A 203,213-nucleotide genomic window follows, 5' to 3' on the forward strand; every position below is an offset into this window, starting at 1 on the left:
TGTTCTTTCCACCAAATTAAAGCTTCTTCGGCTTGGTTTTCACCTATGTTCAAGATTTTACTCGGAATCTCTCCGTATAAATTCCCAGACAAAACCATGATATCTCCTTTATATTGCTCGACAATTTTGCGGTCAATTCTCGGAACATAATAAAATCCATCTGTATAGGCGATCGAAGCCATTTTAGCCAAGTTATGATAACCTGCTTTATTTTTAGCTAACAAAACAACCTGATAACCGTTGTCTTTTTTGCTTTTGTCTAAGTGATTTTCGCAGATATTAAATTCACAACCCACAATTGGCTTTACCTCAGTTTCTGTTGGTTCTTCACCAGCTTCAACCAAAGCTTTATTTTTTCCAGAAGCAGCTTTGTTGTGGTTCATAACAGCGCTCACAAAATGGAAAGCTCCCATCATGTTTCCAGTATCCGTCATTGCAACGGCCGGCATTCCGTTTTTGGCTGCAGCTGCGACAATATTTCCAATTCCGATAGTCGATTGAAGAACCGAAAACTGCGTGTGATTGTGCAAATGCGCAAATTTCGCTACTTTGAAATCAGCTTTATCTTCTTCTGAAACAACGGTCTGCTGACCTTCTCCTGCTAAAGCTTTAAGCTGTTCTCTGATTTTATCAGAAGCTGCTTTTAAATTAATATGTTTTAAGCCAATTAGTTTAAAAGGCTCAGCATTTCTTTCCTGAAAATCTTTAAAATATTCCTTCGGAACGTCTAATTCTTCTTTGGTGAAAACCTCTCTTCTAACCAATTCCAAGAAACAACGCGTAGTTGCCTCAACGTCGGCAGTTGCGTTGTGCGCTTCCGCGAAAGGCTGATCGAAAAGATAGCTGTGTAATTCGGTCAAAGTTGGAAGTTTGAATTTTCCTCCACGACCTCCGGGAAGCTGTAATAAAGAAGCGGTAACTTCGGTACAAGTATCCAGAACAGGCATTGAACTCATTTGAGAATCTACACCCATTCTATGGAATTCGGCTCCCATAATATTAACGTCGAAACCTAAATTCTGTCCAACGATAAATTTAGTTTTGCTTAAAGCAATATTGAATTTCTCTAAAACTTCGGCCAAAGTGATTCCATCGGCTTCAGCCAATTCAGTAGAGATTCCGTGAATACGCTCGGCGTCATACGGAATATTAAATCCTTCTGGTTTTACCAAATAATCCTGATGTTCTATAAGCTGTCCCATTTCGTCGTGAAGCTGCCACGCAATTTGTATACAGCGAGGCCAGTTGTCAGAATCGGTTATTGGGGCATCCCAGCGTTTTGGTAATCCGGTTGTTTCGGTATCGAATATTAAATACATAGAGTTGTAAAAGTCAAATTTTAAAGCTCCAAATTCCAAATCCTACACATTGCAAAACATTGACAACATGAAACATAACAAAATGCGAAATGAAAAATCGGAGGAATTCAAATTTACGCTTTTTTTACAGAAATAACGAAACTAAAGTTGTTAACAAAAGCATCCAATAAAACTGTCAAATGCAATTCTTAAAATTTTAAACACATAGAAACATAGATCTCAATTTTATAAAAAGAAGCCTAAAAAAAATCTAGATTTTTAACACATAGTCCCGAAGCCTCGGGATGTTTTTAAAATAAGTGAAACGCCTTTGCAGACAAAGAAAAACTATGTCTCTATGTGTTTAAAACAAATTACACTCAAAGTTTTTAATCCAAAAAACTTCGATTATTCATTTTGGATACTCATTGCACCAAAATGAACACTTTTAAGCTGTAGTGTATCCTGAACTTTGCTTCATCAAATTATAACAATTAAAAAAACAATAATCATGAAAACAATTTTTATCACAGGCGCATCATCAGGTTTAGGAAAAGCAACAGCAAAATTATTCCACGAAAAAGGATGGAATGTAATTGCTACGATGAGAACTCCAGAAAAAGAAACTGAACTTTCTCAATTAAAAAACGTAACGCTTTTACCTTTGGACGTTACCAATTACGATCAGATACAAACTACAGTAAAAAAAGCATTGGAACTAAGCGACATTGATATCGTTTTTAATAATGCAGGTTATGGGTTAATTGGCCCTTTAGAAAGTCTTTCTGACGATCAAATCATCAAACAATTAAACACTAACTTATTAGGAGTTATTCGTGTTACCAATGCTTTTATTCCGTATTTCAGAGAAAGAAAAAGCGGTTTATTTATCTCAACAACTTCTATTGGCGGATTAATCGCTTTCCCTTTAGGATCTGTTTACCACGCTACAAAATGGGGATTGGAAGGCTGGAGCGAAAGTATGGCTTACGAATTAAATCCGTTTGGTGTACATATTAAAACGGTTTCTCCGGGCGGTATTAAAACTGAATTTTTACACGGTTCTCTTGACACAGGAGCAAAACTTGAATATGAGGCTATGACCAACAGCATGTTTGCAAGTGTTGACACGATGTTTGAAATGGCATCAACTCCAGAGCAAATTGCTGATGTGGTTTATGAAGCTGCAACCGATGGAAAAAATCAGCTAAGATATGTTGCCGGAGAAGATGCAAAAGCACTTTACAAACAACGATTAGAATTAGGCGCTGAAACTTTCCGCACTGAATTTGGAAAACAGTTTTTAGGTTCATAATAATTCCTGATGAGGCAATCCAAGAAGCTTGAACGTTATTTTATTAAGCTCCAGCGGAGCTAAATATTTATAGAACTTCAAGCATACAGATGAAAAAGAGCTCCAGCGGAGCGAAATACAGTATTAAAATATTTCGCTCCGCTGGAGCTTTGCGATCAATATTAAATATGATTTCTATAGATATTTCGCTTCTCCGAAGCTAAAGAGATTGTTCAATACTTTTCATAATACCTCATTAGTCTTTTAATTTTCTTATTTTTATATCATGGAAAAGAAAAACAATAATCCGGAAAAAATCTCTTCTATATCGCAGTTTCATGACTTGCTTCGATTGCCAAAACCGCTTCATCCGATGGTGAGTTTGGTAGACAATACACAATTGGTCATAAATGAAGATTTGGCCAATCATGCTTTTTTACTTGATTTTTATAAGGTATCTTATAAGTTTTCGACCAACGGAAAAATGGGCTACGGTCAAGGCTATTATGATTTCAACGAAGGCGGACTTATGTTTGCTTCCCCAACTCAGTTAATTTTTACTGAAAATGAGGAAGGCGCTGAATATGGTGGTTATACACTTTTATTTCATCCTGATTTTATTCGAAATTATCCTTTGGGAAAAAGCATCAAAAAATATGGCTTCTTTTCTTATGATACCAATGAAGCGCTGCATCTTTCTGATAGTGAAAAAACAATTATTATTGGATTATTGCAGAGTATCGAAAACGAACTCAATACCGCAATAGACGAAATGAGCCAAGATGTGATTGTCTCTTATATTGATGTTCTGCTGAATTACAGCAATCGTTTCTACAAACGCCAGTTCATAACCAGAAAAACCATCAGTCACGATTTATTATTAAAAGTCGAAGAAACTCTGGATAACTACTTTAGCAATGCAGAAACCTTGAAAAAAGGATTGCCAACGGTAGAATTTCTTGCTTCACAGATTAACGTTTCAAGTCATTATCTTAGTGATATGCTTCGTAATTTAACTGGATTAAATGCGCAACAGCATATTCATTCGAAATTAATAGAAAAATCAAAAGATTTTCTGATTACGACTAATCTTTCGGTAGCAGAAATTGCTTATCAATTAGGTTTTGAGTATCCGCAATCTTTCAGTAAATTATTCAAAAAGAAAACGAGTCTTACTCCATTAGAATTTAAAAACTCCCTGAATTAATTTTTAAAAGTACTACTCTCAAAAAATCAATTTCAGCCTTAAAAAATCATAAAATTTCATAAAAATATACCTCTTGGATGTCGTAGTATTTTGGTGTTTTATTCAATCTAAATAACGCCCAAAAAACTCTCTTAAAGGCTTCAAAAAACCTTAAAAGCAACCTTTTCACAAAGAAATCAAAACTAACAATTATTACTATTTTTATTCATTTTGTTAGATTTTTTCAATCAAATCCTTATATTTTATATTGATTTTGAGATAAATTTGCAAACTATTAAAACAAAAATCAAACAAGAAAAATTAAAGCCGAAAAAGAAAAGCTAAATCAGTTTCTTAATCATTTTTCTTTCAAATTTTAGTCTGCAAAAGCCATTTGGCAATTTGTAAATTAGTTTGGGTATCGTATATAATGAAATATTGAAATTGACGCTTTTTTATCTTTTTTTACTTTTGTTTTGCTATTATAATGAACAGGAAATTGCTGTGGTTATAGAAATTACAATTAAAAAAAATAAAAAATGAGTAAGACATTATTTGACAAAGTATGGGATTCACATGTAGTGCGTAAAATTGAAGATGGACCAGATGTGTTTTTTATTGACCGCCATTTCATTCATGAAGTTACGAGTCCTGTTGCTTTTTTAGGATTAAAGTCAAGAGGCGTTAACGTTTTATACCCACAACGTACTTTTGCAACTGCCGACCACAATACACCAACCATAAACCAACATTTACCAGTTCAGGATCCGCTTTCTGCTAATCAGCTTCAGGCTCTTGAAGACAATGCAAACGAATACGGAATTTCGCACTGGGGATTAGGTCACCAAAAAAATGGAATTGTACACGTAGTTGGTCCTGAAAACGGAATTACTTTGCCAGGTGCTACTATTGTATGTGGGGATTCTCATACTTCTACTCACGGTGCTTTTGGAGCTATCGCTTTTGGTATCGGAACTTCTGAGGTTGAAATGGTGCTTTCTACTCAATGTATTATGCAGCCTAAACCAAAGAAGATGCGTATCAACGTAAACGGACAATTAAGTAAAGGGGTTGGCCCAAAAGACGTTGCACTTTATATTATTGCTCAGTTAACTACTTCTGGAGGTACAGGATATTTTGTTGAATATGCTGGTGATGTTTTCGAAAACATGACTATGGAAGGTCGTATGACAGTTTGTAACCTAAGTATCGAAATGGGTGCTCGTGGAGGAATGATTGCACCTGACCAAACTACTTTCGATTTCTTAGAAGGAAGACTTTATGCTCCAAAAGGAGAAGCTTGGACAAAAGCTGTTGAATATTGGAAAACTCTTAAAACAGATACTGATGCTGTGTTTGATGCCGAATTAAACATCAAAGCTGAAGATATCGAACCAATGATTACTTATGGTACAAACCCAGGAATGGGAATTGGTATCACAAAACATATCCCAAGTGCAAACCAAGTTGAAGGTGGTGAGGAGACTTACAAAAAATCTTTAGCTTACATGGGCTTCCACGAAGATGACGTAATGATTGGAAAACAAATCGATTATGTTTTCTTGGGAAGTTGTACAAATGGACGTATTGAAGATTTTAGAGCTTTCGCTGAAATTGTAAAAGGAAGAAAAAAAGCAGATAATGTTACGGCTTGGTTGGTTCCAGGTTCTCACGTTGTTGAAGCTCAGATTAAAGAAGAAGGTATTTTAGATATTTTGACTGAAGCTGGTTTCGTATTACGTCAGCCGGGTTGTTCAGCTTGTTTAGCAATGAACGACGATAAAGTTCCTGCTGGAAAATACGCTGTAAGTACTTCAAACAGAAACTTTGAAGGTCGTCAAGGTCCTGGTTCAAGAACTTTATTAGCAAGTCCAATTATGGCTGCTGCAGCTGCTGTTACAGGAAAACTAACTGACCCGAGAGAATTATTTTAGATTGGAGATTTTAGATTTTAGATTTCTCACTTTGTGTAATCTTCATCTAAATTTCTTCAAAATAAAATTAACTAACATTATTAAAACAAAACATTTTAGATTCTGTGTTTTAAGTTTTCAAAAGAAAATCTAAAATCTAAAATCTAAAATCTAAAATTCCAAAAAATGGCATACGATAAATTTAATATACTTACCAGCAGTGCAGTGCCACTGCCAATTGAGAACGTTGATACAGATCAAATCATTCCAGCTCGTTTCTTAAAAGCTACAAAACGTGAAGGTTTTGGAGACAACCTTTTTAGAGACTGGAGATACAACGGAGACGACACTCCAAAAGCAGATTTCGTTTTAAATGATTCTACTTATTCTGGAAAAATTTTAGTTGGAGGAAAAAACTTCGGTTCTGGATCTTCTAGAGAACACGCTGCATGGGCAGTTTACGATTACGGTTTTAGAGCTGTAGTTTCTAGTTTCTTTGCAGATATTTTTAAAGGAAACTGTTTGAATATTGGTGTTTTGCCAGTACAAATTAGCCCGGAATTTGCTGAAACTATTTTCAAAGCGATTGAAGCTGATCCTAAAACAGAATTAGAAATCAATCTTCCAAACCAAACAATTACTTTATTGTCGACTGGTCAGCAAGAATCTTTTGCTATCAACGGTTACAAAAAGAACAATATGATTAATGGTTTTGACGACATTGATTACTTACAAGATATGAAGGAAGATATTAAAGCTTTTGCTGATAAACTTCCTTACTAAATAGAAATCTCATTCAGGATATTAGACCCGACAGGTTTCAAAAACCAGTCGGGTCTTTCTAGAATAATAGGACGCGGATGAAACTGATTTATTTTCGCAAAAGCGCGGATTGACACGGATTTTATTCTATTCAATATAAAAAAATCCGTTTTATCAGCGTCTTCGCAAAACGAATACGTAAAATCAGCGTCAAAATTAAATAGGATGTTAATAATATCCGACCCGTTAGAAACATCAATATGGAAAAAAGAAAAATTGAAATAATGGATACGACACTTCGTGATGGTGAACAAACCTCAGGAGTATCTTTTTCTGCTGCGGAAAAACTAACCATTGCGCAATTGTTGTTGGAGGAATTAAATATTGATAGAATCGAAATTGCTTCGGCGCGAGTGAGCGAAGGAGAATTTCAAGCCGTAAAAGGCATTACTTCATGGGCTGAAGAAAGAGGCTATATTGACCGAATTGAAGTGCTAACGTTTGTTGACGGAGGCGTTTCAATCGACTGGATGAAAAAGGCCGGTGCCAAAGTGCAAAATTTATTGACCAAAGGTTCAATGAATCACTTAACGCATCAGTTAAAAAAAACACCCGAACAGCATTTTTCTGAAATCGCTCAAATCATTGCTTTAGCAAAAGAAAACAATATCGAAACCAATGTTTATTTGGAAGACTGGAGCAACGGAATGAGAAATTCTCCTGAATATGTTTTTCAATTTCTAGAGTTTTTATCCACTCAGCCAATCAAAAGAATTTTACTTCCAGACACTTTAGGAGTTTTAATTCCTTCTTTGGCTTTTGAATTTATTTCAAACATAAAAGCAAAATATCCAAACATTCACTTTGATTTCCACGCTCATAACGACTACGATTTAAGCGTTGCCAATGTTATGGAAGCGATAAAAGCTGGAATCAACGGGCTTCATGTAACCGTAAACGGAATGGGAGAACGCGCTGGAAATGCGCCTCTTGAAAGTACTGTTGCTGTTATCAACGATTATTTACCACAAGTAAAAATCAATGTGAAAGAAACCTCATTGTATTCTGTAAGCAAACTGGTTGAGACTTTTACTGGATATAGAATTCCTGCCAACAAACCAATTGTCGGCGATAATGTTTTTACGCAGACAGCTGGAATTCATGCCGATGGAGACAACAAAAACAATTTATATTTTAATGATCTTCTTCCAGAACGTTTTGGAAGAAAAAGAAAATACGCTCTTGGAAAGACTTCTGGAAAAGCCAATATCGAAAAGAATCTTCAGGAATTAGGATTAAAACTAAACAACGAAGATTTGAAATTGGTTACCCAAAGAATTATCGAATTGGGTGACAAAAAAGAAACCGTAACTAAGGAAGATCTTCCATACATTATTTCGGATGTTTTGGACAGTCATACTTATGAAGAAAAAATAACTATAAATTCTTATATGCTGGTTCATTCTAAAGGAATGCGCCCATCTACGACTTTATCTTTAAATTTAAACGGAGAAATAATCGAAGAAAATGCACAGGGAGACGGTCAGTTTGATGCTTTTATGAATGCTTTATCGAAGATTTACAAAAGCAAAAAATTAACGCTTCCAAAATTGATCGATTATGCAGTAAGAATCCCTCCAGGAAGTAGTTCTGATGCATTGTGTGAAACCATTATTACATGGGTAAACAACGGAAAAGAATTCAAAACCCGCGGACTAGATTCAGATCAAACTGTTGCAGCGATTATTGCAACGCAGAAAATGTTGAATATAGTTACTTAATATAGGAACAAAGGTTCAGAGGAACAAAGGGACAAAGGCTAAAAATAGAGTTTTCATCCCAAAACCTCTGAACCTTTGTACCTCTGAACCTTAAAAAATAAATATAGAATGAAATTAAACATTGCCCTTTTAGCCGGAGACGGAATCGGACCAGAAGTAATTGAGCAAGCAGTAAAAGTATCAGATGCTATTGCACAAAAATATGGACATGAAATTACTTGGAAACCAGCTTTAACTGGAGCAGCTGCAATTGATGCAGTAGGAGAACCTTATCCAGATTCAACGCACGAAGTTTGTAAAAATGCTGATGCTGTTCTTTTTGGAGCAATCGGTCACCCTAAATACGATAACGATCCTTCTGCGCCAGTTCGCCCAGAACAAGGTTTGCTAAAAATGCGTAAAGCATTAGGCTTGTTTGCAAACGTAAGACCAACTTTCACATTCCCTTCTTTATTAGATAAATCTCCTTTAAAAAGAGAAAGAATTGAAGGAACTGACTTAGTTTTCTTAAGAGAATTAACTGGTGGAATTTACTTTGGAGAAAAAGGAAGAAAAGATAACGGAGATACAGCTTTTGACAACTGTGTTTACACAAGAACAGAAGTGCAGCGTTTAGCTAAAAAAGGTTTCGAATTAGCTATGACTCGTTCTAAAAAATTATGTTGCGTTGATAAAGCAAACGTTTTGGAAACTTCACGTTTGTGGAGAGAAACGGTTCAAGCAATGGAAAAAGACTATCCAGAAGTTGAAGTTAGCTACGAATTTGTTGATGCTGTAGCAATGCGTTTGGTTCAATGGCCAAACTCTTATGATGTATTAATTACTGAAAACTTATTCGGAGATATCTTAACGGATGAAGCTTCTGTAATTTCAGGCTCAATGGGATTAATGCCTTCTGCTTCTATGGGAGCTGAAGTATCTTTATTCGAACCTATTCACGGTTCATACCCGCAAGCTACAGGATTAAACATTGCAAACCCAATGGCTACTGTTTTATCTGCTGCTATGATGTTCGAAAACTTCGGATTAATGGAAGAAGGAAAAGCAATGAGAGATGCTGTAAATAAAGCTTTAGAAGCTGGAGTAGTTACTGAAGATTTAGCAGATGGAGGCAAAGCATACGGCACTAAAGAAGTTGGTGACTGGTTAGCTGCGAATGTATAAGAAATCGTAGAGGCGCACTGCAGTGCGTCTTCTCGTTATATTAGACGCACTGCGGTGCGTCTCTACAAAAAACAAAAAAAAGGGATCAACTTTCGTTGATCCCTTTTATATTTTAGAAAAAAAATATTAATATTCTCTTCTGTTTCCGCGATCTCCTCCGCCACGGTTGTTTCCAAAACCTCCACGATTGTTTCCTCCGCGGTTGTTGCTATTAAAGCTTCTTCTTTCGCCTTCTGGTTTTGGCTCAGATTTATTTACAACAATTGTACGTCCCGAAACAACAGCTCCGTTTAATTCGTCAATTGCTTTTTGGCCCTCTGCATCATTTGGCATTTCAACAAAACCAAATCCTTTACTTCTTCCTGTAAATTTATCAGTAATAATCTTAACAGAGTCAACTGTTCCATAAGCCTCAAAAGACTCTCTTAAATCTGCTTCCTCAATACTGAATGGAAGGCTTCCCACGAAAATATTCATAAATTATTTTTTATAATAGGAACAAATGTAACCTTATTTATCTCTAAACTACTATAATATTAATTTATTTAAGTTTTTATTTGGATTTGACAAAGAAATATTTAAACCAAAAACCTAATTAATAGTGAAGTTACTTCCCGGTGTTACTGGTATTTTATAGAAAACACCTTCTGTAAAATGCAATGTTTGCTTTTCGGCATCGGCATCAGCATTAATAGCTGTAAATTTAAACGTTCCTGAAATAGTATTATCAGTTGTATTATATTCTGTAACAACAATTTCCCCGTTTCCTTTATCTGTTCCTGTACTAAATTCTTCTTCTTGTCCTTTGTAAGTATTTTTATAAGTGGCTTTTGTAACATCATTATCACCTAAGATATAGGTCTTTACAGCTGGCTCAGGAAGCTGTAAACTTATTTGTTCGTAGCCTAAAGAACCTTCAACAACAAAAACCCCATTCGTCTGTATTCCAGAATTATAAGCCCGAGCCCTCCAAAAAGTATTATCTTTTAAGGTTTGAAAAGCTGGATTGTTAAATCTTATATCCTCTGTACAAGATGCAACTAAAAGTAAAAGTGATAAAAAGTAAAAGTATTTTTTCATATTTAAAATGAATGTTGGTGCAAAAGTATCGCATTAAGAGCTAAATACTTAAATTAAAAAGTCAAAAAAATGCTAAAAAAACAATCCAAATATATTTAATCTTTTTTAAAACGTGTTTTTCATAAAAAAATTATATCTTTGCGCCCTTAATTAACAGAGGTCGAGTACCTCAAAATTTAATCAGTAAGATTATGTCAGTAAAAATTAGATTACAAAGACACGGTAAAAAAGGAAAACCTTTTTACTGGGTAGTAGCTGCAGATGCACGCTCAAAAAGAGATGGTAAATACTTAGAAAAAATCGGTACTTACAATCCAAACACTAACCCAGCAACTGTTGAGTTAAACCTTGACAGCGCAGTTAAATGGTTACACAATGGTGCACAACCAACTGATACTGCAAGAGCTATCCTTTCTTACAAAGGTGCTTTATTGAAACACCACCTTGATGGAGGAGTTCGTAAAGGTGCTTTAACACAAGAGCAAGCAGATGCTAAATTAACTGCGTGGTTAGAATCAAAAGCTGGAAAAGTTGATGCTAAAAAAGAAGGTTTATCTAAAGCAAAAGCTGATGTGAAAGCAAAAGCTTTAAAAGCTGAGCAAGAAGTTAACGCTAAACGTGTTGCTGATGCTGCTGCTGCACAAGCTGAAGCTGCTGCCGCTGCTACAGAAGAGGCTGCTGAAGAAGTTGCTGAAGCTACAGAAGAAGCTCCTGCTGCTGAAGAGAATAACGAAACAACTGAAGCATAATTTTACTTAGCGATAATGCGTAAAGAAGATTGTTTTTATTTAGGTAAAATCGCTAAAAAATTTAGTTTCAAGGGTGAAGTCTTGGTCTATTTAGACACAGATGAACCTGAGTTATACGAAAATCTGGAATCAGTGTTTGTTGAAAGCAACAAACACTTGGTTCCTTTTTTTATTGAAACAAGTTCATTACACAAAAACGACTTTTTAAGAGTTCGTTTTGAAGATGTAAATACCGAAGAAGATGCAGATGCTCTTCTTGGCAGTCCTATTTATCTTCCTTTAACTATGTTACCAAAACTTACTGGTAACAAATTCTACTTCCATGAAGTTATTGGTTTCGAAATTGAAGACAAACGTTTAGGCATTTTTGGAAAAATAACTTCTATTAATGATTCAACTGCACAGCCTCTTTTTGAAGTTTTAAATGGCGAAGTTGAAATCTTAGTTCCGATGATTGATCAGTTTCTTGTAAAAATCGATCGCGAGAACAAAAAAGTAATCATGGATCTTCCTGAAGGTCTTATTGAGATGTATCTATAATCTAGTAATCAGTCTCAGTCACAGTTTTCAGTCATTACTTTTCGTAAATTTTTATTTTTTAATTTTTAGAAATGTCAACATTTAGTTTCAAACAATTTTCTATAAAACAAGATAAAACAGCTATGAAAGTTGGCACAGATGGTGTTTTACTTGGTGCTTGGTCACCTATTTATCATAATCCGTTTAGTGTTTTAGATGTTGGCGCTGGAACTGGAATTATTGCTTTAATGCTCGCTCAACGAACTCATGCAGAACAAATTGATGCGCTTGAAATTGATGAAGACGCTTACGAGCAAGCCGTAGAAAATTTTGAAAGTTCTCCTTGGGGCGATCGACTATTTTGTTTTCATGCTGGTTTAGATGAATTTATTGATGAACCAGAAGACGAATACGATTTAATCGTTTCGAATCCGCCTTTTTATGCTGAAGATTATAAAACAGAAAGCGAACAACGTGATTTAGCTCGTTTTCAAGATGCAATGCCTTTTGAAGAATTAGTCGAAGCTGCCGATTTATTACTTTCAGAAAATGGAATATTTGCTTTAATTATTCCTTTTAAAGAAGAAGAAAAATTCATTGCTCTTGCAAAAGAAGCAGAATTGTTTCCATTAAAGATTACTCGCGTAAAAGGAACTCCAAAATCAGAAATCAAACGCAGTTTATTGGCTTTTAGCCGAAATGAAGTTTCTGGAATTGAAATTGATGAATTGACAATCGAAATTGACAGACACGTTTATACTCCAGAATATATTGAGCTTACTAAAGATTTTTATTTAAAGATGTAAAAACATCTTTGTCAAAGTTTAAAGCTTTGACAAAGATTCTTATTTAGATTTTCTATTTCCCTTTTTTAGCAAAAAGAATTGCTCTTTCCAAAACCTCATCTTTTCCTTGCTGAATTCCTAAAATCGTTGGTTTCACCTCTATATCTGGAACAATTCCGATACGTTGTACTTCTTTTTTGTTTGGATAAAAAACTCCGTAACAAGTAAACGACGAAGAAAATCCTTTAATGATCAAAAATCTTGTATTTGCACCATCTGCGCCTCCTGTTTGAGAACCAATAATAGTCGATTTAGGGACGGTCTGTAGTGCCATTGCTGCATGTTCAGCATGACTAACTGCATTTTCATCAACTAAAACAATTACTTTTCCTTTATAATTATCTGGATTAACCTTTCCAATTTTTTCTTCCTCTTTTCTCCAAATATAACGACCTGGATAATTAACGTCTGGATCTACATACTTCACATATTCTACAGGTTCAGGATTAAGCCAATCTGCAAGCGGATATATTACATCATGAGGTCTTTTCCTATCATCAAAAATTATAGCAACTGTATTTTTAAGTGCTGCTATCAAATTTGGAAGATCTTCTTCTTTAACTTCTCCAAAATTTACATATCCAATATTTCCTTCCAGAATTTTCCATTTTTCCTGATCAGGAAATTGAATTTTTAAATCTTGATATTTGTATCGATTTATTGTTTTTACCGCTGTTTTTCCATCTCGGATGAATTCAATCTCGAAAGTTGGTGTTTTTCCATTAAAGATTGCCCAATAGGCATTTTTTAAAACCGAAGGTTCATTTGACCCTTCAACATATTTCGAATTTTCTTTTAAAAGCTGGGCAATCGTTTTTCCTTCTACTTTTGTAATTACATCTCCAATTCTAAGATCGCTGACTTTTGCCAAAGAGTCATTTTTCAAACCTATAACAACGACTTTTTGATCAATAATTGTAACATCAACAGGGATAAATTTATCTCCAAAATAGTCCGACAATTGAGCCATACTAGTCGCGGCGTGAGTATCATTTAGCTTTACAGAGATCTCGCGCATTGCCAAAGTAAAATCCTTTTCAGATTCTGGCTTATAATATCTTGGCAGCATTTCATTTAATACTTTATCCCAATTTTCATCCATTTGATATTTATATGGAAAGAAATATTCGATGTAATTCCAATATCTAAAAAGGGCTAAAAGACGTAAGTTTTTATCAGTCCATTTAAAATCAGCATATTTTACTTCATTTTTAAATTGTAATGGAGGGCCATTACTGCCAAATTCATAAGCAACATAATACTGTTTTTCCTGAATTCTATTTTCTTCAATAAATTTCAATTTTTTCGAAAGTGATTTTGAGAACAATTCTTTATTATTGACCCACGACAAATCGAAGTTTTTATCAAAATATTCTTTTTTTACAACAGGTTTTAAAGATTCCTGTTTTTTAATTTCCCCCAAAGAATCAATCCAATTTTCTATAACAAGAGAAAAAGCTTCAGAAGTCTGAGCCTCTTCTACTTTTGGCAGAATTTGAAATAATTGTTCATCCCAGTTTTTACTTCCATCAGCAACATTTGGATGATAGTATTTTAAAAAGCCCCAAACTTTGCAAGTTGCTGCCAACTTTTGAGTTTCGGTAATTGGTTTTGAAAAAGAAAATTGAAATAATAATACAAAAGCAACAAGTAGTGTTTTTTTCATTGATTTAGTTTTGGGGTTTAGGTTAATTAGAATTAGTATTAAACTTGTTCAAAAATGTTCTTAAACTGATACAGGATTCGTTCAATTAAACGCAGATCTTCGGTTACAATTTCTGCGCTTCCTTTCATTTCCTGCTGAAAGTTAATTTGTTTGTTATAAGAGGTTTTTAATCCGTTTGGAAGCGCAACGTCAAGAAGCAAGTTTCCATCTTTATCTGGCACTAATGAAATATTTTTGATTTCGCCTTTTAAAACACCAAATTCCCTGTCAGGATAATTTGCTAAACGAATATTGACTCTTTGTCCTACTTTTATTTTTCCTGAATTTAAAGCTGGAGCTTTTACTTTTCCAATAAAAGTATTTTTAGCATCTGGAATTATAGAGAAAACATTATCGCCGACATTGATAGTCTGGTTTTCATTCCAAACCTGCAGAAAAGTAACCACGCCGCTTACCGAAGTTTTAAGTGTATAAGCCAATTCCCAGTCTTTTATGACTTTTTTCAGCTGATAAAAGGATTGTGCTACATTACGCCCTAAGTTAACTTCTTCTTTTGTGCTATTTATCTGCGAATTCTGGCTCGATTTTGTATTGTCAATCAAAGAGGACCTTAATTGGGAAATCGACGAAAGAAGGCTTCTATAACTCTTTTGTGCCTGAAGATAGCCAAGCTTTTTAGCTTCCATTTCCTGCGCAGAAATAATTCCTTTGTTAAATAGCACTTCAAAACGGGCAATTTCGTTTTTCTGAAGTTCCAATTCGCTTTCGTTCAAGAGCTTTTGCTGCTGTAAAATATCCAGCCTTTCCTTAATTTGAATTTTCTCCGAACTCTGCGCCCTGCTTTCGATTTCAAAAGGATGCAGACTTTCATTCAATTGCTGCGCCTGATAATCTTTCTGAAAAACCGCAAAAGCACTTTCAATTTCACCCAATTGCGTATTTTTTAATGATGCAAAAGGAAAAGCTTTTTCAGGATTATTAATATCATAAGCATCCACAATCTTTTTCAGCAGAAAAACATCTTTGTAATTCGCCGTATTTTCAATAATTGCCAGCGTGCTGTTTTTAGCAATCTGTGTTTTATCTTTTACTAAAATCGCTTCGATACGTCCCGAAGATTTCGATACTATTTTCTCTGGCGGAATATTAGTGGTAATAACAATTTCAGTACTTACAACGTCGGGATATTTGACAAACCAGGACACAAAAAACAGCATTATGATAATAGCAAATATCAAAACGGTTCCCCATCGTATCATCCAATGCGGCACTTTGGTCAGGATATCCTGAACCTCTTCGCTTCTTAATTCAAATGAGTCTTCTGTCATAATTAATTCCCTAATTGCAGCTGGTTTCTAACCAGTTCAAAATAATTACCCTTCTGTTCCACTAATGCCGAATGGCTTCCGATTTCGATAATTTTCCCCTTATCTAAAACCACAATCTGGTCGGCGTTCATTACAGTGCTCAATCGGTGTGCAATAACCACAACCGTTTTATCTTTAAAAAAGATATCCAGCTTCTTCATAATCTCCTTTTCATTATTGGCATCTAAAGCCGAAGTGGCTTCATCAAAAAATAAAATCTCAGGGTTTTTATAAACTGCTCTTGCAATCAGCAGACGCTGTTTCTGTCCAGTGCTCATTCCTATTCCCTCTGCTCCAATTTTGGTATTAAAACTCAAAGGAAGTCCGCTGATGTATTCTTTAATATTGCCAACATCTGCAGCATACATTAATCTCTCTTTATCAATATGATCCACTCCAAAAGCAATATTATTGGCAATTGTATCGCTGAAAATAAAACCTTCCTGCATTACAGCCCCAATATTAGATCTCCATGCTTTCTGAGATATATTTTTAAGCTGCGCGTTTCCTATTAAAACTTCTCCTTTTTCGGGTTCATAAAATTTCAGAAGCAGTTTCATTAAAGTTGTTTTTCCGCTTCCGCTAACGCCAACTATTGCGGTTACTTTATTGGCTGGAATTATCAGACTTAAATCATCTAAAACTGGAACATCTGAACCCAAGTATCTAAAAGAAAGATTTTTAATTTCAATATCGACATTTTGAGGCACTTCATTCGTCTGATGAACTTCCTGCTGTACTTCATCATCTTTCTGATGAATTTCAGACAGTCTGGCAAGAGATATTTTAGCATCCTGCAGTTCTCTCACAAATTCTATTAATTGCGTAACAGGGCCGTTTAAACTTCCTACAATGGCACTTATTGCCAGCATCATCCCTAGTGTAATAGAACCATCTATAACTAGTTTTGCCGAAAGCAGAATGATGAAAATATTTTTGAGCTCGTTGATTACCGAAGAGCCTATTGTCTGTGTCTGTTCTAAAACCAAGCCTTTTATTGAAACCCTGAAAAGTCTTGCCTGAACATATTCCCAGCCCCAACGTTTTTGCTTTTCGGCATTATGGAGTTTTATTTCCTGCATTCCGTTTATCAGCTCCATCACTTTGCTCTGTTCGTTGGACACTTCTGCAAAACGTTTATAATCTAAAGCTTCTCTTCTTTTCAGAAACAAAACTATCCAAACAAAATAAAGTACGCTTCCTGCAAAAAAGACCAAAAATATCTGCAGATTGAAATAGGCTAAAACTGCACCCATTACAAACATATTAATCACAGAGAAAAGCACATTTAAAGAAGATGTGGTCAGTATTTTTTCGATTCGGCGGTGGTCGTTAATTCGCTGCATGATATCTCCTGTCATCCTCACATCAAAAAAGGAAATTGGCAGATTCATTAATTTGATAAAGAAATCCGATATGAGCGAAATATTGATTCTAGTGGATAAATGAAGTAGAATCCAGCTCCTGATTAGTTCCAATCCAGTTCTTCCTGCAAAGATGAAAAGCATAGCAAAGAGAATCAGATAAATAAAATGGATATTCTGGTTCTGAATCCCCACATCGACTATGCTCTGCGTTAAAAACGGAAAGATTAAATTGAGTAAACTGCTTGCCAGAAGTCCGATAGCTAACTGGATCAGGAATGATTTGTATTGGAATAAATATTTAGAAAGAAAACCAAGTCCTAAACCAGAGTTTTCTTCCTTCTCGAAATCAGATTCAAAGAATTTTGGCGTAGCTTCAATTAAAAGTGCAATTCCTTCTTTTGTCTGGTCATCGGCATTATTCCCGATCCAAAATTTCACAAACTCTTCTTTATTGTATTCTAAAAGTCCAAAAGCAGGATCTGAAATATAATATTTGCCTTTTTTTATTTTATAAAGTACAACGTAATGGTCTTTATTCCAATGAAGAATACATGGCAAAGGAGCTTCTTCAATTCTTGTTACAGACAATTTTACCCCTAAAGTTCGAAATCCGATTTTTTCGGCGGCATCACTCAGAAAAAGCAAATTACTTCCTTCACGAGTTGTTTCGCTAAAATCTCTCAACTCCTGAATATTGATTGTCTTGCCGTAATATTTAGCAATAATTTTTAAACATGTTGGCCCGCAATCTTTATTATCTGCTTGTCTATAATGAGTGAATTTTTTCAATTTTAAATTAATTAAATCAAAAGCAATTTAACAATAAATTTCCTGACTTAAAGAAAAAGAAATAAAAAGTAAATTTAAATTAAAACAAAACACCAATCAAGACTATAAGTCACTGATTTAATGCGCTTTTATAGTCTTTTTTAGTTTATTGAAGTGATAAATAATTATTATTAATTTTAGTTTTGACTCAAAGCTCATCTTCTATAATTTCATTGATGTAAAATTTTAAGTCTTCCCTATAATGAGTTTTTGGGTAAATATATCCGTTTATAAATATTGCTGGTGTAAAAGTAAATCTATTTTGTTCACACCAAATATTAGATACTCTGTATAAATAATCTATTTGTTCCTGATTGTATTTCATCTTATATTTTTCCAACCATAACTCTATACTCTGATTATTAAACCAATAATTAAGAGCGTCTATAAATTCTCTCTCACCTTTTTGTAAATAGATTGATAGTAAAGTTCTAAAAAAAACCTTTTTCTTTTCTGTTTGATTATCAATATTTGTGTTTATGATAATTTTAATCTTGATATTTTCTCTATGAGATTCATAAATTTTTTCTAAAATAAAATGAGCAGTTTTACAATGGCCACAAAATGGACTTGTAATTATTGTAATTTCTGTTTTGCAACTATCATTTCCTAAAACAATCGGGCTATTTACTAATTCAACCTTTGGTTTGGACAGTAAGGAACTTTTAAACAGGAGATAATTTCTCATAAAACGATTTGCCTTTAATTGAAATTCCTTCAAATTTTTATGCTCAGTTAATGAATCTCTACCAATATACCACCCATATGAAACCAAGGAAAAATTTAAAGCAGTTATTGAAATATAATTTATTGATAACCTGCTATCACCGTTAAATAACAAATGAATAAAAACCAATTCAACAATAAGGATCAAACTTATGGATAAGCATATTGGACACCATTTTTTTTCAATTTTCATTTGATAGTAAATTGAAAGCAATATTAAAGGTATGGCCAGTGATAAAAATATTTTTTGAATTTGAAAAAAATCAATTATAGAATTTATAATGATTGAAAAGAAAAACAGAAAAAATTGAAACACAAAAAACACAAAGCTTACATCACTCAAATTTATATATTCGAATAGTTTCCATTTTTTTGAGCTTAAAACATCTGAACAACTTGATGTAGAAGAAATGTTGCAAAAATTATTAAAGAAATCACTTTTTGTACCAAATAAATTCTTTAATGATGCAATTGAAAAAATAATTCCTACTGTTGGAAATATAAAAAACAAATAGACTTTTAAATCTACTTTTAATAAAAATAAAACAACAAAAAGTAAAATTGTACATAATGCCGGAAAAAGAAGTTGGATTCTTTTTCTATTACTTTTTTCAATAATTTCTGTTTCAGGTTTTTCAACCAAAAACACTATTTCTCTCCAATTATTTTTCAATTGAAAGAGATCTAAACTTTTTATTTTATTTGAATCAAAGTAAATATATGTATGATCTTGAGTTCTCTCGACTAAATATAATTGGCTAGAATCATCTAAAAAAGTAACAAATCGATTTGGCAAAAATTCAAAAGAATCAAAATCTAACTTTAGAACACCATTTTCAACATCAAAAAAAGTAAGCGTATCTGATATTGAAAGCAATGTAGGATAATCAGGATGTGATTGAACTTGAAACAGAAATTCGGTTTTATCTATAGATATATTTTCTTTTTCTAAGTATTGAAAAAGATAATCAAAATTAGTCATAATCATTATGAAGGATGTTTACACTTTTATTTATGAAAAATTAGCAGTGTACATTGCTTAATTCTTAATAAGCACTGAAGGTTGTGTAATATAATTATCAAAATAACTTTTAATTTTATAAGCTTCAATTAATAATTTTTCTAGTTCTTCAGGAGTAACATTTTTTTTAATAACCTCACCTTTATTATTCAACAAATAATTGGTGGGAAAAGAAACTATTTTTTCTTTGGTCGCAAAAGTAGCGTTCTCATCTAAATAATTTTTCCAAGGTATTTTTTTTTCGACTACTCGTTTTTGCCAATAGTTTTTTACATTTTCTGTCTTATCTGTAGAAATGCTAATTATATTCAAGCCCCTTGAATTATATTTTTCATAAAGGTCAATCCATTTTGGAAGTTCTTCTAGACAAGGGCGACAACGACTAAACCAAAAATCAATCAAAGTATATTCTGATTCAGGCACTTGTAATGCTTCAGGTTCTAAATCAATATTTTTTAAAAGTATCTCTGGAAATTTATAATTTTCTTTTATACTTATTTCAGCAAACTCTTCATTTAAAATTTTCCAAAGTGGCTGAGCCTTCATTTTTTGCGAAAAAGATTTCATACATTTTTCATACAATTCAGTATGCCCTTCTTTATTAAATCTTCCAATTAAAAACCATAAAGCAACATATGAATCAGGGTTCTCTTCAATGTAGTTACAAAGTCGCACATCTAAACTTTCATCAAATTTGTAAAAATGGAGATTTTCTTTTCTATTCTTAAAAATATAAGGCAAGAATTTTTTCAAAAACTCTGTGTTAGTTTTCCCATTTGATACACTTAATTTATAGTTAGAATCAAAACTAATCTTTGTCGTACTAGAGTCAATAAAAAAGCAATCAATTCTAAATTTTCCATTATTCTTTTCACTATTTAAGTTCAACACATACATTTGCGGATAATAAGACCGAAAATTTAAATTAAACTCGTTATTAATAATTTTAGCTTTAAAAGTTTCATTTGAATAGTATTTTTTATCTAAAAAAGCTTCTGGAACAAAACATATTGTATCGTTAATATTGTCTTTTGTCAAAATAGTTCCGTGCAATTTAACGGCTGTCTGACTATAATTCAAAAGACTAAAACATAAGGCAAAAAGTATAATAATTTTTTTTGACATCTTTACTACTTAAAAAATAAGTTTCACTACTATGCTAGTAGTGAAACTATAATTCACATTACAATATTTTCAATGCTACGCGTAACAGCAGTTGTCACACACCCCAGTTTCTCCATCGGAAGTAACTGCACAACCCGAACTGCAAGAACTTGTCGATACACAAACACCTCCTTGTCTTTCAACATACTTTCCTGCTGTAATAATTCTCATTTCTTCTCTTGACAATTTCTTTACATTTTCAAGACCCATTTTTTGCAATCTTTTCATTTTCTTATTCTTTAGTTATTGATATTTTTTATTAAAAGGAATGCCTTTAAAAACAAATACTCCCTTTTAATTTTTCAAAAATCGTTAATTCTTTAAATAAAGAAAGAAATTTCTTAGGAATTTTTTAGGATATTTTTGAAATAGAGTGAAAATTATTAAGAAATAACTGTAAATTGCTTATTTATTTTCCTAAATATTATGTTACATAAAAATCTAGTAAAAGCCAGAAAAGAAAAAGGGTTCTCGCAAAAACAGATGGCTGACATGCTTGCCATGGAGCAGACAACCTATTCTAAAAAAGAAAGAGGAGTATCTCGAATACGAGAAAATGAATGGATGCAATTTGCAAAAATTTTAGGCAAAGATGTTGATGAACTTAAAGATGATATTTCTCAAGATAAGGAGAAGGACCACACTTTATATCTAAATATTATAGAGATTATTAGTAAATACAATCAAAAACTAGAAGAAGAGAATTCTCTTTTAAGAAGACAACTAGGCAAATAAAAAAACAGAGAAGACCTAAATCTTCTCTGTTTCAGTATTTATAAACAAATTTTTAGCAACACAATTTCTTTAGGACATGGCCGCGGTTTACCCTAACCAAATAAAATTAACGCGGCGGCCAACTCCTAAGAATCTCAGTACCAATCATCAATACTGAGAATATGCTCAATGTTCCACGATCGAGCGCCTATACATTCAAAAAAAACATGACTAAATTCTAAATAAGGCTATATCGTATTACTTTTAAAAAAGTTAAAAATTCAACAACAAAGACGACTTGTATCACAAATACCGGATGATGTATTTAGCGGACAAGTTTCGCCTGGTGGTATTAAAAAGCATCCTGCTTCTAATGCATAAATCCAACATTCTGGAATTCCGCCCTTCATGTTTTTCTGCTCACTCTTGCTAATACTCTGAGCACCATTTAGATCTAGAATTTTCTTTAGCATATTTAATACCATTTTATATATAGTAACAGAGGTTTTACTCTCTGTTACTATTTATATATTCAAATTAGCAAGCATAATATTTTTCGACCGTAGCATCATCACAATTTAGTTCAGTTGAAAATTCACTACCTAAAATGTTTTTCTGCTCTTTTTTAGTCAGTTTCTTAGTTTCTTTGCTCTTTAAAATTTTTTCTAACATAACTGGTTATTTACGTTTTCGGGTTTGAGCCTCAAATCTGTAAAAAAGTTGCTGCTCAAAAATCTAATCTTAACAGCTTCCAACATAGTTACTTGGTATGCAGTTCCAATAAGCTGGTACTGTTCCAAATTCTGTACATCTTTTAGCTTTAAATCCGTCATCACAAATAGGAGTGCTAGCTCCGTTCATTGTTTTTTGCTCATTAGCAGTTAATTCTACTGCACCTTTCAATTTCAAAATATTCTTTAACATAACTGCAGGTATTAGTGGGGTTAATATTATTTTTATTTTCCAAAGCAGAACTCTTGTTCTTACTTATGCGATTTTTTCTAATACTTGAACTTCGTCTACAAAATCATTTAAGAAATATTTCAACTCATTCAATTCATATTCGTTCGGAAACAGCCTTTCATTTACAATTTTAACCGGTGTATAATTAAAATTATTCATTGAACACCAATCGTATTGTTTTTGAATTTCTTGGCTTATCATCATACTTACAGAATCAACATTCCATTTTTTAAGCCATTTCTTGTGTATCATTCTTTTAATGTACCAATCTGAAATCGCTTCAACAGTTTTCCCTGGAGTTGTTCTGTTTATCGTTAAAAGTCTTTCAACAACTGCCTTATAAGGGTTATCGTTGTTTTCTGGATTAATATTAAAAAGAACGTTTAAATAAATTTTATCTGGAAACTTCATTACCAATTCAAATGCCTCTTGAAAAGTTTTATAACAATGTCCACAACTTGGGCTTAGAATCACAGAAAGTCTAACAGATGCACTTTTGTTTCCAAAAGTTAAACCTCTCAAATCTTCAAATCCTTTTGTATATTTTACTTTTTTAGATAAGAAATTTAATAGAGAATAATTTCTTTTAAATTTTTTAAGCTCTTTTAATGAGTTTTCATTGTCTAACATATTCTTGATCATCACTTTTACTACAGCCCAGATCGGAATTAAAAGCAAAAGAGAAAACACATAAGGAAAAATAGTATTTAAGCTAAAACTTAACGTAAAAAGATCTGATGAAAACCAAGCAATACTCTGAATTAAAATGATAAATGAAACTGCTAAACACATTACACACCATTTTTGAATTTCAAATTTTTGGATCCAAATAGAACAAACTACTAATGGAATTGCCAAAAGGCTTAAAAATCCAACAAATACAGCAGAGCTTGCTGGCGCTACTAAGATGGCAATGATACTAGAACTAAAGAATAATAATGGTAAATCTGAAAAGCTCAACCATTTATTAGCTATATCATCATTGAAGCTTATAACTGAATGACAAGAAGAATTAGAACTTAAATTACAGAATTTAGAAATCACAGTATTTTTGACTCCCCATTTCTGTTGCACAATAAAAATGCTTACAATTAAACCTATTACAGAAGTCACTAAAAAAACAGAACTTAATAAATTGTAGCCATTATAAAAAAATGACAATCCTGTTAAAAGTAAAAGCGGTAAAAAATATTTTATCCAATTGTACTCTACTTTTAAATTTTCTCTTGCAACAACATTATTTGGTTCGATCGCTACAATAACTCCATTCCAATCTAAAAGGAAATTGTCATAAGATAATTTCTGACTTCCTTTTTTTGATGTTGTAATGCGAACACCATTTTTAATCTTTTCTACAAGAATTAATTCATCTTTAAAATACGCCAAAAAGTTAGGTGGTAAATCTACTATTTGTTCTTTCGAAACTCTCACCGCTGCGTTCTCTACCGAAAGCAAATCAAACGAGTCTGTAATGGCAAACAAACTCGGATAGTTTGGATGAGACAAAAACAGATCCTTGAACTCATTTTTTATGTCTGAGTATCGATTGATTTGTAGAAATTTTTGGACCAGTTTTAGCATCGTTTTTGATCGTTTTTAAATCATAATTACACTGCAAATATTGGTGTTTTTATTGATAAAAATCGCATAAACACATACATTTTATTAATTATACCACATACAATTTATAAATTATACCAAGTATAGTACACATTACAAACTATTGTATACCAAATGATTACGCTTATTTTTTCTTTCTAAAAAGCTCACAGAGCCCATTTTCGATTAACGGTTTCGCTTTTTCTCTAGTTTTGGATAAGTAATAATCTAAACATCGAAAAACATGAAAATAAGGACAAGAAAAACTTATGATTTTGAAGAACAAAAATCATAAAAAAGAGGTTTAAAAAACGGCTTCAAATCGTCAAAAAACACCTCAAATCAGCAGCAAAAAACTCCCCTAAAAGCAAAAAGCAGACCATAATTTGAAAGTTTTACCTCACAAATAAGATTCGATTTTTTACTGCTTTTGACCAAAATAAAACCCAAAAAAACTTTTAGCATAAACCAATTTTCAGCGCTCTTTTTGTCGCATTTAATAAAGCTGAAAAAAATATTTATGAAAGATTAATAGTACAAAAATTTAAACTATAAAAATTTAAAAACATGAAAAATACAACATTAACATTAGGAGATTTTAAAGTAGAAACAATAAGCAAAGAAGCCCAAAAAACAATTAGAGGCGGAGGAAATGACACAAACAATCCTGTAAAAGGTGGTGGTGGAAATGGAAGTGGTGTGGTTAATCCTTAATTAATCAAATTAAAAAAATAAGATATAAAAGCAATCCAAAAAAAGAAAGATATGAAAACTAATTCACTAAAAATCGCAGATTTCGAAATAGAAAAATTGAATAAAGAAGCTCAAAAAATAGTAAGAGGCGGCGGGGATGAACCTACCGATCCTAACAATCCTGTAAAAGGCGGAGGAGGAAATGGAAGTGGCGTGGTTAAACCTTAATTAAAAAAATAAAATATAAAGCAATCCAAAAAAAAGAAAGATATGAAAGCTAATTCATTAAAAATCGCAGATTTCGAAATAGAAAAATTGAATAAAGATGCTCAAAAAACAGTAAGAGGTGGCGGAGATGACCCTACTGATCCTAACAATCCTGCAAAAGGCGGAGGAGGAAATGGAAGTGGCGTGGTTAAACCTTAATTAAAAAAATAAAATATAAAAGCAATCCTAAAAAAGAGAGATATGAAAACTAAAATATTGAAAATCAAAGATTTCGAAATAGAAAAATTAAATAAAGAAGCTCAAAAAACTGTACGAGGAGGTGATGACGAGCCTGTTGATCCAAAAAACAATCCTGCAAAAGGAAGCGGAAATGGAAGCGGTGTTACTGGTGGTTAATTCTTATTAATCAAAACATAAAAAATAGAATATAAAAGCAATCCAAAAAAAGAGAGATATGAAAACTAAAATATTAAAAATCAAAGATTTCGAAGTAGAAAAATTGAATAAAGAAGCTCAAAAAACTGTACGAGGAGGTGATGACGAGCCTGTTGATCCAAAAAACAATCCTGCAAAAGGAAGCGGAAATGGAAGCGGTGTTACTGGTGGTTAATTCTTATTAATCAAAACATAAAAAATAGAATATAAAAGTAATCCAAAAAAGAGAGACATGAAAACTAAAATATTAAATATAAAAGACTTCGAAATAGAGAAATTAAATAAAGAAGCTCAGAAAGTTATAAGAGGCGGAGATGGCGATCCTGTTGATCCAACAAACAATCCTGCAAAAGGAAGCGGAAATGGAAGTGGTTAATTCTTTTTTAAGAAAATAATGTAAAAACAACTAAACTTTTAAGACATGAAAACTAAAATATCAAATATCAACGATTTTGAGTTAGAAAAAATAGATAGAGGAGCTCAAAAAGTCATACGAGGCGGCGATGGCGATCCTGTTGATCCAACAAACAATCCTGCAAAAGGTAGTGGAAATGGAAGTGGTTAATATCAGCTTTAAATATTGTTCGCAAATTGAGCTGGAGAAACTCCAGTTCTTTTGCGAAACGATTTTGCAAATGAAACTGCATTTTTAAAACCTACACTCTCTGCAATTGCCTGAGTCGAATATTTACGATATAAATGATTAGTAATCATTTGATTAATAACATAATTAATCTTCAGCTCATTAGAATATTCTCCAAAAGATTTACCAAATCTTTTATTGACAACATAAGATAAATAGGTTGTATTGGTTTTGATTTTTTTGGCAACATACGAAAGCGTAAAGTCGGCATTTAGGTATTCTAGTTTATCTTCTAGTGCCAATAGTTTTTCTACAATTTTATTTTCTTTTGCCTCATCAATACTAAGATTTGCATTTTCCTTTTTAAGGAAAGCTTCTTCCAATTCCGGAATTTCCTCTACATATAACGTATTCTCAATTGCCACTTTTTCGATTTCAGCTTTTTCAATTTCTTTTTTCTCCAAATTAGCTTTAAATTCTTCAATTAAAGCATTCATTTTCTTTTGTGCTTTATTTTTATCTCGAATATTCTTAATTAGAAAAAATACAATTCCCACTACCAAAATAACATAGAAAACTTTTAGGGCTTTATTCCATAAAACCTCATACTTATACTTTTCCTGGATACTAATCATCTCATCACTTAGATTAGCTGTTCCTAATTTGTAATTAACTTCTAAAGCTTCTTCTCTTAAATCTCCTTCAAATTGCTCATAAGAATCCAAATATAATTTAGAGTGTTTGAATGCTAATTCAGGTTCATTTTTTGCATTATAAATTTTAGCCTGCAGGTAATTAGATTGAAAAGAAATTCTATCTATCTTTTTTCCTTTAACAGAAATAGAATCCACTTTTTTCAAAAAAACCAAAGCCTTGTCGTACTTTTTTTGAGAATAATAAAGATCCCCTAAATTGTAATTTGCAATTCTATAATAACCATCATCATTATTTTGTTTTGCATACATCGCAATATCAAAGTAAGTTCTCTCTGCGTTTTTAAAATCTTTCTTGTACAAATAAATATTTCCTAAACTAAGCGTAGAGGCAATTTTATTGTTTAAATAATTTTGAGAATAAGTTATTGCTCTTTTGTAAAAGTACTCGGCCGAATCTAATAAAATTGTTTTACCGCGTTCCTTCATGAAATATCCTTCATAGACATTTCCTAAATTGGTATAAATATTACTTTTATTATTTTGAAATTGGTCTTTTTCATATAGGCTTTCATTCTTATCTACAAAGTCACTATTCTGTCTAAGATTCTTAATAGCAAGTTCGTAGTTACCTACTTCTTCATTAACTAAAGCAATATTACTTTTAAATTTTACGATCTGTATAACATCAGATGTTTTAGTAGAAAGCCTAATTCCTTCCTGATAATTACTTAAAGCATTACTGAAATTTTTTCTTTTCCATTCCGTTAATCCTCTATAATTATATAGGTAGGCCCTTAGATTAATTTTTTGAACAGATTCTGGAAGTTTATCATAGTAAGTCAATGCCTTTCTATACCATTCATCACATTTAACTCTATTATTTTTTAATTCATATATGTATGATCCAGCACCATAAGCAAAAGCTACGTGCTCTTCGTTGTTAGATTTCTGTAATTCAGCCGCATACTCTAGACCTTGGTCAAAGTTACCATTCATGCTGAAACGAATTTTATCCTGTAATTCTAGATACTCTTGTTCAGTAAACTCCTTTTTTGTTTGAGCCACAGCGGTATTAAGTATCAAGAAAAATAAAAAAGAGATGATCAGCCTCATTTAATTTTGTTTTTGGAATTCAAAAATAGTCTATAAATTATCAATAAACTACAATTTATTTGCCAAATTCCTATTAATTTTATTTTTGATATAAAAAAATATAACAATTTAACTTGCATTTGTTATATTTTTATTGTGTAAATTTGCTTTGCTAAAATTAATAAAAATGAAACCAGACCTATTTCAAGCTCCAGATTATTTCAACTTAGACGATTTGCTAACAGACGAACACAAATTGGTTCGTGAATCAGCTCGTGCATGGGTTAAAAGAGAAGTATCTCCTATTATAGAAGAATATGCTCAAAAAGCAGAATTTCCTAAACAAATTATTAAAGGTCTTGGCGAAATTGGTGGTTTCGGACCTTATATTCCTGTTGAATATGGAGGTGCTGGATTAGACCAAATTTCTTACGGACTAATTATGCAGGAAATTGAACGAGGTGATTCTGGTGTAAGATCTACTTCATCTGTTCAGTCTTCTTTGGTAATGTATCCGATTTGGAAATATGGAAACGAAGAACAAAGAATGAAATACCTTCCAAAACTGGCAACAGGTGAATTCATTGGCTGTTTTGGTTTAACCGAACCAGATCACGGTTCAGATCCAGGAAGTATGATCACCAATTTTAAAGATATGGGAGATCATTATCTTTTAAATGGTGCAAAAATGTGGATTTCAAATGCTCCGTTTGCAGATATTGCCATTGTTTGGGCTAAAAATGAAGAAGGCCGAATTCATGGTTTAATCGTAGAACGCGGAATGGAAGGTTTTACAACTCCAGAAACGCACAATAAATGGTCGCTTCGTGCATCTGCAACGGGCGAATTAATTTTTGATAACGTAAAAGTGCCAAAAGAAAACCTTTTACCAAATAAATCTGGTTTAGGCGCACCTCTTGGCTGTTTAGATTCAGCTCGTTACGGAATTGCTTGGGGAGCAATTGGTGCGGCAATGGATTGTTATGATACTGCTTTAAGATATTCGAAAGAAAGAATTCAATTCGGAAAACCAATTGGGGGAACTCAATTACAGCAGAAAAAACTGGCTGAAATGATTACTGAAATCACAAAAGCGCAATTATTAACTTGGCGTTTAGGTGTTTTAAGAAACGAAGGCAAAGCAACAACTGCACAAATTTCGATGGCAAAACGTAACAACGTAAATATGGCGGTTACCATTGCGCGCGAAGCAAGACAAATGCTTGGAGGTATGGGAATCACTGGTGAATACTCTATTATGCGCCACATGATGAACTTGGAAAGTGTTATTACTTATGAAGGAACTCATGACATTCATTTATTAATAACTGGAATGGATGTAACAGGAATTTCTGCATTTAAATAATTGATATTTATTAAAATATATACAAAATCAATCTAAAAAAGCTTCTTTAATAAAGAAGCTTTTTATCTTTGCATCAAAATTTTTTAAAATGAATATCGAAGCGGTAAACAAAAGCATCCAACCACAAAAAGACCAACTATTAAACCACTCATTATACAATAAGATTCAAAACATAGATGACTTACACAGCTTTCTAGAAACTCACGTTTTTGCTGTTTGGGATTTTATGTCACTTTTAAAAGCATTACAAGCCAAACTTACCTGTACAACAACGCCTTGGTTTGCTACCAAAAACTCTGAAACTCGTTATTTAATTAATGAAATTGTTCTTGCAGAAGAAACAGATTTAACGATCGACGGAAGAAGACAAAGTCATTATGAAATGTATTTAGAAGCAATGGAAGATTGTGGAGCTGATACAACTGGAGTTTTAAGCTTTTTATCAGAAGTACATTCCCTTCATAATATATTTGTTGCAATCAAACAAAGTTCACTGCACCCAAATGTAAAATCGTTTTTAGACTTTACTTTTAGAGTAATCGAAGAAGGAAAACCACACGAAATTGCCGCAGCATTTACCTTTGGAAGAGAAGATTTGATTCCGAGTATGTTTACTCAGATTTTGAAAAATTTCCAAAAAAACCTTCCAGAAACAGATTTAGCAAAATTGCTTTATTATTTTGAAAGACATATCGAATTGGATGCCGATGAACATGGACCAATGGCAATGCAAATGATTACAGAATTATGTGAAGAAGATGCACAAAAATGGAAAGAAGTAGAAGAAGTTTCAATTCTTGCCCTTGAAAAACGCATTGGACTTTGGAATGCCATCGAAGAAGAAATCATGATGAAAACCGAAATGGTTTAAAATCCAAATCCACATATTTAACGTAACTATTTGTTTAAAGCCACTAGAATCTAATTTAAACAAATTATGAAACCACATTTTAAACAAATAGTTACCGTTATTCTTTCAGTATTTCTTTTGAGCTGCAATTCAGATGAAACTGATTCTAAACCTACAACCACTACTCCACCCGTTGTAAACCCTCCAACAACGCCACAACCGCCAATTCCAAGTTCCGTAAATTATTTAGCCTTAGGCGATAGTTATACCATTGGTCAAAGTGTATGCGCTACATGCCGTTTTCCAGAGCAATTAAAGACAAGTTTAAACGCAATGTATTCTAGTACCATTTCGCTTAAAATAATTGCTACAACAGGCTGGACAACATCCAATTTAATTTCAGCAATTAATTCTCAAAATCCAGAATCCAATTATGATTTGGTAACACTTTTAATTGGAGTAAACAATCAATATCAGCACAGAAATTTTTCAGTTTACGAACAAGAATTTCCAGAATTAGTCAATAAAGCCATAATGCTAGCCAAAGGCGATAAAAAAAATGTTGTCGTTATTTCTATTCCAGACTATGCGTATACTCCATACGGACAAGCTCTTGCAGGAAATCAAAGCAGTACAATTTCAACAGAAATCGACCAATACAATACCTTTGCCGAGAAATACTGCAACAACAATCAAATCGCTTTTGTATCCATTACAGATATTACACGTCAAGGCCTTAATAATCCAAGTTTGGTTGCTTCCGATGGCCTTCATCCTTCAGAAATCGCATATAAAATGTTTGTAGACAAGATGATGCCGAAAGTCAAAATAGCTTTGCAGAATTAAGTTTTTTTTCAGAAGCTGAAAAACTCATTTTCAAAAGTACGTTTAGTCCCGCTATCCGCTTTATCTTTTGTTCTGAACCCCAGAACAAAAGGATACCGCTTCTATCGGGGCTAGATTAGAACTTTTGTTTTCAAAAGAACCAATAAAACCAAAACTCATCTTTTAGTTTTCCAAATAAAACCATCCAATAAATAATGCGTAAACTGAGGAACAGTCAACAATGGAACTAGTAAAATCTGCCAGCTCGAAAAGTCAAAATTCGTAACGCTGATGTTTTCATTCCAAACAAAAAGTTCCCAAAGAAATTCTTCGGAAAAAGCAATTAAAAGAAGGATTCCAACGTAAATCAAAAGCCCTTTATATTGTTTCAAGAAAGACAAACGCCCCAATTCTGATTCCGATTTTCCATCAATTTCTTTAAAATAAACCAAAGCCATATATGGAATTCCATGCGAAACGACATTCAATAAAGTAAAAATCAAATCATCGTTAAAATAAACAATTCCGAAATACCAAGACAAAGCAGTTCCTAAAATAATACTGTTTTTTGGAATATTAAAAATCTGATTTTGAATAGATTTTATCGTGGTATAAACAACATATAAAATCAAAATGCTGATATAAATCCAAAATAGAATTTCTAAAATAAGCTGGTTTTCAAACCTAAAAAACTCATTTTCTACAAACCAGTTGAACTTTCGCTTAGACGAAAAAAACCAATACAACATCGGGTATCCCGTTGAAGCATAAATCGCCAGATTATCAATCCAAATCGAAATTTTAGTTTTTACTTCTTTTCTGGCATACAATCTCATGAATCCATATTGCTGTCTGATGAAGTGAAAAACAGCAACGTAAGCCAAAAATGACCAAAAGACTAAACTTCCAAAAGAGAAAAGCACAATTCCCGTAACAAAACAAAAAAGAGGCAAAAGAATCAATCTTCTTTTCTGTTTCTGAAATTCATCGGCAACAAAATAGGTTTTAAATAAAGTCGCATAAACGTGCGCTACGTCTATAAAAACAATAAGGAAAAGCCAAGTATAAAAAGAATAATTCTCCTCAATTTCAGCAATATAATCCTGAAAAATAAAGATTATCGCCAGCACAAAAAATGACGGCCCGATAATAAAAGTTAAATCGGTTTTGGCTTTATGAATCCACGGTTGTTCCATCTAAAATCTCATTTACAACATTAATTCCTTGATGAAAAGCTTCTTCAAAAATGGAAATTCCAGACAAATCAGTATGCGCGAAATAAATCTTTTTTTGAATATTTTGTTTTGCTTGTTTCTTGGCTTCGCCAAAAATAAATCCTGGCGCAGGCGAAATCATTCCGTGTCCTAAAAGGAAAACTTCTATATCTTCTGTATATTCTTCAAGATCTGAATGAGCGATTTTCAAATCATTCAAAACAAATTGTTTCCAATATTCTTTGTCTTTTTTATAAAGCTCTTTTCTTGTCTTCTTCAAATCGGCAGACGAAAAACTGAAATAATACGTAATAACTTTTTTATCCTGAACCTGATTTAAAGTCTGATGCTGATCGTAAACATAACCCAAACCTTTAGAACCATAAATGACATTATCCCAAGACAGTGGAAAACTATTATTATCGGGAAGTTCGTCCACAATTAGAGTTGCTAAAAGCCAAGGCGTGTAATGAAAATCTTTTGTAAATGCCTTTCGATCCTGAATCAAATACTGATTTACAAATTGCGGAGAAGCCATTATCACTTTATCTGCAATAATTTCAACAGAAGTTTTTGTAGCATTGTCAAAAGCTTTTGCAATTACTTTTTGGTTGACGACCTTCACTTCATAAACCAAATGATTTTTTAGAGATTTATCTTCAGTATATTTTTTTAAATGAGTTGCAAGACGTGCATTTCCTTCTGGCCAAGTTAAAACGCTGTCGTGTTTTTCGGGCGTACTATCTTGTTTTCTTCCTGCAAAATAATGAATTCCAGCCCAAGCCGAAACATATTCAATTCCTAATCCAAAATCGTCTTTACAGCAATAATCGATGTAGTTAAACAAAGGTTCAGAAGTAAATTTTTTTTCTTTAAACCATTGTTTCATTGTGATTTTGTCTAAACTTCTCGTCTTTTCATCTTTAGAAGAAAGGTAAATCGGAATATCAAATAAATACTTTTGATCTTCTCCTTTTCCAGATCTAAAAAGATCCATTTGTTTAAAAAATTGGTCAAACTCTAAATCATCAGCAATCGAATTTCCATTTTTTGGAACAACGCCTTCTTGCCAGTTGTTTTTGTAAAACAAACGTTCGTCTGGAGCAAAAGTCAATTGTAATTCGTCAAAAATGGGAAATCCTTTTTCGTTATAACCTAGAATTATTTTTTCTTCTTCTAAAAAATGAAGCAATTCTTTATCTTGAAAATTTGGCAAAGGCAAGTAATGCGCGCCCAAAGGATATTTCGAATATTTATTTTCTCCGTTTGAAGAATTTCCTCCCAAATGATTTTCCAATTCTAGCATTAAAAAATCTGAAATTCCTCTTTTCTGAAATTGTCGTGCAGCGCTCAAACCCGAAATTCCGCCTCCAACAATTAAATACGGAATCTGAATTTGTTTGGTTGGTTTAGGAAAATCTTTAATCCATAAACGATGTCCAAGTAAATGTTTGGTACCAGATAAACGAATCATCATCACCGCAATTTTATCGGAACAAAACTGCAGAAACGGAACCGCAATTAAAGCCGCACCAACTACTTTTAAAAAACTCCTTCTGGATTTATTGCAGTTTTCCCCACTCTTCATCAAAATAGCGTACTAAAATCTGGTTGTCTAAACGATTGATTTCGATTTCATTGGAAATCATATCGTTTGTAAAATAATTGAAACGATCAAATTGATAATTGTAGAATTTCAATTTGTCTGCTTTTCGGTTTACGGTATTAAAAGTAGTTCCAAAACCGTTTATGGCAATTGTATAACCCCATTCTCCAAATGACGGAACGTAAGCATGATACGCATCTACCTGCGGAAAAACTTGCATAACTGTTTTATTGATACACCAAAAAGATTTTGGTGCAAAATAGGGCGAAGTAGTTTGAATAACCACCGCAGCATCAGGTTTTAAAATGGTTTTTATAGTCTGATAAAAATTTAGCGAATACAATTTCCCTAAACTATAATTTGACGGATCTGGAAAGTCGATTATAGCAACATCAAATTGCTCTTTACAGCTTTTTGCCCAAATATAGGCATCTGTATTGATTACGGTAACTTTAGGATTGTTGAGCGAGTTTTGATTAAAATTGGTTAATACAATATTGGTTTTAAACAACTTTGTCATTCCTTCGTCCAAATCGACTAGAGTTACTTTTTCAACGTCTTTGTATTTCAGGATTTCACGAACTGCCAAACCATCGCCTCCGCCCAAAACCAAAACATTTTTAACGTTTTTAGCCATCGACATTACCGGATGCACTAGAGCCTCATGGTAACGATATTCATCTGCAGAACTGAATTGCAGGTTGTTATTTAAATAAAGCCTGTAATCGCTCTTATTATGCGTTAAAACAATACGCTGATAGGGTGTTGAATTGGTATAAATAATATTTTCTCCGTACAATTTCCCTTCTGAATAGGCTAGAATATCATTCGAGAAAACAAAAACAGCCAGTAATAATACAAACGAAAAAATGGCTTTTGCTTTCAAAAAATAAACATTTTTCAGTTCTCCCTTCAGTAAAAAACACAAAACAATAGCAATGCTCACATTAATCATTCCGAAGAAAAGAGAAGTTCCCATAATACCTAATTTTGGCACTAAAATTAATGGAAACAAGATCGAAGCCAGCAAAGCTCCGATATAATCAAATGTAAAAACATTCGAAACAAGGTCTTTAAATTCAACCCTGTCTTTTAAAATATTCATTAATAGCGGAATCTCCAATCCGACCAAGAAACCTGTTACGAAAACGAATAAATATAAAATGAACTGAAATGAACCAACACTTTCAAACAATAGAAATAAAACCACCGAACTCAAACCTCCAATAAGTCCAACCAGTATTTCGATTTCTACAAAAGTGTTGAGTAGATTTTTATGGAAAAACTTTGAAAAAAACGAACCTATACCCATCGAAAACAGGTATACGCCAATAATAAACGAAAATTGTTTTACCGAATCGCCCAATAAATAACTCGCCAAAGTTCCTGCAACCAATTCGTAAATTAGTCCGCAAGTGGCAATTATAAATACGGCAAAAAGTAAAAGAAATTCAAACCTAAGAAATTTTTTACCCATGAATTGCGGCACTAATAATCATTGAAATTCCAATGATAAATGCTGCCAAAACAATGGCAACAGCAACATTATTTTTTTCTACAACTTCTTTCCAAGTATTTTCTGGAGTAAGTTTTTCGATAATATAATAACCGATTAATAAAATAACTATTCCTAAAAAAGAATAAATAATCGAATTTACTATAGGCTGTGCGTGAAATAATTCCATATTGATTGATTTTTTTATTTGTGGTAAAAACGGTTAAACGATGTTCGGCTTCCTGCCGTGCTGTATTTTTCGGTTGTTTCGCAATCGCAAATTCGGTTTCCTGCAAGAGTAAAGTACATATAAACTCCAAAGCAGAAAAATCCAATTGCCAATGGAGCCCAATTATTGCTGAAGAAATCAGAAATTCTTTTCATATTAATTTATTCGTAAGTCGAGTAGGAACTGTCTGCCCATCTCTTTTTTTCAAATTGATTTCTAAAATAACGTACTATAAAGTAAATTACAATCATTCCAATAATAACTAACCAAGCATTTCTATTTGAAGGCTCGTTCCAAACAACGCTGACCTCCATTTCACTGTTAGAAAGATCTTCTGGAGCTTTCATTGGTGTTATTAAAAGATGATATTTTCCGCCTTTGACTCCGCAAATATTAAATTTCTCAGACTGACTCCCCTCTGTCCAAGATTCTCCATCAGAATAGCCGTAATAGTATTCAATGTCTTTGTTAGCGTAAATTTCGTCGCTGGTATCTTCGTTTATTAAAGCAACATTTAAGTTTGCCCAAGAATTGTTAACGCCAGTCGAAACCTTTATCGTCATAGGTGCTGACGCGCCATTTAAGGTAAACGACGGACTTGTCATTTCTTTATTATCAAATTCGCTGAATTTAATTCTACTGTTAAAAACATTCTGCTGCACTTGATCTTTATAAATGTACCAGTTTGCCGTTATGATCAGCAAAGCAAAAAGACAGAAAATAACCGCTGTATTTCTAAGATCAAAACGAGACGGCTGAATCATGCTAATACCTGACTGATACGGCAACTCTATTCCTTTAAATGCTCTTTTGATTTTATTTTTGCTTACATATTCTCCATGAAAAGCAGTTTGAACATTATTCATTTTTTCGACCGAAACAAGGTACGGCGGATTTATAAATTCAGCCAAATGCGTTTTTTTATTCGGAATCTGGAAATCAAAAAAACCTTTTGCATTAATTATGTCAGCATCCGAATGTTCAAATAAATCATAATCTCTTCCATCATATTTCAGAACTTTAGTTCCTTTTTTGATATCGTCAATCTTTTCCATTTCGGTAAGCATCATCCAATGCCCATTTGAAAGCGACAGATAAAGAAATTCTTTTTCTTTGTTTTGCAAAATAAACTCCGTCCAAGCATAATCAGGATAGACATTTTTCCTTAAAATACCCGTCACTGTATACTCGATTCCATTTAAGAAGCCAGTATCGCCAATTGCCAGCGGACAATCATTAAAAGGCGCTTTATATTGCGATTTTCTCCGAAATTTCCCCTCATCATCAACGCCGTAAACGCTGAAACATGTAGGACAAACAAAATTTACTACCTCAAAACCAACCTCTAATTCGGTTTCTGTATTACAGTCGTAACAAGGAATCTTCATATCTTATCGGTTAATTTCAAAATCTTTAATAATTTCTGCATCAAAATAAGCCACATAATCAGCCATTACGGCGCGCACTTTTCCTGAATTATCCTGAAGATAATTACACAAATAAACATCCAAAGTAAGCTGATTGTATTCTGGCCAAGTGTGTATACAAATATGTGATTCTTTAAGGCAATACGAAATCGTAAAACTATCGTTATCAAAGTCATGAACAACAGCTCCAACCTTCTCAAGTTCGTATTTTTCTAAAATGGAATTAGTAACCGCGACAAAACCTTTGCTATTGGTAAGCTTCGAAATTTCGCCGACATGTAAAGTAACCAGTTTATGCAATCCTGGCGAATAAGGAGGTAAATCCATCAAATTATTTATATTACACAGGAGCCAAATATATAATATTTCTAGAATAAAATAATGTGGAAAACCGTATTTTGAAAATAACTTTTTAGGACTATGTATTTATGATTTTTTCTTTTTTTAAGAAGCCAGAATTTTGGTTTTCAGTACGGCTTTAGTCCCGCTATCCGCTTTATCTTTTGTGGTGAACCCCACCACAAAAGGATGCCGCTACTATCGGGGCTAGATTATACGTTTTGGTTTTATAAGGCATAAAAAAAGTCCAGAATTCCATTTTATGAAACTGCGGACTTTTATCTTGCAGAAAGGAAGGGATTCGAACCCTCGATACAGTTACCCATATACTAGCTTTCCAGGCTAGCTCCTTAAACCACTCGGACACCTTTCTATTTTGGTCTGCAAATAACACAAAAAAATCTGACTTTACAAAAGTAAAGTTGCAGTTACTCTAAATGCTTTTTCTAAATTCTTCGATAAACAATTTTACAGCCTTTTTCTGGTAACCTCCCATTGTTAGCATATAAGAATCTCTTTTTGTGGGAACTCCCGTAATTTGAATGGCTTTTATAGTGTCCCAGTCTTTTAATGCTTTCTCAGCTACAATAGTAGCCCAATCGCTGTTTTCTACCATTTGCAATAAAGCGTGAATAGAATGGAGTTCGATCGAAATTTTAGGTTTCAAATTAAACTTCTGAAACAATTCTTCGACAAATTCTCTTGAATTAGATCCTTTTCCTGGCAATACTAACGGAATTTCTTCTATTTTCTTAAAAGCAATTTTATCCAAATGGGCCAAAGCATGCTTTTTAGAAACCGCCACAACCATATTGGAAGTAAACAATGGCACTTTCTGAATTCCGCTTTCAATTTCATGAGATGGAATTACCAAAACTACATCGACATCATTATTAAGAAGCTTTTGTTCCAGTGATTCTGTTGTGCCATAGTCTACAATAATCTTTAAGTTTTGATATCTATGGGCAAATGTATTTACAATTGGCAAAATTAATAACCCAAAAATATACGTAACACCTATTCGCAGTTCGCCACCAATCATTTGGTTTAAATCTTCAATTGCCTGTTTCCCGTTTTGGACATTTTCGAGAACCCTTTTCGCATGAATCAAGAAAACCGAACCTGCTTCTGTAAGTCGCACTTTTTTTCCAATTCTGATAAACAAAGGCATTCCGAGTTCTTCTTCCAGCTTTTTAATTTGCTGCGAAAGCCCCGATTGCGTTACAAAACACAATTCTGCGGCTTTGGTAAAGTGCAAAACCTCAGCAGTTTTTACAAAATACTCTAGTTGATAAATCTCCATATTGATAAGTTTTAATACTTATTATCAGTAAAATTATTAATTTTTCTAATGCTATCATAATCCCGACCTTTGTATTAAATATTTAGGATTATGTTTAAAGCGTTAAAATCAAAAAATTTCAAGTTATTTTTCTACGGTCAATCCGTATCTGTTATCGGAACATGGATGCAAAAAACAGCTGTAAGCTGGATGGTTTATAGTATAACGGGATCTGTATTTTTATTGGGATTAGCGACATTTTTAAGTATGATTCCGTCTTTATTTCTAGCGCCTTTAGCGGGAAGTATTATTGGTCGTTATGACAGACACAAAACAATGATGTTCTTGCAATCTCTTGCGATGCTTCAAGCGGGAACTTTAGCTTTGCTTATCTATTTCAAAATTTATAACATCAACTTTATTTTGGCTTTAAGCCTTATTCAAGGTATTATTAATGCTTTTGATATGACTTGTCGTCAAACGATGATGATTGATATTGTGGACAATAAAGAAGATCTTCCAAACGCTGTCGCATTAAACTCAACTTTGAACAACTTTGCACGTATTGCAGGTCCTGCGCTTGCGGGAATTATTCTGCATGAATATGGAGAAGATATTTGTTTTATTGGGAATTTCATAAGCTACGTGCCTGTTTTAATTTCATTAATGATGATGAAAATTACACCGCACATTAAAGCTGAAAACAAATTGAATATGCTGGACGACCTTATCGAAGGCTTAGATTATGTGAAAAAAGAAACCGAAATGGCAAGAATGCTAATGATGCTTACTTGTAGCAGTTTGTTTGTAATTTCTTTTAATACTTTGATGCCCGTTTTTGCAAAAGATATTTTTAGCGGAAACGCTGAAACTTTCAGCTGGTTTGAAAGTGCTGCCGGAATTGGTTCTGTTCTATCTGCAATTTATTTAGCTAATCTAAAATCTGCTGAGAATATGAACAAACTAATGATTGGAGCGAGTTTGCTTCTTGGTTTCAGCGTAATTATTTTAGCTGTTTCAAGCAGCATAACAATCGCTTTAATCTGTATGACATTAAGCGGAATCGGGATGATGGGACAAACTTCTTCTATCAATATTTATATTCAGACTCATAGTTCTGTAAATATGCGTTCAAGAAGCATCAGTTACTACATGATGGCATATCAAGGAATGATTCCTGTTGGAAGTTTGATTATTGGATATGTTTCTCATTCACTTGGCGTTAGAACTACTGTTGCTATTCAAGGAATTATATGTATTATTTCTGTAATCGTTTATTTGTATTACAAAAAACATAAAGCAATTGAAGATTTGGAAACTTGTCCTGTTCCATATCGAAATTCCAAAAATTAAATTCTAAATCCAAAAATGACAACTAAACGTGTTCAACTTTGTCAAAGTTTAAAACTTTGACAAAGTTCTTTACGGCAAAGCATTGGAATTTGGAATTTTACTTTAAGATATTTCCCCGCGAAGAGCAGTTTCAAAAATATCTTTAAACTCGTTTTGAGGAATATTATGACCCAGCAAATACATCAATTTAGTAATTGCTGCTTCTGTAGTAATATCTTTTCCTGAGATCACTCCCAAAGATTTTAGAGCTGTACTGGTTTCGTATTGTCCCATATTCACGCTTCCGCCTGAACATTGGGTTACGTTTACGATATGCATTCCAGATTTAATCGCTTTTTCGATTAAACTTAAAAACCAATCTTCGGTTGGTGCGTTTCCTGAGCCGTATGTTTCTAGAACAATTCCGCGTAAACCAGTCGTTGCCAAGATTGAAGCCAAAACAATTTCGCTCATTCCAGGGAACATTTTTATGATGGCTACATGATTGTCCAGATTTTTATGAACGATCAATTTCGCATTTTTATTTATCGGAAGAAATAAATGTCTGTTTAATGTTAAATGCACGCCAGATTCTACTAATTCAGGGTAATTTGGCGCTGTAAAAGCTTTAAAATGTTCTGCGTTTACTTTAGAAGTTCTGTTTCCTCGGTACAATTTGTATTCAAAATACAAACAAACTTCTGTAATAACAGGTTTTCCGTTTTCTTGAAGAGAAGCAATCTGAATCGCTGTAATCAGGTTTTCTTTTGCATCGGTACGCAAATCTCCAATTGGCAATTGCGAACCTGTAAATACAACTGGTTTTGCTAAATTCTCCAACATAAAACTCAATGCTGAAGCCGAATATGACATCGTATCTGATCCATGCAGCACGACAAATCCATCAAATGCATCGTAATTTTCCTCAATCATAGTGGCAATTTTCGTCCACATTTGAGGATTCATATTAGAAGAATCAATTGGATGTTCAAATGAAATCGATTCGATTTCGCAATCCAATTGTTTAATTTCTGGAATTTTCTGAATTAATTTACCAAAATTGAAGGCTTTAAGCGCTCCAGTTTCAAAATCTTTGCTCATACCGATGGTTCCACCAGTATAAATCAACAATATTTTTGCTTTAGATGACATCTTGGTATTTTAATTTATTGACAACAGGATTCGCATACATTGCTAAAAATCCTTGTCTTGTCACAGGATTATCGCCCCCAATTCTCATTTCTAAACGACGCTCAAACAATGATTTCTCACTTTCTTTATACTTGTGAGCAAATTTGTCTGTTTCATTTAAAATATCGTAAGCAATAAAATTTGTTGGCCATAATTGGTAGTTTTTCAAAATAACATCGTCAATCGTTTGTGCCAAAGCTTGAACTTGTTTGTTCACATTATCATTTTCGGCCACAATTTGATCGATTTCTGTATCTAAAACATCACCAACAGAAATATGTATTCTTTTTTTAGTTCCCATAATACCGCTAAGGATATTCATGAAATCTTCGTTTTTATCTTTTACGTAAACTTCGTTTTTTGCTTCTGCCATTAATTGTGGCATTTTCAAAACATCCGTCGGATCATATTCGTAAGAAATAGAAACCGGAACGATTTTCAATTTCTTAAAATAATCCATTAAGTTTTCTTCGTCAGAACCCATTCCAATCATTTTTAAAACCCCTGGATTGGTCTCGTCGTTTCCGTCTTTTGTTCTTCCTTCTCTTTGAGCAATCCAAACCGAACGGTTTTCGCGAAGCAATAATTGTCCCATATATTCAGATAATAACTTCGAACTTTGAAGCATTTCTCTAGGCGATAAACCTCTTAAAACCAAAAAGTTTCTATTTAGTTTTGCTAAAGTTGCCAAGAAAGCTTTCTTTACTAAATTGTCTCCAATTGCCGAAGCAGTCATTACCAAACCGTGCTCGAACAAACAAACGTTCAATAATGTAGTATCTAAAAGAATATCTCTATGATTTGAAATAAAAAGATAAGACGTATTTGGTTCCAGTTTCTCAAAACCTGAAGTCGTTAAACCTTCAGAGCTTTTTTCAAGAACTTTCTGGATTGTATTATAAATAAAATTGCATTGAAAATCACGAATCGAGTGTGTTTTCTTTAATTGTTCCTTCCAAACCTCATCTTCTACATCCGGAAACGTAAAGTTCATCATGGTTTTCATCATAGGATGATTGACCACAGCATGAAGGGCTTCATTTATTTCGGAATCATAAAACGGTCGAATGGCATCAAATCTCTGCATTATTTATTTGGGTTTAAGTGGGCAAAAGAACAAAAAAAAAATTAAAGTTTTGTAAGGTCTGGGTTAAATCCCAAAAACGTCCTTTGAATTCTGAGTTGTAATTGTAGCAATTTCTTCGGCTGAAATTCCATAAATGTCACTCAATTTCGCAATAACATTGACTAAATAACTGCTTTCATTTCGTTTTCCTCTGTACGGAATTGGTGCTAAATATGGAGAATCTGTCTCCAAAACAATGTGTTTTAAATCGATTTGATTCAAAAACTGATCGATTTTTCCGTTTTTAAACGTTACTACACCTCCAATTCCTAATTTCATTTTGTAAGAAATCGCGCGTTCTGCTTGTTCTAAAGTTCCGGAAAAACAATGAAAAATCCCAAATAAATCTTCAGATTTTTCTTCTTCTAAGACTTCGAAGATCTCATCAAAAGCTTCTCTACAATGAATTACAATTGGCAATTTGTATTGTTTTGCCAGCTGAATTTGCCTTTTAAAAGCAATTTGCTGCTCTTTCAAATGCGTTTTATCCCAATACAAATCGATCCCAATTTCACCCACAGCGTAGAACTTTCGTTTTGATAATTCGGTTTCTACATGTGCCAATTCGTCCAGATAATTATCTTTTACGTAAGTGGGATGCAAACCCATCATTAAGAATACATTATCTGGATAATTTTTCTCTAAATCGTACATAGATTGCGTTGCGGCAGCATCGATTGCAGGAATAAAAAAACGAGTAACTCCAGCATCAATAGCGCGCTGAATCATTTCGTTGCGATCCTGATCAAATTCTTCAGAATACAAATGCGTGTGGGTATCGGTAATAATTGGTGTTGAATTCAAGGCTGTAATTTTAAAGTGCCAAAATTACGACAATAATAAAAGAATAGCAATTCGTGTAAATTGGCACATAGATTTAACGGATTCTCTTTCGTGAAAACACTGAAAAAACGATTTTTTAAAACTTGCCTAAAAAATAAAAACCTTTGACAAAGTTTAAAACTTTGACAAAGGTTGACAAATTAAAGACTAGTTTTTGTCACGCTGACGAACGAAGAATCTCACAAGAAGTTTCGCCAAGAAAACCCCCAAATTTTTCTGTGGATCAACTAGTGTGACTCTTCGTTCCTCAAGACGACAAATAGCGTCTTATTTTCCATTTTCAATAAATAGCAAAGCTCGTTCCAAAACCTCATCTTTTCCTTCCTGAATTCCTTTTATGGTTGGTTTTATTTCGATGTCTGGCACAATTCCAATTCTTTGAGTTTCTCTTCCGTCTGGGTAGTAAACGCCAATACCAGAGAAATTAGTATGATAACCACTAAAATCAAATTCAAAAACATTTCCGTCTGCTCCCGCAGTCTGACTTCCAATAATTGTGGTATTGCCAGCTGTTTGAAAACACATCGCCGTCCATTCTGATTGGCTTATAGAATCTTCATTAAGTAATACAACAACTTTTCCTTTGTAATTGTCTTTATTTTCAAATCCCACTTTTCTTCCTTCTTCCCAAGTATACTTTCCTGGATAATTTGGATACGGGTAGGTATAAATGCAAAATTCTTTTTCTTGAGAATTTAAAAAATTAGCAATTTCTCCAAAAGTTCCGTTTGGATAATTTCTAATATCAAAAACTATAGCTTTTGTCGATTTGAGAGCATCAATCATATCAGGAACATTTTTTGGTTTTATAACTCCCATGTTTACGTAACCAACATTATTGTCCAAAAGTTTAAATTTATCTTTCTTTATCTGAGCTCCTTTTTTATACTCATTTCGATGAGAATCGTGATAGTTAAACCAAGTCATTGCCTTTGTTTCCTGTTTTCCATCGTTCAGGAATTCTACGTTTACCTTTTCAGATTCGCTCACTAAAATTGTGCGTAAAACTTTATCTAGAAAAGCGGCCTCGTTTGAAGCAGAAACAATATCTCTTTTCTCTTCAATAATTTCTTTAATGCTCTTACCATTTATTTTAGTAATTACGGTTCCAATTTTAATATTGTCGGCCTCTGCAAGACTATCTCCTAAAATTTCGGTAATTACTAATTTTTCATCAATTACTTTACCTGTTGCTGGAAAATAATAATAACTCTTTTTTGCTGTTGCAGAAGACGGGTAAATATGAAACTCGACATGAGTATCATTGAGTTTTGCAGCTGCTTTTCTCAATACTTTATAAAAATCTTCTGGAGTTTTGGACTCAACAACAGAAGGCAATAACTCAGTTAAAGTTTTATCCCATTTCTGATCCATTTTGTATTTGTATGGATAGTAATATTCTACCACATTCCAATACGCATAAAGCATTAAAAGCTTTGAATTTTTATTAGTGTAATCAAGATTAAAATAGTTTTTTAGGTTTTTAAAACCGTCAAAACTTGGCCCAAATTCTTCATTACTTTGAAATCTATTTTCTTCAATAAATTTTAATTTTTTTGAAAGCTTTTTAGAAAACAATTTGTCATTGAACCAGCTTAAATCGAAATTTTTATCAAAAAGTTTAACCTCTTTTGGAGTAACAATTGGAGCAATTTCATTTACTGGCCCAAGATCATCAATCCAATTTTCTAGAATTAATGAAAACTCTTCTTTGGTTTGTGCTTTTTCTATTAATGGTAATTTCTCCAAAAGCTGGCTATCCCAATTCAATTGTCCTTTGGCAACTTCTGGATGATAATATTTCAAGAATCCCCAAACTTTACAAGTTGTGGCAAGTTTTTCTGTCTCAGTAATTTTAGAAGCACTGAAAACAGTTTGAGAAAACACAAAAAGAAAAACTAATAAAGCTTTTTTCATTTACATTCTTGGTTAAGTTAATTTTTGAATTTGGGTAAATTCCTATAAAAATAAAATCGAATTTAGAGCTTTAATTCTAAATTCGATTGAGGTTTCCCGTAAATGGGTAATATTTTTTTTAATAATTTGAAATCTATTCCAAATCTTCGCGCAGACGTTCTACGTCATCGTAGTCTTCATAATCTTGAGAAATAGTCTCTAAAATCGATTTACATTCTTTGTATTTTCCTTGTTTTAGTTTAGATAAAGCTATATTCCACTTGGCTTTTTCTTTATAAACCGAATTTCCGTTTTCTAATTCTTTAAAGATCTTTTCGGCTTTTGGATATTTGCTTACCTGCAATAATGAAACTGCATAGAAATATTTTATTTCGTCTGAATTATTTTCTTTCAAAATCATTTCAAAAATCGGAATAGCTGTTTCATATCTTTTTCCGTTGAAATTATTCTCTGCTTGCTTTAAAATGGCTTCAGAAACTCCTCTTTCTGTAAAATAAGCACTTTCTGGATGATTGTAATCTTCAAAAGACGGATTGTGTTTATAATCGAAGAAAAATAAACCAAACATCACAATTATAGAGATCGCTGCGGCAAAATACCAAGGCTTTAGTGAAGCAACTTTGTGTTTCTTTTTATTGAAATATTTATCTGAAATTCGAGTCAGGTTTTCTTCAAAAGCAACCCTTTCCTCTGTTATTTCCAATTTATTTTCCTGTTGAGAAAGCTTTTGTTCTTCTTCAAACTCTTCTGCTTGAGCAATCAATTCGTGAGCAGATTCATTGACTGATACCACGTTCTCGTAAATTGTCACCTCTTTATGGACAGAGTTTTTCAATTCGTTCAGCCAGCGTCTTTTGCACAACAAGAAAAAATAAGCATCAAACGGACACGTTAATTGAAGTTTTCCGGCTTTCGCCTGATTAAAAAGCAAAATCATGATTTCATGAACCACATTCTGCGCTTGATCTTTGTCTCCAGAATTATTGGTTATAAATTGAACCACTTTAGGCGCATATTTCTTATATATCATTTCAATTACTACCGAATCATTTGCAGCAAGTCCGTCAATATATTTTTGATCAGGATGAATTTTATTTAGATCCATAAAAAAACATTTTATAGCTAATTTAAAAAAAGAATATCAAAAATTACGCATAATTACATCATATTCAACATTATAATAGTTAAAAAACCACAAATTTGTTGCTTTTTTATTCCATATATTTTAAATAGAAAATCTTTTTCCTAGTTAGCTTTTTGGCTACAATTACCTTATTTTTGGTTTTCAATCAGTACGGAAATGGAAAATCTTCACGAAATTCTCAAAATAGAGAAGTACAAAAAAATAAAGTTCAAAATAACTAAAACACAACATTTACAGATTAAAGCCAAAATTAACGGCATTTCTGGCAATTTTATTTTAGATACTGGCGCATCAAACACCTGTGTGGGTTTTGAGTCTATTGAACGTTTTGAACTTTCTGCAAAAAATTCTAAAACAAAAGCTTCTGGAGCTGGAGGAACTGGAATGACAACACAAATTTCATCTAAAAACAAATTGCAATTGGGAAGTTGGAAAAACAAAGATTTCAATATCGTAATTTTTGATCTTTCGCATGTAAATGAAGCTTTGGAGTCTTTTAAAGCTAAAGCTGTTCATGGTATTATTGGCGCTGATGTTTTATTGGAAGGAAAAGCAATTATTGACTATTTTAACCATTATTTGTATTTAAAATAGATCTTTTTAGAATTTAATATTTTTACGGGAAACCGTAATTTTAACAATATTTATATTATAATATTTAGAGGCTGGGTTTTTTAATTATATTTGTTGAGCCATTTTAACAAATCTAATACTATGAAAAAAACTCTACTTTGTTTTCTTTTATTGTTTACCAATCTTTTTTTTGCTCAAGTTGCCTCTGTTTCGACTTGTGGCAATGAATCTTTCAATTTAACTATACTTAATGCAGATTTTATTGGCAATTTAAATCCTGCTCAAACAACTGTTACTTATTTTTTAAGTGAGGCTGATGCATTAAACAATACAAATGCAATTGCAAATCCAACTACTTATATAGGTACAATTGGTACAATGAAAATTTATGGAAGAATTGATAATAATGGTATTATTACTACCAATTATTTTAATCTGACTACATTTCCAACGATAGTTGTAAGTGCTTCACACAAACCTATTTTATGCAAAGGAGACACGGCATCTTTATCGATAAATGCCTCTGGTGGAAATGGTTCGTATTCATATTCTTTAAATGGAGGTTCTTTTACAAATCAAGATTATTACCCGAATATTGCTCCAGGCGTTTATAACATAAGAGTTATGGACAATATTTTTGGATGTATGACTTCAATTAGTCATACCATTACTGAGCCTACAGCTGTAGTTGCTACTTCTGCAATTGTGAATCAAAATGTAATAATTGTTTCAGCTACTGGAGGAACTGGTGCTTATCAATATTCATTAGATGGAATAAATTATCAATCTAGTAATGTTTTTACAACTGTAGCTCCTGGCAATTATACTGTTAGAGTTCGCGATGCTGAAGGATGTGGCACGGTAGTAAATGCAATTATTGCTCCTTATTTAGTTGTTACCGCAGCGCTTACTCAAGAATTATATTGCGCTGGAAATGGTAATAATGCTGTAATAACTGCAAATGCTTCAGGCGGCCAATTACCTTATTATTATTCAATAGATAATGGACTTAACTATCAGCCATACAGTACTTTTAACAATCTAAGTGCTGGTACTTACTCAATAATTGTTAAGGATGCTTTGAATACGGTTTCGGGTCCAACTTCAGTGACTGTACCTCCGCTTATTGCTGTAACTGGTGTTGCATTGGTTACTGGCGCTACAAGTTGCAGCAGTGCATCAATTCGTGTTCAGGCAACATCTGGTCAAGGTCCATATCTTTATTCTATTGATAATGGACAAACTTTTACTAATAACAATGTTTTTAGCAATTTGGCTCCTGGCAATTACGTTTTCCTAATTAAAGACAGCAAAGGTTGTGTTTCAGCCTTTTTATCTAATAATGTACAACCTCCAACACCTCCGTTGGCGATAGCAGTTACTAACACGCCAATATTATGCTGGGGTGAAAAAACTTCGCTGACAGTCACAGCGACAGGAGGGCAAGCATCTTATCAATATTCAATAAATAATGGTGCTATAACAAGCAATAATGTATTTAGCGATCTTAAAACAGGAAATTATATCGTTAAGGTTATCGATGCTACAGGCTGTGAAAATACACTTCCGTACACGATTACTGAACCAGCAGTTGTAGACGCAGAAATGGTAATTGATGGAAATACTATATCAATTATCGATGCAAAAGGAGGAACTGGATCTTATTTTTATGCAATAGATAACGGTAATTTTCAAACTAATAATGTTTTTACCAATGTTACTCCTGGATTACATAGAGTGAGAGTAAAGGATTCTAATAATTGCGAACCAGTAAGCTTTTCAGCTGAAATCGCAAGTCCGCTTACATCTGTAGCTACAATTGCCAAAGAGATCGATTGTATGAGTGATGCAGAAATAGTTGTTACGGCATCTGGGGGAATAGCTCCATATACTTATTCTAAAAATGGAGTAACTTTTCAGACATCTAATGTTTTTACCAATTTAGTTGCAGGAACTTATTCAATAATTGTAAAAGATGCTAATGGCACATTAGCTATTGCAAACAATTTAATCATTTCGCCTACTAGTTATCCAATAATAGTTCTTACAAAAACCAATCTGAGTTGTTTTCAAGCCAATGATGGAATCATAACCGCAAGTGTAACTGGCGGAAAAGCTCCATACGTTTATTCAATTGGCAACAGTTATAGTTCAGCTAATACCTTTACAGGTTTAGCAGCTGGCTTTTATAATGTAACCGTAAAAGATGCAAACGGATGTCTTAGTTCTTTCGCTGTAAATATAGATCAGCCGAATGTTATAGTGCCAACAGTAAGTACAACAAACTCAACCTCTATTGCCGATAATGATGGGACAATAACAGTTAATGCGACGGGAGGAGTTCCTCCTTATACCTACGCATTGACAGATGAAAACGGACTGCCTGCTGTTTTTTTTCAAACTTCAAATATTTTTAATGGTTTAAAATCTGGATTATATGGCGTTCAGGTAAAAGATTCTAATGGATGTTTTACCACACAAACTAATATTTCAATTATTAATAAAACCAACACGCTTTCAGCGGCAGCTACCGTTACTACTCAACCGACATGTAACAATCCTTATGGAACAATTACAGTCAATGCTACTGGAGGAACTGCACCATATACTTATTCTATTGACAATGGAGCCACTTATAGTGTTTCTAATACTTTTCAAGAATTACCTGGCAATTATTTGATTAAGGTTAAGGATGCTGAAAATTCTGAAACATCTATAACAATTACTTTAATTGCTCCTGCACCTTTAGTAACAACAGCAGTACTTACAAAAACAATAGATTGTCTTAGCAATGGAATAATAACGGTTTTTGCAACGGGAGGACAAGCTCCATATTTATACTCTTTCGATAATGGAAGTACTTACATCAGCAGCAATACTTTTTCTAATGCTCTGGCGGGAGTTTATTCAATAATTGTAAAAGACAGCAATAATTGTATTTCAAATTCAAATAGTTTGGTAGTTGAACCTCTTGCTAACTTAAGCGCAACTGCTACAAATACGCCGATATTATGTAGATATGAAAAGGGTTCGATTACAATTATTGCTTCGGGAGGGAAAGCTCCTTATCAATATTCGCTAAACAATGATATCTACACAAATAGCAACAAGTTCGACGAAGTTTTATCTGGAAATTATATTATTAAAGTAAAAGATGCAAATGACTGTATTTTCACTCTACCTTACACAATAGCAGAACCAACGAAAATCAAAGGATATATTACTTTCGAAGGAACAACGGCAACTGTTGTTAATCTAAGTGGCGGAAGCGGTACTTACCTTTATTCACTTAACGACGGAGAATTACAGTCTAGCAATGTTTTTACCAACCTTCATGGATCAAATAATATTATATCCGTTTATGATTCTTTTGGCTGTTTTGGATTTGCTGTTAGTTTCTCTATTCCAGATCCAAATGCCCTAACAGCACAAGCCACTATTATAAAAGCAATAGATTGTACAACTAATAGCGGAACGATTTCAATTGCTGCATCAGGAGGTCAGGCTCCATACGAATATTCTATTAATGGTGGAACAACTTACCAATCAAGCAATATTTTTAGCAATTTATCTGCGGGACTTTATACTGTTTGGGTAAAAGATGCAGCAGGAACTATAGATTACGATAATAGTGTGACCTTAACGACACCGTCTTCAGTAATTGTAGATGTTACTACAACCACGACAAACTGTTTCAATGATAATAGCGGATCAATAACTGTAACAGCTACCGGAGGAGAAGCTCCGTATATTTATTCGATAAACAATAGTATATATAGTTCCAATAACGTTTTTACTGCTTTGTCTGCTGGACAATATACTATCAATGTAAAAGACGCTCTTGGATGCATTATTTCATCGACAGCGCTAGTAACACAGCCAGATCTTTTAGTTATAAATAATACTGCTTCAAATAGCACCAATGTTAATAGTAACGATGGAAAAATAACAGTTACTCCTTCTGGTGGGACTGCTCCTTATTTATATTCATTGAAAAATGCAAATGGTTCACTAATAATTTCTCCTCAAAGTTCTAACATTTTTGACAATTTATCGATTGGACAATATACTATTGAAGTGAAGGATGCAAATGGATGTATCACAAGTAAATCTGGAATAACAATCACGTCACAAACGCTTTTTGGCACTCTTATGATTACCCCTATTACTTGTACAGCCTTAGGGACTATTATTATAAATGCTGCAGGAGGTAAATATCCTCATCAATATTCTTTTGATGGTGGAATTACTTATGGCACTTCGAATATAGCTTCAAATTTAAGTGCGGGAACTTATACTATTAAAGTTAAAGATGCTTCAGATGCTACAATTACCCTTTCTGCTTCTTTAGCACCTGTAAGTCCTGTGGTTGTTACAGCGTCTATCACTTCTCCTGTATATTGTAAAGGAAGTAATAATGCTGCGATACAAGTAATAGCTTCTGGAGGAAAAGCTCCTTACATCTATTCATTAAACGGAAGCGCTTATCAATCTAACAATAGCTTTTTTAATCTTTCCGCTGGCAACTATGTTGTAACAGTAAAAGATAGTAATAACTGCTCTTCTACTATGATAGTTACTATAACTGAACCTAATGCATTAGCAGTCACAACAACAGTGCAAAACCAAAATATTACTGTAAATGCCACAGGTGGAAACGGAGGTTATAGATATGCTATTTCTCCAAATTTGAATCAGTTTTCATCAAATAATACTTTTTCTAATTTATCGCCAGGTTCGTATAGCATTATTACTTCTGATTTATATGGATGCGTTGTAATCATAAATGCTGTTGTTGATCCAGTCGCTCCAACAGTAAATGGACAGAGTAATCTGACTGTAGAATTTAAAGAAGGCCAAACTCTAGCAGATTTAATTGTTGAAGGAGAAGACATTAAATGGTATAGTACTCCAAATTCTTCTGCAGGAAAAACAAGTAAAACCAATGAAACTCCTTTACCATTAACAACTGTTTTGGTCAATGGAACTACATATTATGCTTCACAGACTATTAATGGAATCGAAAGTAAAGAACGTCTTGCTGTAACGGCTAAGGTAAACGGTTCTCTTTCTGCTCCTGATTTTAATTTGGTTTCTTTCCAATTCTATCCTAATCCGGTGAAAGATATTTTAACCATTAAAAATAATTCAATAATCAATGATATTGAAATTATATCAGTTTCTGGAACATCTGTTTTATTCAAAACAATAAATGATATACATTCTGAAATTGATTTCTCAAATCTTTCGAGTGGTCTTTACCTTTTAAAAGTAAAATCTGAAAATCAGCAAAAGACAATAAAATTGATTAAACGATAATTTTTCAAATGCAATAAAAAAGCCTTCATCTAAACAATGAAGGCTTTTTTATTATTCTATTTCTTGCCGATTAATTTCTGTTTTTGAAACGGCATGTTTTTTCAACGAAAAATAAGCTACAACTGTACTCAATAACATTAAAAATCCACCCAAAATAAAAGGCGCTCCAGCAAATTTAAAAGGCGCATCGTTATGAGTAAAAAAGTAAAATGTATTGGCCATCATTGGGGGACCAATAATAGAAGAAGCACTCATTAAACTGGTCAAAGTTCCCTGAATTTCTCCTTGTTCACTCGGAGCAACTTTACTTGCAACAACTGACTGCAAAGCTGGTCCTGCAATTCCGCCAAGGCAATACGGAATTAAAAACACAAACATCATCCAGCTTTCGGTTGCAAAAGCAAACAACAGCATTCCAATTGTATATAAAGCTAAACCAATATAAATACTTTTCTCATTTCCGATTTTCGGATTGATGTAACGAACCAATCCTCCTTGTACAACTCCAACCAATAAACCGATTATTCCTAATGAAATTCCGATCATTCTTTCGTCCCATTTGAATTGGTAAATCGTAAAGAAACTCCAGTTGCTTTGTACGGCATGAGAACCTACATACAAAAGAAATATTGCTGCAATTAAACCAATTAAAGTTGGATGTTTTTTTAATCCTAAAATCGCTCCAATTGGATTGGCACGTCTCCAGTCAAAAGGTCTGCGGTTTTCTTTTTTAAGCGATTCTGGTAAAATGAAAAATCCGTACAGAAAGTTTACCATACATAAAATGGCTGCTGCATAAAAAGGAACTCGAGATCCATATTGACCTAAAAGTCCGCCAATAACTGGTCCGATGATGAATCCTAATCCGAAAGCTGCACCGACTAATCCGAAGTTTTTAGCTCTGTTTTCTGCAGTACTGACATCGGCAATGTATGCAGAAGCTGTAGTAATACTTGCTCCGGTAACTCCAGCAATAATCCTTCCGATAAAAAGCCAAATAATCGTTGGTGAAAATGCCAATAAAAGATAATCTAACGAAAATCCGAAAAGGGAAATTAAAATAATTGGTCTTCTTCCAAATTTATCACTTAAATTTCCAATTACAGGAGCAAAAACGAATTGAGTTATCGCATACGCGAAAGTTAACCAGCCACCTATTTTTGCGGCTTCACTAATGTCTCCATGAATCAATTCTTCGATCAATTTTGGAATCACAGGAATGATAATTCCCCATCCTGTAATGTCAATTAACATGGTTATGAAAATAAAACCAATCGCGGCAGACTTATCTTTTTGTAGCATAATATGTTTTGTAAGGTGATGCAAATAAACAGATTTTTCAATTAACAATAAAAAATCCCAAATTCCAATTTGAAGAACTTCGAATTGGAAATTAAAACTGATATATTTTTTCACGCAGATACACACAGATCTTTTCTAATTAATCTGCCAAAATCTGTAAAATCTGCGTGAAATATTTTTAGACTGAATTAAAAAAATCCCAAATTCCAATTTAAAGGAACTTGGGATTTTTCATTTTGAAATTCCAATTTCGGACTTTGGAATTTCTATCAAAAATTAAAACTATTAATGAGTATGTTTTGGATTAAAACCGTCTTCGCTTAATTCAGTTGGCGTATAATCGGCAACCATTTCAGCTTCGTAATCGATTTTTTCTCCTTTAGAGAATTTATGAATTAATTTCTCCATAATATTATAAATTACAGGAACCACAATCAAGGTTAGGAATAAAGAAGAAATCAAACCTCCAATAATTACCCAAGCCAATCCGTTTTTCCACTCAGCTCCAGCTCCAGATGCCAATGCAATTGGGAACATACCAAATACCATCGCAATTGTTGTCATCAAGATCGGACGTAAACGTGCGTGGTTGGCTTGAATTAAAGCCGTTCTAATAGATTCTCCCGCTGCTCTTCTTTGGTTCGTATAATCGACAAGCATGATCGCATTCTTACATACCAGACCAATCAACATGATAATACCTAAAATGGTAAAGATATTTAACGAGTTGTTTGTTAATGCAAGAGCTAACATCGCTCCAATAAACGAAAGTGGAATTGCAAACAATACTACGAATGGATGCGCGAAACTGTCGTACAAACTCACCATTACAAGATAAACCAAAATAATAGCGGCTAATAAAGCGATTCCTAAAGTACCAAAACCTTCTGATTGGTTTTCTTGATCTCCACCCCAGATATAGTTTACACCTGCAGGTTTTTTCAATTTATCTAATTTCACTTGCCATTGCTGTACAATTGTTCCAGATGGAACCCCAACGTTTTGTCCTTTTACGGTTACAGACGCAGATTTATCTCTACGCTCTAACTGGCTAGGTCCAGAACCTTCTGTAATATCAGCAAATTGTGATAATTTAATTTGTTGTCCAGCTGTGTTTACGAAAATCAAATTACTAACGTCAGCAATACTTTTTCTGTCAAAAGCATTGTATCTAATGTTGATATCGTATTCGTATTCACCAGCTCTATATTTACCGTCTGTATTTCCACTAAAAGCAGTTTGCATGGTTAAACCAACTGTCTGAAGTGTTAATCCTAAAGCAGCCATTTTATCACGGTCTACTTTTACGTTAATTTCAGGGTTTCCGTCTTCAACCGTTAATTTGATCTCAGTTGTTCCAGGAATTGTACGTAATTCAGCTTCAGCCTGTTTTGCAAAAGCCATTGCTGCTTCTGTTGAAGGACCAGTAACAATTAATCCTAAAGTTGCATCTTCGGCTGTACCTAAGATACCTACAGGAACTGTTTTTACTTTTGCTCCAACTAAAACTTTCTCCAATTTACGTTTGATTTTTGCTGCGTAAACATTCGCATCATCTGTACGATCTTTTTGTTCGATCATTTTTACGTCAATCTCAGCTTTATAAGCAGTAGCTTGAGACGCTCCAAAACCTTCAGAAGTTTGTCCAACCGTTGTAATTTGGCTGTGAACATATTCCTGAGATTTCAAATAAGCCTCAGCTTTTTGAGTCATAAAGTTTGTTTGTTCTAACGAAGCATCTTTTGGCATTTCGATTTGAACTAAGAACTCTCCACTATCAGAAGAAGCAAAGAACTCTCCTCCGATGAAACCTCCACCCATTAATCCAACTGTTGAAGCGAAGAATAAAATAATTACTACTACAAAAGTTTTAATATAATGATCTAAACACCAAGTTAATAAATGAGAAACCCAGTCCGTAAAACGTGTTAAATAGCTTTCGAAACCAAGGATTATTCTTCCGAATAAATTCTTTCCTTCAATGTGCTCTAATTTTCCAAAACGAGAAGACAACCAAGGAATAATAGTAAACGAAGCTAAAAGAGATAACATCGTTGATATAATTACCGTAACACAGAATTGCGTAATAATATTAGAAACCAATCCAGAACTCATCGCGATAGGCAAGAATACAACCACAATTACTAAAGTAATAGAAGTTACGGTTCCACCAATTTCAGCTGTTCCATCATACGATGCACGAATTCGGCTTTTACCCATTTCCATGTGCCTGTAAATATTCTCAAGTACCACGATCGCGTCATCGACCAGAATACCTACAACCAAAGATAATCCTAATAAACTCATTAAGTTTAAGGTATATCCCATTAAATAAATTCCGATGAAAGTTGCAATTAACGATGCCGGAATAGAAACCATTACGATCAACGAGTTTCTAATACTATGTAAGAAGAACAACATTACAAAAGCAACCAAAACAACCGCAATTAATAAATCGTGTACAACAGAATCTGCTGCTTCTAAAGTAAAGATTGTACTATCTTTTGCTACTTCTAATTTTAACTGATTTACTTTATAATCTTTTTCTAGAGTTGCAATTGTTTTTAATAATTGCTCACTTACCGCAACCGCATTGGCGTCAGACTGTTTGATAATCTGTAATACAATGGCACTTTTTTGATCTACACGAGAAATCTTTTCAGCAATTTTCTGTGTATCCTGAACGTCAGCAATTTCACCTAAACGAATTTGAATTCCGTTTTGAGAAGAAACCACTAAGTTTCTTAATTCTTCAACACTTTTATATTTACCCGCTAAACGAATTAATATTTTTTGGTTACGAGTTTGAATGTTACCTGTTGGGAAATCTAAGTTAGAACTTAAAATAGTTTGCTGGACTTGAGGAACTGAAAGTCCGTAACCTTGCATTTTTACAGCATCAAGATTGACCTGAATCTCACGCTCAGAACCACCAATAATATTTACCTGAGCAACACCTTGTACACGAGATAAAATAGGAGCAATTTTTTTGTCAATTAAGTCATAAAATTCAGCTTCATCCATTTTTCCGTTGGCACCAAGCGTCATAATTGGTAAATCACTCAGCGAGAACTTAGTCAAAGCTGGCGTTTTTACGTCGTCTGGCAAATCACTAATAATGGCGTTGATTTTACGCTGCGCATCATTTAAAGAGAAATCGACTTTTGCATTTGATGTCAATGTAATCGAAACAATAGATAAACTTTCGTATGATTTCGAATCAATTTTCTTGACATTTTCTAAGGAAGCAATCGCATCCTCAATTTTCTTTGTAACTGTATTTTCTACCTCACTTGGAGAAGCTCCAGGATAAATCGTAGAAATTGTAATAACGTTTTGTTCAAATTTCGGGATCAGCTCATAGCCTAATTGGCTGTAACTGAACAATCCACCAAGAGTCAGAATTGTAAACAATACAATTACCAACGACGGACGTTTTATGGATATTTCGGCTAATTTCATATTTGTTGCTTTAGGCTTTAGGCTTTAGGCAATAAGCTTATGCTTACAGCCTATAGCTTAATGCTTTAAATTATTTAATAATTTCTACTGTATTTCCGTCTTGTAAGTTAATCTGACCTGTAGTAATTACTTTTTCTCCATCAGATAATCCGTTAATGATTTCTACTTGATCTCCTAAAATTCTACCAGCAGTTACTTTTTTCAATTTAGCGACACCGTTTTCAGCTACGAAGATTTCGTTACTGCTTACACTTCCTACGAAAGCATTTCTAGGTACAACCATAAGGTGCTGTTTTTGTTGGTTTGAAGCAAAATTTGCTGTTCCGTACATACCCGCTTTTAGGTCGTTGTTAGAATTGTTTGTGATTTCGATTTCAACTGGGAAGTTTAAAGACTCATCTGCTTTTGAAGCAATGAAAGTAATTTTTCCAGAGAACGTTTTATCAGGGTAAACACTAGCCGTTACGTTAATTTGGTTTCCAACTTTTAAACTAGCAACTTGAGTTTCGTTTACTGTAACAGCCAATTTCAATTTAGAAACGTTTACAATATCAAACAATGCAGTTGCAGGCATTCCAGCTAAAATAGATCCTGGCTCAATATATTTTTTATTGATAAATCCATTGATTGGCGCTTTTACTTTAGTATCTCCAACATTAATATTTGCCTGAGTTAAGTTTGCCTGAGCATTTGTTAAAGCTAATTTAGCCTGATCTAATTGTTGTTTTGTAACTCCGCCAGTTTTATAAGCATTCTCATATCTAGCATAATCTGATTTTGCATTTGCATATACAGCCTGTGCTTGTTGCGCATTTACATTGATTACGTCTCCACGAACTGTCAATAAAGTTTGACCAACTCTTACATAGTCACCTTCTTTAGCTAAAACACTAATTACTTTTCCAGATTTTTCTGCAGAAAAAGTTAATTGTTGAATAGGTTGAAAGTTTCCATTTGCAACGAAATCCAATGAAATTTCTTCTGTTTTAACTTCTGAAACTTTTACAGAAACAGCAGCGTTTTTCTCAGCAACGATATCTGTTTTTTCTTTATTCTTCTTCTTATTATTATTTAAGATATATCCAATTACACCCAGAGATGCAATTATGATTACGATTGTTATAATAGTTTTCTTCATTGTAATTAGTTATTTAATAAGAGATTTAAGTTCGCCTTTTGATTTGATTAGAGATATTTCGGCAATTTTATAATTTAAAACTGCTCTTGTAAAGTTATTTTGAGCTTCAAGTGATGCATTTTCTGCATCTAATAAATCGGTTAAAGATGCTAACCCTTGAAAGTAATTATTTTTGGTGTTGCTTAGAATTTCTAACGCTAAACGCATATTTTCTCTTTGGTTTTCAATAGTTACAAGATTATTATTAATCTGTGCCATTGCATTTCTATAATCTAAATCAAGAGAAAGTTTAGTGTCTTTAATATCTTCTTGAAGTTCTCTGATTTGAATATCAGCCTGTCTTACTTTTGCACGAGTTCCGAAACCTGTAAAGATTGGCACGTGTAAGTTTAAAGCAATTGCAGAGAAATCTGACCAGTAAACTCCTTTTTCTGGTTTTGCAAACCAAGGCATTTCAGGTCCTTGTCCCATATAATTGTAACCTGCAGATAATGAAAGTGTAGGATAATATCCAGCTTCAACAGCTTTTTTATTGAATACTAAAAGTTCTTCTTGTTTTTTCAAAAGCAAATATTCTGTTCTGTTTTCAATATTTGGCTCTTGTGTTAAAGCTGCAGGAACTACTTCAAATTCTTCTTTTGGCATATCGATTTGAGTTTCGATAGGCATACCCATATAAAACTTTAATGCATTTTCCTGTAACTCGATCTGGTTTTTAACCTGTTGACGATCTGTATCAATGTTAGACATTTTTACAATAATACGGTCTAAATCAATTTTTTTAGCTAAACCGTTATCAAACTGACCTTGAACAATATCACGAACTTTTTGTGTATTCACATAGTTACTGTCTAATAAAATCAATCTTTCGCGTTGCACATAAACTGAATAATAGTTATTTGCAACTCTTTCAATAACTTGTTCTTCTGTTAATTGATCGTTTATTTGATAGAACTCACGCGTTGTTTTTGCTGCTCTTAAACCTGTAAAAACTGATTGATCAAACAAAGCTTGAGTCAAAGAAACTCCCGCAGTTGATGTCCATTTTTGACCAAAAGCCGCTTGAATTGTAGTTCCTGGCGCACCAAAAGCTGCTCCATCAATAACTGTTGTTTGAATTACTGGATTATAAGTTAGATTTCCATTTGCACTAATTTGTGGCAAAGCTCTCGAACGTATTTCTTGAATTTGGTACTCACTATTTTCAACCTGAAGTTTTGCTTTTTTTGCATCAGCTTTATTTTGAAGCGCATAATTGACTGCGTCTTTCAGAGTTAAAGTAGTGGTTTGTGCGCCGGCAGACAAGCCTATTGTACACAAAACTATAAGAAAGATTCTTTTCATAAGTAGTTAAATATTTATTTTAATTTGAGATAGCATCGCCATTTTATCTTTTACAACTCTCCAAGAAAAATGACGATAATTTGGATTGATGATTAATTTTTAATTCTTCGTAATTGCTTTTCTAATTCCTCTACTCCTTCTTGGGTTGCCATTGCACGAGTATGATACTCCAAGGCTTCCAATTCTATTCTTTGCGCTTCACTTTCAGAAACCGTATTTTCATTAATATGAAAAACCAGAGTGTAGTAAAATTTAACGTAAACCTCTACATTCAAATCACTTCTATAAAGACCTTCACGAATTCCTTTTTCGATATTTTCTCTAAAAAGTTGCGTGCACTGATCAATTTCATGAGACAAGATGTTTTGGTAAATCTCTGGATAGTGCTTTTTTAACTGATAGATTGGCGAAGTATCAATGTTGTTTTTAAACATATCACGAAACATTTCTCTAATCTCAAAATTTTCATGAATCGCATTGTAATTCTTCGCTATAATGGTATCCATAATTTCATGAACTTGACCATGAACCAATGAAGTGCTTTCTTCAATCAAAACTTCCTTATTACAGAAATATTTGTAAATCGTTTTTTTCGAAATACACATTTCACCCGCAATATCATCCATTGTAACACTCTTAAAACCAAGCTTTAAAAATAACTCGCTTGCTTTTGCTATAATCTTCTCTTTCATTTTAAACTCTCGAATTGCATCACAAATATACTTTGGAAACTAAAATCAAAAAAATAGTTTCCGATAAATTTGTAATAATTTTACATTAATTTATTCATTTAGTAAGAATTATATGCTAAATTCTAAATTTGCGATAAGCTTAATGTCTTTACCTAATGCAGCACCCGAAGTATGATTAAAAGAGCTGAAATTTAAACCAAAGTCTTCACGTTTAATGTTTCCTTTAATTTCAAAAGCTACTTTCTTTTCTCCGTTATAAATATTTTCTCCTAAGAATTCTGCGTCTAATTCAACTACTCTCGTAATATCTTTTATAGTTAAATCTCCTTTGAAAAAATTGATGTTCTGGTTTACTTTTTGAAATGAAGTCGATTTGAAACTAATAATTGGATGTTCGTCTTCTTCAAAAAAGTCCTGAAGCTGCAAATAAGCATCTATTGATTGGAAACTCTCATTTTTATTATTGATGTCTAATGAAAATTCTACCGAAGCATCTTCGATCTCATTATCTTCAATGTTCACGTAACCATCAAATTTATTTGTACTTCCACCCATATAAGCAGTTCTCGATCTTCTCATTTCTAATAAAACATCTGACTGACTAGAATCTAAGGTCCATTTTGTTTTCATAAATACTTGATTTAATAGATTTTACAAATCATTAAAACTCTCTTCGGAAACTTTTACAGTGTTTTGAGTTTCCATTCAACGCTGCAAATATAGACAGGAAACTCTAAATACCAAAAAAGTTTCCAAGTTTTTTCAAAATAATTTTAACATATTAGAAATGAGAAGGGTTAAGAGCTCCTTTCAATTCTTAATAAGCTTTTAATCATTTCAGTAATTGAAATTCATATTTGAATTGTATCTTTGAGGCTCGAAATCAGAATTCATTATGCACGATATAAGTCAGTACCAGGATTTTTTTATCAATTATCTACAAAGTCAAAACATACATAAAGAACCTACTAATCTTTACGAACCTATTGAGTATATTTTAGGTCTTGGAGGAAAAAGAATTCGTCCAGTTTTAACTTTAATGGCTGCTGAAGTTTTTGATACTGATTATACTACTGCGCTTCCAGCGGCAATGGCGGTTGAAGTTTTTCACAACTTTTCGCTGGTTCACGATGATATTATGGACGATGCTCCTTTAAGAAGGGGACAAGTTACCGTACATGAAAAATGGAATTTAAATACAGGAATTCTTTCTGGAGATGCCATGCTTATTTTGGCTTACCAATATTTTGAGCAATACGAGCCAGTTGTTTTTAGAAATCTTGCTAAATTATTTAGTAAAACAGCTCTTGAAGTTTGCGAAGGACAGCAATGGGATGTTGATTTTGAAACTCGTAAAGATGTTACGATTCCGGAATATTTGAAAATGATCGAATATAAAACAGCTGTTTTGGTTGCAGCAGCCATGAAAATGGGCGCTATTGTTGCCAAAACTTCTGAAAAAGAAGCTGATTTAATTTATGATTTCGGACTAAATTTAGGTTTGGCTTTCCAACTTCAAGATGATTATCTGGACGCTTTTGGAGATCCTGAAACTTTCGGAAAACAAGTTGGAGGTGATATTATTGAGAACAAAAAAACGTATTTATATCTAAAAGCCTTGGAGTTTTCTTCTAAAGAAAAAGCTTCAGAATTAGAACAATTATTTACTTTACAATTAGAAGATAATTCAGAAAAAATAGAAACTGCTAAGTCTATTTTTAACGAATCTGGAGCATCAAAAGCTACTCAGGAAGCGATCGAAATGTACACTTTTAAAGCTTTTGAAACTTTAGAAAAAATGGAGATAAGTGCCGAAAAGAAAGATGTTTTGAGAACTTTCGGAGAAAATTTAATGGGACGTAAAGTTTAGTATTCAGTTTTCAGTATCAGTATTCAGTAAATCTACAATCTAAAGTCTAAAATCTAAAATAATTATGTTTGTAGCACCAGTAAATACAGAATCTTTGTTGGCTCAGGCGCAAGCAGAGACTTTATATTTGAATCTTATTGAACAGATTAATAAGGATTTTAATTTGGCCAATGAAGGAATCGATTTTCCGTTAAGCATTTCTCCAGACGAATTGAAAATTCAGCTTCATGAAAAAGTCTACCGAATGATTCAGTACAAATTTGCTGAATATTTAAATCTGCTTTACATCATTGACGTTCCTGAAAACGAAATCAAACAACTCGATGGTTCTGATCTGGTAATATTGGCTGAACAAGTTGCTTTTTTGATTTTAAAAAGAGAGTGGCAAAAGGTGTGGTTTAGGAATTATTACAAGTAAAGGTGCAAAGTCGCAAAGGTACAAAGCGACAAAGGTTTACTCTCTTTGTGTAAATTAATTTACTCCAATTCTAAAAACTTAGAATCTCAGAACCTTAGCATCTTAGCATCTTTAGAAATACACTCTCACAAAAGGCATAAATCCAGACCCATATAAACTTTTGTTAGGATTGTACAAAACATCATAACGCGCGCCTATGGTAACATTATTTGTTCTATACCCTGCACCTAGATATAATGCAGTATTCCAATAACTATCTGAATATGATGGAAAATTATAGGTGGCTTCATATTGAGTATCAACTCTTACTTGTTCTAATTCAGCTGATAACTGGATTTCTGGAATTGGATTTACTAAACCAATAAGGCTTCCTCCCCAAACGAAAGATTCGTAATAATTTTTTTGATACAAATAACCAAATTGAAGACCTGCTCCAACGGCTACAACTTCATTAACGTTATAAATAGCGCTGGGCATTACAGAAATATTGGTATATCCAGAACCAAATCCGAGGCCCAAACCGCCTCCAAATTGAACTTTATCCCAAAAATGATTACTGTTGTCAATGACATATTTTTGTTGTGCAATACTATAACTTGAAAATAAGACGGCCAAAATCACAAAAAAATATCTGCAATCGATTGAAAATTGAATTTTATTCATAGTTAACGTTTATTTTAACAAATTTTTACGTAAAAGTACGTAAAAAAAAGATTTAAATAAATGTGATTGTTGTACTTTTGCCTTTCTATATAACAAAAAGTATATTCACTCATATTATGGATAGGTTTTCATTTTTAAACGCAGCGCATACTGAGTTTTTTGCACAATTATACGATCAATATTTAGTAAACCCAGACAGCGTTGAGCCTAGCTGGAGAAGTTTCTTTCAAGGTTTTGACTTTGGACAAACTACTTATAATGACGAAAATCCGGTGCAAACGATCGTTGAGTACGTGACTAGCGATAACACAGATTACAGTCAGATTTCTGAAAAATTAAAGAAAGAATTCAACGTTTTAAAATTAATTGACGGATACCGTACGCGCGGGCATTTATTCACGAAAACAAATCCTGTTCGTGACCGTAGAACTTCATCTCCAACTTTGGATATTGAAAACTTCGGATTATCTACAGCTGACCTTTCAACTGTTTTTGATGCTGCACAGACAATCGGAATGTCGCCATCTTCTTTACAAGATATCGTAAATCGCCTTAAAGCAATTTACTGCCAGCATATCGGTATTGAGTATATGTACATTAGAAATCCTAATGTTGTAAAATGGATTCAGGACAAATTAGCTGTAAATGTTAACCAGCCAAATTTCTCTACAGAAGAAAAGAAAACAATCTTAAATAAATTAAACGAAGCTGTTTCTTTTGAGAACTTCCTTCACACTAAATATGTTGGACAAAAACGTTTCTCATTAGAAGGTGGAGAATCTATCATCCCAGCTTTAGATGCTTTGATCGAGCAAGCTGCTGAAAAAGGTGTTGAACAATTCGTAATGGGAATGGCTCACCGTGGTCGTTTGAACGTTTTAGCAAACATCTTCGGAAAATCTACTCAAGATATCTTTGGTGAGTTTGACGGAAAAGATTACGATCAAGAATATTTTGATGGTGACGTAAAATACCACTTAGGTCTTACTGCCGACAGAAAAACAAGATCTGGAAAAAGCATCAACATCAATTTAGCACCAAACCCTTCTCACTTAGAAACGGTTGGAGCTGTAATTGAAGGTATCACAAGAGCAAAACAAGACAAATATTTTGCTGACGATTTCTCTAAAGTATTACCAATCGCCGTTCACGGAGATGCTGCAATCGCAGGTCAAGGTATCTTGTACGAAATTATCCAAATGGCACAATTAGATGGTTACAAAACTGGAGGAACAATCCATATTGTAATCAACAACCAAGTTGGATTTACAACTAACTATTTAGACGCTCGTTCATCAACTTATTGTACAGACGTTGCTAAAGTAACTTTATCTCCAGTATTACACGTAAATGCTGATGATGCTGAAGCTGTTGTACACGCAGTTTCTTTTGCATTAGACTACAGAATGCAGTTTGGACGTGACGTATTTATCGATTTATTAGGATACAGAAAATACGGTCACAACGAAGGTGACGAACCTCGTTTCACTCAACCAGTTTTATATAAAATCATTGCTAAACATAAAAACCCAAGAGACATTTATGCTGAGAAATTACTTTCTGACGGCGTAATCGATGCTTCTTATGTAAACGGTTTAGAAAAACAATACAAATCTCAATTAGAAGAAAACTTAGAAGCTTCTCGTAAAAAAGATTTAACAATCATTACTCCATTCATGAAAAACGAATGGGACGGATTTGTTCAAGTAACAGATACGCAAATGCTTCAAAAAGTAGACACTACTTTTGACAAAAAAGGATTAGATTCTATCATCAATACAATCTCAACTTTACCAGAAGACAAAAAGTTTATCAATAAAATAACTAAAATTGTTACCGACAGAAAAGTTGGATATGACAACAATACACTTGACTGGGGAACTGCAGAAGCGTTAGCTTACGGATCTCTTTTAACTGAAGGTTTTGATGTTCGTATTTCTGGTCAGGACGTTGAACGTGGTACATTCTCTCACCGTCATGCTGTAGTTAAAGTTGAAGATTCTGAAGAAGAAGTTATTCTTTTAGATGCAATCGAAAATAAAAAAGGAAAATTAGGAGTATTCAACTCTTTATTATCTGAATATGGTGTTCTTGGTTTTGATTATGGATATGCATTGGCAAATCCAAATGCTTTAACAATTTGGGAAGCACAATTTGGAGATTTTTCTAACGGTGCTCAAATCATGATTGACCAATATATCTCTTGTGGAGAAGATAAATGGAACAACCAAAATGGTATTGTGATGTTATTGCCACACGGATACGAAGGACAAGGTGCTGAACACTCTTCTGCAAGAATGGAACGTTACTTACAGCTTTGTGCAAGACACAATATGTATGTTGCTGACTGTACAACTCCTGCAAACTTCTTTCACTTGTTGAGAAGACAAATGAAAACGAATTTCCGTAAACCATTGGTAGTTTTCTCTCCAAAAAGTTTATTACGTGATCCAAGATGTGTATCAACTGTTGATGAATTAGCAAATGGAAGTTTCCAAGAGACTATCGATGATAATGCTGTAGATAAAAAAGGTGTTAAAACTTTGGTTTTCTGTACAGGTAAATTCTACTATGATATTGTTGCTGAAAGAGAAAACAATGGAAGAAATGACGTTGCGGTTGTTCGTATCGAGCAATTATTCCCTTTCCCAGTTGAGCAGATTAAAGAAATCATTGCAAAATATCCAAATGCAGACGATTATGTTTGGGCACAAGAAGAGCCTAAAAACATGGGAGCTTACAGCTTTATGTTAATGAACTTTGATCTTGTAAAATGGAGATTAGCTTCATTAAAAGCATACTCTGCTCCTGCATCAGGAAGTTATACACGTGCTAAACGTCGTCACGCAGATGCAATTAGAATGGTATTCGACAAAAACTTATTTAGATAATTAAAAAAATGTTTCAAGTTTCAATCCTGATAATTATCGGGATTGAAACCATAAAAACCTAAAACAAAAACAAGATGATTTTAGAAATGAAAGTCCCATCACCAGGGGAATCAATAAAAGAAGTTGAAATTGCAACTTGGTTAGTAAAAGACGGAGATTATGTAGAGAAAGATCAGGCTATTGCTGAAGTTGATTCAGATAAAGCTACTCTTGAATTGCCTGCTGAAATGAGCGGTGTAATTACACTAAAAGCTGAAGAAGGTGATACAGTTGCAGTAGGTGCTGTAGTTTGTTTAATCGATACAGATGCTGCTAAACCAGCAGGAAGTGCGCCTGCAGCTCCAGCAGCTGAAGCACCTAAAGCTGAGGCTCCAAAGGCAGAAGTAAAAGCTGAAGCTCCAAAAGCGGATCCAGTTCAAGCTCCAGCAGCTACAAGTTATGCAGCAGGAACTCCATCTCCAGCAGCAAGAAAAATATTAGACGAGAAAAATATTGCCCCAGCAACAGTTTCTGGAACTGGTAAAGGTGGTAGAATCACTAAAGAAGATGCTGTAAATGCAGTACCTTCTATGGGAACTCCAACTGGTGGAAGCCGTGGAACTGAGCGTACAAAATTATCAATGTTACGTCGTAAAGTAGCAGAAAGATTAGTTTCAGCTAAAAACGAAACAGCTATGCTTACTACTTTCAACGAAGTAAACATGACGCCAATCAACCAAATTCGTAACGAATACAAAGATGCTTTCAAGGCAAAACATGGTGGTTTAGGATTAGGTTTCATGTCATTCTTTACAAAAGCAGTTACAAGAGCTTTACAATTATATCCAGATGTTAACTCAATGATGGATGGTGATTACAAAATCGCTTACGATTTTGCTGATATCTCTATCGCAGTTTCTGGACCAAAAGGTTTAATGGTTCCTGTTGTTCGTAATGCTGAACTTTTAACTTTCCGTGGAATTGAAGCTGAAATCAAAAGATTAGCTTTAAGAGCTCGTGATGGTCAAATTACAGTTGACGATATGACTGGAGGAACTTTCACAATCACTAACGGTGGAGTTTTTGGAAGTATGTTATCTACTCCAATCATCAACCCTCCTCAATCAGGAATCTTAGGAATGCACAACATCATCGAACGTCCGATTGCTGTAAACGGAAAAGTTGAAATTCACCCAATGATGTACGTTGCTCTTTCTTACGATCACCGAATCATCGACGGACGTGAGTCTGTTGGTTTCTTAGTTGCTGTAAAAGAAGCTTTAGAAAATCCATTAGAATTATTGATGAATGGCGATGCTAAACGTGCTTTAGAATTGTAATCACAATCATTTTCAATACAGAAACCTGTTCATTAATTTGAACAGGTTTTTTTTATTTTAAAAAATTACCTTTTCTGGTTAAAAAATCAATCTTTAAAAAATTATTTAGAATAAATAACAATAATTTGCTTTGTGTAGGTTCATAACTTACATTTGCCTTATTAAAATCAATTCTAAATAATATGAGTTTTAAAACTTTACTATCTCTTGTAAGTTTTTGCTTTATTTTGTTTGTTTCAACAACAGTACAAGCTCAGGAAAAAGCAACTATAAAAGGACAAATTAGTCTCTCAAATAATGACGCTGCAGATAATGTTTCTGTAGTTTTAAAAGGAACCAAAATTGGAACTGTAACAGATAACCTTGGATTTTACGAAATTAAAAATGTAAATCCAGGTAACTATACCATCAGAGTTTCTGCTGTTGGGCATTCTACAAAAGAAGAAAGTATTGTTGTAAACGAAGGTGAAACTTTAACTAGAAACTTTGTCCTAATCAACAATTCAGAACAATTAGAAGAAATTTTCGTTAAAGGAAACGCCAATAAGTATACAAAAGCTGAAAGTAACTACGTTTCTAAAATGACGATTAAAAATCTTGAAAACTCACAAGTTTATAGTGTAGTAACTAAAGATTTAATGAAAGATCAATTGGTTGTTAACCAAGATGAAGCTTTAAAAAATGTTCCGGGACTTTATCAGCTTTGGGCTTCTACTGGTCGTGTTGGTGATGGAGGATCTTACTTTGCTTCTCGCGGTTTCATTACACAAAGTTTATTGAGAAATGGAATTGCTGGTAAAATCACCAATAATGTTGATGCTTCAAACTTAGAAAGACTTGAAAGCATTAAAGGCCCATCTGCAACATTATTCGGAAGTTTATTAACTTCTTATGGAGGTTTAATCAACCGTGTAACGAAAAAACCATCTGAACGTTTTGGTGGTGAAATTTCATATCAGTCAGGAAGTTATGGTCTAAACCGATTAACTGCCGATGTAAATACGTCATTAAATGACGACGACACTGCTCTTTTAAGAATTAATGGAGCTTACAACAATGCAAATACTTTCCAAGATTACGGACATACAAGAAGCTACTTCTTTGCTCCTTCTTTCTCTTATAAAGTAAACGACAGATTAACAATCTCTATTGATGCTGAGTTGTCTAATGTAGATGCTTCATCAATGCCGTTGATTTATATCCCGTTTGGTTCAACTCCAAGCAGTTTAGGTTTATATGATGCGAAAGACATCAAAATGAATTGGTCAAGATCTTTCACAGGCGGCGAATTCATGATGAACACTAAAACTAGTAACATTTTTGCGCAGGCAGATTATGCACTTTCAGACAAATGGAAATCTCAAACTGTTTTAAGCACTAGTACAAACCAGTCTGAAGGACCACAAACCTGGTTCTATTTATTAGGAAATAATAAAATGTCCAGAAATGTTTGGAATATTGACGGAAGAGATAACATTTTAGAATTCCAACAAAACTTCAACGGAGAATTTGAATTGTTTGGAATGAAAAACAGAGCTTTAGTTGGAGGTGATATTTATCGTTTAGAAAGTAAAACTGGTTACGGTTATTTACCAACCTTCTTCTATTTTGACGAAGTGGATTATACTGCTGCAAATGCAAATTATTACGATTTTAACCCAAAAGCTGTAGAAGCTCTTTTTGCTGAAGGAACATCATACAAAGCATTAACTTCTCTTACTACTTATAGCGCATATGTTGCAGATGTTATAAATGTAACTGATCGATTAATTCTTTCTGCAGCACTTCGTTTTGATCATTTTCAGAATGATGGAACTTTTGATCCAGCAGGAAATACTAAAACAGGTAGTTATTCACAAAATGCATTGTCTCCAAAATTCGGTGTTGTATATCAAATTGTAAAAGATCAGGTTTCTATTTTTGGAAACTACCAAAACAGTTTCAAAAATGTTGGTTATCTAAATGCTGATTCTAACGGAACTCCAGAATTAAAAGCTTTTGATCCAGAAAAAGCAAATCAGTTTGAAGGAGGGGTTAAAGTAAATGCTTTTTCTAATAAAGTAAGCGCAACTTTCAGTTATTACAATATCGAAGTAAAAGATATCGTAAGAACTGGTCCGATTGCAAATACAAATGTTCAAGATGGAAACCAAACTAGTAAAGGTTTTGAGGCTGAGATTACTGCAAATCCAATTTCAGGATTAAACTTCATTTTTGGATATGCTTTCAACAACAGTAAATTAAACAATGCAAATGCAGACGTAAACGGATTACGTCCTGAAACTGCAGGTCCAGAAAACTTAATCAACTACTGGATTAGCTATAGTTTACAGACAAGCAAATTAAAAGGTTTAGGAATTGGTTTTGGAGGAAACTTTGCTGATAAAACTTATGCATACAACAGAAATGTAACTGATGCCAATACAGGTGTAACAGAAACACAAACTTTTACATTGCCATCTTATGCTGTATTAAATGCTGCTTTGTACTACGATCAGCCTAAATATAGATTGTCATTAAAGGTAAACAACTTAACAGACGAATTATATTTTAACGGATATACAACTATCAACGTTCAATCACCAAGAATGTTTATGGGATCTGTTGCATATAAATTCTAATACAATATCAAAAACACCTTTCCTAACCGAAAGGTGTTTTTTAAATCTAGAGATTATGATTACAATTGCCAGCCTTATTGTTTTTTTAGCTTTTTACACACTTTATTATACTTCAAAAAGAGCCGTATTGTCGTATGATTTAGGCTTTGAAAAATGGATGCAGAAAAACCCTAAACAAACCAAAATTATTGGATTGGGTCTTTTATTATCTGCTTATATAATGTGGCTTTTCACAAAATCATTAGGCTGTGGCACTTTGATGTTTTTTATTCAGCTAATGACAATTGGAAGTTTAATCATCATTCTTACCCCTTTAAAAAAAGTAAACAGTAAAGCACTTTTGGCACTTCTAATTTTTGTCGCATTACTAGAATTCTATTACAATTAAAAAACCATTTTTAAATGCCCGCAAATTCAAAATACTTAAATCCTGCTTTTTGGCCTCGTTTTTCTAAAATCACTGCTGCTATTTTAGGAGGATACTTTGTTTCTGTTTCTTTTCATTTAGCTCTGGCGGCTTGGTTTAGTCGAGCAGATGTACTGATAACAATGGCTTTTAGTGGTTTTATTCTTTGGGTGGCATTAATGGTCGTGGCTTTTTTAGCCAAAAGCGGATGGAAAATATGGGGGATTTATATCCTGCTGACTTTACTTTTTTGTCTTTTTATTTATCTAGGTCAAACTTATAACACGGCGAAATAACTTTTATGAACAACCGTCATTATAATATCTATTTTCACACACATACTGTCAGCGGAATCGTCATCAGTGTAGTTCTTTTTGTAATTTTCTTTGCTGGATCTTTTTCTTTTTTTAGAGATGAAATCATCAATTGGGAAAGAAATGAATCTACAGCAATCACAAGAGAAATTCAGTTAGACTATGATAAAGCGCTGAAACATCTTGATAAGAAATATGTTTTGCACGGTAGAAATCTAACTATTTCTAAACCTTCAACAGAAGAAAGAGTTGCTGTTTATATGGAAGCAACCAAAGATACTTTGGCACCAAAAGAACAGAAAGAAAGTCAATTCTTTTATTTGAATACTAAAAACTTCAAATCTTTTACTTACGAAGAATCATATTCTTTGGGTGAACTTTTATATCGTCTGCACTTTCTAGCGCAAATTCCTTATCCTTACGGGTATTATTTAGCTGGTTTTACAGCTTTATTTTTCTTGTTTGCAATCGTAACAGGAGTTTTGCTTCATTGGAACAAAATTGTTTCAAACTTTTATATGTTCCGTCCAAAAGAAAAACTAAAAACACTTTGGACAGATGCTCACACAGCTTTAGGAATGATTGGTTTACCATTTCAATTTGTTTATGCAGTTACTGGCGCATTTTTTATGATTAAACTTTTAATTGTAGCTCCTGCGGTAATGGCTTTATATAATGGCGATGAGAACAAATTATATAAGGAGTTAGAATATAATGATCCCGATTATAAATTTGAAAACAAAAAACTAGCCAACCCATTTAATATTGATGAATTGGTTGCTAAAACAAAAAAAAACTGGTCAGATTTTGAAATCACTCGAGTTTTCATTCAAAATTATGGCGATTCAAACATGCACGTTTTGGTTGAAGGCGAACTTTTAAGCCACAAAAAATTTACTGGAATCGGGAAAGTAGTTTACCGAATTGCCGACGGAAAAGTGATTGCCAAAAAAGATCCAATTACTCAAACCAGCTATTTAGATGTTGTAAAAAATGTTCTCTACAGAATCCACTTTGGCGATTACGGCGGATATGCTTTAAAAATAGTAAGCTTCCTTTTAGGAATTATAACTTGTTTTGTAATTATTTCTGGAGTTATGATTTGGCTAGTTGCCAGACAGAAAAACAATATGCCTGAAAAGAAAAGACGTTTCAACGCTGCTGTTGTTCGTATTTATTTGGCTATTTGTTTGAGTATGTACCCAATTACTGCGCTGGCTTTCATTGGAAGTAAAATTTTCTATCCTTTAAGTCAATCTAATTTATTTGCACTTTATTTTGGCGGATGGTTAGTACTTACAATCTTCTTTATTCTTAAAAAGAACGATTCGTTTACAAACAAATTCTGCTTGATTTCGGGAAGTATTCTAGGGTTTTTGATTCCAATTACAAACGGAATTGTCTCTGGCGAATGGTTCTGGACTTCATTTATGGAAAACAAAATTCAAATTTTCTTTATTGATGTTTTCTGGATTTTCTTGGCTTCGATTTCATTATATGTTGCCTATCATTTAAAACCTAAAAAAGCAGTTGCTTAAAAATTAGCTTAAATAATTTGCCCTCTATTGATTTTGCGTATACTTTTACGCTTTTAATCAAAAATGGGATTCAAAACGAAAATACGTTTTCTACATAAATGGCTCGGATTAATTTCCGGGCTTATTGTTTTTATCATAAGTATTACGGGTTGCATTTTCTGTTTTCATGACGAAATAAAAGACATTACCAGAAAAGAATGGCGTTTGGTTGAACCTCAAAACAAACCATTTCTTTTACCTTCCGTTTTAGAAGAAAAAGCAAAAAAAATTGTCCCGAAGAATAAAGTGAGTATGATTTCTTATTATGGAAAAAACCGCTCTGCAATTGCTTATACTTATTCTGATACTGAAAATCAATATTTATATTTTAATCCGTACACTGGTAAATATTTAAAGACCGAAAATCCCAAAACCGATTTTTTCATTATTGTAGAATACATTCATTTGTATTTGCTCCTTCCCGATTATATTGGAAAACATATTATTGGTGGCGCAACGATTATTTTTATCCTTTTATTAATTTCTGGCATTATACAATGGTGGCCAAAAAAGAGAACCGATTTAAAAAGAAGTTTAACGATAAAATGGTCTGCAAAATGGCGTCGTCTCAACTACGATTGGCATAATACCACAGGATTTTACATTTCTCTTATCGCATTAATTTTAGCTATAACCGGACTTACTTTTACTTACGAATGGGTTGGCGACGGAATTTACAAGTCATTCAATTTTGGAGGAGACAAAGCTATAGAAACCAAACTTCCTGTAATTGATACAACACAATTCAAAACCAATTCAATTACAGCAATTGATCGTGCTTTTATCCAGACCACAAAATTACAGCCCAATGCCGAAATGCTTTTTGTTCTTATTCCGCAGCTAAAAGGAGATATTATAAGCACTGGCGCATATCCTCATACGCTCCGTTACGATCATCAAAGCAATTATTATTTTCACCCAAAAGATGGAAAACTAATCCAGAAACAGCCTTTTGAATATAAAAGCCTCGGTCTGCAAGTTGTAGAAATGAATTATGGAATTCACACAGGTCAAATTCTAGATTTGCCTGGAAAAATCATCGCTTTCATTGTGAGTCTATTTGCAGCAGCTCTTCCTGTAACAGGATTTATAATTTGGTACGGAAGAAATCATAAAAATAAAAAATCTAAAGCATAAAAAAACCGCCCCAAAAAGAGCGGTTTAAATAATTATCTAGAAATTGTAATTAATTAATTTCTGTTAGCTACAGCGTTTTTTTGCATATTCTTAACTGAACTTACTTTACTGTCAACATAGGCTACTTCAGTAAGATTTTTTTCATTGAAAAACATCCATTTTCCAGTTTTCAAACCTTCTGTATACTCCCCTTCTACAGTTTTATTTCCTCTTTCATCATAAGATACCCAAACACCGTCTAATTTTCCATCCTTAAAGAAGCCTTCCTGCTGTATTCTTCCGTTGTTATAATAATAAGTAGCTTTTACTTTATTTCCAACAACTTCTAATTCAGGTTTACCTTCCTGTGCTGTTAAAATTCCTGAGAATAACACAGCCGCTAAAATCACACACTTTTTCATATCTTTAGGTATTAAATGTTATCAAATCGTTATCAAATGTAATCAATAATTTACATTAAAAAAACTTTTACTTAACAATTTGGTAACATTGGATAAAAACTTAACATTGGAAAAGTGTATAAAACAAAAAAACCAGCGCTGAAGCACTGGTTTTGCTGGTATTTTTAAAAAACCGTGTTTTTACTATAACGTTATAATTTCGTAAACTTTTTAGTTCAACAATGAGTTAAGTTGCTTATCAAGTTCAGGATCAGATGGTCTAGGCGCATCCGATTTTACAACATTTCCTTTTGGATCAATCAAAATAAATCTCGGAATACCTGTTACACCGTAATTTACAACAAATTCAGATTCCCAATCTTTATCTGCAAAAAGCTGTGTTCCTCCAAGTTGTTTATCTGTCACAAATTTTTTCCACTTTTCATTGTCTTTCAACTTATCAATAGAAATACTCACAAATTCAATGTTTTTTCCGTGATATTTCTCTTCAATTTTTTGCAAATAAGGAATTTCAGCTCTACAAGGCGCACACCAAGTTGCCCAAAGATCAATGTAAACATATTTACCTTTTAAATCAGAAAGCTTTGTTTTTCCTCCTTTATAATTTTCATAGTCAAAATCTGGAGATGCCTTTCCAACCATTTTATTTGCTTTTACAGCTCTTTCGTATTCTTCGACTGCATACTGATGAAAGCTTTCAAAACTACTTTTCAAAGCAGTTTTAAATTCAGGAGCGAAATCTCCTTTTTCAAGACTTTCTGTATCAGCTTTTAATTTACCATCAAGTAAAGCGGTGAATTCAGCCGATTCTTTTGCAAAAGCGTCTTTCTGAAAATTTTCATCTTTTAAAGCTTGCTGTGCTAAAAAGTTACTTTCGTTTACTCCTTTACCTTTATATACAATCGTTTCATCAAATTCTTTGGCATTCATTGTCAAATTGACTTCAGAATTTGGTTTTAAATATAAATTAGAAGATTCTGTTCCGTCAGAAAACACATAAAAACCTTGTGGAGCATCAAAAGTTGCTGCAAAAACTTCCTTTTTATCAATTGGAATAACTTGTCTGAAATTATTTTTTCCTTTAATCACTAAAGTATCGCTGTTTCTGTTTGCGATTTTAGCACTGAATTTAATTGAATTCTTGCCTTGACCTATAACATTCAAGACATTAAATATTACCAAACCTGCAACAAGGAGTTTCTTCATGGGTATTAAAATTAGTTTTTAGAGAATCAAAACTAAAAAATTAATGCTTCGGAATTTCACAATTAACAATTTATTTGAAATTATTCTGAATCAACTTATCACTTTACTATATTATCTTGAATTTTGTATTTACTTTTGCAGTCTAAAATTTTGATTATGTATAGAAGTCATAATTGTGGCGAATTAAACGCTTCAAATATTAATACCGAAGTTACACTTGCGGGCTGGGTTCAAAAATCACGTGATAAAGGATTTATGAATTGGGTCGATCTACGCGACCGTTATGGAATTACACAACTTATTTTCGACGAAAGTCGTACTGATAAAACTGTTTTTGAATTAGCTAAAACTCTTGGAAGAGAATTTGTAATTCAGGTAAAAGGAACTGTTATTGAGCGTGAAGCTAAAAACAAAAATATTCCAACAGGTGAAATCGAAATTTTAGTTTCTGAATTAACGATTTTAAACTCGGCATTAACTCCTCCATTTACAATTGAAGATGAAACTGACGGTGGGGAAGACATCAGAATGAAATACCGTTATTTGGATATCAGAAGAAATCCTGTAAAAAACAGTTTGTTATTCCGTCACAAAGTGGCAATGGAAGTTCGTAAATATCTTTCTGATTTAGATTTCTGCGAAGTTGAAACACCTTATTTAATTAAATCTACTCCAGAAGGAGCAAGAGATTTCGTTGTACCAAGCCGTATGAACGAAGGTCAGTTTTATGCTTTACCGCAATCTCCACAAACTTTCAAACAGCTTTTGATGGTTGGAGGAATGGATAAATATTTCCAAATTGTGAAATGTTTCCGTGACGAAGATTTACGTGCAGACCGTCAGCCAGAGTTTACTCAGATTGACTGCGAAATGGCATTTGTGGAACAAGAAGATATTTTGAATATTTTCGAAGGATTGACAAGACATTTATTAAAAGAAATTAAAGGTATTGAAGTAGATAAATTCCCAAGAATTACTTACGACTATGCCATGAAAACATACGGAAACGACAAACCGGATATTCGTTTCGGAATGAAGTTTGGAGAATTAAACGAATTTGCACAACACAAAGAATTCCCTGTTTTCAATGCAGCTGAATTAGTTGTCGGAATCGCTGTTCCTGGAGCTGGAAATTACACTCGTAAAGAAATTGACGGATTAATTGACTGGGTTAAACGTCCTCAAGTTGGTGCATCTGGAATGGTTTACGTAAAATGTAACGAAGACGGAACATATAAATCATCTGTAGATAAATTCTACGACAATGATGATTTAGCAAAATGGGCAAAAGCAACAGAAGCAAATCCTGGAGATATGATTTTTGTTCTTTCTGGTCCAGCAAATAAAACAAGAGCTCAGCTTTCTGCTTTACGTATGGAATTGGCAACTCGTTTAGGATTGCGTAATCCTGAAGAATTTGCACCTCTTTGGGTTGTTGATTTCCCATTATTGGAACTTGACGAAGAAAGCGGTCGTTACCACGCAATGCACCACCCGTTTACTTCTCCAAAACCAGAAGATATGGCTTTGTTAGAGACAGAACCAGGAAAAGTTCGTGCAAACGCTTATGATATGGTTTTAAACGGAAACGAAATTGGAGGTGGATCTATTCGTATTCACGATAAAGCAACACAACAATTAATGTTCAAATATTTAGGCTTTACTGAAGAAGAAGCAAAAGCACAATTCGGATTCTTAATGGATGCTTTCCAATTTGGAGCACCGCCACACGGAGGTTTAGCTTTCGGTTTAGACCGTTTAGTAGCTATTTTAGGCGGACAAGAAACAATTCGAGATTTCATTGCTTTCCCTAAAAACAATTCTGGACGCGATGTAATGATTGATGCTCCAGCTGCAATTGACGATGCACAATTAAAAGAATTACGCATTAAAGTAGATATTGCCTAAATTGAAGTAATTTTTCTAATAAAAACTCAAAAAGCCGTTGAAAATTCAGCGGCTTTTATATTTTAACAAAATGTTAGGAAAAATCTTAAATGCATATTTTTTTAAATTATCAAATTCCTACAATTGCATCATTTTTATATTCTTACAATTAATGATTCTCAAATTAAGGTATTTTATAAACAAATTGATGCAATAAACCACGTAAAAACACTGTAAATCAATAATTTTTACAAAAAATTAACACGTACATGTCTTTTGTATGAATTTATATGTTACATTTGTTTCATTATAAATTATTATTACAATTACAATGCGTACAGGTACAGTAAAATTTTTCAATGAATCTAAAGGTTATGGATTCATTACAGACGAAGAAACAGGAAAGGACATCTTCGTTCACGCTTCAGGAATTAACGCGGAAGAATTACGCGAAGGTGACCGTGTAAGCTACGAAGAAGAAGAAGGAAGAAAAGGGAAAGTTGCTGCTAAAGTAGCAGTAATCTAAGAAAAATATAGCAATTTATTTTTTTTGCCTCTGAATGGTCTCAGAAGACGTCCCGAAGTATCGGGACGTTTTTTTTTGCTCAAATCTTAAAAAAATATTAAAATAACACCATGTTATTTATAATCAATAAAAATTACGCATAAACACGGTTTTACCCCCCACTTAAATCCTTTTTTAGCTTGTGTTTTACAGAGTTCCAAGCTATCTTTGTGGCTCATTTTTTAAGTATAAAATCGAAGTTTATGCAATCTGATCAATACAGTTACATTCCTATTTTAATGCAGTTTATTCTAGCTGTTGGTTTTGTGGTAGGAACAATCATTATTTCTGGAAAATTAGGCCCTAGAAGAACCTCTGAAGTTAAAGATAAAAACTTCGAGTGTGGTATCGAATCTGTTGGTAATGCCCGTATTCCTTTTTCTGTAAAATACTTCTTAGTAGCCATTTTGTTCGTATTGTTCGACGTAGAGGTAATTTTCCTTTACCCTTGGGCGGTAAACTTCAAAGACTTAGGAATTGAGGGAATGTTAAAAATGTTAGTTTTCATGTCTCTTCTTTTAGTTGGTTTCTTTTACATCATCAAAAAGAAAGCATTAGAGTGGGAATAATTTAGAGATTTTAGATTTTAGATTTCTGATTTTAGATTTGACCGATTTAGAATTAAAATTTAAGATTTAATCCTCAACAAAAAACTGATTTAAAAAATTGACTTTATTTTTTATGATTTCAAAAATCTAAAATCTAAAATCAGAAATCTAAAATAAAATGAGCGATTCAAAAGTAAATATGGTTGCGCCGCCAGAAGGAGTCACTGGTGAAGGTTTCTTCGCTACAAAACTTAGTGATGTTGTTGGTTTAGCAAGAGCTAACTCGTTATGGCCGCTTCCTTTCGCGACTTCATGCTGTGGTATCGAATTCATGGCAACAATGGCATCTCACTATGACTTAGCTCGATTTGGTTCTGAGCGTGTGAGTTTCTCGCCTAGACAAGCCGATATGTTATTAGTAATGGGAACTATTTCTAAAAAAATGGCTCCAATTTTAAGACAAGTATATGAACAAATGGCTGAGCCTCGCTGGGTAATTGCTGTAGGAGCATGTGCTTCTTCAGGAGGAGTATTTGATACGTATTCTGTTCTTCAGGGAATTGATAAAGTAATTCCTGTTGATGTTTACGTTCCTGGATGCCCACCAAGACCAGAACAAATTGTTGATGGAGTAATGAGACTTCAAGACCTGGTAAGAAGTGAATCTGTAAGAAGAAGAAGCTCTCCAGAGTACCAAGAATTGTTAGCTTCATATAATATCTCATAAAATGGCTTTAGAAAATACCCTGATTCAAGATAAACTTATAGAAACATTCAACAACGATGTTTTCAATTTTCAGCAAGAAAGAGATATTTTTTCTTTAGAAGCTTCAGCTGATAAAATTACAGCGTTGATTCTATTCCTTAAAAACGATCCAGAATTAAAATTTCATTTCTTAACTGACTTATGCGGTATTCATTACCCAGACAATGAAAGTGAACGTCAGTTTGCAGTTGTTTATCATCTACACAACTGGTACGAAAACAAAAGATTGAAGATCAAAGTTTATCTAAACGGCGAAAAACCAGAAATCAAAACGATTTCAAATATTTTCCTTTCATCTAACTGGATGGAAAGAGAAACTTTCGACTTCTATGGGATTGACTTTAAAGGACATCCTCAATTGAAACGTATTTTAAATATGGATGAAATGCAGTCTCACCCAATGAGAAAAGAATTCCCATTGGAAGACAGCGGAAGAACTGATAAAGACGACAGATTCTTTGGAAGAACAACAACAAATTGCTAAAAAATAATTCAACATTATAAAATGTCAGAACTATTATTACCACCAGAGCATCGTTATGCTAAAATAATTAAGGAGAGACTAAACGAAGACGGAAGCGAACTTTCTGTACTGAATTTAGGTCCGACTCACCCTGCAACGCACGGTATTTTCCAAAATATCTTGTTGATGGATGGTGAAAAAATTCTTGAGGCTGAGCCAACTATTGGTTACATCCATAGAGCATTCGAAAAAATTGCCGAAAATCGTCCTTTTTATCAAATTACACCTCTTACAGACCGTATGAACTACTGTTCCTCTCCTATTAATAATATGGGATGGTGGATGACTGTAGAAAAACTATTAGGTATTGAAGTTCCAAAAAGAGCACAGTATTTAAGAGTTATCGTTATGGAGCTGGCTCGTATTACTGACCACATTATCTGTAATGGTATTTTGGGTGTTGATACTGGTGCGTATACTGGTTTCTTATACGTTTTTCAATTTAGAGAAAAAATCTACGAAATCTACGAAGAAATTTGTGGAGCTCGTTTGACTACAAATATGGGAAGAATCGGTGGTTTTGAAAGAGACTGGTCTCCAGAAGTTTTCAAAAAACTAGATAAATTCCTAGAAGAATTCCCACCAGTTTGGCAAGAATTCCAAAACTTATTCGAGAGAAATAGAATTTTCCTTGACAGAACTGTAAACGTTGGTGGCATCACTGCTGAAAAAGCAATGGCTTACGGATTTACAGGTCCAAACTTACGTGCTGCTGGAGTTGATTACGATGTACGTGTAGCACAACCTTATTCATCTTACGAAGATTTTGATTTTATTGTACCTGTTGGAAAATCAGGAGATACTTATGATCGTTTCTGTGTTCGTAATGCTGAAGTTTGGGAAAGTTTAAGCATTATTCGTCAGGCGTTAGAAAAAATGCCTCCAGGAAACGAATATCATGCTGAAGTTCCTGATTACTACCTTCCTCCAAAAGAAGATGTTTACACTTCTATGGAATCTTTAATTTATCACTTTAAGATTGTAATGGGAGAAGTTCCTGTACCAGTTGCAGAAATTTATCACCCTGTAGAAGGAGGAAATGGAGAACTTGGTTTTTATTTAGTAACAGACGGAAGTAGAACTCCATATAGATTACATTTCAGAAGACCATGCTTTATTTATTATCAAGCATTTCCAGAAATGATTAAAGGCGCTATGCTTTCTGATGCAATTATCATTCTATCAAGTTTGAACGTAATTGCTGGAGAATTAGATGCCTAACAAATTGTAGATTTTAGATTGTAGATTTTAGATTGCTGATTGAGGATGCAGATTTTAGAATTTAGATTTAAAATTATAATTAGGAATTGAAAAATTCAGATTGAAGAATCTAAAACTTAAACAATGATTGAAGAATCATAGATTGTAGATAAAGATTAAAAAAATCTAAAATCTAAAATCTAAAATCTAAAATTAAAAATGGAACGTAAACATTACAAACAAGAAATAAATATGACTGAGGCATTGATCGCTCGTATCAATGAATTGATCAGTCATTATCCAGAAGGTAAACAAAAATCGGCTCTATTGCCTGTTTTGCACGAAGTTCAGGATGCACACAACAACTGGCTTAGTACTGAACTGCAAGATAAAGTTGCTGAAATTCTTCAGATAAAACCAATTGAGGTTTATGAAGTGGTTACTTTTTATACTATGTTCAACCAAAAGCCAATTGGTAAGTATATGTTTGAATTTTGCCAGACTTCTTGTTGTTGTTTAAACGGTGCCGAAAATTTAATGGATTATACTTCTGAAAAATTAGGCATTAAAATGGGAGAAACAACTCCAGACGGAATGTTTACCATTGCTGGTGTAGAATGTTTAGGCGCTTGCGGATACGCTCCGATGATGCAGTTGGGAGATTTCTACAAAGAAAAACTGACAGAAGAAAAAATCGATCAGATCATTGCTGATTGTAGAGATGATAAAATAATATTACACGATAAATAAGATGTCACAAAAAATATTATTAGATAAAATCAATGTTCCTGGAATTAAAACCTACGAAGTGTATCGCCAAAATGGTGGTTACGCTTCTGTAGAAAAAGCTTTAAAAACACTTACTCCAGACGAAGTTACTGAAGAAGTAAAAAAATCAGGATTACGTGGTCGTGGTGGAGCAGGTTTCCCTGCTGGAATGAAATGGAGCTTTATTGACAAAAAATCAGGAAGACCAAGACACTTAGTTTGTAATGCCGACGAATCTGAGCCTGGAACATTCAAAGATAGATTTTTGATGGAATATATTCCTCACTTATTGATCGAGGGAATGATTACTTCAAGCTACGCTTTGGGCGCTAACCTATCGTATATCTACATTCGTGGAGAATATATGTGGGTTTTCAAAATTTTAGAAAGAGCAATCGCCGAAGCAAAAGCTGCCGGATGGTTAGGAAAAAATATATTAGGAACAGGTTATGATCTAGAACTTCACGTTCACTGTGGAGCTGGAGCATATATCTGTGGAGAAGAAACAGCATTAATCGAATCATTGGAAGGTAAAAGAGGAAATCCTCGTATTAAACCACCTTTCCCAGCGGTTTCTGGTCTTTGGGCAAATCCAACTGTGGTAAACAATGTTGAAACAATTGCGACTGTGCCTTGGATCGTAAACAATTCTGGAGACGATTATGCTAAAATTGGAATTGGACGTTCTACAGGAACTAAATTAATTTCTGCTTCTGGACACATCAAAAATCCTGGGGTTTACGAAATTGAATTAGGTTTAAGTGTTGACGAATTCATGAATTCTGATGAATATTTAGGAGGAATGTCTTCTAGCCGTCCATTAAAAGCATTTGTACCTGGAGGTTCTTCTGTGCCAATTTTACCTGCTGAATTAATTTTCAAAACAGCAAATGGCGAAGACCGTTTAATGACTTACGAATCTTTAAGTGATGGTGGTTTTGCTACTGGATCTATGTTAGGTTCTGGAGGATTTATTGTTTACAACGATACTGCTTGTGTTGTTAGAAACACTTGGAACTTTGCTCGTTTCTACCACCACGAATCTTGCGGACAATGTACACCTTGCCGTGAAGGAACAGGATGGTTAGAAAAAATCTTATGGAGAATCGAAAACGGTCAAGGCCGTGAAGAAGATATCGAATTATTGTGGAGTATTCAGAGTAAAATTGAAGGAAACACAATTTGTCCGCTTGGTGACGCCGCTTCTTGGCCAGTAGCTGCAGCAATTCGTCACTTTAGAGATGAGTTCGAATATCACGTTCGTTTCCCAGAAAAAATCAAAAATAGAGATCACTTTGTTGCCGAGCCTTTCTCACAAGTTAAGCATTTAGTTGGCGGTAAAGTAATCGTATAAAAATAAAAAGCAGAAAGTTATAAAGTTCATAATGTTAAAAAGGACAGCAATTCTTTTCAATATTCCGACTTTCAACATTCAAATCATAAAGAGATGAAAGTAACCATAGACGGTCAAAGTATAGACGTAGAACCAGGAACAACGATCCTGCAGGCTGCACGTATGATTGGAGGGGATTTAGTACCGCCAGCCATGTGCTATTACTCAAAATTAAAAGGCAGCGGCGGTAAATGTCGTTGTTGTTTAGTTGAAGTTTCTAAAGGTAGTGAAGCTGATCCACGACCAATGCCAAAATTAATGGCATCTTGTGTAACAGGATGTATGGATGGTATGGAAGTAAACAGTAAATCGTCTGCAAGAGTAACTGAAGCCCGTAAATCTGTAACAGAATTTTTATTAATCAATCACCCATTAGATTGTCCTATTTGTGATCAGGCTGGTGAATGTGATTTACAGAATTTAAGTTTCGAGCACGGAAATCCGAAATCACGTTACATCGAAGAAAAAAGAACATTTGAACCAGAAGATATTGGTCCAAATATTCAACTTCACATGAACCGTTGTATTTTATGTCAAAGATGTGTGCAAGTTGCAGATCAATTGACAGACAACAGAGTTCACGGAGTATTAGATCGTGGTGACCACGCTAATATTTCAACTGGTATTTCTAAAGCAATCGACAATGAGTTCTCTGGAAATATGATTGACGTTTGTCCAGTTGGAGCTTTAACAGATAAAACTTTCCGTTTTAAATCAAGAGTTTGGTTTAACAAACCTTATAACGCACACAGAGAATGTACAACTCCAGGATGTTGCGGTAAAACTACTGTTTGGATGTTTGGTGGAGAAATTCAGCGTGTAACTGGTCGTAAAGACGAGTACCATGAAGTGGAAGAATTCATTTGCAACAGCTGTCGTTTTGATCATAAAAATGTGAATGACTGGGTAATTGAAGGACCAAGAGAATTTGAAAAAGATTCTGTTATCAACCAAAACAATTACACTCAAAAATTAGAGAAAGTTACAATCGATACAGAAAAGAATATCCTTTTAGGTAGAGATATTGACCGTAAAAAGATTAGTATGGCTGCAATTCCATTAACTGATAAAGATCAAAAATAGTAAGAAATGGAAAGTGCATTTATTATAGAAAAAAGTGTTGTTATTGTTATCGTTTTTGCGGTAACAATGATCATGGCGATGTATTCTACTTGGGCAGAACGTAAAGTTGCTGCTTTCTTGCAAGATCGTGTTGGACCAAACCGTGCTGGATGGGGAGGTTTATTACAGCCGCTTGCAGATGGTATGAAATTATTCTCTAAGGAAGAGTTTTTCCCAAACACACCAAATAGATTTTTATTCGTAGTTGGACCTGCAATTGCAATGAGTACTGCTTTAATGACTAGTGCTGTAATTCCGTGGGGAGATCGTTTGCATCTTTTCGGAAGAGACATTATTCTTCAAGCTACAGATGTAAACATTGCTTTATTATACATTTTCGGAGTTCTTTCTGTTGGAGTTTACGGCATCATGATTGGTGGATGGGCATCTAACAACAAGTTCTCTTTGATGGGAGCTATTCGTGCAGCTTCACAAATGGTTTCTTACGAAGTTGCAATGGGATTATCAATAATTGCTTTATTGATGATGACTGGAACAATGAGTTTAAAAGAAATTTCATTACAGCAGCAAGGAATGAATTGGAATGTTTTTTATCAGCCATTATCATTCTTAATTTTCTTAATCTGTTCATTTGCAGAAACAAACAGAACTCCTTTCGATTTGGCAGAATGTGAAAACGAATTAATTGGAGGTTACCATACAGAATATTCATCTATGAAAATGGGATTCTATTTGTTTGCTGAATATGCAAGTATGTTTATCTCTTCTACTATTATTTCTGTATTATTCTTTGGTGGATACAACTACCCAGGAATGCAATGGATGGTAGAAAATGTAGGTGTAAATACAGCTAACTTATTAGGAATTGGAGCATTATTTATAAAAATATGTTTCTTCATTTTCTTTTATATGTGGGTACGTTGGACAATTCCAAGATTTAGATATGACCAATTAATGCACTTAGGCTGGAGAATTTTAATTCCGCTTTCGATCGTTAATATCATGCTTACAGGTATTGTAATATTAAGACACGAAATCTTAGCAGCTTTAGGGTTCTAAGAACTGTAATTAGCTTCAAATAAAAACAAAATAGATTTTGAATTTGATCGATTTCAAATTATAAATCATAAACTATAATAGTAAAAATGTCAATAGAAACTATATCATTATCGGGTAGAAAAAAGGTGGTGTCAAATAAAGACATGTCTTTTGTTGAACGATTGTATCTTGTGGCGATTGTAAAAGGTTTAGTTATTACAGTAAAACACCTTTTCAGAAAAAAAGTTACCATTCATTACCCAGAGCAGGTTCGTGAAATGAGTCCTGTTTATCGTGGTCAACATATGTTGAAACGCGACGAACAAGGCCGTGAAAACTGTACTGCTTGCGGATTATGTGCTTTATCATGTCCTGCTGAGGCAATCACTATGAAAGCAGCAGAACGCAAACCTGATGAAAAGCATTTATATAGAGAAGAAAAATATGCAGAAATCTACGAAATCAATATGCTTCGTTGTATTTTCTGTGGTTTATGTGAAGAAGCTTGTCCAAAAGACGCTATTTACTTGACAGAATCTAAAGTATTAGTTCCTGCTAACTACAATAGAGAAGATTTCATTTTCGGGAAAGATAAATTAGTAATGCCTTTAGAAATGGCTTTGAAAAACGCTCAACTTAAAAACGCTAACTAAATGATACATATCCCTGATTTTGCACACGCAACAACTGTTCAAATTATCTTTTGCTTTTTAGCGTTTATTACCGTTATTACTGCTTTCTTGACTATTTTCAGCAGAAACCCGATTCATAGTGCCATCTATTTGGTAATCTGTTTCTTTTCTATCGCTGGTCATTATTTACTATTAAATTCTCAGTTCTTAGCTGTTGTTCATATAATAGTCTACTCCGGAGCTATTATGATCCTGTTCCTGTTTACCATCATGTTGATGAACCTGAACGAACAGCGAGAAGTTCACCGTCCTAGAATTACACGTTTAGGCGCTATTGTTTCCTTCTGTTTAATATTAATTGTTTTGATTACAATTTTTATTAATTCAAAACCAATTGTAGGTGAATACGATTCTACTGGAGAAGATTTCCAATCAATTAAAGTTTTAGGTAAAATATTATTGGACGAATATATGGTTCCGTTCGAGTTTGCTTCGATCTTACTTTTGGTTGCTATGATTGGAACAGTTCTATTGTCTAAAAAAGAAAAATTAAATAAATAATGGGTAATATATTAAATCAAATAGGTATTGAAAACTACATCTTTTTGAGTGTTGTACTTTTCTGTATTGGTATTTTTGGTGTATTGTACAGACGAAATGCTATTATCGTTTTCATGTCTATCGAAATTATGTTGAATGCGGTAAACCTTTTATTTGTTGCTTTTTCAACTTATCATCAAGATGCGCAAGGACAAGTTTTTGTGTTCTTCTCGATGGCGGTTGCTGCAGCCGAAGTTGCGGTAGGATTGGCCATTTTAGTTTCTATCTTTAGAAATATCGGATCAATTAGTATCGATAATTTAAAAAATTTAAAAGGATAATCAGAAATGGATACCAATTTAGCTTTAATTTTAGTTTTAACTCCTTTACTAGGTTTTCTAGTAAATGTCTTTTTTGGAAAAAGCTTAGGCAAAACAGTTTCTGGTGCAATCGGAACTATTGCCGTAGCAATTTCTTTTGTAGTTTCTCTTTTACTTTTTAATCAAATAACTTTAACTGGAAAAGGAATTCAAGTTACTTTATTTGATTGGATTCAAATTAGCAACTTAAAAATCAATCTTGGATTTTTATTAGATCAATTATCTGTTCTTTGGTTACTTTTTGTAACTGGAATTGGATCTTTGATTCACTTATACTCTATCAGTTACATGCATGATGATGAAAACATGCACAAGTTCTTCTCTTATCTGAATTTGTTCGTTTTCTTTATGATTACACTTGTAATTGGAAGCAACTTATTAGTTCTTTTCATAGGATGGGAAGGTGTTGGACTTTGTTCTTACCTATTAATTGGATTTTGGCATAAAAACCAAGATTACAATGATGCTGCGAAAAAAGCTTTCATCATGAACAGAATTGGAGATTTAGGTTTATTAATCGGAATGTTTATCATTGGTTCAATGTTCTCAACATTAGATTATGCAACTTTAAAAACGGCAATTGCTGGAGCTTCTAACTTAAATTTACCATTACTTTCTTTAGCTGCTTTATGTTTGTTCATTGGAGCTTGTGGTAAATCTGCTCAAATTCCGTTATACACTTGGTTACCTGATGCGATGGCTGGACCAACTCCAGTTTCTGCTTTAATCCACGCGGCTACAATGGTAACTGCTGGCATCTTTATGGTAACAAGATTAAACTTTGTTTTCGACCTTGCAACTGATGTTCAATCTGTAATTGCAATTATTGGAGCAATCACTTCATTAGTTGCGGCTACAATCGGATTGGTTCAAAACGATATCAAAAAAGTATTGGCTTACTCTACAGTTTCACAATTAGGTTTAATGTTTTTAGCATTAGGATTTGGAGCTTATGAAGTAGCCGTTTTCCACGTAATCACTCACGCTTTCTTTAAAGCTTGTTTATTCTTAGGATCTGGATCTGTAATTCATGGATTACACGGAGAGCAAGATATGCGTAACATGGGAGGTTTGCGTAAAGCGATGCCAATCACATTCTGGACAATGCTAATTTCTTCATTAGCAATTTCTGGAGTTCCATTCTTCTCTGGATTCTTTTCTAAAGATGAAATTTTATTGACAGCTTTCCACCACAGTATTCCATTATACGTTGTTGGTTCGATTGCTTCAATCATGACAGCTTTTTATATGTTCCGTTTAATGTTCTTAACTTTCTTCAAAGAATTTAGAGGAACGGAAGAGCAAAAACATCATTTACACGAAAGTGGTTCATTAATTACTATTCCACTTATCATATTAGCCATTTTGGCAACTTTTGGCGGATTGATTAGTTTACCCGGAAACAGCTGGTTAAATGAATACCTTTCTCCTCTTTTCACAAAAGTAGCAGGAGAAGAACACCATTTAGGTACAACAGAATACACTTTAATGGGTGTTGCAGTTTTAGGCGGATTACTTGGAATTTTAATTGCTTACGTAAAATACTTCAAACAAGATAATGTTCCAGAAACTGATGAAAACATTACTGGTTTAAGCAAAGTGTTATACAACAAATATTATGTAGACGAAATTTACGATGCTGTATTTGTAGCGCCTGTTAATAGTCTATCTAAATTTTTTAGAGATTATATCGAAACAGGATTATCTTCTCTTGTTTTTGGATTAGGTAAAATAGCAAACGAAATTGCTTATCAAGGAAAAAAATTACAAACTGGAAGTATAGGATTATATCTATTTGTTTTTGTCTTAGGACTTTGTGCAATTGTTTCTTATATATTTTTAGCTCAATAATATTATTACTATGAACGTTTCTACTATATTAATTATACTTTTAATTGGTGCATTTGCCACTTATTTTTCTGGTGACAAACTAGCTTCGAAAGTTGCTTTACTTTTTAGTTTAGCGGCTTTAGGATGTTCAATTGTATTATTGAATAATTATAACGCTGGCGAAAATATCAGCGTAATTAACAGCTGGATTACACAGCCAAAAATTTCTTTCGCTTTAAATGCAGACGGACTTGGACTTGCAATGGTTTTATTAACTGCAGCTTTAACTCCGATTATCATATTTTCTTCTTTCGGAAATGACTATAAAAATGCCAAAGCTTTTTATGGACTAATCTTGTTTATGGCTTTTGCTATGACTGGAACTTTCTTAGCTGCTGATGGTCTTTTATATTATATTTTCTGGGAGTTAGCGCTTATTCCTATTTACTTTATTGCTTTGATTTGGGGTAATGGCGATGCTGAAGAACGCAGAAAAGCAGTGGTTAAATTCTTTATTTATACACTAGCTGGTTCGTTATTCATGCTAACTGCTTTTATTTATTTATACCAAAAAGCTGGTTCTTTCTTAATCGAAGACTTATATAAAGTAAACTTATCAGCTTGCGAGCAATTCTGGATTTTCTTGGCTTTCTTTTTAGCTTATGCTATCAAAATTCCAATTATTCCTTTCCACACTTGGCAAGCAAATGTGTACCAAAAAGCACCGACAGTTGGAACAATGCTTTTATCTGGTATCATGCTTAAAATGGGATTATACAGTGTGCTTCGTTGGCAATTGCCACTTGCGCCAATCGCAGCAAAAGAATACATATATATCTTTATTGCTTTAGGAATTGCAGGTGTTATCTACGGATCTATCGTTGCATTAAGACAAAAAGACTTAAAGAAACTATTAGCTTATTCTTCTCTTGCTCACGTTGGTTTAATCGCTGCAGGATCGTATACTTTAACTCTTGATGGTTTAAGAGGTGCGGTTATGCAAATGATCGCTCACGGTTTTGTTGTGGTTGGATTATTCTTTGCTGCTGAAGTGATTTTCAGAAGATATGAAACTAGAGAAATTGAAGAAATGGGCGGAATCCGTACGCAGTCTCCAAAATTCACATCAATGTTTTTAATCTTAGTATTAGCTTCTGTTGCATTACCAAGTACATTTAACTTTGTTGGAGAGTTTACAGTATTATACAGTTTATCTCAAATCAATATTTGGTTTGCTATTCTTGGCGGAACAACTATTATTTTGGGAGCTTACTATATGTTAAGAATGTTCCAACACGTAATGTTAGGTGAAACTAATTCTAAAACTTTCGCTGATGTTACACTTAACGAAGGAATTTCATTTGTGGTAATTATCGCTGTTTTATTGTTCTTCGGATTCTATCCAAAACCTATTACAGATTTGATTACACCTAGCTTGGAAAACATTTTACAAGTTATCAATAAGAACTAATATTTTAAACAAAAAATAAATTAGGATTACATTTAAAAATTGAAATCCTAAATCAAAAAGATAAAAATGAATACATTAATAGCTATAACAGGATTGGGTATTTTCTGCCTATTGTTTGAAATTCTTAATTTAAGAAAGGCGATCGTTCCTATTACCATTTTGGGTTTATTAGGCGTATTGGCACTTAATTACTGTGAATTTGGAGCAGAACAAAGTTATTACAACAATATGATAGCAGTGAGCAAGTTTTCTACAGCTTTTTCATCATTGTTTATCGTTTTGACCATTTTCCTTGTAGCATTAAGTCATAATTTTTACCAAAATCATCCATCGAAAATTTCAGATTATGTTGCCATTAAGGTTTTCTTACTAGCTGGAGCGGTTGCAATGGTTTCTTTTGGAAACTTAGCAATGTTCTTTTTAGGAATTGAAATCTTATCTATTGCTTTATATGTACTTGCTGCTAGTGATCGTTTGAATATCAAAAGTAACGAAGCGGGTATGAAATATTTCTTAATGGGATCTTTTGCTTCTGGAATTATTTTATTCGGAATCTGTTTAATTTACGGAGCAATGGGAAGTTTTGACATTAGTGAAATTCACGAAAGTGCTTTATCAGCAGAATTACCTATTTGGTTTCCAATTGGACTAATTTTAATGATTATTGGAATGCTATTTAAAGTAGCAGCCGTTCCTTTCCACTTCTGGGCTCCAGACGTTTACGAAGGTTCTCCAGCTTTAACAACCGCTTTAATGAGTACATTAGCAAAAGTAGTAGCAATTGCAACTCTATTTAAGCTGATTGCTGGCATGAATGTTATTTCTTCTTTAGAAAATCAAGACCTTTTACATACGTTTCAAGTCATAGTTGTTATTATTTCTATTGCTTCAATGTCTGTTGGTAACATCATGGCATTAAGACAAGTAAATGTAAAACGTATGCTTGCATTCTCTGGAATCTCTCATGCAGGTTTTATGTTAATGACATTATTAACTGTTTCTGCTTCAGCTGGGGTTTTATTATATTATACAGCTGCTTATGCATTAGCAGGAATCGCAGCTTTCAGTGTAATTTTATATGTATGCAGAGATCAAGATAATGAGGATATTACAAACTTCCACGGTTTAGGAAAAACAAATCCGCTATTGGCTGCAGTTCTTACAGCTTCATTATTATCAATGGCCGGAATTCCTATTTTCTCTGGATTCTTTGCTAAATTATTCTTGTTCAATCAAACTATTCAAGCAGGATACATTGGTTTAGTAATCGTTGCCGTAATCAACTCTATTATTAGTGTTGGATATTATTTCAAATTGATCATTGCAATGTATTCTAAAGAAGCTAACCAGGAAAGAACAGGAAGACCATTCCTTATTTATGCTACAGCAGTAGTATCAATTGTTTTAAACATTGCTTTAGGTTTATTCCCATCATTAGTTTTAGACTTGTTGAAATAAGATTATTTTAATAATTAAAATATTCGAAAATCCATTAAATCAGTTTTAATGGATTTTTTTATGCCTTAAATAAAGAACAGAAATTCATGTTAAAAAATTCTTTCTTAAGGTTGCACTTCAAAAAATCTCCATATATTTGAATTCAATTAAATGTAGTAAAATATGAACTTTAATTCAAAAAATCCATTTTTAAACAGTAAGCGTTTTTCATCAAATGCTGAACCTAGAACTGAAGTACACCAAGCTCAGATTATTGATTACAATCAAGAAATGACGGTTTCTGGAACAATCAACAAAACAGCTATCTTATTTCTTATTTTATGCGGTGCTGCTATGGTAACATGGTGGATGGCTTTTAATGGAATGAATCCGATGTTACCTACAATTGGAGGTGCAATTATTGGTTTTATTTTAGTATTAGTTTCTTCGTTCAAACCACAGTTATCTCCTTACCTAGCGCCAGGATATGCTTTATTCGAAGGATTGTTCATAGGAGGTATTTCTGCAATATTTGAATTAAAATTTCCAGGAATCGTAATCAATGCTGTTGGTGCAACTCTTGTTACTTTCTTGGTTTGTCTTGGTTTATACAAATTTAGAATCGTTAAAGTTACAGAACAATTCAAATCTGTTGTTGTTGCGGCAACATTGGCAATTGCGACTTATTATTTAATTTCTTGGGTTGTATCAATGTTTACAAGCTGGACGCCTGTTCATTACGGAAATTCTATGATGAGTATTGGTATCAGTGTTTTTGTGATCATTATAGCTGCTCTTAACCTTTTCTTAGATTTTGATTTAATTGAAAAAGGTGCAAGAGAAAAAATGTCAAAATTTATGGAATGGTACGGAGCTATGGGATTAATGATCACATTAGTTTGGTTGTATATTGAATTCTTAAGACTTTTATCAAAACTTTCTAGTAAAGACTAAAAGTCTCTTTTAAATAATCCAGAAGCCTTTTTGAGTAAAATCAGAAAGGCTTTTTTTATGTTTATACACTACTTTTTTAATCATAAGAGTAAAAATCAAATTTAAAACTTCTAAGAATTATCTGTTATTCAAAATTCAAAAAGAATCTATTTCCTACAAAAATTTAAAATGTAATTTATGTAATTAAAAAAAATTACAAATCTTCTAAATTCTTCCTAGATAAATCTTAAAATTATCAAAAGCTAGGAAAATACGGCTTTCCTCAAACAAAACAAAATGTGTAATAAATTACAATTAATGCAATTAGTTGCATTTTTAACATTTTAAAAGCCAAAAAAATTAAGTATATTATTTTTTTTAGTAAAAAAATTACGGTATTAAAAATTAATATATAATTTCGTGTAATCGATTACAATTAAACCACTTGGAGTCGAAAGTAAAACCACTTACTTAATTTATTAACTATCTTAAACAAACACTTATGAAAAAAAACCTACTTTTCGTAGCTGTCTTTCTTATGACAGCTCAGTTATGGGCCCAAACTGTTCAAATTAACGAAGCTTCTGGCTGGCTTGAGTCCGTTTTTGTAAAATGGCAACCTGTGAGCGGAGCACAAACCTACAATGTTTATTACACTGGCAATGGATTTACAGACAAAAAAATAGATGACCAGCTTATTAGAAGTTATGGTTCTTATTTTCGTGCTGACATTCCAGGTCTAAAAGCGGGAACTTACACTGTAAAAGTAAAACCAGTCGTAAATGGCACTGAAGGGACTGGAGCTACAACTGGTAATCTAACTGTAGCAGCGCAAGACAGAAACGGATTTGCTTTTGAAGGTGGACGTGTGCCTGGAGGATACAAAGCAGACGGAACTCCAAAAGATAATGCGGTAATTCTATACATTACCCAAAATACAAAAAACACTATTTCAATGAATATTACGGGTGCAAGTTCAAATCCGTGCATTGGTTTACAAAATATTCTTTACGCTATCAAAAAAGGGAAAGACACTCGTCCATTCATCATTCGCTTAATCGGAAATATCACTGATATGACTGTTATGGAAGGTGGCGATGTTGTGATTGAAAACGCAAACAACGCTTCAAGCTACGTTACAATTGAAGGTATTGGTAACGATGCCGTTGCAAATGGATGGGGAGTTAGATTGAAATCGGCTTCAAACATAGAAGTAAGCAATATAGGATTTATGAACTGTGATAGTACTGCAGGTGATAACGTAGGAATGCAACAAGATAATGATCACGTATGGGTTCATAACTGCGATTTATTCTACGGAAATGCAGGAAGCGACGCCGACCAAATAAAAGGTGATGGAGCATTAGACAATAAAACTTCAACATATATCACATTATCGTACAACCACTTTTGGGATAATGGAAAAGCTAGCCTTTTAGGTTTAAGCGAAGGAACAACCTCTGGCTTATATATAACTTATCATCACAACTGGTTTGATCACTCAGATTCACGTCATCCACGCGTGCGTTATTATTCAGCACATATTTATAACAATTACTATGACGGAGTTTCTAAATATGGAGCTGGCTCAACTATGGGATCTTCACTTTTTGTTGAAGGAAATTATTATAGAAACAGTAAACACCCAATGTTAACTTCACTTCAAGGTTCTGATATTTGGGATGAAGCCAACCAAGTTAACAATGCTGGAACGATGGGAACATTTTCTGGAGAAGCTGGAGGAAGTATTAAAGCTTATAATAATACTTTTGATGCTTCAAACGGAACAAATAATATGCGTTTCGTAGCTTATAACGATCCTAATCCATTATATAATATTTCAGGGAAAATTAGCTCTACAACAGATTTCGATGCGTATGTGGCAACTACAAGAGGAGAAGTTGTAAGCAGTTCTGTAAAATCGAAATCAGGCGCTAATGTTTATAACAATTTTGACACGGATGCGAATTTGTATGTGAAAAATTTAGTAATTGATGATCCTGCTACAGCTAAAACTAAAACAACACAATACGCTGGACGTATTTCTGGAGGTGATTTAAAATGGACATTCAACAACGCTACAGACGATACTTCTTCTTTAGTTATTACAGCATTAAAAACAGCTCTTACAAACTATACTGGAACTCTAGTTTCTGTACAAGGAGAAGATAATCCACCTGCTGGAACGCAGACCCTAACTTTGACTTCTGCATCAAACAATAATCAAACAGTTGCAAGCGGTACCGCTATTTCCTCAATTGTGTTTACATGGGGCGGTGATGCTACTGATGCGACTGTAACAGGATTACCTGCATCTGGATTAACTTTTGTAAAAAATACTACAGCTAAAACTATAACTATTTCAGGTACGCCAACTGCAACAGTTTCGTACTCTATTGCAACTTCTGGAACTAGTGGTTCCCCAGCCACTGGTTCAGGAACTGTAACGGTTACTGCTGCAGGAAATCAAACTTTGACTTCTACTGGCAACAATAGCCAATCCGTTTCATCTGGAACAGCCATAGGTTCTATTGTATTTACTTGGGGTGGAAATGCTACAGATGCAACTGTAACTGGATTACCTGCTTCTGGATTGTCTTTTGTAAAAAACACAACGGCAAAAACTATAACTATTACAGGAACTCCAACAGCAAATGTATCTTATTCTGTAACAACATCAGGAACTGCAGGAACGCCTGTAACTGCATCGGGAACAATAACGGTTACAACAGGCTCAACTGGCGGATCTGAGCTTCATAACTTTACAACCTCTGGAAAAACAAGTACTTTCTATGCTATTACTGGAAATATGAATTCTACTCCTGGATCTGTAACCTACAACGGATTAACATTGACAGAGCGTTTAAAAATAGAATCAAGCACATCAATAACGTATACAACAACTAGTGCATCAACTTTAACTTTGGTTTTCGATTCAAGCTTTACAGGAACTATTAAAGTAGATAATGTTTCCTATACAGCATCTGCCGGTATTGTAACTGCTTCAATCGCTGCTGGTTCTCATACCATAACAAAAGGTTCTGTTGCTAATTTATTCTATATTAGCACAGTATATAGCGGAGGAACTGCAAAAATGGCTGTAACAACTGATTTAGCAGTAACAGAAACTACTACAGAAACTTCGAAAATAATTTTATATCCAAATCCAGTTTCAAGCACTTTATATTTATCAGATGCCGAACAAAAAGTACAAAAAATACTTATTTACAATATTTCTGGAAATCTAGTAATCACTTCTGGAAAATCTGAAAGCATCGATACGAGCAGTTTAATTCCTGGAACTTATCTAGCAAAAATTTATACTGTTGATGGATCATTTAACCAAACTCTTATAAAAAAGTAAACCTAACTTAACTAAAAAGGCTTCCAAATTTGGAAGCCTTTTTTATTTCAGATAACATGAATTACAAATCAAACTTAATTCCCTGCGCAAGCGGAAGATTTGTTGTATAATTGATTGTATTTGTTTGACGTCTCATATAAATTTTCCAAGCGTCAGAACCTGATTCACGTCCGCCTCCAGTTTCTTTTTCACCGCCAAAAGCACCACCAATTTCAGCTCCAGAAGTTCCGATGTTTACGTTTGCAATTCCGCAGTCAGAACCTATTGCAGATAAAAATCTTTCGGCTTCGCGTAAATTATTAGTCATAATTGCAGAAGATAATCCTTGTGCAACTCCGTTTTGAATTTCGATGGCATTCTCTACCTCTCCAGAATATTTAATTAAATATAAAACGGGAGCAAAAGTTTCATGCTGTACAATTTCAAACGAATTTTCGGCTTCTGCAATTGCAGGTTTTACATAACATCCACTCTCGTAACCTTGTCCCGAAAGTACTCCTCCTTCTACTAGGATTTTTCCTCCTTCGGTTACTACTTTATTTAAAGCTGCTGCATACATTTCGACTGCATGAGTATCAATTAGCGGTCCAACATGATTATTTTCGTCAAGCGGATTTCCGATTCGTAATTGCTTATAAGCCGCAACCAAAGCATCTTTTACTTTATCATAAATACTTTCGTGAATGATCAATCTTCGAGTTGAAGTACAACGCTGTCCAGCCGTTCCAACAGCGCCAAAAACTGCACCAATAACAGTCATTTTTATATCTGCATCTGGAGTAACAATAATAGCATTATTTCCTCCTAATTCTAATAATGATTTTCCTAGTCTTCCTGCAACAGTTTGTGCTACGATTTTACCCATTCTAGTCGAACCAGTCGCAGAAATAAGCGGAATACGCGTATCTGCTGTCAATAATTCTCCTATTTTATAATCTCCATTTATTAAACACGAAATTCCTTCTGGAAGATTGTTTTCTTTAATAACTTGAGCAATTATATTTTGGCAAGCAATACCGCAAAGAGGTGTTTTTTCAGAAGGTTTCCAAACGCAGACATCTCCTGAAATCCATGCTAAAGCTGTGTTCCAAGACCAAACTGCAACAGGGAAATTAAACGCCGAAATAATTCCAACAATTCCCAACGGATGATATTGTTCATACATTCTATGACCAGGTCTCTCTGAATGCATTGTTAATCCGTGAAGCTGACGAGATAAACCTACTGCAAAATCACAGATATCAATCATTTCCTGAACTTCTCCAAATCCTTCCTGCAATGATTTCCCCATTTCATAAGAAACCAATTTTCCAAGAGCTTCTTTATTTTGTCTCAATTTTTCTCCAAACTGACGTACAATTTCACCACGTTGTGGTGCTGGAATCAATCTAAAAGTTTTAAATGCTTCTGCAGCGGTTTGAATTGCTTTTTCATAATCTGCAGCTGTTGACATTTTTACCGAAGCAATTAATTTTCCATCAACTGGCGAATAACTTTCTAGAATTTCCCCAGAAGAAAAATTATTAATTCCTGTCGATGTTCCTTCATTTATTGTTTTGATGCCCAATTTTTCAAGAGCTTCCTTCATTCCAAATTGCGATGCTATTGTTGTCATTGTAACTTTTTTAGTTAAAATTGTTATATTTTTATGTAAAGATATTGTTTTAGAATTGAATTATAAATTAATTATTCCTTTTAAAACTTCTTTTGTTTTTGAAAAATGATATAAGAAGAATTACAATAAGAATAAAGCTTAGTAATGATAAAATATAAATTGTTAAATCTTTTCTTTTTAATTTTTCTTGAAATGAATTTTTGACTAAATCTATTTGATAGTCAAGGTCATTACGAAGTTTAGAAACTTTAACTTCGTTATCGTTTAAATAGGCTTTGTTCAACTTATCTAAGACTGATAATTCTTCTAAATCAACATTTTTCAACAAAGCTGTCCTAGAACACATTGAACTACTTAATACATAATTACTGCGATTAGAATAGATTAGATATTCTTCCCCAATATTGAAATAATTATCACATGATCCTGAACCATTAGCCAATAGATCTCTATACTCATAACCAGGGAAAATTTCTCCTTTATATGATTTACTAATTTTTACAGAAAAAACATAAACTTTTTGTCCATAACTTCCATACAATAAACTGTCTACTTTAACAATTTTTCCAATAAAAACCTGATGGGCTAGCTCCCAATTTTCTTTTATTGATGGTTTTCCTGAGCAATCACAGCAATATACTTCTGAGCTCATTAAAAACAAAAACAGTATAAACAGTACCTTTTTAATCATCCTATAAATCTTTAGCTAAATGTAAATTTAGGATTAATTAAAATGATTTTTTCCAAAATTGAGTGCTTTATTTCTCTTTATTGATGAAATTTGCAATTCTAATTTTTTTTGAACATGAATAATTTCTATCGCCTTTTTCTTTTTATAATTTTAATGTCATGGAATGTTTTTCCTCAAAAAGCAAAAACCTCTTTTTCTGTAGTTCCATTAGGCGTAATGGGTGGTATTGATGAAAAAAATCTTTCGGCTTATTTAATAGCTCCATCAAATACAACTGATTATATCTGTCTTGACGCCGGAACTGTAAACGCCGGAATTGAAAAAGCTATTGAAAAGAAAATTTTTAAAGTTTCGACAAGCGAAGTTTTACGAAAATACATCAAAGGATATTTGATTTCTCATGCACATTTAGATCATGTATCAGGTTTGATTATCAATTCTCCTGCTGATTCTTCAAAAACGGTTTATGCCACAAATAAATGTATGGAAATGATGGAAAACCATTATTTCAACGATCAGACTTGGGCAAATTTTGGAGATGCCGGTCCAGGTTTTCCTTTAAAAAAATACCATTTTCAAACTTTAAATCTGACTGAAGAAACTCCTTTAACTAATACTAAAATGACGGTTAAAGCCTTTTCTCTTAGCCATGTTAATCCGTTTGAGAGTACTGCTTTCTTAATTAAAAACAACAATGATTATGCTTTGTACTTAGGTGATACAGGACCAGATGAAGTAGAAAAAAGCAATAATCTTCGTGATTTATGGACAGCCGTTGCGCCATTGGTTAAAGAAAAACAATTAAAAGGGATTTTTATCGAAGTTTCTTTTCCGAACGAACAGCCGGATAAATTTTTGTTTGGTCATTTAACTCCAAATTATTTAATGAAAGAACTTCATGTTCTAGAGGATTTAGCAGGAAAGGGGTCTCTTGAAAACTTTAAAATTATCATAACACATTTGAAACCTCCAGCAAAGAATATTGCAAAAATTAAAGAGCAGTTAAAAGCTCAAAATGATTTAGGATTGAAAATTATTTATCCTGAGCAGGGGAAAAAGTTTGAGTTATAATTTTATTCTGCCACAGATTTTTAGGATTAAAGGGATTTCTTCATAAATCCTAAACGATAAACATTATTAAACCCGACAGGTTTTTGAAACCTGTCGGGTTTCGTATTTCTATCAAAATAAAATATTATTTCTTCGCCACAAATCTAGGATCAGTTTCCATAACAGTTCCACAATTATCGCAGGTTCTTAATTCTTCTGAATTGTAAAAATGCTCAAAATGAGGTAGAAAATCTTTCTCTATATTATGAAGTTCAAAATACACTTCATATAATTTATGATTGCAGTTATCACAATGCCAAAGCAAACCATCTGTAAAACCTTGTCCAGCACGTTTTCTTTCTATAACAAGTCCTATTGAACCTTCTGAACGAACAGGAGAATGTGGCACTTTTGCAGGATGCAAATACATATCACCCGCATTTAATTCCATTTCTTTACGCTGTCCATCTTCCTGAATTATAACTTTTATGCTTCCTTCTAACTGATAAAAAAGCTCTTCAGTTTCGTTATAATGATAATCTTTTCGAGCATTTGGTCCCGCTACAATCATTACAATATAATCTCCAGAATCTACATATAGGTTTTTATTTCCAACGGGCGGTTTAAGTAAATGACGATTTTCATCAATCCATTGAGTCAGGTTAAAAGGTTTTGCTATAGCCATTTTTTTTAATACTAAATTTATGAATAGCTAAGGTAGTGAAAAGTATTCAGTCTCAGTCGCAGTTTTCAGCCACAGTAACCAGTCTCAGCAAAACTGAAAACTGCGACTGCGACTGAATACTTATTTAAATTCTTTTATCAAATAAATATAAACTGGAAAATGGTCGCTAAACCCAGCTTCCGAGCTTGAATTGCGTAAAGGATAGCCTTTATATTGTCCTGAACTTTGAATGAGATAAGGTTTATTGAAAATACCTGCTTTCCAGAAATTAAAAGTCGAAAAATCAGCATTAATTAAAGATTCTGTCATGATAATTTGATCAAAAATATTCCAAGAATCTCTGAAAGCAATTGTTCCCATTCCTTTATTAGAAAGTTCTTCAAAAGGATTAAAAACTCCAAATTCTGGAACTTCTGTTTTTACTCCGCGTGCGCCTAAACCTGCTTTTATACTTTTATTAAAAGGTCCGTCATTGAAATCTCCCATTGTCAATACTTTTGCTCTTGGATTAATCTGTTGCAATGAATCAATAATTCTTCGGTTTAATTTTCCTGCAGCTTCCCGAAATGCAGTCGTTGCTTTTTCTCCGCCAGATCTAGAAGGCCAGTGATTGACAATAATATGTATTTCTTCGTCTTCCAAAAATCCCGAAACCAAAAGCTGATCTCTTGTAAAAACTCGATTTTTATTTTCCTTTTTAACTTCAATTTCATCATCCAAAACTTCCTGTTCTTTTGGAGAAATTTCTTTTTTATAAATGATTAAAGGAATATTCGAATAAGAAGTTGGTCTGAAATATTTTTTCTGATACAATAAAGCCACATCGATTCCTCGTTTGTCTGGTGAATCAAAATGAATGATTCCTAAATCTAGTGGCAATAGCTTTGGTTCTTTTATTAAATCTTCTAAAACGCCACGATTTTCTATTTCAGCTCCTCCAAGTAAAGTTGGTGCATTTGAATTTTCGGGCATTCCAATTTCAGAAATAACTTTTGCTAGATTTTTTAATTTCTGCTGATATTTTTCTGTTGTCCAACGTTGTGCTCCATTTGGAGTCCATTCATCATCATTTGTAAATTCATCATTTACAGTGTCGTAAAGATTTTCAAAATTGTAAAAAGCAACGGTGTGTATTTTGTATTTTTTTGGTTGACTAAACAGAAGTGTCAGCGAAAAAAGAAAAATCAAACAAAATTTATATTTTAAAGGCATAGAGAAGATTTTTAAAAAGACAAATTTAATAATTTGTAAGATTTTTACTTAAATAAAATCTAAAAATATTACATTTGTTTCTAATAAAAGTCTTGTATCTTGCTTAAAAAATCTGACAATTTATAATATGAAAAAAATACTGCTTTTTGCTTTATTCTTGAGCTTTACAAATCCATTTTATGGGCAAAAAAATAGTTCCAGAGCAGAGGAAATCAGGAAACAATATAAAATTCCAGAATTAGCTTATGCAATTGTTTCTTCAGATTCTATTCTTGAAATTAACGTTTTAGGATTGCAACGTTACAAGTCTTCTCATAAAGCAAAAATTAATGATATATTTCGTTTAGGATCAATCACAAAAACGATCACAAGTTACATCGCAGCGACTTTAGTAAAGGAAGGAAAATTAAACTGGAATACTAAATTTTTTGATTTATATCCTGAATTAAAACCAGAAAGTAATCCCGAAATTTATAACGTAACCTTACAAGATTTCTTGACATTTCGAGCTCCAATTCCAACTTGGTCTTATGGAAATGAAACTCCAAATCAACAAGAAATTAAAGGAAATAATCAAGAACAGCGTTATGAATTTATAAGCTGGTTTTTTAAGCAAAAACAGATTGTTACTGAAAAGCAAAATTGGTACGGTTCCAATCCAAGTTTTGTTGCCGCGGGTTTAATGCTCGAAAAAGCAACTGGAAAAAGTTATGAAACTTTAGTGCAAGAATTAGGTAAAAAGCTAAATATCAACTTCGGTTTTGGACAGCCAAACGTTAGTGATATAAGCCAGCCGTGGGGACATGATGAAAATTTGAAGCCCGAAAAACCATCTGTAAATTATAAATTAAATTGGCTTTCATCAGCAGGAAATATCAATGTAAATCTTCCTGATTTTTGCAAATTTACGCAGATGCAATTACAAGGTTTGTTAGGGAAATCAAAAGTATTATCTGAAGAAGAATTTAATAAAATGCATTTTGGTTTTCCTGAGTTTTCTTTTGGATGGTATTCTGAAATAAATGAAAAATCGGGCTTAAAATATTCTTTTCACTACGGAAATCCAGGAACATTTTTAACCAAAGTGTATATTTGCAAAGACATCAACAAAGCTTTTATCTTATTTTCCAATGTGCAATCTGAAGAAGCTGATAAAGGTTTAATGTTGCTTTTGGCCGAACTGCAAAAACAATACGGAGGCTAAATTTACCAAACCTTAAAAATTAATTTTATAAATTTAAGCAAAAGAAAAAAATGAATAAAAATCGAATTGACTATATAAAAAGACGTTTTGCCTTTTGTAAACTCGCATTTCTTATTTTTGCTTTACAATCATTCAACTGTCAATCTCAACAAAACATGATAACACCACCTTATTTACAAAAAGGAGATACTGTAGCGCTTTTGGCAACAGCTAGAAAAAACATCGATGACAATTTAAAACCAACAATAGATTTATTGCATAGTTGGGGTTTAGAAGCCGTAATTGGATCTACAATTGGATTGGATTATCATCAATTGGCTGGAACAGACGAACAAAGAGCTGCCGATTTTCAAAAGCAATTAGACAACCCGAATATTAAAGCAATTTGGTGTGTACGAGGCGGATACGGAACTGTTAGAATGTTAGATTTATTAGATTTTACCAAATTCAAACAGCATCCAAAATGGGTTATCGGTTTTAGTGACGTAACGGTTCTACATAATCATTTGAATACTATGGGTTACAAATCTATTCATGGTATTATGCCTGTAACGGTTCCTAGAGCGACTCCAGATGCTGTAAGCTCGTTAAAAGCCGCTTTATTTAACGAACCTATTTCCTACTCTATCAGCCCAACTCCTATGAATCGTTTAGGAAGTACTACTGGAGAATTAGTTGGCGGTAATTTATCTATTTTATACAGTTTATTAGGATCTCCATCGGCAATTGACTGCAAGGATAAAATTTTATTTATCGAAGATTTAGATGAATATCTTTATCATATTGACCGTATGATGATGAATCTAAAGCGCAATGGATGCATCGAAAACCTAAAAGGAATTATCATTGGCGGAATGACAAGCATGAAAGACAATGAAGTGCCTTGGGGGAAAAACGCTTTGGAAATTATTGATGATGTAACTAAAAAATACAATATTCCAGTAATTTTCAATTTCCCAGCTGGCCATATTAGAGACAACAGAGCTTTAATTATGGGAAATACCGTTTCTATAGAAGTTACAGCTTCTGGAAGTACGGTTACCTTCAAAAAATAATACCACACAATCCTTTTTAAGGAAACTCAAAAAATACCACATAAAAATCTCGGAAAGACGCAAAGTCGCAAAGTTTTAAAATGCTTTGTGATTTTGCGTTTTTTCGTGCAATAATTTCATTTAGTAAAAATAATTTCTACGATTCACACTGAAAACTGTGACTGAGACTGAATACTACAACAATGGCAGAACATAACGATTTAGGAAAATTAGGCGAAGATCTCGCAGCGGCTCATTTGGAAGAAAATGGATATTCTATTTTAGAACGAAACTTTGTAATCCAAAAAGCAGAAATAGATATAATTGCACAAAAAGATTCTGTCTTGGCAATTGTTGAAGTTAAAACTCGCTCGAGTTTAGATTTCGGTTCTCCGCAAGATTTTGTAAAGCAAAAAAAAATCCAATTACTTATTAAAGCAGTAAATGCCTACATAAACGATAGGGAAAAGGATTTTGCGGAAGATTTAGAAATCCGTTTTGATATCATTGCGGTCCATAAAAACGGGGAAACATTTGCAATTGAACATCTTACAGACGCTTTTTATCACTTTTAACATATTTTTTTATTGTTATAATTGTAACAATTTGTTTTTTTATTTATATTTGCAGAGAATTATAACATCGCAATGTTAAATTAACAACCAACTGTTACCCAAAAAAAAAAAAGAATTATGAAAACTGTTTCTTCTATTGTAGAAAACTACATTAAAACAAAACCATTTTTATTGAATGCCCTCTCGCTTGGAATTATTAACCTAACTTCACTTTCGCGAAATATTATGACCGAATTGGAAAGTGAATTTGGAAAAGAAGTAAAACAAGGAGCTGTTGTAATGTCTTTAAAACGACTGACGGAAGAACTAGACTTTAAACTTAACCACAAAATCAATAAAGTAATTAAGAATATTGGTGAAATCACTGTTCGCTCTGAGCTTACAGATTACACTTTTGCTGCTTCAGAAACTGTTTTGAACAAACAAGCAGATTTAATCTCTGATATTAATGCTTTATCTGATATTTTTTATACCTCATCTCGTGGTGTAAACGAAACTAATATCGTTGTCAGCAGTAGTGTAAATCACTTAGTTGAGAAGCACTTTATGAGAGAAAAATTAATCCAGAAATTAGATAATTTGGCTTCAATTACTGTAAAATTACCAAAAGAAAACATTGTTGTTCCTGGTATTTATTACTTCATTTTCCAACGTTTGGCTTGGGAAGGAATTATCATTAATGAGGTAATTTCGACTTCAAATGAGTTTACTATTTTAGTTGGAGAAGATCAAGTTGATGTAGCTTTTAAAGTTATCAAAGATTTGAAAAACTAATTCGTAAAAGAATATTTAGAATCATTTTTTGATTCTTTTTATAACACAAATCCTTTTGTCTTTTTAAAAGATAAAAGGATTTTTTCTTTAAATATTACTCATTTTCGAAATAGATTTAATATTTCGCAGATAAGAATATTCTCAAAAGTGATATTCTCAATTAAAATTTATTTCGCAAAAGCGTCATTAAGACACTTACTTGTATAAAAGCGACCTGCGAGTGCTTTTTGTATCTTTCGTTTAAAAATTAACTCAAAAATCAGAATTAAGTTTTTTTATATATAATTTGTTGCGAATAATATTTTTATATATTTGCGATGAAGTCAGACACAAGACCTCTTATTTTGATAGTTTAATACAATTAAAATTAAATAAAGCGAATTAAATTGTTAGAAGCTGCCAACCATAGTGAAAAATTATTGGTAAGTGAACTCAAAAATGGAAACGAAAAAGCTTTTCGTCAACTTTTTGATTTATACCACCAAGATATTTATGGGTACAGCATTAGTCTTCTAAAATCAAAAGAAGCCGCAGAGGAGAATGTACAGGATGTTTTTATGAAGGTTTGGCTTAATCGCGAAAGTTTAGATATAGAACAATCATTTAAGGCCTATATTTTTACAATTGCACGAAATCAGGCTTTTAATGTTTTGAATAAAGCAGCAAATGAAGTTATTTTAAAAGAAGCTGTTTTTTATGAAAGCCAAAAATCACATGAATATGGAGATTATGCTATTCGGGAAGCCGACTGCAAAAAACTCCAAAAACAAGCTATAAAACAGCTTCCTCCTAAACGACGGCAGATTTTTAAAATGTCACGGAAAAAAGGAATGAGCTATGAAGAAATAAGTCAGGAACTCGGAATTTCAATAAATACAGTCCGAAACCAAATGAGTAAAGCGCTCGAATCGATGCGCGGTTTTTTTCAACTTCACGATGAAATTATCTAACCAAAACCACAAATATTACCCTAAAAATCACTCTTCGGAGTGATTTTTTTTTTGAATGCTTTTAAAACTTCACTCAATCTTGTCATCCTGAGGAACGAAGGATCACACAAGAAATTCCACAATCAAAATCGATAACTTTTGTCATCTTCTATTGATTTTCCCTAGTAAAAATGAAAAAAAGAATCGTGAATAAACCTCTTTGCTCGCGAGAGGGATGGGAGCAAGCTACCGAAGTAGCGCGGACAGCCCGACAGCATTAGGAAAAGGGGCGAATAAAGACAAAGATAGTTGGCCCCTTTTTCTAATGCTGGCTCGCCCAAAATATCTTTTTATATTCAGATTGGGAGATTTCTTTGTCGATTTTCTTGTGTGATCCTTCGTTCCTCAGGATGACAAAATGCATTTAATTATTGTTTCTTTAAAAAATAAATTTTTGCATTTCTATAAAAATCAACACATTAAGAAATTAAAAATGTTAAAATTTAAAAATTTATAACGTTTGAGTAGTACTCCACTCCTCTTCATCTGTATTATAGAAACACAGAACCTAAAAACATTCTTAATGAATTCAAATTCTGAAATAAAAACGCTTTTAGAGAAGTTTATTTTAAATCAATGCACTGCGCAAGAAACTGAGCAGGTTATCGCTTATTGCCGAGAAAATAATCTTACTGAGGATTTTCCGACGGTTGAAGAAGTGAAAAATCTATTGATCGAAATGCCAAAAATGGGTGAGCAAAAGGCTGATTCCATTTTCAATACTATTTTATCTGCTTCAAAAGAACAAGAAACAGTAATTGAATTACAGCCTAGAAAATCAAATTATAGAAAATACATTTCTATTGCGGCTTCTGTAGTTGTTTTACTGGGAATTGGTTTTTTCTATAAACAAAACATGGCTAACAAAGCTGTTGAACAAAAATTCGATTTTAAAAGCTCAGATATTGTTTTACAATTAGAAAATGGAGAAACTCAGATTATTTCTGAAAACAATTCATCTAATGTAAAAGATGCGAAGGGAAATATCGTTGGAAATCAAAATGGAGATAAATTAGTTTACGGAAATGGTTCGGATTCTGAAAAACTGGTTTACAATATCATCAAAATTCCATACGGAAAAAAATTCCGTCTTCAATTATCTGACGGAACATTTGTTCACTTAAACTCTGGAACCACTTTAAAATATCCTGTAAAATTTATCGCTGGCGAAAACAGACAAGTTTTTCTTGATGGAGAAGCATTTTTTGATGTTGCAAAAGATAAAAAACATCCGTTTATAGTCAATGCTGACGAATTGAATGTTCGTGTTTTAGGAACGCATTTCAACGTTTCAAATTATCCTGAAGATGCTGCAACTGATGTTGTTTTGGTTGAAGGTTCTGTTGGAATGTATCAATCTAACGAAGAATTTGATGCTTCTAAAAACATCATTTTGAAACCTGGTTTTAAAGGAAGTTTCAATAGAGAAAATGCTAAAATTTCGACTAAAGCAGTTATCACAGATATCTACACTTCTTGGATAGACGGCGGATTGACCTTTAGAAATATGACTTTCAGAAACATTATTACGAAGTTGGAAAGACGCTACAACGTTACAATCATCAACAAAAATGAAAAATTGGCTAACGAGAAATTCAATGCCAGCTTTAAAGACGAATCAATTGAAAATGTTATGAGTTATTTTAACGATATCCACGGCATTAATTACACAATAAAAAACAATCAAATACTAATTAAATAACCACTAAAACCAATAAAAAATATGAAGAAATAACATTATGGAAATAAAAAAATCGGAAAGAGCTGCGAACAATTTCCGATTAACTAAGTGATTGAATATAACGAATTAACTACAATCAATTAACAAAATTATGAAAAAAAAATCTAAGAATAATGGGTTTCTATACTCATTGTTCCAAAAAGACCTAAAATTGAAACTAACTACTCTACTTATTTTGGTCGCCATGTTTAATATTAAAGCGAGTACTTATGCCCAAAAAACAAAGGTTACTCTCGAATTAAACAATTCAACAATCGAAAAGGTTATTGAGACCATTGAACAAAAAACTGATTTCAGATTTATTTACAAATTGAACGATATCGACTTAGATCGAACGGTTTCGATTTCTGTAAAAGATCAGTCTATATATGTTGTTTTAGATAAAATTTTTAAAGGAACTCCTACCGAATTTAAAATTCGTGACACTCAAATTATCCTTAAAAAACCAGAACTTAAAACACAGGTAATAGAATTTCAAAAGCAAACTGTTTCGGGTGTAATTACAGACGAAAACGGAATGCCTTTGCCTGGAGCTTCTGTTATTGAAGAAGGAACAAAAAACGGAATGGTTACCGATTTTGATGGAAAATACAAACTTACTGTAGAAAGCAGCCAGTCGGTTATTATTGTTTCTTTTGTTGGATACAAAGAGAAAAAAGTAACTGCAAATCAGTCTGTAATAAACATTCAGCTTCTTCCAGATGCGACTGACTTACAAGAAATTGTAGTAGTTGGTTACGGTACAGCAACAAAAAGAGATGTTACTGGAGCTGTTTCTTCTATTGGTGCAAAAGACATGAATCAAGGAGCAATCGTGAATCCGTTGCAATTGATTTCGGGAAAAGCGGCAGGTGTTAACATTACGCAATTAGGAAGTGAGCCAGGTAATGGACCAAGCGTTCGTATTCGTGGTATTTCATCTTTAATTGGTGGAAGCGATCCTTTAGTAGTTGTTGACGGAATTCAAGGAAATATGGATTTGCTAAACCAAGTTCCGCCTAGCGAAATTGAAAGTTTTGATATTTTAAAAGATGCTTCTGCAACTGCAATTTATGGTTCTCGCGGTGCGCCAGGTGTAATTATCATTACTACGAAAAAGAATAAAGCGGGTAAAACTACAATGGAATATATTGGTTCTACCTCTTTAGATTTTATTCCGAAGAAATTAGATATGCTAAATGCCGATGAATGGTGGGCTGCGGCACAAAGTGTTAGTGTTCCTGCATCTGCAAATCATGGTTCAAATACAGATTGGTACGGAATTTTAACGCAAACTGGAATTACACAAACTCATACTTTGTCTTTTGGCGGAGGAACAGATAAATTCAGTTATAGAGCTTCCTTATCAGCAATTTTACAAGATGGAGTTGTTATTAATTCAAACAACAAAAAATACATCGGCCGTATTCAGGCAACTCAATTAGCTTTGGATGACAAATTAAAATTAACTTTCAATTTAAATACCGGAATTAACAATACAACAAGTATTATTCAAAGTGTTGGAACTGCGGCTTATACTTCAAATTTAATTACAAATGCTTATTTAGTTAGACCAACAGATCCTGTTTTCAATACTGATGGAACTTATTTTACAGATTCAAATGTATTTCAATATTTAAACCCTTACGCGGCGGCACAAACTACCACAAATGAGGCGCAAAATGACAACTTATTTGGAAGTTTAAAAGCCGATTTGGACTTAGCTAAAGGTTTAACATTAAACTGGTTTGGAAGCTGGAGAAAAACAAATGTAACATACGGTTATTTCCAACCTATAGAATCAACTGTTGCTTATGCAATTGATCAAAATGGTTTTGCGAATATTAGAAACCAAAGACAAAATGAAAAGTTAACCAACTTAAGTCTTAATTACAAAAAGACATTTGGTGTACATACCATTAATGCCTTAGGTTTATACGAATGGCAAAATCAGATGTATCAAGGAAATTATGCCCAAGCAAGAGGTTTTATGAATGATAAAACAACTTACAATGCATTACAATTGGGAGATTTGTCAAAAGTTCGTCCTGGGGATATTGAATCATACAAAAATGACAGAACATTAGTTTCATTTTTAGCAAGAGTAAACTATTCTTTATTAGATCGTTATTTGGTTACTGCAAGTATCCGTCGTGATGGTTCGTCTGTATTTGGAGCTAACAACAAATGGGGAAATTTCCCTTCAGCATCGGTTGCTTGGCAAATTGACAAAGAGCCTTTCATGCAAAAGCAAAATGTTTTTGATGAGCTAAAAATTCGTGCGGGTTACGGAGCAACTGGAAATCAGCAAGGTCTTCTTCCGCAGCAGTCTCTTTCATTGGTTGGAAACTCAGGAATCACTTATTTTGGAGGTCAGCCAATTACAAATTACAGCATTTATCAAAACTCAAATGCCGACTTGAAATGGGAAACTAAAAAACAAACAAATTTAGGTCTTGATTTTGCTCTTTTCAATAATAGATTAAGAGGAACTGTAGATGTTTATACTTCTAAAACAGAAGATTTATTATTTGATTATACAGTACCTCAACCTCCATATCCTTATCCAACTATTAAGGCAAATGTTGGAAGTATTTCAAACAAAGGTATTGAGTTCTCGCTTGCTTACGATGTTATTAAATCGCAAAACAGTACGCTTACTTTGGCAGGAAACGTGGCATTCATGAAAAATGAAGTTCTTAATTTAAATGGAAGCATTAATGGCGTTCCTTTAAATACTGATTATGTTGGCTGGGGAGCTGCAAACTCTTATTTAGTTAAAGGAAAACCAATTGGAGCGTTTTATATTTTAGAACATACAGGTAAAAACGAAAACAATGTTGAAACTGTTTTGGATCGTGATGGAAACGGTACAATTGATCAAGGTGCTAAAAGCCCTGATCGCTATTATGCAGGTTCAGCTTTACCAACTTATACTTTTGCGTTTAATCCTTCTTACAGATATAAAAACTTCGATGCTTCTATGTTAGTAAGAGGTTCTGGAGGAAATAAAATCTACAACGGATTACGTTCTAACTTAAGCAGATTGGAAAATATTGGTAAATCGAATGTTTTAGCTAGTGCAGTAGAAACAGGAATTTATACTTCTCCTTACGGTTCTGATTTATGGTTAGAAGATGGTTCTTTCGTTCGTTTAGAAAATCTTACAGCGGGATATAGTTTCCGTTTTACAGATAAATATATTGATACTATTAGACTTTCACTTACAGGAAACAATTTATTCCTAATTACAGATTATTCAGGTATTGATCCAGAATTGAACGTAAGCGGAAGTGGCAGAACTGAAGATAACTTCGGTGGCGATAGAGGAATTTATCCTCGTACCAGAAGCGTGGCGTTTGGTTTGACTGTAAAATTTAAATAGTAAAAAACATGAAAATTAAAAATATATTGATAACAGGAAGCTTGTGTTTCCTGACACTTTTTAGTTGTACAGACATAGAAGAAAATGTGTATGATAAATATCCTGCAGAAGATTTTTACGGAACTCCTGAAGGTGCTGATATAGCACTAGCAAGCGTTTATGCGCAAATTCCTGGAGAATTCGTGAGAGACGGAGCAAGTGGTGTTGGTTATGCTGGAGCAGATAACGGATGGTACGATATGAACTGTATGTCTTCTGACGAACAGGTTATTCCGCATAGAAATACGGGTGACTGGCAGATGGATTTTGCTCGTCTTCACAAACATGAATGGCTTCCAACTGATTTTATTATAGGTAATACTTGGAACTGGCTTTATAAATCTATTTTCAATGCCAATCTAGCAGTAGATTTATTGCAAAAAGCGAATGCTGACGCTTCAAAAATTGCTGAAGCAAAAACATTAAGAGCTTTCTTTTATTATTTATTGATTGATGATTTTGGTGATGTTCCTTTCTACACAGACAATAATATTACTGTTGATAAAATTCCGCAGTCAAGCCGTAAAGAGGTTTATGATTTTATTGTAAAAGAACTAACTGAAAACGTTGAATTGTTATCTGGAACAAGAGGCGGAAATTATTATGGAAGATTCAATAAATGGGCAGGTTATACTTTGTTAGCAAAAGTATATTTGAACGCAGAAGTTTATACAGGAACTCCAAAATGGAACGAAGCTTTAACAGCGTGTAACAAAGTTGCCGATGGCGGATTTACACTTCACTCTGGAGCTACAGATGCTTCAAATCCGTTAGGAAGTAAATATTACGAGTTATTTGGAGATGTGCTTCCAGAAGACGAAACGATCTTGCCAATTTATGCTACTCTAGATATTGTTTCTCGTAACGTTTATGCTGTTCGAAGTTTATACGGTGCTCATGCACAAGCTTTATTCGGTTTCAGCGGTTGGAATGGTACAATTGTTCCTAAAGATTTCTTCTTGAAATATGATGCAAATGATGTTCGTAGAAAACAGTTTTTGTTTGGAGAACAGCCAGGAGGTTTCAATTATACGCTTGATGTTGCTTCATTAGACAATCCAGGAGCAGATCCTCAAGCGGGTGTTCGTAATGTGAAATTTTATCCTGTAGCACCTAGAACTGGTGGAGGTGCTTCTAACGACTTCCCTATTTTCAGATACGCAGATGTTATCTTAATGATGGCAGAATGTAATGCTCGTTTAGGAAACGCTGCTGCTGCAAAACCATTTATTGATCAGATTAGACAACGCGCAGGATTAAACGCTTTAGACCACAATCCTACTCTAGATGATATTTACAACGAAAGAGGATTTGAATTAAACTGGGAAGGCCATAGAAGACAAGATATGATTCGTTTCAATAAATTTTTATTGGCTAACGAATTTAGACCTGAGTCTCCTGCTTTCAGAAAATTGTTCCCAATTCCAACCTCAGCTTTAGATGCCAATCGTGGATTAAAACAAAACCCTGGTTACTAAAAACAAAACTATCATGAAAAAATATATCAATAAATTATTCATATTAGGCAGTTTGCTGTTCTTGGGTTCATCCTGCGACACTGACGCCCCATTAACGACATTAAAATCTGTTAGTTTCCCTTCAGAAATAAGTGTTTCAACAAGTACATTAGTTTTAACAGAAGATACCGCTGCCGATCAGGTTTTACTGGTTTCTTGGCCAGAAGTCGCTTTTCCTATTGAAGCTCCAGTAACGTACGCTATTCAATTTGATTTAGTTGGAGATACGAGTGGTGCAAACGCTTGGATGAAAGCAAAACGAATTGAAGTAGGTACAGATGTTTTAAGCAGAGCTTTAATTGGAGAAGAATTAAATAAAATTGCTGTAGATCTAGGTCTTCCTATTAATGTTGAAGGAAAACTAGTCGTTCGCGTAGAAGCTGCGATGGATCGTAAAGTATATTCAAATCCTGTTACTTTAACAGTTACTCCTTATGAAAAAAGCGTTGTTTTTGGCGAAATTTATATGCCCGGAAGCTATCAAGGCTGGGCTATTGAAACCGCTGCGGCTTTAACAGCAATTCAAAAAGGAGTGTACCAAGGTTACATGACTGTTGCCGAAGGTGCAGGACTAGGATTTAAGTTAAATACAGAAAGAAACTGGGCTCAATTTTATGGCGCTGGCGATACAAACAGTGATCTTAAAAACATGAGTGATACAGATTTTGTACTCCCTGGAGCTGGTTCATATCAAATTAAAGTGAATTTGAACACTTTAAAATGGACTGCAACGCCTTATTCTTGGGGAATTGTTGGTGATGCGACTTCTGGAAGCTGGGATAACAGCACACCGATGAGCTACGATCATCAGACAAAAACTTGGAAAGTTACTGCCGTTTTAGTTCCTGGAAATGTGAAATTCAGATTAAACAACAGCTGGACAATCAATTACGGGCCTAAAAACACAACTGACGGAATTGTATATCTAGACGATCAAGGTTCTCATTATGTTGGCGAAGGCGGAACTTACGAAATCACATTACAAATAAATGATGTCGATCCTGCAAGTACTGGATATCCTCCAACAGCAACTTATACGATTACAAAAAAATAAAAAATTAAGTTTAGTTTGGTTTGAGTTTACCTGTCTTTTTACTTCGAAAGGCAGGTTACTTCTCAACCACTTAAAATGTAAAAATTATGAAATTTAATATAAAAATCATTTACGGATTATTGCTTGCATTAGCATTTGTTTCGTGCAGTTCTTCTGATGATGACAACAAAACTCCAGCATTTCCGTATACACAATATGGAGCACCTTTTGAAAAAATGCCAAAGAAAGAAGATGCAGTAATTTATCAAGTAAATATTCGTGCTTTTAGTCAGGCTGGAACACTTAAAGGAGTTCAAGAAAGGCTTTCTCAAATTCAGGAATTAGGAGCAAATGTCATTTATTTAATGCCTATTTATCCTGTTGGAAAAGAAAGAGCAACTGGCGAATTAGGATCTCCTTACGCAGTAAAAGATTATAAAGCGATAAATCCTGATTTTGGAACTTTACAAGATCTTCAAACTTTAGTTGAAGAAGCGCACAAGAAAAACATGGCTGTTGTTTTAGACTGGGTTGCAAACCATACAGCTTGGGACAACGCTTGGATTACACAGCATAAAGATTGGTATCAGCAAGATGCTAGTGGCAATATTATCATTCCTCCAGGAACAAATTATAATGATGTCGCACAGCTAAATTTCAATAATACTGAAATGAAAGACGCGATGATCGATGCGATGTCATATTGGGTTTATAATGCGAATATTGACGGTTTCAGATGCGATTATGCCGATTTTGTTCCGAACAATTTCTGGTCAGATGCAATATCAAAACTTAGAAAAATTAAAAAGAATCAAACGATTTTAATGCTGGCTGAAGGTTCAAAATACAATCACTTTGCATCAGGTTTTGATTATACTTTTGGGTTTAATTTTTTCTCTACTCTTGAACAGCTTTTTAAAGAAAGTAAACCCGCAACAACTATTCAAGATTCTAATGCTACAGAATATGCAAACGTTTACGATCCAACAAACAAAATAGTTAGATACACGAGCAATCATGACGTGAATCTTTCTGATGGAACGCCATTAGAGCTTTTTGGAGGCAAAAAAGGATCTATGGCAACATTTGTTGTCGCAGCTTATTTAAAATCAATTCCAATGATTTATAACGGACAAGAAATTGGCTACGACAAAAGATTAAATTATTTTGCAAAAACACCAATTGACTGGTCAACTGCAGACAATGAAATGCTAGCTGAATACAAAAAAATCATTGCTTTCAGAAACGCAAGCAACGCTCTTAAAACAGGAGAATTTACAGGTTACAGCAGTAATTCTGTTAGTGCTTTCACAATGACAAAAGACTCTGAAAAAGTATTCGTACTTTCAAATTTAACAAGTTCAACTGTAAAACATCTAATTCCTTCAACATTAAAAGGAACTTGGAAAGATGCTTTTAGCGGAGCTTCAGTAACGGTTAGTTCAGATGTAACACTTCAGCCTTTTCAATATTTAGTATTGAAAAATTAATTTCAATGCAGCTTTAAATAAAATTAAATTTGCAAAAAACCAAATAACATGAATTTTCAATCCCAAAAATCATTGCTTCAAATACGTTTGAGCAAAAAAACAGCGCTTTTATTTTTTATCCTTGCCTCTTTTTGGCTTCAGGCACAAGAAATAACTTCGCCAGACAAAAATCTTTCTTTAAAATTTGAATTAAAAGAAGGCGGAATTCCGTCTTACCAATTATCATATAAGCAGAAACCAGTTATTAAACCAAGTTCTTTAGGTTTAGAGCTTCTAAACAGAGCTTCATTTATGGATGGTTTTACCGTTACAAATACGGCTCAATCTACTTTTGATGAAAATTGGAATCCTGTTTTAGGGGAAGAAAAAACAATTCGTAATCATTATAACGAATTGGTTGTCACTTTAGCTCAGGCAAAAAATAACAATAGATTTATCCGCATTCGTTTCCGTTTATTCAACGACGGATTGGGATTTAGATATGAATTTCCTAAACAAAATGACCTGAATTATTTTGTAATTAAAGAAGAACGCACCGAATTTCAATTGGCTGGAAATCATAAAATTTTCTGGATTCCAGGAGATTATGATACCAACGAATATGCTTATACGACTTCGAAGATTTCAGAAATTCCTTCTTTGATAAAAAAAGCTACGATTGAAATTAATGCACAGCAGCCAATTAAGGAACTTTCTGTACAAACACCATCTATGATGAAATCTGATGACGGTTTATACATCAACATTCACGAAGCAGGATTAATCAATTATCCAGCAATGTACCTTGAAATTGATGCTAAAACCAACAAAATGACAAGTCATTTGGCGCCTGATGCCGTTGGTGCAAAAGGCTACATGCAGACTGACGCTCAAACGCCTTGGAGAACCATTATAGTAAGCGATAAAGCAACTGATATTTTAGCTTCAAAATTGATTTTAAATCTTAACGAACCAACAAGTTATAAAGATGTTTCTTGGATTAAACCTGTGAAATACATCGGAATTTGGTGGGAATATTTCGTTGCTGGAAGAAGTACTTGGGCTTTTGGAAAAGAAAACAACGTAAAAATGACGGATGATTTCACCAAACTTACTCCAAACGGAAAACACGGAGCCACAACAGAACGCGCAAAAGAATACATTGATTTTGCTTCTAAAAATGGTTTTGATGCGATTCTTATCGAAGGCTGGAACATTGGCTGGGAAGACTGGATTGGCAATTGGAAAGAAGACGTTTTTGATTTCGTAACCGCATATCCAGATTTTGATGTAAAAGCGGTGCATGCTTATGCAGCTTCAAAAGGAGTGAAAATTATTATGCATCACGAAACTTCTGGATCGGCTACAAATTACGAACGTCGTTTGGATCGCGCTTTTCAATTTATGAATGATAACGGTTATGATGCTGTAAAAACAGGTTATGTAGGACAGATTATTCCGCGTGGCGAACATCACGACGGACAATGGATGGTAAATCATTACATCAACGTTGCCAAACGTGCTGCCGATTATAAAATTATGATTAACAGCCACGAAGCAGTTCGCCCAACGGGATTAAACCGTACTTTTCCAAACTGGATTGCTCAGGAATCAGCGCGCGGTACTGAGTTCGAATCTATGGGAGGATTAGCTCCAGATCATACTACAATTTTACCATTTACCCGTTTAATGGGAGGTCCAATGGATTATACGCCTGGAATTTTCCAAACTGACCTTTCTTACTACGGAACAGGAAGTTCACAACGAGTAAACACAACTTTAGTAAAACAATTGGCTTATTATGTAACCATGTACAGTCCGCTGCAAATGGCTGCTGATATTCCTGGAAATTATGAGCGTTTTCCAGACGCATTTCAGTTCATCAAAGATGTGGCTGTAGATTGGGATAACAGTTATATTTTGGAAGCTGAACCTGGAGATTATATTACAATTGCACGTAAAGCAAAAAGCAAAAACGAATGGTTTATTGGCGGAATTACAGATGAAAATGCAAGAACAGCAAACATTTCATTTGATTATTTACCTGCAGGAAAAAATTTCGTCGCAACAATTTATGCCGATGCTAAAGATGCTAATTGGAATCAGAATCCACAGAAATATACCGTTACTAAAGTTATTGTAAACTCAAAAAGCAAATTGAAGCAATATTTAGCTCCGGGCGGTGGTGTTGCCATCAGCATCAAAGAAGGAACTGCTTCAGATTTAAAAGGATTGAAAAAATTATAATTTAAGATGCTATCCCGAAGCTTCGGGACTGAGATACTCAGTTTCTAAGTTTTTTTACCACGAATTTTCAGAATTAAGATTTTCTAGATAAATCCTTATTCGTGAATTCGTGGCAGAAAAACTATGCTCTTTTTTGAGCAAAAAATTAAAACTTACTACTTGAAAACTATTAACCACAAAATGTTTGTCGAATTTAAAAACAATGCGAGTGAGAATGAATTTTAGTTAGAAATGCCGACAAGCATGCAAAAACTATTATTATGAAAATCAAAATTACCACTAGATTATTTCATATTACCAAAGCATTAATTTGCTTTCTATTATTATTTGCAAGTTCAGTTTATGCACAAGATCCTGCTCAGTACGGAACACCCTTTGCAGGAGTGCCTGATACGAGAGATATCAATATGTATCAGGTGCATATTCGTCCGTTTAGCGCCAACGGAGATTTAGCCGGAGTAACCGCCCGATTAGACAATATAAAAGCACTCGGCACTAATGTTATTTATTTAATGCCAATTTTTCCCCACGGCACAGACTCCCGAAGTTCGGCTTCGCCCTATTGTATCAAAGACTTTAAAGCCGTCGGTTCTGAATACGGTTCACTGGCTGATTTAAGAACTTTGGTTGATGGCGCTCACAGCCGCGGCATGGCCGTTATTTTAGATATTGCCATCAACGGAACATCATGGGATCACGGATGGACCGTTTCACATCCTGAATATTACAAACGAACCGGAACCACAATTCAGCAGTTAGGAAACTTCTCTGATATTGCAGCGCTTGATCTTAATAGTTCAGCAACAAGAGCAGCCATTAAAGATGCTATGCGCTATTGGATTTTTGCAGCTAATATTGACGGTTACCGTTGCGATTATGCTAATAACCCTCCTTTAGATTTTTGGTCAGAAGTAAATTCAAATCTTCGAAGCATAACTTCTCACAACTTATTAATGTTAGCCGAAGGCGACAGACAAGAAAACTTTCAAGTTGGTTTCGACATGAATTATGGAGATAGATGGTTTCATGCTGGGTTATATGATATTGCTAGCGGCGGACCTGTTTCTCAAAGAATTCAAGATCAAACTACTTATGAATATGCGAAAGCAACTGGAAATCAGCAAATCGTTAGATATACTGGAAATCACGATACCTACACAAATGATGATGGCGTAAGAAGACCATTTGTTGTATTTAAAAACCATAACGGAGTCGTTGCAAACTTTCTAGTTTCAGCTTATATGCGAGGCGTTCCTTTTTTAATGAGCGGACAAGAAATTGATTACGAACCAAAAACAGACTGGCCGTGGACTAATTTTAAATTCAATTGGTCTCAAAATCCAACTGCCGCCGCAGATTTCGCAAAAATCTTAAATTTCAGAACAACAAGTGCAGCCATTAGACGCGGTGATTTAACGACGTATGCTAATGATGATATTAGTATTTTCACCAAAACATTAGGAACTGAGAAAGTTATTGTAATGTCGAATTTGAGAAACGCAGCTAAATCGTACGTTATTCCAGCGGCTTTAGCGGGAACTTATGTAAATCCATATAACAATAATGCTTCGGTTACTTTAACCGCAGGTGCAACGCGTAATTTTGCTGCTTTCGAATATTTGGTTTTAACTAATACAAATGCTCCGGTTGTAGCCGTTACAGGAGTTTCTGTGAGTCCAACAACAGTAACTGTTGGTTTAGGATCTACACAACAATTAAATGCTACAATTGCTCCTGCAAATGCAACAAATCAAAACGTAACTTGGACATCGAGCAATACAGCTGTGGCAACAGTAAGTGCTTCTGGTTTAGTTACAGCAGTTGCAGCAGGAACAGCAACTATTACAGTTAAAACAGTTGATGGAAATAAAACAGCAACTTCTGCAATAACTGTCGCTGCAATTCCCGTTTCTTCTGTAGCCGTTTCTCCAACTTCTGCAAGTCTATATGCTGGAAATACACAACAGCTTTCTGCAACAATTTCACCAGCAAATGCCACAAATAAAACGGTTACTTGGTCATCAAGCAATACCGCAATCGCAACGGTAAATTCAAGCGGACTTGTAACAGCAGTTTCTGCCGGAACAGCAACAATTACAGCAACTACACAAGACGGAAATAAAACAGCTTCGGCAACAATTACAGTAAATCCGAATACAAATTTCACGGTTTATTTCTATAAACCATCAAATTGGGGAACTGGAATTAAAATTTACTATTGGAATGCTTTACCAACAGGAGTTTTGGCAACTGTAAACTGGCCTGGAGTAAACATGACCGATGCTGGAAATGGTTGGTACAGTTATACATTTACAAACGTAACTTCAAGCAATTTAATTTTCAACGACGGAACCAATCAAACTGCCGACTTAAGCCGAAATAAAACAGGGTGGTATATGAATGCTACTTGGTACGATTCAAATCCGGGAACGGGTGTTGCGGTTACAAGTGTAAGTTTGAGTCCAACCACAGCTTCATTGAATGTTGGCGGAACACAACAATTGACTCCAACTGTTCTTCCTGCAAATGCTACTAATAAATCGGTAACCTATAGTTCAAATAATACGGCTGTAGCAACTGTAAATGCTTCAGGTTTAGTTACCGCTGTAGCGAATGGAACGGCGACAATTACCGTTACAACTGTTGATGGAAGTAAAACAAGTACTTGTTTAGTATCGGTTACAACAGCTTCTGGAGGAGGAAATTATTACACGATCAAAAACAGATGGACTGGTGCTTATTTATCTGATGCAGGAACAAATGTAGGTTACGGAACGAGTGTTTCTAGCAACAATTATAAATGGCAAAAAATTGCAATTGACGCTACTTATTTTGTATTGAAAAATGTAGCAACTGGTGAATTGATGAATATCGAAGGTCAAACTGGAAATGTACAATGTAACATCACCGATACCACTTTCTGGAGTGCGCAATGGTCAAGCGATTATATTGACGGAACTTGGACTCGTTTAAGAAACAGATGGCAGACAGGAAATATTATTCATATCGAAAACCAAACTGGTTCTGCTCAATACGGAAATTCACAAGATGGCTGGTACAGTGCGCAATGGCAATTAGAACCAACAACTGTTGGAACTTCAAGAGCAGCATTAAATATTGAAGAAGCTTCTACAACTGAACCTGTAATTGGTATTTATCCAAATCCGGCAACAAACAATGAATTTCATGTTTTAATGCCTGAATTAACAAACGGAGATGCTGAAATTTTCGTTTCTGATTTGAACGGAAGAACAGTTTTAAATCAAAGACTTTCTTCTTCAGGACAAGTTAATCATCATTTATCTTCTGGAATTTATATTGTAAATATTGTTTCTAAAGATTTTAATGTGACTAAAAAACTGATTGTTAAATAATTTTTTTGCCACGAATTCCGAATTAATTCTAAGTAAATTTTTAAAAATTCGTGAATTCGTGGCTATTTTTTTTCTTAAAAAGTATAATTCAGAGCAAACCCGAAATTATTATTGAAGGTGATATCATTTTTTATAACTGCAGGTTTAAATGCCAATCTTTCATCTACATTAAACTGTGACAATGCGGCATCAATATTGGCATCTATAATATTTAAAACATAAAAACCGACCATAAACAAAGCGGATAAATCCCTGTTTCTTTGAAACTGTTTTTGTGCAGAAATCAATTGGCTTTCGCTTAATCCAGCTAAAAATTGCGAATCACTTTCTATACCTTCGAGTCTGCTTTTGTATTCGTCTCTATAAATATTATATTTTTTTTGATTGTCGATATACAAATAAGTGCTCGTACCAATTGCACCATAAACTAAAGGAAGTTTCCAATATTTTTTATTATAAATCTGACCTAAACCTGGCAAAACAGCAGAATAAAAAGCCGCTTTTGAAGGACGAAGCGGATCAATAGTTTCAGATTTTAAAGAATCGTTTAAAATGATTTTATTTTTTCCTTGAGCGAAAATTGTAGTAAATCCAATAAGTAAAAAAAGAAAAAGAAATTGATTTTGCATAAAAGTTGGCTTTGAAAATTTTGTTTCAAAGAAAACTTTTTAGTTCTAAGATTTTTCTTAAATAAAAGATAAAGAAAGCTTAATTTTTAAATTATACTGATAACCAAGTAAATACATTTAAATAATAAAAATAATACTACAAATTTTGGAGTATTCAACTTAAATCTGTTACTTTGCAATATGAAAACTACAGCAGTAAATAAAGAAGTTATTAAAAAAGCAATTATCAAAATGAGAGAAGATAAGGTTGCTGTACGCTCTTTTTTACAAGGGAAAACTTCTGCCGAAACCTTAACTTCAAAAGGTATCAAACTTGTTAAAACAATATAATTATACTTTTAATTCTGATTCTGGTTATTATAGTTTCTTTACAAAAAGACAAATTGAATACAGGGTTGCTTTCTATGAAGATTTCACATTAGCATCTTGTGTTGGGAATGATATAGAACTTGGAAATGTTTATCAAATTACTATAGACAGAATTAGTTCTCAACCTGAACAGTTTGATGTATTGATTTCAGAAACAATCAAAAACATTATTGCCTCGTTTTTTGAAAATATTCATGATGCATTAATTTATATTTGCGATGATAATGATAAAAAAGCATTTCAAAGATTTTCTGTTTTTGACAGATGGTACGAAAAAAGCTCCATGACCAATTATATCATTAAGCTTAATAATATTATCGAATTTGATTCTGATAGAGAAATTATCAAACTTTATACTTCCCTAATGCTTCATAAAGAAAATGTCAATTTTAAAGTCATAAAAGACGCCTTTAATAATATCAGCAATGCATTAAATGGAGAAAAGCCATAATAAAAATGCCGTTTGAGAATTTCAAACGGCATTTTTTATTTTTTCAATTCAGGATAAATATCATCTTTTGTATTCAAAATCAAATCCGGACCAAACGATTTTAAAATATAATTGTTTCTTTCTTTTTTATAATAAAATCTTGCAGGCTTCACTTTTTTAAAATCAAATTCATCACTAAAAAACTCTTGGTCTATAAAGAATTTATTTTGAGGTTTCAGTTGAGCAAGACTATCTGGATATTGATCATTTTTACTTTTATAAAACTCCAAATCTTTTACAACTTCATTCAATCGATAATTTGTAAATTGAATTAAATGTCCTTTATGAAAATCACTAGTTAAATAAAAATACCAAAACAAAGGAGTAACAAGAATTCCTGCGAATCCAATTATTTTCATTTTTCTATCTTTTCTAATAAAGCCTTGAACAATGAGAATTGCTCCAGAAATTAATCCGAAATTTGGAATCAATCCTACAAAACCCCATTTATAAAGACTTTTTGAAGTCATCTTTTTCTTCAATATTTTTTAAATATTACTCCTCAAACAACTCCATCAACTCCAACGCCCTTTTTATCGACTTCACATTTTCAAAAGTCAATAACAAACGTAATCCGTTTACGGTTTGTTTTTCTTTCATTTTGCAGAGTGAGCTTTGTTTTTGAACGAAGTTTAAAACGTTTCTGAACTTCACAGATTGATAATAATCTGATTGTTGATCGGATACGAAATAGCCAATCATTTTACCTTGCTTCAAGACTAATTTTTCGATTCCTACTTTAGTTGCAATCCATTTAATTCTGATGCTGTTTAATAAAGCAACAGCAGGTTTTGGCAATGGTCCAAAACGGTCGATTAGTTTTTTCTCGAATTCCTGTAAACCAGCTTCGTCTTTTATTGCACCCAATTCGTTGTATAAAACCAAACGTTCCGAAACGTTATTGATATATTCATCTGGGAATAATAACTCGAAATCGGCATCGATTTGAATGTCTTTTACGTATTCTTTTGTATCGATATCATTTTCCTCAGGATATAAATCTTTGAATTCGTTTTCCTTCAACTCTTCGATCGCTTCATTCATGATTTTTTGGTACGTATCAAAACCTATTTCATTAATGAAACCGCTTTGTTCTCCACCCAATAAATCTCCTGCTCCACGAATTTCAAGATCTTTCATCGCAATATTGAAACCGCTTCCCAGTTCGCTGAATTGTTCCAATGCCTGAATACGTTTTCTCGCATCTTCGGTCATAGATGAATATGGCGGACAGATGAAATAACAGAATGCTTTTTTGTTGCTTCGACCTACTCGACCACGCATTTGATGCAAATCTGATAATCCGAAATTATTGGCGTTGTTAATGAAAATTGTGTTGGCATTTGGAACATCCAATCCGCTTTCGATAATTGTGGTTGCCACCAAAACATCAAAATCCCCGTTCATGAAACCTAACATCAATTCTTCTAGTTTTGCACCGTCCATTTGTCCGTGACCAATTCCGACTCTTGCATTTGGAACCAAACGCTGAATCATTCCTGCCACTTCCTTGATATTTTCAATTCTATTATTGATAAAGAAAACTTGTCCATTTCTTTGAATTTCATACGAAATTGCATCACGGATAATTTCTTCATTAAAACCAACAACATTCGTTTCAATCGGATAACGATTTGGCGGAGGCGTTGTAATTACCGATAAATCTCGCGCCGCCATCAATGAAAACTGAAGCGTTCTTGGAATTGGCGTTGCCGTTAACGTCAACGTATCAACATTTGCAGCAATGGTTTTCAATTTATCTTTTACGTTTACACCAAACTTTTGTTCCTCATCAACAATCAATAAACCTAAATCTTTAAAAACGACATTTTTGTTTACCAATTGATGCGTTCCAATAACAATATCTAGCTTACCTTCGGCTAAATCTTTTAGTGTTTGCGTTTTTTGTTTTGCCGTTCTAAATCGGTTTAAGTAACCAATCGTAACCGGCATATCTTTTAAACGTTCAGAGAAAGTTCTAAAATGCTGATATGCCAAAATAGTTGTCGGAACCAAAACGGCAACTTGTTTACTATTATCAACCGCTTTAAAAGCAGCACGAATCGCAACTTCTGTTTTCCCAAAACCAACATCACCGCAAACCAAACGATCCATTGGGCGATCGCTTTCCATATCGGCTTTCACTTCGGCCGTCGATTTCATTTGATCTGGCGTGTCTTCGTAAATAAACGAACTTTCTAATTCGTTTTGAAGATAACTGTCAGGCGCAAACTGAAAACCTTTTTCTAAACGACGTTTTGCATACAACTGAATCAAATTAAATGCAATATGTTTTACGCGTGCTTTGGTTTTCTGTTTTAAGACTTTCCACGCGTTCGATCCTAGTTTATAGATTTTAGGAGGCGTTCCGTCTTTTCCGTTGTATTTTGAAATTTTATGAAGCGAGTGAATGCTCACATAGACAATATCATTATCGGCATAAACCAATTTTATGGCTTCTTGCGTTTTTCCTTCAACTTGGATTTTTTGCAGTCCACCAAACTTCCCAATTCCGTGATCGATATGCGTTACATAATCGCCAACAGAAAGTGCCGTCAATTCTTTTAAAGTGATATTCTGTTTTTTCGAATATCCGTTTTTGATGTTGAATTTATGATAACGTTCGAAAATCTGATGATCGGTGTAAGCCGTTATTTGGTTTTCTTCGTCAATAAAACCTTGGTATAAAGGCAATACAATCGTATGATATTGTTTTCTGATATTCTCTGAGTTGGCTTCGTCTAAACTTTCAAAAATATCATGGAAACGTTTTGCCTGAGTTTCATTCGAACAAAACAGATAATTGACATATCCGTTAAAATGATTATCGCTCAAATTATTCAGCAATAAATCAAATTGTTTATTGAAAGATGGTTGAGGCTGAATATGAAATTCAAACTTTTTAGTGGTTTTAAAAATGGGTCTTGAAGCCAATTCAACAACCGAAAAATCTAAAGCGCGTTTTATAAACGAAGCTTGATTTAAAAATAATTGTTCGGGTGCAGCATGTTTTATTTCTTTTGACAATTTCTCAAAAGCCTCCTCTGCCCTTGCAAATTGTTTGTCTAACTGACTAAAAAGTCCGTCAGTATTTTGAATAAAAACAACTGTTTTTTCAGCAATATAATCTAAAAAGCTTTCACGGTTTTCCTGAAAAAGTTTGTTTTCAACATTCGGAATAATCGTGATTTTTTTATGTGTTTCTACCGATAATTGCGTTTCAACATCAAAAGTTCTGATGCTGTCAACTTCGTTTCCGAAAAATTCAATTCGATACGGATGATCATTTGAAAATGAGAAAACATCGACAATTCCTCCACGGACTGAAAATTCGCCAGGTTCTGTGATGAAATCTACTCTTTTAAATTCGTATTCAAACAAGACTTCGTTGATAAAATCAATCGAAATTTTATCATTCAAAGCTACTTTTAAAGTGTTTTTATCGAGTTCTCTTCTCGTAACCACTTTTTCAAAAAGTGCTTCTGGATACGTAACAATTACGGCTGGTTTTTTTCTTGAATTAATTCGGTTTAAAACCTCAGCGCGAAGCAAAACATTGGCATTGTCTGTTTCATCAATCTGATACGGACGACGGAATGAAGCTGGATAAAACAATACATCTTGTTCTCCAATCATTTGCTCCAAATCATTTAAATAATAAGCTGCTTCTTCTTTATTATCTAAAACAATTAAAAATGGGAGTTCAGTTTTTCTGAAAACAGATCGTATTATAAACGAAACTGCAGATCCCAGCAAACCGCTAAGGTTCATTTTGATCTGATTTCCTTCCAGTAAACTTGCTGCAATCTGCTGCGCTTTCGGCAGATTATCGTAGGTTGTATATAAGGCGTTCTTACTCAATTCTTGGTTTATTTGGATCTAATGGTGGCGCAGAACTCGGAATTGCACGTGTTGTGTCTAACATTCTAAGGAAATCTGCTTCTCCTTCTTCTTTTGGTATTTTGGCTTTTTCGACAATTTTATCCATTTGTCTTTCTAGCGAAATCAGCTCTTTATTGATTTCTTGAATTAAAAAAACCACTTTATCATCTGGAATTTTATTTAAGTGAATAAACAAATCCAGCATTTTGATTTTGGTAATTAAAATAGAAATACGGCTTTTTATCTGAGGCTGATTAAATTGCGCTGGAATATTATCATTCAACGCCATTGCTTTTTTAGAAATCGCTGCAGACTTTTTCTGAAATGCTCCAATTGTTTTTCTTGGCTTCTCGCCAATCTCTTTCATAAATTCACGCCACTCTGTCCAAGAGTTTAATTGTGATTCTGAAATTTCGTTAATTGGCTCGTCTAGAAAAGTCCAGCCTTTATTTATATTATTAAAAATAGCTTCCTTCTTTTTTGCTTCTTTTGCGTTTTCTGCAAGTCGTTTTTCATTTTCATTTTGGCAAGAAAATAACACAGTTGTCAAAAGCAGAAAAAGAGATATTTTATATTTCATTTATTAAAATGTTAGGCTACAAAGTTACGAAGTAAATTTACAATTATGAATTCTGTTTTTTGCTAAAGATTCTATAAATCAAGGTTATTTTTTTCGTTGTCAATCAAGCCAAATTAGACGTTTTTTTTCATTTTAATTCCATTAAAAATGACCTTTAATACAAAAAATAAGAAGGCACAAAGACACACCCCCTGTAAAAGCGAATAATCCAACAAAAAAACTTTTTAATTATTGAATTAATAATTTATGATTCTAAAAAGCAGATGTAATTGCGAAAACGTTATATTTGTGTCGCTAAAAATCCTGGAAAAAATGAATCCAAAAATATTGATCATTGGCGCTTGCGGTCAGATCGGAACAGAGCTGACTCAAAAACTGCGCAAAATATACGGAACAGAAAACGTGATCGCTTCTGACATCCGAAAATTAAATACTGATGTTGTAAATTCAGGACCTTTTGAAGTGGTCAATGCTTTAGATTTTAATCAGATCGAACATTTGGTTGAAGTGCATAAAATTACAGATATCTATCTGATGGCTGCGCTTTTATCTGCAACTGCCGAAAAAAATCCTGCTTTTGCTTGGGATTTAAATATGAATTCCCTTTTTCATGTTTTAAACTTAGCTAAAGCTAAAAAGATTCAGAAAATTTTCTGGCCTTCAAGTATCGCTGTTTTCGGCCCAACAACTCCAAAAGAAAATACGCCACAATATACTGTAATGGAACCTTCTACTGTTTACGGAATTAGTAAACAAGCTGGAGAAAGATGGTGTGAATATTATCATAATATTTATGGTGTTGATGTTCGAAGTATCCGTTATCCAGGCTTAATCAGCTGGTCGACTCCTCCAGGCGGTGGAACAACTGATTATGCGGTTGATATTTTTTATAAAGCTATTGCTGATAAAAAATACGAATGTTTCTTGTCATCTGAAACCAAAATGCCAATGATGTATATGGACGATGCAATTGATGCAACTATCAATATCATGAAAGCACCGGCTGAAGAAATCAAAATTCATTCTTCGTACAATTTAGCTGCAATGAGTTTTACTCCAACTGAAATTGCTGCTGAAATCAAGAAACATATTCCAGAATTTGAGATTACTTATAATCCTGATTTCCGTCAGAAAATTGCAGACAGCTGGCCGGCAAGTATAGATGATGCTGAAGCAAGAAAAGACTGGGGATGGAATCATAAATTTGATTTGGAATCTATGACAAAAGATATGATTGAACATTTGAGTTAAATTCTTTTTCAGCACAATTTGTTTAATATCATTATAAAGTAAAAATCCAATTGCCTCCAGCTTTAGCTGGAGGTTTTTTATTATAAGAGTGAAAAAGGCTTTAGCCAAACTCGTATGTTTGGCTAAAGCCTTTTTATTTTCATTTTTGTTCCTCCAGCTAAAGCTGGAGGCAATTAATTTTCTGCTGATAACTAAAAAACAAAAAATCCCGTTTAAATTAATTAAACGGGACTTTCTTTTTTTATTCTTTTTGAAGATTATTTCACTTCAAAAACATTATTTGTCTGCTTCACATCAGCCATTAATCCGCTTGGATCGATAGTGATTTTTTTGATCGCAGTTTTGTTTTTATCAATTGTAAAACTATAGTTTTGCTGTGCCCAAGCCCAATCTTCTAGAACTGTTCTTTTCTCGTTCGGGTTTGGATTTGGCTTAATGAAATTCATCATTCTCAACGGAATGTAGAATGTTTCAGAAGTTCCGTCAGTATAATCTACTTTTAAATCGATTGGCATTGGCATTCTTCCAATTCTTTCTAAAGAAACTGTTGTTTTTCCTGCATTATCAGCAACGTCTTTGATTCCGTAATCGATCGTATTTGTTGTTTCTGTCCAATCTGTAAGGTACCAATCTAACTCAGCTCCAGAAACTCTTTCTGCTGTTCTTTTGATATCATTTGGAGTTGGATGTTTGAATTTGAAATCGTTGAAATATCTTTTTAAAGTTGCATCAACATTTTCTTTTCCAATTACATATTCTAATTGAGAAAGGAAAATACTTCCTTTTACATAAGATGAAATGCTGTAAGGACGGTTTTCGTCGTAACGATCTCCGTGTGTGCCTTGTGGCTGTTCTTTACCAGAATTTACTAAACTGTAGTAAGCTTTGTAATTTACAGTAAAAGGATTTACCTCTTTTTTGTCTCCTTTTAATTCATTCAAAGCACTGTCTTCGATGTAAGTTGTAAAACCTTCGTCCATCCAAGGGTGTTTTGATTCGTTTGAAGCCAAAATATGCTGAAACCAAGAGTGTCCTAATTCGTGAGTTGCAGTTCCTAGAATTCCTTCAAGAGTTCCGTTACCTAACATTAAAGTACACATTGCATACTCCATTCCGCCATCTCCACCTTGAATAAATGAGTATTGTTTGTATGGATAAGCTCCAACTCTTTGGTTGTAATATTCCATTACTTTAACCATTAAAGGCTCTAGCTGTTTCCAGTTTGCAGTAGTTTTTTCGTTGTTTTTGTAAAAGAAATGTAAATCTACACCGTTTGGTCCTTTTACAATATCATGATTGTATTCTTTATCTGCAGCCCAAGTAAAATCGTGAACGTTTGGCGCGATAAAATGCCACGTTAACGTTTTTGCTTTTTTAGGATAAGTAACCGTTACACCAGCATCTTCGTAACCGTGTCCAATTGAGTTTTTGTCTTGTAAGTATCCAGAACCTCCAATTGTGTAATCTTTATCGATTGTAATTTTTACATCGAAGTTACCCCAAACTCCATGAAATTCTCTGGCGATGTATGGATCTGCGTGCCATCCTTCGAAATCAAACTCAGCTAATTTTGGATACCATTGTGACATTGAAAGTTCTACTCCTTCAGAATTATTTCTTCCAGAACGACGAATTTGCACTGGAACTTGTCCGTCAAAATCTAATGTAAAAGTAGTTTTAGAATTTGGTAAAATTGGTTTAGCCAAAGTTACTTCTAAGATTGTTCCAGAAACTCTTGTTTGAGCTACGGCACCATCTTGCTTGAAGTTTGTAATTTTTAAATAACCAATTTCGTTTGGTTTTAAAGTTTCGATGCGGCTTTGTTTTACTTCTTTTCCATCAGCGCCTTTTACTTTATTTACCATTCTTCCGTCTGGATCTTTAATAAAATGAAGACGTGCATCCATTTCACTTCCAGGCTGAAAAGCATTTGGAAATAAATGATAGAATACTTTTTTTAAAGTGTCAGGAGAATTATTGGTGTAAACCAATTCTTGTTTTCCTTTGTACTGATAGTTTTTTACATCCATCGAAACTTCCATTTTATAGTCAGCGTGCTGCTGCCAATATGGGGCGCTTTGTGAGTATATGTTAAATTGTATAAAAAATACAAAAAGAAGTATTTTTCTCATAATTTATTACTATGTTTGATTTATTATTAATTAAAATTCTTACAATTATGGAATTATCATTAGAAGATTTTTCAGCTTTCGAAATGACAACTGAAGAGCAACAAACAATTAACGGTGGAGATCAAGGCAAAAGATTAGTACTTCAAAACAACTATGACTGTAGCGGTGATGAATACTGCGTAGGTTGGTACAAAATGGTTTACTAACCTTTTTAAAGAAAGTCCAAAAATTTACTTTTTGGACTTTCCTTCTGCTACTTTCTCTGCCATCAATAAAGCGTTATAAGCATTTACCATTTTAGCTGTTTTTGATGATTCTGTCGAAGAAACTGCAACTGGTTTTTCATTTGGATTTTCACTTTTACCCAGAACAACCTTTGAAGGAAGCGCTACTCCAGAATCCATTAAAATCTTTTTAACCTGAGCTGCTTTTAATTTTGGATAGTAAGAACGAATCAAAGCTGCGACACCTGCTGCATTTGGAGACGCCATTGAAGTTCCTTGTAAATATTTGTATTTATTATTTGGAACAGTTGCATAAATTTCTTCACCTGGAGCAAAAATGTCTACGTTAATTTTTCCGAAGTTCGAAAATCCTGTAACAACATTTTCCCCGTATTCTTTATTAATTGCTCCAATCGTAATAACATTATCTGCGAATTCTTTTACGTTGTCTTCAGAGTCGTTTGGATAATTGATGTTTTTAGTTTCATCAATATTATAACCTTCATTACCCGCAGCATGCACAATTAAAACGTCTTTTTTCGCTGCATATTTAATAGCGTCATAAACCCATTGTTTTTGCGGAGAAAAGCTTTTTCCGAAACTTCCATTAATTACTTTTGCTCCATTGTCTACTGCGTAACGAATTGCTAAAGCAATATCTTTATCGTACTCATCTCCGTCTGGCACAGCTCTAACCGTCAAAATTTCAACGTTTGTTGCTACTCCGTCTCCTCCTAAATTATTTCCTCTAATTTGAGCAATAATTCCGGCAACGTGAGTTCCATGAAGTGCTTTTTCTTTATCTGGTCCAAAAACGATGTTATTTCCATAATGATTGTCTTTAATATCATTTGGATTATCGCCAACTATCTTTCTTCCGTCAAAATCTTTATTCAAGTTATAATTTATTTGATCGTATACCTGATCTTTATATTCTGTAAAATCAGCTTCTGGATCAAAAGTTGGTCCTGCATTTGTAAAAATTTGAGTCATAATCGCTTTACTTCTCAAAACATTTGGGTCCGCTGAAGTAATTTTACTTAAATCTTCTATTTTGTATGTAGTTTTATTAAGCTCTTTTTTGATTGTATTATGAATATCAATCAACATATCTGCTTGTTGTTTATCTTGAAGAGCTTCTTCATATTTTGCTGTATATTGAGCTAAAGCTTCTTTGTATTGAGCAGAACCATCGTCTCCTTTTTTAACAACACGTGTCATTTCAAGATTTTCGTGAACTGCATTTCCAAGGAAATTCCATCCATGAACGTCATCGATAAATCCATTTTTATCGTCGTCAATTCCGTTTCCTGGAATTTCTTTAGGATTTGTCCAGATCATTCCCTGAAGATCTTCGTGTTCAATATCGACACCAGAATCTACGATTCCAACAATCACTTTCTGACCTTTTTTACCTTGCAGTAATTCGGCGTAAGCTCTGTCAACACTCATTCCCGGGATAGAATCTTTTATCAAATCAAGGTGACTCCATCTTTTTAATTCATTTTCACTAACTGGTGCTTTTTTTACAACTGCTAAAGGAGCTTTTATAAACTCTTTAGGAGCTGAAGCCTGTGCCTGCATTGTAGCATTACAACCTGCTAAAACAAGTAATGCAAAAGCAGATAATTTAAGAGGTTTTATATGATTCATGTATCTATAAATATATGTAAAGTTAAAAGATGGGTCTAAATTATGCTTTTTTGTTACAAAAAACTAACCGTTAACAATGTGTTATGAAATTTTAAATGAAATTATTCAAAATCAGAATATTATCAAACGGCTAAAAATCAAATAATTAAACATCATTTGTTTTCAAAAAATATACTTTGGATTTATTATTTATTTTATAAATGTAAAAAAAACAACAAATAATATAGTCATTACGGCTTCACGTAAGGTTTATCGGATTTAATTAGGTAGAATTGCGCAACCGAATTCTAAATTTTATCTATGAAAGCAAAACTACTCTTGTTGCTGTTTCTGGCAAATTTTTCTATTTATTCGCAAACCAATTTAGTTTCTAATCCTGGATTTGAAACTTGGGACACAGGCGTTCCTCAAAATTGGACAATTGCAAATACTGTTACTTCCAGCTATAATTCTGCGGAAGGTGCAATTAGCGCTATGTTGTCTTACACAACTCAATCTCCTAAAATTACAACTGAAGTTGCACTAAAAGGAGGTGTTACTTATACCATTAAATTTAAGTATAAGTATCTTACAAACAATTTTGATGGAACTCATCCTATTTCATTGAATATCTCAAAAAATGGCAGTGGAACTGCTCTGTCAAGCAGTACGTTTGCTACAAATAACTCTTGGACTGTAAAAGAAGCTTCTTTTACTCCAGATGTAGATCTTTCTTATGATTTATCGATTTCAACTTTTAGTTTTGATGCTGCCTCTTTTGACGTTTTAATCGACGATGTTCAAGTTTATATTGCAGGTACAGAACAATATACTACTATTCCTGATATCGAATTTGAAAATTTCTTGATCTCGGAAGGTATAGATTCTGGAGTGCCAGATGGTAGAGTACTTACTAGCAATGTTAAAAACATAAAATCATTATCTGTTAACACAAGACAAGTTTCTGATTTGACAGGAATTGAGGATTTTGAGGCATTACAGGTGCTAAGATGTAATGGAGTCTCATATTCCAGCTCCAATGGTGGCGATGGTAAACTGAAAAATTTAGATGTTTCTAAGAATTTAAATCTTACTGAATTAAGTTGTTATGCTAATCAATTAACAAGTTTAGATGTTTCGAAAAATGTTAAATTAACTTATTTAACAATAGATGGAAATAAAATATCTGAAATCGATCTTACAAATAATCTTCTGTTAGAGCAAATATCAATTAGCAACAACCCTATAAGTTCATTTGATGCTACTAAACACATGAAGTTAACAGCATTAGATTGCTCTGACACGAATATTAAAAGTATAGATGTTACTAAAAATACAGCTTTGACTTCTTTAAATGTAAGCGGACTTGGCTTAACAAGTTTGGATGTTTCTAAAAACACAGAATTATATGATTTTAGTTGTTATTCAAATGCATTGACGACTCTTGATATTTCTCAAAATTTGAAATTATACAGGTTGATGTGTTGGTCTAATTTATTAACAACACTTGATACATCTAAAAATACTAAGTTAGACTTTATATCATGCTTCAGTAATCAATTAACTGCACTTGATGTTTCTGCAAACACTGCTTTAACATCTCTTGTTTGTAATGTAAATAAACTAAAATCTCTGGATGTTTCTAAAAATACTCTTTTGTTTAGTTTAGAATGTGCATCGAACCAACTTACAAGTTTAAACCTTAAAAACGGTAATAATACAGCATTATTAACGAATCGCATCACTTTTAAAGGAAATCCAGACCTTACTTGTATAACTGTAGATGATGTAAATTATGCTAATACGAATTGGGCTTCTAATAAAGAATCTTATGCATTTTTCTCAAATTATGACTGCGCAACAGTAGTAAAAATTGCTGATGTAGCTTTTGAAGATAAATTAATTGATTTAGGAATTGATACTGATGGAAAAAACGGGACTGTTTTAAAAACGAGCGTTTCAGCAATTACTACACTTGATGTTTCTAATAGTTCAATTACAGATTTAAGTGGTATTGAAGGTTTTACATCATTAGCAAATTTGAATGCTTCTAATAATTTATTAAAAAAAGTAGATCTTTCTAAAAATGCACTAATTGCAACTTTAAACACTTCTAATAATCCTTCTTTGATTTGTATTAAAGTAGCTAATGTTGAAAATGCAAACACTTGGGCAACAACAAAAGATGCAACGACTTCTTTTGGTTTAGATTGTAATTTCTATACGCTTATTCCAGATGAAAAATTTGAAGACAAATTAATCGCATTAGGAATTGATAGAGATGGTAAAAATGGAAAAGTTAATACTGAGAGTATTATAGATGTTGAAACTTTGGATCTTGCTGAAACTGGCATTTCAGATTTGACAGGAATTCAGGATTTTAAAAATTTAAAGACATTAAAATGCAACGGATCTCCTTACACTGGAAATGGTCCTTTAGCAAAAGTTGATATTAGTAAAAACACAAAACTAACAGAGGTAAATCTTAATTACAATCAATTGGAAACGTTGGATGTATCGCAAAATACATCTTTAACTTCATTGAATGTTGGAAGTAACAAATTAACTACGATCGATCTTTCAAAAAATACTGCATTAATTTATTTTACTGCTTTTTCAAATGATTTAACTTCAGTTGATGTTTCTAAAAATACCTTGTTACAGAGTCTTAATATTCAAGGTAACGAATTGACTAGCTTAGATGTTTTACAAAACACTCAGCTAATTTATCTGTCTGCAGATAGTAATAAGTTAAGTACAATTGATCTTTCAAAAAATACAGAATTACTAACTTTATCATTTTATGGTAACTCGTTAACCACTATTGATGTTTCTAACTCGACAAAGCTAAACAGTCTGGATGTTAGTTATAACAAATTGACTACTTTAAATATTACGAAAAATACTGAATTAGCTTCTCTTTATTTTTATAATAACTCGATTACTACAATTGACTTTTCTAAAAACAGTAAATTAGTATCTGTAACTGGCTTTGCAAATTCACTAACTTCAATTGACCTTTCTTTAAACCCATTATTGACTGATTTAAGTGTTTACTCAAATCAATTAACAAAACTTGATCTTTCTAAAAACACCCGTTTAAAGAATTTTTCTTGTTTTTCTAACAAATTAGAAAACCTAAATTTAAAAAATGGCAATAACACCATAATCAATAATATTTCAGTTGGTTCAAATCCAGATCTAAAATGTATTCTTGTAGATGACACTGCTTATTCTAATGCTAATTGGGTAAATAAAGATAAAGAGGCTTATTTCTCAAACATAGATTGTTCATTGGTAACTTATATAGCAGACTCAAAATTTGAAGACAAATTAATTGATTTAGGAATTGATACTGATGGAAAAAATGGAGTTGTTTTAACATCAAGCATTAAAGACCTTACTTCTTTGGATGTATCGAATAGTTCTATCGTTAACTTGAAAGGTATTGAAGGCTTTGCAAGTTTAACTAATTTGAATGTATCGGGTAACGTATTAGAGAAATTAGATGTTTCTAAAAATAGTGCTTTAACAACTATAAATTCTTCTGGTAATCTTACATTAAAATGTATTCAAGTTGCAGATGTTGCAGCTACAGAAAATTGGACAGTTACTAAAGATGCTATTACAAGTTTCAATTTAGATTGTAATGTTTATACAATTATTCCTGATTCAAAATTTGAAGACAAATTGATTGCTTTAAATATTGATAAAGATGGAAAAAACGGAAAAGTAAAAACAGAAAGCATTGCTGAATTAAAGTCTCTTAGTTTATACAGATCAAGCATCTCTGACTTAACTGGAATTGAAGATTTTACTTCATTACAGCAACTAGATGTTAGCGGTAATAGTTTAACAAAAATTGATGTTTCTAAAAATATCCTATTAACCTATTTAGATGTTGGAAGCAATAAGCTAACAGAGATATCTTTAGCAAAAAATGCTGAACTAAAAACGTTATATATTGGTAATAATAAAATTACTAGTATTGATTTTAAAGGCAATTTAAAATTAGAAGCATTATCTATTGAAAATAATAAAATAAACACATTAGATTTATCTACGAATGAAAAGATTTATTATCTAAATGGATATGGAAATTATTTAACTTCTTTAGACTTATCAAAAAATCTAGAATTAAGCAGTATAAGTATTTCCCAAAATCAAATCAGAAAATTAGATTTTTCTAAAAACACTAAGCTTTCATTTGCTTATATGGGCGGTAATAAACTGATTAGTCTTAATTTAAAAAATGGAGCAAATACATTACTTAAAGGTTCAAGTGCAAATTTCTTAGACAATCCTGATTTAGCTTGTATCCAAGTCGATGATGTTGATTATGCAAATACAAACTGGACAGAAAGAAAAGATGTTACCGCAAGTTTCTCTGTAGATGCCTGCCCTGTAATTGTTCCTTATACTCTAATTCCTGATGCTAAATTTGAAGAAAAATTAATTGCTCTTGGAATCGATAAAGATGGAAAAAATGGAAAAGTAGAAACTTTAAATATTGTTGATTTAAATAGTTTAAATATTTCTGGAAGCCAAATTACAGACTTAACCGGAATCCAAGATTTTACTTCTTTAAAAACTTTAGATTGCAGTAATAATGCATTAACGTCTGCAGATTTCTCTAAAAACAGTTTGCTAGAGAATTTAAACATCAGCGAAAATCAGCTGACTGTTTTTGATGCTGCACAAGCCCCATCATTGACTTCTTTAAATTGCAGTAATAATGCTATAACAAAATTGACTATCACTAAAATTTATTATGGCAATGATACTTTATTGACTAATTTAAACTGTAGCAATAACGCTATTACATCTCTTAATTTGTCTAATAGTATTTATTTAACACATTTAGACTGCTCTCACAATGAGCTTACAGTTTTAGATGTTTCAAAAAGTATTGCGCTTACTAACTTAAGCACGAGCTTCAATAAAATAAAATATTTTGATGTTTCTAAAAACACCAATCTAAAAGAATTTGATTGTGCTAGTAATAATCTTTACAATTTAAATGTGAAGAATGGAAACAATGCCAATATGCAAAACATGATTTTTGGAAACTTTGCTGATAATCCTAATTTGCTTTGTATTCAAGTTGATGACGTTGCTTTTTCTACTGAAAAATGGATTGCAAAAGATGCAACAGCGTCTTATTCTGTTGATGTGTGTGCCGAAAATCTTCAATACACATTAATTCCTGACCCGAATTTTGAGAAAGTCTTAATTTCAAATGGAATCGATAAAGATGGTGAAAACGGAAAAGTCCTAACGTCAAGCATCGAAAACCTTACAACTTTGTATGCTCTTGACTTAACAAATCAAATCACAGATTTAACAGGTATAGAAGATTTTGCATCGTTAGAAGAACTATACTGTTACCATGGAGCTCTTACAAAACTAGATGTTTCTAAAAACCTAAAATTAAGACATCTTGATATGGCAGATAATAAAGTGAGTACTTTAGACTTATCAAAAAACAAGGCATTAGAAACTTTAGATTGTAGTTCTAATAGTCTAACTGAATTAAATGTTTCTTCTAATACTCTGCTAAAATTATTAAATGCTAACAACAATGGATTAACAAGTATAGATATTTCTAAAAACACTTCATTAAAAACGTTGGGTCTATATACTAACAAGCTTACAGAGATTGATTTTTCAGCAAATAAAGACTTAGAGTCTATAAGCATTTCTTCAAATCAATTAAGTAATATCGATATTTCAAATAATTTATCTTTATATACTATTAGTATTTCCAACAATGCAGCTATAAAAAACCTTGATGTATCTCAACATCCTAATTTGCTTTATTTATATGCAAAAAACTGTCAAATAACAGCTATTGATGTTTCTAAAAACCCTCTTTTGAGATATTTGGAAATTTCTGGAAATAAAATTCAAACTATTGATGTTTCTAAAAATCCAGCTTTAACAAATTTATTAGTAGACTCAAATCAGTTAACAAGCCTTGACTTAAGAAATGGTAAAAATACTTTATTAAGCACTCCTTATTTATCATTTACTTCGAATCCTAAATTATACTGTATTCTTGTTGATGATGTAGACTATGCAAATCAAAACTGGTTGTATAAAAAAGATAATATTGCAACCTATAACACAGAATGTACTGGAGAAATAGTAGTTCCTGCAAACAATTTTGCTGTTGAAACTAAGAGTGAATCTTGCTTGGGAGAAAATAATGGCGAAATCAGTATTGTTGCCAAAAATGCTTTTGAGTACGTTGCTACAATAAATGACAAATCGTATACTTTTACAAACAATACTTTACAAGTTACGAGTTTAACTCCAGGTGTTTACAGCATCAAAATCACTATTCCTAATATGATTTTTGAGCAAAACTTTAATGTAACTATTGCAAAAGGAGCAACCATTACAGGAAAATCTAATGTAAGTTCTAAAAAAGTAGATGTTGAAATCACAGAAGGAACTGCTCCATTTACTGTATTTATTGATGGTACAGCGCAATTTCAAACTACAGACACAAACTTTAGTGTTGATGTGAACAAAGCAGGATTAATTGAAGTTACAACTGCAAAAGCTTGTGAAGGTGTTTTTGCTAAAAAAGTTACTTCTGCCGAATTAGGTACGATGCTTTTAGCTTATCCAAATCCAACGTATGGAGTTATAGAAATTGAAATTCCGGGCGCTAAAACTGAAACTGCGATAGAATTATACAACTTCGGAGGTCAGCTGGTTTCTAAAGGAACTTACAACACTGAAAGCGGAATAGCTGTTTTAAATCTTGAAAATTTACCTGCAGGAATTTATGCAGCAAAGATTTATTCGGAAACTCCTGAATACATTAAAATCATAAAAAAATAAAAAATGAAGAATTCTATATACTTATCAATTGCTTGTTTACTATTTGCTGCTTGTGGCGGAGGTGGTGGAGACGATACAGAAGTTACTCCACCTGCAACCAATACAGCGCCTACAGTTCCTGTATTAGCTGCGCCAGCTGACAATAAACTATGTTTAGACAACAATGTTTCTTTTCAATGGAATGCTTCTACAGATGCGCAGAAAGATGTTATTGTCTATCAGATTCAAATTGCAAAAGACAATGGATTTGCACAAATTGTAAGCACGCTTGAAAATTCATCGCTTTCAACAAGCAGTTTAGCTTTAGATAAAAACACAGCATATTATTGGAGAGTAAAAGCCACGGATAGTAAAGGTTTATCAAGCGCTTATTCTTCAACTTTCAAATTTTACACTGCTGGAACTGCGGTAGTAAATCATTTGCCATTTGCTCCTACTTTGGTTCAGCCGGCAGTGAATAGTAAATTGGCTGTTACAACGGCAGATTTGAGTTGGATAGGATCTGATGTTGATACAGCAGATCAGTTAACGTATGATGTTTTCCTTGATATTGTAAATCCGCCAGTCAAAAAAGTTGGTGACAATATTAAGGCAAATACATTAAATGTAACTTTAGAATCGACTAAACAATACTACTGGAGAGTTGTCGTAAAAGACAATCAGGGTGGTGAAACTGTTGGTCAAATCTGGAAGTTTCAAACCAATTAAAATTACGGATAGTTAAATCAAAAATCCCATTTTCAAAATACTGAAAATGGGATTTTTTTATTTGAACATTTCTAATTGTCATTCTGTTATCCTTTAATATTTCTCTTGCGTTACGTCTTTCCGTAAAAAATAATAAAATGAATATTGTATCATTGTAAATCCAAAAACTGCTTTAGCCTATGAAAACAAAATTACTTTTTTTACTTTTTTTAATCGGTTTATCGTCCTTTGCCCAAACACTTCCTTCGAATGTTCCTGCAAATGGATTACTTTTTTACTATCCTTTTAATGGAAATACAAATGACATAAGTGGAAATAATATCAATGGAAACCCCTCAAATCTTACTTTTGTCTCTGATCGATTTGGAAATAGCAATTCGGCTTGCTCGTTTAATGGAATAAACAGCAGCATGCAACCCTATTTAGCAAACAATCCTCAAGTCAATAATACTCGAACAATTACTGGTTGGTTTAAAGCCGCTTGGCCTATTAGCAAAAGCATGGATTTTGCAGTAATAAATTACGGAAACAATCCAGATAACGCTTTTAAAATAAGCTTTTATTCTAAAGGTTATTTAGATATCACTTTTGAAGAACAAACTTTTTCATCTCAAGAAAATTACTTCAATAGTCAATGGACCTTTTTTGCTTTGACTTTTGACGATAACACTAATTTCTTTTCATTGTATATCAATAACGTTCTCGAACTGTCTGGAACTGCAGATTTGTTTGCTAATGGTTTTGGAGATTCAATAAGAATAGGAAAAAACAATGAAAAAGATTATTTTGAAGGAGTTTTAGACGATATTGCTATATGGAATCGTGTCCTGACTCCAACAGAGCTTTCGGCTTTGTACACTCCTGCACCACCATCTTACACCTTGATTCCTGACGCTAATTTTGAACAAAAATTAATCGAATTAGGAATTGACACTGATGGATTAAATGGAAAAGTTCTTACTCATAATATTAGCACTGTAAAGTTCTTAAACCTTACCAAAAGTAATATTTCAGATTTAACAGGAATACAAGATTTTGCCTCATTAACTGATTTGTATTGTGGTCAAAATTCGTTAACAGCATTAAATATAAGTAAAAATACCGCTCTAACTACTCTAGATTGTAATAACAATAAAATAACCTCTCTAGACGTAAGTAATAATATTGCTTTGCTTAATTTGAGCTGCTATGCTAATCAATTAACATCTTTAGATGTTAAAGCAAATACGGCACTAACAAAATTAGATTCGGGTTCAAACCAATATACTTCTTTAGATGTAAGCTCAAATACTGCTTTAACATTTTTAGGCTGTAATACAAGTCAATTAACTAGTTTAGATGTAAGCAATAATACCGCTTTAAATCTGCTGGATTGTCGCGAAAATAAATTAACGTCATTGGATGTTTCTAAAATCACTACTCTAACAGAACTATATTGTCAATCTAATCAATTAACAATTTTGGATGTAAGCAAAAATAAAGTTTTAGAATATGTAAACTGTTCAAAAAACCAACTAACCACTTTAGATTTTAGCGTAAATACTTCCATGGTTGGTTTATATGCTATTTCTAATCAATTAACGAGTCTAAATTTGAAGAATGGAAATAATAAAAATTTCCTTCTAAACAATTATACAAAATTTACAAACAATCCAAATTTGACTTGTATTCAAGTTGATGACGTTGTTTATTCAAACGCAAATTGGGCTACTCTTAAAGATGCAAATGCAACTTATAATACCACATGTGAGACAACAACTGTGGTGCTTTCAGATACTAATTTCGAACAAAAATTAATTGATTTAGGAATTGATACTGATGGTTTAAACGGAAAAATAACAGTTGAAAACGTAAGTTCTGTTACAACTTTAGACCTTTCAAATAGCAACATCAAAGATTTAACTGGAATTGAATATTTTACTTCATTAACAACCTTAAACCTAAGCAACAATCAACTTACTTCTCTTGATGTAAGCAACAATTTACTACTTGAAACGTTAGATGCTTCTTCAAATCAGCTTACAACATTAGATTTATCTAAAAATACTAAGCTTACAATTGTATATGTGGTTAATAATCCTTTGGTTTCTTTAAATCTTAGAAACGGAAACAATGCTAACTTTATTCTGCCATCAAATACTGGCAAAAAATCAGCTTCTGGATTATACACTTCTTTCTTAGGACTTACAGCTCTTAGCTGTATACAAGTTGATGATGAGAATTATTCAAATGCAAATTGGTCAAACATAAAAGAATCGACTACTGTTTATGCCAATACTTGTAAAAATCTAGGTGTTGATGAATCTAATCGTACTCAAGCTGTAATTTATCCAAATCCAACTAAAGGGGAGTTAAACATTATAAACCTAAACTTAGAAAAAGCAAACGTTTATAATACATTAGGCCAGCTTGTGAAATCATTCACTCTAAATTCTGGCAATACAGATAATAGCATTAGTTTGTCTGGACTACCAAAAGGAGTTTATTATATATACTTAATCAGCGGAGATGCTGCTTCTGCAAAAAAGGTTATTGTAGAATAGATTTCAATACTTTAAATAAAAAAATCCCATTTTCAGAAATATTGAAAATGGGATTTTTTATGTTTAATTATTTCGTTTAAAAAACCTCTTCGCAGGTAAAAACTTCTTTCAATCGAACGCCTTTTTCTGTATGTTCAACCGTTATAATTTGATTATGTGCATCGTGCTCTAAAAACAAATAATGATTATGATCTGCTGCTGCGTTTAAAAACTTTGATTTCTCAGGCATTGTCAGCAAAGGTCTTGTGTCATAACCCATTACATACGGAAGCGGAATATGTCCAGCTGTAGCCAATAAATCGGCACAAAAAACAATCGTTTTGTCGTTATATTTAATGTACGGAATCATTTGTTTTTCGGTATGACCGTCAACATAATAGATATCGAAACCTAGTGCTGCCGAAAAACCAAAATCAGTTTCAGGCCTTTCAATAAAATTCAATTGTCCGCTTTCTTGCATTGGAAGAATATTTTCAGACAAAAAAGAAGCTTTTTCTCTTGCGTTTGGTTTTGTAGCCCATTCCCAATGATTTTCATTGGTCCAAAATTTTGCATTTTTAAAAGCTGGCTCATATCCTGTTTTATCCGAATTCCATTGAACGCTTCCACCGCAATGATCAAAATGAAGATGAGTCATAAAAACATCTGTAATATCATCTCGATTGAAACCATATTTAGCCAGAGATTTATCTAAAGAATGTGATCCCCAAAGCGAATAATATCCGAAGAATTTCTCTGATTGTTTATCGCCCATTCCGGTATCAATTAAAATAAGACGATTTCCGTCTTCGATCAGCAAACAGCGAGCTGCAATGTCAATTAAATTATTGGCATCGGCAGGATTGGTTTTATTCCAAATAGTTTTAGGAACAACGCCAAACATAGCGCCACCATCCAACTTAAAATTTCCGGATTCTATAGGGTAAAGTTTCATGAGAATGATTTTCTAAAAGAACAAAGCTAGAAAATTCAAACTCCTTTTACTAGGATTTAATGCTAAAAACTTCGATTATTCTAATGTAACCGAAGTACTTCCCATGATTTCTTGCTTATCAAAATAATTCACAAAATAAGTTCCCTTCTTAAACTGATCTGCATTTAAAACTCCATAAGCGCTTAAAGACTTTCCTTGAAAATCTGCACTGACAATAAAGCTATAAACCAGCGCTTTGTCGTTCCCAAACTCAATTAGTTTATTATCACCTAAAACTGTATTTTTTTGATCTAATACCTGAATGTAAAAAACTCTTTTTCCTGTTTTTGCAACAGCATTTCCGTTAACAGTAAAACTAATTTTAAGTTTTTTAGCATTCTTCGCCTTGGTCGTTTCTAATTCTGTCCCAGAACTTTTCTCGCGAAGGGCAATTGCTTTAAAATTGCTTAAATAAAGTTTTGAAGCATCTTTAAGAGTCGATTCCAATTTCTTTTGTTTCAAAAGCAAAGTATCATTTTCCGCTTTTTGCTGATACATGACAACATTCTGACTTTCAATCTCAGTCAATAAATTTTTATTCTGAGATTTCAACTTTTTAATTTCCTGAACTCTGCTTTCTAAAGAAGAATTCAAATCTGATAGCTGATTTCGATAAATTTTAATTTGTTCAGCCGATGGATTATTAGAAACTTTAATAATTGCCATTAGATTTTCGACATTCTTACGCTCTAATTCTAATTCTTTTGACAAAGCTGTCTTTTCTAAAATAGCCTCATCATAAGCTGTTTTTAAAGTATTTAGTGAATCTAAAATATTCTTTTTTTCGCTTGTTTCTTTACTCTCAGACGAGATTATATTTACAATATTATCCTCTTTAGCTTTAGCTTCATTTTCATTATTATCAGTCTCATTACTAAAAACGAGAACCGCGGCACCCGCTCCTAAAACAAAAATTATTGCAAACAAGGGTTTAAACCACTTCATTTCATTTTGTTTTTTCATAATTACTCACAATTTCCTGCAAAAATATTGAATAAAAAACGACTATAATCAGTATAAATACTTGTTTTTTAACATTTAGGAGCGATCTTTGCCGCTTAATTCTAAAAAAAGGTTTTTTTGAAATTGTTGAAACTGTTTTTAAGATCGATTTTACCAAAATAAGTAATATCTATTTTCTCATTTGTTATAATAATGTGAACCGTTATGGAAAAAGGTTTTTAAGTCGTATCTTTGCAAATAATTTCTATTTAACATTGAAAATTAGCGTTTTAAATCTGTACTAAATTCATTACAGATCAAAAATGTTCATTAAAAACAAACATCTAAGAACAATGATAAAAGTTTCTGATACTGCCAAAAAGAAAATCATCGACCTGATGACTGACGATGGTTTTGACGCCGCACACGACTACGTAAGAGTAGGTGTAAAGAGCGGTGGATGCTCTGGTTTGTCTTACGATTTAAAATTTGACAAAACCAAAGGAGAAGACGACAAAATATTCGTTGACAACGACATACAAATTGCTGTTGAAAAAAAATCATTCCTTTATTTAGCTGGAACAATTTTAGAATTTTCTGGCGGATTAAACGGAAAAGGTTTCGTTTTCAATAATCCGAACGCAAGCAGAACTTGCGGTTGCGGAGAATCATTTTCTTTATAGTCAAAAGCCGAAAGCCATAAAATCTTCTAAGACTCTAACTGGCTTAAAAACTTTGGACTTTAAAAACTTTAAGACAACATTAAAAATATAATGAGCAAATACACCGAAGACGATTTAAAGATCGAACTGGAAACTAAAGAATATGAGTACGGATTTTATACCAATATAGAATCTGAGACTTTCCCTATTGGCTTAAACGAAGAAATTGTAAGAGCTATTTCTCTTAAAAAAGAAGAACCTGAATGGATGACCGAATGGCGTATCGAGGCTTTCCGAGCTTGGAAAGAAATGATCGAGCCAGAATGGGCAAATGTTCGTTACGAAAAACCAGATTTTCAGGCGATTTCATATTATTCAGCTCCAAAACAAGTAGATCCTAATAAAACATTGGACGATGTTGATCCAGAATTATTGGAGATGTACAAAAAATTAGGAATTTCTGTTGATGAGCAAAAAATGATGAACAATGTCGCTATGGATATTGTTGTCGATTCTGTTTCTGTAGCAACAACTTTCAAGAAAACATTGGCTGAAAAAGGAATTATTTTCTGTCCAATTTCTGAAGCTATTAAAGAACATCCTGAATTAGTAAAAAAATATTTAGGAACTGTTGTACCTCAAAAAGACAACTTCTACGCAGCATTAAACTCAGCTGTTTTTTCTGATGGAAGTTTCTGTTATATTCCAAAAGGTGTAAAATGTCCAATGGAACTTTCAACTTATTTCAGAATCAACCAAGCAGGAACTGGACAATTCGAAAGAACTCTAGTTATTGCTGATGAAGGAAGTTACGTTTCTTACCTTGAAGGATGTACAGCACCAAGCCGTGACGAAAACCAATTGCACGCCGCTGTAGTTGAATTAATCGCTTTGGATGATGCTGAAATTAAATATTCTACTGTTCAAAACTGGTTCCCAGGAAACAAAGAAGGAAAAGGTGGAGTTTACAACTTCGTGACTAAAAGAGGTTTATGCGAAACTAATGCTAAAATTTCTTGGACACAGGTTGAAACTGGTTCTGCTGTAACTTGGAAATATCCTTCTTGCGTATTAAAAGGAGATAATTCAGTAGGAGAATTTTATTCAATTGCTGTAACAAATAATTTCCAACAAGCTGATACAGGAACTAAAATGATCCATTTAGGAAAAAACACTAAATCGACTATTATTTCTAAAGGTATTTCAGCTGGAAAATCACAAAATAGCTACCGCGGTTTAGTACAAATCTCTCCAAGAGCAGAGAATGCAAGAAATTTTTCTCAATGTGACTCATTGTTAATGGGCAACAATTGCGGTGCACATACTTTCCCTTATATCGAAAGTAAAAATCCATCGGCTAAAATTGAGCACGAAGCAACTACAAGTAAAATTGGAGAAGATCAAGTATTTTACTGTAACCAAAGAGGTATTCCAACCGAAAAAGCCATTGCCTTAATTGTAAACGGTTTCAGTAAAGATGTCCTGAACAAACTTCCGATGGAATTTGCTGTTGAAGCTCAAAAATTATTAGAGATTTCTTTAGAAGGATCTGTAGGTTAAAAACCAAGTTTTTAACCATTAAAAAAGAATTTTATATCATATTAAAATAAAAGATTTTTCAAAGTTTCGCTTTTCAGCACAACTGAGAACTTGAAACTTGAAACTTTAAACAAAAAAAAGATGTTATCAATAAAAAACCTTCACGCCGCAATTGGTGATAAAGAAATCCTTAAAGGAATTAATATAGAAGTAAAAGCTGGAGAAGTTCACGCTATCATGGGACCAAATGGTTCTGGAAAAAGTACACTTTCTGCTGTTATTGCAGGAAACGAAAACTACGAAGTTACAGACGGAGAGGTAATCCTTGACGGAGAAGATCTTGCAGATTTAGCTCCTGAAGAGAGAGCACACAAAGGTGTTTTCCTTTCTTTTCAATATCCAGTAGAAATTCCTGGGGTTAGTGTAACTAACTTCATGAAAACTGCCATCAACGAAACCCGTAAAGCAAACGGACAAGAGGAAATGCCAGCTAACGAAATGCTGAAAGTGATTCGTGAAAAATCTGAATTGTTAGAAATCGACCGTAAATTTCTTTCTCGTTCTTTAAACGAAGGTTTTTCTGGAGGAGAGAAAAAAAGAAACGAGATTTTCCAAATGGCAATGTTAGAGCCAAAATTAGCTATCCTTGACGAAACAGATTCTGGTCTTGATATTGATGCTTTAAGAATTGTGGCTAATGGTGTAAACAAATTAAAAAGCGACAAAAACGCTATTATCGTTATCACGCACTACCAACGTTTGTTAGATTATATCGTTCCTGATTTCGTTCACGTACTTTACAACGGTAGAATCGTAAAATCTGGCGGAAAAGAATTGGCTTACGAATTAGAAGAAAAAGGATACGACTGGATCAAAGCAGAGAATTAATTTGTTTCAGGTTTCATGTTTTTTTAGTTTCAAGTTACAAACTATATTTGTAATCTTTAACTTATAAATAAAAACAGAAATGGCAACAATTAATAGATTTGAAGATTTAGAAATTTGGAAAGAAGCTCGACGATTAGCAAAAGAAATTCATCTTATTGCAGTTCATACAGAGTTAAGATCAGATCTCAGATTTAAAAATCAAATAAAAGATTCTTCAGGTTCTGTAATGGATAATATTGCAGAAGGTTTTGAAAGAGATGGAAATTTAGAATTTCGACAATTTTTATCAATTGCAAAAGGTTCAGCCGGAGAAACGAGATCTCAGTTATATCGCGTTTTTGATTTTGAATATATTTCGGAACAAAAATTCGAAGTTTTAAAAAAGGATTATGAAAATTTAAGCGGTAAAATAAAAAACTTTATCACTTACCTAAATAAAAAAGATTTCAAGGGGAATAAGTTTCAATAGGCAACATGAAACTTGAAACCTGAAACACCGAAGGAAACAAAAGAACAATGGATTTAAAAGAAAAATTAGTATCGTCTTTTATGGCTTTTGAAGAGCGTGTCGATGTACATTCAGATTTACATGACATACGCACAAATGCTTTAAAAAACTTCGAAAATAAAGGTTTCCCAACCAAAAAAGAAGAAGCTTGGAAATATACATCGCTAAATGCCATCTTAAAAAATGACTTTACGGTTTTTCCAAAAGAAGAAAATGCAATCGAATTCAATCAGGTAAAAAAATACTTTTTACACGAAATTGATACTTATAAATTAGTATTTATCGATGGCGTTTTCAGTTCGCATTTGTCTTCTACAACCCACGACGGAATTGACGTTTGTTTGATGTCATCGGCATTGACCAAACCAAAATATAAAATGGTTATTGATACGTATTTTAATCAAATTGCGAGTAAAGATGATAGTTTAACTTCATTGAATACTGCATTTGCTATTGAAGGTGCTTTTATCAATATTCCAAAGAAAAAAGTAGCGGATAAACCAATTGAGATTATGTATTTCTCAACTGGAAACGAAGCCGCTTTAATGGTTCAGCCAAGAAATTTGGTTATTGTGGGAGAAAATTCACATGTTCAAATTATTGAGCGTCACCAAAGTTTGAATGAAAATCCAGTTTTAACAAACTCTGTTACGGAAATTTTTGCTCAAAAACGTGCGATTGTTGATTATTACAAAATTCAAAACGACAACAGCGAAGCGAATTTAATTGACAACACTTACGTTTCTCAACAACAGGAAAGTCATGCTTATGTACATACTTTCTCTTTTGGCGGAAATTTAACTCGTAACAATTTGAATTTCTATCACTATGGTGAAAGATTGACAAGTACGTTAAACGGAATTTCAATCTTAAACGACAAACAACACGTTGATCATTATACTCTGGTAAACCACGCACAACCAAACTGCGAAAGTTTCCAAGATTATAAAGGAATTTTCTCTGATCGTTCGACAGGAGTTTTCAACGGAAAAGTTTTGGTAGAAAAAGAAGCTCAAAAAACAAATGCTTTTCAAAAAAGCAATAACATTTTATTGAGTGACAAAGCTACTATCAACGCAAAACCACAATTAGAGATTTTTGCTGATGACGTAAAATGTTCTCACGGATGTACTGTTGGACAGCTTGATGAAACAGCAATGTTCTACATGCAGTCACGCGGAATCCCGAAAAAAGAAGCTAAAGCTTTATTGATGTACGCATTCTCAAATGCCGTTATCGAAAGCATTAAAATACCAGAATTAAAACAAAGAATTACTAAAATCATTGCTATGAAATTAGGCGTGAATTTAGGATTTGATTTGTAGTCAGGTTTTACCGCAAAGACACAAAGGTTACGCAAAGTTCGCAAGGTTTAGTTTTAAACTTTGCGAACTTTGCGCTTTTTACTTGGCGTCTTTGTGGTTAAATATCATCCTCTAATTTTTATTATAGACAATATAATCCCTAAGAAAAACAATCCCAATCCAAGTAATAAACAGATCGTATTAAACGGATGACCAATGCTGGTAGACCATGCGACAGCATTTAATACAAAACCAATTATTAGTATCACAAACGGATGAAATAGTTTCTTCATAATTATTTGTTGACTGAAGCAATAACCTCCTTCAAAAACCCATTAAAATCAAATCCAGGCTCTTCTTCCCTTACTCCCATTCTCACAATAACCATGTCTTTTGATGGAATAATCGCCACCATTTGCCCTTGATATCCACTGCAATAAAACATATCACGAGGAACATCTAGGAATTTTCCTCCTGCATTTAACCAAAATTGTGCTCCGTATTTTCCATCAGAAGTATTCGTTGGAGTTGATGTATATTTTACCCAGCTTTCATCTAGAATTTGTTCTCCGTTCCAGTTTCCTTTATGAAGATATAATAAACCAAATTTTGACCAATCGCGTGGTGTTGCCCATCCGTAAGACGAACCTACAAAAGTTCCACTCATATCCTGCTCAACAATCATTGAGTTCATTCCGATTTTATCGATTACAGCGCTATACCAAAAATCAAGATATTCCTGCTGTGTTTTAAAATGTCTTCTTAAAATCAGAGATAATAAATTGGTAGTTCCAGACGAATAATTCCAATGTGTATTAGGTTTAAATTGCGCTGGTTTATCCAATTGCACTTTTCCCATATCTTCAGCCTGGAAAAGCATTTGTGTTGCGTCACAAATTGTACTGTAATTCTCTTCCCATTCTAAACCTGAATTCATGTGAAGCAAATCGTTAAGCGTAATATTTTTACGTTCGTCGTTCTGCCATTCTTTAACTGGAGCTGGTTTATAAATATCAATTTTTCCTTGTTTTGCCAAAACTCCAAAAGCCGAACTTGTGATACTTTTTGTCATTGACCAGCCTAATATTTTACTGTCTTTATTAAAACCGGTATCGTATTTTTCAGCAATTAAATGATCTTTGTACAAAACTACAACAGCGCGAGTTCTTTTAATTCTAACTCCCGTTTTGTCAAACGCATCATCAACAGCTTTTTTTAATTTCGAATAATCAACATTCGAAAATGCAGTGTCTTTTGGTTCATTATTTCCGTATGGAAAAGGAAGATTGTTTTCTAATTTTGTTCTTTTTGGAAGCAGATACGGTTTTGAAACATCAAAATTCTCATTAATCAAAGTTGCACCTAATCCTTCACGATAAATCGCTTTTCTTTCTTTCAGACCATAAACTGATGAAATGGCATATTTTCCTGCATCATCAATGGAGTTTTCTGCCAAATCAATCATGTCGATATCATTGTCTGTTTTTTGGATTAAATCCAACGGACGATTATCAATAAAATGTCCTGAAGCGACACTTTTGGCAGAGAAGCCAGAAATTAAATCAAGTTTCGGATAAGTGGTAAATCCGAAATATAAAAAAGCAAGAACCACAACAAGCAAAAGTACTTTGAGAATTTTTTTCATGATGATTTAAGTTATTTTTAATGCAATATAAATAATTTATGTTCACGATTTTAAGACTCAAATTATAAATCTGTTTCAGATAATTCAGAAAAGCGAACTGATTTTTATAAAATCAGCATTTAAGCCTTTAATCAATGGCATCATAAAAGGAAATTATAGAATTGCTGTATAAACAAATTTAGTTTTAGTACTTTTGTAGATAGATTTTTTCTAAATAAGACATGCTAGATATTCAAAAAATAAGAGCTGATTTCCCGATACTTTCTCAAACTGTAAACGGAAAGCCATTAGTATATTTCGACAACGGAGCTACTTCGCAAAAACCACAAGTTGTGATCGATGCAGAAGTAAAATATTATAACGAAATCAACGCCAATATTCACCGTGGCGTTCACACTTTAAGCCAGTTAGCAACTGACGCTTACGAGATTTCTCGCGGAAAAGTAAAAGACCATATCAACGCTAAACATGCTCATGAAGTGCTTTTTACTTCTGGAACAACGCACGGAATTAACTTAGTTGCAAACGGATTTGCTTCGATTTTAAAACCAGGTGATGAAGTAGTTGTTTCTTCATTAGAACATCATAGTAATATTGTGCCTTGGCAAATGTTATGCGAAAAAACGGGAGCTGTTTTAAAAGTTATTCCAATCAATGACAATGGAGAATTAATCATTGAAGAATTTGATAAACTGCTTTCAGACAAAACAAAAATTGTTACCGTAAATCATATTTCAAACGCATTGGGAGTTATTAACCCAATTAAATATATTATTGACAAAGCACATTCTGTTGGAGCAGCAGTTTTAATTGACGGTGCACAGGCAGTTCCGCACTTAAAACCGGACGTTCAGGAATTAGACTGCGATTTTTATGCTTTTTCAGGACATAAAATGTGCGGTCCAACTGGAACTGGAATTTTATACGGAAAAGAAGAATGGCTGAACAAACTTCCTCCTTACCAAGGTGGTGGCGAAATGATTAAAGAAGTTACTTTTGAAAAAACAACTTACGCAGATTTGCCTCATAAATTTGAAGCTGGAACTCCAAATATTGCTGGCGGAATTGTTTTAGGAACTGCAATTGATTATTTAAACAGCATTGGTTTTGAAAACATTCACGAATATGAAACTGAGCTTTTAGAGCACGCTACAAAACGTCTTAACGAAATTGAGGGTATCCGAATTTACGGAAACACCAAAAATAAAGCTTCTGTAATTTCGTTTAATATTGACGGAATTCACCCGTATGATGTTGGTTCTATTATAGATAAATTAGGGATTGCGGTTAGAACCGGACACCATTGCGCTCAGCCAATTATGAATTTCTTCTGTATTCCAGGAACAATTCGTGCTTCTTTCTCATTTTATAACACAAAAGAAGAAATCGATGCAATGGTTGATGCTGTTAAGAAAGCACAAACTATGTTAAGCTAAAAAAACAAATTATATGCGAATAGTATCATTATTGCTCCTGACACTTTTTATTGCTACGGGATGCTGCAGTCAAAAAAAAGCCGACATGAAATCTACTCAAATTGAATATTCTGCAATGTCGAGAGGTTATTACAAAAGTATTGTAGTACAAAATAAATCGGTTTCTGTTGTTAAAGAACGTAACGCCGAAGCTGTTAAAAGCAATATTGACGATGCAAAATGGAATAAAATTGTTGATGCTTATTCAAAAGTTAACTTAGAAAGTCTCAACACTTTAAAAGCTCCAACTGATAAACGTACATATGATGGCGCCGCTATCGGAAATTTAAAAATAACCAAAGACGGAAAAACCTATGAAACAGCAGGTTTTGACAATGGTTTTCCTCCGAAAGAAATCGAAAAACTAGTAAATTTATTAGTTGATTTTTCTAAAGAATAATTATGACAATAAAAGAAATACAAGACGAAATTATAGACGAATTTTCAATGTTTGATGACTGGATGCAGCGTTATGAATACATCATCGAACTAGGAAAAAGTCTTCCGTTAATTAAAGAAGAATACAAAACCGATGATAATTTAATCAAAGGCTGCCAGTCAAAAGTTTGGTTGCAAGGCGAACAAAACGATGATAAAATTGTTTTCACTGCCGACAGCGATGCTATTTTGACAAAAGGAATAATCGCGATTTTAATCCGTGCTTTCTCTAATCAAAAAGCAAAAGATATCTTGGAAGCTGATACTGATTTTATAGATGAAATTGGTTTAAAAGAACATTTATCTGCCACTCGTGCAAACGGTTTGGTTTCAATGATAAAAAACATCAAAATGTACGCTTTGGCTTTTGATGCTAAAAGCAAAAATTAAAAAAAATTAAACCATTAAGGCATTAAGTTTCATAAAGCTTTGAGCTTATTTTTCTTAAATAATTAATTAAAAGAAAATTAAGCTTAGTAAATACAGAAGCAAAACTTAATTCTCTTAATTTCTTAATGGTAAAAACAAATACAAAAATGGAACAAGAAATAGACACAAACGAATTAGGAGAATCAATCGTAAGAGTTTTAAAAGGCATTTACGATCCTGAGATTCCTGTAGATATTTATGAGTTAGGATTAATTTACGATGTAATGGTAAACACAGATTACGAAGTAAAAATCTTAATGACACTTACTTCTCCAAACTGCCCAGTTGCAGAAAGCTTGCCAAGAGAAGTAGAAGAGAAAGTAAAAACGATCGAAAACATTAAAGATGTAGACGTAGAAATTACTTTCGATCCGCCTTGGAGTAAAGACTTAATGAGCGAAGAAGCTAAGTTAGAATTAGGAATGCTTTAAACTTTAAATAAAGTGTTCAGTTTTCAGTCGCAGTTTTCAGTATCTAACTGTGGCTATAACAATTGAAAACGTATACAGTTTACAGTCTCAGTCGCAGTGTTCAACTGTGACTGAAAACTGAGACTGAAAACTAAAAAGAAATGGAAGAAATTATCAATAAAGTTGCCAATAGTGCTTTAGAAGTTTTTGATTTAGAGGATTATTATCCAAAAGGAATGCGTGTGCAGATTGACATTTCGCAATGGCTTTTGGAAGGATTTTTATTGAAAGAAAAAGACTTTAGAGAGCATCTTAAAAACCACGATTGGTCACAATATCAAGATCAATATGTAGCTGTACACTGCAGTACAGATGCTATAATTCCCGCTTGGGCATTAATTCTGGTTAGCGTTCATTTAGCACCTTTTGCAAAAAAAGTAGTCAACGGAACCATCGAAGATCTTGACGCAAGCCTTTATGAAGAAATTTTAAGCAAAATCGATTACTCCGTTTACCAAAACAAACCTGTAATTGTAAAAGGCTGTTCTAGAAAACCAGTTCCGATGCGCGCTTATATTTTAGCAACAAATAATCTTCAGCCTTTTGCCCGAAGCATTATGTATGGCGAAGCATGTTCTGCAGTGCCATTATACAAAGAATCTAAGAAATAACCTGCAATAACACATAGTATCCCTTAACTTTTCATTGGTTTTTAGTATATTTGATAATACACTCTAAACTAAAAACCATGAGAAAGATACTATTATTACTCTTCGTTTTAGCAAATCTTACATTTGTACAAGCCCAAAATACAGAAAAAGAACTAGCACAAAATACAGAAAAAGCCGTAAAAAAAATCAATGATACAATTGAAGGAGAAGGCTGGAAAGCAAAAGGAACCGTATCTCTTTTATTAAACCAATCTAGTTTTAACAACTGGATTGCTGGAGGTGAAGACAGTTTCTCAGGAACACTCGGAATCAATTATGATTTCAACTACAAAAAAGACGATTTAACCTGGGACAACAAAGTTCTTGCCTATTACGGTTTACTTCAAACTAAAAATGCTGATTTTGAAAAGAAAACAGATGACCGTTTAGAATTCAATTCAATCGTCGGAAAAAGAGCTTTTGGAGAATGGTATTATTCTTATTTCTTAAATTTCAGAACACAGTTTACAACGGGATATCTTTACGGACAGGATGCAAACGGGAAAGAAATTAGAACCGAAAACACTAAATTCATGTCTCCAGGTTATCTAACAACTGGTCCTGGTATTTATTGGTCAAAAGATGAAAATCTCAAGATAAATTTTGCGCCGCTAACTTCAAAATTCACCTTTGTAGACAAAGCTTACACCACAGCTATTGATCCCGCGACAGGTTTACCTTATCCTGATGGATATTATTTTGGTGTCGATGCCAACAAAAGCATGCGTTACGAACTCGGATTCTATGCTTCTGTGTATTACAAACTGGCTATTATGACTAATGTTACTGCCGAAAATACTCTAAATTTATATTCAAATTATTTAGAAGACCCTCAAAATGTCGATATTAATTATTCCTTAAACATTGTCATGAAAGTAAATAAATTTCTATCGGCAAATTTTTCATTCCAGACAATATATGACGACAATGCTTTTAGAGGTTTTCAAACCAGAGAAGTATTTGGTTTAGGAATCAATTTCGGATTTTAATTATTGCATTGGCTAGATTTATTAATGCCACAGATTAAAGGATTATTTAGATTAAAAAATCCTTTAATCTGTGGCAAAATAGAAACGGCTTTTGATTTCTCAAAAGCCGTTTCTATTTTATTCTTCATCTTCTTTTTCAACTGCATCCTTATAATCAGGATATAAGAAATTATTATATGGAAAACGCGTAATATGAATCTGGCGAACCGCTTCATAAACTCTTTCTCTAAACTCTTCAAAGTTTTCTTTGTTTCTTGCAGAAATAAATAGTGCTTTATCCTCTCCAACATTACTCATCCAAGTCTGTTTCCATTCTCCAAGCGTATAATGTTTACGAGTTCTTTCGGTAATCAAATCATCTTCATCGATAGTAAGATGTTTATAAGTATCGATTTTGTTAAAAACCATAATCGTTGGTTTATCGTTACTTTTTATTTCCTGCAAAATCTTGTTAACCGATTCGATATGATCCTCAAAATCTGGATGCGAAATATCTACAACATGCAAAAGTAAATCTGCCTCACGAACCTCATCTAGTGTGCTTTTAAAAGAATCTACTAACTGTGTCGGCAATTTTCTAATAAATCCAACCGTATCAGAAAGCAAAAAAGGAAGGTTTTTAATAACCACTTTTCTAACTGTTGTATCTAAGGTTGCAAACAATTTATTCTCAACAAAAACATCGCTTTTACCAATTGCATTCATCAAAGTCGATTTTCCAACATTGGTATATCCAACCAAAGCGACACGAACCATTGCGCCACGGTTGCTTCGCTGAACTCCCATTTGTTTGTCAATCGTTTTGATTTTCTCTTTCAATAACGAAATTCTGTCCCGTACGATACGTCTATCTGTTTCGATCTCCGTTTCCCCAGGTCCACGCATACCGATACCTCCTTTTTGACGCTCAAGGTGTGTCCATAAACCAGAAAGTCTTGGCAATAAATATTGGCATTGCGCCAATTCTACCTGCGTTCTTGCGTATGAAGTTTCGGCTCTTTGTGCAAAAATATCCAGAATCAAATTCGTTCTGTCTAGAATTTTACAATCAATAATTCTTGAAATATTTTTTTGCTGTGATGGCGTTAATTCATCATCAAAAATTACAGTCGATATTTTATTTTCAACCACAAAAAGATTGATTTCATCAATTTTTCCCGTTCCCACAAAAGTCTTTGGATTAGGGCGTTCCATTTTCTGCGAAAAACGTTTAATAACCTCACCACCAGCGGTAAAAGTCAAAAACTCCAATTCGTCTAAATATTCATTTAGTTTTTCTTCACTTTGACTTTGAGTAACAATCCCAACGATTACTGTTCGCTCAAAGTTTATAACTTCTTTTTCTAACATAGTCTTGAATAAGTTGCAAATTTAATGATTTGTCAGCTACAATCGATTATACAATTTTGTTTTTACATTTATATTAGGAGAATAAACTTCAAAAAAAAATGGAACCCGTCAAGATAAACTCAACAAGATTCCACTTACTCAATAAATGGTCTATTTTTAAAACTTTTATTCGTAAATAAACGTTTTTTCCGTTTTCACAATTCCGTTTTCTTCTATCTGAGAGCAAGAAATTGGATAGTTTAATTTATTGTATTTGTATTTTCTGCTGATTGCTACTAAAGCTGTTGACGATGGACTAAAATTCATTTCATTATTATATGAAATAGATTCAAATTCAAATTCATCTTCATGATAAGAAATCATTGGAACGATTACTTTGTAATTATCACCGAAAAGATTTTGAACGATTAATTGGTCAACCGATTTTTTATCATCATAAGTGTATGATTTAGAGATTTTATCTCCAACTAATCCTTTATGTCTCGACACATTATCGTTTACATAAACATATTCTAATTTTCCAATAATAGCCTTATTTCTATCACGTGAAGTACGTCTTACAATAATCCCGTTTTCAACAAGATATTCAATATCGTCTACTAAATTCTGATGATTGGTACTCTTTTTTGTAGTTACTTTTACTCTCGCTCCTTCATATAAAAACGAAACTACTTTTGTAATATAATTAGGCCCTTCCTGATATTTTTTTACAAATTTAGTTATGTTGTTATCAGCATCATAAGAATAGTTTACCACTTCTTTCCAGTCACTTCCAATTTTATCTTTAACTGTCATATCAAGCAACCCATTTTTGTTGTAATAGAAATGCTGTACAACATCTGAAGTAGTTATAGTTTGAAGTTTACCGTCTTTAAAAGCCATTGTTTTGTTAACAATTTCGCCGTCTTTAGAGTTTTGGTAATTTGTTTTTACAATATTGATCTGCTTTAGTCTAACATTGTCCTGACTATGCATCAAGAAAGGAAACACCATCATTATGATGGCAATAAAGTAGGTTCTCATATTTGTTTTTTTGTATTGATTTGGGATGACCAAAATACAAAATTCAATTAGATTTTAACGTTTTGAAATACAAAAACTACAAACTTTTCAATAATACATTAAAAATCAGCAAATTATTTCCATTATTCTAAGCCAGTTCTTATTTCTCTCCAAAAATCTTAACGTCATCAACCATAAAAGCACCGTTTAAAGTCTTATCTTTTCCAGATCCTACATATCTAAATGCAATATTTATTTTTCCAGAATACTCCGAAAGATCAATTCCACCAGAACTAATAAATTGTCGAGCGGGTGTAGAAAGCGTTGGGACATTTGCTTTTAATTTTGTCCATTTAGCCTTCGCTATACTTGAACCATCGAAATTGGTCGAAACGTAAACCTCCAAAGTATTTAGTGGCGAATCAACCTTCAAATCATGCTGTGCGCTTCTAAAAGAAAGAACAGCATTTTTGTATCCTTCAAGATTAATTTTAGGCGAAACGAGCCATGCAATATTCTCGGCCGCTGTTGTACTTGTTGTATTAAACTCTGCATAACCATTTCCAGAATAAACCATACTCTTCCATAATTTGGCTGCTTTTTCTACAATATTGCTCCAGCCTGGCAATGCAAAATTCACGTTGTTTTTAACCGACTGGAAATCTTCTGAGAAAAATGGTGTACTTCTTTTTCCATTCATAACAACATCATTTTCAGAACGAACCATAAACTGATAATCTGAACCAAACTTTGTTAAAATTCCTCTCGCTGTTCCACTTCCTTCAGGTACAAAATGGTCTGCAAATTTTGCATAACCGCTAGTTCTAAAAATAATTTGATTTCCTGTTTTATCTCTTAAATTCCAATTGGTCGAGCCTCCAACATTATTAGATTCTTCAAAATAATGGCGCCCTAATGCTGCTTCTGTAAATTCAACATCATTTAATTCAATCAAAGTATTTAATCTAGAATCTGACAATGCTTCTTCTATAGAAAGTGATGCCACCAATTGATTTTCATCGATCATTGCGCAGGATGCGTTCAGTACATTTATATATTCGTTTTGAGAAATTCTGCCAATTGTAGGATCTCCAGCATTACTCACATAAAGACTTCCAACTCTTAAACCACCATAATATAGATCTGTAAATTGATTTTTAAGTTTTACATATACTTTATTTCCCACACGATAATCTATGTAGGTATTTGAGGCATCTACAGGAACACTCAAACCAATAGATGGACTTACTGCAGTTGGTAAAGTCTGCAGTGAAATTGATTTGAAAAAATTACCACCTTCATCACTCGACACTACATAAGCTTCTATAATATCATCATATACATATTGTTTCGCAGTTGTACCCGAAAGCTCATATATGTTTTCAACCGTTTTGTTTGCAGTAAAATTGGGCTGCGTGCAAGCTAATTTTGGAGATTCAACTTCAGCATTGCATCCAGATAATAATAGGGAGATAAAAAATAAAACTAGTTTTTTCATAAGAAATAGATTTTCAATTTATAAACCGATAGTAAGATTTAGAAAATAAGTTCGTCCGTAACCGTAATAATATTTTGGTCCAAAAGAAGGGGTGCCACTAGAAACATCTTGATTTAAGGCTCTAAAATTTGCATTTCTTGCCTGCTCAAAGCCACCTGTTTTATAAACCAAATCAAGTACATTATTTACGCTTGCAAAAAGTCCAATATATTTTTTACGGATACGCCAAGATTTGCCACCGCTAAGATTCAGCAATGTAATTGGATTAAATTTTTCTTGTTTTAATAATTCATTTCCTCTTTCTGAAGTTGCTTCGGGAAAAGGAAATCCGTTTGCTGGATTGATATAAAACTGAGATGTTCTAGAAATTGGTGAAACATCAATATAACTTTCTGCCAAATAATTAATATTAGCGCCAAGCCACCAAAATTTAGGATCACGATATTCCAGTCCAAATGAATAAGCTTGTTGTGGCATTCCAGGCTGTTTGTAATTCTTGAGATAAGATTCTCCAAAATTAAATGTCGTCTGCACACCATCTTTTGCCATATTAGCATCATTTGTAATCATCACATTTGGGTTACTACTGTAAATATAATTTCCAAAAGCTGCAGATAAATTCGTTTTAAATGTTGATGAAATCTGATACTCAAAACTCAATTCTGCGCCAGTATTTTTCTTGTCTAACTTGGTCAAAGTCTGACTTACAAAAGCATCAGTAGCATCATATCCCGCGCCATTATCAAAGATTCCTTCTGCGTAGAAAAAAGAAGTTTTTGATGTATTTTTAATTAAAGTATAATAAGCTGTTAAACGTAATTTGAGTTTAGCAGAACGATAAACATAATTTGCCTCTGCACTTGTAATATTTTCACTTTCGATTCCGTCAACTATGCTATTATTTAAACGTGAATTGGAAAAAGTATTTCTTAATGAAGGCGCACGAGTAAGATGTGCAGCATTAAAAAACAGCAATTGTTTTCCTGAAACTTTATAAGTAAATCCGCCTTTAAAACCAAAATTCTCAAAATTTACATTTTCACTTTTTCCTAAAGAAGTAGTAGGATAAAGTCCGTTTTGATACAAACCTTCTCTTTGATAATCTGAAACAGAATAAGACTGTGCCAAAAAGAATTCTGTTTTGTTATACGTAAACCTAAACTGCGTGAAAACATCCAAAGTATTAGCCAGAAAATTAAAATTATATCCGTAAGTATCGCCTTTTTTAACCTTTCGATTTGGATTCTGCAAATCAGATTGCGAAAGATTTCCTTTGTAAAACGGATCTATATCCTCGAAGTATTCTCCACCAAGGAGATCTAGTAAATATTGAAAATTATGAGACTTCAATTTTTTAAAAGTAAAGCCTCCGTCAAAAGAAATATTAGAAGAAAGCTGTGTGTTCAGATTTGAACTTACAGCAAAAGTTTGATCATCTGTTCTGTCTTCGTAAAGCACGTAATGACTTTGAGAAGGTTCAAAACCATTTGGTCCAACTTTCTGATTAGCAAAATACATTTTGTTCCAATCTATCTGCGGATTTACTAAAAGGGCTATTTTGTTTTTATCTGCATTTTCATAATCCGGAGTAAACTCGCCTGAAAATTCACCTTGATCTTTCGCATAAAGCGAACTAAAATAACTTGGTAATTTTTTATAATAAACAGGATCTGGACTTTCAGCATTTTGGTAATCTATATTGCTATTTCCTACCTTTCCAAATTGATACATTATCGCAGAATTTAGATTTGTTTTATCATCAATTTTAAAATAATGATTCAGCATAAATAAAGGCTCTTCAACATTCTTTACTCTTGCATTTCGTTTTTCACCATTCTGAAATCCCCAATAGGAATTGTATTTTTCATTCATTAAACCAGTTACTTCATTTGTATTGGCTGAGTTTTTTCCGCGTGAATTTGGAGTATAAAATCCCGTAAAATTGACTGAATGTTTATTGTTTAATTTCTTTTCGACACTAAGAAAAAAAGAATCTGCGTTGAAATTTGTACCTTCAAAATAACCCTCATCTGCCCAGCGTTTTCCTGCAGAAATTGCATAAGCCCAACCCGAAGCATTCATTCCTGAAGCGTAAGTTCCAATTCCGCGCCAAGTATAAGTTGTATTGCTTCCTGAAAATGTGAGTGATGTTCCTTTTCGATATAAAGAAGCTCTTGTAAAAATCTGCTGTGTGCCTAAAATTCCACCAAAAGTATAATTGGAAGCAGCAGCTCCAACCGAGAATTCTTGATTACGAAGTACATTATTCAAACCGCCCCAATTGCTCCATTGCGGTCTACCGTCGTAGATTTTATTCATGGCCATTCCGTTGAGCATCATCGTTCCGTTCTCGCTGTCTAAACCACGAATACGAAATCGGGCTTGCCCCCAATTGAAAGCAGATGCCAACATAAAAGCATCTTTTGAAGACTGTAAAAGTCCAGAAGTCATTTCAGACGAGCTATTATCATCCGAAAAATCACTATCAGAAAGTGTAATCAATGCTGCCGGAACTTCATCTGAATACGTATCTTCTAATTGTAAAATCCCAAGATCTATATTTTGACCTGCATTAGACTGCACTTTTAAAAGGAAATCTTTATATCCTTGACTTCTCAATAAAAGCAATTGTTCTTTTTTGGGAAATATATGAAGTTCAAATTTCCCAGTTTTTGACGTTAGCTGCATTACAGCAGTATTTTGTATCGTTACCACTACATTTTCTAGCGGATTTTGCGTTCGAGCGTCAATAACAATTCCTGTTACCGTAATTTCCTTCTGTGAAAAAGCAAAATTAAAAAACCATACAATAAAGAAGACCGCGTACTTTTTTCTCATTAAAAAAATTCAATTTACTTTCAAAATCATTTTAGGATCGAAATCCTTCATTCAAAAGATAAAATTGGCTTTTGGAAAAAAGAGCGTTGTAAACTCAAGCAATTGCTTGAATTCAAATATAGAAAGAAATATTTAAAAACAAATAAATTCCTACAAATTTATTTGTTTTTAATCAATATTAATCAAAAAGATATTAAGCTGATGTTCTAATTTTAGAAACCATAAAAGCAATTAGAACTCCAAAAATTCCAATAAATGCAAAAGAAAACTGCAATCCGAAACTTTGCGCAATATGCCCAATTACTGGAGGTCCCATTAAGAAACCTAAGAAACTTACACTCGAAACAATCGTTAAAGCTTCTCCCGCAGGAACTGTTGGGTTTTTACCTGCAATACTATAAACGGTAGGAACAATCGTTGCAACGCCCAAACCTACAAACATAAAAGCAATGGTACATGGAATAATATAAGGTAGAAAAACAGCTGTAAAAAGTCCGGCCGAAATCATAACACCACTAATCTGCATAACGCGTTCGCGTCCAAATTTATTGATTAATCCGTCACCAAGAAATCTTCCGCTAGCCATCATAATCATAAAAGAAGTATAACCTAAAACCACCAATGGTCCTGGCGCTTTTACAATATCTTTAAAATAAACACCACTCCAGTCAAACATAACACCTTCGCTGGCCATACTGCAAAATCCGATTACACCAAGCCAAAGCAAAGCGGTATCTGGTTTTACAAATAGTTTTTTGCCTTCTTCTTTTGGTTTCTTTTTTTCTTTGGCTCTAACTAAAAATTTAAAATTAAACGCGACCATCAATAAAACTATAATCCCCACAATTATAAAATGATGCAGCGGATTTAGTTTTAAAGCCAGCATTCCTAAACCAACTAACGCACCTGTGAATCCTGCAAAACTCCACATTCCGTGAAATGATGACATGATTGTCTTTTTAAACAAAACTTCGGTATAAACGCCTTGTGTGTTTACAGCGATATTGGCAAGGTTTCCAAATAAACCAAACAAAAATAATCCGAGAGATAATTGTAATGCCGTTGTTGCTAAACCTAAGTTTATAAGACAGAAAACGTACATTATTAAAGAAAAAATAAGAATGCGGTGGCTTCCAAATTTTGTGACCATTTTTCCTGAAAACGGCATGATAGCCAATTGTCCAACTGGAAGCGCAAAAAGTATAGAACCTAAATCTCCTTCGCTTAAATTTAAAGCCGTTTTAATATCTGGAATTCTGCTCGCCCATGTAGCAAAACTCAAACCCATTCCGAAATAAAACATTCCAACAGCAAAACGAATACGGTTTAAATAAGAGGCTTTTGCTTCTCTAAATACTTTCTTGATTTTTCCTTTGGTCTGAAAAAGCGCTAATGGGTTAAAATTTATCAGCATATTAAATTTTTATGATATTGTCAAAAATACTAAAAACGCATGGCAAAGTGCGTATATTGAAGAACTATACACAATTTACAACGTTATTGTTTATAAATTAAGAAGTTTTCAATTATAATCTTCTTATTAAAATTACAATTTTTCAGGTTTAGTAGAATTATAATTTGTTTCATTTTTTTAAAACTAATAAAAAGGGCTGTCTCAAAATTGAGATAGCCCTTTTTATATATGATTTATTTGTTCCGTAGGAACGTTTGACACATTAGATTATTAAAAAATGGCATCAAAATCAAACGTTCCTACGGAACGTAAATGCGTCTGAATATTATTTTTTCTACCGACGAAACATTCCTACGGAATGATAATCCTAACTTAGGATATGCTGATTACCTTTTGCTGTGCATTACTTGCAATTGCAGCTTCTATAATCTGCATTACTTTCACACCCTCATCTGCTGTAACCGGTTCTTTTTTATCGTTTGCAATCGAATCGTAAACGCCGTCGAAGAAACTGAAATAGTTGCCTTGAAGCGTTGGGATTTTTTCTCTCACAATTTTACCTTCAATTTCAGTATGTAGAAGTCCTTGCAAGCTTTCGTCTTCTGTCCCCCAAGAATCTAAATTCGGTTTTTTACCCACTTTCAAATCATCTTCTTGAACATCTCCGCGAGGTTTTAAGAAAGATCCTTTTTTTCCATGAATGGTGTATGCCGGATTGGCTTCTCTCACAAAAAAACCAGCTTTTAGACGAACTCTGAAATTAGAATAAAACAAAGTCAGATCGATCCAATCGTCTACAACAGAATTTTCTCTGGTTACACGAATGTCTCCAAAAACGGCTTTTGGGCATCCAAACAAGCTTACAGCTTGATCAATAATATGCGGCCCCAAATCTTTAAGAACTCCAGCTCCGTCATTTGCTGTTTCTTTATGCGCTTTTGGACTCAATAATGGATTGTAACGGTCAAAATGAAATTCTGCTTCTACCAAATCTCCTAAAACGCCGTCGTCGATTACTTTTTTTATGGTTTTAAAATCGCTGTCCCATCTTCTGTTCTGAAAAACAGCCAATTTCAAGCCTTTTTCTTTTGCAATTTTGACTAACTCTTTTGCTTCAGCAACTGTTGTTGTAAAAGCTTTTTCTACAACTGCATGCTTTCCTGCCAAAAGCACTTTTTTAGCATATTCGTAATGCGTTCCCACTGGTGTATTTACGATTACTAAATCGACATCATCGCTTAATAATTCGTCTAGCGAAGCGTAACTTTTTACGTATGGATAATCTTCTTGAATTAATTTTTTGCTTCTTTCCCAAGAACCTAATAATTCAAATCCTTCGTGAATATCTAAAAACGGAGCATGGAAAACTTTTCCTGACATTCCGTATGATAATAGTGCTGTCTTTATCTTTTGCATTGGTTTTGTTTTAGTTTATTCGCCACGAATTCACGAATTAAAAAAAAATAGATTCGTGAATTCGTGGCGGAAAAAAAATTAAAGTTTAGCTCTCTCGTATTGTTTTGGCCATTGAATATCGTCATTTAATTCTCTAGCGAAATCTAAAGGCAAGTTCGGATTTCTCAATGATTCTCTGGCGAATAAAATTAAATCAGCTTGATCCATATTTAAAATTTCTTCTGCTTGTCTGGCTTCTGTAATTAGTCCGACTGCGCCTGTGGCAATGTTGGCTTCTTGTTTTACTTTTTCTGCAAAAGGAACCTGATAACCTGATCCTAATGTTATTTTTTGATGCGAAACCAATCCGCCTGAAGAAACATCGATTAAATCTACTCCTTTTTCTTTTAATATTTTAGAAAGCTGTACAGATTCTTCTGGATTCCAACCATTTTCTGCCCAATCTGTTGCTGAAATTCTAACAAATAAAGGCAAATCTGAAGGCCATTCTGACTGAACTGCTTCTACAACTTCTAAAGTGAAACGGATTCTGTTTTCGAAACTTCCTCCATATTCATCTGTTCTTACATTCGTTAAAGGAGACAAAAACTGGTGCAGTAAATAACCATGAGCCGCATGAACTTCTAAAACCTGATATCCTGCTTCCACTACTCTTTTTGTAGCAGTTTTAAAATCGGAGATTACTTTTTGAATTCCGTTTTTATCTAAAGCTTCTGGAAGAAATGGTTCGCCATCATGATACGGAATCGCACTTGGCGCAACGGTCTGCCATCCGCCTTGAGCGAAATCTAATTTTTTATTTCCCAACCAAGGAGCCGAAACACTTGCTTTTCTTCCCGCATGTGCTAACTGGATTCCCGGAATCGAATTTTGAGAAACAATAAAAGCGTTGATTTGTTTTAATTTTTCGATATGTTCATCTTTCCAGATTCCAAGATCTGAAGGAGAAATTCTGGCTTCTGGAGAAACTGCTGTTGCTTCCTGAATAATAAGTCCAGCTCCGCCAGTTGCACGGCTTCCTAAATGAACAAGATGCCAATCATTTGCAAATCCGTCAATTGCAGAATACTGGCACATTGGGGAGATTGCAATTCTATTTTTTAAAGTGATTTTTTTTATCGTGAGCGGAGAAAATAATTTCGTTGCCATATACTTGTAACTTTTAATGATTTTATACTACCAATTGAGTAAGGCAGTGTTCAAAAAGTAAAGTTACAGCATCTTGTTAAAACGAGAAATCGAAATGTTTATTAATTAACAAACATTTAAATCAAATTCTGCTTATTCCACAAATTGAAATACTCCGTTTTTTGTTCTAACAAATCAAAATGATTTCCAGATTCCACAATTGAACCATTTTTCATAACTAATATAGTATCTGCATTGGCTATTGTGCTCAAACGATGTGCAATGACAATTATAGTTTTTCCTGAGGATTTAAAATTATCAATAACATCTTTCACAATTTTTTCTGATTGAGTATCTAATGATGCCGTCGCTTCATCCATTAACAAAATTTCGGGATTTTTATACAATGCCCTTGCGATGGCAATTCTTTGTTTTTGTCCGCCCGAAAGCATCGCTCCATTTTCACCAATCTGTGTTTCAAATCCATTTGGCAATTTTTCGACAAACTCATGAATTCCAAGTTGTTTTGAAAGCTCTAAAATTCTCTGAATATTAGGAAAAGATTCCCCTAAAGCAATGTTCTCTATAATATTTCCAGAAAACAAATTAAGCTGTTGGGGAATAACACCAACAATTTCTCTTAAACTCTTATAATGAACATGATGAAGGTCAAAATCTCCAATATTAATTTTGCCCTCTTTTATTGGGTAAAGGTTTTGCAATAACGAAATTAAAGTAGTTTTTCCGCTACCGCTTTCACCTACAATCGCTGTTGTCTGGTTTTTCTTGAATACGGCATTAAAATTTTTAAAAACTTCCATGCGAGATCCATACCGAAAAGAAACATTTTCAAATTTTATATCTCCCAAATTTTCTTTTGATAATTCAATTTTGTTTTCTGTTTCTTCTCTTTCTAAATCCATGATTTCAAAAAGTCTGTCTGCTGCAATTAGTGCATTTTGTGCTGTTTTATTCATATTTATTAAAGAAGCCACAGGAGAAGTAAAATATCCTATCAGAGCATAAAACGAAAACAATTCTCCAGGAGTAATTGCTCTGTCGATTACATAACCTGAACCAATCCACATTAAGATTACAGTAAATACAGATGCCAAAAACTGCGTCGATGTTGTGGCAAAAATGCCATTTAGACCAGATTTATATGTTATAAACAATAGTTTTACAAATTTGTTTTCGGTTTTTAAATTTGAAAACTCTTCGATCCCAAATTCTTTTACAGTTCTAACATGCGTAATGCTTTCAACTAATTGTGTTTGTAATTCAGCTGCATTTTCCATTATGTTTCTTTCAACCTTTTTGTTGAATTTATTTAGCAGAAAATAAACAAAAACATAAAACGGAATAACCAGAATAATGACCAAAGCCAATTTCCAATAATAGGTAAACATTAATACAAATGAAAAGACGACGATAAAAATATTTACAATCATTTCGATCGCAGTTTCATTTATAAAGGATCGTATTTTTACAGCATCATTTATTCTAGATGTGATTTCTCCGATTTGCATCGTGTCAAAAAACCGCTGTGGCAGATGAAGCAAATGTTTATAATAACCTAAGATTAATTTGGCATCGATTAACTGGCCTGTTTTCATCACAAAAATGCTTTTCTTTGAGCCAATATAAGCCTGAAGCAAAATAATTGCGATCATGGAAACACTTAATAAATTAAGCAGATTTCTATTGCCATCAACTAAAACATAATCCGTTATTTTTTGAATATAAATAGACATAGCCAATCCTAAAACTGTAAATACAATAGCACCAATTAATGCTTGAATTAAAATAGTTTTGTGTGGCTGAATTAAATTCCAAAACCGTTTTATAGGCGAAGTTTTTTCATTTAATGTTTTAAAATCATTATTTGGTGCAAAAAGAATTAAAACGCCCGTCCAGATTTTTTGAAATTCATCAAAAGTGTATGTTTCCATTTTACCAAAACCTGGATCCATAGCCATGATTGTAGATTTTTCAACTTTATAAATCACTACATAATGATGTAATTGCTCTTTTGTGATAATGTGGGCAATTGCTGGAAGCGGGATTTTATCTAAAGAATCAAAACCTCCTTTTACTCCTTTTGCTGTAAAACCCATTTTCTCGGCAGCTTCAATTATCCCAAGAACATTAGTCCCTCGCTTATCTGTATTGGCATATTGACGAATTCTGGCTATGGGAAGATTAACTTTGAAATGGTTTCCAATAGATGCCAAACAAGCAGCACCACAATCTTTAATATCATGTTGTTTTATTTTTATTGAAGCCATTTATATTTTAGCAGATAATTGTTTTGGGTTTAGCCAATTGTCTATTTTGTCAAATAGCAAATCGAATAAACTTCGGCGTGTAATTATATATCTTGTGGTTAAGGTCATTCCTTTTGAAACATCGGTTTTGTAACCCGATTTTAGGTGTAAAGTTTTAGAATCTAATGCACAGCGAACTTTAAAAAATGCTTGTTCTCCCTGCATTGTTATATTTTGGTCAATATCAATTACTTTCCCTTCCAACAAACCCCATTGGTTATAATTAAAAGCATCTAATTGAAATTTTACTTTTTGATTTTTCTTAATCAAACCAATATCATTTGGAGAGACATTATTCTCAACAATAAGATGATCTGGAGAAGAAATTGTTGCAATAGATTGCGATGCATTTACAAAAGAACCTTTTTGAATCCCTGAAAAGTTTTCTATAGTTCCCGAAATGGGAGCCAAAACAAAATAATTATTCGACTCAACGTTTATTTTAGTAACAGTTCCATTAAGATTTTTTAATCGTTCTTCTAAATCTCTTTTCTGATTTTCCCATGTTGATTTTTGCTGACTTACAAAACTTTGCAACGCTTGTTTGGCTAAACGTAATTCATAATCATATTTTTCAAAATCTGCTTTTGCAATAATATCTTTATCATAAAGAATTTTATTACGATCGTAATTTATTTGTGCTTGCGAAATTTTACTTTGCAGTTCGTTTTTCCCTGATTGAAATTTAAATAAATCCTCTCGCGCTGTGGATGTCTGCAATTGCGATGTTTTGTTGTGCAAAAGATTTGAAATATCACTTAACAATAACAAAACAGAGCTTGACAATGTATCTTGGGTTCTTTTCTCGCTTTCCAAATTCTCTTTAGAGATCTTTAAAAGTGTATCTCCTTTTTTTACAAAAGCATTATTTTTTAATGCTATCCAATTTATCCTGCCGCTTACAATTGTTGCAACAGGAACATTGTCTATCTTGCTTCTAATAATACCACGGCTCTGACTACTGATGTCGACTTTAATTAAAGGCAATAATCCCAAGAAAATCAGAACGGTTAAAATTAAAATCAAATAGATTGAAAAGCTTTTTGTTTTGTTTTTTGCTATAAGATTTTCTAGGGTGTTTATTGGGTCTGAACTAAAATTCATAGAAAGATTTTGACATTAAAAAATTCTCTTTCCAAGAACTTTAGGAAAGAGATTGTCTGACCAAATTAAAAGCATTTGTTATTTAAAAAGATAACCAATAGCATAGCCTAGTAAGTATAAGGATACACATATAAATATTCCCAATCTTATCTGTTTTAAAAATTTAGATGATTCCATAATATATATTCTTCTTTATAATTAATCCTAGTTTAATAAATAATACAAAGCCTTTCCAATTACTTTTCCACTGTAATATGTAAAAATCACAAATGCTGCTACTGTAACAATAATTTCTAACTTAATATTTATTTTAAATTTTCTACTTCCCATATTTTTTTAATTCATTCATTTTTAATTGATTTTCAAAAGAATAGGTTTTAGACATTTTATTATAAATCTCATATAATTGAATAATTTTTCCCGACATTTCTTTTTTGTCATTTTTGTTCATTTCGACAGAAATTCTTAAATGTAAAAGATCTGCAAAATCTTTAATATTTTCGTAATCAACATTTCCAGAAATTATTTCGATTATTTTTTCTGTCTCCTTTTCTAAAATTAATTTTAAAGACAGCCTAAAATGATATTCTGTAAACTCATTAATATAATTATCAATGTCTTCAACGTCTAAAGGTTTCTGTTTTGATAAGGCTGATAAAAAATCTGACAAATATTTAATGTTTCTTAAAATTGAATCTTTATTTGTTTCCATATAAATGATCATAAATACTAAACCTTAATCGTCTCATGAGTTTTATTTCTATCAAATTCCTCATTAATTTTATGAACTACTAAAAAGAAAAGGAATGCAACTGGAAAAATAAAAATCATTAAATAACTTATAATATTTTATTGCTGTTTTATTGTTTTCGCTGTATAAGTATGCTTAACAATTATTTAATGAAAACAAAGTACTAGTGACTATTACAAAAACAGAAACACAAAATCCAAACAAAACAAGTATAAATACATTAAATTATTATCCCATTTTCTTTCATACAATATTTATAATGAGGGAGTTTTAGATCCCTCATTTAAAACATCAACTTTCTTGTTTATTGGTTTAGAGCTGAAATTTAATTTAAAAATTGCCCAATAACATATCCACACAGATAAGAGAACCCTAAAATGTAGATAGTAATTATTATTGATTTTAATTCCGATGACATTTCCATAAATAAATTAATTAATGTGATATAAATAGCCTATGCATATCCAACACCATGTGCGATACCTATGATCGTTATATCCACAAGTATAACTAGTAGAATTCCACCTTCAACTTCCTGATTATTAAGTTTTTAGATGAGGAATTTTAACAATCTCTCATCTAAAAAAAGTTGTGATTTACCAAGAATAAACCATATCGTAAGCATTTGAGATGCCCGACAAATATGCATGACCTGAGAATCTTATAAATTCTCCAACTCTGTAAGCAAATGTTACTCCTCCACTAATTTCTCTTGCTTCTTCTATTGTTAATTCTGTTATATTTTCCATATTTAATTATTTTTAGTTAAAAAAGACTTCTAATAAATTTTTCGATAAAATCCCATTGTGAAAAAACAAATAGCAATGAAATAAAAATTATAATTTTTATAAAATTTCTTTTTATTCTTTTCTTTTCAGTTTTTTGATATTGTTTTTCCATAATTTTCTATTCTTAAAAATTTTACATTTATGATTTAGTCTTTACAAGGCAGTCCCTTAAGACCTCTTTCAAAATTATCCCAATCAGCAATACAAGCAGTTGCAATCGCTCCAAGAACAACTAACCAAATTCCTCCTTCGACTTCTTTTATCTCTTGAGCATTAAGCTCAACCAAATTCAATTCTTCTAAATTCATAATTCAAATTTTAAATGTTAATAAACTCAACAAAATTCATTTTCTCGAGAAGCATTTTGTTACAGCAAACTTATCAGACTTCCGTCCAATAAACTTGGACGGAAGTTAGAACCTCCAAAAATTTCTTTAGATTCATCATCTTTTATTGTTTTAAGGGAAAAATTCAAAATCAATTCAAAATGAGTTTCATAATAAAATGTCTCTCTTTTTTTACAATATTTTATTGGAGCATCGAGTTCTTTTATTAGGTCTAGCTCGTTGTAAAACTGGCTTCGGCTCAAACATAACCTTCTTGCAAATGCCAGAGGAGAGCCTGTTTTTTCTCCAGAAATCAATTTGTGCATTTCTTTTATTCTCTCAATTTGTTTAATAAAATTCATATTCTCACTGTAAAAAATTAATAAAACAAAAAAGTCTTTAAGAAATTCAAAATAGTTTTGTTAACTACTTAAGAATAATCTTATAAGCTTAAAAAAATGAAATTAGAATTGAAATTTTAAAAAACCTTCCCCAATAAGTTTTAAAAATATCAGAATAGGACATTTTGTAACATTTTCATGGAATGAAGTACTAATGCAATAATTGAGATTTACTTTTTTGTTTAATAAAAACTAATATAATTATTAACAAACATTTAAAATCTTAAACACTATATTGCACACTTATATTAAAATAGAAAACGCTACTTTTGTGCGTTAAATACGAATTAAAAACAAAAAATGGATATAGTTATCAAACTCTCTCAATTTCTATTGAGTTTATCTTTACTTATTATTCTTCATGAATTAGGGCATTTTATCCCTGCTAAATTGTTTAAAACCAGAGTCGAAAAATTTTATTTGTTTTTTGATGTTAAATATTCACTTTTCAAAAAGAAAATAGGAGAAACAGAATACGGTATTGGATGGCTTCCTCTTGGTGGTTATGTGAAAATTTCTGGAATGATTGATGAAAGTATGGACAAAGAGCAAATGGCTCTGCCTCCACAGCCTTGGGAATTTCGCACAAAACCAGCTTGGCAGCGTTTAATTATTATGCTTGGTGGTGTTACGGTAAACTTTATCTTGGCTTTTATTATATATATAGGTATGGCATTTGCTTATGGAGATACGTATATTGCTAATGCTGACTTAAAAGATGGTGTTGCAATTGAAAATCCTGCTATGCTTAAAGCTGGTTTTAGAACTGGTGATAAAATTATTTCTATTGATGGAAAAGCTGTAGAAAATTTTGATAGTGACATGAACATGAATGTGATCATGGCAAAACACGTTTTGATTGAAAGAAACGGACAACAGCAAACGATTACTATGCCAACAGATTTTGTTGACCAGCTTTCTAAAACAGAAAAAGGAATGCTTATCGATATCCGCAGACCTTATGCTATTGGAAAAGTTACAGAAGAATCTGCTAATCAGAATTTGAAGGCAAAAGATTTGATTCTTTCTCTTAATGGACAAAAGATTAAATATTTTGACGAGGCAAAAGCTGTTTTATTAGCTAATAAAGGAAAAGAAATTCCTGCAGTTGTTTTACGTGATTTTAAAGAAACTCCAATTACTTTAAAAGTTAATAATGAAGGAAAATTGGGAGTTATACCTGGTGGTTTAGACATGAAATCATTAGAAAAACTAGGTTATTATAAAATAAGCACAAAAGAATATGGTTTCTTCGAATCTATTCCGGTTGGTCTTCAAAAAGGAAAAGATCAATTAGTAGGTTACGGAAAACAATTGAAAATGATTTTTAATCCAGAAACTAAAGCTTACAAACAAGTGGGTGGTTTTGCTGCGATTTACAACATTTTCCCTAGTTCTTGGAGCTGGGAAGTATTCTGGTCAATCACAGCTTTATTGTCAATTATGCTTGGAGTTATGAATTTATTGCCAATTCCAGCACTTGATGGTGGACATGTGATGTTTTTATTGTATGAAATTATTAGTGGCAAAAAACCGAGCGATAAATTCCTAGAGAATGCGCAAATGGTTGGTTTTGTTTTACTTATTTCACTACTACTATTTGCTAATGGTAACGACATTTACAAGGCAATTGTTGGCAAGTAAAAAAAAGTCAAAAAAAGAGTGAAAATGTTTTTGAGAAACTAAAAATAGTTTTATATTTGCACTCGCTAAAAAGAGCAACAACTTCCTCCTTAGCTCAGTTGGTTAGAGCATCTGACTGTTAATCAGAGGGTCCTTGGTTCGAGCCCAAGAGGGGGAGCAACTTTTTTTAGCAAACATATTAACCTTTTAAGGTGATTCCTCCTTAGCTCAGTTGGTTAGAGCATCTGACTGTTAATCAGAGGGTCCTTGGTTCGAGCCCAAGAGGGGGAGCTTAAAAAAAGACGATCAAATTGATCGTCTTTTTTTTTGCCCAAATTCTTTTTTACGCAGAGGACGCTAAGAGTTTTTTTTATGCAAGACTTAATAGGAACCGCAAGAGTTCGCAAAGGTCTACAAAATTGTCATTTCGACCGAAGGGAGAAATCGCACTAGAAACTCCACAAAGTATATTTCCAATCTTTGCCGATCTGCGTGTGTGATTTCTCCCTTCGGTCGAAATGACAAAACTGCTTCTTTAGATAAAATTCGCAAAGTTTTATTCGTGTAGAATATCAAACATAACCCGTGGTTTCAACCACGGGAAACGAATAATAGTCTCTCTTTATATCTCAATGGTTAAAACCATTGGCTATAACTATAAATAAGAAATCAGGCTAAAACTTAAAATAAAAAAAGTTCACAAAGCTATACATACACAAAGCTCTGTGAACTTAATATTTAGATTTTGGTAACACTCAGCATCAAAATAGCTTTGCGACCTTTGCGCCTTCTTAGCGTTCTTTGCGGTTAAAAAAACTTCGCAAGCAAAAAAACTACTTCACAACCAAAGTTTTGCTTTTAAACCTTTTCATCAAAGCATTTGCTTTTTCTAATTGATTGATTGCTTTTAAGGATTGAGCATATCTGTAGTAGTAAATAACATCGGGATCTTTGACCAAATTAAGCAACTGTTCATAATAACTCGCTGCGGTATTAAAATTACCTTCAAAATAAAGTCGGTCGGCTACTTTTTGTAGCATTTCTGGAGTTCGATAGCCTTTCTCTAATACTTTAGCGTAAGTGCCTGTTACATCTACACTAGTGTATTTCGTTTCTTTGGCAGGAGCCGAAATAGCAACCTCAACAGGTTTGAGTGAGGTTAATAAATGCTCTTCTTTGGCTTTTGGAGATTCAACTGGAGCGATTGTTTTGTCTTTTCTTTTTACATATCTCGGAATCACCGTTCTGGTGTTATTTGGACCTAAATCGTAAGTGTCAACCATTTCAAGTTTGGAAACTTCGTAGGTTATAATTCTTCCGCCAAAAAGTTTATTGATTCTTTCTTCTACATAATAGGATTTTATAACCAGATTTTCATCCGACTGAGTGTCTGTCAATAATATGGTCTGCCCTTTTGCTGTCGAAACTGTTGTGTTTTCTTTTTTCTGGGCGAAACAATTGAGGTAAATTATTAATAAAAATGCGCTGAAAAACACTCTGGACTTTTTCATAAACAGTTCAATAAAATTAGTGGTCTGGCTAAAAATTTTATTAAATATATATGATTCAGCGTGTTACACTTTAACAATCTCTGTAACTAACTTGAAAAAACGTTAAAATACCTTTTTTCGATGAAGCCTTCCTGATTACGGAAAAAGCTTCCTTATGTTGTTGTTTTTTAACCGCAAAGACGCTAAGAAAGCGCAAAGTTAGCAAAGTTTTTAATAATCAAACTTTGCTAACTTTGCGTAAAACCTTGTGCCTTTGCGGTTAAGAAAAAAACTATTTAACAGCTAGCGTTTCGCTTTTGAATCTTTTCATTAAAGCCTCTGCTTTTTCAGTTTCGTTAATGGCTTTTAGAGATTGAGCATATCTATAAAAATAGATTACTTCTAAATCTGAAGTTAGCTCAAATAACTGCGTATAATAACCTGCGGCTTCGGTTAGATTTCCATCAAAATAAAGTCGATCGGCAACTTTTCTTAGCATTTCGACTGTTTTGTAACCTTTGTCGATTACTTTTCCATAAGTATTTATTACATCAATATTAATCGATTTTGATTTTGGAACAGAAGCTGTAAGTGCTGTTTGGGCGGGTACTAAAGGTGTTTTTACATCTTCTAAAGGAGCTTTTGCCGGTATAGCATTAGGAACTATGAGATGTTTTGGTTTTGCATATATCGGGATTACAGTTCTGGTGTTATTTGGACCTAAATCGTAAGTATCGACCATATCCAGTTTTGAAACTTCATAGGTTATAATTCTTCCCCCAAAAAGCTTATTAATTCTTTCTTCTACATAATAGGATTTTATAACAAGATCTCTACCTGCAAGATTATCCGTCAATAATATCGTGTTTCCTTTTGCTGATGAAGCGGAGGCAGTGTTGGTGCGCTGGGCAGGACAGTGAAGAGAAAATACGAATGCAAGTGTACTTAAAACTGCTCCATACTTTTTCATGATTAATCATTAAAATTAAATGCCAGGACTTAAAACTTACATAAAGTTACGCAATATCTCTTCTCGATGTCCTAATCGCCTTTTAAAAACCCTAAAAAACGTTTAAATGCCTATTTCCGCTTAATAATTCCTATTTTCCGTACAAGCTTTATGGATTTCTTCGTCTGTGAATGGTTCTAAGGCTTTTACGAGCATTTTACTCGTTCTAATGCAACTCAGCATTTTAATTCGTAAAGGGAGACTGTTTCCTGGTTCTGTTTCAAGAAGGTGTTCGAAAATTTCATTTAAGTATTCAGGATGGTTTCTAAAATCTCCATCGAAACAAATATCTGATACAAATTTGGACAAAGATGCTATTACCTTATTCTCGCTTGCATTGTTTTCATTTTGTGTTGTCATGGCGTTTATATTTACTGTTTTGGTTTTTAATAATTATTGTACGAAAAATTGTATTTTTGTTTGAGCGAATTAAACAATAGAATCCATTCTAACAAAACATTAGGTTTAGTAATTCACCAAAAAAGATAGTGTTTTACTATTATCCTAATTTTTAAGGATTTTTAATATCTTTGAAGTATGAGCACAGCAACAAAACCAAAACATATAGGGAGAAACATAAGCCGCATTCGTGAGCTTAGAGGAATGAAACAAGAAGCACTTGCCATTGCTATTGGTATGAGCCAACAGACGATTTCTAATATTGAGGGAAGCGAAACGCTTGACGATGAAAAACTAAACGTTATTGCAGAAGCTTTGGGTGTTTCGGCTGATTCAATAAAAAGTTTTTCAGATGAAGGTGTCGTTAATTATTTCAATAATGTATATGACAACGCTATCACTGATAGTATTGTTAATGCAAATGCTCTAGAATGCACTTTCAACCCAATTGATAAAATTGTGGAACTTTATGAGCGTTTGGTTCAGGCTGAAAAAGATAAAGTGGAGTATTTGGAGAAGTTGATGAAGGGGAAGTGATCTAAAAACAGCATGAGGTTTACATTATATACATCTTTAATTTGTTTTTTGTAAATTTGCATCATTATGAAAGATATTTCTAACACATCCGAAAGAGTACAATTTGCTTTAAAGCAAATGAGTAAAGTTATGCCTTCTGTAAAGAAGCAAGTGGCTGTTTATGAAAGAAACATAGCTTTGGGAAAAGATCAAAAAAATCCACCAGTAGCTCCTCAATTCAAGAATGTCTAAACCTATTTTAACAGTCATTGCCGGATGCAATGGCTCTGGAAAATCTACTTTTTCTAAAGTACTTTCTCCTGAAAATTTTACTCCTTTTGATTACGATTTCTATTTTTTAAAATTTTATAGCTCTTTATTCGATTCAGATATAAGAGGAGAAATGGCTCATAGATTAGCCTTTACTGAATTAGAAAATCAAGTTAAAACAGCTATCGGCAACAAATCTAGTTTTTGTTATGAAACTAATTTCAATTCAACTCCACTTCACTGGCCTGATATATTTAAAAATAATGGATATGATTTACAGCTTATTTTTCTATGTCTAAATTCTATCCAAGAAGCAAAGAAAAGAGTTGCTATACGTGTTGAAAATGGAGGTCATTTTGTTCCGGAAAAAGAAATTGAAAGACGATATAAAGATGGATATGATAATCTTAATAAATTTTTCGATTATTTTGATTATGTTGACATATATGATTCTTCCGCATATGAACAACAACCTTCTTACGTATTATCTATTGAATCAGGAAAAATCCAATCGATAAATTATGTACCTGATTATTTAAAAAATTTAATACCTAATATAATTCCATAGAATCAAGAAAAAAGCGCCACAATCCTAAGATTACGGCGCTTTTCTATTTTCTTTAAAACTTTAAGGTTAGTTAAACCCCTAATTTATTTATAACTTCAATTGCTTGTTTAAAATCAAGAAATCAACTTTCTAAAAGTAATACTTATTCTTTCTGCAGCATTATTTCCTGTTTCTGGCAAAATAGAATGAAGCCAAAATTCCTGAACGGATTGAGTCATATAGAACAAACTATTCGGATAAAGCGAAATATCAAGAATACTATATGGATCTAATTTACTTTTAAATCGTATTATTCTTTTATTACCCAATGAAACAATGGCAACTCCAGTATTATCTGCAAGAATATCTACTTGATCGGAATGAAAACCCATTTTTGACTCTCCATTTTCATAATAATTAATCAAACAATTATTTATTGAAAAACTAAGCCTTTCTTCAACTAAAGAAGCTGTTTCAGATATATAATCAGGAAACTCTATAAACGGATAAGATATATTAGAATAATTATAAGGAACACCATAACTAACTGTTTTTCTCGCCTTAATTTCAGTATTCCAATCTGAATCATTCTTTATTTTTTGAAATAGAATTTCATGATTTGACAGAAGATTTTCTTCTATTTTTATTTCATTAAGTAGTCCATTTATATCCATTATCTTTTATATTTTTAAAAAGCAGTAAAATTATAAGATTTTTCGTTTTTTTTTGTTTTTGCAAATAAAAAAAGCAGTATTACTTTTAAGTAATACTGCTTTTTTTTCATAAAATCGATACGTTTTAAACCCCTAATTTCTTAGCAATTTCAGCAGGAATTCCTCCTTTGTTTACTAGTAATGCAGTAGTTTTATATTTTACGAAGTTCTTAGTTACAAACAAGAAACCTTTGTAGTCGTTTGTTTCTCCCCAAGAATTTTTTACGATATAGTATTCTTTTCCAGTTTGATCTTTTGCAAGACCAATAATGTGCATTCCGTGGTCGTCTGTTGTAGTGTAGTTATCAAACGCAGCCTGACGCATTTCTGGAGTAATTTCTGGTTCTGCTTTTGGTCCGTTAAACATGTCTGCTTTTTCTTCTGCAGTCATATCGTCAAATTTTTTAGAAGTTACATAAGCTACCCCGTTTTTCCAGCTAAAGCTTTTCTCGCTAACATCTGTTGCCCAAGCTACAGTATATCCTTTTTTAAGTGCGTTGTCGATAACATCTGTCATATCGTTCAATTTTACGTTGTAAACTTGATCCAATGACCAGTTGTCTGGCACCATCATAGTTGTTTTTTGGTAATATGGAGCATTTGTAAAAGATGACATTTCTACATACTCATCTGGGTTAATTCCTACTACTTCTTTAGCAAAAGATTGCGGAGTGTAGTTTTTTCCTTTGTAGTTAAAGTTATCTGGCACTTTTCCTAAGTAAGAATCAATAACTGCTGCGTAAGCTTTTTGCCAGTTTGGAGTTAATTCTCCGTTCGGGTTTTTAACCACTGCTGTAAGAACACCTTCGATAAGAGCGCCCATTTCAGCAAATTTGTTTTTGTCTGTTCCGTAGTTTAATCCTGTATAAACTTCTCTTGGCACAGTTCCGTATTTTTTATACATATTAATTACATCGTGCAAAGCTCCACCGTCTCCAAGAGTAATTGCTCCATGCATACGAACATAGTTTACCCCTTTTTCAACATACACGTTTCTTGCAGAATAAATTTGAGATAACTCAACTGGCTGTTTCCCTAAACGAATCATTTCTGACTCTAAGAATGAGTTTGTCGAGTAGCTCCAGCAAGTTCCAGATGATCCTTGAGATTTTACTGATGTTGTTCCTAGATTAATTACTTCTGTAAATTTGAAGTTCTCTTTACTTTTGTCGCTCGCGTTTAGTTTAAGTGAGTTCACTAATACGTCTTGCGCAAAACAGCCTGCTGTTCCAGCTAAAAATACTGAAGCTGCAAACACTGATTTGAATGAAAATGTATTCATAATTTATGTTTAAGATTTAACAAAATTAGTCTCCATTGTTTCTAATTTGTTACAAAACAATTAAATATTATACAATTTGTGTGATGTTTAATTGTTAATATTTTCTTAACGACTAGAATTATTAAGACATTTAATACAAAAAACCTCAATAATGGCTTATTAAGGTTTTTTGGGGTTATTATTTTATAAATTAACTTCTTACAAGTTTTTTGCGTCTTTGTTTATCGCATCCAATTGCTTCCAAAAACGATATAGTACGCCCAATCTTCTGGGCCTTTTGCAATGTCTACTCCCATACGAAGTTTGAACTTTCTGGCTAAGAGGTATCTAAAACCGCTTCCGTAGCTGTAAACAACGGGTTTTGCAAAAGCCTTGTCCCAATCGTCAAACGCACTTGCGAGACCTCCAAATCCCATAACGCTCCAACGTCTGTAGACATCCCATCTTAATTCGCCTTCGGCAACAATACTGGTGTTTCCCATGTATCTCGCTGCGGGAATTCCTCGTAAATTGATTCCAGGTTTTAAATAAAAAGGCGGACTTCCCAACGCCTGCTCCCCTTCAATCCTTAGTCCGCCAATTAGTTTTTTAGCCAATGGATAATAGCCTATTGTAGATAAATTAATACGCCAAGCTTGGTAATCGCTTCCAAGTGCTTTATCTGACCAGAAAAAATCGGCCTGAACCCTTATCCCTTTGTCTGGTGTAAATATATTGTCACGTCCGTCAAACTGCACTGCGCCTCCAAGCTGACTTATGGTGCTTTTAATATCTTTTGGATCTACAAATGGTGGCGGAAGATTAAAATCGGGCAGGTTTATTTTTGAGTTTAAAAACAGATATTGTGGACCTGCGCTCCATTTTGCGTTCTTAAATTGTTTGAGCCATTGTGTATAAAAAATGGTCGATTTAAAGTTGAGTTTAAATTCCTGATCTGCCTGATTAGGTAAATTATTGGCATAAAATGATAAATTCATGTCGCCATAAGCCGCGAAAACACGATATAATATTTTAGGTTTAACAAGTGTTGAAGAACGAAAAGCTCCACCCATCCAGCTTTTGTTGGCAGTATACATTCCGATTCCTCCTGTAATGTCTGGATTTACAAAACGTTTTGTTCCGTCTTCTTCAATAACTGGGGCTCTTTTTTTAAGGAAAATTGGCGCGACTGCACCTCCAAAACCTCCAACAGCTGGTTCTGTAATAATAGTTGGCACTACTATAAATCCGTTGGCGTAGATAAGAAAATCACTCAAATCGAAAGCACCGTCTAGAGAATCTTTAAAAACAACTTGGTGTTTTTGTGCATTTAAAAAACTGAATGACAATAACATCCAAAGCGAAAAGAGTATTATTTTTGATGTTGGCTTTTTGTTTTTCATATAAGAATGTTATCGTTTTATATTTAAAATTACCTCATCTCAAAAACCTGAAATCTCTTAGAATAAACTCAGAAATTATTTTTTATTGAAATTGAAAACGTGCGCCAGCGTTATAAAAAAAGTATTTCCCTGAAATCTATTTACTGCATCTACTTCTCCAACCCATCTAAAACCCACCGAAGTCATGCTACTAAGATGTAAATAATTGATTTCGGCTCCGAGTCCGCCAACTCTGTCTTTTTCTGGTTCTATAATAATACCTGTTCCAACAGGTATTTTATCTTCTGTCAATTTGTATTGCAGATAATAAATTAAACCCGCATTTAAGATGCCTTTTGGAGCCGTTTTTTCGGCATTCATACAATAGAATGTTTTTCCTAAACCGCCTTCAACACTTAAAATATCTCCTGTTTTAATGTCGGTATCTTTCTTTTTTCCGTTGATTTCATAAGCTGCCAATGCAGAAAAATGAAATGTTTTCTTTTCATTAAAATATAAAGTTGTTCCTGCAGAAAACTCATTCATAAACATTCCTAAACCGCTATTGTTGCTGTCGCCAAGGTCGTATTTCCCTGTTGGCAAATACATTTGATAACTGAAAACAAAATCGGCTCTTTTGTTGTGCCAGCCTAATTGAACGGGCTGCACGTACATATCTGTAAAAGCAAAATCACTTTGTGAATCGACATAACTTCCTTGAATGGTATTTGAAGCTCCAGCTAATAAAATTGTAGCTCCGTAATTGGCTCCTAAAATTTTAAAATCACTCACATAATTGGCTCCAACACCTGTTATAAACATCGTAATATCTGGATTTCCAATTTTATCTCCGTTGCCGTTTCGCAATGAAGATGCTGTATAAATATATCCTGGAATATACACGCTCAAGGTTTTTTCAGGAGCCTGAGTTCCAGATTGAAGTCCCATTGCGCCAAGAATATGTCCGCCTTTTAATTGTGCATTACCATATAAGGAAAGCAGTAGTGACATTACTGTCAAAATTGATCGTAATACTTTTTTCGAATTATTAATCTTTTCTATCATATCGAAATGTTTTAAGATGAATTAAGATTTACAACCGTCGCTAATATTTATGCGAAGAATTTTATTTAAAATAATAAGCGCCTGTTCGATCTGGGTTTATTCGAATGGTTTTAAAATACTCTGAAGGAGATTTTCCAGTATGCTTTATAAAGGCTCTAAAGCAGGTTGTACGGGATTTAAAACCAGAACCCCACGCCATTCCTTCCAGCGATAAATCTTTCCATTCTGGATCGTTTATTTTTTCTTTAAAATATTCTATCCTTTTCAAATTAACATAATCCTGAAAATGAAGTCCAAATTCAGAATTAATTAAATTGGACAAATGATGTACAGATATTCCCGTTTCGTCAGATAGATCTCTGATTACGAAATCTTTCTTTAGAAAAAGATTTTTCGAGTTTAAAACATAGTCTAATTTTAGAAGGTATTCTTCTCTTTTTTCAAGCGTTAATTCATTCGCAATTGGAATAACAGTTTTGGTTTCTTTTGTTTTTACCAATACTGTATTATCTACAACAAAGTCAAATGTTTCTTCTTCGTCATGAAAAATCTGTGGTTTGAAATACAGCCATCCAACAGTAAAAAATAAAACAGAAGAAATGAGTACGTAACACGAAAGATCTGTGGCTTCAACTTTTCTCAGTAAAAAATGATGAACAAAAAGCGCCGAAAATAAGAACAAAATCATAAGGTTATAAACTCTAATCCAGTTAATTACTTTAATTCGATGAAATTGATTTCCTCTAAATTTTTTCAGATCATAGTTTAAAATCAACATGGTTTGAAAAAATACATAGAAAAGCCAAATCGTCAATGTTAAAACAGAAAATGGATTTTTGATTAATCTTGAAATATAATCGACAGCCTTTATATTGGTATGACTTCCAACATAAACAACCAACGTTAAAACGAAATAAATTATGAAAGGCACAAAATGCAGCCAATCGTATTTTCTAAAACTTTTATTAAGTGATAAAATATTTCTAACATATAAAAAAGAACATGGCGCGGTTAAAAATATAAACGCTTTTGTAATGGTAAATAGATCTGGGAAATTTTTAAATAAGTTGGCCGAGAGATAAAAATTGTAGATACTTACTACCGCCAAACTCAATAAAAACATTCCCAAAAAGAAACTTTTAGAATAGTTTTTTCTGGAAAAAAGAACCATAATTGATGTAGCTAGCCCCGCAATTGTGGCTATGAAAAAGAAAAGTGAGAGTAATATATCGATCATTTTTTTAAGCTTAACTGAGTAAATATTTTTCTTAAAATCTTAAAAATAGAGTACGAGAAGGGGCGTGTAACCATAAAGAATTGTACTTGCCAAAGACCGGCAAGTACAACAGCTTTACTTTATATTAATTATTTTTTATCTGCTCCCGGAGGGAAACCTGTAAGTATTTTTTTGATTGCACCGTTAATAAATTCTTCCGGATTGTCTGGTTTACTGTCAATTTCGGCATTTCCAATTCCTTGCCAAATTAACTTATCCGTTTTTGTAGACACAATATCAATTACTAATGAACCATCAACATAGTCATAAGTATCAAATGTCGTATTGGCACCACCCATCATAGCGCCACCGCCCCAATATCCATAAGGGCGATACATTCCGCCATATCCATAAAAGTTAGTGTTGGCACTAACAGAAGTTTTATTTTTTAAGATGGAAACAGCATTCACTTTTAAATCTGGATTAGAAGATTCTGTAAATCCTTTAGCAAGCATTTCATTTCGGATTGCTTTTGCTACACGATCAACATTTAACTGATTTACCTGACCTTCCTGTGCTCTTAGATCATAAACAGCAAATGTTTTGTATTCGCTGAAATTAACAGCATGATCATAATCGGTCGTTACTTTTACAGTTGGAGAACAGCTGTAAATTAAACCCAAAAATAAAATTGGGATAAGGCGAAGATTTGTTCTTTTAATATTCATGTTGTGGTATTTATTAAATTAATAATTAAATCAGTTTAACTCGAATGTATTAAAATCGTAAAAATCTTGAACGGGGGGCAAAGCGTGCATTAATAATCGCCTATTCGACACAAACATCTACTAAACAATTACTTAGCTTACTCTCAAAGATAAATCATTTTATTTAATTAACAGTATTAAATAAATAAAATCTTACTTTGCCGTTTTCTAGTATATTTCGTTCCTTTTTTAAAGTTTATTTTACTTTGTACAACTACATACTAATTTCTATTTTCTTTTGATTCATAGAATTAGATTTCATCTGAAATAGGCAGTTTTCCATGTTTTATTGCCTCCAGCATTTTATTATAATCCGATTCGTTTTGATTGGCGTATAAAACCGAAAATTCCGAAATGGCATCTGCAAATTCATCTGTATCTCCAATATAACCTGAAATTACCGAAGGATCTCCCGAGCGAGCATGAGCTCTCGCAAGCGCCCATCCGCAGGCTTTGGCATATTCTGCCATGTTTTTAGGTTTCATCACTTCGAGAACTGGTTTTACTTTGGCATCTCTAAGCTGACGGATATAGAAAAACCTATTTTTACTATCGTCTGTCCAGCCCAGAAAAATATCCGAGGCAGATTGCATTAGCTTTTGTCCCATTACAATCCGTTCGCCCTGATGGCTGTATTTTCCTTTTATTTTTACATTTCCTTCCAAAACACTTTTTCGAGCTTCTTTAAACTGTAAAAAAATAGGTTCTCCAGTTGCCGACATTAACAGACTAATACCGCACAATGTTCCAACGCTGCCTACGCCAACTACTTTTATGACAATATCTTGAAGCATGTATCGGCTTAACAAAATCTGCTTTTCTTCTGAAAGCGATTCTAAATATCTATTATGGATAATTTCACCCTCTTTAGCCACTTGTTTTTCAAGTTCTCCGCTTGGATGGAATATCAATGGCGGATCATCTTTTATGCGAGCTCTGGCGCCATCAAAATAAGTCATCTTTGCAAACTCTTTTTCATGAGCCGTATACTCTGATGCTTTTTTAATTCTTTTCTGGTCAAATTCTTTAAATTCTTTGTCTCGACCTAATTCGATCAATTCTGCCAAATCAATATCAGCATACCAGATTTGAAGCGCCGATAATTTACTGTAATCTAGCATATGTCTTTTGTAGCTATCTGCAACGTTCAATGCAAATTCTTTACAATTTTTATTGGAAAATTTTCTCCATCGCCCAGCAATCACAAAACTGGCTGCGAGTCTTTTTACATCCCATTCCCAAGGTCCTGGAAAAGTTTCATCAAAATCATTAATATCAAAAACCAATTTACGTTCTGGAGTTGCAAATCCGCCAAAATTCATCAAGTGACAATCACCACAAAGTTGAAGATTTATTCCAGATACTGGAGTATGAGCCAAATCGGCAGCCATGATAGCAGCAGCGCCTCTGTAAAATGAAAATGGAGATTCCATCATTCTTCTATACCGAATTGGCAACAAACTTTCAACTCTTCCTTCGCTGGTCTGAATTAAAATATCTACTGGATTTTTGCGGTTTTTAAAAGAATTCCATTCCTGATGTTTCACCAAAGGTATTTTCTTTCTAATCGAAGCTCCTTTTTGATAACGTTCTGCCTTTGATGCTATCGGATTAAATGCGGTTTCGGCTGTATGTTTTAAATCTTCTTCCATAATTCCGATAGATAAAATTAAAGAGACCGTTTAAACTTCTTTTATTATTGTGGAAATATAAAGGCAACGACCGCTCTTAATCCCCAATCTGGTCTTATATTTGAATGACCCACAACCGGAATTAAAGGCATAACAGCAAATTGCATAGTCTGACCGCCTAATTTTGTAATTGCACCAACATTTGGGCTAACCGTAATAAGGGTTGTATTTCCTTGCCAGTTTTGAGTAATTTCTGAAGTGATTCCTAAACTTGCACCGCTTTTATAACTATGCGTTAAGAATATTTGTGTGTAAAACTGATTGAAATCTGCTCTATCTGCATTTCCTGCAACAGACCAGATTTGATTAGCTAAAAAACCTATCGAAAGTCCTTTTCCCTGATGCATTACCAAAACGCTCGGGCCAATTCCAAATTTCTCTGTTCCTAACAATTTTTCTGTAGCCGTTGGCACTAAAAAAGCGGGGCCAGCTCCTAAAATAATTCCTTTTGTTTTAGGGGCAAAAAATGCCGTTACCGTTGCATCACTTAAACCAAACTCATGTGTATTTTCTCCTGTAACATCCTGCTGATCTACAACTGGAAGAATATAACGCGTAATTAAATTTAAATTTTCGCTTAATTTAAAAGGAACAACAGGCTGTATATTGATCTGATATTTTGATCCATTATAAGCTCCAATTCCATAAGTAAGATTATTTTGCAGCGGAACACTAATTAAACTTGCCACAGGATTTGCCATTTTATCAGCGAGTTCTTGTGCGCTGTTTCCTGTTTTCTGTTCTTCTTCCTGAGCATAAGAGTTTAAACTTAAGATTAAACAGACTGCAAATAAAAGTGATCTGATAACTTTATGAAGCTTCATAGGTTTTCCCATTTTAGAATTTATAAATGCTCTTTTAAAATCAAAATGAAACAACCAACCAATAAAGTTGTTTCACTTTAATTCTAACTAACTCAACCTAATTGTCGGAAAAAACTTTTTTCCAGTCTTTTTGCATATCAACAACATGCCACTTGTTTTTAGCAGCAATATTTAGAGAAGCATTATCTTTTTCTTGATATTTATATTCTCTTATTGAATCATTATGATTTACCAGTAATTGAAATGATGGGTATTTATTTCCTTGAGAATATTGCAGCATTGCGATATCACCAGCTCCGCCCTCGTTACCGCAGGCAAAAACAGGTCGCTGCCCAATGTGCAATTGAATCCCAACAGGTTTTCCTTCTTTATCATTAAAATGATCTAGAGCCGCTTCACGCTGTACGGCATTTTTGGTCCCATCATATTTATATTTAAATGAAGTTCCCACTACCTGATCTTTTGGAATTCCGTAAAAGTCCTGAGATATTGCTCTTACCACTTCGATTGTTCCGCCTGTAACTATATAGGTTTTGAATCCGTTGGCACGGAGATAATTAAGCAGTTCTAATTGTGGCTGATAACGTATTTGTTTTACCGGAACATTTTTACCCGGATACTGTGCACTTTTAAAAAAGTCATTAACTGAAGTTTCAAATTCATCTTCGGTCATTCCGGTATGCGTTGCAGCAACGAGTTCTATAAGTGCTTTATCGCCTCCTTTTTCAAAGAATGTTTTATCTTTTTCGATTACTGCTTTAAAAGGCTGTTTTTGTGCTAATTCTGGTTTGGCTTCTACCATTTTTTTTACTCTATAAAAAGCAAAAAGTTCTTGAACATATGGTTTTTCAGCCCAAAGTGTTCCATCGTTATCAAAAGTTGCAATTCTATTTTCAACTGGAATAAAATCTGGGCTTCCTTCTTTGGTTACTTTCTCAACATAGGCAATAATATCACTTTTTAAAGCTCCATCATTCCAGCTTGGCAACGGATCGCTACTTACAGCCGTTTCTGTCTGTTTATTTTCTGCTGGAGAAGTTAAAGTGTCAGATTTTTTACAGGAAAAGAGAAACAAAACCACCAGAGATAATATATAGATACTTTTTTTCATGATGTTTGTATGTTATAAAAGAGATTCAGAGTTGTCAGTCTGAATCTCTTTTTGAATTATTTATTTTTTCTTTTTTGAAGCTGTCTCTTCTTCCTCTTTTAATTTAGGAAGAACATTTTTCTCTATATACTTTTGAGCTTTGATATCTTTCATAGCTTCTTCCATAATGGTATAAGCAGAGAAACTTGGCGGAATTGATCTTGGTGGATATTCCTTAAATGTTTCAGCAAATACAACTACATCTTGAATTGCTCCATACATTAATTGCACATGGTTCATTTGCCAATCCCAGAAAGTATTTGAAGTGATGTCGGCTCTTTCAAAAGGATCTTGATATAGATTGAATATTTTTTGAAGACGAAGTTTAGTGAAAGGTTCTGCCCAAACACCTAATGTTCCTTCTAAACGCTGTTCAGCAAAAACATATTTATAATCTCCTTCTCTTAAACCAACTAATAATCCATCATCATCTGTATAGAAGAATTTATCTCTGGCACTTTTCGCTGTTTTCCCTTCTAAAAATTTACTTTGGTCATAACCATCTAAATGCACTTTATAAGTTTTCCCATTAGCGCTATAACCTTTTAAAAGTTTATTTACAATATCTGGTTCTCCTGCAATTGAAGCAAATGTAGGAATCCAATCGTTATGGCTCATCAATTCAGTAGTTACTGTTCCTGGTTTGATATGTCCTGGCCAGCGTACAATACATGGTACACGGAAGGCTCCTTCCCAGTTAGTGTTTTTCTCTGAACGAAATGGTGTCATTGCTCCGTCAGGCCATGTATTCATGTGAGGTCCATTATCTGTAGAATAAACAACAATAGTATTGTCAGCAATTCCTAAATCGTCTAATGCTTTTAAAATACTACCGATAGTTTCATCATGTTCGATCATACCATCAATATATTCGCTATCACCATGTGTGTATCTTCCTCTGTGTTCTGCTCTTACGTGAGTACGAAGGTGCATACGAGTCGCATTAAACCAGCAGAAAAATGGTTTTCCTGCAGCGTTTTGTCTCTTGATAAAATCAATAGCTGCGGCAGAAGTTTCATCATCTACAGTTTCCATTCTTTTTTTAGTAAGTGCTCCAGTGTCTTCAATTTTTTGCTTACCTACTCTCCCAAATCGAGGATCTGTGGTTGCATCATCAACATTTGTTGCTGTACATTTCAATACTCCTCTTGGTCCAAATTTTTTCAAATATTCAGGATCTTTTGGATAATCCGGCAATTCTGGTTCTTCTTCTGCATTTAAGTGATACAGATTTCCAAAAAACTCATCAAAACCATTAACTGTTGGTAAACTTTCATTTCGATCTCCTACGTGGTTTTTACCGAATTGCCCAGTAACATATCCTAAGCTTTTCATAATACCACCTATAGAAGGATCTAGCTGACTCATTCCCATTGGCGCTCCTGGGAAACCAACTTTTGTCAGTCCTGTTCTAAGACCGTGCTGTCCCGTTAAAAAAGCGGCACGTCCTGCAGTACAGCTTTGTTCTCCATAATAATGTAAAAATCGTAATCCTTCATTAGCTAAGCGATCAATATTGGGGGTCGTATATCCCATAAGTCCATCGCTGTAGGCGCTTATATTAGTTGTTCCAATATCATCACCCCAAAGCACCAAAATGTTTGGCTTTTTGTTTTGAGCTGTAACAGAAACTCCAGAAAAAAATAGTAACGCTAGTACCCTAAAGGTATTTGTAACTCCGCATTTTAATTTGATTTGTTTCATGATAAAAAAATTCGTTAGTAATTCTCGTTATTTATATGAGTTTGAAAATCCAAAAAAATAAATGGGAACATTGCAAGCTTTCAAAAAAAAAACTCTTAAGTCAGGTTGCATCTTTTTGATGTGTTTCAAATTCATTTTATTTTAAAATCTGAAACAAAATATTTTTAACTTTTTCTTAAGTCTCTCAAAATTAACTAATAAAAGAGCGAACAATTGTATTTAAACGGCAAGAGCTTGTTTCATTTTATAATATGAAACAACAAAATTTGAGAATTTGCACCAAAATGTTTCATTTTATAAAATGAAACATATGAAAACATCAGAAAATTAAGTAGTTACAATTTTATCTTAAGAATGAAGAAAAAAGAGGAAATAATGGTTTAAAAGTTTTTTTGGGGTAACTATTTTTGAGAAATATAGTCAAATGAAACAAAAATATAGTCTTTTTCAGTCAAACTTTTATCATATTATCAGAAAATTGACTGGTAAAATATCCTCTAAAAGACAAAATGTCGAAGTAAGGGAAAATAAATTTAGATTTAAAAAAAGTATTAAAACAAAAAAAGCCACTTAAAAATAAGTGGCTTTATATTTAAATAAAAAATTGTTAGTCGATTTGAGAAACTCTCATCGTGTTAACCATTCCTTTTTCTTTAATTGGCATTGCAGCAAGATTAATCAAATAATCTCCTGTTTGTGCATATCCTTTTTCAACAGCAATTTTATTTACATCTGTTACAGTATCATCTGTACTAACTTCATTATCATAATAGAAAGATTTAACTCCCCATAATAAATTCAATTGTGTTAAGATTCTTTTGTTTGAAGTAAATACTAAAATATGAGAAGTTGAAGGTCTCCAAGCTGAAATTTGGAAAGCTGTATAACCACTGTTTGTTAAAGTACAAATAGCTTTAGCTTCAATTTCATTAGCTAATAAAGCTGCTTGGTGGCAAACTGTTTTAGTCACAAAACGGTTTGTTTTAATTTGTGGAGTGTTTTGAGGAACTTGGATAAGTGGTGAATTCTCAACAGCCTCACAAATTTGAGCCATTCTTTGGATTACTTGTACTGGATAATTTCCTGTAGCAGTTTCTCCAGACAACATTACAGCATCTGCACCATCCATTACTGAGTTAGCAACGTCGTTTACTTCTGCTCTTGTTGGAGTTAAACTTGTAATCATTGTTTCCATCATTTGTGTAGCAACAATAACAGGAATTCTAGCAGTTTTAGCTCTACGGATCAAATCTTTTTGAACCAATGGAACTTCGTGAGCTGGAAGCTCAACACCAAGGTCTCCACGAGCAACCATTAAACCATCACAATATGCAACAATTTTGTCCATATTTTCAAGAGCTTCTGGCATCTCGATTTTAGCGATAATTGGAATTTTAACCTCAGAATGCTTCGCGATTAACTCTTGTAAGTCTTGTAAATCACGAGGCGTTTTCACGAATGAAAGTGCGATCCAGTCTACTTTTTGCTCGATTGCGAAAATCGCATCTGCAATATCTTTTTCAGTTAAAGCTGGTAAAGAAATTTTTGTGTTTGGAAGATTAACTCCTTTTTTAGATTTTAATTCTCCTCCTTGAATAACTTTAGCAACAACCTCTGTTTTTTTATCTGTAGAAACTATTTCAAAAATAAGTTTACCATCATCAAGCAAGATACGTTCTCCAACATTTACATCATTTGGAAAATTTTGATATTTCATAAATGCTTTTTTTGCATTTCCGATAATATCTTCTGCAGTTGTAAAAGTGATTTCATCACCATCATTTACAACAGTTCCTTCTTCCATTACACCAACTCTAAGTTTTGGTCCTTGCAAATCTCCTAAGATTGCTGTTGTGTAACCAAACTCTTCGTTTAGATCTCTAATAATGTTAATTTTTTCCTTTACTCCTTCGTAATCTGCATGCGAAAAATTGATTCTAAACACATTAACCCCTGCATCGATCATATCTTTAATGATCTCTCTTGTACTACAAGCGGGCCCAAGTGTAGCAACAATTTTGGTTTTCTTGTTTGTTAGCATTTTTTTTAAAAAATTAGATTGTTTTTTGATTTTATCTTATCTGTATCCACAGCATAAATAGCCGCAATACTTTCTATTGTGTTTAGTTTTTGTTGAATTTCTGAAAAATTAAGCGCCTCTTCGCTATTATCAATTTTCAGGAAAAAATCGACTTTTTTAAATTCAGGAAGTAAATGAATTGTTGTCGAAACCTCACTTGTTTCATTAGAAAACAAATTCTGAAAATCATTTGTACTCACAGAAATGATTTCATTTTTATTCTGAATTAAATTCCAGGAAACAGCTTTTTCTTCATCATAATAATAGAATCTAGAAAAATTTGCTTCACCTTCCTTAGTTTGAGCATGGATCTCGTTTTTGCTCTTACTTAAGTTAATTGGAAGGGTTTTATTAATAAAATAGGCTAATCTATAATCTTCTAATGAAGTATGAATTGCCATTAAATAATAATCAACTTCGTCAAATTCGTCTAAATCCAATCTATGAATAGCCATCCCTTGAAAAATCAAGTTGTAAATATACTATTTCTAAACGGAGCGTCAACAGTTATGACATGGTTGTTTTGTTAAATTATAAACGAAAACGTTATAGCATTGTGATAGTTACAACATTTTTGCAGCTATTTCTTGTCAATTTTTTCTTGAAAAGCAAAATAAGCTCTCTGCGATGCTTTTTCTTCTGCTTTCTTTTTTGAAGTTGCTCTCGCTCTCGCAACGACTTTATCATCAATACTAAGCTTGACACCAAATAAACGCTGACCGTCTATCCCATTATCTTCGAAAATGTCATAATGAAAAACTCTTTTTTCTTTCTGGCACCATTCGATAACAAGACTTTTATAACTAATAACTTTTCCTTCTAATCGAGCAATGTCGACATAAGGCGTAACTACTCTTTTTTGAATAAATCTCTCGCAAAAAGAATAGCCTTTATCTAAATAAATAGCACCTATTAAAGATTCGAAAATATTACCATGAATGTTTTCTCCAAAATGCTGAATTGGCACTTTACTTTCTACAAACTGTACTAAATTTAAATCTTTACCTAACTCGTTCAAATGTTCACGACTCACAATTTTTGAACGCATTTTAGTCAGGTAACCTTCGTCACCATTTGGAGCTTTATTAAATAAATGTGCCGCAATAACAGCACTTAACATGGCATCTCCTAAAAATTCTAAACGTTCATAATTAATAGGATGTCCATTCTGATCTAATTTATTTGAAGAGCGATGTGTGAATGCTCTCCTATAAAAATCAATATTTGCAGGCGGAAAACCAAGAATTTTCTGAATAGTGTCAAAAAAAATCCCGTCTTCTAGAGAACGGGATTTAGAAAATATTTTTTTGATAATATTCATATACAGAAAATTAATCAGCTAGTTTTTTAAACAATACACAAGCATTGTGTCCACCAAAACCAAATGTATTACTCATTGCAACATTTACCTCTCTTTTTTGAGGTTTGTTTAAAGTAAGGTTCAAAGATGGATCAATATTTTCGTCAACAACTGTATGGTTAATCGTTGGAGGAACAATTCCGTGTTGCATTGCCAAGATCGAAGCAATTGCTTCAATAGCTCCAGCCGCACCCAATAAGTGTCCTGTCATTGATTTTGTTGAGTTGATGTTGATGTTTTTAGCATGTTCACCAAAAACTTTGCTAATCGCTTTTAACTCAGCAACGTCTCCTAATGGAGTAGAAGTTCCGTGAGTATTGATATGATCAACTTGATCAGGCGTCATTCCTGCATCTCTCAATGTATTTTCCATTACTGCAATAACCCCAATTCCTTCTGGATGTGGTGCAGTTAAGTGATAAGCATCAGAAGACATACCTCCGCCACCAACTTCACAATAGATTTTTGCTCCTCTAGCTTTTGCATGCTCGTAATCTTCAAGAACTAAAGCTCCTGCTCCTTCTCCTAAAACGAAACCATCTCTAGTCGCGTCGAAAGGTCTTGAAGCTGTTTCTGGGCTTTCGTTTCTTGTAGATAATGCGTGCATTGAACTAAATCCTCCCATACCAGCAATTGTTACAGCAGCTTCAGAACCACCAGAAACAATAACATCGCACATTCCTAAACGAATGTAGTTGAAAGCATCGATTAATGCATTTGCAGAAGATGCACAAGCAGAAACCGTAGTATAATTTGGTCCCATATAGCCATTACGCATAGAAATATGCGCAGGAGCGATATCAGCAATCATTTTAGGGATAAAGAAAGGATTGAACTTTGGAGTTCCATCTCCTTTTGCATAATACAATACTTCTTCTTGGAAAGTCTCTAAACCTCCAATTCCTGCTCCCCAGATAACACCAACTCTTTGTTTGTTTACGTTATCATTTGTAATTCCAGCATCTTTAATAGCTTCATCACTGGCAGCAACTGCATATTGTGCAAATTTATCTAATCTACGAGATTCCTTGCGATCCATGTAATCTTCAATATTGAAGTTTTTTACTTCGCAGGCAAATTTCGTTTTGTGCTTTTCGGTATCATAATATGTGATCGGAGCGGCTCCGCTAACCCCATTCACAAGTGCATTCCAATATTCCTGAATATTGTTTCCAATAGGAGTAAGTGCACCTAATCCTGTTACAACAACTCGCCTTAATGCCATAAATATGTGTTTTGTACTTTAAACAAATAAAACCCACGCTTTCTTAACTTATTGTTACTTAAGAGCCATGGGAATTACAATATAAATATATCTTTATTGATTGAAAATCAATCGAAATTTAAATTTCAAAAAAATAATAACACCCGACTTTTAAAAATTTTCAAATTTCCAAAAAAACAAATTCCAAAATCTTGGAGTTTGGAATTTTTAAAATTGGGATTTTTAAAAATCGGGTGTGGTATTATTATTTTTTAGCTTCCTCGATATAAGAAATAGCTTGACCAACAGTAGCAATGTTTTCTGCTTGATCGTCTGGAATTTGAATATCAAATTCTTTTTCGAATTCCATAATAAGCTCAACAGTGTCTAATGAGTCAGCTCCTAAATCATTAGTGAAGCTTGCTTCTGTTACAACTTCGTTTTCGTCAACACCTAATTTGTCTACGATAATCGCTTTTACTCTTGATGCAATGTCTGACATAATCTTTAATTTTAGAATTTAATTTGTTGGCAAAAATAAAAAACTTTATTTTAAAACAACTATTTAGTTTATAAATGTGACACTAATTTATAAAATTAATTTCAAGAAAGGTCTTTTAAAGCTATTTATTTTCGATTTTTATTCCGTTTTTTGCAGTCTAAAAAATAATTTCATTATGAAAAAAATTATTGTTTTTGCCTCAGGATCAGGTACTAACACCGAAAACATTATAAAATATTTTGAAAAAACTGAAATTGCAAAGGTTGTTTCGGTCTTTACAAATAATGCTTCGGCAAAAGTGATTGAAAGAGCAAAAAATCATCAAATTCCTGTCGAAATCTTCTCAAAAACCGAACTTTTAGAAAGAAACGTACTACAAAAAGTACAAGAAATCGACCCGGATTTGATAGTTTTGGCTGGCTTTTTGTTGAAATTCCCAGAAAACATAATCGAACTTTATCCAAATAAAATAATCAATATCCATCCTGCGCTTTTGCCAAATTATGGAGGTAAAGGAATGTACGGAATGCATATTCATAGGGCTATTGTGAATAATAAGGAAAAAGAAACAGGTATCTCGATTCATTACGTTAATGAACATTATGATGAAGGCGGAATTATTTTCCAAGCAAATGTTGCCTTAACAGAAGAAGACACGCCAGAAACAGTTGCTGAGAAAATTCATGAGCTGGAACAAAAACACTTTCCAGAGATTATTTATAGAATCCTTGAGGGAAATTCCAAAATTTAAATTCCAAATTCCAATTTTAGATAAGCAGTAAATCTGCAATCTAAAATCTACAATCTAAAATAAATGAATCACGAAGTACATATATATACAGATGGTGCGGCAAAAGGAAATCCCGGCAATGGCGGTTACGGCGTGGTAATGGAATTGGTTGGAACTCCACACAAAAAAGAATTCTACGAAGGCTTTCGCTTGACGACAAATAACAGAATGGAACTTTTAGCTGTAATTGTTGGTTTGGAAAAACTAAAAAAAGAAAACATGAAAGTTCTCGTTATTTCAGATTCTAAATATGTGGTTGATTCCGTTGAAAAGAAATGGGTTTTGGGCTGGGAAAAAAAGAAATTTGCTGGCAGAAAAAATCCAGATTTATGGAAACGTTTTTTAATTGCTTATCGAAAACACCAAGTTAATTTTAAATGGATAAAAGGCCACAACAATCATCCGCAAAACGAACGCTGTGATCAATTGGCAGTTATGGCATCCATGCAACCCAAACTTTCTGTCGATGTTTATTACGAAACCATCGGATCTAAAGAATAAAAAAAAACGCATCAATCATCTGATGCGTTTTTTTGTACTAACTTAAATCTTCAACGATTACTCTTTATCTAAATCTTTAGCTGTTTTAAAACCAACTAAAAGTCCAATACCTGACATTATAAATATAATTGAAGGATAAACCGCTCCGTCATTCAACGAAGTATAAGTTGTAATTAATAAAGCAACAAATATACCTACACCGCTTCCTATTAATAAGAATGCCAGATTTACTACAAAGACTTTCCAAGCTGGAACTCCGTTTCCTTTTCCTTGAATAAAAATACTTGCATCTACACCTTTTTCTATAAGAGCTAAACGCTCTCTGTTTCTTGTTGAATAAATAAGGTAAACAATTCCGAAGATCATTAAGAAAAAGCTAATTGGGATTAAAATTTTGTCGTCCATGATAATTTACGTTTTTAATTGATTGATATATCCCATATGACGAGGGTTTTAAATTTGAGGTTACAACTTTTTAGAAAAAATTTCAATTTTTAAACTCCAAATTCCAAAACTAATTGATAATCAGTTAATTTTGATTCTAAAAACTTTGTCAAAGTTTGAAACTTTGACAAAGCTCACCAATATACATATATGTAAAGAATTAGATTTTTTGGAATTTGGAATTTATTTTCAAAATTCTTGTAACCTAAACAAACAACTTGTCGTCCTATATAATATGAGCACAATACATGATCAACATTATATCGATAAAATTCTGCAAGGCGAGACAAATGCGTTTGCCGTTCTTGTGGATCGTTATAAAGATATGATCTTTACTTTGGCTCTAAAAATGGTTAAAAACCGGGAAGAAGCAGAAGAAGTTGCCCAAGACACTTTTATAAAGATTTATAATTCGCTGACGAAATTTAAAGGAGAATCTAAATTTTCGACTTGGATTTATAAAATTGCTTATAATACTTGTCTAGATCGTTTAAAGAAAAATAAAAAAGAAGATTTAAATATTTCAATTGATGATTTTTCGTCTCATTTAATCAAAACAATGGATAACGCTTTGAGCGCTCTAGAAGAAAAAGAACGAAAACAAACCATTCAAAAATGTTTAAATTTATTACCCAGTGACGAAAACTTCCTTTTAACCTTATTTTACTTTGATGATCAGAATTTAGAGGAAATTGGAAAAATAATGAACATTTCGGCCAATAATGCAAAAGTAAAATTATTTAGGAGCCGACAGAAATTAGCTGTAATTTTGAGACAGCAGTTAGAACCAGAAATAATAGAATGTTATGAGAGAGAGCGATAAAAATATAGAACAACTTATTGAGAAAATGATGGCTGAAGAAAAACTGCAGTCACCATCATTAGATTTCACTTCAAAAATTATGGCGAATGTTCAAATTTTAGAAGAGAAAAAATTGAAAGCATATAAGCCTTTAATTTCGAAACCAATCTGGATTTCGATCGGATTGGCTGTAGTGGCATTAGTTATTTATGTTTCTCTATTTTCAGTTTCAGAAACTGATTTCAAAATTGACGAAGTCGGAAAATTATATTCTGATAGAATGTCAACAGCGTTTTCAGGAATTCATTTTTCTAAAAATATCTTGTATGCCATTTTGATTGTTCCAATTATGATTTTGGTTCAGGTTGGAATTTTGAAGAATTATTTTGACAAAAAGTATCAACTATAGTCTTAGAAATGAAAAATAAAACGGTAATTTTTAAACACGTTCTAAGAGCAAAAAAAACACATATACATTCTATTTTAATGCTGTTGTTATTTGTTACTAATTATGCATCAGCAATTCCATCAAACTTTACCACTAAGGAAATAAAATTTGTTAGTGAAGGAATTTCACTCGCTGGAACTGTTTTTATACCAAACAACATTCAGGCTGCCGTTGTGATTGTTCATGGATCTGGACAAGAAAAAAGAATGATAGACTTTGCTACAACTCTAGCCAATAATGGAATTGCCGTTTTAACGTATGATAAACGTGGAGTTGGAGAATCAGGCGGTGTATATGCCGGACCTGAAGTAGGAACTAACAATGTTGATTTCTCAAATCTAAATCTTTTGTCTTTGGATGCGAGTGCTGCTGTAAATACTTTATCTAAGTCTCTATCAAATAATAAAATACCAATCGGTTTAATAGGTGGCAGTCAAGCTGGATGGATAATTCCATTGGCCGCAGAGAAAAATAAGAAAGTTAAATTTATGACAATCTTTAGCGGAGCTCTTATAACGGTTAAAGAACAATTGAGATTCCAGTTTTATACAAATGGAGATAAAAATTTTTGGGATACGCATTCTGAAGAAGAAGCGAGAAAACATGTATTCAATGATCCAGACAAATATGAATTCATCGATACAAATCCCAATGATGTTCTTTCTAAATTATCAATTCCAGGACTCTGGATTTATGGCGGCAAAGACATTCAAGTTCCTGCGAAATTATCAATTGAATATCTTGATAAATTAAAATCTAAAGGAAAACATTACGAATACAAATTGTTTCCAAACTTGGGTCATAACACAGCATTTTCCGACTCTGAAGAACCTATGAAAGATGCAATCAATTGGATTAAAAATATCAAAATAAATTAAGGAATCGTACGCAAAGAATTTTTCATGTTTTAATCGAAAAAAGAAAATCTTCTTCATTTAAACAACTAAGATAGAAGAATCAGCTGTAATTTATTCGCAATTATTTTCAAAAAACTTGCAACTTAAATCTAAAAAACATATTTTATTCTCGCTAAAAAATCAATTTTAACCTATTCATTTACAATAGTTTTACTACGAAATCGTTGTCATTTTTTTAAGAAAATTTTGAGAACCTAAACCATTGCAAGATTGTAACTTATAGAGTATCTTTGCACCCTAATTCGAAATTCATAAAATGAATAAACTATTGATTGTTGGAACAGTTGCTTTCGACGCGATTGAAACTCCTTTCGGAAAAACAGATAAAATTTTAGGTGGTGCTGCAACCTACATCGGATTATCAGCGTCATTTTTTAACTTGCAATCGGCCATTGTTTCTGTAGTTGGCGACGATTTTCCTCAAGAACATTTAGATTTATTGACTTCAAAAAATATTGATATCTCGGGTATCGAAATTGTAAAAGGCGGAAAAACCTTTTTCTGGAGCGGTTTATACCACAACGACCTAAATTCTAGAGATACTTTAGTTACTGAATTGAACGTTTTAGCTGATTTTCAGCCAAAAGTTCCTCAAAACTTCAAAGATGCTGATGTTGTAATGTTAGGAAACTTACACCCATTAGTACAAAGCAGTGTTTTAGATCAAATGGAGAAAAAACCAAAATTAGTAGTTTTAGATACTATGAACTTTTGGATGGACTGCGCTCTTCCTGAATTATTAGACGTTATTAAACGTGTTGATGTTATTACAATCAATGACGAAGAAGCAAGACAATTATCAGGTGAATATTCATTAGTAAAAGCTGCTGCTAAAATCCAAGAATTGGGACCAAAATATGTGGTGATCAAAAAAGGAGAACACGGAGCACTTTTATTCCACAATAGAGAAGTATTCTTTGCACCAGCTTTACCATTAGAAGATGTTTTTGATCCAACTGGAGCTGGAGACACTTTTGCAGGTGGTTTCTCTGGATTTATTGCGCAAAGCGAAAACATTTCATTTGGCAATATGAAGAATGCAATTATTTATGGTTCAAATTTAGCTTCGTTCTGCGTAGAGAAATTTGGAACTGAAAGGATGGAAACATTAAGCAAAGCCGAAGTAGCGATTCGATTACAGCAATTTAAATCGTTAACTCAGTTTGACATAGAAATATAATGCCTAAGAGCCTCGATAAAACGGGGCTTTTTTATTACGTTAATACACAACTTACAACAACACACAAATAACAAAAAACAATGAGCGACGCTTTAAAACACGAATGTGGTATAGCCTTAGTTAGACTACTAAAACCGCTTGAATATTATAAAGAAAAATACGGAACTGCATTCTACGGAATCCAGAAGATGTATTTAATGATGGAAAAACAGCATAACCGCGGACAAGACGGCGCTGGTTTTGCAAGCATTAAATTGGATGTTGAACCTGGACAGCGCTATATCAGCAGAGTTCGTTCTAATCATGCACAACCAATTCAAGATGTTTTCAAACAAATCAATGAGCGTGTTAGCGAAGAGCTAAAAGCGCATCCTGAATTGGGAGACAACATGAAAGAATTAAAAGCAAACATTCCTTACGTAGGTGAATTGTTTTTAGGTCATGTTCGTTACGGAACTTTTGGAAAAAACAGCATCGAAAGTGTTCACCCATTTTTACGTCAAAGTAACTGGATGCACCGTAATTTGATTTTGGCTGGAAACTTCAACATGACGAATGTTAAAGAGCTTTTCGAAAATCTGGTTGAATTGGGACAGCACCCAAAAGAAATGGCGGATACTGTTACTGTAATGGAAAAAATTGGTCATTTCTTGGACAAAGAAGTAATGCAATTGTACCAAGACTGTAAAGCTGAAGGTTATTCTAAAAGAGAAGCTTCTCCTGTAATTGCAGAACGTTTGGACATTGCTAAAATATTAGGTCGTTCGGCTAAAAACTTAGATGGAGGTTATGCTATGGCAGGTTTATTAGGCCATGGTGATGCATTTGTTTTTAGAGATCCAGCAGGAATTCGTCCAGCTTACTTCTACCAAGATGACGAAGTAGTAGTTGTAGCTTCTGAAAGACCAGTTATCCAGACTGTATTTAATGTTCCTTTTGAAAGTGTTCAAGAAATTGATCCAGGAAATGCCTTGATTATCAAAAAGAACGGAAATGTTTCGATGAAACAAATCTTGGAACCAACAATCAAAAAAGCTTGTTCATTCGAAAGAATTTATTTCTCAAGAGGAAGTGATGCTGAAATTTACCAAGAACGTAAAGATTTAGGGAAATTAATTTTACCTGCCGTTCTTAAAGCAATTGACAGCGATACAGATAATACTGTTTTCTCATATATTCCTAATACTGCTGAAACTTCATTTTATGGTTTAGTAGAAGCAGCTCAAGATTTCTTAAATCAGAGAAAAAACAATTATATTTTAGAAAACCGAAATACATTAACTGCTGAAACGCTTCAGGAACTTTTAGCTGTAAAAATACGTACAGAGAAAGTGGCAATTAAAGATGCTAAACTTAGAACCTTTATTACAGAAGACAGCAGCCGTGATGATTTGGTAGCTCACGTTTACGATGTTACTTATGGCGTAATTAAACCAGAAGACAACTTGGTAATTATTGACGACAGTATTGTTCGTGGTACTACATTGAAAATGAGCATCATTAAAATGATGGATCGTTTGAAACCAAAACGCATCGTAATCGTTTCATCGGCACCACAAATTCGTTACCCAGATTGTTACGGAATTGATATGGCAAAATTAGAAGGTTTAGTTGCATTTAGAGCAGCACTTGCTTTATTAAAAGAAAGAAACCTTTACCATATTGTAGATGAAGTATATGCAAAATGTAAAGCACAAGAAAATTTCGAAGATAAAGATGTGATCAATTATGTTACAGCAATATATGATCAATTTACTGACGAAGAAATCTCAGACAAAATCGCAGAAATGTTAAGCTCTCCAGAAATTAATGCCGAAGTAAAAATCATATTCCAAACGGTAGATGATTTACACAAAGCATGTCCTAAAAATTTAGGTGACTGGTACTTTACTGGAGACTATCCTACACCAGGTGGAAATCGAGTTGTAAATCGTGCTTTTATGAATTTTTACGAAGGAAAAGACGCCAGAGCGTATTAATAAAATACTAACAAAAGGTTAAATTGTGCATTTCATCGGTTTTTTTTGCCGTTCATCCTATTTCTTTGGTGAAATTGAAAAGCAATGATACTTTTGAGATACCATAACATTAGTAGGTTAAGTTTATGGTAGATTTGGGGCAAAAAGGGTGGAAGCAATTCCACCTTTTTTATTTAAGAATATTCCCAAACATTTCTAAAACAAGCGATTATATTTCTCTTAATCGGATATACTTACCTTTCATCTGAAATTTTTTCTTTAAATAAATATCTATTATACATTTACTGCTCCATAACATTAGTAGGTAAATTTATGGTAGATTTGGGGCAAAAAAGGTGGAAGAAATTCCACCTTTTTTATTTTCTTCTTTTCAGAGAATTGAACAAAGGAAATAAATGCAAGATAATTCTCTAAAGCAATGAACTATAAGCCTTTAATCGGATATACTTACCTTTCATCTGAAATTTTTTCTTTAAATAAATATCTGTAATACCTTTACTGAACCATAACATTAGTAGGTTAAGTTTATGGTAGATTTGGGGCAAAAAAGGTGGAAGAAATTCCACCTTTTTTATTGAAATAAACTCAAATATTTTCTAAAGCAACGATTATGAGCCTTTAATCGGATATACTTGCCTTTCATCTGATAAGTTTCTCTCTAAAAAATATCTACAATACCTTTACTAGACCATAACATTAGTAGGTTAAGTTTATGGTAGATTTGGGGCAAAAAAGGTGGAAGAGATTCCACCTTTTTTATTGAAAAAAAATCATATAATTGTTTCAACTAAAAAATAATCTTATGAAACAATTTGCTAAAATTTCTTTCTTTATCCTATTCAGTTTATTCCTTTTCAATTGTTCTGGTGCCAAACCTAAAACAGTTGCAAGTACTTCTATTGAAAATCAAAACAATAGCGAAAATATCCCAATTTCTGAAAGCAAATCTTCTTCTACAAATGAAGATCCTAAAAGAGAAGGCGGTTCTATAAAAACAGCGATAAAAGTAAAAAGTATCGCCGAAGAATATCAAATAGTGAAACAGCTTTGCCCAAGTTGTAAAGTAAAAGGTCAAGCTTTAATAAGTGAAGGAAAGAAACATTATGATCTTCTAAACACAGTTAATGATAAAGGTGAAGAAATCAAATATTATTTTAATATAAATAGTTTCTTCGGAAAATGGTAAAACAAAAAACCCGATTTAATGCAAAAGCTTAAATCGGGTTTTTAATATTTCTTAAAAGATTATTTATCTAAAGCAAATCTTCTAGCAACTTCTGTCCAGTTAATTACACTGAAGAAAGCTTCAATATAATCTGGTCTTCTGTTTTGGTAGTTTAAGTAGTAAGCGTGCTCCCAAACGTCCATTCCTAAGATTGGAGTTCCACCGTGACCAGCAACTTCTGGCATTAATGGATTGTCTTGATTTGGAGTTCCTACAACTTCTAATTTTCCACCTTTTTGAACAACTAACCAAGCCCATCCTGAACCAAATTGTGTAGCTCCAGCTTTAGCAAATTTTGCTTTAAATTCTTCGAAAGTTCCGAAAGAAGCCTCAATTGCAGCTAATAAATCACCTGTTGGCAATCCTCCTCCGTTTGGAGACATTACAGTCCAGAATAAATTGTGGTTGTAAAAACCTCCACCATTGTTACGAACTGCTGCGTTTGATTTATCTAAATTGATTAAGATATTCTCGATTGTTTTTCCTTCTAAATCTGTTCCTGCAATTGCTGCATTAAGATTTGTAGTATATGCATTGTGATGCTTAGTATGGTGAATTTCCATTGTACGTGCATCAATATGTGGTTCTAATGCATCGTATGCATAAGGTAATTGTGGTAATTCAAAAGCCATGGTATAATGATTTTTATGGTTTATAATAATTTATTCCAAATTTAGACATTTAACTTTGGAATTGAAAATACTATTTCGTTATAATTGAATTTAATTAACTGATAATTTACATTTTTACAACATAAACACCTGAAAATCTTTATTTTCCATTAAATGTCGTCATTGTATTTTCTAAACCGGCAGTTCCAAAAGTTCTAATAATTTCTGCAGAAACCTCTAAACGCTCTTGAAGTTTTGCTTCTTCATCGGCATTCCATTCTCCTAAAACATAATCTACCTGCTGCCCTTTTTTGAATTGATCGCTGATACCAAATCTATAACGCGTATAGTTTTGTGTATTCAAAACCAAATTGATGTTTTTAAGTCCGTTGTGACCTCCATCACTTCCTTTTGGTTTGATTCTAATGGTTCCGAATGACAGATTTAAATCGTCTGTAATGACCAAAATATTCTCTAAAGGTATATTTTCCTTATCCATCCAATACTTTACCGCCTTACCGCTTAAATTCATGTAAGTGTTTGGCTTTAAAAGAAAAAAGGTTCTTCCTTTAAATTTATATTCAGCCATTGAACCTAATTTTACAGTTTCGAACAAAAGTCCTTCTTTTTTGGCTAAAAAATCTAATACTTTAAAGCCTATATTGTGTCTGGTATTTACGTATTCTGCTCCGATATTTCCTAATCCGACGATTAAATATTTTTTACTCACGCTTTTTATATTGTTTTTTTGGTGTTCGTGAACCTCCGGTTTCATATTGTCTTCTGTGTTCTCTTCTTTTGGTGTTGATGAAAACAGTTTTGCTATCCATTTTATCATGTTTGCAAAAGTAAGATTAATTAGAGAATGTGGCAATTGGATAATTTGAAAATGTGAAAATTAGAGAATTGTTTACTGGATAATTTTAACCGCAAAGGGCGCAAGGGGTTTACGCAAAGGGCGCTAAGAAATAGTTTCAATCGAGATGGGCAAAGAACACAAAGAAAATGTCTCTCACAGATTTTCTTGTCATCCTGAGCGGAGTCAAAGGAACGCAAGAAGTTCGATAATCTAAATTCCATACTTTGAGTGGGCTTCGACTTCGCTCAGCCTGACAACGATGAAAAAACTTAACATCTCAGAATCTTAGCAACTTAGAATCTTATGAAAAAGATATTTTCTTATTAGCCCTGACAAAAGCGGCATCCTTTTTCTGGCTTCTTTAGCCAGGAAAAGATACAGCGGATGGCAGGAATGTCACATCTTATGAAAAGGAAAGTTTCTGCTTCTAAAAAAATAACCGTAAAAAAAGGGCTTCGACTCCGCTCAGCCTGACACGCTTAATTTTGTTAGGCTGAGCGAAATTGAGGCTCTTTGATGGTAAAAAACTTAGCATCTCAGTCCCGAGGCTTCGGGATAGAAACTTATGACTAGTCCTAAATAATCGATACAGATTATTAGACAAATATATTTAATTAAACACCTGTAAGAACTT

General features: G+C 33.2%; 176 protein-coding genes and 3 tRNA genes (1 of these 179 only partly in view). 95 read left to right on the plus strand and 84 right to left on the minus strand.

Annotated features, from left to right (window positions below; genetic code table 11):
• Nucleotides 1–1,319, minus strand: partial view of a DNA polymerase III subunit alpha gene (dnaE, locus tag DM444_RS09890; RefSeq protein ID WP_111286442.1) — the beginning only. Its footprint begins 3,220 nt before the window's first position; 1,319 of the gene's 4,539 nt are visible here — the first part of the coding sequence; it begins with the start codon at nucleotides 1,317–1,319; its stop codon lies beyond the left edge, outside the window.
• 490 nt (nucleotides 1,320–1,809) lie between these two features.
• Between dnaE and DM444_RS09895 the strand changes: the two genes are divergently transcribed.
• The 6 genes from DM444_RS09895 to leuB all read left to right on the plus strand — a co-directional run bounded on the left by DM444_RS09895 (nucleotide 1,810) and on the right by leuB (nucleotide 9,398).
• The gene (locus tag DM444_RS09895; RefSeq protein ID WP_111286126.1) at nucleotides 1,810–2,613 is read left to right on the plus strand and encodes an SDR family oxidoreductase; all 804 of its coding nucleotides are present in this window, start codon (nucleotides 1,810–1,812) and stop codon (nucleotides 2,611–2,613) included.
• A 265-nt stretch (nucleotides 2,614–2,878) separates the two neighbouring features.
• Nucleotides 2,879–3,799, plus strand: a complete 921-nt coding sequence (locus DM444_RS09900) for a helix-turn-helix domain-containing protein (RefSeq protein ID WP_111286128.1) — start codon at nucleotides 2,879–2,881, stop codon at nucleotides 3,797–3,799.
• Nucleotides 3,800–4,317: 518 nt separating this feature from the next.
• The gene (gene leuC, locus DM444_RS09905) at nucleotides 4,318–5,712 is read left to right on the plus strand and encodes a 3-isopropylmalate dehydratase large subunit (protein ID WP_111286130.1); all 1,395 of its coding nucleotides are present in this window, start codon (nucleotides 4,318–4,320) and stop codon (nucleotides 5,710–5,712) included.
• Between the two features lie 165 nt (nucleotides 5,713–5,877).
• Nucleotides 5,878–6,474, plus strand: coding sequence for a 3-isopropylmalate dehydratase small subunit (gene leuD / locus DM444_RS09910; protein ID WP_111286132.1), 597 nt, complete (start codon nucleotides 5,878–5,880; stop codon nucleotides 6,472–6,474).
• Nucleotides 6,475–6,713: 239 nt separating this feature from the next.
• On the plus strand, nucleotides 6,714–8,234 hold the full coding sequence (locus tag DM444_RS09915) for an alpha-isopropylmalate synthase regulatory domain-containing protein (RefSeq protein WP_111286134.1): 1,521 nt from the start codon (nucleotides 6,714–6,716) through the stop codon (nucleotides 8,232–8,234).
• Between the two features lie 108 nt (nucleotides 8,235–8,342).
• A complete protein-coding gene (gene leuB / locus DM444_RS09920; protein ID WP_111286136.1) occupies nucleotides 8,343–9,398 on the plus strand; it encodes a 3-isopropylmalate dehydrogenase in 1,056 nt (351 codons plus the stop codon).
• A 126-nt stretch (nucleotides 9,399–9,524) separates the two neighbouring features.
• Here leuB and DM444_RS09925 read toward each other — a convergent pair whose 3' ends face one another.
• Both DM444_RS09925 and DM444_RS09930 read right to left on the minus strand, forming a co-directional pair.
• Nucleotides 9,525–9,875 carry an RNA recognition motif domain-containing protein gene (locus DM444_RS09925; protein ID WP_111286138.1) on the minus strand — a complete coding sequence of 117 codons (351 nt, stop codon included), beginning with the start codon at nucleotides 9,873–9,875 and terminating at the stop codon, nucleotides 9,525–9,527.
• Between the two features lie 114 nt (nucleotides 9,876–9,989).
• Nucleotides 9,990–10,478 carry a DUF6252 family protein gene (locus DM444_RS09930; protein ID WP_111286140.1) on the minus strand — a complete coding sequence of 163 codons (489 nt, stop codon included), beginning with the start codon at nucleotides 10,476–10,478 and terminating at the stop codon, nucleotides 9,990–9,992.
• Between the two features lie 191 nt (nucleotides 10,479–10,669).
• Between DM444_RS09930 and DM444_RS09935 the strand changes: the two genes are divergently transcribed.
• The 3 genes from DM444_RS09935 (at nucleotide 10,670) to DM444_RS09945 (ending at nucleotide 12,552) form a co-directional block, all read left to right on the plus strand.
• Nucleotides 10,670–11,227 (plus strand): 30S ribosomal protein S16, encoded by a 558-nt coding sequence (locus DM444_RS09935; protein WP_111286142.1) that lies wholly within the window; start codon nucleotides 10,670–10,672, stop codon nucleotides 11,225–11,227.
• A 15-nt stretch (nucleotides 11,228–11,242) separates the two neighbouring features.
• Nucleotides 11,243–11,767, plus strand: a complete 525-nt coding sequence (gene rimM, locus DM444_RS09940) for a ribosome maturation factor RimM (RefSeq protein WP_111286144.1) — start codon at nucleotides 11,243–11,245, stop codon at nucleotides 11,765–11,767.
• Nucleotides 11,768–11,838: 71 nt separating this feature from the next.
• A complete protein-coding gene (locus DM444_RS09945) occupies nucleotides 11,839–12,552 on the plus strand; it encodes a tRNA1(Val) (adenine(37)-N6)-methyltransferase (RefSeq protein WP_111286146.1) in 714 nt (237 codons plus the stop codon).
• Between the two features lie 52 nt (nucleotides 12,553–12,604).
• On the opposite strand, the gene DM444_RS09950 is transcribed toward DM444_RS09945, so the two are convergent.
• The 6 genes from DM444_RS09950 to DM444_RS09975 form a co-directional block, all read right to left on the minus strand.
• Nucleotides 12,605–14,257, minus strand: a complete 1,653-nt coding sequence (locus tag DM444_RS09950; protein WP_111286148.1) for a S41 family peptidase — start codon at nucleotides 14,255–14,257, stop codon at nucleotides 12,605–12,607.
• 38 nt (nucleotides 14,258–14,295) lie between these two features.
• Nucleotides 14,296–15,585, minus strand: a complete 1,290-nt coding sequence (locus DM444_RS09955) for an HlyD family secretion protein (RefSeq protein ID WP_111286150.1) — start codon at nucleotides 15,583–15,585, stop codon at nucleotides 14,296–14,298.
• Between the two features lie 2 nt (nucleotides 15,586–15,587).
• Complete coding sequence (locus DM444_RS09960) at nucleotides 15,588–17,780, minus strand: peptidase domain-containing ABC transporter (RefSeq protein ID WP_111286152.1); 2,193 nt, start codon at nucleotides 17,778–17,780, stop codon at nucleotides 15,588–15,590.
• A 187-nt stretch (nucleotides 17,781–17,967) separates the two neighbouring features.
• Nucleotides 17,968–19,533 (minus strand): vitamin K epoxide reductase family protein, encoded by a 1,566-nt coding sequence (locus DM444_RS09965; RefSeq protein ID WP_111286154.1) that lies wholly within the window; start codon nucleotides 19,531–19,533, stop codon nucleotides 17,968–17,970.
• Between the two features lie 51 nt (nucleotides 19,534–19,584).
• Entirely contained in the window at nucleotides 19,585–20,691 is a 1,107-nt protein-coding gene (locus DM444_RS09970; RefSeq protein ID WP_111286156.1) for a TlpA family protein disulfide reductase, read from the minus strand.
• A 75-nt stretch (nucleotides 20,692–20,766) separates the two neighbouring features.
• Nucleotides 20,767–20,958 carry a hypothetical protein gene (locus DM444_RS09975; RefSeq protein ID WP_111286158.1) on the minus strand — a complete coding sequence of 64 codons (192 nt, stop codon included), beginning with the start codon at nucleotides 20,956–20,958 and terminating at the stop codon, nucleotides 20,767–20,769.
• Between the two features lie 198 nt (nucleotides 20,959–21,156).
• Between DM444_RS09975 and DM444_RS09980 the strand changes: the two genes are divergently transcribed.
• A complete protein-coding gene (locus DM444_RS09980; RefSeq protein ID WP_111286160.1) occupies nucleotides 21,157–21,465 on the plus strand; it encodes a helix-turn-helix domain-containing protein in 309 nt (102 codons plus the stop codon).
• 516 nt (nucleotides 21,466–21,981) lie between these two features.
• Here the strand turns inward: DM444_RS09980 and DM444_RS23995 are convergent.
• From DM444_RS23995 to DM444_RS09995, 3 genes are all read right to left on the minus strand, one after another.
• Nucleotides 21,982–22,116, minus strand: coding sequence for a hypothetical protein (locus tag DM444_RS23995; protein ID WP_262510496.1), 135 nt, complete (start codon nucleotides 22,114–22,116; stop codon nucleotides 21,982–21,984).
• A 69-nt stretch (nucleotides 22,117–22,185) separates the two neighbouring features.
• Complete coding sequence (locus tag DM444_RS09990; protein WP_111286163.1) at nucleotides 22,186–22,368, minus strand: hypothetical protein; 183 nt, start codon at nucleotides 22,366–22,368, stop codon at nucleotides 22,186–22,188.
• Nucleotides 22,369–22,431: 63 nt separating this feature from the next.
• Entirely contained in the window at nucleotides 22,432–23,889 is a 1,458-nt protein-coding gene (locus tag DM444_RS09995) for a vitamin K epoxide reductase family protein (protein WP_239455652.1), read from the minus strand.
• Nucleotides 23,890–24,573: 684 nt separating this feature from the next.
• Between DM444_RS09995 and DM444_RS10000 the strand changes: the two genes are divergently transcribed.
• From DM444_RS10000 to DM444_RS23610, 7 genes are read left to right on the plus strand one after another with little or no spacing between them, the layout of a single operon-like run.
• Nucleotides 24,574–24,720 (plus strand): rSAM-modified peptide, encoded by a 147-nt coding sequence (locus DM444_RS10000; RefSeq protein WP_111286167.1) that lies wholly within the window; start codon nucleotides 24,574–24,576, stop codon nucleotides 24,718–24,720.
• A 51-nt stretch (nucleotides 24,721–24,771) separates the two neighbouring features.
• On the plus strand, nucleotides 24,772–24,927 hold the full coding sequence (locus DM444_RS23760; RefSeq protein ID WP_204251677.1) for a hypothetical protein: 156 nt from the start codon (nucleotides 24,772–24,774) through the stop codon (nucleotides 24,925–24,927).
• A gap of 42 nt (nucleotides 24,928–24,969) precedes the next feature.
• Nucleotides 24,970–25,125 carry an rSAM-modified peptide gene (locus DM444_RS10005; protein WP_111286169.1) on the plus strand — a complete coding sequence of 52 codons (156 nt, stop codon included), beginning with the start codon at nucleotides 24,970–24,972 and terminating at the stop codon, nucleotides 25,123–25,125.
• A 42-nt stretch (nucleotides 25,126–25,167) separates the two neighbouring features.
• A complete protein-coding gene (locus tag DM444_RS10010) occupies nucleotides 25,168–25,323 on the plus strand; it encodes an rSAM-modified peptide (RefSeq protein WP_111286171.1) in 156 nt (51 codons plus the stop codon).
• A 58-nt stretch (nucleotides 25,324–25,381) separates the two neighbouring features.
• Entirely contained in the window at nucleotides 25,382–25,537 is a 156-nt protein-coding gene (locus tag DM444_RS10015; RefSeq protein ID WP_111286173.1) for an rSAM-modified peptide, read from the plus strand.
• Between the two features lie 57 nt (nucleotides 25,538–25,594).
• Nucleotides 25,595–25,738, plus strand: coding sequence for an rSAM-modified peptide (locus DM444_RS10020; RefSeq protein WP_111286175.1), 144 nt, complete (start codon nucleotides 25,595–25,597; stop codon nucleotides 25,736–25,738).
• Between the two features lie 45 nt (nucleotides 25,739–25,783).
• Nucleotides 25,784–25,927: a hypothetical protein gene (locus tag DM444_RS23610; protein ID WP_162614947.1), complete on the plus strand. Its 144-nt coding sequence runs from the start codon at nucleotides 25,784–25,786 to the stop codon at nucleotides 25,925–25,927.
• 8 nt (nucleotides 25,928–25,935) lie between these two features.
• On the opposite strand, the gene DM444_RS24090 is transcribed toward DM444_RS23610, so the two are convergent.
• On the minus strand, nucleotides 25,936–26,370 hold the full coding sequence (locus tag DM444_RS24090; RefSeq protein WP_394364527.1) for a helix-turn-helix domain-containing protein: 435 nt from the start codon (nucleotides 26,368–26,370) through the stop codon (nucleotides 25,936–25,938).
• Nucleotides 26,371–27,880: 1,510 nt separating this feature from the next.
• On the opposite strand from DM444_RS24090, the gene DM444_RS10030 reads away from it, so the two are divergent.
• The 3 genes from DM444_RS10030 to DM444_RS10040 all read left to right on the plus strand — a co-directional run bounded on the left by DM444_RS10030 (nucleotide 27,881) and on the right by DM444_RS10040 (nucleotide 30,755).
• Complete coding sequence (locus DM444_RS10030) at nucleotides 27,881–29,059, plus strand: acyl-CoA dehydrogenase family protein (protein WP_111286179.1); 1,179 nt, start codon at nucleotides 27,881–27,883, stop codon at nucleotides 29,057–29,059.
• 88 nt (nucleotides 29,060–29,147) lie between these two features.
• Nucleotides 29,148–29,930: a DUF3050 domain-containing protein gene (locus tag DM444_RS10035; protein WP_111286181.1), complete on the plus strand. Its 783-nt coding sequence runs from the start codon at nucleotides 29,148–29,150 to the stop codon at nucleotides 29,928–29,930.
• A 66-nt stretch (nucleotides 29,931–29,996) separates the two neighbouring features.
• Complete coding sequence (locus DM444_RS10040; RefSeq protein WP_111286183.1) at nucleotides 29,997–30,755, plus strand: SGNH/GDSL hydrolase family protein; 759 nt, start codon at nucleotides 29,997–29,999, stop codon at nucleotides 30,753–30,755.
• Between the two features lie 155 nt (nucleotides 30,756–30,910).
• Here DM444_RS10040 and DM444_RS10045 read toward each other — a convergent pair whose 3' ends face one another.
• The 9 genes from DM444_RS10045 to DM444_RS10085 form a co-directional block, all read right to left on the minus strand.
• Nucleotides 30,911–31,930, minus strand: coding sequence for a hypothetical protein (locus tag DM444_RS10045; protein ID WP_111286185.1), 1,020 nt, complete (start codon nucleotides 31,928–31,930; stop codon nucleotides 30,911–30,913).
• Nucleotides 31,908–33,536: a flavin monoamine oxidase family protein gene (locus tag DM444_RS10050; RefSeq protein ID WP_111286187.1), complete on the minus strand. Its 1,629-nt coding sequence runs from the start codon at nucleotides 33,534–33,536 to the stop codon at nucleotides 31,908–31,910. The genes DM444_RS10045 and DM444_RS10050 overlap by 23 nt, the downstream gene beginning before the upstream one ends.
• Nucleotides 33,511–35,031, minus strand: coding sequence for a polyamine aminopropyltransferase (locus DM444_RS10055; protein WP_111286189.1), 1,521 nt, complete (start codon nucleotides 35,029–35,031; stop codon nucleotides 33,511–33,513). Before DM444_RS10055 ends, DM444_RS10050 begins: the two co-directional genes overlap by 26 nt.
• On the minus strand, nucleotides 35,024–35,239 hold the full coding sequence (locus tag DM444_RS10060) for a DUF350 domain-containing protein (protein WP_111286191.1): 216 nt from the start codon (nucleotides 35,237–35,239) through the stop codon (nucleotides 35,024–35,026). Before DM444_RS10060 ends, DM444_RS10055 begins: the two co-directional genes overlap by 8 nt.
• A gap of 14 nt (nucleotides 35,240–35,253) precedes the next feature.
• On the minus strand, nucleotides 35,254–35,433 hold the full coding sequence (locus tag DM444_RS10065) for a hypothetical protein (protein ID WP_111286193.1): 180 nt from the start codon (nucleotides 35,431–35,433) through the stop codon (nucleotides 35,254–35,256).
• A 6-nt stretch (nucleotides 35,434–35,439) separates the two neighbouring features.
• Nucleotides 35,440–36,666: a DUF4178 domain-containing protein gene (locus DM444_RS10070; RefSeq protein ID WP_111286195.1), complete on the minus strand. Its 1,227-nt coding sequence runs from the start codon at nucleotides 36,664–36,666 to the stop codon at nucleotides 35,440–35,442.
• 3 nt (nucleotides 36,667–36,669) lie between these two features.
• The gene (locus DM444_RS10075; protein WP_111286197.1) at nucleotides 36,670–37,032 is read right to left on the minus strand and encodes an S-adenosylmethionine decarboxylase family protein; all 363 of its coding nucleotides are present in this window, start codon (nucleotides 37,030–37,032) and stop codon (nucleotides 36,670–36,672) included.
• Nucleotides 37,033–37,330: 298 nt separating this feature from the next.
• Nucleotides 37,331–37,417, minus strand: a tRNA-Ser gene (locus DM444_RS10080).
• Between the two features lie 60 nt (nucleotides 37,418–37,477).
• A complete protein-coding gene (locus DM444_RS10085; protein ID WP_111286199.1) occupies nucleotides 37,478–38,347 on the minus strand; it encodes a LysR family transcriptional regulator in 870 nt (289 codons plus the stop codon).
• A gap of 90 nt (nucleotides 38,348–38,437) precedes the next feature.
• Between DM444_RS10085 and DM444_RS10090 the strand changes: the two genes are divergently transcribed.
• Entirely contained in the window at nucleotides 38,438–39,679 is a 1,242-nt protein-coding gene (locus tag DM444_RS10090) for an MFS transporter (protein ID WP_111286200.1), read from the plus strand.
• A gap of 102 nt (nucleotides 39,680–39,781) precedes the next feature.
• Here DM444_RS10090 and DM444_RS10095 read toward each other — a convergent pair whose 3' ends face one another.
• From DM444_RS10095 to DM444_RS10115, 5 genes are all read right to left on the minus strand, one after another.
• Entirely contained in the window at nucleotides 39,782–40,810 is a 1,029-nt protein-coding gene (locus tag DM444_RS10095) for an asparaginase (RefSeq protein WP_111286202.1), read from the minus strand.
• Nucleotides 40,800–41,936, minus strand: coding sequence for a 1-acyl-sn-glycerol-3-phosphate acyltransferase (locus tag DM444_RS10100; protein ID WP_111286204.1), 1,137 nt, complete (start codon nucleotides 41,934–41,936; stop codon nucleotides 40,800–40,802). Before DM444_RS10100 ends, DM444_RS10095 begins: the two co-directional genes overlap by 11 nt.
• 63 nt (nucleotides 41,937–41,999) lie before the next feature.
• Nucleotides 42,000–42,779, minus strand: a complete 780-nt coding sequence (locus DM444_RS10105; protein ID WP_111286211.1) for a TatD family hydrolase — start codon at nucleotides 42,777–42,779, stop codon at nucleotides 42,000–42,002.
• Between the two features lie 306 nt (nucleotides 42,780–43,085).
• The gene (locus tag DM444_RS10110; protein ID WP_111286213.1) at nucleotides 43,086–44,735 is read right to left on the minus strand and encodes a S41 family peptidase; all 1,650 of its coding nucleotides are present in this window, start codon (nucleotides 44,733–44,735) and stop codon (nucleotides 43,086–43,088) included.
• 133 nt (nucleotides 44,736–44,868) lie between these two features.
• Nucleotides 44,869–45,840, minus strand: coding sequence for a CDC27 family protein (locus DM444_RS10115; RefSeq protein ID WP_239455653.1), 972 nt, complete (start codon nucleotides 45,838–45,840; stop codon nucleotides 44,869–44,871).
• A 195-nt stretch (nucleotides 45,841–46,035) separates the two neighbouring features.
• Here DM444_RS10115 and DM444_RS10120 point away from each other — a divergent pair, with 195 nt between their 5' ends.
• Both DM444_RS10120 and DM444_RS10125 read left to right on the plus strand, forming a co-directional pair.
• Nucleotides 46,036–46,473, plus strand: coding sequence for a retropepsin-like aspartic protease (locus DM444_RS10120; RefSeq protein WP_111286215.1), 438 nt, complete (start codon nucleotides 46,036–46,038; stop codon nucleotides 46,471–46,473).
• A gap of 120 nt (nucleotides 46,474–46,593) precedes the next feature.
• A complete protein-coding gene (locus DM444_RS10125; protein WP_111286217.1) occupies nucleotides 46,594–51,771 on the plus strand; it encodes a T9SS type A sorting domain-containing protein in 5,178 nt (1,725 codons plus the stop codon).
• Between the two features lie 51 nt (nucleotides 51,772–51,822).
• Here DM444_RS10125 and DM444_RS10130 read toward each other — a convergent pair whose 3' ends face one another.
• The 6 genes from DM444_RS10130 to DM444_RS10155 all read right to left on the minus strand — a co-directional run bounded on the left by DM444_RS10130 (nucleotide 51,823) and on the right by DM444_RS10155 (nucleotide 60,339).
• Nucleotides 51,823–53,073, minus strand: a complete 1,251-nt coding sequence (locus DM444_RS10130) for a TCR/Tet family MFS transporter (RefSeq protein ID WP_111286446.1) — start codon at nucleotides 53,071–53,073, stop codon at nucleotides 51,823–51,825.
• Between the two features lie 285 nt (nucleotides 53,074–53,358).
• Complete coding sequence (locus tag DM444_RS10135; protein ID WP_111286219.1) at nucleotides 53,359–56,535, minus strand: efflux RND transporter permease subunit; 3,177 nt, start codon at nucleotides 56,533–56,535, stop codon at nucleotides 53,359–53,361.
• 70 nt (nucleotides 56,536–56,605) lie between these two features.
• Nucleotides 56,606–57,673 (minus strand): efflux RND transporter periplasmic adaptor subunit, encoded by a 1,068-nt coding sequence (locus DM444_RS10140; RefSeq protein ID WP_111286221.1) that lies wholly within the window; start codon nucleotides 57,671–57,673, stop codon nucleotides 56,606–56,608.
• Nucleotides 57,674–57,682: 9 nt separating this feature from the next.
• Entirely contained in the window at nucleotides 57,683–59,017 is a 1,335-nt protein-coding gene (locus tag DM444_RS10145; protein ID WP_111286223.1) for a TolC family protein, read from the minus strand.
• 92 nt (nucleotides 59,018–59,109) lie between these two features.
• Entirely contained in the window at nucleotides 59,110–59,709 is a 600-nt protein-coding gene (locus DM444_RS10150) for a TetR/AcrR family transcriptional regulator (RefSeq protein ID WP_111286225.1), read from the minus strand.
• 108 nt (nucleotides 59,710–59,817) lie between these two features.
• Nucleotides 59,818–60,339: a YceI family protein gene (locus tag DM444_RS10155; RefSeq protein ID WP_111286227.1), complete on the minus strand. Its 522-nt coding sequence runs from the start codon at nucleotides 60,337–60,339 to the stop codon at nucleotides 59,818–59,820.
• Nucleotides 60,340–60,604: 265 nt separating this feature from the next.
• On the opposite strand from DM444_RS10155, the gene DM444_RS10160 reads away from it, so the two are divergent.
• Together DM444_RS10160 and DM444_RS10165 are read left to right on the plus strand one after the other, a co-directional pair.
• A complete protein-coding gene (locus DM444_RS10160; RefSeq protein ID WP_111286229.1) occupies nucleotides 60,605–61,579 on the plus strand; it encodes a polyprenyl synthetase family protein in 975 nt (324 codons plus the stop codon).
• A 64-nt stretch (nucleotides 61,580–61,643) separates the two neighbouring features.
• Nucleotides 61,644–61,997 (plus strand): hypothetical protein, encoded by a 354-nt coding sequence (locus DM444_RS10165; RefSeq protein WP_111286231.1) that lies wholly within the window; start codon nucleotides 61,644–61,646, stop codon nucleotides 61,995–61,997.
• A gap of 111 nt (nucleotides 61,998–62,108) precedes the next feature.
• Here the strand turns inward: DM444_RS10165 and DM444_RS10170 are convergent, their stop codons facing one another.
• Nucleotides 62,109–62,660, minus strand: coding sequence for a hypothetical protein (locus DM444_RS10170; RefSeq protein WP_111286233.1), 552 nt, complete (start codon nucleotides 62,658–62,660; stop codon nucleotides 62,109–62,111).
• Between the two features lie 116 nt (nucleotides 62,661–62,776).
• Here DM444_RS10170 and DM444_RS10175 point away from each other — a divergent pair, with 116 nt between their 5' ends.
• From DM444_RS10175 to DM444_RS10205, 7 genes are all read left to right on the plus strand, one after another.
• The gene (locus tag DM444_RS10175; RefSeq protein WP_111286235.1) at nucleotides 62,777–65,551 is read left to right on the plus strand and encodes a 2-oxoglutarate dehydrogenase E1 component; all 2,775 of its coding nucleotides are present in this window, start codon (nucleotides 62,777–62,779) and stop codon (nucleotides 65,549–65,551) included.
• 74 nt (nucleotides 65,552–65,625) lie between these two features.
• Complete coding sequence (odhB, locus tag DM444_RS10180) at nucleotides 65,626–66,870, plus strand: 2-oxoglutarate dehydrogenase complex dihydrolipoyllysine-residue succinyltransferase (RefSeq protein WP_111286237.1); 1,245 nt, start codon at nucleotides 65,626–65,628, stop codon at nucleotides 66,868–66,870.
• A 182-nt stretch (nucleotides 66,871–67,052) separates the two neighbouring features.
• Entirely contained in the window at nucleotides 67,053–69,491 is a 2,439-nt protein-coding gene (locus DM444_RS10185) for a TonB-dependent receptor (RefSeq protein ID WP_111286239.1), read from the plus strand.
• Between the two features lie 55 nt (nucleotides 69,492–69,546).
• Nucleotides 69,547–69,879 carry a hypothetical protein gene (locus DM444_RS10190; protein ID WP_111286241.1) on the plus strand — a complete coding sequence of 111 codons (333 nt, stop codon included), beginning with the start codon at nucleotides 69,547–69,549 and terminating at the stop codon, nucleotides 69,877–69,879.
• A gap of 14 nt (nucleotides 69,880–69,893) precedes the next feature.
• The gene (locus DM444_RS10195; RefSeq protein WP_111286243.1) at nucleotides 69,894–70,193 is read left to right on the plus strand and encodes a hypothetical protein; all 300 of its coding nucleotides are present in this window, start codon (nucleotides 69,894–69,896) and stop codon (nucleotides 70,191–70,193) included.
• A 5-nt stretch (nucleotides 70,194–70,198) separates the two neighbouring features.
• Nucleotides 70,199–71,749 carry a PepSY-associated TM helix domain-containing protein gene (locus DM444_RS10200; RefSeq protein WP_111286245.1) on the plus strand — a complete coding sequence of 517 codons (1,551 nt, stop codon included), beginning with the start codon at nucleotides 70,199–70,201 and terminating at the stop codon, nucleotides 71,747–71,749.
• 63 nt (nucleotides 71,750–71,812) lie between these two features.
• Nucleotides 71,813–72,925, plus strand: a complete 1,113-nt coding sequence (locus DM444_RS10205) for a PepSY-associated TM helix domain-containing protein (RefSeq protein WP_111286247.1) — start codon at nucleotides 71,813–71,815, stop codon at nucleotides 72,923–72,925.
• A gap of 53 nt (nucleotides 72,926–72,978) precedes the next feature.
• Here DM444_RS10205 and DM444_RS10210 read toward each other — a convergent pair whose 3' ends face one another.
• Together DM444_RS10210 and DM444_RS10215 are read right to left on the minus strand one after the other, a co-directional pair.
• Nucleotides 72,979–73,326, minus strand: coding sequence for a toxin-antitoxin system YwqK family antitoxin (locus DM444_RS10210; RefSeq protein WP_111286249.1), 348 nt, complete (start codon nucleotides 73,324–73,326; stop codon nucleotides 72,979–72,981).
• A gap of 210 nt (nucleotides 73,327–73,536) precedes the next feature.
• Nucleotides 73,537–74,532, minus strand: a complete 996-nt coding sequence (locus tag DM444_RS10215; protein WP_111286251.1) for a TlpA family protein disulfide reductase — start codon at nucleotides 74,530–74,532, stop codon at nucleotides 73,537–73,539.
• Between the two features lie 156 nt (nucleotides 74,533–74,688).
• Between DM444_RS10215 and aspS the strand changes: the two genes are divergently transcribed.
• From aspS to DM444_RS10305, 18 genes are all read left to right on the plus strand, one after another.
• Nucleotides 74,689–76,440 carry an aspartate--tRNA ligase gene (aspS, locus tag DM444_RS10220; protein WP_111286253.1) on the plus strand — a complete coding sequence of 584 codons (1,752 nt, stop codon included), beginning with the start codon at nucleotides 74,689–74,691 and terminating at the stop codon, nucleotides 76,438–76,440.
• A 310-nt stretch (nucleotides 76,441–76,750) separates the two neighbouring features.
• Entirely contained in the window at nucleotides 76,751–76,945 is a 195-nt protein-coding gene (locus DM444_RS10225; protein WP_007137066.1) for a cold-shock protein, read from the plus strand.
• Nucleotides 76,946–77,187: 242 nt separating this feature from the next.
• Entirely contained in the window at nucleotides 77,188–77,553 is a 366-nt protein-coding gene (locus DM444_RS10230; RefSeq protein WP_095929654.1) for an NADH-quinone oxidoreductase subunit A, read from the plus strand.
• 157 nt (nucleotides 77,554–77,710) lie between these two features.
• Nucleotides 77,711–78,259, plus strand: a complete 549-nt coding sequence (locus DM444_RS10235) for an NADH-quinone oxidoreductase subunit B (protein WP_111286255.1) — start codon at nucleotides 77,711–77,713, stop codon at nucleotides 78,257–78,259.
• A 1-nt stretch (nucleotide 78,260) separates the two neighbouring features.
• Nucleotides 78,261–78,782 (plus strand): NADH-quinone oxidoreductase subunit C, encoded by a 522-nt coding sequence (locus tag DM444_RS10240; RefSeq protein WP_111286257.1) that lies wholly within the window; start codon nucleotides 78,261–78,263, stop codon nucleotides 78,780–78,782.
• Between the two features lie 21 nt (nucleotides 78,783–78,803).
• Nucleotides 78,804–80,042 (plus strand): NADH-quinone oxidoreductase subunit D, encoded by a 1,239-nt coding sequence (locus tag DM444_RS10245; protein ID WP_095929651.1) that lies wholly within the window; start codon nucleotides 78,804–78,806, stop codon nucleotides 80,040–80,042.
• A gap of 198 nt (nucleotides 80,043–80,240) precedes the next feature.
• Nucleotides 80,241–80,771 (plus strand): NADH-quinone oxidoreductase subunit NuoE family protein, encoded by a 531-nt coding sequence (locus DM444_RS10250; RefSeq protein WP_111286259.1) that lies wholly within the window; start codon nucleotides 80,241–80,243, stop codon nucleotides 80,769–80,771.
• 1 nt (nucleotide 80,772) lies between these two features.
• Nucleotides 80,773–82,143 carry an NADH-quinone oxidoreductase subunit NuoF gene (gene nuoF / locus DM444_RS10255; protein ID WP_111286261.1) on the plus strand — a complete coding sequence of 457 codons (1,371 nt, stop codon included), beginning with the start codon at nucleotides 80,773–80,775 and terminating at the stop codon, nucleotides 82,141–82,143.
• A gap of 93 nt (nucleotides 82,144–82,236) precedes the next feature.
• Nucleotides 82,237–83,265 (plus strand): 2Fe-2S iron-sulfur cluster-binding protein, encoded by a 1,029-nt coding sequence (locus DM444_RS10260; RefSeq protein WP_111286263.1) that lies wholly within the window; start codon nucleotides 82,237–82,239, stop codon nucleotides 83,263–83,265.
• Between the two features lie 6 nt (nucleotides 83,266–83,271).
• Nucleotides 83,272–84,324 (plus strand): NADH-quinone oxidoreductase subunit NuoH, encoded by a 1,053-nt coding sequence (gene nuoH / locus DM444_RS10265; protein WP_111286265.1) that lies wholly within the window; start codon nucleotides 83,272–83,274, stop codon nucleotides 84,322–84,324.
• A gap of 86 nt (nucleotides 84,325–84,410) precedes the next feature.
• Entirely contained in the window at nucleotides 84,411–84,956 is a 546-nt protein-coding gene (locus DM444_RS10270; protein WP_111286267.1) for a NuoI/complex I 23 kDa subunit family protein, read from the plus strand.
• Complete coding sequence (locus tag DM444_RS10275) at nucleotides 84,957–85,496, plus strand: NADH-quinone oxidoreductase subunit J family protein (protein ID WP_111286269.1); 540 nt, start codon at nucleotides 84,957–84,959, stop codon at nucleotides 85,494–85,496.
• The gene (nuoK, locus tag DM444_RS10280) at nucleotides 85,496–85,816 is read left to right on the plus strand and encodes an NADH-quinone oxidoreductase subunit NuoK (protein ID WP_008466103.1); all 321 of its coding nucleotides are present in this window, start codon (nucleotides 85,496–85,498) and stop codon (nucleotides 85,814–85,816) included. Before DM444_RS10275 ends, nuoK begins: the two co-directional genes overlap by 1 nt.
• A 6-nt stretch (nucleotides 85,817–85,822) precedes the next feature.
• A complete protein-coding gene (gene nuoL / locus DM444_RS10285) occupies nucleotides 85,823–87,706 on the plus strand; it encodes an NADH-quinone oxidoreductase subunit L (protein ID WP_111286271.1) in 1,884 nt (627 codons plus the stop codon).
• Between the two features lie 10 nt (nucleotides 87,707–87,716).
• A complete protein-coding gene (locus tag DM444_RS10290) occupies nucleotides 87,717–89,156 on the plus strand; it encodes a complex I subunit 4 family protein (protein ID WP_111286273.1) in 1,440 nt (479 codons plus the stop codon).
• A gap of 66 nt (nucleotides 89,157–89,222) precedes the next feature.
• The gene (locus tag DM444_RS10295) at nucleotides 89,223–90,614 is read left to right on the plus strand and encodes an NADH-quinone oxidoreductase subunit N (RefSeq protein WP_111286275.1); all 1,392 of its coding nucleotides are present in this window, start codon (nucleotides 89,223–89,225) and stop codon (nucleotides 90,612–90,614) included.
• A 162-nt stretch (nucleotides 90,615–90,776) separates the two neighbouring features.
• Entirely contained in the window at nucleotides 90,777–91,547 is a 771-nt protein-coding gene (locus DM444_RS10300; protein WP_111286277.1) for a Bax inhibitor-1/YccA family protein, read from the plus strand.
• A 481-nt stretch (nucleotides 91,548–92,028) separates the two neighbouring features.
• Complete coding sequence (locus tag DM444_RS10305; protein WP_111286279.1) at nucleotides 92,029–94,890, plus strand: pectate lyase family protein; 2,862 nt, start codon at nucleotides 92,029–92,031, stop codon at nucleotides 94,888–94,890.
• A 61-nt stretch (nucleotides 94,891–94,951) separates the two neighbouring features.
• Here DM444_RS10305 and amaB read toward each other — a convergent pair whose 3' ends face one another.
• Both amaB and DM444_RS10315 read right to left on the minus strand, forming a co-directional pair.
• Entirely contained in the window at nucleotides 94,952–96,505 is a 1,554-nt protein-coding gene (gene amaB, locus DM444_RS10310; RefSeq protein WP_111286281.1) for an L-piperidine-6-carboxylate dehydrogenase, read from the minus strand.
• 67 nt (nucleotides 96,506–96,572) lie between these two features.
• A complete protein-coding gene (locus tag DM444_RS10315; protein ID WP_162614948.1) occupies nucleotides 96,573–97,196 on the minus strand; it encodes a hypothetical protein in 624 nt (207 codons plus the stop codon).
• Nucleotides 97,197–97,310: 114 nt separating this feature from the next.
• Here DM444_RS10315 and DM444_RS10320 point away from each other — a divergent pair, with 114 nt between their 5' ends.
• Complete coding sequence (locus DM444_RS10320) at nucleotides 97,311–98,267, plus strand: MBL fold metallo-hydrolase (protein ID WP_111286285.1); 957 nt, start codon at nucleotides 97,311–97,313, stop codon at nucleotides 98,265–98,267.
• 124 nt (nucleotides 98,268–98,391) lie between these two features.
• Here the strand turns inward: DM444_RS10320 and DM444_RS10325 are convergent, their stop codons facing one another.
• Nucleotides 98,392–98,931, minus strand: coding sequence for a 3-hydroxyanthranilate 3,4-dioxygenase (locus DM444_RS10325; protein WP_111286287.1), 540 nt, complete (start codon nucleotides 98,929–98,931; stop codon nucleotides 98,392–98,394).
• Nucleotides 98,932–99,051: 120 nt separating this feature from the next.
• The gene (locus DM444_RS10330; protein ID WP_111286289.1) at nucleotides 99,052–100,143 is read right to left on the minus strand and encodes an endonuclease/exonuclease/phosphatase family protein; all 1,092 of its coding nucleotides are present in this window, start codon (nucleotides 100,141–100,143) and stop codon (nucleotides 99,052–99,054) included.
• 127 nt (nucleotides 100,144–100,270) lie between these two features.
• On the opposite strand from DM444_RS10330, the gene DM444_RS10335 reads away from it, so the two are divergent.
• From DM444_RS10335 to DM444_RS10390, 12 genes are all read left to right on the plus strand, one after another.
• Nucleotides 100,271–101,347, plus strand: coding sequence for a serine hydrolase domain-containing protein (locus DM444_RS10335; protein ID WP_111286291.1), 1,077 nt, complete (start codon nucleotides 100,271–100,273; stop codon nucleotides 101,345–101,347).
• Nucleotides 101,348–101,502: 155 nt separating this feature from the next.
• A complete protein-coding gene (locus tag DM444_RS10340) occupies nucleotides 101,503–102,402 on the plus strand; it encodes a S66 peptidase family protein (protein ID WP_111286293.1) in 900 nt (299 codons plus the stop codon).
• A 182-nt stretch (nucleotides 102,403–102,584) separates the two neighbouring features.
• The gene (locus DM444_RS10345) at nucleotides 102,585–102,956 is read left to right on the plus strand and encodes a YraN family protein (protein ID WP_111286295.1); all 372 of its coding nucleotides are present in this window, start codon (nucleotides 102,585–102,587) and stop codon (nucleotides 102,954–102,956) included.
• Nucleotides 102,957–103,073: 117 nt separating this feature from the next.
• Nucleotides 103,074–103,730: a hypothetical protein gene (locus tag DM444_RS10350; RefSeq protein WP_008466087.1), complete on the plus strand. Its 657-nt coding sequence runs from the start codon at nucleotides 103,074–103,076 to the stop codon at nucleotides 103,728–103,730.
• A 386-nt stretch (nucleotides 103,731–104,116) separates the two neighbouring features.
• Nucleotides 104,117–104,680 carry an RNA polymerase sigma factor gene (locus tag DM444_RS10355; protein WP_111286297.1) on the plus strand — a complete coding sequence of 188 codons (564 nt, stop codon included), beginning with the start codon at nucleotides 104,117–104,119 and terminating at the stop codon, nucleotides 104,678–104,680.
• Between the two features lie 562 nt (nucleotides 104,681–105,242).
• Nucleotides 105,243–106,421, plus strand: coding sequence for a FecR family protein (locus DM444_RS10360; RefSeq protein ID WP_111286299.1), 1,179 nt, complete (start codon nucleotides 105,243–105,245; stop codon nucleotides 106,419–106,421).
• A gap of 190 nt (nucleotides 106,422–106,611) precedes the next feature.
• Nucleotides 106,612–109,824, plus strand: a complete 3,213-nt coding sequence (locus DM444_RS10365) for a TonB-dependent receptor (RefSeq protein ID WP_239455654.1) — start codon at nucleotides 106,612–106,614, stop codon at nucleotides 109,822–109,824.
• An 8-nt stretch (nucleotides 109,825–109,832) separates the two neighbouring features.
• Entirely contained in the window at nucleotides 109,833–111,341 is a 1,509-nt protein-coding gene (locus tag DM444_RS10370) for a RagB/SusD family nutrient uptake outer membrane protein (RefSeq protein WP_111286303.1), read from the plus strand.
• Between the two features lie 13 nt (nucleotides 111,342–111,354).
• On the plus strand, nucleotides 111,355–112,434 hold the full coding sequence (locus DM444_RS10375; protein WP_111286305.1) for a SusE domain-containing protein: 1,080 nt from the start codon (nucleotides 111,355–111,357) through the stop codon (nucleotides 112,432–112,434).
• A gap of 86 nt (nucleotides 112,435–112,520) precedes the next feature.
• Nucleotides 112,521–113,903 carry an alpha-amylase family glycosyl hydrolase gene (locus DM444_RS10380; protein WP_111286307.1) on the plus strand — a complete coding sequence of 461 codons (1,383 nt, stop codon included), beginning with the start codon at nucleotides 112,521–112,523 and terminating at the stop codon, nucleotides 113,901–113,903.
• Nucleotides 113,904–113,951: 48 nt separating this feature from the next.
• Nucleotides 113,952–116,129, plus strand: a complete 2,178-nt coding sequence (locus tag DM444_RS10385) for a glycoside hydrolase family 97 protein (protein ID WP_239455655.1) — start codon at nucleotides 113,952–113,954, stop codon at nucleotides 116,127–116,129.
• Between the two features lie 260 nt (nucleotides 116,130–116,389).
• On the plus strand, nucleotides 116,390–119,503 hold the full coding sequence (locus tag DM444_RS10390) for an Ig-like domain-containing protein (RefSeq protein ID WP_111286309.1): 3,114 nt from the start codon (nucleotides 116,390–116,392) through the stop codon (nucleotides 119,501–119,503).
• Nucleotides 119,504–119,577: 74 nt separating this feature from the next.
• On the opposite strand, the gene DM444_RS10395 is transcribed toward DM444_RS10390, so the two are convergent.
• Nucleotides 119,578–120,132, minus strand: a complete 555-nt coding sequence (locus DM444_RS10395; protein ID WP_111286311.1) for a DUF5683 domain-containing protein — start codon at nucleotides 120,130–120,132, stop codon at nucleotides 119,578–119,580.
• 180 nt (nucleotides 120,133–120,312) lie between these two features.
• Between DM444_RS10395 and DM444_RS23615 the strand changes: the two genes are divergently transcribed.
• Together DM444_RS23615 and DM444_RS10400 are read left to right on the plus strand one after the other, a co-directional pair.
• Nucleotides 120,313–120,462 carry a hypothetical protein gene (locus DM444_RS23615; RefSeq protein ID WP_162614949.1) on the plus strand — a complete coding sequence of 50 codons (150 nt, stop codon included), beginning with the start codon at nucleotides 120,313–120,315 and terminating at the stop codon, nucleotides 120,460–120,462.
• Nucleotides 120,446–120,952, plus strand: coding sequence for a DUF6169 family protein (locus DM444_RS10400; protein ID WP_111286313.1), 507 nt, complete (start codon nucleotides 120,446–120,448; stop codon nucleotides 120,950–120,952). Before DM444_RS23615 ends, DM444_RS10400 begins: the two co-directional genes overlap by 17 nt.
• 35 nt (nucleotides 120,953–120,987) lie before the next feature.
• On the opposite strand, the gene DM444_RS10405 is transcribed toward DM444_RS10400, so the two are convergent.
• Genes DM444_RS10405 through DM444_RS10415 form a run of 3 tightly spaced genes read right to left on the minus strand, consistent with a single transcriptional unit; the run spans nucleotide 120,988 to nucleotide 125,453 of the window.
• The gene (locus DM444_RS10405) at nucleotides 120,988–121,461 is read right to left on the minus strand and encodes a hypothetical protein (protein ID WP_111286315.1); all 474 of its coding nucleotides are present in this window, start codon (nucleotides 121,459–121,461) and stop codon (nucleotides 120,988–120,990) included.
• Nucleotides 121,462–121,486: 25 nt separating this feature from the next.
• Nucleotides 121,487–124,852, minus strand: coding sequence for a transcription-repair coupling factor (gene mfd / locus DM444_RS10410; protein ID WP_111286317.1), 3,366 nt, complete (start codon nucleotides 124,850–124,852; stop codon nucleotides 121,487–121,489).
• Entirely contained in the window at nucleotides 124,845–125,453 is a 609-nt protein-coding gene (locus DM444_RS10415) for a hypothetical protein (protein ID WP_111286319.1), read from the minus strand. The genes mfd and DM444_RS10415 overlap by 8 nt, the downstream gene beginning before the upstream one ends.
• Nucleotides 125,454–125,765: 312 nt before the next feature.
• Between DM444_RS10415 and DM444_RS10420 the strand changes: the two genes are divergently transcribed.
• Complete coding sequence (locus DM444_RS10420; RefSeq protein ID WP_111286321.1) at nucleotides 125,766–126,704, plus strand: L-threonine 3-dehydrogenase; 939 nt, start codon at nucleotides 125,766–125,768, stop codon at nucleotides 126,702–126,704.
• A gap of 257 nt (nucleotides 126,705–126,961) precedes the next feature.
• Here the strand turns inward: DM444_RS10420 and DM444_RS10425 are convergent, their stop codons facing one another.
• Nucleotides 126,962–128,836 carry a M1 family metallopeptidase gene (locus tag DM444_RS10425; protein WP_111286323.1) on the minus strand — a complete coding sequence of 625 codons (1,875 nt, stop codon included), beginning with the start codon at nucleotides 128,834–128,836 and terminating at the stop codon, nucleotides 126,962–126,964.
• 47 nt (nucleotides 128,837–128,883) lie between these two features.
• On the opposite strand from DM444_RS10425, the gene DM444_RS10430 reads away from it, so the two are divergent.
• A complete protein-coding gene (locus tag DM444_RS10430; protein WP_162614950.1) occupies nucleotides 128,884–129,042 on the plus strand; it encodes a hypothetical protein in 159 nt (52 codons plus the stop codon).
• Between the two features lie 24 nt (nucleotides 129,043–129,066).
• Here DM444_RS10430 and DM444_RS10435 read toward each other — a convergent pair whose 3' ends face one another.
• A complete protein-coding gene (locus DM444_RS10435) occupies nucleotides 129,067–130,713 on the minus strand; it encodes a S8 family peptidase (protein WP_111286326.1) in 1,647 nt (548 codons plus the stop codon).
• A 300-nt stretch (nucleotides 130,714–131,013) separates the two neighbouring features.
• Here DM444_RS10435 and DM444_RS10440 point away from each other — a divergent pair, with 300 nt between their 5' ends.
• From DM444_RS10440 to DM444_RS10450, 3 genes are all read left to right on the plus strand, one after another.
• Nucleotides 131,014–137,544 carry a T9SS type A sorting domain-containing protein gene (locus DM444_RS10440; RefSeq protein WP_111286328.1) on the plus strand — a complete coding sequence of 2,177 codons (6,531 nt, stop codon included), beginning with the start codon at nucleotides 131,014–131,016 and terminating at the stop codon, nucleotides 137,542–137,544.
• 3 nt (nucleotides 137,545–137,547) lie between these two features.
• Entirely contained in the window at nucleotides 137,548–138,252 is a 705-nt protein-coding gene (locus DM444_RS10445) for a glycoside hydrolase family 78 protein (RefSeq protein ID WP_111286330.1), read from the plus strand.
• Nucleotides 138,253–138,431: 179 nt separating this feature from the next.
• Nucleotides 138,432–140,795 (plus strand): leucine-rich repeat domain-containing protein, encoded by a 2,364-nt coding sequence (locus DM444_RS10450; RefSeq protein ID WP_111286332.1) that lies wholly within the window; start codon nucleotides 138,432–138,434, stop codon nucleotides 140,793–140,795.
• Between the two features lie 76 nt (nucleotides 140,796–140,871).
• On the opposite strand, the gene DM444_RS10455 is transcribed toward DM444_RS10450, so the two are convergent.
• Together DM444_RS10455 and DM444_RS10460 are read right to left on the minus strand one after the other, a co-directional pair.
• Nucleotides 140,872–141,729 (minus strand): MBL fold metallo-hydrolase, encoded by an 858-nt coding sequence (locus DM444_RS10455; protein ID WP_111286334.1) that lies wholly within the window; start codon nucleotides 141,727–141,729, stop codon nucleotides 140,872–140,874.
• A gap of 75 nt (nucleotides 141,730–141,804) precedes the next feature.
• Complete coding sequence (locus tag DM444_RS10460) at nucleotides 141,805–142,713, minus strand: coiled-coil domain-containing protein (RefSeq protein ID WP_239455656.1); 909 nt, start codon at nucleotides 142,711–142,713, stop codon at nucleotides 141,805–141,807.
• Nucleotides 142,714–143,063: 350 nt separating this feature from the next.
• On the opposite strand from DM444_RS10460, the gene DM444_RS10465 reads away from it, so the two are divergent.
• From DM444_RS10465 to sufD, 5 genes are all read left to right on the plus strand, one after another.
• A complete protein-coding gene (locus tag DM444_RS10465; protein ID WP_111286450.1) occupies nucleotides 143,064–143,393 on the plus strand; it encodes a HesB/IscA family protein in 330 nt (109 codons plus the stop codon).
• 90 nt (nucleotides 143,394–143,483) lie between these two features.
• Nucleotides 143,484–144,932 carry a Fe-S cluster assembly protein SufB gene (sufB, locus tag DM444_RS10470; protein WP_111286338.1) on the plus strand — a complete coding sequence of 483 codons (1,449 nt, stop codon included), beginning with the start codon at nucleotides 143,484–143,486 and terminating at the stop codon, nucleotides 144,930–144,932.
• A gap of 120 nt (nucleotides 144,933–145,052) precedes the next feature.
• Nucleotides 145,053–145,799 carry a Fe-S cluster assembly ATPase SufC gene (gene sufC, locus DM444_RS10475; RefSeq protein ID WP_008466070.1) on the plus strand — a complete coding sequence of 249 codons (747 nt, stop codon included), beginning with the start codon at nucleotides 145,053–145,055 and terminating at the stop codon, nucleotides 145,797–145,799.
• Between the two features lie 79 nt (nucleotides 145,800–145,878).
• Complete coding sequence (locus DM444_RS10480) at nucleotides 145,879–146,268, plus strand: four helix bundle protein (RefSeq protein ID WP_111286340.1); 390 nt, start codon at nucleotides 145,879–145,881, stop codon at nucleotides 146,266–146,268.
• A gap of 47 nt (nucleotides 146,269–146,315) precedes the next feature.
• Entirely contained in the window at nucleotides 146,316–147,632 is a 1,317-nt protein-coding gene (sufD, locus tag DM444_RS10485; protein ID WP_111286342.1) for a Fe-S cluster assembly protein SufD, read from the plus strand.
• A gap of 274 nt (nucleotides 147,633–147,906) precedes the next feature.
• On the opposite strand, the gene DM444_RS10490 is transcribed toward sufD, so the two are convergent.
• A complete protein-coding gene (locus DM444_RS10490) occupies nucleotides 147,907–149,256 on the minus strand; it encodes a serine hydrolase domain-containing protein (protein WP_111286344.1) in 1,350 nt (449 codons plus the stop codon).
• A gap of 221 nt (nucleotides 149,257–149,477) precedes the next feature.
• Between DM444_RS10490 and DM444_RS10495 the strand changes: the two genes are divergently transcribed.
• From DM444_RS10495 to DM444_RS10520, 6 genes are all read left to right on the plus strand, one after another.
• A complete protein-coding gene (locus DM444_RS10495) occupies nucleotides 149,478–150,692 on the plus strand; it encodes an aminotransferase class V-fold PLP-dependent enzyme (RefSeq protein ID WP_111286346.1) in 1,215 nt (404 codons plus the stop codon).
• Nucleotides 150,693–150,705: 13 nt separating this feature from the next.
• Entirely contained in the window at nucleotides 150,706–151,131 is a 426-nt protein-coding gene (locus DM444_RS10500) for a hypothetical protein (protein WP_111286348.1), read from the plus strand.
• A gap of 2 nt (nucleotides 151,132–151,133) precedes the next feature.
• The gene (locus DM444_RS10505; RefSeq protein ID WP_111286350.1) at nucleotides 151,134–151,559 is read left to right on the plus strand and encodes a SufE family protein; all 426 of its coding nucleotides are present in this window, start codon (nucleotides 151,134–151,136) and stop codon (nucleotides 151,557–151,559) included.
• Nucleotides 151,560–151,705: 146 nt separating this feature from the next.
• Entirely contained in the window at nucleotides 151,706–152,029 is a 324-nt protein-coding gene (locus DM444_RS10510; RefSeq protein ID WP_012023258.1) for an SUF system Fe-S cluster assembly protein, read from the plus strand.
• Nucleotides 152,030–152,169: 140 nt separating this feature from the next.
• On the plus strand, nucleotides 152,170–152,679 hold the full coding sequence (locus DM444_RS10515) for a DUF2480 family protein (RefSeq protein ID WP_111286352.1): 510 nt from the start codon (nucleotides 152,170–152,172) through the stop codon (nucleotides 152,677–152,679).
• A 77-nt stretch (nucleotides 152,680–152,756) separates the two neighbouring features.
• Entirely contained in the window at nucleotides 152,757–153,707 is a 951-nt protein-coding gene (locus DM444_RS10520) for a DUF3078 domain-containing protein (protein ID WP_111286354.1), read from the plus strand.
• Here DM444_RS10520 and DM444_RS24000 read toward each other — a convergent pair.
• The 14 genes from DM444_RS24000 to DM444_RS10580 form a co-directional block, all read right to left on the minus strand.
• Nucleotides 153,704–153,835 (minus strand): hypothetical protein, encoded by a 132-nt coding sequence (locus tag DM444_RS24000; protein ID WP_262510498.1) that lies wholly within the window; start codon nucleotides 153,833–153,835, stop codon nucleotides 153,704–153,706. The genes DM444_RS10520 and DM444_RS24000 overlap by 4 nt on opposite strands.
• Nucleotides 153,825–155,057: a GTPase HflX gene (gene hflX / locus DM444_RS10525; protein WP_111286356.1), complete on the minus strand. Its 1,233-nt coding sequence runs from the start codon at nucleotides 155,055–155,057 to the stop codon at nucleotides 153,825–153,827. The genes DM444_RS24000 and hflX overlap by 11 nt, the downstream gene beginning before the upstream one ends.
• A gap of 165 nt (nucleotides 155,058–155,222) precedes the next feature.
• A complete protein-coding gene (locus DM444_RS10530; protein ID WP_111286452.1) occupies nucleotides 155,223–156,080 on the minus strand; it encodes a hypothetical protein in 858 nt (285 codons plus the stop codon).
• Nucleotides 156,081–156,219: 139 nt separating this feature from the next.
• Nucleotides 156,220–157,557 carry a DUF5689 domain-containing protein gene (locus DM444_RS10535; RefSeq protein ID WP_111286358.1) on the minus strand — a complete coding sequence of 446 codons (1,338 nt, stop codon included), beginning with the start codon at nucleotides 157,555–157,557 and terminating at the stop codon, nucleotides 156,220–156,222.
• 18 nt (nucleotides 157,558–157,575) lie between these two features.
• The gene (locus DM444_RS10540) at nucleotides 157,576–160,395 is read right to left on the minus strand and encodes a TonB-dependent receptor (protein WP_111286360.1); all 2,820 of its coding nucleotides are present in this window, start codon (nucleotides 160,393–160,395) and stop codon (nucleotides 157,576–157,578) included.
• 193 nt (nucleotides 160,396–160,588) lie between these two features.
• Nucleotides 160,589–161,809, minus strand: a complete 1,221-nt coding sequence (locus DM444_RS10545; RefSeq protein WP_111286362.1) for an MFS transporter — start codon at nucleotides 161,807–161,809, stop codon at nucleotides 160,589–160,591.
• A gap of 372 nt (nucleotides 161,810–162,181) precedes the next feature.
• Nucleotides 162,182–163,225: a Gfo/Idh/MocA family oxidoreductase gene (locus DM444_RS10550; RefSeq protein ID WP_111286364.1), complete on the minus strand. Its 1,044-nt coding sequence runs from the start codon at nucleotides 163,223–163,225 to the stop codon at nucleotides 162,182–162,184.
• A gap of 78 nt (nucleotides 163,226–163,303) precedes the next feature.
• Complete coding sequence (locus DM444_RS10555; protein WP_111286366.1) at nucleotides 163,304–164,374, minus strand: NADH:flavin oxidoreductase/NADH oxidase; 1,071 nt, start codon at nucleotides 164,372–164,374, stop codon at nucleotides 163,304–163,306.
• Nucleotides 164,375–164,490: 116 nt separating this feature from the next.
• On the minus strand, nucleotides 164,491–166,641 hold the full coding sequence (locus DM444_RS10560) for a peptidase domain-containing ABC transporter (RefSeq protein ID WP_111286368.1): 2,151 nt from the start codon (nucleotides 166,639–166,641) through the stop codon (nucleotides 164,491–164,493).
• Nucleotides 166,642–167,784, minus strand: coding sequence for an HlyD family secretion protein (locus DM444_RS10565; RefSeq protein ID WP_111286370.1), 1,143 nt, complete (start codon nucleotides 167,782–167,784; stop codon nucleotides 166,642–166,644).
• A 319-nt stretch (nucleotides 167,785–168,103) separates the two neighbouring features.
• Entirely contained in the window at nucleotides 168,104–168,496 is a 393-nt protein-coding gene (locus DM444_RS10570; protein WP_111286372.1) for a hypothetical protein, read from the minus strand.
• Nucleotides 168,497–169,131: 635 nt separating this feature from the next.
• Nucleotides 169,132–169,284: a hypothetical protein gene (locus tag DM444_RS23620; RefSeq protein ID WP_162614951.1), complete on the minus strand. Its 153-nt coding sequence runs from the start codon at nucleotides 169,282–169,284 to the stop codon at nucleotides 169,132–169,134.
• A gap of 185 nt (nucleotides 169,285–169,469) precedes the next feature.
• Nucleotides 169,470–169,631 (minus strand): class IIb bacteriocin, lactobin A/cerein 7B family, encoded by a 162-nt coding sequence (locus tag DM444_RS10575; RefSeq protein WP_111286374.1) that lies wholly within the window; start codon nucleotides 169,629–169,631, stop codon nucleotides 169,470–169,472.
• Between the two features lie 59 nt (nucleotides 169,632–169,690).
• Nucleotides 169,691–170,011, minus strand: coding sequence for a hypothetical protein (locus DM444_RS10580; RefSeq protein ID WP_239455657.1), 321 nt, complete (start codon nucleotides 170,009–170,011; stop codon nucleotides 169,691–169,693).
• Nucleotides 170,012–170,350: 339 nt separating this feature from the next.
• Here DM444_RS10580 and rseP point away from each other — a divergent pair, with 339 nt between their 5' ends.
• The 3 genes from rseP to DM444_RS10595 all read left to right on the plus strand — a co-directional run bounded on the left by rseP (nucleotide 170,351) and on the right by DM444_RS10595 (nucleotide 171,964).
• Nucleotides 170,351–171,694 carry an RIP metalloprotease RseP gene (rseP, locus tag DM444_RS10585; protein ID WP_111286376.1) on the plus strand — a complete coding sequence of 448 codons (1,344 nt, stop codon included), beginning with the start codon at nucleotides 170,351–170,353 and terminating at the stop codon, nucleotides 171,692–171,694.
• A gap of 83 nt (nucleotides 171,695–171,777) precedes the next feature.
• Nucleotides 171,778–171,851 (plus strand) — tRNA-Asn (locus DM444_RS10590).
• A gap of 39 nt (nucleotides 171,852–171,890) precedes the next feature.
• Nucleotides 171,891–171,964 (plus strand) — tRNA-Asn (locus DM444_RS10595).
• A gap of 542 nt (nucleotides 171,965–172,506) precedes the next feature.
• Here DM444_RS10595 and DM444_RS10600 read toward each other — a convergent pair.
• From DM444_RS10600 to DM444_RS10610, 3 genes are all read right to left on the minus strand, one after another.
• Nucleotides 172,507–173,184 (minus strand): hypothetical protein, encoded by a 678-nt coding sequence (locus tag DM444_RS10600; protein WP_111286378.1) that lies wholly within the window; start codon nucleotides 173,182–173,184, stop codon nucleotides 172,507–172,509.
• Between the two features lie 271 nt (nucleotides 173,185–173,455).
• Nucleotides 173,456–174,133, minus strand: coding sequence for a hypothetical protein (locus DM444_RS10605; protein WP_111286380.1), 678 nt, complete (start codon nucleotides 174,131–174,133; stop codon nucleotides 173,456–173,458).
• A 120-nt stretch (nucleotides 174,134–174,253) separates the two neighbouring features.
• Nucleotides 174,254–174,532 (minus strand): hypothetical protein, encoded by a 279-nt coding sequence (locus DM444_RS10610; RefSeq protein ID WP_111286382.1) that lies wholly within the window; start codon nucleotides 174,530–174,532, stop codon nucleotides 174,254–174,256.
• A gap of 177 nt (nucleotides 174,533–174,709) precedes the next feature.
• Here DM444_RS10610 and DM444_RS10615 point away from each other — a divergent pair, with 177 nt between their 5' ends.
• The 3 genes from DM444_RS10615 to DM444_RS10620 all read left to right on the plus strand — a co-directional run bounded on the left by DM444_RS10615 (nucleotide 174,710) and on the right by DM444_RS10620 (nucleotide 175,925).
• A complete protein-coding gene (locus tag DM444_RS10615; RefSeq protein WP_111286384.1) occupies nucleotides 174,710–175,108 on the plus strand; it encodes a helix-turn-helix domain-containing protein in 399 nt (132 codons plus the stop codon).
• Between the two features lie 66 nt (nucleotides 175,109–175,174).
• On the plus strand, nucleotides 175,175–175,339 hold the full coding sequence (locus tag DM444_RS23625; RefSeq protein WP_162614952.1) for a hypothetical protein: 165 nt from the start codon (nucleotides 175,175–175,177) through the stop codon (nucleotides 175,337–175,339).
• The gene (locus tag DM444_RS10620; RefSeq protein WP_111286386.1) at nucleotides 175,332–175,925 is read left to right on the plus strand and encodes a zeta toxin family protein; all 594 of its coding nucleotides are present in this window, start codon (nucleotides 175,332–175,334) and stop codon (nucleotides 175,923–175,925) included. Before DM444_RS23625 ends, DM444_RS10620 begins: the two co-directional genes overlap by 8 nt.
• A gap of 113 nt (nucleotides 175,926–176,038) precedes the next feature.
• On the opposite strand, the gene DM444_RS10625 is transcribed toward DM444_RS10620, so the two are convergent.
• The 15 genes from DM444_RS10625 to DM444_RS10695 all read right to left on the minus strand — a co-directional run bounded on the left by DM444_RS10625 (nucleotide 176,039) and on the right by DM444_RS10695 (nucleotide 192,823).
• Complete coding sequence (locus DM444_RS10625; protein ID WP_111286388.1) at nucleotides 176,039–176,578, minus strand: alpha-ketoglutarate-dependent dioxygenase AlkB; 540 nt, start codon at nucleotides 176,576–176,578, stop codon at nucleotides 176,039–176,041.
• A 124-nt stretch (nucleotides 176,579–176,702) separates the two neighbouring features.
• Nucleotides 176,703–177,899, minus strand: coding sequence for a C1 family peptidase (locus DM444_RS10630; protein WP_111286390.1), 1,197 nt, complete (start codon nucleotides 177,897–177,899; stop codon nucleotides 176,703–176,705).
• Between the two features lie 221 nt (nucleotides 177,900–178,120).
• Complete coding sequence (locus DM444_RS10635; RefSeq protein ID WP_111286392.1) at nucleotides 178,121–179,281, minus strand: BamA/TamA family outer membrane protein; 1,161 nt, start codon at nucleotides 179,279–179,281, stop codon at nucleotides 178,121–178,123.
• A gap of 75 nt (nucleotides 179,282–179,356) precedes the next feature.
• Nucleotides 179,357–180,325: a SphA family protein gene (locus DM444_RS10640; protein ID WP_111286394.1), complete on the minus strand. Its 969-nt coding sequence runs from the start codon at nucleotides 180,323–180,325 to the stop codon at nucleotides 179,357–179,359.
• Between the two features lie 61 nt (nucleotides 180,326–180,386).
• Nucleotides 180,387–181,562, minus strand: coding sequence for a helix-turn-helix domain-containing protein (locus DM444_RS10645; RefSeq protein ID WP_111286396.1), 1,176 nt, complete (start codon nucleotides 181,560–181,562; stop codon nucleotides 180,387–180,389).
• Nucleotides 181,563–181,690: 128 nt separating this feature from the next.
• A complete protein-coding gene (locus tag DM444_RS10650; protein ID WP_111286398.1) occupies nucleotides 181,691–182,269 on the minus strand; it encodes a DUF4136 domain-containing protein in 579 nt (192 codons plus the stop codon).
• A gap of 290 nt (nucleotides 182,270–182,559) precedes the next feature.
• Complete coding sequence (locus tag DM444_RS10655) at nucleotides 182,560–183,960, minus strand: DUF2252 domain-containing protein (RefSeq protein ID WP_111286400.1); 1,401 nt, start codon at nucleotides 183,958–183,960, stop codon at nucleotides 182,560–182,562.
• Between the two features lie 44 nt (nucleotides 183,961–184,004).
• Nucleotides 184,005–184,823, minus strand: a complete 819-nt coding sequence (locus DM444_RS10660; RefSeq protein ID WP_111286456.1) for a hypothetical protein — start codon at nucleotides 184,821–184,823, stop codon at nucleotides 184,005–184,007.
• 97 nt (nucleotides 184,824–184,920) lie between these two features.
• A complete protein-coding gene (locus tag DM444_RS10665; protein ID WP_111286402.1) occupies nucleotides 184,921–185,934 on the minus strand; it encodes an HAD family hydrolase in 1,014 nt (337 codons plus the stop codon).
• Between the two features lie 60 nt (nucleotides 185,935–185,994).
• Nucleotides 185,995–187,677, minus strand: coding sequence for an arylsulfatase (locus DM444_RS10670; RefSeq protein WP_111286404.1), 1,683 nt, complete (start codon nucleotides 187,675–187,677; stop codon nucleotides 185,995–185,997).
• Nucleotides 187,678–188,284: 607 nt separating this feature from the next.
• A complete protein-coding gene (pyk, locus tag DM444_RS10675; protein WP_111286406.1) occupies nucleotides 188,285–189,718 on the minus strand; it encodes a pyruvate kinase in 1,434 nt (477 codons plus the stop codon).
• A 5-nt stretch (nucleotides 189,719–189,723) separates the two neighbouring features.
• Entirely contained in the window at nucleotides 189,724–190,212 is a 489-nt protein-coding gene (locus tag DM444_RS10680; RefSeq protein WP_111286408.1) for an IPExxxVDY family protein, read from the minus strand.
• Nucleotides 190,213–190,337: 125 nt separating this feature from the next.
• The gene (gene rnc, locus DM444_RS10685) at nucleotides 190,338–191,078 is read right to left on the minus strand and encodes a ribonuclease III (RefSeq protein WP_111286410.1); all 741 of its coding nucleotides are present in this window, start codon (nucleotides 191,076–191,078) and stop codon (nucleotides 190,338–190,340) included.
• A gap of 10 nt (nucleotides 191,079–191,088) precedes the next feature.
• Complete coding sequence (fabF, locus tag DM444_RS10690) at nucleotides 191,089–192,342, minus strand: beta-ketoacyl-ACP synthase II (RefSeq protein WP_111286412.1); 1,254 nt, start codon at nucleotides 192,340–192,342, stop codon at nucleotides 191,089–191,091.
• Between the two features lie 244 nt (nucleotides 192,343–192,586).
• Entirely contained in the window at nucleotides 192,587–192,823 is a 237-nt protein-coding gene (locus DM444_RS10695; RefSeq protein WP_007137004.1) for an acyl carrier protein, read from the minus strand.
• A 175-nt stretch (nucleotides 192,824–192,998) separates the two neighbouring features.
• On the opposite strand from DM444_RS10695, the gene purN reads away from it, so the two are divergent.
• Together purN and rnhA are read left to right on the plus strand one after the other, a co-directional pair.
• The gene (purN, locus tag DM444_RS10700; protein ID WP_111286414.1) at nucleotides 192,999–193,574 is read left to right on the plus strand and encodes a phosphoribosylglycinamide formyltransferase; all 576 of its coding nucleotides are present in this window, start codon (nucleotides 192,999–193,001) and stop codon (nucleotides 193,572–193,574) included.
• 63 nt (nucleotides 193,575–193,637) lie between these two features.
• Nucleotides 193,638–194,114, plus strand: coding sequence for a ribonuclease HI (gene rnhA / locus DM444_RS10705; protein ID WP_111286416.1), 477 nt, complete (start codon nucleotides 193,638–193,640; stop codon nucleotides 194,112–194,114).
• Between the two features lie 57 nt (nucleotides 194,115–194,171).
• Here rnhA and DM444_RS10710 read toward each other — a convergent pair whose 3' ends face one another.
• The gene (locus DM444_RS10710; RefSeq protein ID WP_111286418.1) at nucleotides 194,172–194,519 is read right to left on the minus strand and encodes a DUF6249 domain-containing protein; all 348 of its coding nucleotides are present in this window, start codon (nucleotides 194,517–194,519) and stop codon (nucleotides 194,172–194,174) included.
• A 274-nt stretch (nucleotides 194,520–194,793) separates the two neighbouring features.
• On the opposite strand from DM444_RS10710, the gene DM444_RS10715 reads away from it, so the two are divergent.
• The 6 genes from DM444_RS10715 (at nucleotide 194,794) to DM444_RS10740 (ending at nucleotide 201,070) form a co-directional block, all read left to right on the plus strand.
• A complete protein-coding gene (locus DM444_RS10715) occupies nucleotides 194,794–195,381 on the plus strand; it encodes an RNA polymerase sigma factor (protein ID WP_111286420.1) in 588 nt (195 codons plus the stop codon).
• The gene (locus tag DM444_RS10720) at nucleotides 195,365–195,769 is read left to right on the plus strand and encodes a hypothetical protein (protein WP_111286422.1); all 405 of its coding nucleotides are present in this window, start codon (nucleotides 195,365–195,367) and stop codon (nucleotides 195,767–195,769) included. Before DM444_RS10715 ends, DM444_RS10720 begins: the two co-directional genes overlap by 17 nt.
• Before the next feature lie 8 nt (nucleotides 195,770–195,777).
• Nucleotides 195,778–196,686, plus strand: coding sequence for an alpha/beta hydrolase family protein (locus DM444_RS10725; protein WP_239455658.1), 909 nt, complete (start codon nucleotides 195,778–195,780; stop codon nucleotides 196,684–196,686).
• Between the two features lie 295 nt (nucleotides 196,687–196,981).
• The gene (locus DM444_RS10730; protein WP_111286424.1) at nucleotides 196,982–197,905 is read left to right on the plus strand and encodes a PfkB family carbohydrate kinase; all 924 of its coding nucleotides are present in this window, start codon (nucleotides 196,982–196,984) and stop codon (nucleotides 197,903–197,905) included.
• A gap of 80 nt (nucleotides 197,906–197,985) precedes the next feature.
• Nucleotides 197,986–199,884, plus strand: a complete 1,899-nt coding sequence (locus DM444_RS10735; protein WP_111286426.1) for an amidophosphoribosyltransferase — start codon at nucleotides 197,986–197,988, stop codon at nucleotides 199,882–199,884.
• A gap of 802 nt (nucleotides 199,885–200,686) precedes the next feature.
• Nucleotides 200,687–201,070 carry a hypothetical protein gene (locus DM444_RS10740; RefSeq protein WP_162614953.1) on the plus strand — a complete coding sequence of 128 codons (384 nt, stop codon included), beginning with the start codon at nucleotides 200,687–200,689 and terminating at the stop codon, nucleotides 201,068–201,070.
• Between the two features lie 59 nt (nucleotides 201,071–201,129).
• Here DM444_RS10740 and DM444_RS10745 read toward each other — a convergent pair whose 3' ends face one another.
• Together DM444_RS10745 and pth are read right to left on the minus strand one after the other, a co-directional pair.
• On the minus strand, nucleotides 201,130–201,741 hold the full coding sequence (locus DM444_RS10745; RefSeq protein ID WP_111286430.1) for a superoxide dismutase: 612 nt from the start codon (nucleotides 201,739–201,741) through the stop codon (nucleotides 201,130–201,132).
• Between the two features lie 139 nt (nucleotides 201,742–201,880).
• The gene (pth, locus tag DM444_RS10750) at nucleotides 201,881–202,558 is read right to left on the minus strand and encodes an aminoacyl-tRNA hydrolase (RefSeq protein ID WP_111286432.1); all 678 of its coding nucleotides are present in this window, start codon (nucleotides 202,556–202,558) and stop codon (nucleotides 201,881–201,883) included.
• Between the last annotated feature and the right edge of the window lie 655 nt (nucleotides 202,559–203,213).

The organism is Flavobacterium ginsenosidimutans, assembly GCF_003254625.1.
Taxonomy (GTDB): Bacteria; Bacteroidota; Bacteroidia; order Flavobacteriales; family Flavobacteriaceae; genus Flavobacterium; species Flavobacterium ginsenosidimutans.

Excerpts from the sequence above, each read along its gene's own strand:
- DM444_RS09895 (WP_111286126.1), top strand. The coding sequence starts at position 1,810 with ATGAAAACAATTTTTATCACAGGCGCATCATCAGGTTTAGGAAAAGCA.
- DM444_RS09900 (WP_111286128.1), top strand. The coding sequence starts at position 2,879 with ATGGAAAAGAAAAACAATAATCCGGAAAAAATCTCTTCTATATCGCAG.
- leuC (WP_111286130.1), top strand. The coding sequence starts at position 4,318 with ATGAGTAAGACATTATTTGACAAAGTATGGGATTCACATGTAGTGCGT.
- leuD (WP_111286132.1), top strand. The coding sequence starts at position 5,878 with ATGGCATACGATAAATTTAATATACTTACCAGCAGTGCAGTGCCACTG.
- DM444_RS09915 (WP_111286134.1), top strand. The coding sequence starts at position 6,714 with ATGGAAAAAAGAAAAATTGAAATAATGGATACGACACTTCGTGATGGT.
- leuB (WP_111286136.1), top strand. The coding sequence starts at position 8,343 with ATGAAATTAAACATTGCCCTTTTAGCCGGAGACGGAATCGGACCAGAA.
- DM444_RS09925 (WP_111286138.1), bottom strand. The coding sequence starts at position 9,875 with ATGAATATTTTCGTGGGAAGCCTTCCATTCAGTATTGAGGAAGCAGAT.
- DM444_RS09930 (WP_111286140.1), bottom strand. The coding sequence starts at position 10,478 with ATGAAAAAATACTTTTACTTTTTATCACTTTTACTTTTAGTTGCATCT.
- DM444_RS09935 (WP_111286142.1), top strand. The coding sequence starts at position 10,670 with ATGTCAGTAAAAATTAGATTACAAAGACACGGTAAAAAAGGAAAACCT.
- rimM (WP_111286144.1), top strand. The coding sequence starts at position 11,243 with ATGCGTAAAGAAGATTGTTTTTATTTAGGTAAAATCGCTAAAAAATTT.
- DM444_RS09945 (WP_111286146.1), top strand. The coding sequence starts at position 11,839 with ATGTCAACATTTAGTTTCAAACAATTTTCTATAAAACAAGATAAAACA.
- DM444_RS09950 (WP_111286148.1), bottom strand. The coding sequence starts at position 14,257 with ATGAAAAAAACACTACTTGTTGCTTTTGTATTATTATTTCAATTTTCT.
- DM444_RS09955 (WP_111286150.1), bottom strand. The coding sequence starts at position 15,585 with ATGACAGAAGACTCATTTGAATTAAGAAGCGAAGAGGTTCAGGATATC.
- DM444_RS09965 (WP_111286154.1), bottom strand. The coding sequence starts at position 19,533 with ATGATTATGACTAATTTTGATTATCTTTTTCAATACTTAGAAAAAGAA.
- DM444_RS09970 (WP_111286156.1), bottom strand. The coding sequence starts at position 20,691 with ATGTCAAAAAAAATTATTATACTTTTTGCCTTATGTTTTAGTCTTTTG.
- DM444_RS09975 (WP_111286158.1), bottom strand. The coding sequence starts at position 20,958 with ATGAAAAGATTGCAAAAAATGGGTCTTGAAAATGTAAAGAAATTGTCA.
- DM444_RS09980 (WP_111286160.1), top strand. The coding sequence starts at position 21,157 with ATGTTACATAAAAATCTAGTAAAAGCCAGAAAAGAAAAAGGGTTCTCG.
- DM444_RS23995 (WP_262510496.1), bottom strand. The coding sequence starts at position 22,116 with ATGTTAGAAAAAATTTTAAAGAGCAAAGAAACTAAGAAACTGACTAAA.
- DM444_RS09990 (WP_111286163.1), bottom strand. The coding sequence starts at position 22,368 with ATGTTAAAGAATATTTTGAAATTGAAAGGTGCAGTAGAATTAACTGCT.
- DM444_RS10000 (WP_111286167.1), top strand. The coding sequence starts at position 24,574 with ATGAAAAATACAACATTAACATTAGGAGATTTTAAAGTAGAAACAATA.
- DM444_RS23760 (WP_204251677.1), top strand. The coding sequence starts at position 24,772 with ATGAAAACTAATTCACTAAAAATCGCAGATTTCGAAATAGAAAAATTG.
- DM444_RS10005 (WP_111286169.1), top strand. The coding sequence starts at position 24,970 with ATGAAAGCTAATTCATTAAAAATCGCAGATTTCGAAATAGAAAAATTG.
- DM444_RS10010 (WP_111286171.1), top strand. The coding sequence starts at position 25,168 with ATGAAAACTAAAATATTGAAAATCAAAGATTTCGAAATAGAAAAATTA.
- DM444_RS10015 (WP_111286173.1), top strand. The coding sequence starts at position 25,382 with ATGAAAACTAAAATATTAAAAATCAAAGATTTCGAAGTAGAAAAATTG.
- DM444_RS10020 (WP_111286175.1), top strand. The coding sequence starts at position 25,595 with ATGAAAACTAAAATATTAAATATAAAAGACTTCGAAATAGAGAAATTA.
- DM444_RS23610 (WP_162614947.1), top strand. The coding sequence starts at position 25,784 with ATGAAAACTAAAATATCAAATATCAACGATTTTGAGTTAGAAAAAATA.
- DM444_RS10030 (WP_111286179.1), top strand. The coding sequence starts at position 27,881 with ATGAAACCAGACCTATTTCAAGCTCCAGATTATTTCAACTTAGACGAT.
- DM444_RS10035 (WP_111286181.1), top strand. The coding sequence starts at position 29,148 with ATGAATATCGAAGCGGTAAACAAAAGCATCCAACCACAAAAAGACCAA.
- DM444_RS10040 (WP_111286183.1), top strand. The coding sequence starts at position 29,997 with ATGAAACCACATTTTAAACAAATAGTTACCGTTATTCTTTCAGTATTT.
- DM444_RS10045 (WP_111286185.1), bottom strand. The coding sequence starts at position 31,930 with ATGGAACAACCGTGGATTCATAAAGCCAAAACCGATTTAACTTTTATT.
- DM444_RS10050 (WP_111286187.1), bottom strand. The coding sequence starts at position 33,536 with ATGAAGAGTGGGGAAAACTGCAATAAATCCAGAAGGAGTTTTTTAAAA.
- DM444_RS10055 (WP_111286189.1), bottom strand. The coding sequence starts at position 35,031 with ATGGGTAAAAAATTTCTTAGGTTTGAATTTCTTTTACTTTTTGCCGTA.
- DM444_RS10060 (WP_111286191.1), bottom strand. The coding sequence starts at position 35,239 with ATGGAATTATTTCACGCACAGCCTATAGTAAATTCGATTATTTATTCT.
- DM444_RS10065 (WP_111286193.1), bottom strand. The coding sequence starts at position 35,433 with ATGAAAAGAATTTCTGATTTCTTCAGCAATAATTGGGCTCCATTGGCA.
- DM444_RS10070 (WP_111286195.1), bottom strand. The coding sequence starts at position 36,666 with ATGAAGATTCCTTGTTACGACTGTAATACAGAAACCGAATTAGAGGTT.
- DM444_RS10075 (WP_111286197.1), bottom strand. The coding sequence starts at position 37,032 with ATGGATTTACCTCCTTATTCGCCAGGATTGCATAAACTGGTTACTTTA.
- DM444_RS10085 (WP_111286199.1), bottom strand. The coding sequence starts at position 38,347 with ATGGAGATTTATCAACTAGAGTATTTTGTAAAAACTGCTGAGGTTTTG.
- DM444_RS10090 (WP_111286200.1), top strand. The coding sequence starts at position 38,438 with ATGTTTAAAGCGTTAAAATCAAAAAATTTCAAGTTATTTTTCTACGGT.
- DM444_RS10095 (WP_111286202.1), bottom strand. The coding sequence starts at position 40,810 with ATGTCATCTAAAGCAAAAATATTGTTGATTTATACTGGTGGAACCATC.
- DM444_RS10100 (WP_111286204.1), bottom strand. The coding sequence starts at position 41,936 with ATGCAGAGATTTGATGCCATTCGACCGTTTTATGATTCCGAAATAAAT.
- DM444_RS10110 (WP_111286213.1), bottom strand. The coding sequence starts at position 44,735 with ATGAAAAAAGCTTTATTAGTTTTTCTTTTTGTGTTTTCTCAAACTGTT.
- DM444_RS10115 (WP_239455653.1), bottom strand. The coding sequence starts at position 45,840 with ATGGATCTAAATAAAATTCATCCTGATCAAAAATATATTGACGGACTT.
- DM444_RS10120 (WP_111286215.1), top strand. The coding sequence starts at position 46,036 with ATGGAAAATCTTCACGAAATTCTCAAAATAGAGAAGTACAAAAAAATA.
- DM444_RS10125 (WP_111286217.1), top strand. The coding sequence starts at position 46,594 with ATGAAAAAAACTCTACTTTGTTTTCTTTTATTGTTTACCAATCTTTTT.
- DM444_RS10130 (WP_111286446.1), bottom strand. The coding sequence starts at position 53,073 with ATGCTACAAAAAGATAAGTCTGCCGCGATTGGTTTTATTTTCATAACC.
- DM444_RS10135 (WP_111286219.1), bottom strand. The coding sequence starts at position 56,535 with ATGAAATTAGCCGAAATATCCATAAAACGTCCGTCGTTGGTAATTGTA.
- DM444_RS10140 (WP_111286221.1), bottom strand. The coding sequence starts at position 57,673 with ATGAAGAAAACTATTATAACAATCGTAATCATAATTGCATCTCTGGGT.
- DM444_RS10145 (WP_111286223.1), bottom strand. The coding sequence starts at position 59,017 with ATGAAAAGAATCTTTCTTATAGTTTTGTGTACAATAGGCTTGTCTGCC.
- DM444_RS10150 (WP_111286225.1), bottom strand. The coding sequence starts at position 59,709 with ATGAAAGAGAAGATTATAGCAAAAGCAAGCGAGTTATTTTTAAAGCTT.
- DM444_RS10155 (WP_111286227.1), bottom strand. The coding sequence starts at position 60,339 with ATGAAAACAAAATGGACCTTAGATTCTAGTCAGTCAGATGTTTTATTA.
- DM444_RS10160 (WP_111286229.1), top strand. The coding sequence starts at position 60,605 with ATGCACGATATAAGTCAGTACCAGGATTTTTTTATCAATTATCTACAA.
- DM444_RS10165 (WP_111286231.1), top strand. The coding sequence starts at position 61,644 with ATGTTTGTAGCACCAGTAAATACAGAATCTTTGTTGGCTCAGGCGCAA.
- DM444_RS10170 (WP_111286233.1), bottom strand. The coding sequence starts at position 62,660 with ATGAATAAAATTCAATTTTCAATCGATTGCAGATATTTTTTTGTGATT.
- DM444_RS10175 (WP_111286235.1), top strand. The coding sequence starts at position 62,777 with ATGGATAGGTTTTCATTTTTAAACGCAGCGCATACTGAGTTTTTTGCA.
- odhB (WP_111286237.1), top strand. The coding sequence starts at position 65,626 with ATGATTTTAGAAATGAAAGTCCCATCACCAGGGGAATCAATAAAAGAA.
- DM444_RS10185 (WP_111286239.1), top strand. The coding sequence starts at position 67,053 with ATGAGTTTTAAAACTTTACTATCTCTTGTAAGTTTTTGCTTTATTTTG.
- DM444_RS10190 (WP_111286241.1), top strand. The coding sequence starts at position 69,547 with ATGATTACAATTGCCAGCCTTATTGTTTTTTTAGCTTTTTACACACTT.
- DM444_RS10195 (WP_111286243.1), top strand. The coding sequence starts at position 69,894 with ATGCCCGCAAATTCAAAATACTTAAATCCTGCTTTTTGGCCTCGTTTT.
- DM444_RS10200 (WP_111286245.1), top strand. The coding sequence starts at position 70,199 with ATGAACAACCGTCATTATAATATCTATTTTCACACACATACTGTCAGC.
- DM444_RS10205 (WP_111286247.1), top strand. The coding sequence starts at position 71,813 with ATGGGATTCAAAACGAAAATACGTTTTCTACATAAATGGCTCGGATTA.
- DM444_RS10210 (WP_111286249.1), bottom strand. The coding sequence starts at position 73,326 with ATGAAAAAGTGTGTGATTTTAGCGGCTGTGTTATTCTCAGGAATTTTA.
- DM444_RS10215 (WP_111286251.1), bottom strand. The coding sequence starts at position 74,532 with ATGAAGAAACTCCTTGTTGCAGGTTTGGTAATATTTAATGTCTTGAAT.
- aspS (WP_111286253.1), top strand. The coding sequence starts at position 74,689 with ATGTATAGAAGTCATAATTGTGGCGAATTAAACGCTTCAAATATTAAT.
- DM444_RS10225 (WP_007137066.1), top strand. The coding sequence starts at position 76,751 with ATGCGTACAGGTACAGTAAAATTTTTCAATGAATCTAAAGGTTATGGA.
- DM444_RS10230 (WP_095929654.1), top strand. The coding sequence starts at position 77,188 with ATGCAATCTGATCAATACAGTTACATTCCTATTTTAATGCAGTTTATT.
- DM444_RS10235 (WP_111286255.1), top strand. The coding sequence starts at position 77,711 with ATGAGCGATTCAAAAGTAAATATGGTTGCGCCGCCAGAAGGAGTCACT.
- DM444_RS10240 (WP_111286257.1), top strand. The coding sequence starts at position 78,261 with ATGGCTTTAGAAAATACCCTGATTCAAGATAAACTTATAGAAACATTC.
- DM444_RS10245 (WP_095929651.1), top strand. The coding sequence starts at position 78,804 with ATGTCAGAACTATTATTACCACCAGAGCATCGTTATGCTAAAATAATT.
- DM444_RS10250 (WP_111286259.1), top strand. The coding sequence starts at position 80,241 with ATGGAACGTAAACATTACAAACAAGAAATAAATATGACTGAGGCATTG.
- nuoF (WP_111286261.1), top strand. The coding sequence starts at position 80,773 with ATGTCACAAAAAATATTATTAGATAAAATCAATGTTCCTGGAATTAAA.
- DM444_RS10260 (WP_111286263.1), top strand. The coding sequence starts at position 82,237 with ATGAAAGTAACCATAGACGGTCAAAGTATAGACGTAGAACCAGGAACA.
- nuoH (WP_111286265.1), top strand. The coding sequence starts at position 83,272 with ATGGAAAGTGCATTTATTATAGAAAAAAGTGTTGTTATTGTTATCGTT.
- DM444_RS10270 (WP_111286267.1), top strand. The coding sequence starts at position 84,411 with ATGTCAATAGAAACTATATCATTATCGGGTAGAAAAAAGGTGGTGTCA.
- DM444_RS10275 (WP_111286269.1), top strand. The coding sequence starts at position 84,957 with ATGATACATATCCCTGATTTTGCACACGCAACAACTGTTCAAATTATC.
- nuoK (WP_008466103.1), top strand. The coding sequence starts at position 85,496 with ATGGGTAATATATTAAATCAAATAGGTATTGAAAACTACATCTTTTTG.
- nuoL (WP_111286271.1), top strand. The coding sequence starts at position 85,823 with ATGGATACCAATTTAGCTTTAATTTTAGTTTTAACTCCTTTACTAGGT.
- DM444_RS10290 (WP_111286273.1), top strand. The coding sequence starts at position 87,717 with ATGAACGTTTCTACTATATTAATTATACTTTTAATTGGTGCATTTGCC.
- DM444_RS10295 (WP_111286275.1), top strand. The coding sequence starts at position 89,223 with ATGAATACATTAATAGCTATAACAGGATTGGGTATTTTCTGCCTATTG.
- DM444_RS10300 (WP_111286277.1), top strand. The coding sequence starts at position 90,777 with ATGAACTTTAATTCAAAAAATCCATTTTTAAACAGTAAGCGTTTTTCA.
- DM444_RS10305 (WP_111286279.1), top strand. The coding sequence starts at position 92,029 with ATGAAAAAAAACCTACTTTTCGTAGCTGTCTTTCTTATGACAGCTCAG.
- amaB (WP_111286281.1), bottom strand. The coding sequence starts at position 96,505 with ATGACAACAATAGCATCGCAATTTGGAATGAAGGAAGCTCTTGAAAAA.
- DM444_RS10315 (WP_162614948.1), bottom strand. The coding sequence starts at position 97,196 with ATGATTAAAAAGGTACTGTTTATACTGTTTTTGTTTTTAATGAGCTCA.
- DM444_RS10320 (WP_111286285.1), top strand. The coding sequence starts at position 97,311 with ATGAATAATTTCTATCGCCTTTTTCTTTTTATAATTTTAATGTCATGG.
- DM444_RS10325 (WP_111286287.1), bottom strand. The coding sequence starts at position 98,931 with ATGGCTATAGCAAAACCTTTTAACCTGACTCAATGGATTGATGAAAAT.
- DM444_RS10330 (WP_111286289.1), bottom strand. The coding sequence starts at position 100,143 with ATGCCTTTAAAATATAAATTTTGTTTGATTTTTCTTTTTTCGCTGACA.
- DM444_RS10335 (WP_111286291.1), top strand. The coding sequence starts at position 100,271 with ATGAAAAAAATACTGCTTTTTGCTTTATTCTTGAGCTTTACAAATCCA.
- DM444_RS10340 (WP_111286293.1), top strand. The coding sequence starts at position 101,503 with ATGATAACACCACCTTATTTACAAAAAGGAGATACTGTAGCGCTTTTG.
- DM444_RS10345 (WP_111286295.1), top strand. The coding sequence starts at position 102,585 with ATGGCAGAACATAACGATTTAGGAAAATTAGGCGAAGATCTCGCAGCG.
- DM444_RS10350 (WP_008466087.1), top strand. The coding sequence starts at position 103,074 with ATGAAAACTGTTTCTTCTATTGTAGAAAACTACATTAAAACAAAACCA.
- DM444_RS10360 (WP_111286299.1), top strand. The coding sequence starts at position 105,243 with ATGAATTCAAATTCTGAAATAAAAACGCTTTTAGAGAAGTTTATTTTA.
- DM444_RS10370 (WP_111286303.1), top strand. The coding sequence starts at position 109,833 with ATGAAAATTAAAAATATATTGATAACAGGAAGCTTGTGTTTCCTGACA.
- DM444_RS10375 (WP_111286305.1), top strand. The coding sequence starts at position 111,355 with ATGAAAAAATATATCAATAAATTATTCATATTAGGCAGTTTGCTGTTC.
- DM444_RS10380 (WP_111286307.1), top strand. The coding sequence starts at position 112,521 with ATGAAATTTAATATAAAAATCATTTACGGATTATTGCTTGCATTAGCA.
- DM444_RS10385 (WP_239455655.1), top strand. The coding sequence starts at position 113,952 with ATGAATTTTCAATCCCAAAAATCATTGCTTCAAATACGTTTGAGCAAA.
- DM444_RS10390 (WP_111286309.1), top strand. The coding sequence starts at position 116,390 with ATGAAAATCAAAATTACCACTAGATTATTTCATATTACCAAAGCATTA.
- DM444_RS10395 (WP_111286311.1), bottom strand. The coding sequence starts at position 120,132 with ATGCAAAATCAATTTCTTTTTCTTTTTTTACTTATTGGATTTACTACA.
- DM444_RS23615 (WP_162614949.1), top strand. The coding sequence starts at position 120,313 with ATGAAAACTACAGCAGTAAATAAAGAAGTTATTAAAAAAGCAATTATC.
- DM444_RS10405 (WP_111286315.1), bottom strand. The coding sequence starts at position 121,461 with ATGACTTCAAAAAGTCTTTATAAATGGGGTTTTGTAGGATTGATTCCA.
- DM444_RS10415 (WP_111286319.1), bottom strand. The coding sequence starts at position 125,453 with ATGAAATATAAAATATCTCTTTTTCTGCTTTTGACAACTGTGTTATTT.
- DM444_RS10420 (WP_111286321.1), top strand. The coding sequence starts at position 125,766 with ATGAATCCAAAAATATTGATCATTGGCGCTTGCGGTCAGATCGGAACA.
- DM444_RS10425 (WP_111286323.1), bottom strand. The coding sequence starts at position 128,836 with ATGAGAAAAATACTTCTTTTTGTATTTTTTATACAATTTAACATATAC.
- DM444_RS10430 (WP_162614950.1), top strand. The coding sequence starts at position 128,884 with ATGGAATTATCATTAGAAGATTTTTCAGCTTTCGAAATGACAACTGAA.
- DM444_RS10435 (WP_111286326.1), bottom strand. The coding sequence starts at position 130,713 with ATGAATCATATAAAACCTCTTAAATTATCTGCTTTTGCATTACTTGTT.
- DM444_RS10440 (WP_111286328.1), top strand. The coding sequence starts at position 131,014 with ATGAAAGCAAAACTACTCTTGTTGCTGTTTCTGGCAAATTTTTCTATT.
- DM444_RS10445 (WP_111286330.1), top strand. The coding sequence starts at position 137,548 with ATGAAGAATTCTATATACTTATCAATTGCTTGTTTACTATTTGCTGCT.
- DM444_RS10450 (WP_111286332.1), top strand. The coding sequence starts at position 138,432 with ATGAAAACAAAATTACTTTTTTTACTTTTTTTAATCGGTTTATCGTCC.
- DM444_RS10455 (WP_111286334.1), bottom strand. The coding sequence starts at position 141,729 with ATGAAACTTTACCCTATAGAATCCGGAAATTTTAAGTTGGATGGTGGC.
- DM444_RS10460 (WP_239455656.1), bottom strand. The coding sequence starts at position 142,713 with ATGAAGTGGTTTAAACCCTTGTTTGCAATAATTTTTGTTTTAGGAGCG.
- DM444_RS10465 (WP_111286450.1), top strand. The coding sequence starts at position 143,064 with ATGATAAAAGTTTCTGATACTGCCAAAAAGAAAATCATCGACCTGATG.
- sufB (WP_111286338.1), top strand. The coding sequence starts at position 143,484 with ATGAGCAAATACACCGAAGACGATTTAAAGATCGAACTGGAAACTAAA.
- sufC (WP_008466070.1), top strand. The coding sequence starts at position 145,053 with ATGTTATCAATAAAAAACCTTCACGCCGCAATTGGTGATAAAGAAATC.
- DM444_RS10480 (WP_111286340.1), top strand. The coding sequence starts at position 145,879 with ATGGCAACAATTAATAGATTTGAAGATTTAGAAATTTGGAAAGAAGCT.
- sufD (WP_111286342.1), top strand. The coding sequence starts at position 146,316 with ATGGATTTAAAAGAAAAATTAGTATCGTCTTTTATGGCTTTTGAAGAG.
- DM444_RS10490 (WP_111286344.1), bottom strand. The coding sequence starts at position 149,256 with ATGAAAAAAATTCTCAAAGTACTTTTGCTTGTTGTGGTTCTTGCTTTT.
- DM444_RS10495 (WP_111286346.1), top strand. The coding sequence starts at position 149,478 with ATGCTAGATATTCAAAAAATAAGAGCTGATTTCCCGATACTTTCTCAA.
- DM444_RS10500 (WP_111286348.1), top strand. The coding sequence starts at position 150,706 with ATGCGAATAGTATCATTATTGCTCCTGACACTTTTTATTGCTACGGGA.
- DM444_RS10505 (WP_111286350.1), top strand. The coding sequence starts at position 151,134 with ATGACAATAAAAGAAATACAAGACGAAATTATAGACGAATTTTCAATG.
- DM444_RS10510 (WP_012023258.1), top strand. The coding sequence starts at position 151,706 with ATGGAACAAGAAATAGACACAAACGAATTAGGAGAATCAATCGTAAGA.
- DM444_RS10515 (WP_111286352.1), top strand. The coding sequence starts at position 152,170 with ATGGAAGAAATTATCAATAAAGTTGCCAATAGTGCTTTAGAAGTTTTT.
- DM444_RS10520 (WP_111286354.1), top strand. The coding sequence starts at position 152,757 with ATGAGAAAGATACTATTATTACTCTTCGTTTTAGCAAATCTTACATTT.
- DM444_RS24000 (WP_262510498.1), bottom strand. The coding sequence starts at position 153,835 with ATGAAGAATAAAATAGAAACGGCTTTTGAGAAATCAAAAGCCGTTTCT.
- hflX (WP_111286356.1), bottom strand. The coding sequence starts at position 155,057 with ATGTTAGAAAAAGAAGTTATAAACTTTGAGCGAACAGTAATCGTTGGG.
- DM444_RS10530 (WP_111286452.1), bottom strand. The coding sequence starts at position 156,080 with ATGAGAACCTACTTTATTGCCATCATAATGATGGTGTTTCCTTTCTTG.
- DM444_RS10535 (WP_111286358.1), bottom strand. The coding sequence starts at position 157,557 with ATGAAAAAACTAGTTTTATTTTTTATCTCCCTATTATTATCTGGATGC.
- DM444_RS10540 (WP_111286360.1), bottom strand. The coding sequence starts at position 160,395 with ATGAGAAAAAAGTACGCGGTCTTCTTTATTGTATGGTTTTTTAATTTT.
- DM444_RS10545 (WP_111286362.1), bottom strand. The coding sequence starts at position 161,809 with ATGCTGATAAATTTTAACCCATTAGCGCTTTTTCAGACCAAAGGAAAA.
- DM444_RS10550 (WP_111286364.1), bottom strand. The coding sequence starts at position 163,225 with ATGCAAAAGATAAAGACAGCACTATTATCATACGGAATGTCAGGAAAA.
- DM444_RS10555 (WP_111286366.1), bottom strand. The coding sequence starts at position 164,374 with ATGGCAACGAAATTATTTTCTCCGCTCACGATAAAAAAAATCACTTTA.
- DM444_RS10560 (WP_111286368.1), bottom strand. The coding sequence starts at position 166,641 with ATGGCTTCAATAAAAATAAAACAACATGATATTAAAGATTGTGGTGCT.
- DM444_RS10565 (WP_111286370.1), bottom strand. The coding sequence starts at position 167,784 with ATGAATTTTAGTTCAGACCCAATAAACACCCTAGAAAATCTTATAGCA.
- DM444_RS10570 (WP_111286372.1), bottom strand. The coding sequence starts at position 168,496 with ATGGAAACAAATAAAGATTCAATTTTAAGAAACATTAAATATTTGTCA.
- DM444_RS23620 (WP_162614951.1), bottom strand. The coding sequence starts at position 169,284 with ATGGAAAATATAACAGAATTAACAATAGAAGAAGCAAGAGAAATTAGT.
- DM444_RS10575 (WP_111286374.1), bottom strand. The coding sequence starts at position 169,631 with ATGAATTTAGAAGAATTGAATTTGGTTGAGCTTAATGCTCAAGAGATA.
- DM444_RS10580 (WP_239455657.1), bottom strand. The coding sequence starts at position 170,011 with ATGAATTTTATTAAACAAATTGAGAGAATAAAAGAAATGCACAAATTG.
- rseP (WP_111286376.1), top strand. The coding sequence starts at position 170,351 with ATGGATATAGTTATCAAACTCTCTCAATTTCTATTGAGTTTATCTTTA.
- DM444_RS10600 (WP_111286378.1), bottom strand. The coding sequence starts at position 173,184 with ATGAAAAAGTCCAGAGTGTTTTTCAGCGCATTTTTATTAATAATTTAC.
- DM444_RS10605 (WP_111286380.1), bottom strand. The coding sequence starts at position 174,133 with ATGAAAAAGTATGGAGCAGTTTTAAGTACACTTGCATTCGTATTTTCT.
- DM444_RS10610 (WP_111286382.1), bottom strand. The coding sequence starts at position 174,532 with ATGACAACACAAAATGAAAACAATGCAAGCGAGAATAAGGTAATAGCA.
- DM444_RS10615 (WP_111286384.1), top strand. The coding sequence starts at position 174,710 with ATGAGCACAGCAACAAAACCAAAACATATAGGGAGAAACATAAGCCGC.
- DM444_RS23625 (WP_162614952.1), top strand. The coding sequence starts at position 175,175 with ATGAAAGATATTTCTAACACATCCGAAAGAGTACAATTTGCTTTAAAG.
- DM444_RS10620 (WP_111286386.1), top strand. The coding sequence starts at position 175,332 with ATGTCTAAACCTATTTTAACAGTCATTGCCGGATGCAATGGCTCTGGA.
- DM444_RS10625 (WP_111286388.1), bottom strand. The coding sequence starts at position 176,578 with ATGGATATAAATGGACTACTTAATGAAATAAAAATAGAAGAAAATCTT.
- DM444_RS10630 (WP_111286390.1), bottom strand. The coding sequence starts at position 177,899 with ATGAATACATTTTCATTCAAATCAGTGTTTGCAGCTTCAGTATTTTTA.
- DM444_RS10635 (WP_111286392.1), bottom strand. The coding sequence starts at position 179,281 with ATGAAAAACAAAAAGCCAACATCAAAAATAATACTCTTTTCGCTTTGG.
- DM444_RS10640 (WP_111286394.1), bottom strand. The coding sequence starts at position 180,325 with ATGATAGAAAAGATTAATAATTCGAAAAAAGTATTACGATCAATTTTG.
- DM444_RS10645 (WP_111286396.1), bottom strand. The coding sequence starts at position 181,562 with ATGATCGATATATTACTCTCACTTTTCTTTTTCATAGCCACAATTGCG.
- DM444_RS10650 (WP_111286398.1), bottom strand. The coding sequence starts at position 182,269 with ATGAATATTAAAAGAACAAATCTTCGCCTTATCCCAATTTTATTTTTG.
- DM444_RS10655 (WP_111286400.1), bottom strand. The coding sequence starts at position 183,960 with ATGGAAGAAGATTTAAAACATACAGCCGAAACCGCATTTAATCCGATA.
- DM444_RS10660 (WP_111286456.1), bottom strand. The coding sequence starts at position 184,823 with ATGAAGCTTCATAAAGTTATCAGATCACTTTTATTTGCAGTCTGTTTA.
- DM444_RS10665 (WP_111286402.1), bottom strand. The coding sequence starts at position 185,934 with ATGAAAAAAAGTATCTATATATTATCTCTGGTGGTTTTGTTTCTCTTT.
- DM444_RS10670 (WP_111286404.1), bottom strand. The coding sequence starts at position 187,677 with ATGAAACAAATCAAATTAAAATGCGGAGTTACAAATACCTTTAGGGTA.
- pyk (WP_111286406.1), bottom strand. The coding sequence starts at position 189,718 with ATGCTAACAAACAAGAAAACCAAAATTGTTGCTACACTTGGGCCCGCT.
- DM444_RS10680 (WP_111286408.1), bottom strand. The coding sequence starts at position 190,212 with ATGGCTATTCATAGATTGGATTTAGACGAATTTGACGAAGTTGATTAT.
- rnc (WP_111286410.1), bottom strand. The coding sequence starts at position 191,078 with ATGAATATTATCAAAAAAATATTTTCTAAATCCCGTTCTCTAGAAGAC.
- fabF (WP_111286412.1), bottom strand. The coding sequence starts at position 192,342 with ATGGCATTAAGGCGAGTTGTTGTAACAGGATTAGGTGCACTTACTCCT.
- DM444_RS10695 (WP_007137004.1), bottom strand. The coding sequence starts at position 192,823 with ATGTCAGACATTGCATCAAGAGTAAAAGCGATTATCGTAGACAAATTA.
- purN (WP_111286414.1), top strand. The coding sequence starts at position 192,999 with ATGAAAAAAATTATTGTTTTTGCCTCAGGATCAGGTACTAACACCGAA.
- rnhA (WP_111286416.1), top strand. The coding sequence starts at position 193,638 with ATGAATCACGAAGTACATATATATACAGATGGTGCGGCAAAAGGAAAT.
- DM444_RS10710 (WP_111286418.1), bottom strand. The coding sequence starts at position 194,519 with ATGGACGACAAAATTTTAATCCCAATTAGCTTTTTCTTAATGATCTTC.
- DM444_RS10715 (WP_111286420.1), top strand. The coding sequence starts at position 194,794 with ATGAGCACAATACATGATCAACATTATATCGATAAAATTCTGCAAGGC.
- DM444_RS10720 (WP_111286422.1), top strand. The coding sequence starts at position 195,365 with ATGAGAGAGAGCGATAAAAATATAGAACAACTTATTGAGAAAATGATG.
- DM444_RS10725 (WP_239455658.1), top strand. The coding sequence starts at position 195,778 with ATGAAAAATAAAACGGTAATTTTTAAACACGTTCTAAGAGCAAAAAAA.
- DM444_RS10730 (WP_111286424.1), top strand. The coding sequence starts at position 196,982 with ATGAATAAACTATTGATTGTTGGAACAGTTGCTTTCGACGCGATTGAA.
- DM444_RS10735 (WP_111286426.1), top strand. The coding sequence starts at position 197,986 with ATGAGCGACGCTTTAAAACACGAATGTGGTATAGCCTTAGTTAGACTA.
- DM444_RS10740 (WP_162614953.1), top strand. The coding sequence starts at position 200,687 with ATGAAACAATTTGCTAAAATTTCTTTCTTTATCCTATTCAGTTTATTC.
- DM444_RS10745 (WP_111286430.1), bottom strand. The coding sequence starts at position 201,741 with ATGGCTTTTGAATTACCACAATTACCTTATGCATACGATGCATTAGAA.
- pth (WP_111286432.1), bottom strand. The coding sequence starts at position 202,558 with ATGATAAAATGGATAGCAAAACTGTTTTCATCAACACCAAAAGAAGAG.